The organism is Streptomyces sp. 2114.4 (assembly GCF_900187385.1).
Taxonomy (GTDB): Bacteria; Actinomycetota; Actinomycetes; order Streptomycetales; family Streptomycetaceae; genus Streptomyces; species Streptomyces mooreae.
The window spans coordinates 344,448-575,133 of the sequence record NZ_FYEY01000001.1 but is presented as its reverse complement, the minus strand read 5'-3'; the positions used below and the strand labels follow the sequence as shown (position 1 = coordinate 575,133).

Genomic DNA, 230,686 nt, shown 5'->3' with positions numbered 1-230,686 from the left:
CATCGGGGCGGGGCCAACTCGGCGGCGCCGCACCGCGGTCCCGCCGTATCGCGAGATGGACGGTGCCGCCTTCGACGACTTCGATGTAGTCCGGGCTGGTCCCGACCCGCACTTCTCCGCCGAGGAACTGTGCGTAGAAATCCGCCAGCGCCGCGTGCTCCGCGCAATCCAGTACCAGGACGCTGGTCTTGGCTATGGCCATCCGCCGCTTCCCTTCCTGCTCGACGGGCACCCCGCCCGCCCCGTTCGGACGGGTACCCCGTAAGGGCTCCGGCACTCCGGGGGAAGCGGCGCGGCTCTCGCGCGCATGTGCTGCCAAGGGCCGGTCACGGCAGTAGAGTCTGCTGCCATGTCGAAGCCCGACGAACTGCTCGTCGACATCGCCGCCATGGTGGAGTCGGAGCAGAGCAACCAGATGTCTCTCACCGTTGCGGTCCAAGGCGCCGTCCTCACCGGGCGGTTGGCACCCGAGACCGTGTGGCGGCAACGCGTGGCCGAGGTCCTTGCGGAATCGGAACGGCTGGGGCCGTTCTCCTCGCTCTTCTCCTCAGCCGGTACGCACTCCCGCGCGCCCCACCACAGCGGCCCGCCCACCCATCTGCACTTCCATGTGGCGAGGATTCTGCAGGGGAGCTTCGGCCTCCCCGAGACCGGCGGGATGTACCGCGTCGCGATCGAGGATGTGGGCGCCTGGACGGTGGGCGACTTCCGCTACTCCGACCGCTGAGCGCTGCCGGCTCGCCAGACGGCATAAAGGAACGGCATAGCGGCATAACGGCATGACGTCATGAGCTGTGACGGTGACGCCATGCCGCTGTGTTGCTGTGCCGCAGTGCTGCCGGGGTGTTGCCGGGGCGTCAGGCTTCCGGAATCCGGTCAGGGGACGCCGGCCCCTGGAGCAGGTCCGACGCCTCCTCGAGCGGGGTGCGGGCGGCCGGCGCCGCGGGGCGGCAGGTGAACCCGAGGCGGGTCATCGCCCGGGTCACCTCACCGGCCGTGAAGTCACGACGGTCCTGACCGGTGATGACCTCCCCGACCTGCTTGACGGGGTAGTGACGGCTGCCGATCTGCACGGACTCACCCGTGACGGGCTCGGGCTTGATGCCCTTCATCGCATCCTGCACCTCGGTCTTGATCAAGTCGAAGGGGAAACGGGCGATGACGACGCGCATAGTGCCTCTTCAGGGTCGAGGAGAAGCCGGAAACGGGCGGGCGGAGCGGGTGGTCATGACGTCTTGCCGCCGGACCGCTGCCGCGGGGACGCCCCGGTCGCGGTCCGGGGTGATCCTGTGGAGCGACGGGCCTGGGCGGAGCGGCTGCGGCGGCCGCGGGTGGAGGAGCCACTGCGTTTTGGACGCTCGACGACTGGTGCGGCGATGGTGACGGGAACCCCGGAAGGGGCCTGGGCGCCGGTGATGCGGCTCAGCTCGGCCTCCCCGGAGCGGACCTGGGTGGACTGCGGGGTGATACCCGCGTCCGCCATCAGGCGGTCCATTTCGCGGCGCTGGTTGGGCAGGACGAGGGTGACGACGCTGCCGGACTCGCCGGCCCGCGCGGTACGGCCGCCGCGGTGCAGGTAGTCCTTGTGGTCCGTGGGCGGGTCGACGTTGACGACGAGGTCGAGGTTGTCGACGTGGATGCCGCGGGCCGCGACGTTGGTGGCCACCAGGACCGTGACCTGGCCGGTCTTGAACTGGGCCAGGGTGCGGGTGCGCTGGGGCTGGGACTTGCCGCCGTGCAGGGCCGCGGCGCGGACACCGCTGTTCAGCAGGTGCTTGGTGAGCTTGTCCACGGCGCGCTTGGTGTCCAGGAACATGATCGACCGGCCCTCACGCGCGGCGATCTCCGTGGTGGTGGCGTGCTTGTCGGCGTCGCGGACATGCAGCAGGTGGTGCTCCATCGTGGTGACGGCGCCCGCCGAGGGGTCGACGGAGTGGACCACGGGGTCGGTCAGGTAGCGCCGGACCAGCAGGTCGACGTTGCGGTCCAGGGTGGCCGAGAAGAGCATCCGCTGCCCCTCGGGACGGACCTGGTCGAGCAGGGCCGTGACCTGGGGCATGAAGCCCATGTCGGCCATCTGGTCGGCCTCGTCCAGCACGGTGATGCCGACCTGGTTCAGCCGGCAGTCACCACGGCCGATGAGGTCCTTGAGCCGACCGGGCGTCGCGACGAGCACCTCGGCACCGGCGCGCAGCGCACTCGCCTGCCGGCCGATCGACATTCCGCCGACGACGGTGGCCAGCCGCAGCGACAGTGACCGGGCGTAGGGGGTGAGGGCGTCGGTGACCTGCTGGGCCAGCTCGCGGGTGGGGACCAGGACCAGTGCCAGCGGCTGGCGGGGCTCGGCGCGCTGCCCGGCGGTACGGGCCAGCAGCGCCAGACCGAAGGCGAGCGTCTTGCCCGAGCCGGTGCGCCCACGGCCCAGAACGTCGCGCCCGGCCAGCGAGTTCGGCAGCGTGGCGGCCTGGATCGGGAACGGGGACGCCACCCCTTCCGCGGTCAGCGCCGCCAGCAGCGCGGGCGGCATGTCCAGGGCGGCGAAGTTCTCGGCCGGGGGCAGTGCGGGGGTGTGCGTGACGGGCAGCGCGAACTCTTCCGGTCGTGCGGCGGGCCGGCGCCGCTTGGCACCGGACCGGTTCGACGCCTGCGAGCGGTAGCCGCCGCGGCCGGAGCCGGCGGAGCCGTTGGAACGGTTCCGGGCGGAGCGGTCGTTCGGGCGAGCTGTGCGGTTCATGAAGAACCTTCCTCGATGCGGTACGTCGAAGAATTCCCGGCAGCTGTCAGCCACACAGAAGAATCGCAGCACGGACCGTAGAAAACAGATGGAACGAGGCGGGGCGGAATCGACCGCCGACGCGTGAAAGAGTGCCGCCGCAAAGGGAGGCGGACACGGTGCCGGAGCACGGAACCGGACGGGCTGCCGTGCTGCCGCAGCGGGCTGCGGTTGCGGCGCCGAACAGGCTGCCCCTTGTCGCTCGTGCGGCCGCGGCGGCACGCACAGCGCATTCCGCAAAAGGGCAACGAGCTGGGGCCCGCACCCAAGGTGCGGGCCCCAGCTGCGGTGTGACGCGTCAGTGTCAGGCGGGGAGGATGTTCTCGGCCTGCGGGCCCTTCTGGCCCTGCGTGACGTCGAAGGTCACCTTCTGGCCCTCCTGCAGCTCACGGAAGCCCTGGGTGGCGATGTTCGAGTAGTGGGCGAAGACGTCGGCGCCGCCGCCGTCCTGCTCGATGAAGCCGAAACCCTTTTCCGAGTTGAACCACTTCACGGTGCCAGTAGCCATGTCATATCTCCTTCGGGGCAGTGCCCGGGGCCGCACTGTGCGGACCCCGCGTCGCCGCGATGATTGCCCCTCCGGAAAACCGGAAATACAAAAGCATTCCCCGCCGGCCTGGAAGGCCGACGAGGTAGCGTGAAGTCTTTGGGAACCACAACTGCAACTGAGATCGACAGTAGCACGGCACCAGCGGCCCCGCGCGGCTGTTGCTCCCGCCCAATCCGGCCGGAAATCCCCTGCCGGACCGGCAGGTGTCCGGCCTCCACGGCCCGCGGACCGTCCGCAGCGGCGGGTGGGACCCGGTGTCACCGCGCCGCGGCCGCGGGACCCGTACGGCATGGCAGGCCGCGGTGATCGGGGCCACGATGGGGAAGTGGGGCGGAGACGTCGTACCCGGTCGGAGGCGGCCATGGAGCCGGAAGTCATCACCGTGGGAGTCGACGGCTCGCCGGAGAGCCTGGCGGCCGCGCACTGGGCCGCTGACGAAGCGGACCGGCGGCAGTGGGCGCTGCGGCTTCTCCATGCGTGGATACTTCTGGCGCCCGAGGCGCCGCACGTGTCCGCGGACCGAGACCGGAACGCCGGCGCCCGGGAGGTCGTGCGCCGGGCCCGGGACGAGGTGCGCGAACGCCATCCGGGTCTGCGGATCATCGAGGACCTGGTGGGGGCGGAGGCCGAACCGGCGCTGCTGGGCGCGGCCGGCGACTCGCGGATGGTCGTGCTCGGATCGCGGGCGCTCGGGCCGTGGGAGAGCTACGTACTCGGCGATGTGAGTCTGAACGTGGTGGGCCGGGCCAAGGGGCCGGTCGTCCTCGTCCGGGAGGAGGGCGGGCGCACGAAACCACCGCGCCACGAACGGCCGGGCGGCCCGCCCGCCCCCGAAGCGCGGGTCGTCGCAGGCCTCAGCCTGAACGGCCCGTGCGAGCGGATGCTCGGCTTTGCCTTCGACGCCGCGGCGAGCCGGGGGCTTGCGCTGCAGGCCGTTCACGGGCGTCCGCTCCCCGTGCAGGCCTACACCCCGTGGGGCCTGGACCCCGATGCCGCGACGGAACTCACCAAAGAAGCGGATGCCGAGCTGCAGGACGCGTTGGGTCCGTGGTGTGAGCGATTCCCCGAGGTGCCGGTGCAGCGGACCGTTCTGCCGGAGAGCCCGACCCGGGCCCTGGTCCAGTCGGTCTTCGGGGCCGAACTGCTGGTGGTCGGCCGCAAACTGCACCGCCCCCCGCTCGCGCCACGCGTCGGCCCGGTGGCGCACGCCGCCATCCACCACGTGACCTGCCCGATCGCGGTGGTGCCGCACGAATGACCGGTCCCCGGCGATCGCGCGTGGCCGGGGACGCGCCGGACCCGTCGGGCCCCGCGCACACCGCACCGGTGCGAGGCAGGCTTGCCCGTACCGGATTCCCCGCCCGTCAGGCCGGTGAGATCCGGCCCGCGCACCACCCGGAGGGACTGGCCGAAAATGAGGCACCGCAACGTTGCCGACCTGATGACACCGCACGCCGTCGTCGTCCAGCGGGGCACTCCGTTCAAGGAGATCGCCCACCTGCTCGACGAGTACGACATCACCGCCGTCCCGGTCCTCGACGAGGACGAGCGGCCGGTGGGCGTGGTGTCCGAGGCCGATCTGCTGCGCCGGCAGCTCGCCAAGCTCGGGGCGACCACCGCCGAAGCGATCATGACGAGCCCCGCCGTGACGGCCCGACCCGAGTGGAGCGTCGTCGAAGCGGCCAGGACGATGGAGAGGAAGAAGGTCAAGCGGCTGCCCGTGGTCGATGACACCGGCCGTCTCATCGGGGTGATCAGCCGCAGTGACCTGGTGCGGCTGTTTCTGCGCCGGGACCGCGCCATCCAGGAGGAGGTGCTGGAGGAGGTGCTGACGCGCACGCTCGGGGTGGCCCCGTCGGCGGTCACGGTCGATGTCGCGGAGGGCACCGTGACGCTCACCGGCACGGTGGACCACAAGAGCCTGGTCCCGATCGCCGTGCGGCTGTGCGAAAGCGTCGACGGGGTCGTCGAGGTGGTCGACCGGCTCGCCTACCTGCGGGACGACACCTCCGGGCAGGAGCGGGGAGCTTCGGAGTAGAGCGCAACCGGCAAGCCATTCCTCGGCAGGCGGTGCCGCACGATCGGCGGAAAGTCCTGGTTCACGCGATATGTGCCTCTTGGTGCATATCTTGTCCCTGGGCGGTCGGCCGAGCCGGCCCGGAAACGGCGGAGGGATGCCATGGAGCCGCGCGACCACGACGACGAGCCGCACCACCCCGCCGCCGGCCCTCCTCGCCGGCCAGGCGGTCCGCCGCCCGGCCCCGCGCGCCCCGCGTTCTGGCGCAGCCCCCTGCGGGGACCGTGGCTGACCTCGGTGTTCGGGCTGGTGCTGCTCGTCGGCGTCCCCGTGCTCTTCGTCACCGGACTGCTGTCCTACGCCGCCTACAACCCCGATCTCGCTCCCGGTAACGACCAGACACCGGGCAAGGGCTGGCTGGGCTTCTACCTCTTCTCCTGGCCGACCAGCCCGTACTGGCTCTACCGCCTCACCCAGGGCATCCATGTCACGCTCGGTGTGGTGCTGATCCCCGTGCTGCTGGCGAAGCTGTGGTCGGTCATCCCGAAGCTGTTCTCCTGGCCGCCGCTGCGCTCACCGAGCCATGCGCTGGAACGGCTCTCGCTGCTGCTTCTCGTGGGCGGGGCGCTGTTCGAGTTCGTCACCGGGGTGCTGAACATCCAGTTGCACTACATCTTCCCGGGCTCCTTCTACACGCTGCATTTCTACGGCGCCTGGGTGTTCATCGGTGCCTTCCTCGTCCATATCGCCTTCCGTGTCCCCGTGATGGCGAAGGCCCTGCGCAGCCGCCGCCTGCGCACCGAGCTGAACACCCCCGCCGCCCGGACGACCGGCGAACCGCCCGACAGCACCGGGCTGGTGACCCCGCGCCCCGCGCCTGTCACCATGTCGCGGCGCGGCGCTCTCGGTCTGGTGGGTGCGGGATCGCTGGGCCTGCTCCTCGTCACGGCCGGGCAGAGCATCGGCGGCTCCCTCCGCCGCACCGCGCTGCTGGCTCCGCGCGGCCAGGAGCCGGGGCGGGGGCCCAACGGCTTCCAGATCAACAAGACCGCGGCGAGTGTCGGGATCCGGGCCCGCGACATCGGCCCCGAGTGGCGGCTGGTCGTACGGGGCAACGGCCGGGAGAAGACCTTCACCCGCGCACAGCTCCTCGCCCTCCCCCAGCACACGGCCGCCCTGCCCATCGCCTGCGTCGAGGGCTGGTCCACCGACGACCAGCACTGGAGCGGCGTCCGGCTGACGGAGCTCGCCGCCCTCGTCGGACTGCGTCACGGCCCACCGGGCGTCTTCGTCGAGTCCGTGCAGCGCGCCGGCGCCTTCCGCTCGACGCAGCTGCGCGACAACCAGGTACGCGATGCCGGATCGCTGCTGGCCCTGCGGGTCAACGGCGCCGACCTCTCCCCGGACCACGGATACCCGGCGCGCATCATCGTCCCCGCCAACCCCGGTGTGCACAACACCAAATGGGTCACCCGCCTCACCTTCGGGGCCTTCGGGGACACACCGTGAAGGGCTTCCGCGCCCGCTACGGGGCGTCCTCGCTCCACCTCCTGCTCGTCCTGTGCTCCTTCTTCCTGGCCGGGTACGCGGGCGTGCGACTGCTCACCGGAGACACCCTCGGTGTCCTCCTCTGGTTCGTCGGCGCGGCCCTCCTGCACGACCTGGTGTTCCTGCCCCTTTACACCGTCACCGACCGCATGGCACAACGCCTCGTCCGGCACCCGCGCCGTCAGCGGCGCGACGCGAAAGCCCCGGTGCCCGCGGACACTCCGCCGCCCGTGGTGGCAGGCGGGATCAACTACCTCCGGGTGCCCGCCTTCGTCGCCCTCCTGCTCCTGTTGGTGTGGTATCCGCTCATCCTGCGGAGGGTCCCGGGGTTCTCGCTGTACACCGCCCTGCCATCCGACGTGTTCTGGGGCCGTTGGCTGCTGATCTCGGCGGCGCTCTTCGCGGCCTCCGCGGTGTGTCTGCTGTTCGCCCTGTGGCGCGCGTATGCGGCCGGAGCACCCTCCGAGAGTCCGCTGCCTCCGGCACCACCGCCGGCGCCCCCCTCTTCGCCGCCACCGCCGCCCGCTCCTCCGGCTCCGCCTCCGCCGGCGCCCCCGGAGCGGAAGGGGTAGACGCGCGTGTGGTGCGCCGCCGGCCGTCAGCGGTGGCCGCCGGCCACGGTCACCAGCCGGTCAGCAACAGATGGTTGACCAGCAGGGCGAGGAGCCCCTGCGCGGCCAGCCACGAGGAGTGGAAACGGCGTGGCAGCAGCGCACACGCGGGGAGCGTCCACACCGCGAAGGGCAGCCAGATCCGCTCGGTCTCCGCCTTGCTCATCCCGGAGACATCAGCGAGCAGCAGCATGCACACCCCGGCCGCGACCAGAACGGCGAGGGCGCCCCGCCCGGTCGGCGCCTCGCGCCGGATGCCGCGTACGGCCGTCCACAGCGGACCGGCGGCGCGGCGCAGCCCGGCGACGGTGGCCAGGCCCACGCTCAGCACCTGGGCCGCCAGGTTCGCCCAGAGGAAGTAGCCGTACGGGCGTACCTTCGCGGCGCCTTGGTAGTAGCGCTCGACGAGGGTCGTATAGCCCTCCGGCCACCAGAAGCCGGCCGAGGTGAACGCCACCACCCACACCAGCGCGCCCAGAAGCACCCAGGGCAACGGGCGGGCCGAGCGCGCGATGAGCAGCACCGCTGCCCCGGGGAGGACGAGCAGGGTCAGGCCGTAGGACAGGTACCAGGCCCAGCCGAGCAGCAGCCCCGCGCCCAGCGCGGCAAGGCGCGGTACCCGTGTGCTCCGTGTGGCCGCCATGGCCAGCAGGGCGAGGGCCCAGGCGGCCACGCCCGCGAAGTAGCCGTCGGCGCTGACCCCGATCCATACCGCCGCGGGAGCCAGCACGAGGAACGGGGCGGCCTGCCGCGCCAGTTCCTCACCACCACACACACGGACGGTCACCAGGACGGCCGCGGTGAAGGAGGTCCCGACGGTGAGGCACCAGGCGGCGGCCCAGGTACCGCCGCCCAGCCCGATCCGGTCCAGGCCGACGAACGTCAGCAGCGCGCCGGGCGGATGACCGGCCACGTGCGCCGGCCAGAGGCCGGGCGATCCGACCAGGATGTGGTGGGTGAAGTCCCGCAGAAATGCGCCCACATCGTGCACGTCGTCGACGGACTGCAGGTACTCCAGGCTCGTGGTCAGCCGCCCCGCGACGCCACGGTCCCACCCGTCCACGAGCGCGAGCGACCACGTCCAGGCCATCGCCGCGGCCCATACGGCCGGCACCAGCCCCCGCCACGGCAGACGCCGTGCGGTCGACGGCCCGTATACCACCACCAGCGCGGCGACGGCCACCGCCGCCGGAGTGCCGGGGCCGACGTGCGGCAGCCACCATGCGTACAACGGGGGCCAGCCGAGCCGCAGAATGCCCTCGGAACCGTAAATGGTCCGGTTGATGACGCGTCCCACGACCGCCGCCAGCACACACAGCGCCACCGCACCGGCAACCGCCCACAGGTCACGGCGGCATGCGCGCTTGCCTGCACTTGCTGTCACCCGGCCACGGTAAGTCAGCCCGGGGCGCGTACCCAGGGCGACACCGGGCCTGAGGGAGCCGGTTCAAAGAGACATGCGGGGGGAGCGGGGAGGGTCGAGGTTCTGACAGCGGTGCGGGCCGGGGTCCCAGTACGGTCACTTGGGGTGGATGTCGGCGGCCACGATCACGCCGTCCACAACGGTGTAGGTGCCGGCGTAATGACGATGGGATTTATCGGTCTGCGTGGCGTCCAGCTTGACCGCAACCTTGGTGCCCTGCACCGATACGATCGTGACGTCGAACTTCGACACGGTGTTGAAGGACGCCACAAAGGCGTCGTACGACCGGCCCGCGATGTGCTGCCGCCCGCCGATCGCCCAAGCGGCCACGAAATCACGGTCGTTGATGACGTTGAAATACGTCTGGACCACATCCGGGGGCGCGGGCGCCGGCTGACTCGGGGCGACCGCACGATGAGTGGCCGGGGCCGCTGCCGCAGCCGTGGTCGTCCGGAAACGGGCGCTGTCCGCGCGGGCGGTCCCGGTGGACGCGCCGACGCCGGTAAGGACCACGACAAGGGCCAGAATCATGGTGGGGAGCAGGGCAGGGATCACGGCGGGGAAGGCCCGCGCGGTGGTCACCACGGACATGCTGCGGTGTGGGTGGCCGGGCGGGCCGGTTCCGGTAGGCGGCCGTGCCGGGCGGCCCTGCGGCGCACGACGGTGGTTCGCACGAGGAAGTCCTGGATGCTCTGTCATCGGTCATCCCGAGCGGTTCGAGGATCTGGATCTTCTTACGCCCATGGTGCGTGACGCATCCCGTAGCTGCATCCGCTGGTCGGGTTGCGGGGCGGGGAGAGCTGCCCATGTGTGCGGGGGAGTCGCCCGCCATGACGGCGCGTACACGTCGCGTGACTCCCGTCGCAGCCGTCGGGTCCGTCGCAGTCCGCCGGATCACTCCCGCTGAAGCTGAAGGCGACCGCCGAACCCGTGCGCGTCCTTCCCCCGGTCGTCCTCCCTCCGCCCGGCTACAGACGGACGATGACAAGGGCGATGTCGTCACGGGCGCCGGCGCTGACGCCGAGGCGTGCCAGCAGTGCGTCGGCGAGGCGTTCCGGACTGAACCGGCTGTAGCGGGAGAGGGCGTCGGTGAGGCGGGCGAGGCTGGTGTCGATGTCCTCGTCGCGGCGTTCGACGAGCCCGTCGGTGTAGAGGACGAGGGTGTCGCCGGGTGTGTACGGAAGGCGGACCTGTGGGCGGGGTTCGTCTTCGGAGTGGGCGCCCAGGGGCGGGTCGGTGGCCTGGTCCAGGAGCGCGTGGGTGCCGTCGGCGCGCAGCAGGACGGGTGGCGGGTGGCCGGCGCTGCTGTAGGTGACCTCGCGACGGCCGGTGTCGATCAGCACCTGCACGGCGGTGGTGGCCAGGGCCTTGTCGACGGAGCGGGCGTACAGGCCCAGCACCTTCAGCGCCTGGGCGGGCCCTTCGACGGAGCGGGCGGCGGCGCTGAGGGCGCTGCGGAGCATCCCCATCACGGCGGCGGCCTCCAGGCCGTGGCCGACGACATCGCCGACCGCGACGGCGAAGGCCTCCCCGGCGAGGTCGACGATGTCGTACCAGTCGCCGCAGATGTTCAGCGAGCCGATGGCGGGGAGGTAGCGCACCGCGATGTCGCGGTGCCGGGCGAGGTCGGGGGAGTGGAGCATGGCCTCCTGGAGGGTCAGCGCCACCTGGCGTTCGCGGGCGTGGGCCCGGCGCAGTTCCTCGTTCAGGTGCTGCAGCGCCCGCGCACGGACGTACAGCTCGGCCTCCATCGCCTCCTCGCGCTCGCTCAGCTGCCCGCCGGGCATCTGCCGGGAGCGGCGGGAGTGCACGAACGCCGTGACGTCCTCCACCCGGTGGATGATCCATGCCACCGTGCCGTCCGACCCGATGACGGGGGTGTTGATGGTGGACCACCAGCGCTCCTCGAACAGGCCGGGCCGGCCGGGCACGGGGATGTCGTAGCGCTGGACCGCCATGGTGTCCGGCTCCCCGGAAGCCAGTACCCGGCTCAGCGAGGGGTGCAGGTTCTGCACCCCTTCGGCGTCGGGGTCGGCGGGGTTGTCGGGGAAGGCGTCGAAGACGTACTGCCCGAGCAGATCCTCCCGGGTGCGTCCGGTCGCCTGGAGGTACGCCTGGTTGACGTCGACGATCACCAGGTCCGGGTCCAGGACCAGGCAAGCGCTCGGTGTCGCGGCGAACAGCGCCGCATGATCGAGCTCCGGTCTCCTCACGGGTTCCCTGCCCATCCTCCTGCCGTGCGCGGCCCCATGGGGTCAATCTAGGAGGGGCCCGGCGCCTGCGCCCACCGGGACACCGCCGGCCCGCGCCACGCCCCGGGGCGGCGCCCTCGCCCGGCCGGACCCCGGGGCGTACGCCGCACGGCAGCGGCCCGGGTGCTGCCCGTCCCCGCGGCTCACCCGAATGCGCCGGTCAGGCCCGTCAGGCCGGAGCAGGGATGCCGCGGATCAGGTCCGCCGCCTTCTCCGCGATCATGATCGTGGGGGCATTGGTGTTGCCCCGGACCACCGTGGGCATCACCGAGGCGTCCACCACCCGCAGGCCGCTCACCCCGTGCACCCTGAGCCGGGAGTCGACGACGGGGCCGATCGAGCAGCTGCCCGCCGGGTGGTACAGGGTGTGCAGCTCACGACGGGCGAAGTCCAGCAGCCCGGCGTCGTCCGTGGAGCGGGGAACGCGGAAATCGGCGCGGCGGTGCTTGCGCAGACTGGGGCGGTCGGCGATGTCCAGCAGCATCCTCAGCGCCCGCAGCATCGTGGCACGGTCGTCCTCGGTCGCCAGATAGTTGTGCAGGATGTGCGGGGCGGCGCTGGGGATCGCCGAGCGCAGCGAGACCTTGCCCCGGCTGGTGGGGTGGAGCAGGACCGCGCCGAACATGAAGGCGTGGTCGGTGACGGGGCTGATGCCCTCCTCGTGGAACATCACCGGAGTGGCGTGCACCTGGATGTCCGGGGCGTCCAGTTCCTCGCGGGTGCGGTGGAAACCGCCGGCCTCACCGACATTGGAGGTGAGCGGGCCCCGCCCCTCGGCCTCCAGCAGGCGCACGGCGTCCGGCGTCTCGGCGCTGAACAGGGTGGCGGTGTCGGTCAGGTAGGAGAGGCCGACATGGGGGTGGTCCTGCAGGTTTTCCCCCACCGGGAGGTCCACCCGGGGCGTGATGCCGAGGGCCGCGAGTTCACCGGCCACGCCGATGCCGGAAAGCATCAGCAGCTGCGGGGAGTTGTACGCCCCGGCCGACAGCACCACCTCCCGCTCGGCGTGCCATTGCTGCAGTTCGCCGCCCCGCTCCAGCTCGACGCCGCTCGCGCGCTCGCCGTCGAACAGGATGCGGGTGCACTGGGCGCCGGTGAGCACCTCCAGATTCGGCCGGGTCAGAGCCGGCCGCAGATACGCGACGGCCGTGCTGCAGCGCATGCCGTCGCGCTGGGTGAGGTGGTAGTAGCCGACGCCGTCCTGTTCCGGGCCGTTGAAGTCGGCGGTGAAGGGGTGGCCGGCCTCCTGGGCGGCCGCGACGTACGCAGCCATCAGCGGATGCCGGGACCGGCCTTCGCTGACCGTCAGCGGCCCGCCGGTGCCGTGCCACGGTGACTTCCTGCCCTGGAAGTCCTCGGCGCGCAGGAAGTAGGGGAGGACGTCGTCCCAGCTCCACTGCTCGGCGCCGGCGGCGGCCCAGGCGTCGTAGTCGCGCCGGTTGCCGCGGATGTAGATCATCGCGTTCATCGACGACGAACCACCGAGCATCCGGCCCCGGGGCAGGAACCGGCGGCGGCCGTCCAGGCCCGGTTCGCATGCGCTGAGGTAACTCCAGTCGTACTTGGTCTGGAACAACTTGCTGAAGGCGGCCGGGACATGGATCTCCTGGGCATCGTCCGCCGGCCCGGCCTCGACGAGCAGGACGCGGGTGTGCTCGTCCTCGCTGAGCCGGGCTGCCAGCACGCACCCCGCCGACCCGGCCCCCACGATGATGTAGTCGTACACGCGCACCTCTCAGCCCCTGCCTGTCCGGACCCTCCTCACCCAACCTGCCCCGGTGGGTCCGGCCACACCGGGAAACCAGCCATTGTCGACGGGGCCGAACGGCCGGCAGCGGCCCCGCCGCGGGGGCGCCTCATTTGGTCCCGCTGAAGATGCACAGGTCAGGGCGGCGATGAGACTTGATGTATGGCAGAACAATCCCGCACGCGGGTTCGGTCGTCGACGGCTGCCCGAAAGCACAAGAAAGCCACGGGAAACGACCCCGGGGCAGTGGCTCGCCGGGCCGCCGAATTGCTGCAGAGCCTGATCAGCCAGCGGGTGGAAGGTGTTTCCGCCGTACGCCGGACCGACGACGGCTGGTGTGTCGAGGTGGATGTGCTGGAGCTGGCACGGATTCCGGACACCACGAGCCTTCTTGCGACCTACGACGTGAAGCTCGACGACGAGGGCGAACTGCTCGAGTACTACCGGACCCACCGCTATCGACGAGGTGCGGCCGACCAGTGAACGCGGAGCGCTGACCAGCTGAAAGGGCACCTCTCATGGCCACGACGACGTATTCGGGATTCTCCGGCGAAGTCATTCCCTGCCCGCCCAGGGCAGGAACGCTGTACGACGTGATGGAACTCATCCTGGACCGGGGGATGGTCATCGATGTGTTCATACGGGTGTCCCTGGTCGGGATCGAGATCCTCAAGATTGACGCCCGCATCGTGGTGGCCAGCGTCGATACCTATCTGCGTTTCGCGGAGGCGTGCAACCGGCTGGATCTGGAGCACGATTCGGGCAGCGTGACCGTCCCGGAGCTCTTCGGCGGGCAGGCCGCCAAAAGCGTCGGAAAGCACAAGGCCAAAAAGGCCGTCTCCTCCATTGGTGACACCGTCCGCTCGGTGGTGGGCGGCGATGACGACTCGGATGACGAATCCGAGGAGGAAGCACAGCCGCAGCGGCGGCGACGCAGCAGTTCCGCCCGGTCCGGGGCCGCCTCGCGCCGACGGCGCTCAGAGGAGGAGTGAGCAGTGACGGACGACGGTATCTACGTCTACGGCATCGTCCGGGCCGGCCACCCGTTGCCCTCGCACCTGCGCGGCGTGGGAGATCCGCCGGGGGCGCTGGAGCGCATCGGCGAGGGGCGCGTTGCCGCGGTCGTGAGCCCGGCGCCGCCGAACCTGCGTGCCCGTCGCCGCGACCTCATGGCACACCAGGAGCTGTTGCTGGCTCTCGCCGAGAGCGGGCCCGTCCTTCCCATGCGGTTCGGCATGGTCGCACCGGACGAGGCCGTGGTCCGCCGGCAGCTCTCGGACGCCGAGGAGCAGCATCTGGCCGCCTTGGACGACCTCGCGGAAAGGGTCGAGATCAACGTCAAGGCCATGCCTGCCGACGACTCCCTCGCCGCGCTCGTCACGGGGGACGCCACCATCCGCGGCCTGCGCGAGGCGGTGCGCCGACGGCCCGGCTACGAGGCGAACATGCGCCTCGGTGAGGCGGTGGCCGCCGCGCTCTCGCGCCGGGCCGCCGAAGCGGGGCACGAGATCGTGCGGGCGCTGACGCCCCGGGCGCATGCGGTCGCCGCCGGGCCGGAGGTCTCCGGCTGCCAGGTCAATATGTCGTTCCTGGTGGACCGGAGGGACAGCGCCGGCTTCCTCGCGGAGGCGGAGCGTCTGGCCGGGCACCACCGCGAGCGCGTCGAACTCCGGGTGGCGGGCCCGCTGCCCTGCTACAGCTTCCTCGAACCGCGGCCGCTCGCGGCGCGGGCAAGGGCGAGGGCGGGAGGTTGAGGTGGGGCTGATCAGCGGTGTGCTCACCCTGCCGCTCGCGCCCGTGCGGGGTGTGGTCTGGGTGGCCGACCAACTCGCCCAGGCGGCCGACCGCGAGCTGCACGACCCCTCCGTGATCCGCGCCCGGCTCGTCGCGCTGAACCACGAATTCGAAGCCGGTCACCTCGGCAAAGAGGCATTCGAACGGGAAGAGGAGCAACTGCTCGACCTGCTGTACGCGAGCTGACGGGGCCGGCGAAGACACCGCGGCGAAAGTGGAGAAAGGAGCGACCACGTGACCGACATCGATGAGAGACGGGCCACTCCTCCTGCCGACGGCCCGACGACCTCGAACCTCGCCGACATCCTCGAACGCGTCCTGGACAAGGGGATCGTCATCGCCGGCGACATCAAGATCGACCTCCTCGACATCGAGCTCCTGACCATCAGGCTCCGGCTGTTCGTCGCGTCGGTGGAGACGGCGAGGAAGGCCGGTATCGACTGGTGGGAGACCGATCCCGCGCTCAGTTCCAAGGCGGCACAAAGCGAGTTGCGGCAGGAGAACCAACGGTTGCGTGAACGCGTGGAAGCACTGGAGTCCGGCGAGGACGGTGGCCCGCCCTCCGCCCGGCCACAGGACACCGCAGGGGCAGGGGCAGAGACATGACGGGCAGGGGTACGGCGGACGGAGACATGACGGGCAGGATCGCGGCGGACAGCGTCGCGACCGGCCGGGACGCGGCGGACAGCGATACGCCGGCGGAGCGGCCCGGCACCCCGGACGGAGCCACCGCGACCTACGTCTTCGCCGTATGCCGGCAGCTCGACCCGGCCGTCCTCAGCGGGCTCGCCGGCCTCGCCGAAGGCTTTCCCGTACGCGGTCTGCGGTTCGGCCCCCTCACGGCGGTCGTCCAGCACGTACCCGCCGCCGAGTTCAGTGAGGACGCATGGCAGCAGCGGCTGTCGGACCGTGCGGAGCTGGAACGCTGCGCACGAGCTCACCACGAAGTGGTGACCGCGGCCGCCGTCTGCGGCCCCACGGCACCGCTGGCGCTGGCCACGCTCTACCGGGGGGACGAGCGAGCGCGCCAGGCCCTGGAAGCGGACGCGGACCGCTTCACCGCGGTGTTGGCACGTATCGAAGACCACGCCGAATGGGGGGTGAAGGTCTACCTCCCCACGTCATCTCCCACGCCCGCCGCGACCGCACCTGCCCCGCCTCTCCGGCCCGGCGGCCGGGCGCCACGCGGAGCGGGCCGCGCCTACCTGGAGCGGAAACGGGGGCTGCACCAGGCGCGAGAACACCGGCATGACCGCGCGCTGCAGACCGCCGAAGACATCGATGCCGCGCTGAGCCGCCTGGCCACCGCGGCCCGCCGGCTGCGCCCGCACGGTCCGGAGATGACGGGGGAGAAGCACCGCCTGCAGATCCTGAACGCCACCTACCTGGTGACGTCGGTATGCGAGCAGCGACTGCGGGACGCGGTGGCGGGCCTGCGGCACCGCACGGGAGCAGAGGTCGAGCTGTCGGGTCCCTGGGTCCCGTACTCCTTCGTCGGGGAGGCGTGAGCCGTGTCCGACCGGCACCCCGTCCCCTGGGAAACACCGGGCCCGCTCACCGGCCCCATCGGCGTCCCGCTGGTCGACCTTCTGGACCGCGTCCTGGCCACCGGGGTCGTCATCAGCGGGGACCTGGTCATCGCCATCGCGGACGTGCCCCTGGTGCGGCTCTCCCTCCACGCGTTGCTGTCATCGGTCAGCGAACGGGTGCCCGCGCCCTGGTCGGACTCGGGGCCGCTATGAGCGAACCCACCGGCACGGGTGAGAGCAGATTCGACCTCGACCGAGACCAGATGGGCCGCGACCTCGTCTCGTTGGTACTCACGGTGGTGGAGCTGTTGCGGCAGTTGATGGAACGGCAGGCGATCCGCCGGGTGGAACAGGGAGACCTCAGCGACGCACAGGTGGACCAGATCGGGGAGACACTGATGCACCTCGAAGAGCGGATGACCGAACTGTGCGATCAGCACGGCCTGCGCCTCGAAGACCTCAATCTCGATCTCGGGCCTCTGGGGTCCCTCCTTCCGCGCCGGTAAGGGTCTCGGGGCTTGCCCTCCGTGCGGCAGGAGTGCGGAGACGTGGAGAACCGCCGGCCGGGCTCGTGCTCCTCGGTGTCCGCTTGCCCTTGGCCCAGGCGACCAGGACGAAGGTCACGCTGATCAGGAGTGCCCAGGCCCCGATCTTCTCCCCGGCGACGGGCTGCCAGCCGTGCAGCTGATCGGGGTAGCGCCAGGCGCCGAGGTAGGTGGCCAGGTTCTCCGCGAGCCACAGGAAGAAGCCGATCAGGGTGAAGCCGAGCGCCAGGGGCATGCGGTGGCGGGTGTGCCCGACGGTGAACCTCACCTGTGTCCCGGCGGTGACCGCGAGCAGAGCGGCGGCGAGGGGCCAGCGCAGATCCGGGAGCCAGTGGTGACTGAAGAAGTTCACATAGATCGCCACGGCCACCACCGAAGTCGCTCCGGCGCGGTAGCGGCTCAGCTCCAGATCCATCACATGCCAGGCGCGGCACACATAACTGCCCACCGCGGCGTAGAGGAAGCCGCCGTAGAGGGGCACCCCGGCGAACTTCAGTACAGCCGGTTCCGGATAGCTCCAGGATCCCAGGGCGACCTTCACCACTTCGAAGGCCAGACCGATCACATGACACACCGCGATGACCGCGGTGTCCCGCCCGCTCTCCCAGCGGCAGGCCAGGAACACCGCGGTCAGCAGCACCCCGTAGGCGACCAGCAGGTCATATCGGGCAATGGGCAGCTGCGGCAGCGCCTGGGACACGGCCACGCCCGACAGCAGGGCGATGGCGAAGGCACAGCAGCGCGTCTCCAGCCAGGCGAAGAGGAGAGCCTTCCGCAGAAGGGTGTTCACGGTCGACATATCTCTGTCGACGCACGGGGGCCGTGGACCGGTTGCCGGCACCCTGTGCAGGGGGCACCGTCGCCCCGTGGACGAGACCTCACCGCGTACGTCCTGGAATGGACGCTGCACCACCTCGATCTGATCGCGTACCTCCCGGACGCGACGGAACCGCCCGCGGAGGGCCTGGCCCGGTCCCGCGCGATGCTGGAACGGATCGCCGACGCCGCGTTCCCGCGTCGTTCACCGACAAGGACGCACTTCTGGTCGGTACCGGGCGCCGGGCACCGACCGAGGGGGAGCGGGCCGAACTCGGCGAGTCGGCCGCGAAACTGCCGCTCGTCCTGGGCTGATACGCCCACTGCGGACGGGCCGGGGCAGGCGTGCCGGGCGGCTTCGGCGCCCCCGCGCCGAGAGGCGGTATCCGGCCACTCGGCCGACCCCCAGGGATGCTCCCGGGCGTGCCCCGGAAGTGTCCCTGAGCGTCGTCAGGCTCCCCGGTCGGCGTCGGAGAGCGCTGCGATATGGGCGCGGTAGGCGGCGATCTCTTCGTCGGTGAGGGCCAGGCGGCCGGGGCCGGGCTGGTCGGCCGGGAGCCTGGTGGCCTGGACAGCCGCGTCATAGAGGGGGCCGGGCAGATTCAGCAGCAACTGGCCCTGCTCGGCTGTTTCGATCACTACCCAGGAGTCCGCGTTCTCGTCATGAACGTCGGCAGCCCCGATGGTACTGATGGCGGTAACGGTCAGAACCGGAGGAATTTCGCTCATGCCACCTCCCTATCAGCCATGGCCTGCCACGGCGAATCGCCGACGGCCCCGGCCATGGCGCCGTCTCCCTTCCGCACGTGGAATCCGTCCCGGCTCGCGAAGCCACGCATGCGGTGGGTGGGACCACGCATGCGGTGGGTGGGACCACGGACATACGTGGCCCACCCACTCATGACGGAATCCTGGCGTCAGTCCTTGAGCGCGTCCTTGCCGCTCTCCTTCGCGTCGCGCAGGTTTCCCTTGGATTCCCGCACCACGCCGTCCGCTTCGAGACGTTCGTTGCCGACCGTGCGGCCGACTTCCTTTTCCGCCTTCCCGGTCGTCTGCTCCGCCTTGGCCTTCGCCTTCTCCACGGCGCTCATGATGAGGTCCTTTCGTCGGCGTCATCATTCCGCTGCCCGCAGAACTCCGCGGGAAACAGGGGAGTTTCCCGCGGAGGGTCTGACCTGGCCCGGCGCATGGCCGGAGACGAGCCGCCGCGAAGGTGGCTCCCTTTGCCGAGGAGCCCCTCGATCAAGGTCAAGAGACGAGTGCACGGCATTTCCGTATCCGCACCGGTGGACGGTCGGCCGACGGGCCGGCCGCCCGTTTCCCAACGGTGCTTCTCTCAAAGGTTTCTGAGAGGTGATCACCGCTGTGTGCACCCCGTGCGAAAACCCGGCCCCTCAGGGACAGCCGTTAGCGGCCGACGTCCACCCGAGCGCCGCCGCGGGTGTGCGTACCGCCGACGGGCCGGTAGTGGTGCCTGTGGTGATGGTGCCTGCACATGTGGTGGTGGCGGCCGTACCAGTGGTGGCAGGACCGGCCGTGGTCGTCATGGTGTGCCGAGGTGGCGCTGACCGTGGTGACGACCTCGGCCGCGGGCGAGGCCATCGCGGTGGGCGCGCCCACCGCGAATACCGCGGTAATGGCGGCTGAGGCGAACAGGGTGCGGGCAGTGCGCATGGGCATGTTCCTTTCGGCCTACTGCGAAGGGCGACACCGCGTCGGCCTTCTCCTCGCAGTAGCGATATATGACCCGCTGTCAGCTGCCTTGTCACGGCGCACCACTTGAGAGCGTCCCAAGAATGCGCTTTATGGGTGGCTCGATCGCGGAAATGAAGCGTCAAGCCGGACCGGTCAGACCGAACGGCTCAGGCCGAACGGGTCACGTCGGACCTCGCTCACCGCCGCTACGCCCTCCACCTCTACAGCGAGGGGCCGGGGAGAGCGGCATGCGCCCGACAGTCGCGATATGTCGCGGGGTGATGTCCGGCGGATTCCTCGTCGACTCCGGCCGGCCCGTCGAAGGGCTTCCGAAGATCGCGAGAGGCCCTGCTGGGTGCCATTACCTGACCCGAAGCTCCCCTTACTGCTCCAAGCTTCAATTTTTCCCCAAATTTATGAGGGATTCGAAGAATCGGATGGGTAATTTCCTGGTCGCATTCTGTTACCGGCGCCGCCTCCGGGGCCGCCCATCAGGGAATCCCGCGAAATGTCCACAGTGGCGGGCTGTGAATTTGGTATGCATTCCTTCAAGGAATCTCCCTATTCAGGCAACGGCTCTTTGCAGGGCCGTGAATGCTCCCTACTCTGAGGCAAATTTTCAGCCACTGCTGTCTTGAAAGGCCTCCTATGGCAAGCGTTGACGAGATCGCTCCCGAGAGGGCACGGACCTCCGGCTCCCTCCGGAGGGACGTGGGACTGATCGGCCTGATGTGGGCGTCGGTCGGTTCCATCATCGGGTCGGGGTGGCTCTACGGGGCGCAGAAGGCCGTGGTGGTGGCGGGACCGGCCGCGCTGATCTCCTGGATCATCGGCGCGGTCGCGGTGGTGCTGCTGGCGCTGGTGCACGCCGAGCTCGGTGGCCTGTTCCCGGTGGCCGGTGGTACGGCGCGGTATCCGCACTACGCCTTCGGCGGCCTGGCCGGAATGTCCTTCGGCTGGTTCTCCTGGCTCCAGGCGGCGACGGTCGCCCCGATCGAGGTCGAGGCCATGATCGGTTACGCCGGTCACTGGTCGTGGGCCCAGGGGTTCCAGCACGCCAACGGGACCCTCACGACGAGCGGCTTCATCGTCGCGGTCGTCCTCATGGCGATCTTCGTCGCGGTGAACTTCCTCGGCGTGAAGGTGCTGGCGCACACGAACAGCGCGGCGACCTGGTGGAAGATCGCCGTACCCCTCGGGGCGATCTTCGTCATCGCGGCGACCAACTTCCACCCGCACAACTTCACCTCGCAGGGCTTCGCCCCATTCGGGGCCAAGGGTGTGCTCAGCGCCATCAGCACCAGCGGCATCATCTTCGCGCTGCTCGGCTTCGAGCAGGCCATCCAGCTCGCCGGGGAGAGCCGCAACCCCAAGCGCGACCTGCCGCGCGCCACGATCGGCTCGGTCGTGATCGGCGCGGTGATCTATGTCCTTCTCCAGGTGGTCTACATAGGCGCGCTGCCGCTGGCCTCCTTCGCGCACGGGTGGGCCAAGCTGGACTACGCGGGCATCAGCGGCCCGTGGGCCGGCCTGGCCACCGTGGTGGGCCTGGGCTGGCTGGGCTGGGTCCTCTACGCGGACGCGATCATCTCCCCCGGTGGCACCGGCCTGATCTACACCACCTCGACCTCGCGCATCTCCTACGGCCTCAGCAAGAACGGCTATGCGCCCCGGCTGTTCGAGAAGACCGACGGCCGCGGCGTGCCGTGGTTCGGCCTGATCATCTCGTTCGTGACCGGCGTGATCTGCTTCCTGCCCTTCCCGAGCTGGCAGGAACTGGTCTCCTTCATCACGTCGGCGAGCGTGCTGATGTATGCGGGCGCGCCGCTGGCGTTCGGTGTCTTCCGCAACCGGCTGCCGCACCACGAGCGCCCGTACCGCCTGCCCGGCGGCGGTGTGATCTCGCCGGTGTCCTTCGTCGTCGCGAGCCTGATCATTTACTGGGCCGGCTGGGACACTCTCCAGCGGCTCGGCTGGGCGATCATCATCGGGTATGTGCTGCTCGGCAGCTACGCCTGGTACGCGACGAAGAAGCGACTGCCGAACGCCCCGCGACTGGACTGGAAGGCCGCGCAGTGGCTTCCGGTGTACCTGATCGGCATGGGCCTCATCGCCTGGCAGGGCGGCTTCGGCGGCCAGGGGCACCTTCCGCTGTGGTGGGACATGGTGGTCATCACGGCGTTCTCGCTGGGCATCTACTACTGGGCCCGCGCCACCGCGGTCTCGTCCGAGGCGATCGAACAGAACATCGAGGAGGTCGCGGTCGTGGATGAGGGCGGTCACTGACCGCCCCATGACCACCGTGTGACCTGATGTCCCGCAAGCCGAGGGGACCGGACCGCCGACCGGCCGGACCCCTCGGCTTTTCGCTGCCGTAGGGCCCGTGCGGACGCGCGCGACCGCTCCGCCGGCACGCCCGCGACCGCCGCCCGCGACCGCCGTCCCTGTGCCCCGCGACGTCAGACCACGAAGGCAGGTTGCGGGGGAGACCTCTACAGCAGGTCGAGCGCCGCGCGTACCGCGGTGTTCAGGTCGGCGCCCCGGAGGTCGAGGTGCAGGGCCGAATCCAGGACGTATCGCGGTTGTGCCTGCCAGCCGCGGGTGTGCAGACGGGTGTCATGGCGGGCGGTCTGGCGGTGCAGGGCGCACAGGAAGTGCAGGCCCGTCACGTCCATGAACGGCACGTTCTGCATGTCCAGGACCACCCCGGCCAGCGTTGCGGGCAGTGAGGCGAGGACGCGGTCACACGCGGGCTCGCAGGCGCGGTCGATCTCACCGCAGACCATGAGCAGCACGGTGTCGTCCAGATACTGGGTGCTGATGGTGAAAGGAATCATGCCCTCAAAGAGTCGGGGTGGCAGTCTCCAGCAGCCGCAACGCTGCGGGCACACGGCAGGTGCCGCGTGCGGTCCGGCGGTTGCGGGCCGCCACGGCAGGAGCTGCCGGGGATCACATCCCGCTTCTCGGAGCACCGGGTGAGCAAGACTCACGAGCCGAACCAGGCTGTTCCGTCACCTCACTGTCCCACATCGCGCCGCTCGTTCGGAACCTGTGGCACCACGGCCGCGGGGCCGCACCGCCGCCCTGCCCGGAAGTATTTGGTGCAACTGGGTCCCTCCGAGGGCAAGTTGACCGTGCAGCGGCTATCCGGCGACAACGCGGCGGCGAAGTACGGCAATTCCCGGCGCGCCGGGGCATCACCGACGGGGTCGTCCGGCCGGCGTGCGGACCTTCGCGGCTTCAGGCGTGCGGGGTTGCCGCCTCCCGCGAGGGGGCCCGCGCCGCCCCGGACCGAGAGCGGCACGCCCTGCCGGGGCATATTCGACGCTGACTTCACCAACTGCTTGCCCATCGGCAACAAATACGTCATCTCTTTCCGGGTAAGCGGCTCCGAAGTGGTTACTGCCGCGTTCGCATCGGCCGCAAGGCATGGAATCCAGCCAATTAACCGGACGTCGAAAGCAAGCCACCGAGCGGGCGGCGGCGTTGGCCGGTCAACGACCCCGGAGGCCGGTCATCGTGGCCGATGAGCGCGGTGGATGCGGGGCCTGGCCTGCCCGGCTGTGCGGTGGGCGCGGCGCCGGCGAACGCCTTCCGGTACGCCGGTGGCGGCCTGGGCCCTGGCCCGGATCTGCTCTTGTGGCTTGCTCTGCCCGCAGTGGTTTGCCAAGGTCTGGCACTTGCCGCGGAGCAGTGGTGGCATCATCCTGCGGCGGGGAAGAGTGGCCCCCTTGGAGCGCCTTGCCGCTCTCCGGGAAGCGCTGAATACCCACTTCCCCGCAGTTGGTTCGAACGGGCGGTCGAAAATTGCTTGCCTCATGAGCAACAGGGGTCGCTCGCGGCCTACTGGCGAGCAGAGGTGAATGGGTATAGAAATCACGCTCAGTCAAACCGCAGGGGGTTGCTATTGTATGACTGGGAGTGAAGACTGTCGGTCAAGCTGGACTGGCGTGAAAGCGCCCGGGGGCGCGGAGCGTTGACAACATCAAACTGTACCCGCCGGTAGTGTTTTGCGTTTCTCTCGTGCCTTTCGGGTGCGCCGTTGACTCGTGCGCGGATCGCCCACCTTTACGTGCGTGGGGGCGCCTGGCACGTGTCCTGTGTGGGGGCTTTCAGTGGGGGATGTGTGGTAACGAGATGGTCAGCGGTGGCTTCGCTGCGTGTGAGTCGTCGGTCGGTGCGCGGGGGTGTACCGGGCGGCCGCCGAGGCTGCTTTTCTGCTGCTGTCGCCGTTGATTGCACCCGCAGTGGTATGCAGGCGCCGCAGGAACCGGCAGCCCGGCGAGTGAGGGCGGTGCTACCGCGCCACGCGCCGTACACGTAACGCGGAATCAGGGGTTTATCGGCCTGCGCAGGCAATGCGTCGCGGGAGCGGTACGGCGGCCTTATCGGCATGCCTTTCGGTGGTCATGTTCGCGTATCCCTATGGGTGTTCATGCCGTCGGGAGATCCTGATGCCCTTTTCGGGATGCCGCGACACCGTGCTGGAATCCGTGTGCCGAACCCGGCTTCGCCAATTCTTGCACAGGAAGTACAAAATTAATCCGAAGGCAATCAAGGTCATGAAAGGGCTGTGATAGTAAGCCTGTTGCGTCATGCGGCGCTCCGTCTTTTCGAGGGGTATGGCCGCCGATCAGTCCAGCGCATAACCGCCGGGGAGGAACGAACCCTCCCGGACCCGTACTTCAGGGAGAACCGGTGACCAGCAACGAACTGAAAGAGGCACCTTTCGTCTTCGACGATCTGGTCGGCCGGTGGAGTAGCTTGGGCGAGACCGATCCCGTGCGCCATGACGAGGGGCAGAACGTCTGGCAGGTGCTGGATCACCGGAGCGTGGCCGCGGTCCTCGCCGACCCGGCGACGTTCTCCTCGGACTTCTCCGGACTGACCCCCACCCAGCCGGACTTCGAGACCTTCCGCCAGGGCAACTTCGTCGGCATGGACCCGCCGGAGCACCGCAAGCTGCGCACCCTCGTCAGCCAGGCGTTCACCCCGCGGGTCGTTGCCGGACTCGAACCGAGGATCCACGCCATCACGGCGGAACTGCTCGATGCCGTCGGGGACCGCGACCGGTTCGACGTGGTGGACGCGCTGGCCTACCCGCTGCCCATCCTCGTGATAGCCGAGCTGCTCGGTGTGCCGGCCGCTGACCGCGGACTGTTCCAGGAGTGGGCGGGCACGCTCTTCGGCGGGGACGAGATCGGCGAATCGCTGGACATGAGCGATATCGAGCGCGCACTGGACTCCATCGCCCCCACCGTGCGCGAGATGAACGGCTACATCCTCGAGCACATCCGCCACCACCGGAAACATCCCGGCGAGGGACTGACCAGCAGGCTGCTGCAGGCCGAAGTGGACGGCGTACGCCTGGCGGACCAGGAGATCGTCGGCTTTGTGGCCCTGCTGCTGGTCGCCGGGCACATCACCACCACCGCCCTGCTGGGCAACGCCGTGCTCAGCTTCGACGAGCACCCCGAGGCCGCCGCGCAGGTGCGCGCCGAACCCGGCCGGCTGCCGGACGCCATCGAGGAGGTGCTGCGCTGGCTGCCGCCCTTCCCCGAACTGGGGCGCCGCACCACCCGTGAGGTCGAGCTCGGCGGCCGGACCCTCCCCGCCGACGCCATCCTGATGGCCCACCTGGCCACCGCCAACCGCGACCCGGCACGGTTCACCGACCCCGACACCTTTCACGTGATGCGCAGCCCCAACCCGCACCTGACCTTCGGCCACGGCATTCACTTCTGCTTCGGCGCACCCCTGGCCAGGCTGGAGGCACGCATCGCGCTCCGGCAACTGCTGGACCGTTTCTCCTGCCTCACCATCCCGAGCCGCCGTGAGGTCGAGTTCCAGAATCCGGCCGTCATCGTCAGTGCACGTCGTCTGCCGGTGGAGGTGCGGAGGGCATAGCGCCGTTCGCAGTGAAGAGCGTGCCCGGCACCAACCGCCGGGCGCACGCGAGGAGATCGGTTGCCGAGTTCCCTCGGCGATCAGGCCCAGGGGCTGGTCCGTCCGCGCCGTGCGCGGGTTTGCCGTCACGGCAGGCAGGCGCGCCAACCCCCGTGAGTTCGAGTTCCGGGAGTTCCTTTCTCATGCCGCATGCTTCGAGTGCTCAGGTCGCGAGCCGGCAGCCGACCCACATACGACGCCTCTTACAAGAGCGTCTGGACACGCTCGCGCGCACCCACCAGGTGCCAGGAGCCCAACTCGCCGTGCAGGTCGACTCGGTGACATACACCGTCCAGACGGGCGAGGCGGACGTCACCACCGGCGAGATGTTCACCGCGGACACGGCGGTGCCGCTGGGCTCCGTCACCAAGCCCTACACGGCCGCGGTGGTCCAGCTCCTGGCCGACGACGGTGACCTCGAGCTGACCGACCTCGTCGGCACACATGTGCCGGAGCTGCGGCGGGCGCCGCACCTCACCGTACGGCAGCTGCTCAGCCACACCGGCGGGCTCCCGACCGGGCCCGACTCGGACGACGCGGCGGCACTGACGCCCGCCCGTTACCTGTCCGCGCACTGTTCCGGCCGGGACACGGTGTGCGCGCCCGGCAGCGGCTTCTCCTACTCCAACGCCGGGTATGTCGCCGCCGGCCGGCTGATCGAAACGGTGACGGGCATGCCCTGGCAGGAAGCCGTGCGGGCGCTGCTCCTGGAGCCCCTGGGCACCGTGCCCGCCTTCCTCGGCGACCGCGCGCCGGCGCGTCCGGTGGCCCGCGGCCACTCCGTGAACCCGACCTCGGGCCGGGTGCTTGCGGTGCAGCAGAACCTGGCGCCGGTGGAGGCCCCGGCGGGCGCCCTGCTGGCCAGCGCGCTCGACCTGGTGGCTCTGGGCCGGGCCCTGATCGGGCACGGCCCCCGCACGGTGCTGACACCCGACGCCGCCGAGGAGATGCGCCGCCCCGTACCGGGCGCCGCCCCGGGCGTTCTGGCGGACGCATGGGGCCTGGGCCTCGCCCTCTTCCAGCAGGGCGCCCAGCAGTGGTGCGGACACGACGGCAACGCCCAGGGCACCTCCTGCCATCTGCGGGCCGAACCGGACAGCGGCACGGTGGTCGCCTTCACCAGCAACGCCAACAACGGCACCGCGCTGTGGCACGAACTGGCCGAAGACCTCGACCGGATCACCGGAGTGCAGGTTCCCTCGGCCACGCGCCCGCCCGAGCGCGGCCGCGCCGTCGCACTTCCCCAGTGCGCCGGGACCTACCACAACGGCACCGTCGAGTACCGGATCGCGGCAGACTCCGACGGCTCCCTGACGCTGACGGTGAACGGCGACACCCCCGCGCCTCTGGTCTGTTATCCGGATCTGACCTGTGACCTGGTGGATCCCGCGTCCGGCCGCCGCCATCCCGGCGGACGCTTCGTGCGAGACCCGGAGAGCGGCGCCATCGACCGCGTCCAGATCTCCGGCCGCACGGCCCGCCGTACCGTCACCGCCTGAATCGGGCCTGCCGCGGACCCACCGGGTGCGACTCCCCGCTCTCTCGCACCCGGCGCGTCCGAACGCTCCGGCGCCCCGCCCGGGACCGCTCTTCCGGGCCGCCCGATGTCCTGCCGCACTGCCCGTCCCCGCTGAGAAGGACCCATCTCCATGACGGACCAGCACGAAAGTTCAGCCCCGGAGCCCGCATCGCCGCAGGACCGGACCGTTCCCCCGGTCCCCGGCCCCGGCCCGGTCCGCCCGGGTCCCGGCACCGCGCTCGGGGACCTGTTCGCCGCCTGGGTGACCCGCACCCCGCACGCTCCCGCGGTGACGGACGGGCGGCGGACCTGGTCCTACCGCGAGCTCGACCGGCTGGCCAACCGCCTCGCCCACGACCTCATCGGACGCGGGGTGGGGCCGGAGCGGACGGTGGCGGTGGTACTGCCGCGCTCGGTCGAACTCGTCATCGCGGAACTCGCCGTGGCCAAGGCCGGCGGCGCCTTCCTGCCGGTCGACCCGGCCTACCCCGCCGAACGCCGCGCCCTGATGCTGTCCGACGCCCGGCCGGCCGCGGTCATCGACGACCTGGCGCAGACCCGGCCCCCCACGGGCCTCGACCGTGCGCCGCAGGACAGCGACCGGCTCGCGCCGCTGTGCGCCGAGCACCCCGCCTACGTCATCTACACCTCGGGATCCACCGGAACTCCCAAGGGGGTGACGGTGCCCCACGCGGGTCTGGGCCCCTTCGCCGCGGCGGCCGCCGCGCAGTACGACGTCGCGCCGGGCGCCCGCGTCCTGCAGTTCTCCTCCCCGAGCTTCGACGCCTCCGTCCTGGAGCTGTGCATTTCCCTGCTGGCGGGGGCGACCCTCGTCGTCCCGCCCGACGGGCCGTGGCTGGGCGAAGAACTCGCGGCCGTCCTGGCGGACCACCGCATCACCCACGCGCTCATCCCGCCCGCCGCGCTCGCGACCGTGCCCGCCCCGACGGACGACCACGGCCTGCCGGACCTGCGGACCCTGATCGTGGGAGCCGAGGCATGCCCGGCCGAGCTGGCCGACCGCTGGGCGGCCGGGCGCCGGCTGATCAATTCCTACGGTCCCACCGAGGCCACGGTGGTCGCGTCCTGGACCGGGCCGCTGGCCGTGGGCGGCGGCACCCCGTCCATCGGCAGACCGCTGCCGCACACCCGGCTCCACGTGCTGGACGCGGAGATGCGACCGGTGCCGGCGGGCGTGGGCGGCGAGCTGTACGTGGGCGGCGCCGGAGTGGCACGCGGCTACCTCGGCCGCCCGGGGCTGACCGCCACGCGCTTCGTCGCCGACCCGTACGGACCGCCCGGCACCAGGCTCTACCGCACCGGGGACCTGGTGCGCCGGCACGCCGACGGTGAACTGGAATTCCTCGGGCGGGCCGACCGGCAGGTCAAGGTGCGCGGCTTCCGCATCGAACCCGGGGAAATCGAGGCGGTGTTGGCCAAACACCCCCGCGTCGGCGAAGCGGTGGTCGTCGTCCGCGAGGACGAGCCGGGACGGCAGCGGCTCGTCGCCTACGTCACCCCGGCCGACCCCGTCCGGGCCCCGCAGCCCGCGGAGTTGCGCGCCGTGGTCTCCCGCAGCCTGCCGGCCCATATGGTGCCCTCCGCGGTCGTCGTCCTCGACGCCTTCCCGCTGACCGCACACCACAAGATCGACCGCCGGGCGCTCCCCGCACCCGAACCGTCCCGTGCCCCGGAACAGGGCCATATCGCCCCCCGGACACCCACCGAGCGGACCCTGGCCGGCATCTGGTCAAAGGTGCTGTCGGTGCACACCATCGGTACCGGGGACGACTTCTTCGAGCTCGGCGGCGACTCCGTCCTCGCCGTGCGGGTGCTGTCCCGGATCCGGGAAGAGCTCGGCGACCGGCTGTCCGTGCGTGACCTGTTCACCGCCCGGACGATCGCCGCACTGGCGCCGCTCCTCGGCGACCCGGACACCACGGGCCCGGCGGCACCGGTCACCCCGGTCCCGCGCGACCGTCCGCTGCCGCTGTCCGGCGCCCAGCAACGGCTGTGGTTCCTGGACGACCTGACGGCCGGCGACACCGAGTACAACACCGGCGTCGGGCTGCGCCTGGGCGGTTTGCTGGACGCCGCCGCGCTGCGCCGCGCCCTGGACCGGCTCGCCGCCCGCCACGACTCCCTGCGCACCACCTTCACCACCGTGGACGGACGCGGTGTGCAACGCGTCGACAGCACCGCCGCCCTGCCGTTGCGCACCGTCGACCTCGGCGCCCTCCCCGCCGAGAGCCGGGACGCGGCGGCCGAGCGGCTGCTCACCGAAGAGCTGGAGACCCCCTACGACCTGCGCGAGGGCCCCCTGACCCGGGCCCTGCTGGTCCGGCTCGCCGACGAGGAACATCTGCTGCTCCTGGCCCAGCACCACATCGTCACCGACGGCTGGTCGGTCGGCGTGCTGGTCCGTGAACTGGCCGCGCTGTACGCCGCCGAGGCGGACGGCAGCCCGGACGGCCTGGCGAAGCCGGTCCTCCAGTACCCCGACTTCGCCGTGTGGGAGCGCGCGCACCCCGCCCCGGACCGGCACGCCGCCGGCCTCGCGTACTGGCGGCGGCACCTCACCGGTCTGCCGCAGCTGGACCTGCCCACGGACCGGCCCCGGCCGCCGGTGCGCACCACGTCCGGCGCGGCACACCGCCACGACCTGCCGGCCGACCTGGCCGAACGCCTCGGCGCACTCGCCCGGTCCAAGGGCACGACGCTCTTCACCCTGTTCGCCGGGGCGGCCTCGGTGCTGTTCTCCCGCTACACCGGCCGGCGCGACATCGTGTTCGGCACCGTCACCAACGGGCGCACCCACCGCGAACTGGAGGAGGTCACCGGCTTCTTCGTCAACACCCTGGTGCTGCGCAGCGACGTCGACCCCGCCGCCACCGTCGACCACTTCCTGGACACCGTGCGGGCGACGCTGCTGGACGCCTTCAGCCACGACGGCGTCCCGTTCGACCGGGTCGTCGAGGAGCTGGCCCCGCCGCGCGACCCCAGCCGCACCCCGCTGGTGCAGGTCCTGGTCGTCCAGCAGACCGCCATGGTGCACCCGCAGGAAGCCGGCGGCGTACGGATCGAGGAGCATCCGCTGCCGCGCCCGTCCGCACGGTTCGACCTGGTGCTGGAGTTCCTGCCGCGCGGCGACGGGTCCTTCGGGCTGACCGTCGAGTACAACACCGACCTCTTCGACGCCCGCACCGTGGCCCGGATGAGCCGTCAGCTGCACCTCCTGCTGGAGGGGATGGCGGACGGCCCGCAGCGGACCGTCGCCGAACTGCCGCTGCTGACCGACGACGAGCGGCGCACCATGCTCGAAGCCTGGAACGCTCCGCAGCAGGAGGGCCCGGACACCACCCTGCCCGCGCTCCTGGAGGCGCAGACCCTGCGCACCCCCGGCCGGACCGCCGTGGTCTGCGGGGACACCCGGCTCACCTACGACGAGGTGAACCGGCGCGCCAACCGCCTGGCCCGGCTGCTGGCCCGCCGTGGGGCGGGACCCGAGACCCTGGTGGCGCTGGCCCTGCCGCGCTCGGCCGACCTGGTCCCCGTCCTGTGGGCGGTGCTCAAGGCGGGCGCCGGCTATCTGCCGGTGGACCCCGGCTATCCGGCCGAGCGCATCCGCTTCATGCTCACCGACGCCGCGCCGGCCCTCGTGCTGACCACCCGGGACACGGCAGGCGCGCTGCCCGGCGGCGTCGAGCGGCTGATCCTGGACGACCCGGAGACCGCGGCCGAGTGGGCCGGGCATACGGAGGACGACCTCACCGATGCCGAACGGGTCCGGCCGCTGGACCCCGGCCACCCCGCGTACGTCATCTACACGTCCGGCTCGACGGGCCGTCCCAAGGGTGTCGTGGTCACCCATCGCAGCGTGGCGGACCTGGCGGCCTGGGCGGGAGCGCAGTTCGGCGCGGAGCGGCTGACGCATGTGGTGGCCTCCACCTCGCTCAATTTCGACGTCTCCGTCTTCGAACTGCTCTGCCCCCTGCTGTCCGGCGGCAGCATCGAAGTGGTGGCCGACCTCCCGGCCCTCGCCGACCGGCCGGGCACCGCGCCGCGGCAGGCGGGTCTGCTCAGCGGGGTACCGTCGGTGATCTCCCGGCTGCTCACCCGGGACACCGGCACCGTCACCGCCGACACGGTGGTCCTGGCGGGCGAGGCGCTGCCCGCGCAGACCGTACGGGAGATCCTGGAGACGATGCCGTCCTCCCAGGTCGCCAACATCTACGGCCCGACCGAGGCCACGGTGTACGCCACGGCGTGGTTCGCCGACGGCGACACCCCCGAGCAGGCCCCGCCCATCGGCCGGCCCGTCGCCCGGACCCGCTGCTACGTCCTGGACAGCATGCTGCGCCCGCAACCCCCGGGCGTGACGGGTGAGTTGTACCTCGGGGGAAGGGGCCTGGCCCGGGGCTACCTCAGGCGTCCCGGCCTGACCGCCACCCGGTTCCTCGCCGACCCCTTCGCCGCCCCCGGCAGCCGGATGTACCGCACCGGCGACCTGGTGCGCTGGACCACCGACGGTGAACTGGAGTACCTGGGCCGGGCCGACCAGCAGGTCAAGGTGCGGGGCTTCCGTATCGAGCTGGGCGAGGTCGAGGAGGCGCTGCTGCGCTGCGCGGGGGTGGCCCAGGCGGCCGCCGCCACCCGGGAGAGCGGCGGCCACAAGCGGCTGATCGGCTATGTCGTCCCGGCGCCCGGGGCGGAGCTCGTCCCGAGCGCGATACGCCGGCTGCTCGGCCGCAGTGTGCCCGACTACATGGTGCCCGCCACGGTCGTCGTCCTGGACGCGATGCCGCTCAACCCCAACGGCAAGCTGGACCGCGGCCGGCTGCCCGACCCGGACTGGACCACTGCCGGAACGGCGGACTACGCCGCGCCGCGCACCGCCACCGAACGGGCGCTCGCCACCGTGTGGGCCGACGTGCTGCGCGTCGAGCGCGTCGGCGTCGACGACAACTTCTTCTCGCTGGGCGGCGATTCGATCCTCAGCATCCAGGTCGTCGCCCAGGCACGGCAGGCGGGCCTGGCCGTCACCTCCCGTGACGTGTACCGGCACCAGACCGTCGCCGCGCTCGCACAGTGCGTGGACGCCGCCGGGCAGCCGGCCCCGGGCCCGGACCCCGAGGCGGAGACCACAGGACCGGCGCCGCTGACGCCCATCCAGCACTGGCTGTTCGAGACCGACCCCGGACGGGCCGGCCACTTCGCCCAGACGATGTCCGTCGAGCTGGCCGACGGCCTCGACGCCACGGCGCTGGAAGCCGCCCTGCACGACGTGGTCGCCCACCACGACGCCCTGCGCTCGCGCTTCGTGCGGGACGGCGACGGCCGGTGGCACCAGCACATCGACCGCGACGCACCCGGGTTCGCGCTGCAGCGCCACACCGGCCCCGACGACGACGCCCCGCACCACGGGCCGTTCGACCTGAGCCGCGGCCCCCTGCTGCGCGCCGTGCTCCACGACCGGGGCACCACGCTGCCTCCCGTCCTGCACCTGGCCGTCCACCACCTGGTGGTCGACGGCGTCTCCTGGCGGCTGCTGCTGGAGGACCTGGACCGGGCCTACCGCGCACGGCGCGCGGGAGCGGACGCCGCACTGCCGCCGAAGTCCTCGCCGCTGCGCCACTGGGCGAAGCGGCTGACCGGGCACGCCGAAACCGGCGGCTTCCAGGACGAGACGGCCTACTGGACGGCGCTCGCCCGCACCTGTGACCCGGCGCTGCCGGCCGACCTCAACGGCGCCAACACCTATGCGTCGGCCCGCTCGGTGACCGTGCGCCTCACCCCGGCGGACACCTCCGCCGTGCTGCACACCCTGCCCGGGGCCTTCCGCACCCAGGTCAACGATGTGCTGCTGAGCGCGCTGGGCCGGGTCCTGCACGAGTGGACCGGACGAGACCGGGTCCCGGTCGACCTGGAGGGCCACGGCCGGGAGGAGCTGTTCTGCGATGTGGACCTGAGCCGCACCGTCGGCTGGTTCACCACCCGCTACCCGGTCGCCCTCACCGTGGCACCGGACGCCGACCCGTGCACCGTGCTGAAGTCGGTCAAGGAGCAGCTGCGCGCCGTGCCCGGCCGCGGCCTCGGCTACGGCGTCCAGCGGCATCTGATCCGGCCGGAGGGCCTGCCCGGCACCCCGACCGCGGACATCAGCTTCAACTACCTCGGCCAGTTCGGCACGCCGGGCGGTGACGGCAGTCTCTACCGCGGCCCGTACCGCGAACTGGCGCTGGACGCCGACCCCGCCGCGCCGCGCCCGCACGCCCTGGAGGTCGTCGGCCGGCTGGACGGCGACGCGCTGGAGTTCACCTGGTTCTACTCGGCGCACCTCCACCACGAGGAGACCGTCGCCCGCCTCGCCGGAGACTTCGTCCGGGCGCTGGGCGACATCGCCCGGGACGCCGCCCGGCCCGGAGCCGGCGGCCGCACCCCCTCCGACTTCCCGCTGGCCGCCCTCGACCAGCCCACCGTGGACCGGCTGGTGGGCGACGGCAGCACCGTCGAGGACATCCACCCGCTCACCCCCACCCAGGCCGGCATGCTCTTCCACCGGCTCTCCCAGGACGACCAGAGCGTCTACTTCCAGCAGCTCACCTTCGTCCTGGACGGCGTGCCCGACCCACAGGCCCTCGCCGCGGCCTGGCAGCAGGTCACGGACCGTACCCCGGTGCTGCGCGGACGCGTCGTCTGGCAGGACGTGCCCGAACCGCTGCTGGTGGTGGAGCGCGACGTCACCGTGCCGGTCACGCAGCTGGACTGGCGGGACCTGCCGGACGACGAGCGCCGGGCCGCACTGCGCGAACTCCTCGACCGCGACCGGCGGCGCGGCATCGACCTCGGCTCCGCCCCGCTGCTGCGCCTGGCCCTGGCCCGGCTCTCCGACACCGAGGTACAGGTGGTGTGGTCCTTCCACCACCTGGTGCTCGACGGCTGGAGCCTGTTCCAGGTGCTGTCCGACGTCTTCCGGTGCCACGCCGCCCTGCGCGGCACCGCGGCGGACGGCGCCGAGCCCGCGGAGGCGGGCCTGCCCAGCCGCCGCCCGTTCCGCGACTACGTGGCCTGGCTGCAGGAGCGTGACTGGGCGGAAGCCGAACGGCACTGGCAGACCCGGCTCGACGGCTGGAGCGAGCCCACCGCCCTGCCCTACGACCGCGAGCCCCGGGAGGCCCACCGCGCCGAGTCCACCGCGGCGGTACGGCTCTCCCTGCCCGCCGCCACCACCCGCCGCCTGGACCACCTGGCCAAGGACGCAGGCCTGACCATGAACACGCTGGTCCAGGGTGCCTGGGCGCTGCTGCTGGCCCGTCAGACGGGGCGCCGGGAGGTCGTCTTCGGTACCACCGTCTCCGGACGGCCGCCGGAGCTGCCCGGCGTCGAGGCGATGAATGGCCTGTTCATCGCGACCGTACCGACCCGGCTGACGGTCCCCGCCGACGGCACCCTGACGGCCTGGCTGCGCCGGGTGCAGGAGATCCAGACCGAGGACCGGCGCTTCGACTTCGTTCCGCTCGCCCGGCTGAAGGCGTTCTGCGACCTGCCCGAGCGGGCCCCGCTCTTCGACAGCATCGTGGTCTTCGAGAACTACCCGGTCGGCGGCGACCTCGCCGCCGCGCACGGACTGCGGCTGACCGGCCTCGACGGCATCGAGACCACCAACTACCCGCTGAGCCTGGTCGCCTACCCGGGCCAGGAGCTGGCCCTGCGGCTCGGCTACGACCCGGAGCTGTTCGACGCGGCCACCGTGGAGCGGATGGGGGAGTACCTCACCGTGCTGCTGGAAGGGCTGGCCACGGACGACCGGCGCCCGCCCGCGCGGCTGCCGGTGCTCGGCGCGGCACACCGCCGCCAGGTCGTCGAGGAGTGGAACGCCACCGCCGCCCCGCTGCCCGAGGGCACGGTCGCCGAACTGTTCGCCGCCCAGGCCCGGCGCACCCCCGACGCCATGGCGCTGGACGCCGGGGACACCCGGCTCACCTACCGCGAACTCGACGCCCGCACCGACGCGTTGGGCCGCAGGCTCGCCGGGCTCGGCGTGCGCCCGGAGTCCCCGGTCGGGGTCCTCATGGACCGGTCGGCCGCCCTGGTCATCGCCCAGCTGGCCCTCGTCAAGGCGGGCGGGGTGTACGTCCCGCTGGACGGCCGCGCGCCGCGGGAGCGGCTGCGGCAGGTGCTGGCGGAGACCACGGCGGAGCTGGTGCTCACCGACGCCGCCTGGGAGGAGGCCGCCCGCGAGGCGGCACCCGGCGGGCGCACCCTGCTGGTGACGGACGAGGCCGCACCGGCCGCCGCCCCCGCTCCGCAGGGCACGCCCCTGCCCGCCCTCCACCCCGACAACGCGCTCTACCTGATGTTCACCTCCGGCTCCACCGGCCGCCCCAAGGGGGTCGCGGTGCGGCACCGGGACGTCGTGGCGCTCGCCTTCGACCGCGCCTTCGACGGACACGACCGGGTCCTGGTGCACTCCCCGCAGGCCTTCGACGCGGCCACCTACGAACTGTGGGTGCCCCTGCTGCGCGGCGGCCGGGCCGTCCTCGCGCCGCCGGCCGACGTGGACGCCACCACGGTGTCCCGGGCGATCCGTGAACAGGGCGTCACCTGCCTGTGGCTGACCGCCGGACTGTTCCGCCTGCTGTCCCAGGAGGACCCCGGGTGCCTGCGGGGCGCCCGGGAGGTGTGGACCGGCGGCGAGGCCGTGCCGGGCGCCGCGGTACGCCGCGTCCTCGACGCCTGCCCAGACCTGACCGTGGTCGACGGCTACGGCCCCACCGAGACCACCACCTTTGCGACCCGCCGGGCCTTCCGCCCCGGCGACCCGCTGCCCGCCGCCCTGCCCATCGGACGCCCGCTGGACAACACCCGCGTCTACGTCCTGGACGACGCGCTGCAGCCCCAGCCGCCGGGCATCCCGGGAGAGCTGTACGTCGCCGGCGCCGGGCTCGCCCGCGGCTACGCCGGCCGCCCCGGTGCGACCGCCGAACGCTACCTGGCCGACCCGTTCGGCCCGGCCGGGACCCGGATGTACCGCACCGGCGACATCGTGCGCTGGAGCGCCGACGGCGAACTCCACTTCGTGGGGCGGGCCGACGACCAGATCAAGATCCGCGGATTCCGCGTCGAACCGGCCGAGATCGAGGCCGTTCTCACCCGCCATGCCGCCGTCGCCGAAGCGGTGGTGACCGTCCCCGAGGACGGCGGCCGCAAGCGGCTGGTCGCCTACCTCGTCCCGGCCCCGGAGACGACGGTGCCGCAGGCGCAGGAGCTGCGCGCCCACCTCGCCGCCGAGCTGCCCGACTACATGGTCCCCGCCGCGTTCGTGACCCTGGACGCGCTGCCCCTGACCGGCAACGGAAAGGTGGACCGGCGCCGGCTGCCCGCCCCCGACCGGTCAGCCGCCACCGCCGGCGAGCACCGCGCGCCGCGTACCGAGGCCGAGCGGATCCTCGCGGAGATCTGGTGCACCCTGCTGGGTCTCGACCGGGTGGGTGTCGAGGACAACTTCTTCATGCTGGGCGGCGATTCGATCCTCAGCATCCAGGTCGTCTCCCGCGCCCGCCGGGCGGGGCTGACCCTGACCCCGCGGGACCTGTTCCGCCACCCCACCGTCGCCGCGCTGGCCGCCGCCACCGGCGCCGCCGCACCCCTCAGCGGCACCGGACCGGTATCCGGGGACGTCGCCCTCACCCCGATCCAGCACTGGTTCCTCGACGCCCGGCCACAGCACCCCGGGTACTTCAACCAGTCCCTCGTCATCGAACTGGCCGAGGAGCCCGACCCGCGGGCGCTCCACGAGGCGCTGCACGCCCTGTGGGCCCACCACGACGCCCTGCGGTCCCGCTTCACGCAGCGGGCGGACGGCACCTGGCACCAGCACTGCCCCGCCCCGGGCGCCGGCGGACCGCAGTTGCTGCGCGTGCACGACCTGGCCGGAAAGGACGAGACGGAGTGCGCCGCCGCGGTCGAGGCCGCCATGGCCGAGGCGCACGCCGGCTTCCGGCTGGACACCGGCCCCCTGCTCGCCGCCCGCCTGTTCACCGGCGCCCGGGACCTGCCGCCGCGGCTGTTCCTGGCCGTTCACCACCTGGTGGTCGACGGCGTCTCCTGGCGGGTGCTGCTGGAGGACCTGGAGAGCACCTACCGCCAGGCCCGCAACGGCGACCCGGTGGCCCCGCCCGCCCGGACCACCTCCGTACAGGAATGGGCCCGCCGGCTGCACGAGCACACCGAGGCAGGCGGCTTCGACGGCGAGCGAGCGCACTGGAGCGCGGTGGCCCCGCACTGCGCGGCCCCCCTGCCCGTCGACGCCGACGGCACCAACACGATCGCCGACCTGCGCTCGGTCACCGTCCGGCTGGACCGGCAGCGCACCGGCGACCTGCTGCAGAAGGTGCCCGGCGTCTACCGCACCCAGATCAACGACGTGCTGCTCACCGCGCTCGGCCGGGTGCTGGCCGACTGGACCGGCGAGCGCACCGTCGCCGTCGGCCTGGAGGGACACGGCCGCGAGGACCACCTCTTCGAGGGCGTCGATCTGTCCCGTACGGTCGGCTGGTTCACTTCCCTGTTCCCCGTCGCCCTGGACGTCCCGGACGGCGACTGGGCCGCGGCGCTGAAGTCCGTCAAGGAGCAGTTGCGCGCGGTGCCCGGCCGGGGTCTCGGGCACGGAGCGCTGCGGCACCTCGCGGGCGCCGCCGAACTCACCGGCACGCCCCAGCCCCGCATCAGCTTCAACTACCTCGGCCGGTTCGACTGGTCCGGCGACGGCGGGCTGATCCGCGCCGTACACGGCGGACTGGACGGCGCCGCCGCGCCCGGGACCGTCCGGCCGCACCTGCTGGACGTGGTGGGCCGGGTCGAGGACCGGTGCCTCGAACTCACCTGGTACTACAGCGGCGAAGTGCACCGTGAGGAGACGGTGACGGCGCTGGCCGCGGGCATGCTCACGGCGCTGGAGGACATCGTCGCCCACTGCGCCGGCCCGGACGCCGGCGGCCGCACCCCCTCCGACTACCCGCTCGCCCGCCTCGACCAGGCGGCCGTGGACCGGGTCGCGGCGGACGGCCGCGCGGTGGAGGACATCTACCCGCTGACGCCCATGCAGGCGGGCATGCTCTTCCACAGCCTGATGGACCCCGACTCCCACACCTACTTCAACCAGGTCCAGCTGGTGCTCTCCGGCGTCACCGACCCGGCCGCGCTCGCCACGGCCTGGCAGCAGACGGCCGACGCCAACCCGATGCTGCGCACCCGCCTGGTATGGGCGGAGACCGCCGAACCGCTCCAGGTCGTCCAGACGCGGGCCACCGTGCCCGTCACCCACCACGACTGGTCCGGGTGGACCCCCGAGGCGAGCGAGCACGCGCTGACCACCCTGCTCGCCGAGGACCGGGCGGCCGGTCTCGACCTCGCCGCCGCCCCGCTGATGCGGCTGGCCCTGATCAAGCTGTCCGACGACCGGGTCCGGCTGGTGTGGACGTTCCACCACATCCTGCTCGACGGCTGGAGCGCGGCCCAGGTCTTCGACGAGATCTGCGAACGGTACGCGGCGCTCACCGCCGGCCGCCGCCCCGAGGTCCCCTCCCGCCCGCCGTTCGGCAGCTATCTGCGCTGGCTGGCGGAGCAGGACGGCACACAGGCCGAGCGGCACTGGCGCACCGCGCTGGCCGGCTTCACCTCGCCGACCGAACTCCCGCGGGACCGGCGGCCCCTGGAGGCCCACCGCGCCTCGTCCTCGGGCTCGGTCCACGTCACCCTGGACGAAGCCGACTCCGCCCGTCTGCGGGAGACCGCACAGCACGCCGGCCTCACCATGAACACCGTGCTGCAGGGCGCCTGGGGCCTGCTGCTGTCCCGCTACAGCAACAGCGACGACGTGGTCTTCGGCACCACTGTCTCCGGCCGGCCCGCCGCGCTGCCCGGGGTGGAGTCCATGGTCGGCCTGTTCATCAACACCCTCCCCACCCGGGTCCGGGTCGACGGACGCCGCGCGCTGCTGGACTGGCTGCGCGACGTGCAGACCGCCCAGTCGGAGGCGCGGCGCTACGACTTCGTCTCCCTGGCCGACCTCCAGACCTGGAGCGAAGTCCCGCGCGGAACCGGCCTGTTCGACAGCATTGTGGTCTTCGAGAACTACCCCTTCGACAGCGACGCCCTCGCCCGGCACGGCCTGGGCATCCAGCAGGAACGCGACCTGGAGCCGACCAACTACCCGCTCAGCGTGGTCGTCGCCCCGGGTGAACGCCTCACCGTGGCCCTGGACTACGACCCGGCCGCCTTCGACGTGGCGACCGTCGAGCGGCTGGGCACCTGCCTGCGGGTCCTGCTGACGGAGATGGCGGCCGACCCGGACCGCCGCCTGGGCGACCTGCCGCTGCTCACCGCGGACGAACGCGGGCGCATCCTGCGGGAGTTCGGCGGAACGGCCGTCGCGCAGCCGCGGCGCGTCCTGCCCCAGGTCTTCGAGGAGCAGGCGGACCGCACCCCGCACGCCACCGCCGTACTGTCCGGCCACGACCGGCTCACCTACCAGGAGCTGAACGCACGCGCCAACCGGCTGGCCCGGCTGCTGATCGCCTCGGGCGCGGGCCCTGAGCGGTTCGTCGCCCTCGCACTGCCGCGCACGGCCGACCTGATCGTGGCCCTGCTGGCCGTGCTCAAGAGCGGCGCCGGCTATCTCCCGGTCGACCCCAAGTACCCCTCCGAGCGCGTCTCCTTCCTGTTCGACGACATCGGACCGGACATCGTGCTCACCACCGCCGCCCTGGCCGGCCGGCTGCCCGAGGGGCCCGCCACCCGGATCGCGCTCGACGACCCCGCGACCGCGGACCGGCTCGCCGGGCTGTCCGCCGCCGACCTCGGCGACGACGAGCGGACCGGTGCGCTGCTGCCCGCCCACCCCGCCTACGTCATCCACACCTCGGGCTCCACCGGCCTGCCCAAGGGCGTGGTGGCCACCCACGGGTCGGTCGTCGCCCTGGCCGACTGGGCCGCCGGGGAGTTCGGCGGCCGGGGCCTGGCCCACGTCGTGGCGTCCACCTCGCTCAACTTCGATGTGTCGGTCTTCGAGATCTTCAGCCCGCTGCTGTCCGGCGGCTGCGTCGAGATCGTGAGCGACCTGCTGGCCCTCGCCGAACGCTCCGCGCCCTGGACCGCGAGCCTGCTCAGCGCCGTCCCCTCCGCCCTCGGCCAGCTGCTCGCCGAGGACACCGTGCACGTCACCGCGGACACCGTGGTGCTGGCCGGCGAGGGGCTGGCGGCCCGTACCGTACGGGAGGTCCGCGCCGCCGTCCCCGGCTGCCGCGTCGCGAACATCTACGGCCCCACCGAGGCCACCGTCTACGCCACCGCCTGGTACTGCGACCCGGCCGATCCCGACCGCACGCCGCCGATCGGCAGCCCGGTCGCCGGCGCCCGCGCCTATGTCCTCGATCCGCACCTGCGGCCGGTCCCCGTCGGCGTACCCGGCGAGCTCTACCTCGCCGGGACCGGCGTGGCCCGCGGCTACTTCGCGCGGCCCGGACTGACCGCCCGGCGCTTCCTGGCCGACCCGTACGGCCCCGCGGGCGAGCGGATGTACCGCACCGGCGACCTCGTGCGCTGGGACGCCGACGGGCAGTTGGAGTACCTGGGCCGCGGCGACGACCAGGTCAAGGTGCGCGGCTTCCGCATCGAACTCGGCGAGGTCGAGGCCGCGCTGGCCCGGCACCCCGAGGTGGCCGAGGCAGCCGCCCGGGTCGTCGAGACCGACGGCCACAAGCGCCTGGTGGGATACGTGGTCACCCGGGGCGCGGCGGACGCCGATCCCGCCGCGGTGCGTGCCTTCCTGGCCCGGAGCCTGCCCGACCATCTGGTCCCCGCGGTCGTCGTGCCCCTGGAACGGCTGCCGCTGGGCGCCACCGGCAAGCTCGACCGCCGTGCCCTGCCGGCGCCCGACTGGGCCGCCCCGGCCGCCGGTTACGTCCCGCCGCGCACGGACACCGAGCAGACGCTCGCCGGCATCTGGGCCGAGGTGCTGGGCGTGGACCGGGTGGGCGCCGAGGACAACTACTTCGCGCTCGGCGGGGACTCGATCCTCAGCATCCAGATCGTCTCCGCGGCCCGCCGTGCCGGTCTCGCACTGACCCCGCGCCATCTGTTCGTCCACCAGACCGTCGCCGCCCTGGCCGCTGCCGCGGCGCAGCTGCCGGCCACGGCGTCCACCGCCGAACAGGGCCCGGTGGTGGGCGAGGTGCCGCTCACCCCCGTCCAGCACTGGCTGTTCGACAGCGTCCCGGACAGCCCCGGGCACTTCACCCAGTCGCTCTCCTTTCAGCTGGCCGCCGAGGTCGACGAGGGCGCGCTGCGCGCCGCCCTGGCCGCGGTGCTGGAGCACCACGACGCCCTGCGGACGGTGTACGAGATCACCGGCGGCGGACACTGGCGCCAGTACACCGCGGCGCCCGGTGCGGCCCCCGCCCTGGAGGTCCACGACCTCGCCCACCTGGAGCCGCAGGACCGCGCCGCGGAACTGCGCAGGCTGACGGCGGACCTGTGCGCGGGCTTCGACCTCGCCACCGGGCCACTGCTGAAGACCGTGCTGTGCCACCTCGGCGACCAGGACCGCCCGGTCCTGCTGCTGGCGGCCCACCACCTGGTCGTCGACGCGGTGTCCTGGCGCATCATCCTGGAAGACCTCGACACCGCCTACGGCCGGGTGCGCGCCGGGGAACGGGCCGCGCTCGGCCCCAAGACCACCTCGTTCCGGGCCTGGGCGCAGCGGCTGCACGACCACACCGCGGCCGGCGGCTTCGACGGCGAACTCGCCCACTGGAGCGCCGCGGACGGCCTGACGGAGCTGCCCACCGACCACACGGGCCGCAACTGTGCGGACTCCGAGGACACCGTGACCGTCCGCCTGGAGGCCGAGGAGACCCGCCGGCTGCTCCAGGACGTCCCGGACGTCTACCGGACCCGGATCAACGACGTCCTGCTGTGCGCCCTGGGCCGGGTACTCGCCCGCTGGACCGGGCACGACCGGGTACGGATCGGGCTGGAGGGCCACGGCCGTGAGGAGATCTTCGACGACATCGACCTCTCCCGCACCGTCGGCTGGTTCACCACCATGTTCCCGGTCGCACTGGACCTCCCGCCGCACGCGGACCTCGCCACGGCGCTGAAGTCCGCCAAGGAGGGCCTGCGGGCGCTGCCCGGACACGGCCTGGGACACGGCGCGCTGCGCCGTCTGCGCACCCCCAAGGCCCCGGGGCTGCCGGCCGATCCGCAGATCGCCTTCAACTACCTCGGCCAGCAGGACTGGAGCGCGTCCGGCGGCGACGGCCTGCTGCACGCACCGTACGGCGCGCTGGAGGGCGACATGGACCGGGCGGCCGAGCGGCCGCATCTGATCGACATCGTCGGAATGGTGGCGGACAAGCGGCTGGAGTTCACCTGGTCGTACTCGAAGAACCTGCACCTGCGGTCCACCGTGGCCGGCTTGGCCGAGGAGATGGCCGCCGAGCTGCGGGAGATCGTGCGGCACTGCGCGGAGCCGGCCGCCGGCGGACGCACGCCCTCCGACTTCCCGCTGGTCCGCCTCGACCAGGAGACCGTCGACCGGCTCGTCGGCGACGGCCGGGACGTCACGGACGTCTACCCGCTGACCCCCACCCAGACCGGCATGGTCTTCCACGGGCTCGACCAACCCGACCACGGGCTCTACGTCGAACAGGCCACCTTCGTCCTGGACGGCGTCACCGACTCCCGGCTGCTGGCCGCCGCCTGGCAGCAGGTCGTCGACCGCACCCCCGTGCTGCGCAGCGCGGTGGTCCTGCACGAGGTGCCGGTGCCCCTGCAGACCGTCCACCGCTCCGTCACCCTGCCTGTCACACGGCTCGACTGGAGCGCGCTGACGCAGGAGCGGCGCGACGACGAACTGGCGCGGCTGCTCGCCGAGGACCAAGGCCGCGGGCTCGCCCTCGACCGGGCGCCGCTGCTGCGGCTGACCCTCATCCGGCTCTCCCCGGCCGAGGTACGGGTGGTGTGGACCTTCCACCATGTGCTGCTCGACGGCTGGAGTGTCTTCCAGGTCCTCTCGGACGTCTTCTCCTGCCATGCGGCGCTCGCCGGGGGCACCGCCCCGGACCTTCCCGAGCGCAGGCCGTTCGCCGACTACGCCGCCTGGCTCGCCGCCCACGACACCGCCCCCGCGGAACAGCACTGGCGCACGGCACTGGCCGGCCTGACCGCACCCACCCCGCTGCCCTACGACCGCCGCCCGGCACCCGGCGCCCCCACCCGCGCCGGCACCTGGCTCTCCGAGCGGCTGGGCGAGCGGGAGAGCGCCGCGCTCCAGGACTTCGCCCGGCGCCACCACCTCACCCTCAACACCGTCGTCCAGGGGGTCTGGGGGCTGTTGCTGGCGCGCTGGAGCGGAGAGCGCGAAGTGTGCTTCGGCACGACGGTCTCCGGCCGGCCCGCCGACCTGCCCGGCGCCGACGCCATCACCGGCCTGTTCATCAACACCCTGCCGGTGCGGTGTGACGTGGACGGCGGCGCGGCCCCGGCCGACTGGCTGGGCGCTCTGCAGTCCGCACAGGCCGATGCCCGCGGCTTCGATCACGTCCCGCTGTCCGACCTGCGGGGCTGGAGCGAACTGCCCGCCGGAACACCGCTCTTCGAGAGCCTGGTGGTCTTCGAGAACTACCCGATCAACGACACCGCGGCCACCGCACACGGCCTGAGCGTCCGCGATCTGCATGCCCTGGAGGCCACCAACTACCCGCTCACCGTGGTGATCTCGCCCGACACTCGCCTGAGCGTCGAACTCGGCTACGACCCGCGGTACTTCGAGGAGTCCACCGCCCGGTCCCTGGCCGCCCAGCTGGTGCACACCCTGGGCGCGCTGGCGGAAACCGGCGGCGCGACGACCGTGGACGGGATCGACATCCTGCCGCCGGACGAGCGCGAACGGCTGACCGGGCCGGCTGCGGGCCGGCCCGGTGCCGCGGCGGCCGGTGACCCGGTCCCGGCCGCTCCCCTCGCCGCGCTCGTCGAGGCGGCGGTCGACCGGTGGCCCGACGCCGCCGCGGTGAGTGCACCGGACCTCCGGCTCTCCTTCGCGCAGTTGGAGGCGCGGGCCAACCGTCTCGCGCACCACCTCCTCACCCGCGGCACCGGCCCCGGCGACCTCGTCGCCCTGGTCCTGCCGAGATCGGCCGACATGGTCGTCGCCCAGCTCGCCACCGCCAAGACGGGCGCCGCCTACCTGCCGGTGGATCCCGGGTACCCGGCCGAGCGGATCGCGCTGATGCTGCGTGACGCCGCACCGGCCGTCACCCTGGAGGCCCCCGAGGTCCACGACCTCCTGGCCGCCGGGGACGACGCCGCACCGGCCCCCCGGCCCACCGACCGGGACCGCGTCCGCCCGCTCGACCTCGACGACCCGGCCTACGTGATCTACACCTCCGGCTCCACCGGCACCCCCAAGGGCGTCGTCGTCACCCACCGCGGCCTGGCCGCCTTCGCCGCCGCCGAGGCCGACCACTACCGAGTACGGCCGGGTGACCGGGTGCTGGCCTTCGCCACCCCCAGCTTCGACGCCTCCGTGCTGGAGCTGTGCATGGCTCTGCCGGCCGGCGCCGCTCTCGTGGTGCCGCCGCCCGGACCGCTGCTCGGCGCGCAACTGGCCGAGGTGCTGCGCACGGAACGCATCACCCACACCCTGCTGCCGCCCGCCGCGCTCGCCACGGTGCCGCCCGCCACCGCGGGGACACTGCCGGACCTGCGCACCCTCATCGTCGGCGCGGACGCCTGCGGCGCCGACCTGGTCGCCCGCTGGGCCCCGCACCACCGGATGATCAACTCCTACGGGCCCACCGAGACCACGGTCGTCGCCACCTGGTCGGGACCGCTGGCACCCGACGGCGCCGCGCCCCCCATCGGGCGCCCCCGCGCGGGCAGCCGCGCCTATGTGCTCGACGGGCGCCTGCGGCCGGTCGCCGACGGCGTCCCCGGCGAACTGTGGATCAGCGGGCCCTCGCTGGCCCGCGGCTACCTCCACCGTCCCGGCCTGACCGCCACCCGGTTCCTCGCCGACCCGTACGGCGCACCGGGCGAGCGGATGTACCGCACCGGCGACCTGGTCCGCCGCGACGCCGGCGGCGAGCTGCACTACCTCGGCCGCACCGACCACCAGATGAAGCTGCGCGGGCACCGGATCGAGGCAGGAGAGGTCGAGGCCGCCCTGGCGGCCCATCCGGCCGTCCGGGACGCCGTGGTGGCCGTACGGGAGGACGAGCCCGGCACGCCGCGCCTGGTCGCATACCTGCTCGCCGCACCGGACGCCGAGATCCCGGCGGGCGCGGAGCTGCGCACGTTCGCCGCCCGGACGCTGCCCGGCCACATGGTCCCCTCGGCCTTCGTCGTCCTGGAGCGCTTCCCGCTCACCGAGAACGGCAAGACCGACCGTGCGGCCCTGCCCGCCCCCGGGCCCGACCCGCAGGAGCCCGCGGCGCAGGTCGCCCCGCGCACCCCCACCGAGCAGTTCCTCGCGGACGTCTGGTCCGAGGCCCTGGGGACGGCCGTGGGCGCCGAGGACGACTTCTTCGCCCTCGGCGGCGACTCGCTGCGCAGCCTGCGCATCACCTCCCGGGTCAACGAGACCTTCGGCGTGGAGCTCACCCCCCGGGACGTGCTGACCGCCCGCACGGTCGCCGCCCTGGCGGACCTGGTGGAGGAGCACGTCCTGCGCGAACTCGAAGACGCCGCACGCGGCACCAGCGACCACAACGAACGGTGAGGAACGACGACATGACGTCTTCGCATTCGAAGAAGGACCGTGCCGCGGCCCTGCCCCCGGAGTTGCAGGAGGCGCTGCGCCGCCGCCTGGCGGGAGCGGCCCCGCCGGCCGCCTCCAGGGCCCGGCAGCAGATCCCGCGCGCGGACCGGTCGCAGCCCCTGCCGCTCGCCTTCGCCCAGCAGCAATTGTGGTTCCTGGACCAGCTCCACCCCGGCGACTCCCGCTACAACAGCGCGGTCGCCCTGCGGCTGACCGGCCCGCTGGACCGTGCCGCGCTGTCCCGGGCGCTGGACGCCGTGGTGGAGCGCCACGAGGCCCTGCGGACCACGTTCGACGACATCGACGGCCGCCCCGTGCAGAAGGTGCACCCGGCCGCGCCCGTGCCGCTGCCGCTGCGCGACCTGGGGGAGGGGCCCGGCCCCGAAGCCGGCCCGGGGGACCGGACCGCACCGGGCCCCGGAGCGCTGGACGAGGTGCTGCTGGCGGAGTACTCCCGCCCGTTCGACCTGCGCACCGGTCCGCTGCTGCGGGCCCTGCTGATCCGCCTGGCCGACGACGCGCACGTGCTGCTGCTCACCGCGCACCACATCGTCACCGACGGCTGGTCCATGGGCGTGCTGCTGGACGAACTGTGCACGCTGTACGACGCGCCGGCCCACGGCGAGACGCCCGCGCTCGCCCCGGTGGCCACGCAGTACCCGGACTTCGCCGTATGGCAGCGCGAACGGCTGTCCGGCGCACTGCTGGAGGAACAGCTCTCCTACTGGACCAAACAGCTCGACCAGGCCGTGCCGCCGGCGCTGCCGCTCGACCGTCCCCGCAGCGGCGAGGAGGCGGGCGACGGCGCGGTCCACGCGTTCCACGTCCCGGCGGCCACGGCGGCCCGGCTGCGGGAGGTGGCGGCGCAGCAGCACACCACCCTGTTCGCGGCCCTGATCGCCGCCTGCCAGGCGCTGTTCGCCCGCTGGTCGGGCCAGGACGACATCGCCGTCGGCTCGCTGACCCCCGGCCGCGGACGCACCGAACTGGAGCGCGCCGTCGGCTTCTTCGTCAACACGGTCGTGCTGCGCGCCACCGTCGACACCGCGCGCTCCTACCGCGAGCTGCTGGACGCCTCCGCCACCGCCGTCCTCGACGCCTTCGCCCACGGCGACGCCCCCTTCGAACGGGTGGTGGAGGCCGCCGGAGCGGTACGGGAGGCGGGCCGCAACCCGCTCTTCGACGTCATGGTCCTGCTCCACCCCGCCCCGCCCGCGGCCCCCGGCCTGCGGGACCTCACGGCCGAGGCCGTCACCGTGCCCCGCCACGCGGCCACCTTCGACCTGAGCGTCGAGTTCGTCCCCGACGGGGACGAGCTGACCGGCCTGCTGGAGTACCGCACCGACCTCTTCGACGCCGCCACCGCAGAGCGGATGGCCGAACAACTGGTCCTGCTGCTCGACGGAATCGCGGCCGAACCGGACCGCCCGCTGGGCGAACTGTCCCTGCTGTCGGACCGGGAACGGCACCGGCTGACCACCGAATGGAACGACACCGCCCTGCCGGTCGCCCCGACCACCTACCCTGCCGCCTTCGAGGCGCAGACGGCCCGCACGCCGCACTCGACGGCACTGGTGGCCGGGGACACCACGCTGGACTACGCCACCCTCAACGCCCGCGCCAACCGGCTCGCCCACCACCTCATCGACCGGGGCGCCGGCCCCGAACAGCTCGTCGCGCTGCGGCTGCCGCGCACCGCCGACATGATCGTGGCGATCCTCGCCGTCCTCAAGACCGGTGCCGGATACCTGCCGCTCGACCCCGAACTGCCCGAGGAGCGGCTGCGGTTCCTGGTGGCGGACGCCCGGCCGATGCTGGTGCTCGACGAGGCGGCGCTGGCCGACGTACCGGCACCGGCCCGTACGGGCGACCCGGCCGGCGCCGACCCCACGGACGCCAACCCCACCGACGCCGACCGCCGCGCGCCCCTGCACCCCGGCCACACCGCCTACGTCATCTACACCTCCGGGTCCACCGGCCGCCCCAAGGGCGTGTCCGTGGAACACCGTGCGCTGATGAACCTGCTGGCCGGCCACCGCAACGGCTTCGTCGCCGGGGCGGGCGGCGGCCCCCTGCGGGTGGCCCTGACCGCCTCGTTCTCCTTCGACACCTCCCTGGAGGGCGTGCTGCTGATGGCCGACGGCCACCGGCTGCACCTGGTCGACGAGACGACCCGGCTCGATCCGGCCGCCCTGGTCGAGTACGTCGTCGAGCACCGCATCGACTTCCTCGACCTGACGCCCTCCTACCTGCGTCAGCTCCTGCCCGCCGGGCTGCTCACCGACCCGCGCCACCACCCCCGGCTGCTGATGCTGGGCGGCGAGGCCGTCGGCCCCGCGTTGTGGCGGGAGCTCGCCGGGCTGGACGATGTCGCGGCCTACAACTTCTACGGTCCCACCGAGTGCACGGTCGACGCCCTGGCCTGCCGGATCGACGGCACCGCCCGGCCGGTGGTGGGCCGTCCGCTGGCCAATGTGCGCGCCCATGTGCTCGACGACCGCCTCCAGCCGGTGCCGCCCGGCGTCGGCGGCGAGCTGTACCTGGCGGGCGACCAGCTCGCCCGCGGCTATCTGCACCGCCCCGGCCTGACCGCCGCGCGGTTCGTGGCGGACCCGTTCGGGCCGCCCGGCAGCCGCCTGTACCGCACCGGCGACCTGGCCCGCTGGACCGCCGACGGGCGGCTCGACTACCTCGGCCGCGCCGACGACCAGGTCAAGATCCGCGGCCACCGCATCGAGCCCGGCGAGATCGAGGCGGCGCTGCTGGACCTGCCCGCCGTCGCCGAGGCGGCCGTCGTCGCCGTCGCCGACGCGCGCGGCCACGCCCGGCTCGCCGCCTACCTGGTGTCCGCCGCGGGGAGCGGTTCGCCGGCCGCCTCCGAGCTGCGGACGGCCCTGGGGCGCACCCTGCCGGCCTCTATGATGCCCGCCGCCTTCGTCGTCCTGGACGCCCTGCCGCTCACCACCAGCGGCAAGCTGGACCGCCGCGCGCTGCCCGCCCCCGACCTCGACGCGGCCCCGCGCGAGCGGGAGTTCGTGGCCCCGCGCACCCCGGCCGAGCGGGAGCTCGCCGGAATCTGGTCCGCCGTACTCGGCCTCGCCCACGTGGGGGTCACCGACAACTTCTTCGAACTCGGCGGCGACTCGATCCTCAGCATCCAGGCCGTCTCCCGGGCCCGCGCCGCCGGACTGCGCCTGACCTCCCGGGACGTCTTCCTGCACCAGACCGTCGCCGAGCTGGCCGCCGCCGTCGACCTGCGCACCGCCCCGGAACCCGCACCGAAGCAGCCGCACCACGAGGGACCGGCCCCGCTCACCCCCATCCAGGAGTGGTTCTTCGCCACCCACGGACCGCTGGGGCACTTCTGCATGTCGATGCTGCTGGACCTGCCGCACGACCTCGACCCGGACGCCCTGGAGCGGGCCCTGTACCTCGTGGCCGCCCACCACCCGGCGCTGCGCACCCGGTTCGTCCGCACCGGCGACACATGGCGCCAGCACCCCGTCGACGCCGTGGCGCCGGGCCTTCTGACCAGCCACGACCTCTCCGGGACCAGCGGCGCCGCCCGCGCCGCCGCGCGCACCGCCGCGGCCGACGCCGCCCGCGCGGACCTCGACCCCACCACCGGCACCCTGCTGCGCGCCGTCCTGCTCCACGCGGAGCAGGGCAGCCGGCCGCAACTGTTCCTGACGGCCCACCACCTGGCCGTCGACAGCGTCTCCTGGCGCATCCTGCTCGCCGACCTGGAGAGCGCCTACCGCCGGACCGCCGCCGGCGAGACCGTTCAACTGGAGCCCGCCACCACGCCGTTCACCACCTGGGCGGCGCAGCTGTCCCGGCATGTGCGGGACGGCGGATTCGACGGCGACCTGGCGTACTGGACGGCCGAGGCCGCGGTGGCGCGTACCCCGCTGCCGGTGGACCGCCCCGGCACCGCACTCGCCGGCTCGGTCCGCACCGTCCGCGCCCGCCTCGACCGCGACACCACCGATGCCCTGCTGCGCCGGGTGCCCGGGGTCTACCGCACCCAGGTGGGCGACGTCCTGCTGAGCGCGCTCGGCCGGGTGCTCGCCGACTGGGCGGCCACGGACCGGGTGACGGTGGCCCTGGAAGGGCACGGCAGGGAGGACATCGACGCGCACGAGGATCACGACGACGGCGCGGCAGCCGGCTCCGCGGACACCGCCGACCTGTCCCGGACCGTCGGCTGGTTCACCACCCAGTACCCGGTCACCCTCACCCTGGACGGCCCGTCGCGGGAGCCGGACTGGGGCGCGACCCTCAAGGCGGTGAAGGAACAGCTGCGGGCCGTCCCCCGCCGCGGTCTCGGCTATGAGGCATCGGCCCGTCTGGGCTCCCCGGACCCGGCCGCCCGCGCGCTGCGCGAACTGCCCCTGCCGCAGGTCTGCTTCAACTACCACGGCCAGTGGGAGAGCGCGCCCGGCCAGGACTTCGCGCCCGCCGGAGAGGTCCCCGGCCGTGACCTGGCCGCCGATGAACCACTCGACCACCTGCTGGACGTCTCGGCCGTCGTGGCCGACGGCGTGCTGGAGCTGACCTGGCACTACAGCGACCAGGTGCACGACGAGAGCACGGTCCAGGAGTTGGCGGACGGCACGAACCGGGCGCTGGCCGCGATCGCCGCCCACTGCGCACGGCCGGAAGCGGGCGGCCGCACCCCCTCCGACTTCCCCCTCGCCCGGCTGGACCAGGCCGGCGTGGACCGCCTGGCCGGGGACGGGCGCGCCGTCGAGGACATCCTCCCGCTCACCCCGCTCCAGGAAGGCATGCTCTTCCACCGCCTGATGGGCGGGGCCGACGACGTCTACCTCGACCAGGCAAGCCTGCTGCTGGACGGCGTCGCGGACCCGCGCGCCTTCGCCCGTGCCTGGCAGCGGGTCGTCGACCGGACACCGGTGCTGCGCACCTCGGTCGTCTGGGAGGGCGTGCCCGTCCCGCTCCAGATCGTGCACCGGCGGGTGACCGTGCCCACCGTCCACGTCGACCTGCGCGAGCTGGACGACGCACGACAGGCCGCCGAACTCGCCCGGATCCAGGCCGAGGACCTGGCCCTGGGCCTGGACCTCGGCACCCCGCCCCTGATGCGGCTCACCCTGATCCAGCTGCCCGGCGGCAGGCTGCGGCTGCTGTGGACCTCGCACCACCTGATCCTGGACGGCTGGAGCCTGGCGCAGGTCCTGACCGAGGTGTGCGAGGAGTACGCCGCCCTCGTCGCGGACCACGCGCCGACGCCACCCGTGCGCCGCCCGTTCGGCGACTATGTGCGCTGGCTGTCCGGCCGGGACGGCCGCGAGGCCGAGGAGCACTGGCGCACCGTCCTCGCGGGCTTCGCCACCCCGACACCGCTGCCCTGCGACCGCCCGGCCCGCGAGGCGCACGGGGCCCGCTCCGCCGCGGTGCACACGGCGAGCCTGCCCGTCGAGCTCTCCCGCGAGCTGCTGCTCACCGCCCGGCGCAGCGGACTCACCCTCAACACGGTCGTCCAGGGCGCCTGGGCGCTGCTGCTGGCGCGCTACAGCGGAGAGCAGGACGTGGTGTTCGGCACCACCGTCTCCGGCCGACCGGACGCCCTCCACGGCGCCGAGACCATGGTGGGGATGTTCATCAACACCCTGCCCACCCGGGTACGGATCGACGAATCCCGCACCACTGCCGACTGGCTGCGCGGCCTCCAGGACGCCCAGTCCGAATCCCGGCGCTTCGAGGCCGTCTCGCTGGCCCAGCTGACCTCGCTCAGCGACGTCCCGGCGGGCACCGCGCTGTTCGACAGCATGGTCGCCTTCGAGAACTACCCGTTCGACGACGCCCGGACGTCCGGCGCCGGCGTCCGCATCCTCGACGTCGCCTCGCGGGACGCGACCAACTTCCCGCTGGTCCTGCGCGCCCACCACAGCGACCGCCTCGGCTTCGACCTCGCCCACGACCCGGACCTCTTCGACCCCGCCACCGCCCGCGCGCTCGCCGACCGGCTGTGCCTGCTGCTCGCCGAGATCGCCGCGGGAGTGGACCGGCCGCTGCGCGAGCTGGCGTGGACCACCGCCGGGGAGCGCCGACGGATGCTGGTGGACTGGAACGGCACGGAACACGGGCGGCCCGGTCAGACCCTGATCGACCTGTTCGAGGACCGGGCAGCCCGCACCCCCAACGCCACCGCCGTCACCTGCGCGGGCACCACCCTGTCCTACGCCGAACTCGACGCGCGGGCAGGCCGGCTGGCCCACCGGCTGGCCGGGACGGGAGCGGGCCCCGAGCGCTTCGTGGCGCTCGCCCTGCCCCGCTCCCCGGAGATGATCGTGGCGATCGTCGCGGTGCTCAAGACCGGCGCCGCCTACCTGCCCGTCGACCCGGAGCTGCCCGAGGGCCGCATCGCCCACCTGCTCACCGACGCCGCCCCGGCCCTGCTGGTGACCACCACTGCCGTCGCCGGACGGCTCGGCGACGCCGCCTGCCCCCGGCTGCTCCTGGACGGCCCCGGGGTCCGCGCTGACCTCGAACACCGCCCCGCCACCGGCCCGGTACCCGCCCGCCGCCCGCTGCCCGAGCACCCCGCCTACGTCATCTACACCTCGGGCTCCACCGGCCTGCCCAAGGGCGTGGTCGTGCCGCACGCCAACGTGGTGCGGCTGTTCTCCCGCACCCAGGACCGGTTCGCCTTCGACGAGCACGACGTATGGACGCTGTTCCACTCCTACGCCTTCGACTTCTCCGTCTGGGAGATCTGGGGCGCGCTGCTGCACGGCGGCCGGCTCGTCGTCGTCCCGCACGAGGTGACCCGGTCCCCCGAGGAGTTCCTGCGCCTGCTGGCCGACGAGCGGGTCACGGTGCTCAACCAGACGCCCTCGGCGTTCTACCCCCTGATGCGCGCCGACGCCGAACACCCGGAGACCGGGGCGCGGCTGGCCCTGCGGTGGGTGATCTTCGGCGGTGAGGCGCTGGACCCGGGACGGCTCACCGACTGGTACGAACGGCACCCGGACACCGCGCCCGTCCTGGTCAACATGTACGGCATCACCGAAACCACCGTGCACGTCTCGTACGCGCCCCTCGACCGCGTCACGGTCACCGCGGCCACCGGCAGCACCATCGGCCGCGGCATACCCGACCTGCGCGTCCGGGTGCTCGACGGCCGCCTCGCGCCGGTGCCGCCCGGCGCCGTCGGCGAGCTGTACGTGGCGGGAGAGGGCCTGGCCCGCGGCTATCTGAACCGGCCCGGCCTGACCGCGGCGCGCTTCGTGGCGGACCCGTTCGGCCCGCCCGGCACCCGGATGTACCGCACCGGCGACCGGGCCCGCTGGCGCCCCGACGGCACCCTGGAATACCTCGGCCGGGCCGACCAGCAGGTCAAGATCCGCGGATTCCGGATCGAACCCGGCGAGATCGAGGCCGCCCTGACCGCCCACCCGGACGTCGCCGAGGCCGTGGTCGGGGTCCGGGAGGACACCCCCGGGGTGCGGCGGCTGGTGGCCCATGTCGTGGGCACCGGCCAGGACGCCTCGCCGTCCGCCGCCGCACTGCGCGGCCACCTGGCCAAGACCCTGCCCGCGCACATGGTCCCCGCCGCCTATGTCCCCCTGGACGCGCTGCCGCTGACCGTCAACGGCAAGCTCGACCACCGGGCCCTGCCCGCCCCCGGCCCGGACGGCTTCGCCGCCGGCGAGGACCGCACCGCACCGCGCACCGAGGCGGAGCGCCTGGTCGCCCGGGTGTGGGCCGAGGTCCTGGACGCCGGAGAGGTGGGCGCGCAGGACAGCTTCTTCGCCCTGGGCGGCGACTCGATCCTCGCCATCCGCGTCACCTCCCGCCTGCGCGCCGCCCTCGGTGCCGAGGTCTCGCCCCGACTGCTGTTCACCCACCCCACCGTCGCCGCCCTGGCCGCCGCCCTGCCCGGTCCGGCCGCGGCCGACCGGGCACCGGACGACCCGATACCCGCGGCCGACCGCACCGCCGAACTGCCCTTGTCGTTCCCCCAGCAGCGCCTGTGGTTCCTGGACACCTTCGAGCCGGACAGCACCGCCTACGTCACCTTCTTCGTGCTGCGCCTGCGCGGCCCCCTCGACGAAGCGGCCCTGCGCACCGCCCTGGACGCCCTGGTGGCCCGGCACGAACCGCTGCGCACCACCTTCGCCGAACAGGACGGCCACGCCCGCCAGCACGTCCACGCCCCCCGCCCGGTCGGCCTGCCGCTGGACGACCTGTCGGCCGTCCCGGCCCACGCCCGCGATGGCGCACTCGACGCGCTGCTGGCCCGCGAGGGCGCCCTCCCGTTCGACCTGGCCAACGGGCCGCTGCTGCGGACCCGGCTGGTCCGGCTCACCGACGGCGAGCACGTCCTGACCCTGGCCATGCACCACATCGTCACCGACGGCTGGTCCACCGCCGTCCTCGGCCGGGACCTGGGCGAGCTGTACGCGGCCGCCCGCCAGGGCCGCCGCCCCGACCTGCCCGAACTGCCGCTCCAGTACGCCGACTACGCGGCCTGGCAGCGGACCCGTGCCGCCGGTGCCGGTGGCGCACAACTCGCCTACTGGCAGCGGAAGTTGTCCGGGGTGGCGCCGCTGGAGCTGCCCACCGACCGGCCGCGCCCCGCCGTCCGCACCGAGAACGGCGCCCTGCTGGAGTTCTCCCTGCCCGCCGCGCTGACCGACCGGCTGCGGGAGACCGGCCGCCGCGCCGACGCCACGCTCTACATGACCCTGCTCGCGGCCTGCAAGGTGCTGCTCGCCCGCTGGGCCGGCCAGGAGGACATCGCGGTCGGCACCGTGGCCTCCGGACGCGAACGCCCCGAACTGGAGCACCTGGTCGGGATGTTCGTGAACACCCTGGTGCTGCGCAGCCGGGTGCCCGGCGACCTGCCGTTCACCGCGCTGCTGTCCGAGGTGCGTGCCACCGTCCTGGACGCCTTCGCCCACCAGGACGTGCCCTTCGAGCAGCTTGTCGATGTGCTCCAGCCCGAACGCGACACCAGCCGCAACCCCCTCTTCCAGGTGATGGTGGCCCTGCACAACCTGGGCGGTGAGGCGCCGCGCCTGCCGGGCCTCGACGTCGAGACCGTCCAGCCACCCGGCCGGCACGCCGCCTTCGACCTCGGCTTCGACTTCGTGGAGCGCAACGGCGGCCTCACCGGCTACGTCGAGTACAACACCGACCTGTTCGACGCGGACACCGTCGAGCGGGTGACCGCCCGGCTGAGCCTGCTGCTGGAAGCGGTCGCGGACGACCCCGCCCGCCCGGTCGGCGACCTGCCGCTGCTGTCCGGCGCCGAGCGGCGCCAGGTGCAGGAGGAGTGGCAGGGCGAGAACCTGCCCGTCCCTGACCGGACGTTCGTGGACCTCTTCGAGGCGCAGGCGGCCCGCACCCCGCACGCCACGGCCCTGGTGGCCCGCGACGCCACCCTGGACTTCGCGGCTCTCAACGACCGCGCCAACCGGCTGGCCCACCACCTCATCGCGCTCGGCGTCGGCCCGGAGCGGGTGGTCGCCGTGCAGCTGCCGCGCACCTCGGACATGCTGGTGGCGCTCCTCGCCGTCCTCAAGGCGGGCGGCACCCAGCTGTCCCTGGACCCCGAACTCCCCGCCGAGCGCCGCGCGTTCCTGCTCTCCGACGCCGCACCGCAGACCGTCCTGACGGCCGACGCGCTGCGCGACATCCCCCTCGAGCGGCAGCCCGGCCACAACCCGACCGACGCCGACCGGACGTCACCCCTGTGCAGCGCCCACACCGCCTACCTCAACTACACCTCCGGCTCCACCGGCCGGCCCAAGGGCGTCGCCGTCGAACACCGCCAGCTGGTCAACCTCTGCCACGACCACCTGGCCGGACTCGTCACCCCGCACACCACCGACGGCCGGCCGCTGCGCTTCGCGCTGAGCGCCGCCTTCTCCTTCGACACCTCATGGGAAGGCCCGCTGCTGTTGGCGCTGGGCCAGGAAGTCCACCTCGTCGACGAGGACGTGCGCCTGGACCCGGCCGCCTTCGTGCGCCAGGTCGCCACAAGCCGCCTGGACTGCGTCAATGTGACACCGTCCTTCCTGCACGAGCTGCTGGCCGCCGGGCTGCTCACCGGCGATCACCACCGCCCCCGGATCGTCATGGTCGGCGGCGAGGCCATCGGCACCCCGCTGTGGCGGGAGCTGCGGGAGACCGAGGGCGTCACCGCGTACAACGTCTACGGCCCCACCGAGTGCACCGTCGACGCCGTGTACGGCGCCTTCGACGGCGACGCCGAGCGTCCCGTGATCGGCCGTCCGGGCCGTAACCTGCGCGCCTATGTGCTCGACGGCGCCCTGCGGCCGGTCCCGGTCGGGGTGCCGGGGGAGCTGTACCTCGCCGGCGCCCAGGTCACCCGCGGCTACCTGGGCCGCCCCGGGCTCACCGCCGGCCGCTTCCTCGCCGACCCGTTCGGCCCGCCCGGCACCCGCATGTACCGCACCGGCGACCGGGCCCGCTGGGACCGGCGGGGGCTGCTGGAGTTTCTGGGGCGTACCGACGACCAGGTCAAGGTCCGGGGCTTCCGCATCGAACCCGGCGAGATCGAGGCCGCCCTGCTCGACGCCCCCGCGGTGGCCGACGCCGTGGTGGTTGCCGCCGAACACGCGGGCCGGGCGCGGCTGGTGGCCTATGTGGTGCCCGCCGGGGCGCAGCCGCCCGCGGCCGAGGAGCTGCGGGTCCGACTGCGAAGCACCCTGCCCGACTACATGGTCCCCGCGGTGTTCGTCCCCCTGGACCGGATCCCCAGGACCAGCAGCGGCAAAACCGACCGGCGCGCCCTGCCCGCGCCCCCTGCCCAGCCCGACACCGCGACTTCGTACACGGCACCGCGCACCGACACCGAGACCTGCCTCGCCGGCATCTGGGCGGAGGTGCTGGGCGTCCCCCGGGTCGGTGTCGAGGACAACTTCTTCGCCCTGGGCGGCGACTCGATCCTCAGCATCCAGATCGTCTCCCGGGCCCGCCGGGCCAGGCTCAAACTCACCTCCAAGGACGTCTTCCGCCACCAGACGATCGCCGAACTCGCCCTGCGCACCGCCGCCGTGAGCCCGCCGCCCGCCGACGCCACCGGAGCGCCGGCCGGGCCCGCCCCGCTCACCCCCATCCAGCACTGGTACCTCGACGACCGACGGCCCGGGGACGCACTGCGTTTCACCATGACCAACCGGCTGGAGCTGGCCCCCCGCAGCGACGAGGCGGCGCTGCGGCACGCGGCCGCCGCCCTGGTGGCCCACCATGAGGCGCTGCGCACCCGCTTCCGCCACACCGACGGCACCTGGCACCAGGAGGTGCTCCCGGACGCCCCCGGGGACGTCTTCGCGCGCCACGACCTCACCGGTCTCGACGCTGCCGGACGGGAGGAGGCCGTCCAGCGCGCGACCGCCGTCGCCCAGTCGTCCCTCGACGTCACCGAGGGCCGGGTCGTACAGGTCCTGTACTTCGACTGCGGACCCGACCACCCCGCCCAACTCGTCCTCACCGTCCACCACTTGGTGGTCGACGGGGTCTCCTGGCGCATCCTGCTCGGCGACCTGGAAGCCGCCTACCGTGACGCCGCCGCCGGACGGCCGCCCGCCCTCGCCCCGGCGAGCAGCGGCTACGGACACTGGGCGGCCCGCCTGGAGCGGCACACCCGCTCCGGCGCCCTCGACGGCGACCTCGCGTACTGGACCCGGACCTGCCGGGCCCCGGCCGGCCTCCCCGCCGACCGCCCGGGACCCCACACCCACGGCACCGCCACCACCCTCACCGTCAGCCTGGGCCGCGCCGAGACCGACGCCCTGCTGCGCCAGGTCCCCGACACCTACCGCACCCAGGTCAACGACGTCCTGCTCAGCGCCCTCGGCCGCACCCTGACCCGCTGGAGCGGCCAGGACACCGTCCTGATCGGCGTCGAGGGCCACGGCCGCGAGGACCTTTTCGACGAACTGGACCTCTCCCGCACCGTCGGCTGGTTCACCGCCGAGTTCCCGCTCGCGCTGTCCGTCGCCCCGGACGCGGACTGGCGCGACACCGTCCGCTCCGTCAAGGAGCAGTTGCGTGCCGTACCGCTGCGCGGCCTGAGCTACGGCGCGCTACGCCACCTCCTGCCGCAGAGCCCGCTGCCCGACGCACCGCGGCCGCTCATCGGCTTCAACTACCACGGCCAGTGGGACATCGCCGCCGCCGGCCGCCCCGACGACGGGCTGTACCGCGCCGCCCTGCCGCCGGCCGGCCAGGACACCGACCCCGACGAGCCCCGCAGCTACCTGCTCGACGTGACCGGCGTGGTCCAGGACGGCCGGCTCGAACTCGGCTGGACCTACCCGCCCGCGGTGTACGACGAGGCCACCGTGCGCCGACTCGCCGAGGACACCGTCGCGGCCCTGGCCGAGATCGTCGCGCACTGCGCCCGGCCGGACACCGGCGGCCGCACCCCGTCCGACTTCCCGCTCGCCCGGCTCGACCAGCACCAGGTGGACCTGGTCGCGGGCGACGGACGGGACGTGGCGGACATCCATCCGCTCACCCCGCTGCAGGCCGGCATGCTCTTCCACGGGCTGGTCGACTCGGCGGGCGCCTACTTCGACCAGATGGCCGTCCGGATCGCCGGGGTCGCCGACCCGCAGGCGTTCGCCGCGGCCTGGCAGCGGGTCGCCGACCACACCCCGGCGCTGCGCAGCAGCGTCCGCTGGCAGGGCCTGCCCGAGCCGGTGCAGGTCGTGCACCACCGCGTCGTCCTGCCCGTCACCCACCACGACTGGCGGACCCTGACCCCCGCCGAGCGCGACCGTGCCCTCGACCGGCTGCTCGCCGAGGACCGCGCGGCCGGTATGGACGTGACCACCGCACCGCTGAGCCGCCTCGCGGTGGCCGCACTGCCCGGCGACGAGATCCTGCTGGTGTGGTCCTCGCACCACCTGATGCTCGACGGCTGGAGCACCGGAGCGCTCTTCGCCGACGTGTGTGCGCAGTACGCGGCGACGGTCGAGCAACGCACCGTCCGCCCGCCGGCCCGCCGCCCGTTCCGCGACTTCCTGCACTGGCTGGCACAGCAGGACGAGGAGGAGGCCGAGCGGCACTGGACCGGCACCCTCGGCGGATTCACCGCCCGCACCCCGCTGCCCTACGACCGGCCGCCCGTCGAGGCGCACCGCGCCCGGTCGAACGCGCTGGTGCACATGGAGCTCACCCCCGAGGTCTCCGACCGGCTGCGCGAGACGGCCGGGCACAACGGCCTGACCGTCAACACGGTGGTACAGGGCGCCTGGGCGCTGCTGCTGGCGCGCTACAGCGGCCGCCAGGACGTGGTGTTCGGCACCACGGTCTCGGGCCGCCCGGCCGAACTGCCGGGCGTGGAGTCCATGGTCGGCATGTTCATCAACACCGTGCCGACCCGCGTTTGGACCGACGGCGACCAGGGCGTCCTGCCCTGGCTGCGCGACCTCCAGGAGCGGCAGAGCGAATCGCGGCGCTTCGACTTCGTCTCCCTCGCCCGCATCCAGGCCCTCAGCGAACTCCCGCCGGGCGAGGCGCTGTTCGACAGCATGGCGGTCTTCGAGAACTACCCCTTCGACGAGGAGGCCGCCGCCGGCGCGGGAATCCGCATCCGGGACGTACGCGCCGAGGACGCCACCAACTTCCCGCTGTGCCTGCGCGCCTACCTCGCCGACCGCCTCGGCTTCGACCTCGCCTATGACGGGGCGCTGTTCGACCGTACGACGGTGGAGCGGGCCGCGGCCCACCTGGAGACCCTGCTGACCGCGCTCGCCGACGGCACCGCCCGCCGCCTGGACGACCTCGGCCTGCTCACCGCCGCCGACCGCACGCTGCTGCACCGGTGGAACACCCCCGCACGCCCCGCCGCCGCGGGCGATTCGCCGGTGGACCTGTTCGCCGAGCAGGTGCGCCGCACCCCGGACGAGGTCGCACTCGCGGAAGTGGACGGCGCACAGGTGACCTACCGTCAACTCGGTGACTGGACGGACCGGGTGGCCGCCCGGCTCCTGGCGGACGGCCTGGCTCCCGAGGGCCGGGTGGCGCTGCTGATGGACCGCTCGGCCGCCCTCGTGGTGGCCCAGCTGGCGGTGCTCAAGGCGGGCGGGGCCTATGTGCCCGTGGACGGCCGCGCCCCCGAGGAGCGCCGGCGGATGCTGCTCGACCAGGCGGGCGCGACGGCACGTCTGACCGCCGAGGACGTGGCCGCCGCCCGCACCGCCGAACCGGCCGCCGTGCCCGCTGTGCCGCCCGCCGACACGGACCGGCTGGCGTACGTCATGTTCACCTCCGGGTCGACCGGCAACCCCAAGCCCGTGGGGGTGCGCCACCGCGACGTGGCGGCACTCGCCACCGACAGCCGCTTCACCGGCCCCGGCTGCGCACGGGTCCTGCTGCACTCACCGGTGGCCTTCGACGCCGCCACCTTCGAGGTCTGGGCGCCGCTGCTGAACGGCGGACGCGTCGTGGTGGCCCCGCCGGGCGCCGTGGACGCGGACCTGTTGCGGCGGCTGGCCGCCGGGGGAGAGGTGACGGCCCTGTGGCTGACAGCCGGGCTCTTCCGGCTGCTGGCCCAGGACGCGCCCGACTGCTTCGGCGGGCTGCGCCAGGTGTGGACCGGCGGCGACGTGGTCCCGGCCGCCGCCGTGCGCCGGGTACTGGCCGCCTGCCCCGGCCTGACCGTGGTCGACGGCTACGGACCGACCGAGACCACCACCTTCGCGACCTCCTTCGCCATGACCGACGCCGCCGCGGTCCCCGGTACCGTACCCATCGGCCACCCGCTGGACGACATGCGCGTCCATGTCCTCGACGCCCGGATGCGGCCCGTACCACCGGGCACCGCGGGCGAACTCTTCCTGGCGGGCGAGGGAGTGGCCCGCGGCTACCTCGGCCGCCCCGGCGCGACCGCGGCCCGGTTCGTCGCGGACCCCTCCGGCCCGCCCGGCGGCCGGATGTACCGCACCGGGGACCTGGCCCGCCGACGGCTCGACGGCACGGTGGAATTCCTCGGCCGCGCCGACGACCAGGTCAAGATCCGGGGCTTCCGCGTCGAACCCGGCGAGGTCGAAGGCGTGCTGGCCGCCCACCCCGGCGTCGCCGACGTGGCGGTGGTGGCCCGCGAGGACCGGCCCGGAACCAAACGGCTGGTCGCTTACGTGGTCGGCCACAACGGCGACAACGGGCACAACGGCGACAACGGGCACAACGGCAACAACGGCCACGACTGCCTCGATGTCGAGGCGCTGCGCGCCCACGCCCGCCAGACGCTCCCCGACTACCTGGTTCCCACCGCCTTCGTACCGCTGGCGGCGCTGCCGCTCAGCGCCAACGGCAAGGTGGACCGCGCGGCCCTGCCCGCACCCGCCGCCGGCACCGACCGTCCGGAGCCGGTCGCCCCGCGCACCGAGGCCGAACGCCGCACGGCCGAGGTCTGGACCGAAGTGCTCGGTGTGCCGGACGTCGGTGTCGAGGACGACTTCTTCGCGCTCGGCGGCGACTCGATCCTGAGCATCCGGCTGGCCTCCCGGCTGGCGGAGGCGTTCCGGGCCGAAGTGACCCCGCGCATGGTGTTCACCCACCCGACGCCGGCCGCGCTCGCCGCGCTGCTGGAGCAGGAGGAGAGCGCCCCCGCGGGCCACGGCGCCATCCTCCCGGCCCCCCGGGACACCGCGCCGCCGCTGTCCTTCGCCCAGCAACGCCTGTGGTTCCTCGACGCGTTCGCGCCCGGCAGCACGGAGTACATCACCCCGCTGGCGCTGCGCCTGCGCGGCCGGCTCGACACCGCAGCGCTCGGCGCCGCCCTGACCGCGCTGGCAGCCCGGCACGAATCGCTGCGCACCACCTTCGACTCCGAGGACGGCCAGGGCATCCAGGTCATCCACCCGCACCAGGACGTGCCACTCCCGCTGCACGACCTGTCGGCGCTGCCCGCGGGCGACCGCACCGCGCAGTTGGAGAGGCTGCTGGCCGAGGACCGCACCCGCCCCTTCGACCTGCGTCAGGGCCCCCTGCTGCGGGCCCAACTGGTCCGGCTGGCGGACGACGACCACGTCCTGACGCTGACCCTGCACCACATCATCACCGACGGCTGGTCCACCGCGGTCCTCACGGGCGACCTGGCCCACCTCTACCGGGCCGCCCTCGGCGCCACCACTGCCGAACTGCCGCCACTGCCCGTCCAGTACGCCGACGTCGCCCACTGGCAGCGCACCGCACACGGCGCGGTCGCCGAGGAGCAACTGCGCTACTGGCGCGAACGCCTCGCCGGCGCCGAACCCCTGAACCTGCCCACCGACCGGCCCCGCCCGGCCGTACAGACCAGGAACGGCGCGACGGCCCCGCTCGTCCTCGCACCCGAAACGGCCCGCAGGCTGGCGGAGTTCGGCCGGGCTCGGCAGACCACCCTGTTCACCACGCTGATCGCCGCCGCGCAGACCCTCTTCGCGCGGCTGTCCGGACAGCACGACATCGCCGTCGGAACCGTCACCTCGGGCCGCGACCGCGCCGAGACCCAGCGCCTGATCGGCTTCTTCGTCAACACGCTGGTGCTGCGCTCGACCGTGGACCCCGACGAGCCCTTCCCCGCGTTCCTGGCGCAGGTGCGGGACACGGTACTGGACGCCTTCGCGCACCAGGACGTGCCGTTCGAGCAGGTGGTGGACGAGGTCCAGCCCGTCCGCGACACCAGCCGCACCCCGCTCTTCCAGGCCATGGTCGTGCTCCAGAACGCGCCCGGCGCGGCACTGGACCTGCCCGGCCTCGAGGTGAGCGACATCGAGCCGGACACCCACCACGCCGGCTTCGACATCACCCTGGAGTTCGCCGAGACCGACTCCGGCGCCCTGCACGGGCTGCTCACCTACAACACCGACCTGTTCGACGCCGCCACCGCCGAGCGGATGGCCGACCAGCTCACCACACTGCTGACCGGCATCGCCGAGAACCCGCACCGCCCCCTCGGCGCCCTGCCCCTGGCCCCGGACGACGCCCTGCGCCGCCTGCTGGCCCACGGACGCGGCACCGCCCGCCCCGTGCCCCCGGCCACCCTGCCCGAGCTGTTCCAGCGGCAGGCGGCCCGGACGCCCGACGCGGTGGCGCTGGCCGACGGCGCGCGCGAGCTGACGTACGCGGAGCTGGAGCGCGCGGCGAACCGGCTGGCACACCAGCTGATCGCCCGCGGGGTCGGTCCCGAGGACGTGGTGGCGCTGGCGCTGCCCCGCTCGGCGGAGACCGTGGTGGCCCAACTGGCCGTGGCCAAGGCCGGCGGCGCCTTCCTGCCCGTGGACCCGGCGTACCCGGCCGAGCGGCGCGCGTTCATGGTGCGCGACGCGGCGGCCGCCGTGGTCCTCGACGACCCGGCCGCCATCTGGCGAAGCGACGGCCCCGACTCCGCGCCCACCGACGCCGACCGGCGCGCGCCGCTGACGGAGGCGCACCCCGCCTACGTCATCTATACCTCCGGCTCGACCGGCACCCCCAAGGCCGTGGTGGTCACGCACACCGGACTCGCCGGCTTCGCGTCGGCCGCCGCCGAGCGGTACGAAGTGCGCCAGGGCGACCGGGTCCTCCAGTTCGCCTCACCCAGCTTCGACGCCTCCGTTCTGGAGCTGTGCCTCTCCCTGCTCGCCGGCGCCATGCTGGTCGCGGGGGAGGAGGGGCCGCTGCTCGGCGACCGGCTGGCCCAGGTGCTCGCCGAGCGGCGGATCACCCACGTCCTGATCCCGCCCGCCGCTCTGGTCACCGTGCCGCCCGAGACCGCCGACGCGCTGTCCGGCCTGCGCACCCTGATCGTCGGCGCCGAGGCCTGCCCCGCCGACCTGGTGGCGCGCTGGGCGCCAGGCCGCCGCATGATCAACTCCTATGGCCCGACCGAGGCGACGGTGGTGTCCACCTGGAGCGGCCCGCTGACCCCGGAAACGGGCACCCCGCCCATCGGCCGCCCCCTCGGCACCAGCCGGGCGTACGTCCTGGACGCCGCCCTGCGCCCGGTACCGGTCGGGGTGACCGGTGAGCTGTACGTCGCCGGGCCCGGACTCGCCCGCGGATACCTGGCACGCCCGGGCCTGACCGCGGCCCGGTTCGTCGCCGACCCGTTCGGCGCCCCGGGGGACCGGATGTACCGCACCGGCGACCTGGCGCGCTGGGGAGCCGACGGCGACCTGCGCTACGCCGGACGCGCCGACGACCAGGTCAAGGTGCGCGGCATCCGCATCGAGCCCGGCGAGATCGAGAGCGCACTGCGCCGCAGCCCCCGGGTACGGGACGCGGTGGTCGCCGTACGTGCGGCCGCGGGGCAACACCCCACCGGCCCGGCACGGTTGGTCGCCTACGTGGTCCCGTCCGACGTCCGGTCCGATGGCGGGTCCGACGTCTCGCCTGGCTCCTCGTCCGACGTCGCGTCCGCCCGCACCCCGGAGCCGCCGCTCGTCCCGGAGCCGCTGCCCGTCCCGGAGCTGCGCGAGCACCTGGCCCGCCTCCTGCCCCCGCACATGGTCCCGTCGGTGTTCGTCGCCCTGGCCCGGCTGCCGCTCACCCCGAACGGCAAGACCGACCGGCGCGCCCTGCCCGATCCTGACCCGGCCTCCGTCACCACCGGCCCGCACATCGCGCCGCGCACCGACACCGAAAGCCGGATCGCACAGATCTGGGCCGATGTGCTCGGCCTCGACACCGTCGGCGCCGAGGACAACTTCTTCGACCTCGGCGGCGACTCGATCCTGAGCATGCAGGTGGTGTCGCGGCTGCGCCGGGCCGGCCTGCACCTGGCCACCAAGGACCTGTTCACCCACCAGACGGTCGCCGCCCTGGCCACCGTCGTCACCACCGGCCCGGACCGGACCGACAGTGGTCCGGTGACCGGCGACCTGCCCCTCACCCCCATCCAGCAGTGGTTCCTCGCCACCCCCCGCGCCAACCACCACCACTTCAACCAGTCCGCGCTGCTCGAACTCGACGGCACACCCGACCCGGCCGCCCTCCACACAGCGCTGACCGCCCTGCTGGAGCACCACGACGCGCTGCGTATGCGGTTCACCGAGGACGGCGGCCGGTGGCACCAGCACAACCCGCCGCCCTCCGAGCCGCACGGCCTCCTCACCCGGCACGACCTGACCGGTCTGCCGCCCGAAGAGGCCGACACCGCCATGGAGAAGGCGGCCGACGACCTGCACACCGGCTTCGACATCGGCCGGGGCCCCCTGCTCCGGGCGGCGCTGTTCACCGGTGACCCGGACCGCCCCGCCTTCCTGCTCCTGGTGGCCCACCATCTGGTCGTCGACGCGGTGTCCTGGCGCATCCTGCTGGACGACCTGGAGACCGCCTACCACCAGGCCAAGGCGGGGCAGCCCATCACGCTCGACGAGCGCACCACCGCGTTCCGGGACTGGGCCACGGGCCTGGCCGCCCATGTTGCCGAAGGCGGACTGGACCACGAACTCCCGTACTGGGAAGAGGCGGTGACCTCCGCCCCGCTCCCCGTCGACCACGACGCCGGCGCCCCGTCGGGCGCGTCCGGCACGGTCTCCGTGACCCTCGACGAGGCGGACACCACGGCGCTGCTGCGCGCCGCCCCCACCGCCTACCGCACCCGCATCAACGACGTCCTGCTGGCCGCCCTGGCCCTGGCCCTGGCCCGCTGGACCGGCCAGGAGCGGGTCTGCATCGACCTCGAAGGGCACGGCCGTGAGGACGTCCTCGACGGAGTCGACCTCTCCCGCACGGTCGGCTGGTTCACCACGGTCTACCCGGTCGGCCTCCAGGTGTCCGATCCCACCGACCTCGGCTCCTCCCGGGACTGGCGGGCCCTGGTCAAATCGGTCCGACGCCAACTGCGAGCCGTCCCCGGCAACGGTCTCGGCTTCGGCGCCCTGCGCACCCACGGCCCCGCCGAGGTGCGCGAACGGCTGGACCGCACCGGCCGCGGGCAGATCGTGTTCAACTACCTGGGCCAGTGGGACGCGCGGCCCGGCGGCTCCTCCGGGGCACTCGTCCGCACCGAACACGGTTCCTTCGGCCAGGACCACGACCCCCGCGACGGCGGCTCCCACCTGCTGGAAGCCGTGGGCGCGGTGCAGGACGGCCGGCTCGCCTTCACCTGGCACTACCGCCCCGACGTGCACGAGGAGACCACCGTACGGGCGGTGGCCGAGGACTTCGCCGAAGCCCTCCGCCGGATCGCCCAGCACGCCCGGGACAGCGCATGAGGGGCCGACAGACCGGGCTGTCCATGCCCCCACCGCGCCGTGCACGGCGGATTGCCGAAAGTCCCCCTGTACACCGGCCGTTGACGGCACCCTGAACGAGATCAACTGCCGGATCAACTGCCGAGGGACCCGCCCGACACGACGACGGCCCGACGAGACCAGCCGATCAACAAGCCCCACCCGACCCCGCCCGATCCAACCCGCCCAACCCAACTCAACTCAACTCAACTCAACTCAACCCAACCGATGATGGGAGAGCGTGACATGGACGAGAACGCCCGCTACCAGGTGCTGCGCAACGACGAGGACCAGTACTCGCTGTGGCTGGCCGACCTGGAGGTCCCCGACGGCTGGCACGCCGTGGGCAAGGAGGGCACCCAGGACGAGTGCTCCGCCTACGTCGACGAGGTCTGGACCGACATGCGCCCCCGCAGCCTGCGCGAGCGCATGGACCGCGCCGCCTCCTGACCGATCCGTCCCGCAGGGCCACGGCTGACCGCCGCGCGCCCTGCCCCTTCCCGCATCACCCTCCGTGCGGGCCGCGAACACGAGTCACCGGCCGACGCGGCCCGCACGGCCCGTTCACCGCCTTCCCCTTGCGGCCGCACCTTTCGCGGGCGTTGAGCCGCCGCGCCTGCCGCGCGCCGCGCCGCGAACTGCGCCGCCGCCCGCCGCGCCGTCTTCCGAGTCGCCGGGCCGCCCCGCGGCCTTCCACACCGCCCGGCCGTCGAAAAACCCTCGCTGCTCACCGCCGGCGAAAACGATTTCCCGGCGGCTGCTTCCCATTTCCCCTGGTAGCAGCCCTGCGGCAGGCATCCCGTTGTCTACGGTAAATGGCAGGGTACGCCTTAATTACCTGTCATATCGGATTTGGCGCCAGGTAGTGACGATAGGGCGTTATTACGCTATACCAGTGACATGCGCCGCACAGGCCGGATGCCTGAGAGCGGAGTTCAAGACTTTTTTCGGGGTGAGGGAACTGCGGATCGCGGGGGACTTTCTCAGTGGCCGGTCCGTGACATGGACCGGTTTTGCCTGGCCGGAGCGTCGGGCACCGCTCCGTTCCGCCATCGGGCCACGGCGGACGACGGCATGACGGGGTAACTTCCGCCGCACGGCGCGGAGTTCGCACGAGATCACGCACTTTCACACATGCCCGGACATGGCATGCGCCGCGCCCGCCTCACGACCGGCGCATTCCCGGAAGTCGGCCCCTCCGTTCCGCGCCGACATTGCCTTTCACCTCACCTCACTCACCCGGATCACTTGTGCATTCCCATGAGAAGGGACCCTGAAATGACCCCGATCCTGCGCACCGACCGACTGATTCTTGCGCCCTACCGGCCCGAGGACGAGGAGGTCTTCGTGGCGCTGCTCGGTGACGAAGAGGTCTGCCGCTGGATGGGCCAAGACCGCGTACCCGAAGAACAGATCCGGGTCATATTCCAAGCGATTCTCAACGAGATCTATGCCAAGAACCTGTTCGATGTATGGGCTGTGTGGTCCCAGGGCGTCTACGTGGGCCACGCGGAGATCAAGAAAACCGGCAACGTCGACGGCTACGAGATGATCGCCGCACTGGTCAAGGAGAGCCGGGGCAGGGGGGTGGGCAATGAGTTGGTACGCGGTCTGCTGCGCTACGCCGCCGACACCCTGCAGCTCAACGAGGTCTACGGAATGGTGGGCGCCGAAAATGCCGCCAGTCTGGCGCTGGGCAAAAAGCTGGGGTTCACCCACGTCCGCGATGTCGTCGCGGAAGACGGCACGGTGACGAAGATGCTGGTCCTGCCCACCGGAAACAACCGGCACCCCGACCCCGGCGCAAGTCCGGCCGCAGTCCCGGTGGCCTGACCGGGGCCCTCCCGAGCGAAGGTTCCGCACACGGACCGGACCACAAGCCAGAGGCCGCCAGACCGCCAGACCGCCAGACCGGCAGACCGGCAGGCCGGTAAACGGGCAGGCCGGTGGCTGTCCGGCCGCCGGCCCGCCCGTGGTGTCAGAGACAGCGCCCGAAGAGCTCCAGCATGCTGCGCCAGTGACGTGCGTCCGCCTCGGCGTTGTACGCGGCGGTGTCGGCCTGCGTATAGCCGTGGTCGGCACCTTCGTACAGCTCGCTGCGGTAGCGCACACCCGCGGTGTCCAGAGTCTGCTCCAGGGCCTTGATCTGGTCGGTCGGCATCGAATGATCGTGGTCGGCGTGGCCGAAGTACAGCTCAGCCGTGATGCGGTCGGCGAGCCGGTGCGGACTGTCCTCGGCGTCGGTGACCAGGCGGCCGGCGTGGAAGGCGGCCGCGGCGCCGATGCGGTCGGGATGGGCCGCGGCGGTGCGGACGGCGAGGACCCCGCCCATGCAGTAACCGGTGGTGCCCATCGGGCCGTCAGTGACCTGCGGGGAGGCGGTCAGCCAGTCGAGGTAGGCTCCGGCGTCCCGCATCGCCAGGTCCGGAGTGAGGGTCTGCATCACCGGGAAAAGCTGCGCGAAGATCTCCGGCCGCTGGGAGGGATCGATGAAGTCCGGCAGCTCCACCACCGGGGCGCGTCCGGCGCGGTAGAAGACATTGGGCACCAGCACCGTGTAGCCGTGTCCGGCCAGGCGCCTGGCCATCTCCTCCAGCGACGGCCGCAGTCCGAAGGCGTCCATGTACAGCAGGACACCGGGGTGGGGCTCGCCGTCGTCGGGACGGGCGAGATAGGCATCGGCGATGCCGTCCGGAGTGGGGAGGTCCAGGGCGCCACCGTGCACGCTCGTCATGTCCGCACCTTTCATCGGGTTCCGGGCGACCCGCAAGGCGCCGCCTGCCCGCCGGCCGACACGCCGGCAGACTCCCCACAGTAGCCAACCGCGCGAAAAGGAGTCCTTCGACGAGACCGCAGGTCACGCTTGAGGAGACCAAAGGGCACTCCCGACGAGACAGCAGGTCAATCCTGAGGAGACCGTATGCCACGCTCCCGGCGGGACGCTCCTTCGCCGAAGGCAACAACAGACCCGCTTCCACACTGTCCCGCACCACCGCACCACCGCACCACCGCACCGTCGGCCCCCTGCCACTGTCGATCTGTCAGGAGCTCACCACGGAAGCCCCTCAAGTCTGTGCACGCCCGTACAAGTCCCTTACGTTTCCCCCGTGTTGGAATCCAAGCATGGCCACTACCGCCCCTGATCCCGTGCCGTCGTCCCGGAACGAGCCCCTGAGCCGGCCGCGAGCCGAGGTCGAACGGCTGTGTGGCGAAGCGACGCGGCAGAAGGACCTGGCGCACCGCAGGGCCGAGTTCTGGGTCAAGACCGATATCGCGCTGGGCTTTCCCGCGGCTCTCCTCGCCGGCGTCTCCGGCGCCGCCGGCCTGGCGTCGGCGGACGCCCGCGTGCCCGCGGCGTTGGTGGCTCTGGCCGCGGCGGGTTGCGCGGCGGGCGCCGGCTTCCTCCGGAGCGACAGCAGACGTCTGGCCAACAAACGCGCCCGGCAGGCATGGGCTTTCGTCGAGGCCAGGGCCCGCATGAAACTGGCGCAGGACCGCGTACTCCCCGAAGACCTCGCCGAGGTCCTGGACAGCCGCCAAGCAGCGCTGGCGGCCTACGAAGGAGAAGATCCCCCACCCGGCCCGACACCGACGGCCACCCCGGGCTGACGTAGGAAGCCGCCGGCCCCGCAGCCGACGCAGCACGCCTCGCCGGCTGCGGGAGGCCCACAGAACGCTCTACGGAACGCGCTGCCGATCGAAGCGGCACCACCTGGCGGCACCACCTGGCCTTCAGGCACCGGCATCCCGTTCGGCCAGTTTCTTGAGGGTCAGTAGCTGCTTGCGCATCATGATGAGATCGCCCCAGGCCAGGAGCCTGCGGCGCAGTCTGCGGGGGAGTGGCCCCTCGGCCTCCGCAGCGACTTTCACCACCAGGCGGCAGCCCTCTCCGAGCGGGGTCAGGGTGTAGCTCACCGCCATCTGGCCGTGCCGTTCGGCGAGTTGGCCCGGCAGCACACCGGTGATGTGCGTCCCGGTCTCGAAGCCCGCGATCTCGAACACGAGGAACGGCTGCCCCAGGGCCAGTTCCGGCAGTCCCTGGACGAGCGTGCGCGGACTCTTCCGTCCGCGGAAATCGATCCAGTCGTAGCTGTACGGCGCGAGGGTCAACTGCCGCAGCCAACGGAAGACGAGACCGGGCGGCGCCGCCACGTCCACGGCCCGGACCCACCCCTCGGCAGGCCCCGCCACCAGAGGATCACAGGGATACCGCGCTCCCTGCTCCGTAGCCGTGGCGCCCCAGACCTTCCCGGTCAAGTCCATGCCATGACTCTACTGAGTGCTCCCTCTCCACGTAGCGCGGAGTGCGGCCTTGCGTTCCTGGCGGCTGTTCCGGCAGGGGGAGACGGGGCCGTGCGCTGTCTGTCTCTGATGAACTACGTTGATCATGCACGGACCGGCACCGGGGCGTCGCGTGCGGGATAAGGCTGCCTGTCGGCAAGGGCGGTTCAGCGACGTCCGCCCGGCCGGCGCGCCCCAGGCGGCGCCGGTGGGGGAAGACGGCCGGCGATGACGTCACCAGAATCGGAGCACAGCAATGCGGTACGAGTCGTCCGCGCAGCCTGACACGCGCGGTACGCCGTCCCTCGCGAGGCCGACCTCGCGTCGTTGGCTGCTGGGAGTGTCCGGCGCGGCCCTCCTCACAGCGGCTTGCAATCCCAAGGAGAGTAAGCAGGCGAGTGGCGAGGGGAGTGCGCAGACGAATGCGCAGACGAATGCGCAGAGCGGCAGCGCACCCATCGGCGAGGCGCCGAACGGCGCACTCGGGGTGAACTTCAACGAGGATCCCTCCGACATGGATTTCGCCCAGGTGAGGGCCCTTTCGGCGAAGTGGGTGCGCGGCTTCGTCCCGATGACGGACGACCTCGACACGCACCCCCCGGCCCACCAGCAATCCATCGCCAGGCTGCTTGACGCGAGCGGGAAAGGCTTCCGGACGATCCTCTCCCTGAAGTTCCCCTTCCTGACCCTCGGGCAGTCGCTTCCCAAGGCGGGCAGCAAGGAGATGGCAACGCAGCTGAAGCGCGTGGACCGGGTGCTGGACGCTGTCATGGGGAAGATGGACATCCTCACCATCGGCAACGAGCCCTTCCTCGAGACCAGGAAAGACGAGCGCGACGCGCGCCTCAATGTGTTCTACGAGCACGTCGCCGAGCACGTCATCGACTACCGCAGGAAGAAGTTCCCGCACGGCTGCAGGACCCGCCTGTACATGGGGGCTCTCAATCGCCTCGACACGAAGGAGGGGCGTACGCCGGCCACCGAGCGGTGGGTCACCTTCGTCAACAGGAAGCCGGAGCTGGAAGGCCTCGACATCCATCCGCACGTCGACTCCCTGGAGGCGGCCGGCAAGTACGTCCAGTACGTCGTGTCCCGCCTGGACAAGAACAAGAAGTTTCTCGCCACGGAGTTCTCCCTGGTACAGCTCTGGGAACAGCACATGGGCGACAAGATCCCGGCGGCCTACGCAGAGAAGTACAAGGTGCCCCCGAACACCCGCGTGTGGCAGGTGATCGGCAACGCCATCGAGAAGCCCTTCCCCCAGAAGAGGTGGGACGACTTCCTCGCGATGAGTCCGTGGTTCGCGCCCCACAAGGACTATCTGACGCAGCAGCTGCAGATGTTCCGGGAGACCGGGAAGCTCGCGGTGGCGACCTACGGGGTGACGCAGATCGAATCCATGCAGACGGGCTGGGGCGCTCACAAGAAGCCGTGGATTCTCAACCCCCTGTACGCGAACCGCACCGTCCGGAAGGAAAACGGAAGGGTCGGGCGGACCACCGTCTGGTTCGACTCGTTCCGCGCCCTGCAGGATTCCCACTGAAACGACGTTGCGGCGGACGACCTGATCCGCATGACGCACCAGGCCCACAGCAACACATCGAGACAGGGCATGCCGCGCCCGGAAGTACTCGGGCGCGGCGCTCGGCCGTGACGGCCGGTGGTGGCGCTCAGCGTTGGTGGCGCTGGGCCTGGGCGATCTGCTGAACGAGGGAAGCGGGCGAAGCCCTGCGCTGGGCGGCAGCGGCCAGGGTGGGGAAGAGTCCGCCGATGGCGCTGCCCAGGCGTAGTTCGAGGGGTGCCACATTGACCTCGGCTCGGTTGCGTTCGATCGCCTTGAGGGCGCCGGCCGCGACCTGTTCGGGGCTGACGGTACGTATGCCGGCGGGCGGTGTGGCGCCGGTGTCGGCGAACATTCCCGCATCACGGACGAAGCCGGGTTGTACGAGCGACACGCCCACCCCCGTGCCGTGCAGATCCTGGCGCAAGGCGTGGGCGAAGCCGCGCAGACCGAACTTCGCGGCGCTGTAGAGCGAGGTGGAAGGGGAGGAGGTCCGGCCCGAGATCGAGCCGATCATGACCAGGTGGCCGCGGCCGGCGGCCACCATGTGCGGTGCCAGGAGCCGGGCCAGCAGGAGAGGTGCGCGCAGGTTCACCTCCAGCGACCGGTCGATCTGCCGTGGTGTGTAGTCGAGCAGGGGGCCGCTGGCGGGCAGGGCGGCGTTGGCGATCAAGATGTCGACGGGCCCGGCCCGTTCGGCGAGATCTTCGACCGCCTCGCGGTCGCTCAGATCCGCGACCAGCGGCCGGGCACCCAAGGACGTTTCGAGTTGCTGGAGCGCATCGGCGCGCCGGCCGGTGACCACCAGGTGGGCACCTCTGGCCGCGAGGGCCCGGGCCAGCGCATTGCCGATGCCTCCGCTGGCGCCGGTCAGCAGAACGGTCGAGCCATTGATGTTCCGCACGTTGCCCTCCGATACTGTTCGTTCGAACGGACAGTAGTGGAGGGTGGGTTGATCCGCGAGACCAAGCAGCAGGTGGCAGGTCACCGGCGTACCCCTTCGCGGTGGCGGAAGAGCCTCACCCGAGCCGGTCGCCAACTGCTCCACACGCGACGGCCATTGCTGTCAAAACGGGGCCTCAAGGCTGGCCGAGTGAGTGGGCAGCGTTCGAAGGACGATAGAAAGGGGGGATGGCCGAGCGTGAAGCCCCTGCGCGGGACGTGAATGATGTGGACGCGGTGACCCGTGCGGTGCTCACGGCGTCGAGACTGCTGGTCGCGGTGTCCGCCCGTTCGCTTGCGGCGGTCGAGGAGCGCGTGACGCTGCCGCAGTTCCGGATGCTGATGGTTCTCTCCACGCGTGGAGCCACCAAATTGGTCGTCCTCGCGGAACTGCTCCAGGTTGCCCCTTCGACCGCGATGCGCATGGTGGACCGGCTCATCACGGCCGGCCTGGCAGACCGGCAGATCACCCCCGGCAATCGTCGCGAGACCTTGCTGACGCTCACGGAGGAGGGGCGTCGCACCGTTGAGGATGTCACTCGCCGACGCCGCGCCGAGATCAGTGAGATCGTCGAACGGCTGGCCCCCGGTGAGCGGGCCGCTCTCATCAAGGCGTTGACCGCTCTTAACGAGGCGGGTGGTGAGCCGCCCGCGCATGATCTGGAGCTGCATCCGCTGGGGTGGACCGACGCCTCGACGCAGCGCGCTGACTGAGGCCGGTGGAACCGGAACGGCGACCTACCGATTGCCGACTGCCGACTACCGGCTCCGACGCAGCCGGGCATGCCCTTTGCTCCTCTGGGACTTTCCGGGCTTTGCCGGTACGCACCGCCACGCGAGGCCTGCGGCGGCCAGGTAGGCGAGCGCGCCAATGGCCATGCTCAGGCGTGTTCCCGCGTTGTAGTCGGCGGCGGTGGCGAGCAAGGTGCCGCCGAGTGCAACCCCGGTGGCGCTGCCGATCTGGCGGGTGGTGTTGAACAGCGCGGAGGCGGTTCCCGTGTACGCCTCAGGCGCGGCGCCCATCACGGTGGAGGTCGAGCCGGTGAGGGCGAAGGAGGTGCCGAAGCCCGCGGCCATCATCGGGAGCACCAGCAGCGGGTAGGCCGGGGCGGCTCCCGCCGCGGCCCAGCCCGCCAGCCCCAGGGCCGCCAGAAGCATGCCGCAGACCACCAGCGGACGATCGCCCGTGGTGCGGGTCAGCCGCCCGGACAGGACGGAGGCGAACATGGTCATCGCCACGGCCGGGAAGAGGGCAGCGCCGGTGCCGAGGGCGCTGTAGCCGCGCTGGTGCTGGAAATCCAGGCTGGCGGTGAACACCATGCCGTAGAAACCGAAGTTGAACAGCAGGCCGATCAGGGCTCCGCCGCTCATCGCACGAGACCGCAGCAGGCGCGGCGGCAGGGCGGGAGACCGGGCCAGCCGCTCGCGCGCCACCAGTGCCGCGACCGCCGTGGCGGACAGGCCCAGCCCCGCGAGAACGGCCGGGTCGGACCAGCCACGACGTCCGGCCTCGTTGAGGGCGGCCGTCAGCAGTGCCACCGCCGCCACGACGAGGCCTTGCGCCGGCCAGTCCAGGACCCGGCCGGCGCGGCGGGGCGAGGGTGCCACCTGCCGCAGCGTCAGTACCAGACAGGCCAGGCCAACGGGCAGATTGATCAGGAATACCCATCGCCAGCCCGCGGTGGAGACCAGCAGTCCACCCAGCAACGGCCCGGCGGACGCCGCGATACCCGCCATCGACCCCCATAGCCCGAAGGCCCGTGAGCGTGCGGCGGCTGCCGGGTAGGCCTGCTGGAGCAGTGCCAGGGAACCGGGCACGATCAGCGCCGCGCCGAGCCCTTCCACCAGCCGGGCGACAATCAGGAACGGGGCACTCGGCGCGAGCGCGCACGCGGCCGAGGACCCGGTGAACACGGCCACGCCCGTGCAGAAGACGCGACGGTTCCCCAGCCGGTCGCCCAGCGCCCCGCCGGTCAGCAGAAACCCGGCGAAAACCAGGGTGTACCCGTCGGTGATCCACTGAATGCCGGTGAGCGAGGCCGACAGCTCCCGGCCTACCACCGGCACGGCGACGTTGATGATCGTCACGTCCAGGATCACCATGAAATACCCGGCGCACACCGCCAGCAGGGGCGCCAAGGGCTGCCGCCCGGACTCCGGGGCCCGCTCCGGAGCAGGCACGGCCCCGCCGCCCTCGGCTGCCGCCGCGCACATCATGTCGACCACCCCATCCATCCCATCTGCGGGGAATTGCCCGAGGTGAACCGTAAGGTGCACAGGGCGCATCGTGCGGGATCCAGGCGGACGCGGACGGCTTACGGCCGGGAACACGGGTGGGCGAGCGGGCCCGGCCGCCGGCCCGAATCTCGCGAGGCCGGGCTGGTGCCGGAGTCGGACACCGTGCTCGTCCATGACCGGGCCGGGTGTCTGGCTGCCCGCGCCCGGGTGGACCGGCGCTCCGCGGTCGACGTGCACCCGGAGCACCGGGGCCGGGGCCTGGGCGCGGGGCTTCTCGACTGGGCGCAGGCGCGGGCGCGGCAGGCCGGTGTGGACGGCATCGTGCAGACCGTGCCGGACGCGGATTCCGGAGCCGTCGCGCTGTTGCGCTCGCGCGGGTACGAGCCGCTGGTGACGGCCTGGCTGCTGGAGTTCGCCATGCCGGTCGAGCCCTCGGTGCCCCAGCCGCCGACGGGCGTGGTGGTACGGCCCTTCCGCGTCGGCGACGGGCCCGCCACGCACGTCCTCGTCCAGGACGCGTTCGACGAGTGGACACACTCGGACACCGGCGCGCTCGACCTGTATCTACGGGTGGGCATGACGGTCCGGCACAGCTCCACGGTCTTCCGCAAAGACCTGCGTGCCTGGCTAGGCTGCCCCCGGAACCAGCCTCGACAGCCTCGGCCCAGGAGCACCCCACATGTTCGACCACGCACAGAAGCCCCCGTACCCCGACGCCCTTCGACCGGACGAAGCACCGGCGCCGCACGCCCTGCTCGCTCCGGTGGTCGGGCTCCTGGGCACCTGGGCCGGACAGGGACGCGGCGAGTACCCGACGCTCGACGAGCAGTTCACCTACGCGCAGGAAGTCACCTTCAGCCATGACGGGCGTCCCTTCCTCCACTACGAGGCACGTGCCTGGCTGCTCGACCCGGACGGCACCCCGCTGCGCCCGTCGGCCAGGGAGAGCGGCTGGTGGCGGCTGCAGCCTGAAGGGCGGGTGGAAGCACTGATCACCCAGCCCACCGGCATCGCGGAGATCTCGGTCGGCCGCGCCGACGGCAGTACGGTCGACCTCTCCACCCACGAGGTGGCTCTCACCCCCACCGCCAAGGAGGTCACCGCCACCCGCCGCCGCTACACACTCACCGACAAGGACACCCTCACCTTCGTCCACGACCTCGCAGCGGTCGGCCGGCCGCTGCAACACCACCTGTCCGCGCAGCTTCGACGGCGGGGCTGACACACGCCGGCCGACCACCAGGCTCGCTTCGGCTCATCGGTCCGGCTCTCTGCCGTCCACCGATCTGCTCGAAGCCCGCTGATTCGAGGGGGCGAGTCGCCCGCGTACTGGTGACGTCCAGGGGCGGCAAGCTGTGGCCCCGGCGTTCCCTTTCAGCGTTCCAGGCGACGCGTATATCCGCTGGTCATGGCTGGTTCGGATGTTCCCGTATCCCGAACTTCCCGTCGCTGGTGGCAGCTGGGACGGATCACACCGCAGGCTCAGAGCCGCCTCGGCAACGAGCAGCCGGACCACCGAGGCACATAACGGCGCAGCACGGCCGATGCGGCCGAAGGCTGCTGTCCCACCCGGGCGTTGACCCGATGAAAAGAGCTGGGAGTGTCCTGGTGGCTTTACGGATAGCGATCACCGCTGAACCGATACCTTCGCACGTGTCCGCGCTGGACTACGTCACCTGCCCGGCCCGGGAGCAGGGCCACCAGGTCACGCTCCATGCTCCCCTCATGTTCCGCCGCGAAGCCCGGCGGCGCGGGGTGGAGTTCCGTGTCGCCGGTACGAACTGGACGTGCGATCCCGGCGTCCAACAGGCGGCGAGCGAGGTCTGGCAGAGGTACGGAAACGCCTCCTTCAACCGGTACGTCTTCGGCCACCTCTGGCCCGAGCAGGCCGAGGCGAAGGTCCATGACCTGCTCACCTCGTGGACACAGGAGCCGCCCGATCTGGTGATCGCCGAGTGCAGCGACCTCGGTGCGCACCTCGCGGCCAGGGCCTTGCAACTGCCCCTGCTCGCAGCGGACAACGGCCTCGGGCCGGTGCTCCTGAATCTCTGGGACACCCGGATCGCGCCCGTGCTGCTTCCCCTCTACAAGCAGCACGAGCAGGACACCCCCACGCTCCCCCCGATGCTCACCCCCGCACCGGTCCACTGGTTCTACGAGACGCCCCCGCCCTCGGCGCGCGCGGTCCGACGCACCGTCGCGGACTTCCGCACCGTCCTCCCTGAGTGTCGGGCCTCCTCCTTCCGACCGTCGCGCCCGCTCGTCTACGTGAGCCTCGGCACCCTGACCACCGCGATGCCCGGCCTGCGCGTCACCGTCGAGAACGTATACAAGGAGATCATGGCCGCACTCCGTGCAATCGACTGCGACGCCATCGTGTCCGCGGGAGCTCTCGCGCAGCACCTGGCGAGCGCGAACCCTCACATCAAGGTCGTCGAACACGTCCCACAGCCCGCCCTGCTGCACCGGGCCGACCTGTTCGTGACGCACGGAGGCAGAGCGTCCCTGCTCGACGCGGTGCAGGGGGCAACGCCCGTCCTGGGGCTGGGTGTTCTCGCCGATCAGCCCGACAACGCCGCCGCGTTCTCCCGCCGTGGCCTGGGTCGGGCGCTGGACATCACGGCGAGCCGCGGCGAGATCGCCGACGCCCTGACGGAGCTCCTGGGCACCTCGCGCTACGGCGCCGCCATGAGCGCGGCCGGGTCCGAGCTGCGTCAGCTGCCGCCCCTGGACCTCACGGAAATACGGGACAGTCTCTAGGTGAGGCGCCGACGCCCCCTTGGCGCCGGCCTGCCACTGACCCGCACCGGACCCAAGGCCGGAACCGGACCCAGGGCCGGAACCGGAACCAGGGCCGGAACCGGACCCAGGGCCGGAACCGGCCCCCGGAACTGAACCCGGTGCCGGCCCGAAGCAAGCCGACCATCCGCACGCCCGGGAGCCCGCGCCCGGGAGTCCGCACCAGGGAGTCCGCGCACAGGATCCCGCACCCGGAATCCGCGCCCGAAGGCCGCCCGCAGTCCCACGGAGACCGCGCAAGGGCCCCTCGTCAACCGCACTGCTCACCCGGCCGGCCTCCCCGGTCTCACCGGCCTCCCTCGGACCGTGCACCGATGTCGGAACGGAAACCTCCGAATCGGGTCGCGCGCCGGTGCGGTACCCCTCCCTGCCGGACTGTACGGTCTGCGTGCCGTCGCTGCACCGGCCTGTCGCGTGGCCACGGTTGGCACCTGACCTGGGGCGGTGGCCGTCGGGCGGCTCCTTCTCCGTTTCCTCTCTCCCCGCGCGTGTGCTCGCTGATGGCAGGGGAGCCGACAAACAGCGGGCCCCTCGCCTCCCCGACCTGACACCTGTGCGGCGTCCTACACGGAATTTGAGTCGGACTCGCCGTTTCGAGTGATCCGGTGCTCCGTTTGACGCCTGTGCTTCTGCGAGGTGGTTCATTCGGTGCTGGGCTGGCGCCAGAAGCCGCCGCCAGCCGTGCGCCGGCTGCCTTCGGCGTGCCCTTGTTCCTTTCCCGCATCCCACTCCAGGTCCCTTTCCACGTCCTGCGTGTCAGGAGCCGGATTCGCCCTCGTGTGAAGCCCGTTGATGCTCCGAAGCACCGAAGCACCGAAGCACCGAAGCACCGAAGCACCGAAGCACCGAAACACCGAAGCACCGAAGCACCGAAGCGCCAAAGCACCGAAGCACTGAAGTCCCAGTGAAGGAGAAAAGTGACCACCATCGAGGAACGGTCATGAACGACATCCGCCCTGGTCGCCGCCGTGAGCACACCGGGGCCGAGCGGGCCACAGAGAAGACCTATCAGCAGCTCGCTCGTGAACTTCTGCTGGTCGGTCCCGAGCCGGCCAATGAAGACCTCAAGCTGCGCTACCTTGACGTACTGATCGACAACGGGCTGGAACCGGCCGTCGACCCCAAGCGCATCCTGATCGTCGGAGCGGGCATCGCCGGCCTGGTCGCCGGTGACCTGCTGACCCGCGCCGGGCACGAGGTGACGATCCTGGAGGCCAACGCCAACCGGGTCGGCGGCCGGATCAAGACCTTCCACGCGAAGAAGGGTGAGCCGCCGCCCTTCACCGACCCCGCGCAGTACGCGGAGGCCGGGGCGATGCGCCTGCCCAGCTTCCATCCGCTGACCCTGGCGCTGATCGACAAACTCGGCCTGAAGCGGCGGCTGTTCTTCAACGTCGACATCGATCCGGCGACCGGCAACCAGAGCGCCCCGCTACCCCCGGTGATCTACAAGTCGTTCAAGGACGGCAAGGTCTGGACGAACGGCGCCCCCAGCCCCGAGTTCCGGGCCCCGGACAAGCGCAACAACACCTGGATCCGCACCAACCGCACGCAGGTACGGCGCGCCCAGTACGCCAAGGACCCGTCCGCGATCAACGAGGGTTTCCACCTCACCGGCTGCGAAGCGCGGCTGCCCGTCGCCGAGATGGTCCACCAGGCACTGGAGCCGGTGCGCGACTACTACTCCGTGCTGCAGAGCGACGGGACCCGGGTCAACAAGCCCTTCCAGGAGTGGCTGGACGGCTGGGCCGAGGTGATCCGGGACTTCGACGGCTATTCGATGGGCCGTTTCCTGCGCGAGTACGCCGGGTTCAGCGATGAGGCCATCGAGGCGATCGGCACGATCGAGAACATGACCTCGCGGCTGCACCTCGCGTTCTTCCACAGCTTCCTGGGCCGCAGCGACATCGACCCCGCCGCCACGTACTGGGAGATCGAGGGCGGCAGCCGGCAGCTTCCGGAAGCACTCGCCAAGGATCTGCGGGACCAGATCGTGATGGGCCAGCGGATGGTCCGACTGGAGTACTACGATCCGGGCCGCGACGGCCATCAGGGCGGGCTCGCCGGGCCGGGCGGCCCCGCTGTCGCCATCCAGACCGTGCCCGAGAGCGATCCGTACGGCGAGCCGCAGACCTGGACCGGTGACCTGGCGATCGTCACCATCCCCTTCTCCAGCCTGCGCTTCACCACCGTGACCCCGCCGTTCTCCTACAAGAAGCGCCGCGCCGTCATCGAGACGCACTACGACCAGGCCACCAAGGTGCTGCTGGAATTCTCCCGCCGCTGGTGGGAGTTCACCGAGACGGACTGGAAGCGGGAGCTGGACGCCATCGCACCCGGTCTGTACGAGTACTACCAGCAGTGGGGCGAGGACGACGCCGAGGCCGCGGTGTCCGTGCCGCAGCACGTGCGGAATCTGCCCACCGGCCTGCTCGGCGCCCATCCGAGCGTGGACGAGAAGCGCATCAGCCAGGAACAGGTGGAGTACTACCGCAACTCCACACTGCGCGGCGGCGTACGGCCGGCCACCCACGCGATCGGCGGCGGTTCCACCACCGACAACCCCAACCGCTTCATGTACTACCCCTCACACCCCGTCCCCGGCAGCAGCGGAGGCGTGGTACTGGCCGGCTACTCCTGGTCGGACGACGCGGCCCGCTGGGACTCCTTCGACGACGCCGAGCGTTACAGCTACGCCCTGCTCAACCTCCAGTCGGTGCACGGCCGCCGGATCGAGGTCTTCTACACCGGCGCCGGCCAGACCCAGAGCTGGCTGCGCGACCCGTACGCCTGTGGTGAGGCGGCCGTCTACACCCCGCATCAGATGACCAGCTTCCACCTCGACGCGGTCCGGGCCGAGGGACCGGTGCACTTCGCCGGTGAGCATGTCTCGCTCAAACACGCCTGGATCGAAGGCGCGGTGGAGACGGCCGTCCGTGCCGCCCTCGCCGTTCACGAGTCTCCCACGGCGTACGAGAGCGCCGCCGCCACCGCGCGGACCGCGGAACCCCGAGAGAGCCGGGCAGGCGCCACACCGCCGGCCCCGTCACGAGAGGACGTGGTGACCTCATGACCACCTCACACACCTGCACCGTCGCCGAGTACCTGGCCCTCAGGCTGGAACAGCTCGGCATCACCCATCTGTTCGGCGTTCCGGGCGACCATCTGGGCCCGTTCCTGTCGACCCTGCACGAGAAGACCACGGTGCGCTGGGTGGGCACCCCGACCGAGGGGGGCGCGGGCCAGGCCGCCGATGGTTATGCGCGGGTGAAGTCCGCCGACGCGCAGATCGCACTCGGCGAGCAGGGCATCGGTGCGGTCGCGGTCACCTACAGCGTGGGCGCGTTCAACCTGCTCAACGCGATCGGCGGCGGCTTCGCCGAGTACGTGCCGCTGATCGCGATCAACGCCGCGCCGTCCTACGAGCAGTGGCTCAACCAGAAGGCGATCGGCCTGCTCACTTCGCACATGTCCCAGCGCCCTGAGAGCAACCTGGAGGTCTACCGCCAGGTGACGGTGGACGCCCAGGCGATCTCGAACCCCGGTCTGGCTCCCACCCAGATCGACAGCGCGATCATCGCGTGCCTCTCCCACCGCCGGCCGGTCTATCTGGAGGTCATGGATGACGTCTGGGGGGCGCGGTGTCCCGCACCCCAGGGCCGGCTGACGCGGCGGGAGCGGCCCGTCACCGCCAAGAACGAGCGGATGCTCGACCAGGCGGTCACGGCGTGCATGGAACTGGTGCGGCACCACCGCAACCCGATCCTGTGGGCCGGGGAGGAGATCGACCGCTTCCGGCTGTCCGACGAGTTCGAGAAGTTGGTGCGCGAGACCCGCATCCCGTTCTGCACCACCATCGGCGCCAAGTCCGTCGTCTCCGAGTACACCCCGGGCTTCTCCGGCGTCTACAACGGCAAGGCCAGCAGTCCGGAGGTGGCCGAGGTCTTCAACAATGCGGGCTGCCGCATCGGACTGGGCACGTGGGCGACCTCGAAGAACCTCGGCGGCGCGCGGTCGATCGGCGACGACTGGGCGGTCGCCGCCCACGAAGGTGTGCACGTCGGCGCTTCGTACTTCCCCGATGTGCAGCTCGCCCGGTTCATTCCGGCGCTACGGGAACGCCTGGTCGCCGAGTTCGGAAGCGGTGCCTTCGAGGCGGACTACTTCACCCGCGCACATGACGAGGGTCTGGACGTCCCCGGCAGCACCGCCGCCTACCTGGACTCCCAGACCGGCGGCCCGTACCCGCAGAACGTGACGTACGACAGCCTCTTCCGGCACCTCAACGCCTTCCTCGAAGCGCAGACCAGCGAGTCCCGGGGCGAGCGCACCAACCCGTTCACGGTGGTGTGCGACGCCGCGTTCGCGCTGATCGGCTCGATGAACCTGCGGATGGCGGAGCGCGCCTCGTACGTGGCGCAGAACAGCTGGCTGTCCATCGGCTATTCGGTCGGCGCGGCCACCGGTGTCGCGCTCGGCCGGCGCCAGGCCGACAAGCGCCCGCTGGTCTTCGTCGGCGACGGCTCCTTCCAGGAGACCTGCCAGGAGATGTCCACCCATGTGCGGCACGGTCTGCGCCCGGTGGTCTTCGTCCTGGACAACGAAGGCTTCTACGGCATCGAGCAGATGCTCGTCCAGCCCTGCTACTACCAGGAGGGCACACCGGCCTCCGACGGCGCCGAGTTCTACAACGAACTGCACCCCTGGCGGTACGAGAAGCTTGCGGAGGTCTTCGGTTCCGCCAAGCACCCGATGAACGGCGTCAGCGTCCGCACGCACGACGAACTCGCCACCCTGCTCCAGCGGATCGCCGAGCCCACCGACACGATCAACCAGGGCCCGATCGTCGTACGGGTGCGGCTCGGGCGGCACGACTACCCCCAGGCGCTCAAGTACAAGATCGCCGAGAACTGTCCGCCGCCCGGCGGCGCACCGGGGGAGGGGGCCGCACGATGACCGGACCCGCCGGACGGCGGACCGGGGCGGCGGACTGGAGTCGGCGGCGCCACCGCCGATTCCGCGAAGGCCGTCCGGCACGCCTTGAGAGGTCCGTCCGGGCCGCCTGACTGAGCGGTTCCGGGGGCCGGCCCGCCGACACCTTCGGCGAGCCGGCCCCTTGCATTCGGCTCCTTGGGCTGCCACTGGTCGCTCGCTCCTGGCCACGGGACAGCGTCCTCGGCAACCCTGCGTGCCTCAGGCCGGGCGCGGGATGTAGGCCAGGCCGTGGGCACCGGGCTCGCCGAGCTTGGCGATGTCCAGCCGGGCCAGGCTCTGCAGCGTGTCCAGGTCGACGAGATGGACGGTGGAGGAGCCGACACAAGCCACATAGGCGATCCGGCCGTCGGGCGACGAGGTGATGGTCAGCGGCAAGAACCCCACCTCGGCCTCGCCCAGCCGCTCGCGGGTGCCGGCGGAGAACACCGTGAGCCGGCCCGGCGCAGGGCGTCCGAGCCGGGAGGCCGGGTCGGGTTCCATGGGCGATTCGCCCACGAGCAGCTTCCCCGTCGACGTCAGGTGCACCGGCAGGACGATGTGCTCCGTGGGCAGCATGTCGACGACGGACGCCGTCCGGGCATCGATGACCCGGATGCCGGCGGGCTTGTGCTCCTCGGCGGCGGAGAAGGAACCAGCGTAGGGCGAGGCGACGAAGACGTGCGTGCCGTCGGCGGAGACGGCAAGTCCCTCACTGCCCGGCACCTCGACCTTCGCGGTGAGGGCTCCCCGTTCGAGGTCGACGACCGATACGAACGGCGCCTCCTTGTTGGTGGCGTAACCCGTCTTTCCCGCCGGATCGATGGCGAACCAGTGCGGCCCGGGGGCGTCCGTGTCGATCCTGCCCAGGGGCCGCCGGGTCTCCGTGTCGATTACCACGACACCGCCGGGCCGGTCCTGCGATCCCTCCACGCTGACGTACAGGCGTCGACGGGCCGGGTCCAACGCCAGCCCGTGCGGGCCGTGTTCCGGCGCCAGGTCGACGACCTCGACGATGCGGCGGGTGTCGGGGTCGATGACGGTCACCTCGGTGCGACGGCCGCTGTTCGCGTGGTAGTAGCCCGAGTGATACGCCGTGGTGCACCACAGCAGCCGCTGCGCCGGGTCGAAGCACAACTCGTGTGGCTGGGCGGGGACTTCGACCGCACCGAGGTGCCGGTCGGAGGCGGCGTCGAAGAATGAGACCGTCGGCCCGCTCTGACTGACCACGGCCAGGACATCGCCTTCCCGGCCGGCACGGGGGGAGTACTGCACAAAGAGCTCCTTGAACGGGGCGGACAGGACGTCACGCGTCTTCGCGGACTCCTCCACTCTCGGCGCGAGAGAATTCCGGAGCAATGCAAAGATAGGCACCCAATAGTTGCCCCATCCGTAAAAGTGCAGCTCAGGAGCGTCAATGGATCTCAACCTGCTGCGAGTCCTGGACGCCCTGCTCCAGGAGAACAGCGTGACCCGCGCCGCGGAGCGACTCGGTACCTCACCCGCAGCGGTCAGCCGCACGCTGGCCCGGCTCCGCCGTGCCGTCGGCGACCCCCTGCTGGTCCGCGCGGGCCAGGGGATGGTCCCGACCCCGCGCGCCCTGGAACTGCGGGATGAGGTGGGCGTGTTACTGAGCCACTGCGACAACGTCCTGCGGCCCGGCGCCGGTTTCGATGCCGTTCATCTCCAGCGCACCTTCACCGTGCAGGCCGCCGATCTGCTCCTGGCGGGGCTGGCCGGGGCCCTGACCGACCAGGTCCACGCGGAGGCTCCGCAGGTGGACGTGGTCTTCCTGCCGGAGGCGCTGGAGGGCGGCCCCGCATTGCGGCAGGGCTGGGTGGACGTCGAACTGGGCGTCCTCGGCCGCCTGGACCCGGAGATCCGGACCCAACAGCTCACCCGGACGACGCTGGTCGGCATCGCCCGCAGCGGTCATCCCCTCTTTGACGGGCGGATCGACGCCCGCCGTTTCGCCGCGGCCGACCACATCGGCATCTCCCGGCTCGGCAAGCGCCTCGGGCCCATCGACAGCGCACTCGCGGAACTCGGCCTGCGCCGCCGGACCGCGGTCGTGGTACCCAGCCATACGAGCGCGATGATGCTCGCCCGGGACACCGACCTCGTCGCCCTCACCCTGGCCGACTGGCTCCCCGACACCACCTCCGCACTGGGAATGCGCACCTTCCCCATCCCCCTCGACCTGGCGCCTCTCGACCTCGGGATGGCCTGGCACCCCCGCAACTCGAGCGACCCCGGACACCGCTGGTTCCGTGACCGCTTGGCGGCCGCTGTCCTGACGGCGGCAGGGACGGGGGCGCCGCCGGTGACGTGAGGGCGAGGGTGGCGTGAGCGGGAGTGGGCCTCGCCGCAGCGGATTCCCCCGGCTATCGGAGCAAGGACCGGCCACCGCCCGGCGTCACCGGGGGCAGTGGCCACCAGGGCCCCGAGGAGCAGGCGGGTGTACTGAGGGAGTGAGCGTGATGAGGGAGCGGGCGTGATGAGGGAGCGAGCGTGACCGTGACCGCGGGGAGTCGGTGACTACGAGGTGTACGTGCAGCCGTGCTCTCCGTAATACCACTCGTACTGACCCATCACCCAGGAGTCCGCCGTGATCCTGAAGGTGCCGTGTGGGCCGGGACAGTGGAACGTCGTGGTGACGAGGTCACGGCCTGGTGGGGGAGGTCCCGGCGCCGCGGTGGCCGCGGAGGCGGCGCCGGCGCTTCCGGCGCCGAGCAGAGCAGTGATGAACGCTATGGCGATGATCTTCTTCATGGTGTCTCCCAGTTCCCTCGCGTGCCGGAACTGACTCTGAGGACGATACACGCAATCACCCAATTCGGGACAAGAGTAAAAATCTCCCGATATGTAGAGGGAGTCGGTTGCAGGGTCTTGCCGCGGCCTCACTCCAGCTCGTCGATGCGCAGATAGTCGAGCGCCCGACGCGTCAGCTCGGCGATGCCCTCCGGTTCGTCCTGCTGGGCCCAGTACTCCAGGGCGATGTGGATCGCGTCGAGCAGAGTGGTGGTCAGGAGTCGCACTTCCAGGCTGTCCGGTGGCGCTCCCGTGCGGGCTGCGAGGAGCGGCAGCAACCGGTCCTGCAGGTCCCGCCCGGCGGCCAGCCACCGCATCCGAATCGCAGGCACGCCGCCCATGACGCGCACCAGCCGACGGGCGCGCTCCGTGTCCGCGAGGTGCGGGGGTGAGGCCGGTGCGTCGAACGCCGCCTGCACCGCGCCGGTCAGCGGTTCATCGGCCGGCCATGTGGCCAGCGTGTCGACGAGCCGGCCGAGGCCGGCGGTCAGCAGGGGGGTGAGTGCGTCCTCCTTCGCCGCGCAGTAGCGGTAGAAGGTGCGTAGGGAGATGCCGGCGGCCGAGGCGATGTCCTCGACCGTGGTCGCGTCGTACCCCTGCTCGGAGAACAGGGTGGCCGCGGTCTCCGCGATCTCCAGCCGGGTCTCCTGTCGCCGCCGTTCGGTCAGCGACGGCCTCCCGCGCGGCGCTGTCATCCGTCGCTCCTCGCCGTGCGGTCCTGTTCCTGTCTCTGCCCCTGTGCCTGTTGCTCCATGTCGCGATTCTGTCACGGACCAGCTACTTGGCACGGCGTGTCAAAAAAGAGGTATGTTGGCTCCGCTGGATCGGTCGGATCGGACGGATCGGTCGGATCCCTGAACGCCCGTACGGGCCCGACAACTTGGGGTCAGACGGGGGCAGGCCGGCGTGCGTTATGTCATCCCAACGGGCCACCCGGGCACATCAGCGAGGAGTCGACCATGTCCGCCACCTCCCCCACCTCCCGTACCTCCCCCACCTCCCGTACTTCCGGCGCCTCGGGGCGTACTTACCTCATCACCGGAGCCGCCTCCGGCATAGGCAAGGCCACCGCATCCCACCTCCGCCAATGCGGCCACACCGTGATCGGCGCCGACCTCAAGGGCGCCGACATCTCCGCGGACCTCGCTACCCCCGAAGGCCGTACGGAACTGGTCGATCGCGCCCATGAGTTGACCGCCGGCCGGCTCGATGCCGTCATCGCCTGCGCCGGCCTCGCGCACTTCGCTCCGGCCACCGTCCAGGTCAACTACTTCGGTGTGGTCGCCACTCTCGAAGGGCTGCGCCCGCTGCTCGCCGCCGGAACCGAGCCGCGCGCCGTCCTGATCTCCTCCGTCACTTCCGTCCACCCGCACGACACAGCCATCGTCGACGCCGCGCTCTCCGGGGACGAGGAGGCGACCGTTGCCGCGGCCCAGGCCGCCATCGACCGGGGCGAGGGCTATGCGATCTACCCCTCGTCCAAGGCTGCCCTCGCGCGCTGGCTCCGTCGCACGGCGGTCACCGGTGACTGGGCGGCCGCCGGCATCCCGCTCAATGGCGTCGCCCCCGGCACGGTCGTCACGCCGATGACGGAGGGCATGCTCGCCGATGCCGGTATACGCAAGGTCGTCGACACGAGCGTCCCGATGCGCCTGCACGGCCACGCGCGCCCCGAACAGATTGCCCCGCTGCTGGCCTGGCTGGCCTCCCCGGAGAACTCACACGTCACCGGCCAGGTCGTCTTCATCGACGGCGGTGCCGAGGCCGTCCTGCGAGGCGACAGCACCTGGTAGTCGTCGGGCGGCGGCAATGGTGAACGACAGCCCGTAGGGCCTGTCGCCTGCCCGATGTGCCGTCGTCGAGCTGGTGGCCTCACGGGCCATTACCGAGCCAGTGGTCCGCATCACCGCGAACGCCGCAATGGGATGGCGGCTGCACAAGAACTACATGATTGGCTGGATCAAGGAACGGAAGCCGTACGAGAGGCTCATCGGACTCGCGGAGAGCGTGACCGGCGTCCTGGCCGAGTTTCCCCCTGTGTACGGCCATGGACAGTCCACGACGGTCAACGCGTATGAGTCTCCGCATCCCAGGGTGGGGGTGATCAGGGAAGGGGCGCGGGGGCACGGCTCGTTCATGCGTGGCGCCGCCCGCGTCGCCCCAGGCGTGGCTGCCCTATGAGAGGTAGCGGCGGAAGCCCTGCGCTTGGGCCTTGAAGCCGCACGCTTCGTAGAAGGTGTGGACGTAGGCATCGTCCGCTGCCAGCAGCTGCACCTTGTAGCAGCCGGCCGACTCTGCCAGTTGCACGGCCGCCGTCATCAGTTGGCGCCCGATGCCACGCCGCTGGAAGGAATTGGCCACTACGACGTTCTCCACGAACAGGATGGCCCGGCCACCGCGTGTGAGGTTCGGCATGAGGAGGCAATCCGCTGTTCCGGCCAGGGTGCCGTCAGCGTCGGCCACCAGGATGGTTCGTCCCTGCTGCCCCGATATGGCTGACCAGATGCTCTCCGCAGTGGCGCCGGGCATGGGCACATCGTCCACGTTCAGCTCGCTGTACAGGGTCAGCAGCGCTGCCAGGTCCGCTTCGGCCGCTGATCGCACGGTGATCTTCATGTGCCGAGCCTAGAACGACCGCTATGTCCCGTGCGCGAAGCTGAACTGGACCGCACCCCAAGTCGGCGGCGATCGTCGTCCTGCTGCCCGTATGGGAGCCGCGTCGCCGGGGGCGCCCCAGCTCCTGGGGCGCCCCCAGGAGGTGCACACGCTGAGTGGAACGCTGCATCCCCGGGGTGATCAGGAGTGGCCGGCGTCACTCGGACTGATGGCGATGTGTGATCCCCTCGTCGACGCTGCGTATGCCCTGTGTGCGATTGTGACGGGGCCGATAGCGCGGCCGTGACGCCTGTGCGCATCCTTCCCGGGACCAGCGAGAGAGCGAGAACGGCGATGCCCATCCCCCGCATGTCCATGGCCCTGACGGCAGGTGTGCTGACCGGCACCACCCTGGTGGCGACGGTCTGCGCCGTCGGTGGCGCCGCGGCGTCCCAGCCCGACAACGCCAGGGGCGGGAACACGTCCGCCCCGGTGCTGCCCGCGCGCTTCACGCAGCAGAAGATTCAGTGGACGGCCTGCGGTGCGGACGTCACCGCCAAGGCCGTACCGGGCGCCGAATGCGGCTGGGTGAAGGTGCCGGTGGACTACGCCGTCCCGGACGGGAAGACCGTCGAACTCCGGGTGTCGCGGGTGCGGGCAAAGGACCCCAGCCGTCGTCTGGGATCACTGCTCTACAACCCCGGTGGGCCCGGCGCGGGCGGTGCGGCCGACGTGGCCGACGGAAACTGGCAAGCCGGCCCCCAGGCCCGGTCGCGCTACGACCTGGTCGGCTTCGACCCCCGGGGCACAGCCGGTTCCGGGCAGATCAAGTGCCCCGACGGCGTGGCGCAGCAGCCCGAGAACCCGCCGCGTACCGAGGCGCAGGCCGAGAAGGCGTTCGCCGAGGCGACCAAGCGCGGTCAGGCCTGCCAGAAGGCGAGTGGCGCTGTTTTCGCGCACATGGACAGTGTGAGCGTCGCGCGTGACCTGGATGTGCTCCGCACGGTCCTGGGCGATGCCAAGTTGAATTACACCGGCTTCTCCTACGGCACCTTCCTCGGCCAGCAGTACATGAAGCTGTTCCCCGACAAGGTGGGCCGGATGGTGCTCGACAGCGTCGTCAACCCCGCGGCCGACATGCAGCAGGTCGCCCGCCGTGACGCCAAGACGTCCGATGACGCGATGCGTCGCTACGCCCAGAATCTCGTCGCGCGCGGGGACGACCGTCTGGGAACCACGGCCGGGGAGATTCTGCGGAGGGTCACCGGGTTCGCCAAGAGGCTGGAGCGGAAGCCACTGCGAGGGTCGGACGGCGAGACGTTCACCGACGCCACCCTGTCCATGTATCTGGACACCGCGGTGACGGACAAAGCGACCTGGAAGCCGCTGACCAAGGCGCTGGTCGCCGCCCTGCACGGGGACGGGGCCGCCTTCGAGCGCTTCGACAAGGAGACGGCCGGCGACGGCGGTGGCGAGAAGCCGACGCCGCAGGAGCAGAAGGCCGAGGAAGACGAGTCCGCGAGCATGCCGGCGGTGCTGTGCCTGGACTCGCCGTCCGCGCCGAAGTCCCCCAAGGAGATGCTTGACACCGCCGACGCGTTCGCCAAGCAGTCGCCGCTGTTCGGGCGTTCCTTGGCCTGGCAGATGATCGACTGCGCGACCTGGCCGATCGCCCCCACCGGCGCGGCCGAACCGATCAAGGCATCCGGGGCGGCACCGGTGCTGCTGGTGTCGTACACCAACGATACGCAGACTCCGCTGGCCAACGCGCAGGAGGTGCTCCGGCAGTTGGGCCACAGTTCGCTGCTGGTACGCAAGGGCCACGGGCACGCGGCGTACGCCTCAAAGAATCCGTCCACGTGCACCGACCGAGCCGTCGACAGGTATCTGGTCGGTGGAAAGCTGCCGGACAAGGTCGCCAACTGCCCGCGCTGACACGTTCGTGTGGTCCACCGGGGCGGGGCGGGGGGCGCCACCTCACCGCGGGTGGGCGTAGGCGGGTGGGCGTGCGCTGATGCGGGGGCGTCCGGGTCCGGACTACTGCGATCAGCGCCCTCCACCCTTGGCCGCCGAGGGCACCCGCTCTCCCGGCCGCCGAGCGCGCGGGCCGCGTCGCCCGACCCACCCCCACAGAGCCAGCAGGAGGCAGGCCGTCAGGCAGCCGGTTCCTGCCACGGCCAGCGGCCCGTTGTCGCCGGTCGCCGCGGCGCCGCCGGGATCGGCCGTGGAGCCCGCCGCGACCACGCCCAGCCCGGCCGCGACGGTGATGACGGTTTTGGTCAACCCGGAGGCCTCACCGGCGCGTTCGGGCCGGATGACGCCCTGGGTGGCGGTCAGCGTCAGGGCGTTGCCGACGCCCAGCGCCGCCCCGCTGCCGGTGACCGCCGTGAGATACGGCGGCAGTCCGGAGACGAACGCCGCGCCCAGCAGCATCACCGCACCCGCCCCCAGGCCCGTCGCCATGACCGGTACGGCGCGGGCGCCGGTCACCCGCCCCGCGAACGGCCCCGCGGCCGCCATGGCCAGCGCGGGGCCGAGGAAAGCCACCCCGGCCGCCAACGGCGTGAGCTGCCGGCCCTCCTGGAGCGAGAGCGGTACGACGAACAGGAACACCACGGTTGCGGCGTTGGCCACCGCGCCCGCCGCGGTCAACGCCACGAAGGAGCCGTTACGGAAGAGCGCGGGCCTGATCAGCGGCTCGGCAGTGCGGAGTTCGATCCGTACGAAGGCGGCCGAAGCCAGCGCCACGAGGCACAGCGTGCCGACGCCGGCGGGGGACACCCAGCCCCACACCGGGCCGCGGTCGATGAAGAGCGCCAGGGCCGCGATGGCGCAGGTCCCGGTGGCCAGCCCCGGCCAGTCGACGTGCCCGGACGCCGTGGTGTCCCGCGATTCCCGGGCCCGGCGAGCACAGAGCGCGGCCACCACAACCAGCGGCACGTTGAGCCAGAACACCGCCCGCCACGACACCATCTCGGTCAGCACACCGCCGACGAACGGGCCGCAGGCGGTGGCCAGTCCGCCGATGCCCAGCGCCCACCCCGTGGCCCGGCCGCGCAGGGCGGGCGGGAACACGTTCGTCAGCAGCGCCAGCCCGGCCGGCATGATCAACGCGCCACCCGCGCCCTGCACCACACGGGCCGCCACCAGCACCGGCAGCGAGGGCGCCAGTGCACAACCCAGCGACGCCATTCCGAACAGCGCCAGCCCCGCGGTCAGCAGACGGCGTCGGCCGAACAGGTCACTCATCCGGCCCGCACCCAACATGAGCGTGCCGCACGACAACAGGTAGGCGCTGACCGCCCATTGCAACTGCCCGGTGGAAACGCCGAGTTCCGCCTTGATGTGCGACAGGGCCAGGTTCAGGGCGAAGGAGTCGAGCTGGATGCAGAAGACACCCAACGCGACCGCGACCAACGCCCACCGGGCTCCTCTCCGCCCCTCGACTTCCCACACCGCCCCAGCAATTTCCGGCACCGTCACAGCACTCTCCTCAGCATTTCCCTCGCCGCTGCCTGGCCGGGCAGCGGCGTCATCGCGCGCCTGAACGTCTCTGGTGGGAGGGTGTGGGGGATGGGTGCGCCGGAAGGCATCGGTGCGCAGGAGGATCGGCCCAAGTGCTGATCAGGTGAATGAGCGCGTCCCGTGGTCCGGTGGGACGCTGCTGAGATTGTCAGCTCGACCTGGCGTCGCGAGTCATACGCGCGTTCGGCAGCTTCCCTCGCCAGAGCTCTCGCTCGCCGGTGGTCTTGAAGCCGTGGCGCTCGTAGAAGCGGACCGCTCGCTCATTGTATTCGGTGCCCCATAGACGCATGGAGACACCCCCTAACACTCCAGCAGCCGGCGGACCTCGCCCGTGCCCAGCGTGATCACGGCCCGGGGTCGCATGGGTCCCTCGCCGCGCCGGGAGAGCAGGACCACCTCCTCGACCACAGCCGACATCGTGCCGAGCCGGCCGGCGCACTCGATGGCCAGAGAGCGCGGATCCTGAGTGCGGCCCAGGGACAGATGCGGCGTGAAGCGATCGCCACGCCCGCGGCAGAGCGGGAACCGCAAGCACAGCTCCCGGTGCAGACGTGCCCACGGTGCCAGGCCCGCCGCGGCCGGGTCGAGCCACACCGTCGCGTAATGCCGGTGCCGGAAGTACCGGACGCCGGCCAGACGCGACGTGAACGCCGCGCTCTCCGCCGCGCCGGCGGAGAGCAGCGGCACAGCCCGGGCGAACTCCTCCTCCGGCGCGAAGCCGAACAGCAGATTCACATGCGGCGGCCACCGCCGCACCTGCGGATCATGCGCCCAGCGGATTTCCTGGATTGCCGGCCAGAGCTCCTGCGGCGGCAGCCACGCCACCGCCGTCCGGGCCGTCGGTGCCACCTCGAGCACATCCAGCGGCGTGGTCCCGCCGAAGACCGGATTCCATCCCACGCTCCCATGGTCCGGGCCGCGCCCGCATCGCACGAGCCGAGGGGGGCCGCGGGGGCGATTCCCACGGTCCCGAAGCTCGGTGGTCAGTCGAAGGGCCGCCCTCTAGACGGAACCCAGGTCGGCCGACACCCAGTGTTCCGGCTGCATGTAGAGGACGACGTGCGCACCGAGCTGGGCGTGGTCGTACTCCACGAAGCCGGCGACCTTGTCCTGTGGGAGGTACCGCGCGGCCATCTCCCAGGACCGCTCGCGGCTGTCTGATTCCGTCCTGGTGACCGGGCCCTCCACCGACACGTAGCGCACGGTCGGCTCCGCCCGCTGCACCATCAGACTGAAGCGCCCGGCGGACCGGATTGCTCGCGCTTTCCGGGAATCGGGCCCGGTACGCACCCACAGTTCGCCACCCGGCGTGTAGTGGTACCAGATGGGTACCGTCAGCGGTGCGCGGTCCGGCCGCTCGACCACCGACAGCGCACCGATGTGAGGTTCCGCCAGAAACTGCTCTCGTTCCCGTATCGACAGTGCCATGTGCCCGATCATAGTCCGGCTCACGGCTCATCGACGTGACATGACCCGATCCGGCGCCTGCTGGCACCGAGGGCACCACACGGTGTGCCGGCCGGCCCAGCGCCCGCCGCAGAGCCGTTCGCGGCAGCGGGGGCAGACGGGAGCGGCGTCGTCCCGGTGGCCGGTGAGCCATGACCTGCGGGGCGGCACCCGGCCGGCCGCCACCGCCGAGCGCAGTGTCCGTCGCAAGGCCGCGTACATCCGGTCCAGCTCCTGGGTGGTGAGCGTGCCGACGGGCCGGGCGGGGTGCAGCTTCGCGCGCCACAGGATCTCGTCCGCCAGCAGATTGCCGAGGCCGGCCAGGACCGACTGGTTGAGGAGTGCCGACTTGATGCCGCCGCGCCGGCCGGCCAGAGCCTCGTCGAATCCGGGGCGGTCGACAGACAGCGCATCGGGGCCCTGATCCTTCATCATGCGCGCCACGGTGGGTTCGTCCGCCAGCCAGAGACCCTTGAGTTTGCGCTGATCGCGGTAGCGCAACTGCCGGTCGTCGGCGAGGGTGAAAGTGACACGGTCGTGCGGGTGCAAAGGCTCGGCCGACGGACAGCAGACGAGCTGCCCGGTCATGCCGAAATGCAGCATCAGGGTCGGGCCTCCCTCGGTGGGCGCCAAAAGCCATTTCCCCTGCCGCTCGGGCCCGGCGAGGCGCCGCCCCTCCAATGAGCGCCGCAGCCGGCGGGCGCTCACACCGTTCAGTACACCCGCGTCGTGCACATCGATCCGCAGCAGGCAGGCGCCCCGCGCGCAGGAGTCGAGAATCTTGCGGAAGGCCTCCACATCGGGCAGCTCAGGCATCCAGCCCTCCGTCGGTCGTACGCGGGCAGCCTTCGGACGGCGCCTCGGGCCCCAGGTGGTGCGTCACGCGTCCGCCCTGCTGTGGCCCTTCACGTCGGTGCTCCGGTGAGGGGCCTGATCGCCGTCGTCTTCATAGAGGCCACCGGCGGGCACGATCTCACCCGGGTGGAAGGTCTGGTTGTCGTTCATGCCTCTTCATGCCTCCTGTCCACTGCATGCCTCCTGTCTACGACGCGGCCCCCCTCCGCGCGACCCGAGGCATGCCCCGGTAGCTGCCGGCGGTGGCGTCGGTCCTCGGCCGGCCGCATGGACGCCTGGCCGGGGCTGCCGTCCTGCGCTCTTCGGCACCTGAGCTCCGTGCCGGCAGGAATGGCGCCACCGGAGGCATGACCGCCGCCTTCGCGGAAACACCCTGAGGAGACTCGACCAAGGAGCCTGGATCATGCTGATGCCCGACCCCAAGGACGTGCGGACCCTGCTGAGCCGGTATGCCGATGCACGTTTGGCGCACGCGGAGAGGTCGACTTGCGAGTCCGCCACCCAGCTGGACGATGTGTCGTACACCCTGTGCGTGGCCACCGCGACCACAGAGATCAACGACGCCCTGGCCGTCGCCGACCGCATCCTGGCGCAGTCCGCTTCTCCTGCCCTCAGCCGCCCGTGAGGGCGTGAGGCATGGCGGTGCCGGCCGGCGCCGCCCGGGTGGCGGTGCGTGCTCACTGGACGTGGACTGGTAGGGCCCACGGCAGAGCCGCCGGGAAGGCTGACCGAAGAAGGGATGAGCAGCCGTGCCTGCAGGATCGAACAAGAAGCGTGAACGGCAGTACGAACACATCAAGGAACAGGCCGAGGAGCGTGGCACCTCGCAGAAGCGGGCCAAGGAGATCGCCGCCCGCACGGTGAACAAGGAGCGTGCCCGCTCCGGCGAAGCCAAGACCGCCGCCAAGGCCTCCCTCCGCGACCCGAAATCCGCTCCGCAACGCGGCGGGGAACGGTCCCACCGCGGACCCGGCGGCCCGACCAGGGACCAGCTCTACGAAGAGGCCAAGAAGAAGAACATCGAAGGCCGCTCCACCATGAACAAGGACCAGCTCCGCCGGGCCGTCGGCCGCTGACGCCCGACGGCAGCCCGGCCTGCGGAAACAGCTGCCCGGCGCAGCCCAGGTGCTCCGGAAGGGAGCGGCGGGCTGCGCCGGGCAGCGAGTTTATGCCTTGGAACGGTATGTGCCGGGCATACGGGTGCAATGGACCAACACAGCGCAAGCAGGACACCGCCGACGGGCCCCGCCTGGGCAGGGTGGCTCTACCTGGGGCTGGCGGTGCTGGCGGGAACCCAGCTCTTGGCGACCCTGCTGCAGTCGGGGGCCGGCGATCCGAGTTTCGTTCCCAGCCTGGTCGGTGTGATCGCGTTTCCAGCCCTGGCCGGCGTCTCGCAAGCCGGCCGCGGACTCAGGAACCGGCCGGGAGGAAGCCGTCCCTGACCTTGTCGCGGCCTGAGGCGTGCAGCGCTGCCGGCATCACGGCGTTCACGTGTACCAGGCCGAGGTGGGCCAGGTGCCGCGCGGGACGTGCCGGGCCTGGCCGTCGGCGGAAATACCGCAGCCCCCGTGGGAACTCGGCGCACCACCGGCCCGACTAGTGGGCTGTGGAACGGAGCGAGGAGCGGACAGGGTCCCCAGTGGAGCGGCAGCCGGGCGGTGCGGGCGGCCTTGAGGTGCGGCTTCGGGGGGTGGTGTGTCGCCATGGCCGTCTGGAAGCGGTGACCGGGGTCGATCTGGAGGTGCGGGCCGGTGAGCGGATTGCTCTGACCGGTACGAACGGGTCTGGAAAGACGACGCTGTTGCGGGCGGTGCTCGGTCTGCACCGGCAGGTCGACGGGGAGATCGTGGTCGGTGGCCGGGGCTGCCGTAGCGCTGCCGAGTGGGCGTGGCGGAGAAGAGCGTGCGGGTGGATTCCGCAGCGGCCGGCACCCGGGCGCTTTCCCTTGCTGGCACGGGAGTTGCTGGCGAGCAGCGGCGACCTGGCGGAGGCGGAGCGGGCGGCCGAACGGCTGGGCATGGGCGGTCTGGCGGACCGGCCGGTGGGCAGCCTCTCGGGTGGTCAGTTGCAGCGGATGCACCTGGCGCGGGCGGTGGGCTGTGTGGCGGCCGGAGCGGGTGTGCTGCTCGCGGACGAGCCGACCGCGGCACTGGACTTCGCGGGCCAGGAGGAGGCCGCCGAGGTGCTGACCACGCTGCCGGTGACGCTGCTCGTGGTGACCCACGACCGGGCCATGGCCGCGCGCTGCGACCGGACGCTGGAGATGGCCGCCGGGCAGCTGCGGGAGGTGTCGTGAGCGCGTGGGGGCAGGTTGGTGACCTGTGGCAACTGGTCCCGGTGCAGCGGGCCGGGGCGGGGCTGCTGCTGGCCGCCTTCGGGCTGCCGGTCGTCGGTGTGGTGATCGTCGGGCTGGACATCATGCCGGTGCGTTTCGCGATGATGCATGTGGCGCTGCTGGGCATCGCCGTGGGCCAACTGGTGGGCCTGGACCCGGTGTTGTGCGCGCTGGTGGCGTGTGCACTGGCCGGCGCGGGGGTGGCGCCGCTGGCCCGCACCGCCGAGGGCCTGTCCGGGGCGATGGGCCTGCTGATGAGCTTGGCCATCGCTGCCGCCTTGTTGCTGCTGGCGCTCTCCGGGGTGAATGCCAATGGAGCATTCGCGCTGTTGTGGGGGTCGATCCTGGCAGTGAGGCCGGCCGATCTCGTCGTGCTGGGGGTGCTGGCCGTGGCCGTACCGGGGCTGTTCCTCTGGCGCCGCCGCGATCTGGCGCTGCTGCTGCACGACCGTGAGCTGGCGCTGTCCTCCGGCGTGGCGGTGCAGCGGCTGACCGTGGTGCTGCTGGTCCTGGTGGCGGTCGCGGTGGCCGGTGCCATCCGTCTGACGGGCGCGCTGCTGGTGGACGCGCTGACCTTGCTGCCCGCCCTCGCCGCCCGCCGCCTCGGCCGTTCGCTGGTGTCGATCACGCTCTGGGCGATCGGCATCGGCGTCGTCGTGAACGTCGTCGGCTTCCTGATCTCGCTGGCCTGGGACCTGCCGCCCGGTCCGGTCCTCGTCCTCGCCGCGGGGGTGGTCGCCCTTGCCGCTCATCTCATACCCGAACGGAGAACCTCATCATGGCGCACGTCCGCGTCCTCTTCCGCCCCCTCGCCGCAGTCACCGCACTGAGCGCGGGGCTGCTCCTGCTGACCGGCTGCGGCGACGGCTCCGGTAAGGCCGGTACCGACAAGGCGGGCGAGTCGGGGTCGGCGTCGTCCGGTCCCGTGGTGGTCGCCACCTCCAGCTGGGAGGCTGCGCTGGCCAAGGCGGCCGGGGCCAAGAACGTCAAGTCCCTTGTTCCCGCCTCGGTCCGGCATGCGCCCGACTACGACCTGAAGCCGTCCGACCTGGCAGCGGTTGCGGGGGCCGATTACGTCCTCTACGCCTCGTTCGAGCCGTTCGCGGGCCGTATCAAGGAGGCCGCGGGCTCCAAGGCGAAGCTGGTCGAGGTCAATCTGGACAACGCGCCCGCGACCACCAAGGCCGAGGTGACGAAGCTGGGCGAGAAGTTCGGGACGGAGCGGACCGCGGCCAAGTGGAACACCAAGTTCACGGCGGAGTGGGCCTCCCTTGCCAAGCAGGTGAAGGGCGCTTGGCCCGGTGGCAAGGCTCCGACGGTGGCGGCGCAGAAGTTCACGACGTGGGCGGCCGCGCTGGCCGGGGCGAAGGTGGTCGGCACCTACGGCCCGGAGGCGGTCACCCCGGCCCAGCTGTCCGCACTGTCGGCGAAGAAGCCCGCCTTCGTGCTGGACAACGAGAACATGTCGACCGGGACCGTCCTGCCCGGCTCGGGCGCCAAGCAGCTGAACGTCGTGAACTATCCGGGCGCGGACCTCGATCTGCTCGGGGTCTACCGCAAGGCGGCCGGTCAGCTGGAGAAGGCGTTCTCCGGTTCCTGACCCGGCCTGTCGTACGAGAGCGTGCGCGGGATCTCGCACGAGAGCTCGCGTGCGAGGGGGAGGGGCCGCTGGGTGCGGTCCCTCTCTCGTGCTTTCCCCGGTGGCGTCCCTCTGTTGCCTCAGCCGGCCTGTGCGTGGTCGGCGGGGAACTCGGCGGCCGCCCTCTCCCGCAGTGCGGCGCGATCGGGCTTACCCGCCGGGGTGAGGGGCAGTTCGCCGGTCACCAGCAGCAGCCGCTCCGGGTGTTTGCGGCGCTCCAGACCACGCGCGTCCAGGTGGTCGCACAGCGTCTCAAGTCCGGGCTTCCGTCCGGCCCTTGGCACCACACACGCCGCGAGCCGTTCGCCCATCAGGGGATCGGGGACGCCGACGCACATCACCTCACGGATGTCCGGGTGGGCGGAGAGCTCGCCTTCGACCTCGGCGGGGCTGATGTTCGCACCGCCGCGGATCACGATGTCCTTCAGGCGGCCGACGACCCGCAGCGTGCCGTCGGCGTCCAGCATGCCCAGGTCCCCGGTACGGACCCAGCCGCCGGCGGTGCGGTACCGCATGTTCAGCTCGGGTGCCCCGACGTAGCAGAGCGGCGTCATCGGGCCGCGCGCCACGATCTCCCCCGGTTCACCGGCGGCGCCTCCGGGCAGCGGGGCGATACGGATCTCACACACGCCGGGGACGGGCCGGCCCACCTTGATCCCCGGGCCGCTGTCCGGGTGGTGGTCGGGGGCGTTCTGCCCGGTCAGGCCGCCGTGGCAGTTGACGCCGTCGGCGGAACCGTAGAGATTGACCACCGTGCAGCCGAAGGCCCGGCTCGCTTCGTCGCGGGTGGCCGCGTCGAGCGCGGAGCCGCCGAGTATCAGGGCGGTCAGCCCGGCGGGTGTCTCGCGGGTGTCCGCCAGCCGGTCGAGCATCATGCGCACCATGGTGGGCACGCCCAGCACGTGGGTGGGCCGGTGGGCGAGGATCGCCTCCAGGGCCGCGTCGGGCGTGAAGCGGTCGAGCAGGACAAGGGATCCGCCGTGCCGGGCGAGGGTGACGGCGGTTCCGCTGCTGCCGAAGGCCGACGCGAGCGGCACCAGGAAGAGGCAGCGCGGCCGCATGCCGTCGCGGAGCAGCGGCGCGAGCGTGTTGCCACGGCCGCCCGCGAGTGCATTGTGCGAGTACGCCACCATCTTGGGCTCGGCCTCGGACCCGGAGGAGACCAGGATCCGGGCCGCGGTGTCGGGGTCGGGGCGCGCGGGAGTGAACGCGGTCGCGTCAGCGCGCAGCAGACCGGCCAGCGGCAGGCAGCCGTCGGGGGCCGGGCCGGGGCCGGCGGCGATCACGGCGCGCAGGGCGGGCAGTTCGCCGGACAGTCCGGCCAGCTCTCGTGCGTGTTCGACGCCACGGTGTGCGGAGGCGGCGATCACCGCGCGGGCCCCGGAGCGGCCGAGCAGCGACACGGCCTCCCGCCCGCCGCGTCCGACCGGGAAGGGCAGGACGACAGCGCCCAGCGCGGCCACGGCGAGGTCGGCCGCGACCGCCTCTCCGGTGTTGGGGAGCTGGACGCCCACCACGTCTCCGGGACAGACGCCTGCTTCGGCGAGCCCGGTGGCCAGACATCGTGCCTGGTGGTCCAGTTCCGCGTAACTGACCTCGCCGCCGGCGTCGATCACGGCTGTGGCGTGCGGGTCGGCGATCCGGCGGGCCCGGAACAGCGCGTACAGGTCCAGGTCGGGGCAGTGGCCCTCGGTGGCCCAGGCGCGCCGCAGCGTTGCGGGGACCAGATCGTGGAACCGGGAGGGGAGCGGGGCTGTCATGCGAACCTCCAGGGCGAGGGGACGACGAGGGAACCATGGGAATCGCGGGTCAAGGCCCCGCGCAGGCGTGGGTCTTCAGGAAGCGCGCCGAGATCGGTGGTGACGGCGGTGGCAGAGCCGCCTTGCGCGCGCAGGGCTGCGACGGCCTGGTCGGACGGCAACTCCCGCAGGCGCGCCGACTCGGCATGTGCCGTACGGGAGGAGTCGTCGGCCGGCGCCAGCCAGCCGTCGGCGGTCGCCAGCGGACGGCGGAATCCGGCCGGGCGGCGCGGGCCTTGGCCCGCCGCGGCCCGTCGCACCGCGGGTGCGGTGAGCGTTTCCGCGGCACCGAGCAGTGAGGACTCCACCCGGACGCCGCGCCCGCTGCGCTCGCGGAGCAGCAGACCGGCGAGCACGGCCTCGGCGCCGACGAGTCCGCCGAGCACATCGATCAAGGTCATGAGGGAAGGGGCGGGCGGCTCGTCGGCCGGCCGGGCCGCTTCGCCGACGGCGGTACGGGCCTGCACCATGAAGTCGGTGCCCATGGGGGCATCGGGCAGGCGGCCCGCCCAGCCGCTGGTATAGGCGTACACCAGGCGCGGGTTGACGGGTGCCAGATGGCCGGCGCCCAGCCCGAACCGTTCCGCCTTGCCCGGCGCCCAGTTGTGCAGGAAAACGTCCGCGCCCGCGGCCAGCTCCCGCAACTCGGCTTGCCCGACGGGCGACTTGATGTCGACCTCCACGGCGCGCTTGCCGCGGTTGAGGGCGAGCCAGCGTGCGGAGACCCCCGCGGCGCAGGGCGGCATGCCGCGTAGCGGGTCCCCGCCGGGCGGCTCGATCCGTACGACGTCCGCGCCGAGCAGGCCGAGCAGATGGGCGGCGAGCGGGGCCTGGATACGGCGGCCCGCTTCCAGCACGGTCAGGCCGGAGAGCGGGAGGGCGCCGGCGGACAGGGGGCTGAAGGACAGGGGACCGGTGGACAGGGCGCCGGCGGTGAGGGGCGGTGTCCCTGCCTCGGGAAAGGTCGCCAGGGTCCATGGTGCGGCGTCGGGCGCCGCCTCCGCCGCCCGCCCGGCCAGCGTATGCAGGGCGCACACCTCGGCCCCCGATGAAGCGGCTGCCTCCCGTATGAGCCTCCAGGGCACAGCGCGCGCTGTCCGGTGCAGCTCCTCGGGCAGGGGAGCGCAGGCGGTGGCGTAACGGAACTGAAAGGGGGGCCAGCCGGCGCGTATCGCTTCCTCGGGTGCGCCGAGTGCGCGCCAGAACCGGGCCCAGGGGGCGGGCTCCAGCGCCTCCAGCTCGAAACGGGTGCCACAGGCGGCGGTGAACGGCGGGCCGCCGGGAGCCGGGGTGACGGCCTCCGCCTCGGGTGCGTTCGCCGCCGCGGCGTACTGGGAGACCGTCAGCAGTGCTGCCCGGTCGGCCCCGGTGGCGAAGTCCGTGGCTCCGCCCCCGCCTCGCGCCCGGCCGAGGAGCGCGGCGAGCAGGCCCTGCACGGTGAGGACGGATGCGCAGGTGGCTGCGTAATCGACGGCCAGGCCCCGGGGCGCGCCGTCGCGTCTGCCGTGCACATGCATCATCCCGGTGGCCGCCTGGACGGTTGCCTCGTCGTTGGCGTCCGCTTCCGGCAGGACATCCGCCCAGGCGGTGTACGCCGTCACCTCGCCCAGTCCACCGCCGGTTGCGGTGAAACGCGCGGGCCCGGTCCGCGCGGCCGGTGTCTCTGGCGCGCCGGCGCCCAGCGACCGCAGGTGGGCGAGTGCCGGCGCGGTGAGTGCGGCAGGCCCCGAGACCTGTACGTCCACCGCCTCCAGCGGCCGGTGCGCACCGATGACAGTGGGGCTTCCCACGGCATGCACGGTATTCACGGCATTCACGGCGTTCCTCTCCGTCGACGGCGGTGTGCGCCGCGTGTTTCGTACGGGCGTGGACGTACGGGCGTGGATGTACGGGTGTGGACGTACGGGAACCAGACGACGACCGGGGCCGACCATCTCCACGGCCAGTAAGTCGGACTGCCGGTTCACCGAGTTCCCGGTGGATACGGAGGAAAGCGGTGAACTCAATGGATCGTGTGCAAGGCGCCTTGAGGCTTCCGAACACGAACCCGGACGCGGACGCGGCCCTCGGCCCTGGCCCCTTCGGGCTGCCGGACTGTCCGCCCGGGGCCGCCGGGCTGCGGGGACGCGTAGCGGCGTTCGTACGGGAGCGGGTGATGCCCGCCGAACCGGTGCTCGACGCGGGCGGACCGGCCGCGCACGCCGCGTCGCGCAGGCTCCGGGCGGAGGCGAAGGACGCCGGGTTGTGGGCGCTGCCATTGCCCGTGGAGTGGGGCGGACAAGGGGTGCCGCTGTCCCGCTACGCGCACCTTGCCGAGGCCGAGGGGGCGAGCGACCACGGTCCTGCCGCCCTCGGTTCGGGGTCCCTGCTGGACGTGCTGATGCTCAGCCGCCACGCCGCCGAGCCCGTTCGTGAGCGCTATCTGCACGGCATCGCGGCGGGTGAGCTGCGCACCTGCTACGCGATGACCGAGCCCGACACGCCCGGTACCGACCCCGCGCTGACCGCGACCCGAGCCGAAGCCGGCCCCGACGGGACGTGGACCCTGCACGGCCGCAAGTGGTTCATCACGGGAGCGGGCGACGCCGACCTGGTGACCGTGATGGCCCGGACCGGCGACGACCTGACGCTGTTCCTGGTGCCCACGTCGGCGCCCGGATTCCGGGTGGTGCGCGAACTGCCGGTGCTCGGCGTGGGCGGCCAGTGGGAGATCGAACTCGACGGGGTCACCGTGCCCTCGGACCATGTGGTCGGCGAGCCTGGCAAGGCCCTGCGGATCGCCGGGGAGCGGCTGGGACTCGGCCGCGTCCTGCGGTGTCTGCGCTGGCTCGGACAGGCCGAACGGGCCTTTGACCTGATGTGTGTCCGCGCCCGGTCGCGGAGCCAGTCATCCGGCCCGCTGGCCGACCGCCAGCTCGTCCAGCAGCTTGTCTTCGACGCACTGCTGGCGATCCGCACGACCAGGCCGCTGGTGTACGAGGCGGCGGCCCGTCTGGAGGCGGGCGACGACGCCCGGGTGGAGACCGGGCTCGCCAAGGTCGCGGCCGCCCGGATGCTGCAACAGGTCGCCGACGCCGCGATCCAGGTGCACGGCGCGGCCGGCCTGGGGCCGGACACCGCGCTGCCGGGGCTGTTCCGTATGGGCCGCGCGGCCCGGCTGCTGGACGGCCCGGACGAGCTGCATATCGCTGCGGTGGCCCGCCGTGTGCTGCGCGATCACGGCGGCGCCACGTGAACTCTGGCGGCCACGCCGTGAACTCTGACGGTCCCTCCGCGAATGACCTCGGCCACGCCGCGAAGCCTGGCGGCCACGCCTGAATTACGCGGGTCGCGTGGGGCGTTCCGTTCTGGTCACATCGTGAACGGCTCCGCCAGCCCGGTGAGTATCGCCAGTCCCCAGGCGAGGAAGAAGTCTCCCCAGATCAGCTCATGGTGCGTGGCGAGGCCCCGCCCGGCGTCGTAACAACCGTCCAGCAACGCGCCCGAGTCCGACTGGTGGGCCTCGGTCAACTGGCGCAGGATCAGCCGTCCCCGGGTCGTCAGGCGATCGCCTTCCTCTCCGTCGCCCGCTGCCCGTGCGAGCGTGGCCAGCTTCAGCGCGGCCACCGCCTCGATCGCCGCGGCGGACGTGTCCAGGGGGCCGGGCAACATCCCGTCCTGAGCCGGAGGGATGAGCCGTGTCCCCGGGGCGAGGCGCAGTGCGGCAAGCCGCCTTGCCGCCTCCCGCAGGCGGGCGTCGTCCCCGAGCAAGTGGAGCCCGTCGGCGGCCCCCAGCAGCAGCCAAGCCGCCGTACGGCTCCAGCCGGGCGCCGGCTCGGCGCGGGCCGTCCAGGTGCCGGGCGGCCGGGCCCGCCAGGCGGGGCGCGGCGGGTCCTCGGAGAGGCACAGGTCAAGATGCCGGGTGAGATGGCCGTAGGCGGCAGCCTGACCACTGCCCCTGCCGCTTCCACTGCCCCTGCCGCCTCCATCGCCCCTGCCGTCTCCACTGCTCCCACCGCCCTCGCTGCTCCCGCCGCTCCCACCGCCCGGCGTGCGGGCCAGCAGCGGCACGAGCCCCGGTACCCCGTCCGCGCGCGCCAGCAGCCGTGGCCCGCCGAAGGCATCTCCCCACGGCACCAGCCCCCACTCGCCGTCGTACGCGGCCAGGCAGGCCCGCGCCGCCTCTTCCCTCAACCGGACCGCCGCCTCGTCGCCTCCGGGGCCGGCGGCCAGAGCGGTGCCGTACCAGAGCACCAGCCCGCGGGTGGCGGTGTCCTGCCGGACCCAGTACCGCAACCGCTGGGTGCAGTCGGATGCCGCCGCACGGTGCGCCGGGTCGCCCGAGGACAGGGCACGCCACCACAACAGGCCCGCCCAGAACCCCCCGGTCCACGAACCCCGGGAGGTGGACTTCCACGAGCCGCTGTCCGCGTCCGCGTACAGCGGAAAGCGGGGACCGACCTCGTCCGCCGTCACCGAGACCCGCTCCAGCAGGGAGGCGAGCGCCTGGCCGGCCCAGACCGCCGATTCCGAGTCGGCCCGACCCACCGCTTCCGAGGCAGTCCGACCCACCGTTTTTGAGGACGTATGCATTCCGCCTCCCTCCTTCTCCTTCATCCGTCCTCCTCTTGGCGACGCGACCGCAGTGGCACGGCCACCACGGCCGCCCCTGCGAACTCGGCTGCCACCAGCAGCCATCCCGGCCCGTAGCCGGTGGCCGAGACCAGCGCGCCGAACAACGGCGGGCCCACCGCGAATCCGGCGAAGAAGCCCGCCGACACCAGCGCCGAATCCTGTCCGGCACGCCCCGGCGCCGCTCGTTGCAGCACCAGGACCATGGACACCGCGTTCGCCGACACCGCGAACGATCCGACGGCGATCGCGGCCACCCACACCAGCGGGGGCGCCAGGACCGCGACGGCGAGAAGCAGCGCCGCGCCCACCGCCCCGGCCGCCAGCAAGGCGGGCAGCGCCTCGGCTCGCCCCGGCCGCCCTGCCACCCGCGACCACCCCATGCGCCCGCCTATGCCGGCCACGCCCAGGACGGCCACCAAGGCGGCGGCCGTGGTCGGGGAGAGGCCCAGTCGCTGCGAACCGAACAACGCCAGGTAGGTGTTGACCGAGGCGATCCCGCAGCCGAGCAGCAGGGAGAAGACCGCCAACTGCCGTGTCAGGCCGCGCACGGGCCGGGGAGGGCGGCTGCACGGAGCCGCCGCGATCGCGTCGGGCGGCAGCACGAGGGCTGCCCACACCGCGGCCAGCGCGGCCGTGCCCGCCGCCGTCCACACCGCACCACGCCAGCCCACCCCCGCGGCCAGCAGCGACAGCGGAAGTCCCGCTACGAAGGCACCGAACTGGACCCCGGACTGCTTCAGCCCGGTGACCCCACCCCGCTGCTCGGCCGGGACGGCGGCCAGGATCAGCTTGTTGGTCGCCGGGTTGGCCAGGGCCTGCGGCAGACCGCCGAGCGCCACCGCCAGCAGCAGCACCGCTGTCCCCGGAGCGGCGCCGATCAGCGCCAGCGAGACGGCGGCGAGCAGCAGCAGGGCCACCAGACAGCGCCGTGGCCCCACCCGGTCCACCAGGCGCCCCGCCGCCGGCGACAGCAAGGCCGCCGCGCCAAACCCCGCCGTCGTGGTCAGACCCAGCACCGTACGGGAAATCCCCAGCTCGCCGACGAGCCGCGGCCCGAGCGCGCCGATCAGGAAGAGCTGCATCATCGAGAAGGCCATCGCGGACGTCAGCAGCAGCGTCACCGCCGGGCCCGCATGCCGCGGCCGCGCCGTATCGCCGTCGGGCCCGGCGGATCCCGATTCCGTCGCACGCTTCACCCGCACCGCAGCCCTCCTGGAACACCGGCCCCGCCTTTCGTGAGGCCGGGCCCAGTCAGTCGTACGGACCGGGCCCCCAGTTCCCGGTGAGACCCGCCGGGTGGGGAAACCCGGGAGGAGGAGACCCGGCGGAGGCATGACGCCCACCCCCATCCCGCCTGCTCTGCCACCCAGTTGACCACCCACGAGCGGGTTTAGCGGATCCGGACAACAACTGGGCCCGCGGCGCCGTGCACCCTCCCCTACGGATGAACCGGCTGGCACGATGACCAACATGACTGCCGGGTCGGTTTCACGAGCTGCGCGCGCCGCGATCTTCGCGGTGGTGTGCGTGACGACCGCAGCCCTGGGACATGCGTTGATGTCCGCGCAGCCGGTGCCCGCAGGGGCGCTCGCAGCCGCGCTGGGGGCAACGGGCGCGGCGGCTTGGTGGTCGGCGGGGCGGGAACGCGGCGGGTTCGCCGTGACCGGTTCCGCCGTCGTGGCCCAACTGGTTCTGCACTCCCTGTTCGGCCTGGCGCAGTCCTGCCGGTCCGTCCTCGGCCAGGAGACCGCGTACTCCGCGTCAATGGCGCCAAGAGGCGAGATCGCGGGGATGAGTCAGCTGGCGGGCATGGCCGGCCGGCTCGCCGCCTCCACCGCGCACCTGGGCAATATCAGTGCCGTGCGCGGCGAGATGAGCGAGTTGCAGAGGGTGCACTCCGGCCACGGCACCTTCGGTATGTTCCTCGCCCATGTGCTGGCCGCGCTGGTGTGCGGGCTGTGGCTGTGGCGCGGCGAGGCCGCCGCGTTCCGGCTCGCCCGCAGTGTGGCCGCGGTGTGGTTCGCGCCCCTGATGCTGGTCCTGGCGACGCTGGACCCGCCTGCCCTGAAGCCGACCGCGCGTCCGGTGGCCGGTGGCGGTCATGTCCTGCGCCTGCGCGGGGTGTTCCTGCACCACGTCCTGTCCCGCAGAGGCCCGCCGAAGCCGTCCTTCTGCTGCTGACCGCCCGCCTGGCCCGGGACCCTCCCGGCAAGCGCCCGGAACTCCGCAATGCGGTCGTGGACGCCACTCCCGTCCATGACGTGCTGTTGCCGCCGGAGACCGGGATCCCCACTCCACTTTCTGCAAGGTCCCTTTTCCGCAAGGTCCATTGCCTCTTCCGGCAAGGTCCCTCGCATCGGTGGCGGGCGGAGTACCGGCGTGTCCACGCGGCTGCCGCCCTCGTACCTCCGTGTACCTCCGTGCGCGCCGCCCGGCCACACGCCGGCCCCTTGCCCCGCGGCTCTCCGGCCTGCCCGTAACGCCCGTCGACCGTCGCCTCCGGACGGTGTCACCGGCCTTCGCACGGGTTCCCGGAATGCCGCTCACCGACGAGGCCGTGCCATGCCTTGGTACGCCCCGCACCCTCCGAAGGACGTGTGGCGATGATTCCTGCCCTTTTCGATCCGGCCGGCGGCAAGCGGACCACCGCGGACGACGAGCAGTTGACCGCCCTGGCGCTGGCCGCCCGGAACGGCGACCCCGAGGCCGCCGAGCGTTTCATACGCGCCTCCCACCGCCACGTATGGCGCTTCGTGGCCCACCTGAGCGGCGAGACGAACAGCGCCGACGACCTCGCACAGGAGACGTTTCTCCGCGCCCTCACGGGTCTGCCGGGATTCGCCGGCCGCTCCTGCGCCCGTACCTGGCTGCTGTCGATCGCTCGCCGGGTGGTGATCGACCGCTACCGGTCTGCCGCCGCCCGTCCGCGCATCGCCGATGTCGACGACTGGCAGGCCGTCGCGGAACACCGTCAGCCCAGCGGACTGCCGGGCTTCGACGACGGTCTGGCGCTGAGCGAGCTGCTGGAAGCGCTGGACCGCGAACGGCGCGAGGCGTTCGTGCTCACCCAGTTGGTCGGGATGCCGTACGCGGACGCGGCGGCGATCGTGGGCTGTCCCATCGGCACGGTCCGCTCCCGGGTGGCCCGTGCCCGCGCCGACCTCACGGGCTGGCTGAGGTCCGCCGAGAGGTGCGCACGACGCCCTCAGGCGGTCGCGGCGTGAGACACCCCGGTTCCGGGTGATCACCGCGTTGCCGGTGCGCCGCCTTGTACGTGGGTGGCACCCCTGCGGGGGGGGGGCGTACCGGCAACTGCCAAGGATTCATGGACCGCAGCCGATCGCTAGTCCCCGGCCGCCGAGGACGGGCGCCATAGTTTCCCTACGGAAATAGTTGCCGCATGGCAGTTTTATGTGTGCTCATCGGGTAGGTGAGGGCGTGACGGCATGACGGGGAGATCAGGGAGGAGTAGCCATGGCAATGGCAGCGGCGCAGGCCCACATCTCGGTGAATCGCTCGGACAGGGGCGCCGCATGTGAGGCTGCTCGGTCGGCTGTGCCGCAGGTGGAGGAGGCTCAGCGCGTTGCCCCGCAGGACGCGCGTCGCCTGTCGAAGCTGTTCTTCGAGCAGCTGTCGGACCTGGAGGAAGGCACCCCGGAGTACCAGTACGCGCGCAACACGCTCATCGAAATGAACCTCTCGCTGGTGCGCTACGTAGCGCGCCGGTTCCGCAGCCGCGGACAGGAGATGGAAGACATCACGCAGGTCGGGACGATCGGTCTGATCAAGGCCATCGACCGCTTCGACGTGTCGCGGGAGAACGAGTTCACCACCTTCGCCATCCCCTACATCACCGGCGAGATCAAGCGGTTCTTCCGTGACACGACCTGGTCCGTGCACGTCCCGCGCCGTCTGCAGGAGTTGCGCGTGGACCTTGCCCGCGCTCGTGAAGAGCTCGAAGGGCGCGGCAACCCCGAGCCGTCCGTCGCCGACTTCGCGGCCCACCTGGGGCTGGAAGAGGAGGAGGTCATCGAGGGGCTGGTCGCCTGCAACGGTTACGACGCCGGCTCCCTCGACCGGCCCATCGAAGCGGGTGGCAGCAAGCAGCAGACCGGGCTCGTTGCCGACCTGATAGGCAACGAAGACCCCGCTCTCGCACTGGCCGAGGACCTTCAGGCCCTCAAGCCGCACCTGGCCCAGCTGGACGAGCGTGCGCGCACTCTCCTCGAACTCCGCTTCGGCTCGGAGATGACACAGACCGAGATCGGCGAGGAAATGGGCCTGTCCCAGATGCATGTCTCCCGCCTCCTCACCCGCACCTACGCCACCCTGCGGGAAAGTCTCCTCGCCGAGGCATAGCCGAGGCGCCTTACCCAGCCGACTCGGTTCGCAGACGACAGGCCGTCTGCGAACCGAGTCGGTGGCGTACGGGCAAGTGGCTCTCACGTGACTGTGGGGGCGGGGCGGGGGCCCGGGGGCCGGGGGCCGGCCTGAGCCTCTCGCGCCGAAGGCCCTGCCCCGGGTACAGCAGCGAGCCGTCTCGATCAACTGCCGGTCTGCCATGGGGCGGGGCCGGTGCCCGCTTCCCAGGCGAAAAGCTGGTCGTGGTCGAGGCACCGGATGCCGCTCTGCTCCGCGTAGGCAACCGCGGGACCGGTGAAGGTGCTGGTGGTGACGACTGCGGCGATGTCGGCCTCATGGACGGTGAAGCAGGTTCCGCCGAAGCGCTGGAGGTCCTGGGACCCCACTCGGTTGTCTTCACCGTATTGCTTGCACTGGAGGACGAGGCGGAGCCCATCGGGCGTCACGGCGAGCACATCGGCACCCAGGTCATGGGCGCCGCCGACGACGCGGACCTCTCGGCACCCGTCACGTTCACACAGCAGCGCCACCATGCGCTCGAATTCCTCCGGGTCCACGTCGGCATCGTCGGCCAGATAGACGTCCTCGTCGGCCGGCTCTTCCCCGCTCCGGAAGCGGAGGTCGGGTGCGGCGGCCGGGGGCGCTTGGGCAGATGAGGTAGCGGCCCTTGGCGGCAGGGCACGGCCGTGATGTCCGCGCCGGATGATGCCCAGGGCCGTTGCGGCGAGCACCAGGCCGAGAAGTGCGACTGCCCCAGGGCGGATTGGCGAGTCCTGCAAGAGCGCCTTGAGGACCAGGCCGATGCCGAGGACACCGCTGACGAGGAGACCGAACGCCACGGTCAACTGCCGCATCCGGAAGCGAGGGCGGCGAGTCGTGGTATGCCCCCGGCGTATCGGTGTCACCATGAACGCTTGTCTCCCAGCCGTGAGTCGAAGGTCGTTTGAGATCTCCTGCCCCATGGCTTCCGGTTCAACTGCCTGAAGATCACTCCCGCGAGCAACCCCCTTCTCCGGCGCGGGACCGCGGTACCCGGATCACAGGCCCGCAGCCTCCTGTCCGGTACGGCTTTCATCGACGGATGCCTCGCCGAAACCGGACTCACCTTGACGACATCACGCCGACAACGTCAGTAACACTTTGGCAAGATTTCCTCTATACGCGGGTCCACGCTGCGTACAGCGCCAGGACCGCTTGCGATTCTCTGGATGCCGGACCTGTATCAGGCGGCCGAGTCGCGGTGGCGGGCCACGGCCATGCGCGACAGAGCCAGCGTGGCGGCGGTGATCCCGGGCCACAGCGCTCCCATGACGACGTGGAGGACACCGAGCGAGGTGATCTCCGCACGGCTGTAGAGGGCGGCCTGCGCAGCCAGACTCGCCAGGCACACCAGGCCGATGCACACCGTCATCCAACGATAGAAACGGTGCAGGGGCCGGTGCGACCGCCAGCGCGGTGGGCCGCCCACGACCCGGTTCGCCACCAGGCCGGCCAGGGGACGGCCTGCCAGCACCGACAGCAGGCAGGCCGCCGAGGATGCCGCGGGCAGCAGCATGGGCAGCAGGAAGAAGCCCCGTGCTTGCCCGGTACCGACCGCCACGGCCGCGCAGGTCACCGCCAGCAGCGCGCCCACCGCCGCATGCTGGAGGTACCGGCGGGTCCCCAGACCACAGGCGAGGACCAGTACACCGGTCACTGTGGCCGCCACGAGGGCGGTCCGCAGCCCGTCGGCACCGTAGGCGGCCACGAACGCCAGGGTCGGCGCCGCCGTGGCCGCGAGCCCGGGAAGGTGGGCTCTCATCGTGCCCCCGATCCGGTGTCCAAAGCGGCCTGCGCGTCGGCACGCTCCAGGGCACGGAGCGCGAGCAGGCCCCCGATGCCAGGGATGACGGCGCGCAGCGTGGCGCCGGTGCTGCGCCGCGGATCGCGCCGGGTGGCCAGGACGCCGAAAAGCCAGGCGACCCCGTGCACGGGCCCGAACAGCGCGGCGATCTCCCGGGCGTCCCCGGTGGCGATGTTGACCAACAACACGGCGAGGCTGACCAGTTCGATGGTTGCCGAGGCGCGCAGCGGCCTGTGTGCGAGCCGTGGCGCGGGTACGGAGTTGGCGGTCATGGGTCACACTCCCGTGGTGGAGCCGGGGCGGAGAATCATCAGGACGGTGACCGTCGCCCAGAGCAGGTTGAAGGCGCCGGTCAGCATGGCCAGGCGCGCGGTCTGCGCGCGCTCGACGGCCGCCGTCCCGGCCGCGGACTCGGCCAGCTGGGCGAGGAGGCGTTCCTGGGCCGGCAGAACCAGCAGCGCCAGCACCAATGCAGCTGCACCCGTCAGCGCGATCGACATGATCAGCCAGGGGCTGCCCAGGACGTGCAGCTCGCTCGCGGTGGCGAAGCCGAGGACGGGAACGGCCAGGCCGAGGGCGGCGTAGACCCGGCAGACGCGGTGCAGCACCCGTACCGTGGCGAGTGTCTCGTGCTGGTCGGGCGTGCCGGCGGCACGGCGGGCCGCGGCGGGAAACATGCTGCCCGCCACGGTCACCGGGCCGACGGCGACGATCGCCGCGAGTACGTGCAGGATGAGCAGGAGCTTGGTCACCGCGGCTGCTCCGCGCCGGCGGGGGACATCGGCACAAACCCCTGGTCGCGCCAGACGACGCCGCGGCGCTCGTGGGCGAACAGCTGCTCCACCGCGAGCGCGACTTTCGGCCCGACCTCCCGTTCCAGCAGATACAGGCCCAGATCGAGGCCAGAGGTGACGCCGCCGGCGGTGACCAGGTCGCCGTCGTCGACGACCCGGCCCGGGGCGACGTGCACACCGCCCGCGCCCAGCAGGTCCAGACCCTGGTGATGGGTGGTGGCGTGGCGGCCGTGCACAAGCCCGGCCATCGACAGCACCAGCGACCCGCCGCAGACCGTGGCCACCGTGGTGCCCTCTGCGGCCAGCGCGCCGGCCAGCGATTTCGGGAGCTCCGTGGTCAGCGCGCGGCCGAGGATCACGGGAATCTGTTCCTCGGCAGAGTCGTCCGCGCCCGGCCCGGGGAGCCTGCCGGCCGCGCCCGGCACAACGACCAGGTCCGCGCGGTCCGGGGCCAGAAGAGCGGCGGCCGTCAGCGCGACGCCGGGTATTCCGCTCGGCACCTGCCTGGCTCCTTCCGCACAGGCCAGTTCGACGGTCACCCGATCGGTGAAGGCCCGGGCGGCGCTGAAGACCTCGAACGGAGCGATGACATCCAACGGGTCGAACCCATCGAAGAGGACGAACTGTGCCAGCATCGGCGACTCTCATTTCCCTCGGTTCGTGACTGCCGCGCTCACGCTAGGCGGCACGACAGACCCCGACCATGGGCTGGAATGACACAACCCAACGAGTTCTCGCCACTTCGCCGACCAGTGCTTTCGTGACTCTCAACTTCTGTACCTGCGGCGTGTGTTACGGCGGGAAGTGGGCGTAGCCTGCGTGGATGCACACCGTGGCGATTCTTGCGCTGGAGGAGACGGTGGCCTTCGACATGGCCATCCCGGTCGAGGTGTTCGGACGCGTGCGCCTGCCGGACGGGCGTCGCCCCTACCGGGTGCGCGTCTGTGGAACCCGACCGGAGGTGCCGACCGAGACGTTCACCATCCGTGTGCCCTGGGGGCTGGACGGCCTCGCCGGTGCTGACACGATCATCGTGCCCGGCCGGGAGGAGCACGCGGGGCCGCCCCCGGCCGAGGCTCTCCAGGCACTGTGTGACGCCGCCGCCGACGGCGCGCGCATCGCCTCGATCTGCGGCGGCGCGTTCACCCTGGCCGCCACCGGCCTGCTGGACGGCCTGGCCGCGACCACCCACTGGATCGCCGCCGACCAACTCTCCCGGCAGTACCCGAAAATCGAAGTGCGCCCGGACGTGCTCTACGTGGACAACGGCCAACTGCTCACCTCCGCCGGGGCCTCCGCCGGCATGGACCTGTGCTTGCACCTGGTCCGCCGCGACCTGGGATCGGCCGTCGCGGCGGACGCGGCCCGACTGGCTGTCACCCCCCTGGAACGGGAGGGCGGCCAGGCCCAGTACATCGTCCACGAACCCCCGCCGCTGCCTCGCGGCTCACTTCTGGAACCGACACTGGCCTGGATCCAGGACCACCTCGGCGAGGATCTCACTCTGGAGGCCATGGCTGCCCGCTGCGCCATGAGCACCCGCACCTTCAGCCGCCGCTTCCGCGAACAGACCGGCACGACCCCACTGCAGTGGCTGCTCCGCGCACGCGTCCGACACGCCCAGTACCTACTTGAGCACAGCGACCATCCCGTCGAACGTATCGCCGTGCAGGCCGGTTTTGGATCCGCGACCGCCTTCCGCGAACGGTTCAAGCGCGTCACCGGCACGACACCGCAGACCTACCGGGCCACCTTCCGCCGTCCTTGCTGAAACCCGGGGCGATCGGCCGATCGCAGCCGCATGTTGGTACTCATGCTGAACTCGTCGAGTCCGGTGGTCTGCCCGCGTCGCCGCCCGAAGAGATCGCCGAGGTCCTGTGCTTTCTCGCCTCACCACGCTCCAGCTTCATCACGGGAGCAGTGGTCGCCGCTGACGGTGGCTTTACCGCGGTCTGGTTGTTGTGTCCCGGGAGGTTGCGGACGGTGCGGCAGGTCTCGGCTGAGAAATCTTGAAATCCATCATGGGCTCAGCCCCACCTGGTTCAGGCGGAACGACCGCGCGGATCTGCTCGATCGCGGCCTTCCGCAAGACACTTGCAGTTCATCTTCCTTGGTTTGGTTCCCCGAAAAGCGAAAGTGTGGTGATGGACACGCCTTCGGCGCACGGGTCAGGGCGTGTTCATGGCTGGATGTGCACTCTCTGCGGCAGTGCATCCGACGTGGCGAGCTCGTGGTCACACCCCGGGGTGACCGAAATTGATTCCTACTGGCTCGTAACTTTCCCTCCTGTCCGGGAACTTGTTTTCCCAGATTGTTGCCTGGGGTCATCCCAGCCGATAGCGTTCCAATGGTGGTGATCAAGATCCGGGACTTTCGGACCTTGGAGGGGGGTCGATTCGATTGGATGCACAAGCGTTGACTGCGCCCTCCGGTCGAATGGCGATGGACATTGCGGCAGCCTCATGGTGACGTGGGTCTTCATCGCGACGGTTTTCGCGATGGTGGCCGCGCCGGGGCCGTCATTCATGGTGTTGGTGAATGAGACGCTGCGGTTTGGACGTGGGGCCGGGTTGGTGACCATTCTTGGGAGCAGCACCGGGCTGCTCATGTGGGCGGCGGCCTCCGCCCTCGGACTGGCCGCACTGACACAGAGCTCTCCGCTGGTGTTCACCGCATTCAAGCTGGCGGGCGCCGCTTACCTCTGCTATCTCGCGGTGGTGACGGTGCGCAACAGGCGGAAGTTCGGCCACCAGCCGGAGCCGGCGCCCGAGGAGCACGCCGGCACCGACCTGTGGCGCTCCTACCGGTCAGGGCTGGTCACCAGTGCCGCCAACCCCAAAATGGCCACCGTTTACCTGGCGTTGATCCCGCAGTTCCTGCCGGCCGGCGGCGGTTCGCCCGCCGACGTGGTCACCCTGACCGCCGTGCAGATCATGATCAGCGCCGGCTGGTACGCGGTGGTGGTCACCCTCGTCGGCCTGGCGCGGCGGCTGCTGGCCATGCCGGCGATGCGGGTGGGGCTGGCCTGGGTGAGTGGGGCGGTTCTGCTGCTGCTCGGGCTGCGCACCGCGGTGATGACGGGGCCCATGGCCTAAGGGGAGACACCCCTAGCGGAACAGCCGGAAAAGCGAACAACTCCAGGGAAGAGGAATCGTTTTGACGTCTCCTGTGAAGGTTGACACCCGGGTATGCGAGGTCATCGCAGCCGTACTCGGATCGTCCGCGCCGGCCGAAATCAAGAATGACGACGAGTTGCGCGGGATCGGCATCGACTCGTTGAGCATTCTTGAAATTGTCGTCCGAGTCGAGAAGGAATGCGGCATCACGATCGGCGACAGCGAGATATTTGAGGCCGCGCTGTGCCGGGTCGACGATCTCGTGAAGCTGGTCCAGTCGCACGTGGAAAATTCCTAGAATCGAGGATCGGAAACGCATGGTGAATTCGGCAGAAGCCTCGCTGACGGCTGAAGAAATCGTTCCCACTCACTGGTACAACGTGCTGTCCGACCTCACCGGCGTCGAGGAGGCGGCAAAACTGCGCCAGGCAAGGCCGGAGACCCGCGAGAGCGGCGGCGCGGTCACCCCGCAGATCCCGCTGTCGATGTACCGGCAGAGCATGGGCCGGGAACGTTTCGTCGAGATCCCGCAGCCGGTGCGCGAGGAGTACCTGCGCTGGCGGCCGACCCCGCTCCACCGGGCACGCCGGCTGGAGCAGCTGCTCGATACCCCGGCCCGGATCTACTACAAGTACGAGGGCACCAACACCACCGGCAGCCACAAGCTGAACACCGCCCTCGCCCAGGCCTACTACTACAAGCAGGCCGGCATCACCAGCCTGACCACCGGCACCGGTGCCGGCCAGTGGGGCTCGGCCCTCGCCGTCGCCTGCCGCATCTTCGGCCTCGAGTGCACCGTCTACATGGTCCGGGTCAGCTACGAGCAGAAGCCCTACCGCCGGATCATGATGGAGATGAACGGGGCCAAGGTCATCTCCAGCCCCAACGAGAACTCCGAGGCCGGCCGGGCCGCGCTGGCCCGCGACCCGAACACCGACGGCAGCCTGTCCATCGCCAACGCGGAGGCCTTCGAGCACGCGCGCCAAGTGGAGCGCTGCAACCTCTCGGTGGGCAGCGGGGAGAATCACGTCCTGCTGCACCAGACCGTGATCGGACAGGAGGCGGTCCGGCAGTTCCGTGCGATCGGCGACTTCCCGGACGTGGTGATCGGCTCGGTCGGCGCGGGCAGCAACTTCTCCGGCATCTGCCTGCCGTTCTTCCACGAGAAGGTGCGCGAGGGCCTGCAGACCCGGTTCGTCGCGGTGGAACCTGAGGCGTGCCCCAAGCTCACCAAGGGTCGTTACGCATGGGACTACAACGACTACACCGGCATCACGCCGATGACCAAGATGTACACCCTGGGACACACCTTCGTCTCCCCGGGCATCCACGCCGGCGGCCTGCGCTACCACGGCGCCGCCCCCTTGGTCAGCGCGATGTACCACCAGAAGCTGATCGAGGCGGTGGCCTACGCACAGCGCCCGGTGTTCGAGGCCGGCCTCACCTTCGCCAATGAGGAGGGCATCATCCCGGCCCCCGAGTCGGCGCACGCCATCCGCGGCGCGATCGAAGAGGCGCTGCTGGCCAAGAAGGAACGCAAGGAGAGGGTCATCCTGTTCAACCTCAGCGGCCACGGGCTGCTCGACCTCTCGGCCTACCAGCAGTTCCTCAGCGGGAACATGACCGACATGGCGGCGTCGGACGAGTTGATCTCCGCCTCACTCGGACGCTTGCCGGACATGGACGACCTGGGCGCGGCTGCGCGCTGAAGGCGAGCCTTACAGATGGGGAGACAGGCCGTGCAACACCTGACTGACAGGGTGCTGGACGTCGCAATCGTAGGAACCGGTCCGCGCGGGATCTCGGTCTTCGAACGGCTCGCGGCCAATCTGATGGCCGAGACGGAGCCGCCGCGCGTCAGGATCTGGCTGATCGACGCGGTGGAACTGGGTGCGGGCCGGATCTGGCGGACCGACCAGGAGACCAGCTTCCTGATGAACACCGTCGTCGGTGAGATCAGCATGTTCTCCGGGGTCTTCGACGGTGAGCCATGCCGGCCGGGCGCCGGCCTGTCCTTCCAGCAGTGGTTACCCACACAGCCGGAACCGGAACTGTCCGGACTGGACCATGACGACTACGCACCCAGGTACGCCTACGGCCGGTACCTGCGGTACGTGTACGACTCGGTGGTGCGTGCCATGTCCGGACTCGGCGAGGTCGTCGAAGTGGTCGGCAAGGTGACCTCGTTGCGGGAGATGGGCAACAGCTACGAACTCCACGTGTCCACCTCGGACGACGAGCGCACCGTGACCGCCGACGCCGTGGTGATCACCACCGGGCACGCCCAGGCGGAGCTGTCCGAGCACCAGTCGGAGCTGGCACGGTTCGCACAGGACCGGCCCGGACTCCGTTACCTCAGCGGGGATTCGGCCGCCGATCTGGATCTGCAGTCGATCCCGCCCGGCGCCGCGGTCGGCGTCGTGGGGCTCGGCCTGTCCTTCTACGACATCCTGATGTCCTTCACCGTGGGCCGGGGCGGGAAGTTCAAGGTGAACGGCGACGGAGCCATGTGCTACGTGCCCAGCGGCAATGAGCCCTCGGTGGTCGCGGGCTCGCGCAGCGGACTGCCGATCCGCTCGCGCGGACGCAACCAGAAGGGGGTGACCGGCCGCGCGGCGCCGAAGTTCCTCACCTCGGCCGCCATCGGCCAACTGCGCGAGCGCAACGCGGTGCACCGTGGGAACCCCGCCCTGGACTTCGACCGCGACGTGCTGTCCTTGCTCGAGGCCGAAATCAACTATGTCTACTACACCACCCAGGCAAGGACCCAGCACGGGCCTGAGCGTGCCGAGGCGGTCGGTGCCGAGCTGTACGCACTCGGCCCGGAACTGTCGCGCTGGCGCGAAGTGGTGGTGCGCCACGGACTCGAGGACGTGGAACCCGTCGACCTGGACCAGCTGTCCAGACCGTTGCACACCAAGCGGTTCGCCTCCGGTGCCGACGTGGTCGCCGAGGTTCGGCGCATCCTGCTCGCGGACATCACGGAGGCCGATCAGGGCAACGTGGACAGCCCGCTCAAGGCCGCGCTGGACGCCATCCGCGACTCCCGCGAAGTGCTGCGGCACGCCGTGGACTTCGGTGGCCTGACCCCGCGATCCCATCGCGCCGACTTCCTCGGCCGGTTCGTCTCGCGCACCTCGGCACTCTTCACCGGCCCACCGCTGAAACGCACCGCGCAGTTCCTGGCTTTGGTCGATGCCAGGGTGCTGGACGTGGCCGGGCCGGATGTGGTGCACGGATGCGACGCCGAGCAGGGCCGGTTCTTCCTGGAATCCCCGGCCGTCGAGGGCTCGCGCAGGCACTGCGACGTGCTCATCGACTCCCGGATCCCGACCGCGGGACTGATCCGCAACACCGATCCGCTGATGCGGCAGCTGGTCGAGGACCGGATGGCCGTCGACTTCGTGCACGGCGACACCGAAGAGATGTTCGCCACCGGGGCACTGCACATCACCCCCGCCGAGCGTCGGGTGATCGCCGCCGACGGCCGGCCGCACCGGGCCCTCTACGCGCTGGGCATTCCGACCGAGCGGGTGTGCTGGTTCACCCAGATCGGCAACGGCCGGCCGGGCGTGCACACCTCCTTCTCCAGGGACGCCGACGTGATAGCACTCAGCGTGCTGCGCCGGGCCGCGTCCAACACCTTCCAGTGATCGGGGACAAGTTGTCCGGGCAAGACGATGCCTACCAGGAGTTCCGCGCCGCGCGGGACCTCCTTTTGCACCACGCCAACGACCAGGACGCCGCGCGCAAGGCGTTCCGGTGGCCGCGGCCACGGCAGTTCAACTGGGCAACCGACTGGTTCGACCGGATCGCCGAGGGCAACGACCGGGTGGCGCTGCGCATCGTCGGACAGGGGGAGCTGACCTTCCAGGAGCTCTCCCGGCGTTCCGACCGGGTGGCCGGCTGGCTGCTGTCCCAGGGCATCCGCCGGGGCGACGTGGTGATGCTGCTGATGGACAACCGGACCGAGCTGTGGGAGCTGATGCTCGCCCTGATCAAGGTCCGGGCCGTGATCGCCCCCGCTTTCATCACCATCTCGCCCGAGGAACTGCGCACCAGGATCGGCAGGGCCGGAGCCACGCATGTGATCGCCGACCACCGGATCGTGCCGGGGCTCGCCGTGGACGGGCTCCGGACCAGGATCATCGTGGGCGGGGAGCACGAGGGCTGGGTCGACTTCGCCACCTCGGCCGAGCACGAGGGCGGCTTCGTGCCGGAGGGCCCCACCGAGGCCGACGAGCCGCTGTTCTACTACTTCACCTCCGGCTCCACCTCGCGGCCGAAGCTGGTGGTGCACACGCACGTCAGTTACGCGATCGGGCATCTGGCGAGCATGTACTGGAACGGGCTGAAGCCGGGGGATGTCCACCTCAACGTCTCCGCCCCGGCCTGGGCGAAGTACCCCTGGAGCTCACTGTTCGGGCCCTGGAACGCCGAGGCCACCGTGGTGTCCATGGACAACGCCGACGCGACCCCGCAGCGACTGCTGGAAGTACTGAGGACCGGGACGGTCACCAGCTTCTGCGCGCCGCCCAGCATCTGGCGGGCACTGATCCGGACCGGGCTGCCCGACGGCCTGCCCGGGTTGCGGCACGCGGTCAGCGTCGGTGAACCGCTCATGGGTGACGTGGTCGAACAGGTCCGCAGGCTGGCCGGGGTGACCGTCCGCAACGGGTTCGGGCAGTCCGAGGTCACCGCCATGGCCGGGGTCACCGCCTCCTCCCCGGCGGACCCGGTCTCCATGGGCTACCCGCTACCGGGCTACGAGCTGGTGGTGGTCAGGCCCGGCACCGACGAGCCGGCCCAGGAGGGCGAACTGTGCCTGGACCTGGCCAACAAGCCCGTCGGCATGATGCGCGGCTACCTCGACCCGGAGGACAACGCCACCAGCCATACCCCGGGCGGCCTCTACCGGACCGGTGACCTGGCCCGATGGGACAGCGACGGCTCCCTGGTCTACCTCGGGCGCGGCAAGGACGTGTTCGAGGGGCCGGACGGGGCGCTGATCGCTCCCCTCGAACTGGAACACGTACTGGTGCTGCACCCCGCCGTCGCCGAACTGTCCGTGGTACCGGTGTCCGAGGACACGGCACAGGTACCCAAGGCGTACGTCGTACTCAGCGCCGGCTGGAACGCCAGCCGCGCCACCGCCGAAGTACTCTTCGCGCACCTGCAGAAACATCTGCCCGCGCCCCGGCACGTGCGGTTCCTGGAGTTCGTGGACGACCTGCCCCGCACCGAGTCAGGCAAGGTCCAGCGCGAGGCCGTCCGACGCCTGCGCAGGTCCCGCAACGTCGAGTTCGCCGTCGGCCCACCGGCCGCCCTGGCGTAGCCTCGGTCCGCCCCGGCCGCGCTCAGCAACTGGTGTGCAGGGGGTCGCGTTTGTCGCAGGAGATGCGTCGGTGCCGGACGGGAACCGTTCGACCGGCGCGGCAGACTTCTGGGGTAGCCAACACCCGGCCCCGACTGCCGGTCGTGGTCCGGTCGCGACCCTCGCAGCGTCCGCGGCATCCGCTGACGCTGCACCAGCCAAGGAGACAGAGCCGATGCCGCTACGCGTTCAGATCCTCGTGTACGACGGGGTGGAGGAGCAGGACTTCATCGGGCCGCGTGACGTTCTCGGCCACGCCGAGCGGGCGGGCGGCCGGGTACGGACGACACTGGTGCGGCCCTCGGCTCCTGGCACGGTGACATGCTTCTTCGGCACCGAAGTCACGGTGCCGGCCGCATGGGAGCCCACCGATACCGACGTTCTGATCGTGCCGGGCGGCGGCGACCAGCTGATCCACGATCCAGAGGTCTTACGGAACCTCGTGCGGGCACAGCAGGCCGAAGTCACCGTCGCCGGTGTCTGCACAGGAGTCATGGTGCTGTCCGCGGCAGGCTTGACCAAGGGCCGTCCGTGCACGACACACCACCTCGCCAAGGCCGAGCTGGCCGCCCAGGGAGGCACGGTGATCGACGCACGAGTCGTTGACGACGGGAACCTGGTGACCGCGGGCGGTGTCACCAGCGGAATCGATCTGGCGCTCTGGTTGATCACCCGCGAGTGTGGACCATCCATCGCCGCCGGCGTCGAGTCCATCATGGAGTACGAGCGGCGCGGCGTCGTCTGGCGAAGCTCATCGGACTGACGTCCGTGAGCAACTGCGCCTGGCTGCCGCCCCCTCCGCCGGAGGCGCTGAGTGGTGGCGACTCAAGAAGCACGGATCGCGGACGTCACCTGTGCCGACGACATGGCCTGACTTTTCCTCAACACCGCGCTCGGAATTCGGTGTTGGGCTCTTCAGTCGTGCCACGGATGCGGAATTCTGGAGCGTAGGTGGTGAGATGAGAGCGCGACGCCGGAATTCGACCGAACGGGCGGAGAACTTGGAATTCAGAGAGCGACCGGAGGCCACGTTGCGTACATGCAAAAACGGCAAATTTCCCTTTACCTTCAGACTTTTCCCGTTTGATTTCGACTCGTGTCGCGGCGTAGCGTGGGGAGTGGTCCAGCTGGATGGCTGGATGACCGATCAGAGAGTCAAGGAGGCACGATGAGCTTCCGAAGTGTGTTCCCCCGTAGGCATGGCGACGACTGGGACGATTACGGCTATGGCCGTGGATACGGTCGTGGACGTGGAGGCCGCTTTGGCCGGGGTCGTGGACGCGGCTTTGGCCGTGGACGCGGCTTTGACCGAGGCCGCGGTTTCGGTTTCGGAGGCCGTTACTAGCGACCCCACGGGTCAACTTTGAGGCTGGTCCCCACTATGAGGGCCGGCCTCGAAGGTGCTGTGATACGGGGGGGGCAATTCCCTTTCGCGCCCTCCGCATCGGCTCGGACATCATCTGATGCGGTCTCTTGACCTGCTGATCTCGATGAGGAAGGCGAAGGCGGCTCTTCGCCTAGCCAGGCTCGCGCACCCTGAACGCCTGGTCCTCAACAGCTCATTGCGCCGACGGAGCACCCCGACGCACCGACCGGAATTCCAGCTGTCGTTCCGAGTGTCCGGGCAAGGGAAACGCTGCGTGCGGCACATAGGGTCACACGCAGCGCGCTTCCGGGCCTTCCCTGCCCGTACTATTCAGTATTCCCGCCGACGGCTTGCCTCGCAATCGCAGATGTGCAACGCGCCCTTTGCGCAATCCGCACGGCTTCTTCAGGCTGTCCGGGGCAGCGGAGCGAGGCGGCAACGCGGACGCCCCTGCACTCACCACGGTGACGATGGTGTCACGTGCGGTGAGTGCAGGGGCGGGACGCGGAAGCGGCATTCTCGCCGCTCAGGCGTGCGGTGCCGGGGCGTCGGCTAGCGGACCACGTGGATGGTCAGCGGCGCGGATACCCGGTCCGTCTTCGCGTGCTGGTGGTTCTCGTCGGTCGCGTACAGCACCGAACGGAACTGCAGCTCGCCCGCCTGGCCGGCCTTGACGTCCGCGCGCACCTCGAAGCCGAAGTCCTGCTTCACGTTCTTCCACTCGCTCCAGTGGCCGGGTGTGCCGGATCGCTGCTGTATGACGAGCGTGGTGTACCGCTCGGCGTCGTCCCCACCCTGGCCGTGCACCTTCACGATGCTGCCGACATGCGCCGTGTGGGGGGTGGCCTCGATCGAGATGTCGCTCTTCGCGAACGCCGGGGAGGTTGCCAGTGCCGCCGAGGCCACACCCAGCGAGCCGATCACGGCTAACCGCTTCAGGCCAAACTTCATGCTCGTATCTCCTTGGATACCTGCGATTCCCATGCGTCAACCAGGACTAAGAATCCCTAATTGACGTGCTTTCGACGAGAGAGAGCTGTTTGCGGACCGCGAGGTTGACTCCCGATGGTCACTACTTCGTAACTGCCCCTCGGATACCGGGGGAGGGGAGAGGCCGGGGCAGGGTCAGCCGGGAACGATCAGGTCGATCCCGTAGGCCGCGACCGCGAGGCAGGCGGCGAAGCACAGCACGGCCGTGGCGGTCGCCACCTTCCGGTGCCGGCCCCTGGGCATGCCGGGGGCGGGCTCTCCGTGTCCGGTGCGGGCCCATGCGGCCAGTCCGAGTGAGAACATCACGACCACCACCACGGTGATCCCGAGGCTGACACCGAAGACCCCGCCGAGAACGCCCCAGTCGATGTTCATCCTCCTTCTCCTTCCTCCGCCCCGCTGCCTGCGGACCTCCCCCGAAGACGGCCGGCCCGGCGGGCCCGGCTCAGGAGGCCGACTTGACGGTGGGCTTCGCAGCGGGTGCCGGCACCTCGTTGACGTTCTCCGGGCTCACCGGACGCCGGCGCGAGAGCACGTAGAAGCCCGCCGCGGCCGCCAGCGCGACGCCCGCGACCAGGGCCACCCCCATGGTGCCCTGGTCGGCTATCCACGCCGCCAGGCCTCCCACGGCGGCCGCGGCCGGCAGCGTCAGCAGCCAGGACACCGCGATCCGCCCGGCGACGCCCCAGCGCACATGTGCCAGCTTGCGGCCCAGCCCCGCGCCGAGGATGCTGCCCGTGCACACCTGGGTGGTCGACAGCGCGAAGCCCATGTGCGAGGAGGCCAGGATCACCGCGGTCGCGCTGGTCTCGGCGGCGAAGCCCTGCGGAGGCTGGATGTCGGTGAGTCCCTTGCCCATGGTCCGGATGATCCGCCAGCCGCCCACGTAAGTGCCCAGGGCGATCGCCAGGCCCGCGCTCAGCACCACCCACCAGGGCGGCCCCGCACCATGGGCGAGCACCCCGCTCGAAATGAGTGCGAGAGTGATGACCCCCATCGTCTTCTGGGCGTCGTTGGTGCCGTGCGCCAGCGCCACCAAAGACGCCGACCCGACCTGCCCCGCGCGAAAGCCCTTCCCGGCGGCGCGTGCCGAAGTGCGCCGGGTGATCACATAGGCGAGGTAGGTGGCCAGCAGCGCCACCACGCAGGCCACCACCGGTGAGGCCACCGCAGGAATCACGATCTTCTCGATGATCGTGCCGAAGCGCACCGCGGAACCTCCGGCCCCCACCCACACCGCGCCGATCAGCCCGCCGAACAGGGCGTGGGAGGAGCTGGAGGGCAGCCCGAGGAGCCAGGTGACCAGATTCCACAGGATCGCCCCGATCAGCCCGGCGAAGATCATCACCAGGGACACTTCGCTGTCCTGGACGATGCCGCCCGAGATCGTCTTGGCTACCTCGGTGGAGAGGAAGGCTCCGCCCAGATTGAGCAGACCCGCGACCGCGACGGCGACCCGGGGGCTCAGCGCCCCGGTGGCGATGGAGGTGGCCATCGAGTTGGCGGTGTCGTGGAACCCGTTGGTGAAGTCGAAGGCCAGGGCGGTGAGGATCACGGCCACCAGCAGGAAGGAGACAGATGCCATCCCGGTCCTCCACATCGCGGGCGGCCCGGCCGCGCGGTCCCACCGGAATCAGCCATGCGAACCGCCGTCCCCTCCCACGCTAAGCGCCGCTCCGAAGCGTCGCCAATGGGGCGGCGTGCGCCGGTCGGTGGCGGTCCGCCGCGGCAGTGCCGTGCAGGAGAGATCGGGGCGCGACGTGCCGGTCGAGTGCTCGGTGCCCTTGCCGCGGTATCCCGGGAACGAGGGGAGCGTTCTTGGCCGGGTCACCGCCTACAGGTGTGAGCGCGCGGCGCTACCGGGAGGCGGCTCCTCCTCACACCGACGTCCCGGGCCGACGACGTCGCACACCTCTCCCGGGAAGCCCCGGGTGTGCCAGCTGCCGCCGTTCCGTGTCACTGCGAAACCCTCGTGACCGTCGAGCCCCTCCAGCCAGTCGCGGGCGCCCGCACCCATGGCGAAGGCCGCCGTGGCAAAGGCGTCGGTCGTGGTGAGACTGCGGCCGACGACGGTGACGGAAGCAGGTCCCGTCGCGGGAGTGCCGGTGTGGGGGTCGAGAATGTGGGCCCCCCGTTCGGCGGTGCCCGAGGTGGCGACGGCCAGATCGTGTCCGGTGACGACGGTGCACAGTTCGCCCGGACGCAGCGGGTGAGCGATCCCGATGCGCCAGGGGTTGCCGGGTGATGCTCCCCCGCTGAGCTGGAGGTCGCCGCCGCCGTTCACGCAGAGGTGACGGGCCCCGGCGGCCTTCAGGATCTGCACAGCACGTTCGACCGCCCACCCCTTGACCAGTCCGGTGGGGTCGAGTTCGCCGTTCGCGGTGACACTGAACCAGCCCTCAGTGGCATGTCCCACCTGCTCACAGAGGTCCAGCACCTCACGTACCTCCGCGGGGCAGTCGTCGATTCCCAGCTCTCCACGGGCCAGTCGGCTGACGGCGCTGTCGGGACGGTACGTCGAGAAGACTTCGTCGACCCGGTACAGCCAGGAGACGGCCTCGGCCAGGGCGGACTCGACGGCGGGTGTGCGGGCGTCGCGGACGTCGAAGGAGAACACCGTGCCCATCGTCCGCTCGACGTGGCGCAGTCCGCGACGGGGCTCAGACACCGGCCCGGTCCAGGGCGCTCTGCAACGACCGGATGTAACCGGCGCTGGTATAGCTGGCGCCGGACACCGCGTCGATGCGGGCGCTGTGCGTGGACAGCGCTTCCTGTGTCAGGCGGGGAAGGGCGTAGGTGGCGATCTCGCGGTCATGGCCGTTCCCGGACGGCGCATGCAGCACCTTGACGGCGGTCAGCCGGCCGGCCTTGACGGTGGCCGCGACCTGTACGGTGCCGTAACGGGTGCTGATCGGGGCGCCGCTGTAGGTGCCGTCGGCCGGGTGGCCGCCGTGCCGCGGACGCCCCGTGGGCGACGGGGCAGGTGCGGCGCCCGCCCGGTCCGGGGCACCGGTCGAGCCGGCCGGCTGGTGCGGCTTGAGGGTGAGCAGGAGGACGATCAGCGCGCTGGTCGATGCTGCGGTCAGCACGGCTCGGTGCACGGGGGCTCCTCAGAACTCGAACGACTCGTGGTGGATGCGGTGGCGGGGTACACCGGCACCGCGCAGTGCGCGCCGCGCGGCGCTGGTCATACCGGGCGGACCGCACAGGTACACGTCGTGGGCGGCCAGGTCCGGTATCAGGCTCTTGAGCGCGCGGGCGGTCAGCGGGGTGGCGTGCCCGTCCGGTTCGTCGACGGAGTAGTGGACGGCCGCGCCGCGAGCGGCCGCGATCGCATCGAGCTCGGTGCGCAGGGCGAGGTCGTCCGGACGCCGGGCCCGGTAGAGGAGCGTGACCTCCCCCGGGAGGGTTTCGAAAAGCACCCGCAGCGGGGTGATGCCCACGCCACCCGCGAGCAGCAGCACCTTCTGCGACCGGCGGCGTGCCGCGGTGAAACCGCCGTAGGGGCCTTCGGCCCACACCCAGGTGCCGGGTCGCAGCCGTGCCAGGGCAGCGCTGTGCCCGCCGGCTTCCTTCACCGTGATGCGCAGGTGGTGGGGGAGCGGCGGGGCGGAGAGCGAGTAGGGGTTCGCGGTCCACCACAGGCCCGGCGCAAGAAAACGCCAGCGGAAGAACTGGCCCGGCCGGGCGCCGAGTTCGGTCAGGCGCTCCCCGGTGAGGTGCACCGACACCACGCCCGGGGCCTCGGGGCGGACGTCGGCGACGCGGAGCCGGTGGCGCAGGGCCCGTTGCAGCGGAACCATGAAGCGGTACCGGACGATCAGCGCAGCCACCGCCCCGTACAGGGCGTACCAGCCGAGTTGGGCCGGCCTGCGGCCCACGAAGTCGGCACCGTTGGCGAGCTGATGGCCGAAGGCGAGGAAGACGGCCAGGTAGGTGGCGAAATGGAGGTAGTGCCAGGTCTCGTAGCTCATGCGGCGACGGGCGGCACGCGCCGAGACGAAGCCGGTGCCGACCAGCAGCACGAAGCCCGCGGTCGCCTTGAGCATGTCCGGGTAGTCGAGGACGAGTGTGGTCGCCTGGTGCAGGACACCGGTCGTCGAGGTGAGGGCGTATCCCCAGATGATCAGCAGAGTGTGGGCGAGCACCAGCGAGAGGGTGTAGCGCCCGCCCATGGCGTGCCAGCGGGCAAGTCGATCGGTGCCCAAGCTGTGGTCGAGCAGCGGAACGCGGGCCATCAGCACGACCAGTACCGCGCAGGCGTAGCCGGCCAGCAGTCCGGTGATCCGGCCGGCGCCGGTGAGCCAGCCCGCCGGGCCCACCACGGACGCCGTGCCGGTCCACCACAGGGCCAGGACGCCGGCGGCTCCCGCCCAGATGAGGCCCTGGACGAGCAGCAAAGGCGCGGGCGGTAGCCACCGCGGCGGGGTGCTGCCGAGGGCACCGCGGCGGATCTGCGAGATGGTGCTCATGGGGGCTTCCCTTCCGTGGTCGGCGTCAGCGTCGCAGCACAACCTCTGAAGAACCTCTGAGTGGTGGACCGGCCGGGAGATTCACAGGAAACTCAGAGCTGACTCATAACCGCGTACACCTCCGCTGGAGGGATGCTGGAGTCACCATGCACGCTCACCGCATCCCCGCCCTGCTGCACAGCGCTGATGGCTCGCCGGTGCGGGTCCTCGTGATCGACGACGAGCCGGACCTCACCGAGGTGCTCTCCGGCGCCCTGGCCGCTGAGGGCTGGGAGGTCCGCAGTGCGGCCGACGGCGTCTCCGCGCTCGACGTGGCACGGACCTTCCGCCCGCACGCCGTCGTCCTGGACTGGATGCTGCCCGACATCGACGGCCTGCGGGTCCTGCACCTGCTGCGGCAGGAACTGACGACGGTATGTGTCCTTTTCCTCACCGCACGTGATGCGGTCGAGGACCGGATCGCCGGGATCACCGCGGGGGGTGACGACTACGTGACCAAACCGTTCAGCCTGGAAGAGGTCCTGGCACGGCTGCGCGGTCTGCTGCGCCGGGCCGGTATGGCATACGAGCCGGACGGCGAACGGCTGGTCGTCGGGGACCTCGTCATGGACGAGGAGGCACGGGAGGTCGTTCGCGGCGGTGAACTGGTCGAGCTGTCCCGTACCGAGTTCGAGCTGCTGCGTTTCCTGATGCGCAACCCGCGGCGGGTGCTGTCCAAGGCGCAGATCCTCGACCGGGTCTGGTCCTACGACTTCGGCGGCCGGTCGCACATCGTCGAGCTCTACATCAGCTATCTGCGGAAGAAAATCGACGTGGGCCGGACCCCGATGATCCACACGGTCCGCGGTGTCGGATACGTCCTCAGGCCGGAGTCCTCGTGAACCGGATCGTTCCACGCACCCTGCGCGGCCAGCTCACGGCCGGCCTGGTCGTGCTCCTGGCACTGGCCTGTCTGGCGGTCGGCGTCAGCACGGCGGTCGCGCTCGAAGGGTTCCTGGTAGGCCGCCTGGACCAGCAGCTTTCCGCTTCCGCCGGCCGTTTCGCGGTGAGTCTGGAACACGAGTCCAAGCCGGATGCCGACAACCGGCCGGATACCCGCGGTCAGTCCGAGGGCACCTTGGGGGCCCGGCTCCAGCGCGGCACGCCGACCCAAGCGGCTGTCGTACGGGACCGGACGGACGCCGCCGTGCCGCTGTCCGCCGACGACCGACGGCAGCTGGCCGCCCTCCCGACCGACGGCTCCGGACACGGCATACGGCTTTCCGCCCTGGGGCGGTACCGCGTCAACGCGGTGGTGGGAGACGATCGCGATGTGCTGATCACGGGTCTCCCGCTCCGTCCGGTCGAGGAGACGGTGCACCGGTTGGTGGCGGTCGAGGCGGCGGTGTTCGGCGGAGCCCTCCTGGTCACCGGTGTGCTGGGAGCGCTGTGGGTACGCCTGTCGCTGCGTCCGCTGCGCCGCGTCACGATCACGGCCGCGAGCGTGGCCGAACTGCCGTTGGCCAGTGGCGAGGTGGCGATGCCGGCGCCGGTGCCGGTGGCCGACGCACGCACCGAGGTCGGACAGGTCGGCACGGCCCTCAACCGGATGCTCGGCCATGTCGGCGACGCCCTCGAGCGTCGTCATGCCGGCGAAGAGCGGCTGCGGCACTTCGCCGCGGACGCCAGTCACGAGCTGCGGACACCGGTGGCCAACGTCCGTGGCCACGCGGAGCTCGCCCTCCGGCACAAGGGGCCGGTGACCGGTCAGGTCCGGCGCTCCCTGGAACGGATTCAGGCGGAGTCCGAGCGGATGAGCCGCCTGGTGGACGACCTGTTGCTGCTCGCACGCCTCGACGCCGGCCGCGCCCTGGAGAGCAGGCCGGTGGATCTGACGCGACTCGTGCTCGACGCGGTCGACGACGCGCGGGCGGCCGGACCGGGCCACCGGTGGCTGCTCGACCTTCCTGAGACGGCGGTGACCATGACGGGGGACGACCACCGCCTGCAGCAGGTCGTCGGCAACCTGCTCGCCAACGCCCGGACGCACACCCCGCCGGGGACCGCCGTGACGGTGCGGCTGGCGGCCGACGACCGGGGAACCCGGCTGACCGTCGCCGACGACGGCCCCGGCGTACCCGAGCAGGTGCGGCGGGAAGTCTTCGGCCGCTTCGTGCGGGGCGACCACAGTCGCTCGCGAGCGGCAGGCGGTACCGGCCTGGGACTGGCCATCGTGGAAGCCGTGGTCTCAGCGCACGACGGACGCGTCATGATGAACAGCCGCCCCGGACACACCGAATTCACCGTGACCTTCCCTCCGGCCCCGGCTGATTACGGGGGCCGGTGAACCGTTCGCGCGACTAACCGGATGGACGACGGCCGGGAAGCCGAACAGCGCCGCTGGACCCACGACACCGCTGCCGAACCAGCCGTCGCCGACGGCATCCCCCGCTACGCCTTCGGACCCCGCAAGCGCGCCGGCTCGGGCCCCCTCAGGGACTTCGCCGGCCAGGCGTTGGAACGCATCCTGCTCCTGGCCACCCTCCAGGGGATCGCCGCCTCGTTCGCTGCGCAGCCCGTCGAATGGCCGGACCTGCGCTGGATCCTGCGCGAGCCGGTGCGCGTGTCCTCGTCAGACCGTTGCGGAGGGGTGGGCGGAGCCCCACAGGGAGCTCACGGTCGTCAGCTGCTCCGCTCCGACCAGCCGTGCGGCCAGCGCGAGCCCCGCCTCATGGGCCGCGGCGCCCGCGTACGTCTGACTCGCGTCGGTGACGATCTGCGGCCGGAAACCCCGTTCGAAGGCATCGACGGCCGTCTTCAGCACGCACATCTCCGTCGCTATCCCGCAGATCACGAACTCCGTCCACCCGCGGAGCCGGACCAGCTCGTCCATCTCCTCGGTGAACGCGGAGTACTGGACCTTGTCCACCACAGCGGCGGAGCGGGCCGCGTGGTCCGTGAGTTCGGCGATCAGCTCGTTCTCCGGAGGCGACCGAAATCCGCTCCAGTGCATGAGCCGCTCGTAGGGTGAACCCGGCGGGTTGAGGAACCGGGTGAAGACGATATCCCGCCCGGTGCGCTCCCAGCGCTCGACCAAGTCGACCACGGTGGGCACGAGGGAGGCCGTCTCCGCGGTGATGAATCCGTTCTGCATGTCGACGACCACCAGGACTTCGGTCACGCCCGCACCTCGGTACTCTCGCCGGCCAGCCATTTCTGCCATGTGGGGGCGTGGAGGGCAGGCCCCGGCCGCATCGACGTCCCCACCCAGGACCGCACCGGCCTGATGCCGTGCAGTGCGTTCACCAGCCACACCTCTTTTCCTTCCAGCTCTGCCACCGGTAGGTGTCGCTGCCCGACCGGAACACCGAGCTGCGCGGCCCGTTCCTGGATCACCGCCGTGGTGACCCCACCCAGCACGGGCAGCTCCGGGGACGGCACGCACAGCAGGTCCCCGTCCCACCACAGCACGCTCGCAAATCCGGCCTCCAGGACCACGCCCGACTCCGTGGTGAGCAGTGCTTCCTGCGCGCCCCTTTCCACCGCCCGCCCGCGCAGCGCACCGAGTGCGTCGAGGTCGGGTCCCTTCAGATGCGCAGCCGTCCTGGGATCGGTGGTGTCCGACACCCACACCGTCACCTGCCCGCTCCGGGCCGGTGACGGCCGGATCCGCACACGCAGCTCGGCCGGCTCCCCAGCGGACAACTCCACGCGGGGGAACCAGTCGCCGGCCAGGGGGAGCTTGCCGAGGGCAGCCTGCCAGAACGCCGCTGCGGTCTCCCGGGACACGCTCCCCACTTCGGCACAGCCCCGCAGGAATCGTTGCCGGTGCAGGTCGATGCGCCGCACCCGGCCGTCGCTGAGCAGCCAGGAATCGGCCAGGGACAACGGTGTCCGTGTCGTGGGGTCCGTCGGGTCTGCCGGCAGCAAGGAACCCTCCCGCCACAGGAACACCTGGTCTCCTCCCGGGGGCGGGCCCACTGCGCTCACCACTTCCCGCTTCTGAGGATGTGCCTGCGCAGCTTCCCGTTGGGCGTGCGGGGGAGCGTGTCCACCAGGTGCACGACGCGCGGGACCTTGTGGGGCGCGAGCCTGCTGCGCGCCAGGGCGACGAGCTCGGCCGGCAGGGAATCAGGACGGCCGGCCGGGTCACCGGGCACGACGAAGGCGTGCAACTGGGTGATGCCCTGGGCATCCGCGAGCACGGTCACGCCGACTTCCTTCACCGCGGAATGATCGCCCAGCACGGCCTCCACCTCCAGCGGGGAGACGGTCACGCCACCGACCATTTCCATGTCATCGGCGCGACCGGTGTGCCGGTAGGACCCGTCCTTGCCCCGCACCACGCGGTCGTGGGTGGCGAGCCAGCCGTCCACCAGCGTCCGCGCCGTGTCCTGGGGCCGGTTGAGGTATGCGGCCATCACCGTGGGTCCGCTGACCCACAGGTCACCCTCGACCTCGTCGGCAACCGGATTGCCTGCCTTGTCACGCACCTCGAGCCGGTAGCCGGGGACGGCGCGGCCGATCGTGCCGGGCAGGCAGAAGTCCACTCCGTTGGAACAGAAGGCGTGGCCGACCTCGGTCGAGCCCAGTTGGTCCAGCACCGGCGCGGACAGGATCTCGGAGATCCGGCGGCCCAGGCCCGGACGCAGGTTCTCGCCTGCCGACACAGCGGCACGAACGGTGGCGAACACCGAGGGGTCACCGCTGCTGATCAGGTGGGCGTAGGCGGACGGCACGGCGTAGAGCAGGGTGACGCCATGGCGTGCGATCGCTTCACGCACCGCCCCGGGCGTCTGCCGGTCGCCGAGCAGTACGACGGAGGAACCGGTGTACAGCGGGAAGGCGAAGGCGTTCCCGAACCCGTAGGCGTAGAACAGCTTCGACAAGGACAGACCGACGTCGTCCGGACCGATGTGGAAGACCTCTTCGCCCACCGCACTCGCATAGACAGCCACGTCCTGATGGCGGTGCGGCACCCCCTTGGGGACGCCGGTCGTCCCTGAGGTGTACTGCATGTAGAGACGCGCGTCGGGGGCGAGCGGCCGGGGCTCGGTGGCCGGTGCGTGTTCGGCTGCCGTCATCAGCGACTCGATGTCCAGCACAGCGGTGCCGTCGAAGCCGCCCGCCCGTTCCGCCGTGGTCACCACCAGCGCTGCCTTGCAGTCGTCGACGATGAACCGGTGGCCGTCGGCGGTCAGGTCGGGGTTGACGAGGACCGCGGTCGCGCCGAGGACGGCGGTGCCGAGGAACGCGGTGATCCACCCGATCCCGTCGGGCAGCGCAACCACCACGTGTGCGCCCGGCCGGACCCCGTGATCGGCCAGAACCGTCGAGGCCCTGGCCGCCAACTCGTGCACCTGCCCATGAGTCCAGGTGCGTTCGGCGGTGTGTACTGCGGGGCGGTCGAGCCAGCCCGATCGCGCGGCCCGCTCGGCCAGGTCAGCAGCTATGTTCACCATTGTGCAGTCCTTGTCGGTCCGGCGTCCGGCAGCTCCACCGGCTGCTCGGCCGCAGAGAACAGCGCACGGAGCGGCGCCGCGGCCTTGAGCAGCACCTCCGCGTACTCCTCCTCCGGGTCGGAATCCAGCACGATCGCTCCGCCGGCGCCGAGGTGCATCATTCCGTCGGCGAAGACCACCGTGCGGATGACGATGTTCAGATCTGCCGTGCCGTTGCAGGACAGGTAGCCCAGCGTCCCGGAGTAGACACCGCGGGCCTGTGTCTCCAGCCCGTCGATGATCTCCATGGTCCGCAGCTTCGGAGCCCCGGTCATGGAACCGCCGGGGAAGCAGGCGCGTACACAGTCCACCGCGTCAGCTCCCGGCCGGAGCTTGCCCCGGACCGTCGAGACGAGCTGGTGGACCGTCGGATAGCTCTCGACCGCCATGAGCTTGGGCACGTGGACACTGCCCACCTCGCAGACCTGCCCGATGTCATTGCGCAGCAGGTCGACGATCATGAGGTTCTCGGCTCGTGTCTTGGCACTGCTGGCCAGTTCGCGTTTGAGTTCGGCGTCCTTCGCGGGCACGGCATGGCGCGGGGCCGTCCCCTTGATCGGCTTGGACTCGAGGATGCGCTGCCGGTCCAGCTTCAGGAACCGCTCGGGTGACGAACTCGCGATCTCCACGTCGTCCAGCCGCAGGAAGGAGGCATACGGCGCCGGGTTGTACCTGCGCAGCCGCCGGTAGAAGTCGAAGGCGTCATCGACGGCAGGGAGCTCGGCGGCGGTGGTCAGGCAGATTTCGTAGCTCTCTCCCGCCACGAGTGCGTCCTTGCACCGTGCGATGTCGTCCAGGTACTGCTGCCGGTCCCGCATCAGCCACGGCTCGACCAGCGCCTCGTCCGTGATCTCCGTGGTCACCAACCGCACCGGTTCGGCGGGCGGAAGTTCGCGCAGGGAGGTGAGGGTGTCGTCGAGCCAGTGGTTGGCGGACAACTCGCCCTCCACGCTGTTCTCGGCGAGGCACAGCAGGTAGGTCAGACAGTCGTGGTGGTCCACGACAACGAGCCGGTCGGCGAACAGCCAGCCGGCGTCCGGTGTCCGGGCCCGGTGACGGTTGGGCGAACCAAGGCCGCCCTTGAGTTCGTAACCGAAGTAGCCCACGTAGCCGCAGGCGAAGTCGAACGGCAGCCCGGCCCGGTCGGTCCGGCGTTGTCGGAGCTGGTCCTGAAGGTAGTCGAACACGTCGCCGGGTACGCGGCGGGGGAGTTGGCCCTGCCGTTCGACGTGCACCACGTCCTCGCCGCTGTCATAACGCACGAACTCGGCCAGCGGGCCGCTGCCGTCGCCGAGAAAGGAGAAACGGCCCCGCCCGGGGTCGGTTTGGGCACTGTCCAGCCAGAAGGCCCGCGAGGAGTCGGCGAACAGATGGGAGAAGGCCGACTCGGTGTCCACGGTGGACTCGAAGAGGCTGACGTGCAGTCGGTACTCCGTGTTGTGCGGCACCTCGACGTCCGCCGGGGCCGGGCGTGGCCGGCTGGTGACCGGCACCGGACGCGGCCGGTGTTCGAGCGTGAGGTCCCGGAAGTTGGCGATGAGTTCCGGTCCGAATTCGCTGGCTATCGACTCGGGGTGGAACTGGACCCCCCACAGCGGCCGGTGCCGGTGGCGGAGCGCCATCAGTACGCCGTCCTCGGACCAGCCCATGCCTTCGAGTTCGTCAGGCAGCGGTTCCTGCACGCACAGTGAGTGGTACCGCACCGCGGTGAAAAGCTGCGGCAGCCCACGGAAGAGATCCCGCCCGTCATGACGGACGGTGGTCAGATGACCGTGCTTGGGGGCCGGCGCGGGTACCACCTCGGCCCGCGAGCCGAGTGCGATCCCCTGGTGTCCGAGGCACACGCCCAGCACCGGCACGGTCGCCTCGGCCAGCACGCGCGCGGCGATGCCGAAATCCCGTTCCCTGCCGGGGTGTCCGGGCCCCGGGGAGATGACCACGTTGTCGAACGTGTCCCAGGCCGGTGTGCCGCTTCGGGGGGCGTCGTTGCGCACCACCGTCGGCTCCTCGCCGTTGACGACGGCAAGCAGCTGGAACAGGTTGTACGTATAGGAGTCGTAATTGTCGATCAGCAGAGTCCTCATTGAGGCCGCTCCTCCGTAGCCGTGTGCGTGCCCGCCGTTTCGGATCAGTGACGGGCGGCCAGATCCGCCACCGCTTCGGTCACCTGCATCGCCTGTGTGTCGTTGAGACGGGGATCGCACAGCGACCGGTAGCCGAGTGCCACATCAGCTTCGTCGTCCGGGCCGCCAGGACCGACACACTCCGTCACCCGGTCGCCGGTGACCTCGAGGTGCACTCCACCGGGCCACTGACCCGCGCGTCCCAGCACCTCGAAGAACCCGGTGAGTTCGTCGAGTATGTCCTTGGTGTGCCGGGTCTTGATCCCGTGGGAGGTGACGACCGTGTTGGCGTGCATGGGATCGCAGACCCAGGTCACCGGATGGCCTGAACGACGTGTCACATGGATCAGTTCCGGGAGCCGTTCGCGGACCTGCCGCGCGCCGAGCCGGACGACCAACGTCAGCCGTCCGGGCCGCCGGTGCGGATCGAGGCGTTCGCACAGCTCCAGCAATTCCTCGTTGCGGATGCCGGCGCCGACCTTGCACGCGACAGGATTGATCACGGCCGACAGCAGGGACACATGAGCCCCGTCGGGCTGCCTGGTCCGCTCGCCGATCCACGGCAGGTGCGTCGAACCGGCGAACCACTCGCCCGTGACCGGGTCGAACCGGGTGAGGGGCTCCTCGTAGTCGAGCACCAGGGCCTCGTGGCTCGCCCACAAGCGGTCCCGCCCCGTCGTGGCGTCGAGCCGGTGCAACCGGTCCAGCACCATGCGAGCGGTCTGGTACGCGGCGAGCATACGGAAGGGATCGGAGCGCCTGCTCCGGCCGTCGGGCTCAGGGCCGTTGACCAGCAGACCACGGAAGATCGGCAGCGCCGTCCCGTCCACCGTCTCCACGGGCCGCGACCGGGGTTTGGCGAACTGGCCGGCCACCCGCCCGATGGTCAGCGCGGGGAGCTTCAGCCGGGCGGCGACGGTGTCGGCCATCCTGCCGATCAGCTGGTGATCGCTCTCGGCGCCGCGCACCGCTTGCCTGCCGAAGGGCTCTGCGCAGGCACCCGCCTGCAGCAGGAATGCCTCGCCGCGCTGCACCTGGGCCATGCGGACGAGCAAGTCCCTGGCCTCGTCGGCGCTGACCAGGGCCGGCAGCGCCGACAACCGCCGGCGGACGGCTAGAGCGGTGGCCGGGTCCGGCCAGTCGGGCTGCTGAGCGGCGGGCAGGGAGCCGGCGATGGGCGACGTCTTTAACGTGGTCCTTTCCCGTGCAAGGGACCGTTGTTCTCCGATGCGGGTCGAGATCGGCATAAGGCGTGCCACTATTCCCCTCTTCCTGCGTATGAGCCTTGTGACGCAGGCCAAGATTATTGGAACACCCCGTTCAATCCGGATTCAAGTAGGTACCTTGAGGTACGCGAAAGGTGCAAGAGGCTTCACGCGCGGGCACTCAATTATGGCCGCGAGGGCACTCGTTAAGTGCGCGGGGCACTCGTTAAAGTCCGCATGACCTCCCAACCTGGCACCGGCGCCGCCCCGTTCGCCCATGGCCACGCACCTTGAGGTACGTAGTTGTGCGGCTTCGCTCACGCAAGGTACTTTTCTCACGTATAGCGTCCGCAATTGCGGAATTCCCCGTCGCACGCAGGCCACCGCTTGCATGGCGTTCCCAGGCCAGCGACCAGCGAACTTTCCAGGAGGACGGCTGATGTGCGGTGTCGCCGGATGGGTCAGTTTTCGTCAGGACCTCTCGCATGAGGAGAATATTCTCGCGGGAATGACCAACTCCATGACCTGCCGCGGCCCCGACGCTTCCGGGCAGTGGCTGTCGAGGCATGCGGCCCTCGGGCACCGCCGGTTGTCGATCATCGATCTGCCCGGTGGGACACAGCCCATGACGGTGGATACGCCCGGAGGGCCCGTCACCCTGAGCTACAGCGGCGAGACGTACAATTTCGTCGAGCTGCGTGATGAACTGTGCAAACGAGGTCACACATTCCGGACCAGGAGTGACACCGAGGTCGTGCTGCGCGGATACCTCGAATGGGGTGCGGCAATCGCGGAACGCATGGTGGGAATGTGCGCCATCGCGGTGTGGGATTCCCGGTACGAGCGGCTCACTCTGATCAGGGACCGCATGGGAACGAAGCCCATGCACTACTACCGGACCGAGGACGGTCTGCTCTTCGGATCCGAGCCCAAGGCGATTCTCGCGCACCCTGACGTCAAGCCTGTCGTGGACATGGAGGGAATGCGTCAGCTCTTCAGCTTCTTCACGTCGTCCGAGAACGCCGTATGGGCCGGCATGAAGGTGATGACGCCCGGGACGGTCATCGAGTTCGACCGCAACGGGCTGCGCGAGCACACCTACTGGCAGCTGTCCGCCGAGGAGCACACCGACGACCTGGACACGACGGTGGCCCGGGTACGGCAGATGGTGGAAGACAACGTGCGGCACGAGCTGGTCGCCGATGTGCCGCTGGGCCTCCTGCTCTCCGGCGGCCTCGACTCCAGCGCGCTGGCGGGGCTGGCGAGTGGGCACCTGGCCGCCAAGGGGGAGCGGGCCCGCACCTTCTCGGTGGACTTCCCCGGCCAGAGCGAGAACTTCCAGCCTCATGAGATGGCCGACTCCGCCGACGCGCCGTACGCCAAGGAAATGGCCGCGCACATCGGTTCCGAGCACCACGACATCGTGCTCGACCACCGCAGGCTGTCCGACCCCGACCTCCGGCGCTCCGTTGTGGCGGCGTGGGACCTTCCCTGGGGCATGGGCGACATCAACGGCTCGATGTATCTGCTGTTCAAGGCAGTACGTGAGCACGTGACCGTGGCGCTCAGCGGCGAGGCCGCCGACGAGATCTTCGCCGGCCACGTCTGGCACCAGTCGAAAGCCGCGAGGTACGGCAGCACCTTCCCGTGGCACACCACCTGGCTCAAGCGGGTCGACTGCTCCGCCTACCTGACAGGCGATTTCCGGGCCGCTCTGGACTCCGAGGCCTACACGGCCGACCGCTTCCAGGAGGCAACCGCGCGCGTACCGTACCTGGACGGCGAGGACGAGGAACAGCGGATGTACCGGCGGTCGCTGCATCTGGGGCTCAACCACTTCATGCGGGTGCTGGAGGACCGCGTCGACCGGATGGCGATGGCGGTGGGCCTGGAGACCCGCGTGCCGTTCTGCGACTACCGCCTGGCGCAGTACCTGTACAACGTGCCGTGGACGATGCAGACCTTCGACGGCAGGGAGAAGAGCCTGCTGCGCGCCTCGGTCAAGGACGTGGTGACCCGGTCCGTGGTGGAGCGCCGCAAGAGCCCCTACCCGTCCACCCAGGACACGCTGTACTGCGGCGCCCTGCAGGAGCAGGTCAAGATCCTGCTCAAGGAGCCGAACAGCCCGGTATTCGACCTGTTCGACCGGGCCAAGCTCGCCGAGGCGGCCGAGCTGTCGCCGCAGCAGATCGCCGGCGCCCCGCGAGCGGCTTTCGAGAAGGTCTTGGACCTGGCGGTGTGGTTCGAGATCCGCAACCCGGAACTGCGGTACTGACCGTACGGAGGAGCAGTGAGCGACGAGCTCAGTCTGACCCGGGGCTACAACCTGCTCCGGATGAACGCAGACACCGAGAAGCGTGATTCCGTCTTCACCCTGAGCGGCCGCGCATACGATCTCCTGGAGGGGGTCTTCTCGCCGACCCTTTGCCCGTCCACGGAGATCTACGCACAGTGGCTTCCCTACCCCGCGGGCGGCAGTCTCCTGGAGATCGGAGCAGGCGCCGGCGTGATCTCCGTGACCGCGGCCCTCAGCGGCTGTGCTCGGGTGACCGCGCTGGACATCAACGAGACAGCCGTGGAGAACACCCGACGGAACGTGGCGCGGCACGGTGTCGCCGACCGGGTGCAGGTACTGCACAGCGACATGTATTCCGCACTGGACCGCCAGTCGCGCTTCGACGTGGTGTTCTGGAGTTCCAGCTTTATTGAACCGCCGACGGACTTTGCGCACGAGACTCCTCTGCACCACGCGATATTCGACCCCGGATACGTCATGCACCAGGAGTTCTTGCGGTCGGCGGCCGACCATCTCGAACCCGGCGGCCGGCTCCTGCTCGGCTACAGCAACATGGGAAATCGCGCACTCCTCACCGAGGTTGCCGGCACCGCGGGACTGCGGTTCGAGCAGTTGCACGCGGCACCGCACCCTCAGCTCGCCGATGTCGAATACCAGTTGCTGGAGTTTCATGCGGCAGATCGGCCTGCGAGCTGAAGGAAGAATGGAGACGGGGCGCATCCAGTGAACCGAACAGAAGAATCCGGCTACCGTTCACTTTTCGAACAGTGGGATAACCGGTCCTGGGTGCGCTCGAAACCGCGCAGGAACGGAGCGTTCGCCGACGGCCTGCACTACTTTTCCCCCGACCTGTGCCCGCTGCTCGCTCACCCGGAGGTCCGGGCATCCCCGGAACAGGTCCGGGAGGAGATTCTGGTGCACTCCCTCTACGTGTACCTGGAGTTCACGGTTCAGCTGGAACTGGGGCCGGTGAACGAGACGTGCCTGCTGTTGCACTCACCGGATTTCTGCCCGTGGCTGCCCGCACAGATGAAGGAAGACCTCCTCCGTATCTACACCGACGAGGCCGCGCACGCGGAGATGTCGCACACCCTGCTGGCGACGGTCCGGGATCACACCGGAGTGGCACCGATTCCCCACCGGCCGTACTTCCTGCAGGAGCTCTCCCGCCTGTATGCGGCGGAACTTCCGGTGTACCGGCCCCTGGTGAAGCTGTTCTTCTCCATCGTCTCCGAGACGTTGATCACCGGGAGTCTCACCAAGCTGCCGAAGGATCCCTCGGTGCAGCAGGCGGTACGGGACCTGGCCGCCGACCACGCGACGGACGAGGGCCTGCACCATGCCTACTTCCGACGTCTTTTCAAGTCGCTCTGGCCGAAGATGCCGGCTCCGCTCCAGACCAAGATCGGGGGCATTCTGCCCGAGATCATTCTGGCGTTTCTGCGACCGGACGAAACCGCGATGACGCAGATTCTCGCCGGCTACCCCGACGTCTTCGGAGATCCCGCGCGCGTGGTGGCCGAGACCGTGGAATTGCCACGGGTCCGCAAAAGCCTCGTCGACAACGCGACCCCCACACTGAGAATGCTGGCCCAGGAAGGCGCGTTCTCCGACCCGGCGATCGCCGCAGCGTTCGACAAGCACGGTCTGCGTCAGAGCGCATGACCCATCGGCTGTGGGCGTGCGGAGGGGCATGTGGCCCCTTGTGCCGGCAGGCGCGTCGCCGTCCCGACCGCAGAGGCAGGAGACCGTGGTGATCAATGACTACATACTCGCCCTACTGTCCGCACCGCCGGCGAACGCCACGGAGTTCGCGGGCGGGCAGCCGGCGCGGTGGATGGACAACTTGCGGAGGTGGCTTGACCGCGCGGCCGAACTGGACCACGGCTTCCGCTTCGACGAACCCGTACAGGACGAGGACAACCGACGGCTCCGCCTGAGGACCCGTCTGCCCATAGCATCCACCGTGGACTTCGTGCTCCACACTTCGGCCGACTTCGACGGGTACACGCCCTCTTGCGCCGGTCCGGCGGATGGTGACCTTGTGGTCCATTTCCTGTGCGTGGCGAATCGGCCGGCTGCACCACCGTCACAGCCGCGAGGACAAGCCTGCACACCATGGGCCGGTCACCAGGGCCTCCTCATCGTGGAGCCCGGCTGGGCGGCCGCCGTGCTCGTGGCGCACTCGGCCCCGTTGTTCTGGGGCGCCTCAGCCCGCGAGGAGAACAAATCGCTACTGGACAGTACGCGTCCCGGCGCCCGCGGCGCAGGAGACCCGTGAATCGCGTCCACTCCATTCGTTAAAAGAATCTGAACTCTTGTGAGGGCGTGCGCAGTCGGCCCTGGATCGTGGACGACGCCTTGTGGGCGCTGATCGCGCCGTTACTGCCGCCCTGGCCCGAGCGGCCGCCAGGCCCATGGACGGTGGCGGACCGGCTCTGTCTGCGTCCGTCGCCGGCCGGCCGGCGCGCGAGGGGCGGCAAACACCACCTGATGGTGAGTCATCACGCTGGTGAAGCCTGAAGCACCACCGGGTCCGGGGCCCTTTGGCCGGACGGATTCACCGGAGTGGTGTGGTGGTGCGGAGCCCTTTCTGCCATCTCCCGCAAGGACGCCCCGGACAGCAAAGGCACCGGGCAAACCCCACTTCGTCGTCGAGTAGGCCTTCGCTCTGCCCCACCACTTCAAGTGTCTCGCTGTCCGCCGGGAACCCCGCCGAACTCCACGGCGTCTTAGTCTCTTTGGCCTGTAACGTCATCTGTCGGCGACACGCCAAGAAAGCCCACTCATGATCGTGTGACAAACTCTTCGGAAGTGATAACGTTCCGAACTGTCGGGGGATTCGTCACACTTGGAGCAGGGTCATGCAAGTTTACCCTCATCGTATCCTTCGCGAGACGCATCACATTCCGCCTGCGGATTGTCCCACCTGGCTGTGCATGCAGTCCTCGATGGAGAAATGGGTTAACGGCCAGCCGAAACACGCTTTAAATTTGGCCCGGGAAGCCGCACGCCGTGGAATTCACTGTACATCCGAATGGGATGTCCCGCTGCAGGCCGAGATATGGCTCGCCACACTGACCATCACCTTGCGTCAACACGGCGAAGCCGAACGCAGTATTGCCACTGCTGAGCATTCCGCTGTGGTGACCGGAAATCACCGGCACCAAGCTGTTCTCACACTTCTCCGCGCCGCATTGAACTGGAATCTGGGCAGGGTTTCCACAGCGCTCGAGCAGGCGAGATCCGTTTTGGGGGCACCTGAGGAGACGGCGAAAAGCTGGAAGCCCTACGCCCGTGTTCTCCTGGCCCTGGGCGCGCTGAGACGGGCAGACCTGCGCACTGCCGGCGCGTATGCGCGGCAGGCCGCGATGGACTGGGCGCTCGGGAACACCCACGGTCCGGCCTGTGCGTGGATGGTGGTGCAGACAACCGAGGCGGAGCACGGTGCGGAGGCGGCCGCCCCCCTGGTGGACCAGCTCATCTCGCCGGGTCAGGCCCGCGAGAGGCTTCTGCTGACGGACCCGGCGGCGGCAGCGTGGCTGGCACGCTTCATGGTGCTCCGCAACAGGAGAAACGCCGAAGCGATCGCGGTCACCGCCCGGACGCTCTCCACCCGGAGCGGGGGGCTGCCGGCGCTGGAGGCGGCCGCCCGCCATGCCGAAGGGCTGGTGCACCGCAGCGCCGCGGATCTGCTCTTCGCCGCCGACCATCACCCCGATCCATGGGCCGCTGCCTCCGCACGGGAAGACCTCGGAGTGATGCTCGCCGCACAGGGGTCCTCGGGCCGGGCCGGCACGGTGCTGGAACACGCCGCGGCCGGGTATCTCACCGCGCAGTCCCCCAGGGACGTGGCCCGGGTCCAGCGCAGGCTCCACCGGCTCGGCCGCAGCTGCGACCACGCGGACCGGCCCCAGGAGCCCGGCACGGGAATCCTGGGCCTGACGAAAACCGAGACCGCCGTGGCCGAGCTGGTCGCCCTGGGACTTTCCAACGCACAGGCCGCCCAGAAGTTATTCATTTCCCGGCACACCGTTGCCCACCACTTGCGCAGCATCTTCAAGAAGCTCCACATATCGTCTCGTGTGGAGCTTGCCCGAACCTGGATGGAAAGCTGCAGATAGCACGTCGGGACCGGCACTCCGCCGCGCGCACCCTACTCTCTCATGAATTCCATCTCCCGCTTCGTCCAGTCGAAGTCGGTCCGCGCGTCGACTATTTTCTGCTCATGCTCATCGAGCCATTCCCGGACACCGTTGACGAGTTGGAGCAGGGTCATCCCCAGCTCGGTCAGCTCGTATCCGACCAATCTGCCGGTGGAGTTCTTCAGCGAATTGAGAGGGCCCCTGACGTACCCGTCACGCTGAAGCTTGTGAAGTGTTTCGATGAGCACCTTGTGATTGATTCCTTCGAGCCGCCGGGTGAGCTCGTTGAACCGGCGTTTACCTCCGTCTAATTCGGCCATAACCTCAAGTGACCACCTCGCGGAAAGAGTGCACAGAACTTCCTTGATGGGAATTTCTGTGCCTTTCTGTATCGGCGCTGATTCATGGATTGACTGTGTCACTGGGATCACCGCTTATTGCTGTGTCGATCGCTGTTGATCACTTGGGAAGAACATTTTCGGAGCCAGTCCCCCACGAGACCGGCGGCGATGTCACTGTGCTGCTCCAGCATGGTGAAGTGGTTGCCGGGAACATCCAGCGCGACATGGTCCAGGGGCCAGGAGGTCCGCCACTGATCTCCGTCCGCCTCCGCCCCCTGGGCCATCGATTCCGATGCCCGCAGGAACAAGGTGGGAGCGTCGACGACGGCGGGCTTCCACCCCTGGAACAACCTCAGATACGCGCCCATCGCGGTCAGGCGGGTGTCGTCGACCGGAACATGTACGTTGTTGCGCTCCAGGATCGCCGACATCAATGCGGGGGCGATGGCGTCTTGGTCGTCACCTTCGGACAGATCGAGCACGTCGGCCAGCACCACCCCGGCCGGCCCCGTCCCCTGCGCCTCCAGGTGTGCGGCCAGCGCATGGGCCAGAATGCCGCCGGTGGAATGGCCCAACAGCACGAATGGCTCCGTGAGGCGGGCCTCTGCGAGCCCTGAGGCCAATGCTTCCAGCACAGCCTGCTGAGTTGCCGGCACCTGCTCATCACGGCTGAAGCCCGGCAGGGGCAGCGCCCACACCTCGCGTTCCCCCCGGAACGGAGCGGCCAGACGGGCGTACTGGTGCGGCCCGGATACCGCCAGCATCGAGGGCACACAGATCAGGGCAGGTCCACGGCCCCCCTCGCTGAGCCGCACGGGATTGCTCGCCACACCGGTGTGGAAGGCGGGCCTGAACCGCGACATCTCGGTGAGCAGTGCCAGGAACGCTCCTGCCTGGTGGGTATCGGCGGCCTGTCGAAGCAGCGTGCCCATCACGAAGGCCGGCGCGTCGGGGGCGGGCGCCCGCTCGGTGAGTTCGTTCCGCAGGTGTCGGGCGAGCGCCAACGGTGTGGAGTGGTCGAACAGTGCCGCCGGCGCAAGCCGCAGCCCTGTTGCCGCAGTGAGTCCGTTCCGTAGTTCGACGGTGGTCAGCGAATCGAAGCCCAGCTCAAGGAACTCCCGGTCCGCCGGGACGTCGTGCGTGGGGCCATGTCCCAGAACCGCGCGGATGTGGCTGCGCAGCAGGTCCAGCAGAACCAGGTCCTGCTGGTCAGCAGGCTGTCCGGCCAGCTGGTCGGACAGGGACGGCCCCGGCTCGGCCGCCACGGTCCGGCGTCCACGGGAGACGAGCCCCTTCAGCAGGGCGGGTGCCAGGACGTCGCTGTCGTCGGCACGTCGCACGGTGGCCAGGTCCAGCCGGATGGGCACCACTACCGGTCTGCCCGCCGCCCGAGCCGCGTCGAACAGCGCAAGGCCCTCCTCGTCGGACAGGGGCCGCACACCGGAACGCTTCATCCTGCGCAGGTCGACCTCCGCGAGGTCCCGGGTCATCGCACCGCTCTTTTCCCATGGCCCCCAGGCGAGCGAGAGCGCCGGAAGACCGGATGCGTGGCGCTGCTCCGCCAGCGCGTCCAGCATCGCGTTGGCAGCTGCGTAGCTGCCCTGGCCCGGCCCGCCGAAGATGCCCGCCGCGGAGGAGAACATCACGAAAGCGGACAGGCCCAGGTCCCGGGTCAGTTCGTGCAGGTGGAGCGCGCCGTCCACCTTGGGACGCAGGACCTGGCTGATCTGCTCTTCGGTCAGTGCCGGGATGACGGCGTCGGCCAGCACACCCGCGGTGTGCACGACGGCGGTGAGCGGCTGGTGCGCGGGCACCGCCCCGAGCACTGCCGACAGCGCCGCCGCATCGGCCACGTCACAGCGCGCCTGGACGATGTTGCCGCCGAGCGCGGTCAATTGCTCAGCGAGCTCCCGGTCCGGGTCGCTTCTGCTGACGAGCAGAAGGTTACGCACACCGTGCTCGACGATGAGGTGCCTGGACAGCAGCCTGGCCAGCGCCCCGTTGCCTCCGGTGATCAGAGTGGTGCCGTCGCGGTCCCAGGCAGCGGCCTGCCCGAGGTCCCGCCCTGCCCTGGCCAGCCGGCGCGCGTGCACCACACCGGCCCGGATCACCAACTGCGGCTCGGCCGAGGCCAGCGCCGCCGCAACCGCGGTGGCGGAGGCATCGTGCTCGTCCACGTCGACCAGGGCGAACCTGCCGGGGTTCTCCGACTGGGCCGAACGCACCAGGCCCGCGGCCGCGGCCGCGGCGAGGCCGGACCCGTCGTCCGTGCTCCGCGTAAGGAACACCAGGCGGGCAGCGGCGAGTCGTTCGTCGGCCAGCCATGCCTGGAGCAGAGCCAGCGTCCTGGCCAGAGCGGTCCGAGCGGTGTCCGCCCGCGGTACCTCGACGACGACCGTCTCCGGCACCGTGCCCCCGGACTCGATCTCCGCGACCAGCGCGGCCAGGTCGGGCAGCGAGCGCGTTCCGGTGGGCAGTGTGCCGGTGCCGAGCTGCACGCAGGAAACCGGAGCCGCCGTGACCTGCTCCGGCACCAGGTCCACCTGGAACAGCGCGTTCGAGTGCCCGCTGGACAGCGCCGGGACAGGCCGCGCCGTCAGGGACTCCGCTGCCGCCACCGCCCGTCCGGAGGCGTCGGTCACCAGCACCGACACCGATGCCGGCCCCGTGCGGCGCAACCGTACGCGCAACTCCCGGGCGCCCGTGGCAAACAGCGACACTCCCGTCCAGGCGAACGGAAGCGCCCCGTCCCCGCTCGCGATGTGCAGCGCCGCGTCGAACAGAGCCGGGTGCAGCCCGAAGGAGCCGGCCTCGTCGTGGCGCTCCTCGGGCAGACCGACCTCGGCGAACAGGTCGTCTCCTTGCCGCCAGGCCGCGCGCAGCCCGCGGAACGCGGGACCGTAGTCGACCCCGTCGTCGGCGAGCCGGTCGTAGAAGCCGCTCAGGTCAACCGCGGTCGCCGACGCCGGCGGCCACTGCACGAGCTCTTCGCTCCCGGCCTCGACGGCGTGCGTCAGGACACCACTGGCGTGGCGTGTCCAGACCCCGTGCTCGGTACTGGCGTACACCCGCACTTCCCGCCGGCCGGCCTCTTCGGGACCGACGGACACCTGGAGTTCGACCTGGTCCTGTTCGCCCAGGGTCAGCGGTGTTTCGAGGGTCAGCTCCTCTACCGTGGGATTCCCGACCTGGTCGCCCACGTGCAGCAGGAGATCGACGAAGGCCGTTCCGGGCAGCAGGGCTGTGCCGTGGACGAGGTGATCGGCCGCCCAGGTGTGCGTCCGCAGTGACAAGCTGCCGCTGAACACCAGCGTGTCGGGGTCATTGGCGAGGTGTGCCGCGTGGGTGAGCAGGGCGTGGCCGAGCGCGTCGGCACCCCGTGGCGCGCCAGGCGTGTCGGCCAGCCAGTAGCGCCGGTGTTGGAAGGCGTAGGTCGGCAGGGCCTGCCTGCGGGTGTCCGTGTCCTCCCAGAAGGCGGGCCAGTCGACGTGCACACCATGGGTGTGCAGCTGGGAAACGGCGGTGACGATGCTCCGGGGTTCCGGCCGGTCCGCACGCAGCGCGGTGGCGAACACCGTCTCCTCGACGTCGTACAGGCAGTCCTGTCCCATTCCGGAAAGCGCCCCGCTCGCGCCCAGCTCCAGGAAGGCGCGCACGCCTTGGGAGGCAAGCCGGCGCATGCCGTCGTGGAAACGCACGGCTTCCCGCACATGCCGGGCCCAGTAATCCGGAGAGGACAACTGATCGGCAGTGGCAAGACGCCCCGTCACATCCGAGACCACCGGGATCCTGGGTGGGTGGAACGTCACGCCGGCGGCCACGCGTCGGAACGCGTCGACCATGTCATCCATATGAGCCGAGTGGAAAGCGTGGGAGACACGCAACCGCTTGGTCTTGCAGCTGCGGCGCTCGAACTCCTCCTTGATGCCGAGCACCGACTGCTCGTCACCGGAGATCACCACGGCCGAGGGTCCGTTGATCGCGGCGATGGACACCCGGCCGCCCGCCGCGGCCACGAGCGGAGCGACCTGGTCCTCGGACGCTTGGAGGGCAACCATCACCCCGCCCCGGGGGAGCACTTGCATAAGCCGCCCGCGAGCCGCCACCAGTGCGCACGCGTCCGACAGCGAAAGGCAGCCGGCGACATGGACCGCAGCCAGTTCACCTATCGAGTGGCCCAGAAGGAAGTCAGGCTTGAGGCCCCATGAATCGACCAGCCGGAAAAGGGCCACGGACATCGCGAACAGCGCCGGCTGGGTGTAGCCGGTCTCGTCGAGAAGCCGTGCCGACTCCGAGTCGGGTGCCGCGAACATCACCTGACGCAGCGGGACGTCCAGATGAGGGTCGAATGCGGTGAGGACCGCGTCCAAGGCCTCGGCGAACGCGGGGAATTCCTCCGCGAGCTGCCTTCCTGCCCCCAGCCGCTGGCTTCCCTGCCCGGGAAACAGGAACGCCGTCCGCCCGGCACGCACACTCGTGCTCTTGGCGGTCCTGAGCGCGGCCAGCAAGTCATCCCGGCTCTCACCCACCACCATGGCGCGGTGCTCGAAGTGGGCGCGCCCGACGGCGAGGGTGTATCCGATGTCGACGGGGTCGAGTTCGGGATGGGCGTCCAGGTGGGCGCGCAGGCGGTCGGTCTGATCGCGCAGTGCGTCCGCCGTGCGGCCGGACAGCAGCCACGGCACCACACCACCGCCGCTCTTGCGGGTGGGCGGCGTTACGGGCGGGGCTTGTTCGAGGATGACGTGTGCGTTGGTCCCGGAGACGCCGAAGGACGAGACTCCCGCACGGCGTGGTCGGTCGGATTCGGGCCATGCCTGTGCGGCCGTGACGAGTTCGACGCCTTCGCCCCACTGCGCATGCGGGGAAGGCGTGTCCACGTGCAGGGAAGCGGGCACTACACCGTGCTGCATCGCCTGCACCATTTTGATCACGCCGGCGACGCCCGCGGCGGCCTGGGTGTGGCCGAGGTTCGATTTCACCGACCCGAGCAGCAACGGGGCACCGGACCGCTCCCGGCCATACGTCTCCGCCAGCGCGCCGACCTCGATCGGATCGCCCAGCTTCGTCCCCGTGCCATGCCCTTCCACCACGTCCACGTCACCGGGCTTTAGGCCGGCACTCGACAGCGCCTGGCGTACCACTCGTTCCTGGGCGCGTCCGCTGGGCGCGGTCAGTCCGTTGGATGCGCCGTCCTGGTTCACCGCGGAGCCCCGTACCACCGCGAGCACCCGATGCCCATGCCGCACCGCATCGGACAACCGCTCCACCACCAGCACACCCACGCCCTCGCTCCAGCCGGTGCCGTCGGCCGCCGCGGCGAAGGACTTGCACCTGCCGTCCCGGGCGAGGCCGCGCTGCCGGCTGAACTCCACGAAGATGCGGGGGTGGGACATGACGGTGACTCCGCCGGCCAAGGCCAGGGAGGTCTCACCGGAGCGCAACGACTGCACCGCCCAGTGCAGCGCCACCAAGGACGACGAACACGCCGTGTCCACCGTCACCGCGGGCCCCTCGAGCCCCAGCACATACGACACCCGGCCGGAGGCCACGCTGCCCGCCGTGCCGATGCCGAGGTACCCCTCGATCTCCTCGGGCAGCGTGGCCACCCCGGAGCCGTAGTCGTGGTACATCACTCCGGCGTACACGCCGGTGCTGCTTCCGCGCAGTGCGAGGGGATCGATCCCTGCGTCTTCGATGGCTTCCCAGGACGCCTCCAGCAGCAACCGCTGCTGCGGGTCCATCGCCAGTGCCTCCCGCGGTGAAATGCCGAACATCTCCGCGTCGAAGTCACCCGCACCGGCCAGGAATCCGCCCTCGGCGGTATACGAGGTGCCTGCCACGTCCTCAGAACTGAACAACTGGTCCAGGTCCCACCCACGGTCGTCGGGGAACGCGGACACGGCGTCCCCGCCCGACATGAGCAGCTTCCAGAGGTCCTGGGGGCTTTGCACACCACCGGGGTAGCGGCACGCCATCCCCACGATGGCCACCGGCTCGTGCTGGGCGTCCTCGACCTCCTTGAGACGGCGACGGGTCTGCCGGAGGTCGGTGGTCAGCCGCTTGAGCGTGTCGAGGATCTTCTTGTCATCAGCCATCGGCTACTTCGCGTCCTCTCCTGCTGAGAGGCCTTCAAGCGCGTCCTCGGCGAGATCGAGCATCTCGTCGATGGTCGACACGTCCAGGTCGGCGTCGGCGTCGTCGGATTGTTCGGGCAGCCAGGCCGCGGCCAGCTCTCTCAGCCGGCGGACCAAGGCTTCGTGCCGGGCGTCACCGGGCGGCGTGCGCCGCAGTTCGGCCTCGACCTCGTCCAGCCCGTCCCTGGTGGGGCTGTTCTGGCTCTCCAGTATCCCGGCGAGCAGGTGCTCGGCGAGCGCCGACGTCGTCGCGTAGGTGAAGACCACAGTGGTCGGCAATCGCAGACCGGTCGCAGTGACCAGACGATTGCGCAGCTCCACGGCGGTCAGCGAATCGAATCCCAGGTCCATGAAGGCCCGTTCCGGATCGATCGCCGCCGCGTCGTCATGGCCCAGGACGGCAGCCACCTCCGCCTGGACGAGTTCGTTCAGCGCCGGCCCCCGCTCGGATTCGGGAAGCGCCGCCAGCCGTGCTGCCGACCAGCGCTGGTCGGGCTCGGCCGCGGTGCGACGCGTGGGCACCCGTATCAAGCCCTGGAGTACGGAAGGAACACCGAGGTGTCCCGCCTGGGCACGTAGCGACGAGAGGTTCAGCTTGATCGGCAGAACCGCGGGGGCGTCCAACGCCCGCGCGAGATCGAACAGGGCCAGACCCTCCGCGGTGGACAGCTCCGTGACGCCGGCACGTTCCAACCGCCGCACGTCCGTGTCACCGAGGTGTGCGGTCATGCCGGTGCGCTGGGCCCAGAACCCCCAGGCCAGGGCCATTCCGGGCAGCCCCTCCTCGCGTCGGCGCAGTACCAGGGCATCCAGCACCGCGTTGGCGGCGGCGTAGTTGCCCTGGCCCGGTCCGCCGAACACGGCTGAGGCGGAGGAGAAAAGGATGAAGTCCGCCAGGTCGAGCCCCTGGGTGAGCGTGTGCAGGTTGAGCGCCCCGTCCACCTTGGGTGCCAGCACCGCCGACACCTGTGCGGGAGTCATGTCCGTGATCAGGGCATCATCAAGGACACCAGCGGCGTGTACGACAGCGGTCAGCGGATGCGCTCCGGGCACTGCCGCCAGCACCTCGGCCAACGCCTCCTTGTCCGCCGCGTCGCAGGCCACGATGGACGCCTCGGCACCCAACTCCCGCAACTCCGCCGTCAGCTCTTCGGCGCCTTCCGCGCGCGGGCCGCCGCGGCTCAGGAGAAGCAGGTGCCGGACGCCGGACCCGGTCACCAAGTGGCGTGCGAGCTCAGCGCCCAGCACACCGGTACCACCGGTGATCAGCACGGTTCCCTCCGGGTTCCATGCCCTGCCGGTCCGACCGCTCGCGCCCGTCCTGACCAGCCTGGGTACGAACAGCTCTCCCTCGCGCACTGCCACCTGCGGCTCGCCGGATTTCACCGCGGCGGGCAACTGCTGGTAGTCCTCGTAGGTGTTGTTGGCCTCGACCACGACAATCCGGTCACCGTGCTCGGACTGGGCGGAGCGCACCAGCCCCCACACACCGGCGGCCGGGAGCGCCGACGTCCGGCCGGTGAGGAGCACCAGCCGGGCATCGGCGAACCGCTCGTCGGACAGCCAGGTCTGCAGGAGGTCCAGCGTGTGCAGTACGGCGGCTCGCACGGCCACCGCGTCGTCGGATTCCCGCAGAGGGACGGGGACGACCACGACGCCAGGTGCGGCATGGCCGGCGCCGATGTGCTCGGCCAACTCCTCGAACGTCTCATAGGAGCCGTCGGCCACCCCGGTGTCCACCAGCGCGCCGGACTGCGGTTCCACGCTGCCGACGACGGCCCATGGTCCGGTGTCCTGCATCAGCTCGCGGACGCCGAGCTTCGCCCACTCCACCTGGAACAGCGAGTGCTCCCCGGCGGACCGCAGGAGGTCGAGTTGCTTGGCGGGTGCCTTCCGTACCAGCAGGGAATCCACCGACAGTACGGGCCGCCCGGCCGCGTCCCTCGCCACCAGCGCCACGGCGTCGGCGCCCTGCGCGGTCAGCTGGACGCGCAGCGAGGTGGCACCGGTCGCGTAGAGCGAGACGCCGTTCCATGAGAAGGGAAGCATGATCTGGCCCGAATCCGAGCCCGTATTCAGCAGCCCGCCTGCCACCGCCGCCTGAACCGCCGCGTCGAGCAGGGCCGGGTGCGACTGGTACGCGTCCGTCTCCGGCAGGCACTGCTCGGGGAGCTCCACCTCGGCCAGGACGGTTTCGCCGTTTCGCCACACCGACCGAAGCCCCTGGAACGCGGGACCGTAGTGGAAGTCGTCGGCTGCCAGCCGTTCGTACAGGCCCGCAATGTCGACCGCCTCCGAGCCGGAGGGCGGCCACGCGGCGTTGTCGACGGCGACGTTCTCCGTACCGGCCGACAACGTTCCGACCGCGTGCCGTGTCCATCCTTGCTCGGTGTCGGCGCGACGGGAATGGAAGCTGACCGAGCGGCGCCCGTCGTCGCCGGACGCGCCGATCACGAACTGGATGTGCACCTCCTTGTCCTCGGGCAGCACGAGCGGCGTCTCGAACGCCAACTCTTCGATCCGGTCACAGCCTGCTTCCTCGGCCGCGTAGAGCGCCATCTCGACGAACGCGGTTCCCGGCAGCAGCACGGTTCCCAGCACGGCATGGTCGTTCAGCCAGGAATGCTCACTTCCGGACAGGGTTCCGGAAAACACCAGCCCGCCTTCGGGCTGCGCCAGTGTGACGACATCGGTCAGCAGCGGATGGCCTGTCGAAGCGTCCTTCGGCGACACGTTTTCGAGCCAGTAGTGGTCGTGTTGGAAGGGGTAGGTGGGGAGTTGGATGCGTTGGGCGGCGTGGTCGGTGAAGGCGGTGTGCCAGTCGATGTCGACTCCGTGGACGTGGGCTTCGCTCAGTGAGGTGAGGAAGCGGTCGATGTCTCCGTCGTCGCGTCGTAGGGAGCTCAGTGTGATGGCGGGGGAGTGGGAGTGGTCTTCGAAGGTGTCCTGCAGGCCGATGCCGAGGACGGGGTGTGCGCTGATTTCGATGAAGGTGTCGCGTCCGTCGTCGATGAGGCGTCGGGTGACGTCTTCGAAGCGGACGGTCTGGCGCAGGTTTTGGACCCAGTAGCGGGCGTTGAGCTCAGTGGTGTCGATGGGTGTGCCGGTCACTGTGGAGTAGAAGGGGACGGGGGCGGAGGTGGGGTGCAGGTCGGTGAGTGCGGTGGTCAGGTCCTGTTCGATGGCGTCGACGTGGGCGGAGTGGGAGGCGTAGTCGACGGCGACGATGCGGGCGTGTGTGCCTTCGTCGGTGCGTGCGGCGACGAAGTTTTCGACGGCGTTGACGTCGCCGGAGATGACTACTGATCGTGGGCCGTTGACGGCGGCGACCGACAGTCCTTCCAGGCCGGTGAGGTGTTCGCGGACCTCGTCGAGCGGCAGGGATATGGAGGCCATGGCGCCGGAGCCGGCCAGTTTGTCGCGGATGAGCTGGCTGCGCAGTGCGACCACGCGGGCGCCGTCGTCGAGGGAGAGTGCGCCTGCGACACAGGCTGCTGCGATTTCGCCTTGGGAGTGTCCGGCCACCGCGGAGGGGGTGACGCCCATGGACTGCCACAGTCCTGCGAGGGAGACCATCACGGCCCATGACGCGGGCTGGACCACATCGACCCGTTCCAGCATTGAGGCGTCGCCGAGGACTTCGGACAGGGACCAGTCCACGAATGGGGCGAGTGCCTGCTCGCACTGTGCCATCGATGCCGCGAAGACCGGGGAGGACTTGATCAGGTCTTGTCCCATGCCCACCCATTGCGCGCCCTGTCCCGGGAAGACGAAGACGACCTCACGGTGTGCGACGGCTGTCCCTTCGGCTACCCATGTGGTGAGGTCGCCGTCCATGGCCATGGCGCGGTGCTCGAAGTGGGCGCGCCCGACGGCGAGGGTGTATCCGATGTCGGCGGGGTCGAGTTCGGGATGGGCGTCCAGGTGGGCGCGCAGGCGGCTGGTTTGGTCGCGCAGTGCGTCCGCCGTGCGGCCGGACAGCAGCCATGGCACCACACCACCGCCGCTCTTGCGGGTGGGCGGCGTTACGGGCGGGGCTTGTTCGAGGATGACGTGTGCGTTGGTCCCGGAGACGCCGAAGGACGAGACTCCCGCACGGCGTAGGCGGCCGGATTCGGGCCATGCCCGTGCGGCCGTGACGAGTTCGACGCCTTCGCCCCACTGCGCATGCGGGGAAGGCGTGTCCACGTGCAGGGATGCCGGGACCACGCCGTGCTGCATCGCCTGCACCATTTTGATCACGCCGGCGACGCCCGCGGCGGCCTGGGTGTGGCCGAGGTTCGATTTCACCGACCCGAGCAGCAACGGGGCACCGGACCGCTGTCGGCCGTAGGTTTCTGCCAGGGCGCCGACCTCGATCGGATCGCCCAGCTTCGTCCCCGTGCCGTGTCCTTCCACCACGTCCACGTCACCGGGCGTCAGGCCGGCGCTCGACAGTGCCTGGCGTACCACTCGCTCCTGGGCGCGTCCGCTGGGCGCGGTCAGTCCGTTGGATGCGCCGTCCTGGTTCACCGCGGAGCCCCGAACCACCGCGAGCACCCGATGCCCATGCCGCACCGCATCGGACAACCGCTCCACCACCAGCACACCGACACCCTCAGCAAACCCGGTCCCGTCGGCAGCCGCGGCGTAGGACTTGCATCTGCCGTCCGGGGCGAGGCCGCGCTGTCGGCTGAACTCCACGAACCGTGAGGGCGAGGACATGACGGTGACTCCGCCGACCAAGGCCAGGGAGGTCTCACCGGAGCGCAACGACTGCACCGCCCAGTGCAGCGCCACCAAGGACGACGAACACGCCGTGTCCACCGTCACCGCGGGCCCCTCGAAGCCCAGTGCATACGACACCCGACCGGACAGGACACTGGCGGCGCTTCCGGTTCCCAACTGCGCCTCCAGCGCGGCGGGGTAGCGGTTCAGCCTGGAGGCGTAGTCCTGCCCGTTGGACCCGATGAACAGGCTGGTGTCGCTTTCCCGCAGTGTGAAGGGGTCGATCCCTGCGTCTTCGATGGCTTCCCAGGACGTTTCCAGCAGCAGCCGCTGCTGCGGGTCCATCGCCAACGCCTCCCGCGGAGAGATGCCGAAGAACTCCGGATCAAAGTTCTTGGAATCCGCCAAGAACCCTCCGTGCCGGGTATAGCTCGACCCCGCTTTTTCGCTATCGGGGTTGAACAGTGTGTCGATGTCCCAGCATCGGTCCTCCGGAAACCCGGATACTGCGTCCCGTTCGGAGATCACCAGGTTCCACAAGTCAGCAGGGCCGGCCACCCCACCGGGGTAATGGCAAGCCATTCCCACGACCGCCACCGGCTCACGAATGTTCTCGGCAAGCTCGCGATTTCGTTGTCGTAGACGTTCGCTTTCCTTCACAGAGGCGCGTAGTGCGTTGATGAGCTGCTGTTCAGACATCATTACCCCAGGCTCGTGACTCAGATATCGCCGACTTGGTGTGCCATCTCGATGAGTGCGGCGAGATCAGCTGAATCAGCATCAGCGCCGGCTGCCGCAGGTTCATCCGGCGCGTGTTCAGGTTCGCTGGACGGGGAGGAAACCGGGAACAGCTCGTCACACAGTTTCCGCGCCATCGCCTCAGCGGTGGAGTACTCGAAGGCGAAGGTGGTCGGTAGCCGCAGGCCCGTAGCGGCATTCAGTTTGTTGCGGAGCTGTACGGCCTCCATGGAGCCGAGGCCGAGTTCGGTGAATGCCGTCCTGGCGCCGATCTCTTCCGAGCTCTCCTTGTATCCCAGGACAGCAGCGGCGTGTGTGCGGACAAGGTCCACAAGGGCGCGGATTTTTGCGTTCGCGGAGAGATTGGCCAGCCGGTGTCGGAGAGATGTGTCATCCGGCCTGGTCACCTGCCGAGCGCGCACTTTCCGGACCGATTCGGCATGTTCGGCAGTTCCCAATTTCTCAGCGGATATCGGCCGCAGTACCAAGGACTCCACCGACGCCACGGGACGGCCTGTGGTCTGCGTAATGCTCAAGGACAGAGTGTCCGGCTGCCGCCTTGAGATCCTGCACCGCAATACGGAGGCTCCCGGCTCGTACAACGACACCCCCGTCCAGGCGAAAGGCATCCGAATCTGTTGCGCTTCCTGGTTCAGTTCAGCGACCAACAGGGACTGGAGGAGCGCGTCCAGTAGCGCCGGGTGCAGGAGAAAAGCGCCAGACCCACCGACATCTGGTCCGGGCAGCGCGACTTCGGCGAACACGTCCTCATCGCTGCGCCACGCTGCGCGAAGACACTGGAATGCCGGACCGTAGTCGTAACCGCGTCCGACCAGGCCTTCATAGGCGCCACTCAGGTCGAGAGCGGTGGCATCCGTCGGCGGCCACTCCTCCACTGCGGTGGTGGACTTGCCGGCGTCCTGCGTGGATGCCTTCACCATGCTGCCGACCGCATGCCGCACCCAGCCCGTCCCGCTTTGGGAATGCACGCTCACCGCTCGCCTGCCGTCCGCGTCCGGTGCGGACAGGGCGACCTGGAATTTGACCCTGGCGCCCTTGCGGAACACCAGCGGCGCCTCCAGGGTCAGTTCCTCGATATGGTCCGCCCCGACTTCCGCACCCGCCCGAAACGCCAGCTCCAGCCATGCCGATGCGGGCAAGATCATGACGCCACCGACTATGTGGTCGGCAATCCAGGGATGAGTGCTTTCGGAGAGGCAGCCCGTGAGGAGAAGACCATCCGTCTGCGCCAGTTCTACCAGCGCGTTTGCCAGGATGTGGTGGAGCGCTTCCTGTCCCGCAGCATCGACATCCGGCCTGCGACTCATGTTTTCGAGCCAGTAGTGGTCGTGTTGGAAGGGGTAGGTGGGGAGTTGGATGCGTTGGGCGGCGTGGTCGGTGAAGGCGGTGTGCCAGTCGATGTCGACTCCGTGGACGTGGGCTTCGCTCAGTGAGGTGAGGAAGCGGTCGATGTCTCCGTCGTCGCGTCGTAGGGAGCTCAGTGTGATGGCGGGGGAGTGGGAGTGGTCTTCGAAGGTGTCCTGCAGGCCGATGCCGAGGACGGGGTGTGCGCTGATTTCGATGAAGGTGTCGCGTCCGTCGTCGATGAGGCGTCGGGTGACGTCTTCGAAGCGGACGGTCTGGCGCAGGTTTTGGACCCAGTAGCGGGCGTTGAGCTCAGTGGTGTCGATGGGTGTGCCGGTCACTGTGGAGTAGAAGGGGACGGGGGCGGAGGTGGGGTGCAGGTCGGTGAGTGCGGTGGTCAGGTCCTGTTCGATGGTGTCGACGTGGGCGGAGTGGGAGGCGTAGTCGACGGCGACGATGCGGGCGTGTGTGCCTTCGTCGGTGCGTGCGGCGACGAAGTTTTCGACGGCGTTGACGTCGCCGGAGATGACTACTGATCGTGGGCCGTTGACGGCGGCGACCGACAGTCCTTCCAGGCCGGTGAGGTGTTCGCGGACCTCGTCGAGCGGCAGGGATATGGAGGCCATGGCGCCGGAGCCGGCCAGTTTGTCGCGGATGAGCTGGCTGCGCAGTGCGACCACGCGGGCGCCGTCTTCCAAGGAGAGTGCGCCTGCGACACAGGCTGCTGCGATTTCGCCTTGGGAATGGCCGGCCACCGCGGAGGGGGTGACGCCCATGGACTGCCACAGTCCTGCGAGGGAGACCATCACGGCCCATGACGCGGGCTGGACCACATCGACCCGTTCCAGCATTGAGGCGTCGCCGAGGACTTCGGACAGGGACCAGTCCACGAATGGGGCGAGTGCCTGCTCGCACTGTGCCATCGATGCCGCGAAGACCGGGGAGGACTTGATCAGGTCTTGTCCCATGCCCACCCATTGCGCGCCCTGTCCCGGGAAGACGAAGACGACCTCACGGTGTGCGACGGCTGTCCCTTCGGCTACCCATGTGGTGAGGTCGCCGTCCATGGCCATGGCGCGGTGCTCGAAGTGGGCGCGCCCGACGGCGAGGGTGTATCCGATGTCGGCGGGGTCGAGCTCGGGATGGGCGTCCAGGTGGGCGCGCAGGCGGTCGGTCTGGTCGCGCAGTGCGTCCGCCGTGCGGCCGGACAGCAGCCATGGCACCACACCACCGCCGCTCTTGCGGGTGGGCGGCGTTACGGGCGGGGCTTGTTCGAGGATGACGTGTGCGTTGGTCCCTGAGACGCCGAAGGACGAGACTCCCGCACGGCGTAGGCGGTCGGATGCGGGCCATGCCCGTGCGGCCGTGACGAGTTCGACGCCTTCGCCCCACTGCGCATGCGGGGAAGGCGTGTCCACGTGCAGGGAAGCGGGCACTACACCGTGCTGCATCGCCTGCACCATCTTGATCACGCCCGCCACGCCCGCGGCGGCCTGGGTGTGGCCGAGGTTCGATTTCACCGACCCGAGCAGCAACGGCGCACCGGACCGCTGTCGGCCATACGTCTCCGCCAGGGCGCCGACCTCGATCGGATCGCCCAACCGCGTCCCCGTGCCGTGTCCTTCCACCACGTCCACGTCACCGGGCGTCAGGCCGGCACTCGACAGCGCCTGGCGTACCACTCGCTCCTGGGCGCGTCCGCTGGGCGCGGTCAGTCCGTTGGATGCGCCGTCCTGGTTCACCGCGGAGCCCCGAACCACCGCGAGCACCCGATGCCCATGCCGCACCGCATCGGACAACCGCTCCACCACCAGCACACCGACACCCTCAGCAAACCCAGTGCCATCAGCGCTACCGGCATACGAACGGCACCGGCCGTCCGCAGACAGCCCCCGCTGCCTGCTGAATTCCACGAAGGTTGCCGGATGGGACATGACGGTGACACCGCCGGCCAAGGCCAGGGAGGTCTCACCGGAGCGCAACGACTGCACCGCCCAGTGCAGCGCCACCAAGGACGACGAACACGCCGTGTCCACCGTCACCGCGGGCCCCTCGAGCCCCAGCACATACGACACCCGACCGGACAGGACTCCGCCGGATTTTCCCGTGGTCAAGTGCCCTTCGAGCTCTCCGGGGGCCTGGTCGACCTTCGACGCATAATCGTGGTACATCAATCCGGCGAACACGGCGGAATTGGTACCGCGGAGTGCACGTGGATTTATCCCGGCAGATTCGATGGCTTCCCAGGACGTTTCCAGCAGCAACCGTTGCTGCGGGTCCATCGCCAACGCCTCATGCGGTGAGATGCCGAAAAAGCGCGGATCGAATTCCGCTGCCCCCTCCAGGAAACCTCCCCGCTTGGTGTAGCTGGTACCTGCGTGATCGGGGTCCTCGTTGTAGAGCGCGGCTACGTCCCATCCGCGATCGGTGGGAAATTCCGTGGTGGCGTCCTTGCCGGCAGATATCAGATCCCATAGACCCTCGGCCGACCGCACGCCCCCGGGGTAGCGGCATGCCATCCCCACGATGGCGATGGGATCGTTGACGGATACCTCGCCCTCTTGCGCGGGACTTTCCTGCAACGAGTGTGATGCGGCCGGAGTTTCCGTGGTAGCTTCACCGCCGGTCAGCGTGAAGAGATACTCAGCCAAAGCCAGTGGGGTGGGGTAGTCGAAGGCCACGGTGTCAGGCAACGAAAGGTTGGTGACATCATTCAGCCGGTTGCACAACTGGACGGCAGCGATGGAGTCGAAGCCGGCGTCCTTGAACGACTGATCCACCTTGACCATGTTCGGCTGCACATAAACGAGCACCTGAGCCACCTGGTCGCGAACCAGGTCGACCACAGAGTTGAGATCCGGGAAGCGTCGTATGGCGGAGGAGTCCTCGGCCGGGCTGGGAAAATAATCCTGATTCACCTGAGCACCTCATCGAAAACATTGATGTCACCCCGGCATTGCGGGGCGAGGGAATCCGTGGTGATGACACCTTCAACATGACCCGGATGACAACAAGTTGTCCGTTGCCGAGTCATGGACTTGTCTGCGAGGACGGTGCCTTCGGTATGGTGTTCGCGGATACATGCGGTCAAGGTGTGACGGGAGCAGCGCGACTGCGGTAGGCGCCGAATTCACTGAAAGGCCCCCGTCCCCCTCCGGCAACTACTTCAAGCCCCCATCGTCACCAACAGCTGAGTCCGACGACCCTGGCCCTGCGGGTCAGGGCTGGTCAGGTCGGTTTTCGCGTGGCGCCCAGGCTTCCGGTAACTAACTCCAGCGTCAGATTCATCTCGATTGATCGACGATATTGGGTTCGATTGCTCCCGCGGTTCACAGTTATTTGCAGGCGCCTGAATACGTTTTCTCAAATTATCAATATCTGTCGCGGCTTGCCATCATCAACATTGACGGTTTCTGTCCCGGGCGTGGCCGCCGCAGGGCTGCCGAGACGCTGCGGTGCCCGGCCCCCCGGGGCCCCGGCCCGGACGGTGGCGGGGCGAGCACACGCTCGCTGCCGTGGCGGTCTGCTCGTCGTCTTCGCGCAGGTGGAGGGCCACGGACAGCGCGGACTCGTCGGTGACGCCCGGGCCGGCGCTGGCCTTGCCTTCGAGTGAGTCAGTCTCGTCCGGGCTCGGGGCCGCTCATGGGTGGTTCAGGCAGCCAGTCGCGGGTGGGTGCGTACTCCAGCCATCGGCTTCGTCCTGCTTCCTCCGTGCAGGCGGCGGCGAGGCCGTTCAGTCCCGGGTGTCCGTTTCCGGAGCGCCACAGCAGCGACCAGGCGTACAGCGGCGTGGGCTCGACCAGCGGGACGGCGCGCAATCCGGGGACGTCCGGCAGCGGCACATCGGCAGGCACCAGCGAGAAGCGTCGCGGCTCTTCCGTCACTTCGGCGAGGAAGCGGTCGAGCCCGAGGTTGACGCTCGTGGCCGTATTCCGGATGCCGAACCGGTCGGCGAACCGGTGGAGGAAGTCGAGCCGGTCCAGCGCGCCGGGTGCCCACAGCAGGCTGTCGCGCAATTGGTCCGGCCGGAGAGACGGTTCGGCCGCGAGCGGATGCTCATCGCTCAGTACGGCGTCCACCGGTTCGAGGCGGACAACGCGGTGTGCCAGGACCGCGGGCAGCGGGGGGTGGACCCGGCCGAAAGCCGCATCGATGTCGCCGTGCAGCAGGGCCGTCGTCACCGACGGCAGGTCGCGCCCGTGCCCCAGTGCCAGTTCCCCGGCCCGTCCGGCAACCTGGGCCAGCGTCCGCATCGGCGCGTAGAGGTGCCCCCAGACGTCTACACGCAGCGGACGTTCCTTCCCGCGCACCGCCGAGACCGCGGCGTCGGCGGCGGCCACGGTCTGCCGGGCCAGCGGGAGAAAACGCTGTCCGGCCTCGGTGAGGCGGACCCCGTTGCCGCCGCGCTGGAACAGCGCGGTGCCGAGCAGGGATTCCAGCCGCGCGATCCTCTTGGACAGCGCCTGCTGGGAGATGGCGAGCGTCCCGGCCGCCCGGCCGAAGTGCAGTTCCTCGGCGGTGCGCACAAAGGCACGTACCTGCGCCACGTCGAGATCCATGGCCCCACCATAGGTGACAACCAAAAGTTGTCGGCCTTGCTCGTGCGTTGTTGGATCGCGGGGCGGCCATGGGGGTTGCATCCTCTCCATGCAAAGACCGACTCCCACTCCCGGACCGGCACAGACCGCCGGCACCTTGGCCGCCCCTCGAGAGCGCCGGATACGTGGCAAGGCCGTGCCGCTGACCGGGGGAGCGCGATGAGCGCCACCGAGTTCGTCGCCGCCCAGTGGACACGCGCCACCGGTGCAGGCGTGGATCCTCACGAGTACCGCCGTGTCACCGAGGGCTTCACCTCCGTCGCCGACTGGGGGCCGTCCTTCCATCGCACGGGGCACGGCTACCTTCAGCGCGCGGCGGACGCGGGATCATCCCGCTCGGCGGGGGAGTACCTGCTGGTGGCGGCCCGGTGGTTCCACCTGGCCACGCTGGCGCCGTACGCGGAAGCGCACCGTGCCGCCGTCGAGGCGGACCACGCCCTGAGCAGAGCTCTCACCGTGCTGGAGCCCGGCGCGCGACGGGTGAGCGGCGAGGGGTTCACCGGCTGGCTGCGTGGCCCCGCCGACGCGCCGGGGATCGTGATCGTCGTCCCCGGCCTGGACTCGGCCAAGGAGGAGTTCCTTGATCTGGTGTCCGCGCTGCTGGCCAGGGGGCTGGCGGTGTTCGCGATGGACGGTCCCGGACAGGGCGTGCTCGCGGCCACCACCACCTTTGTGCCGGACTACGAACGGGTCGTGGGCCGGGCCATCGATGCCCTCGGCGCCGCCCGCATCGGGCTCGTCGGCCTGAGTCTGGGCGGCTATTTCGCGGCCCGGACCGCGGCGCTTGAACCCCGCGTGGCGGCTGCCGCCACCGTCAGTGGCCCCTTCCGCCTCGAATGGGAGGAACTGCCCGCGCAGGTAAGGGAGATCATGGCCCGGCGCGCCGGAGGCGCCGACGCCGCCCACGCGTTCGCACGCCAGGTGGACCTCGCCGCCCTGGCACCCCGTATCGCGGCCCCGCTGCTGGTCGTGGACGGTGACCAGGACGTCATCCCCGGCGTGACGAACGGCAAGCCCCTGGCCCGGCTGGCACCGCACGGCACCTACCTGTCCGTCCCGCACGGCGACCACCTCCTCGGTAACGCGCGCCCCGACTGGCTGCCCCACCTCAGCGACCACATCGCGCACACCCTGACGGGAACGCCGGTATGAACTGCTGTGCGCAACCGTGCCCGAGATCGTCGGCGAGACCGGCGAGGTGCCGGCCGGGGTGCCCAGTCGTGAGAGCGCCGACGAGATCATCGTCAAGAGCAGCATCGACATGGCGGTTTGCGACATCGCGGTGGGCAACGCGATCATGCACCGCGCACTGGAGCGCGGAGTCGGGGTGCGGCTTCCGCTCTGACCTCCGGGCGGTGGCGGCGGGCGCGGAGCAGGACGGCGCCTCTGCCGCAACCGCTGCCACCCCCATCGAACCCACCCTCACCATGACCGGAATCAATCAAGGAGAGGCGCATGCCCTTCACACTCAGCCATGCCGCCGCCGTGCTCCCTGTGCTCCGGCGGACCGGCACGGCACGTGGTCCGCTGGTCGCCTCGGCGCTCGTGGCAGGGTCGTTCGCCCCGGACATGACGTACTACGCCGACAGTCTGATCCCGGGTGCCATGGCCTTCGGTGAGGTCACCCACGCGCCGTCGGGGGCGCTGACCGTGGATGTGCTGGTCACCGTGGCCCTGGTCGGCGGCTGGCTGCTGGTGCGCGAGCCGCTGATCGCTTTGCTGCCCCGGGCGTGGCAGAGCCCGGTCCACACCCTCGTCCGCGGCCGGCTCCGGCGGCCCCGGGGCCTTCGCCAACTCCTCACCGCGGCGGCGTGGTTCGTGGTCTCCGCGGTGCTCGGGGCGACGACGCATGTCGTCTGGGACGCCTTCACCCACCCGGGCCGCTGGGGCACCCGGCTGGTGCCCGGCCTGGACCAGGTGGTGGGCGGCCTGCCCGTTTACACCTTCGTGCAGTACGGCACTTCGGCGCTCGCGGCGGCGGCGCTCGGGTGGTTCGGGTGGTCGGCCCTGCGGGGGCGGGGCGGTGGCGCCCGCGGCGGCGTGGCGTCCGGGGACGCTGCGTCCGGGACGGCCGCGATACCGGTGCTGACCGTACGGCTGCGGCTGCTGCTGACGGCCCCGGTCGTGCTGTGCGTACTGGCCGGCGCCGTGCACCGGGTGGTGCGGGCGTACGCCGTTCTGGGGCCCACGGTGCACTGGCTCGGCTACCTCCCGACCGTGCTCTTCGGCGCGGGGGCGGGCCTCATTCTGGGGCTGGTGCTCTACGGGGCGGCCGCGCGGCTGGTACACCGCCGTACCTGCCGCACCGGGACAGCCCGCGACGGCGCCACGGGGCACGGATGACCAGACATGGTGTCGGTCGTGCCGGCAGTTCGCACCGCGCCGGCCGAACGCCGAACGAGGAGGACGACGACTTCTCCCCGGACTGATCGCGCGGCGGGAACTCTGCAGGAGATCGGCCCGACTACTGAAGCAGGTAACGGAGGTTCGTCCGCTTACCGAGTGGATCTGGGAGGGTATGGATGCGTTCTCGTGTGTGGGGCGGTACGGCGGCCGTTGTACTGGGCGGTCTGCTGGTCGCCGGCTGCGGCGGCTGGGAGAAGGACGCTGCGGACGGGAGCACCGGGGACGCCGGGAAGTCCGCAGGCGGGTCCTACCCGGTCTCCGTCACCGACTGCAAGGGCGCCAAGACCACCTTCTCCGGCGCCCCGAAGAGGATTGTCACGAGCAATGCCTCCAGCCTGGAACTGCTGCTCCGCCTCGGCGCCGGTGACAAGGTGATCGGCACCGGCTTCCCGCCGGGCAAGGGCACGCTGCCCGGCGCGCTGGATGCGCAGGGGCAGCAGGTGAAGGTGCTCAGCCGGAACGTGATCCCGAAGGAGAAGCTCCTCGGCTCCGGCGCCGACCTGTACATCGACACGTTCGCGTCCATGGGGGGCATGGGCGGAGGAGGGATGGGGGACGCGCCGACCGCGGAGGAGTTCGAAGCGGCCGGAATCAAGCACCTCTACCTGAAGTCCACCGCCTGCGCCGCGCAGGGCAAGGAGCCCGTGAGGGATCTGTCGGCGGTGGAGGCCGACATCACCTCACTCGGCGCGGTCACCGGTACGAGTGCCAAGGCGAAGGAGATCGTCGCCGGGATGAAGGAGAAGGTCGACGCGGTCCAGAAGGCGGTCGGCGGCACGGCGGCGGCCAAGCGGCCGGCGTACTTCTTCTTCGACTACGACGCCGGCACCAAGCAGCCCACCGTGGTCTGCAACCGCCAGGTCGCCAACGCGGTGATCACCCTGGCCGGCGCCCGCAACGCCTTCGCCGACTGCGAGGGCGACAACAAGCAGGTCGGCTGGGAGGACGTGATCGCCAAGAACCCGGACTGGATCCAGCTCGGCGTGCGCAACCGGGGCAGCGAGGCGGCGAACGAGAAGGCGTTCGACGAGGCCCAGAAGTGGCTGGAGACCAACCCGGCGACCAAGGGCCTGAAGGCGGTCAAGGAGGGCCACTTCCTGCGCATCGGTTCCGAGCCGACCACCATCGCCGGCGTCGAGAACGCCGAGACGGTCGAGAAGATCGCCAAGACCCTCTACCCGGGCAAGGTCGGCTAGCCGTGCTGTCCACGATGTCCGCGTCCCGCCGCAAGACCACCGACGGGAGGGCGGAGGCACGCAGTCTGCCCGCCGGGCCGCTGGCGTGCGTGCTCGGTGTCGCCCTCCTCGTCGCGCTGACCGCCGCCGTGGCCTGGGGCTCGACGTCCATCGCGCCCGGCGAGGTCTGGGGCGTGGTGTGGCGGCGACTGTCCGGTGAGGCCCCGCGGCCGGGCACGAACGACCTGATCGTGTGGCAACTGCGTGTTCCCCGCGCCGTGCTGGCTGCGCTCGTGGGCGCCGGACTCGGTGTCGTCGGTACGGCGGTGCAGGCGCTGGTGCGTAACCCGCTGGCCGACCCGTACCTGCTGGGCATCTCCAACGGAGCGTCCCTCGGAGCGGTGGCTTCCCTCGTCCTCGGCCTCGGCACGGGCGGGGTGCTCGGCTGGGGGCTGTCGGGTGCGGCCTTTGCCGGAGCCCTGGCCACCTTCGCTCTCGTCTGGGCCATCGCCCGGAGGGGCGGGGGGTTCGCGCCGCTGCGACTGGTGCTGGCCGGGGTGGCGATCGGCCAGTTCCTCTCCGGTTTCACGAGTTTTCTGGTGTTGCAGGCCGGAGATGAGCAGCAGACGCACAGTGTGCTGTTCTGGCTCATGGGCAGTCTGAGCGGCGCGAGCTGGCCGGTCCTGGCCATGCCCGCGATCGTGGTGCCGCTCGCCCTGCTGTGGCTCCAGGCGCGGGCCCGGGGGCTCAACGCCCTGATGATGGGCGACGAGACCGCGGCAGGGCTCGGCGTCCACGTCAGCCGGCTGCGCCGGGAACTGTTCACGGTGACCAGTGTGCTGACCGGCGTCCTGGTGGCGGTGTCCGGCGCGATCGCCTTCGTCGCACTGATGGTGCCGCACGTCTGCCGCCTGGTCGTCGGCGGCGACCACCGCCGCCTGTTGCCGGTCTCGGCGCTGTTCGGGGCGCTGCTCCTGGTGGTGGTCGACATCGTCTGCCGTACGGCGATGGACTCGCAGGAACTGCCGGTCGGCGTGGTCACCTCACTCCTCGGGGCTCCGGCCCTGCTGTACCTGCTGGACCGGCGCCTTGGGAGCGGCAGTTGAGAATCGACATCGAAGACCTGAGCGTCGCCTACGCCGGTCGTACGGTCGTGGCGGGGGCCCATCTGGTGGCGGCCGAGGGCGAGATCACCGGCCTGGTCGGACCGAACGGCAGTGGTAAGTCCACGCTGCTGCGTACTGTCTACCGGCACCTGAAGCCCACCGCCGGACGGGTTCTGCTGGCCGGTACCGACCTCCGCGAGCTGTCCGCGGTCCAGTCGGCCAGGCACGTCGCGGCGCTGCCGCAGGAGAGGCAGAGCGACTTCGAACTCACCGTCCACGAGGTCGTCGCGATGGGCCGCACACCGTACAAGCGGGCCTTCGCGGGGGATGACGCCACCGACCGGGACAGCGTCGCCCGAGCGCTCGCGGACGTGGGCCTGGCAGCGGCGGCCGGGCGCCGGTTCACGGCCCTGTCCGGCGGCGAACGCCAACGCGTCCTGCTGGCCCGTGCGTTCTGCCAGGACCCCGACGTGCTGGTGCTGGACGAGCCGACCAACCACCTTGACATCCGCCACCAGGTCGAACTCCTCGCCCTGCTGCGTGCCCAGCGCCGTACGACGCTGGTGTCACTGCACGACCTCAACGCTGCCGCCTCGGTGTGCGACCGACTGCACGTCCTGCACGCCGGAGCGGTGCTGGCCTCCGGACCACCGCGCGAAGTCCTCACTCCCGCCCTGCTGACCGAGGTGTTCGGCGTGCGGGCGGCTGTGGTCGACCACCCGCTCACCGGTGATCTGCTGATCGCCTTCGACCACCAGGCGCCGGCCGGCACGAAGACGCCTGCGTCGGCGGAGGTACCCACCGGCCGATGAACACGGCCACGGCCGGGCAGGAGGCGGCAACGTCCCGCCCGGCCCGTGGTGGGGTGCGGAATCAGGCGGCGACCGAGTCCGCGACGACGTAACCGGCCTCGACGATGGCGGCGCGCAGCCGCTCGTCATCGAGGTCCGTGCCGTGCACCGTGACGGTGTTCGCGGCGAGATCGACCACGACCTCGCTCACGCCCGGCACCTCGGAGACTTCTTCCGTCACGCTCGCCACGCAGTGCTCGCAGCTCATGCCGGTGACGTGGTACTGCTTCTGGGCCATGGGGGACTCCTGGGGGGCAGGGGCTTTCGCCGGTGTACGGATCCGCGGAGGGCGCGTGTTCAGGCCGACGCCCTCACCTCAGGAGTCGGCTGAGTGCAGTACGGAGTTCCACCGCCCTTACGGACAAGCCCGCCGACAGCCTCTGGGACCACCACGACGCGGACGGTGACTGGAGGCAGGACGGCCGGGTCCGTCAGCCGGCCTGGCTGCAGTCGTCGCTTCCGCGGCAGATGAACCCTCCGGGCAAGAACCAGCGCGCCCGCCGCCTCCCGATCCTGCCCGTCAGCGCTGACTCCGTCTTCGGAGGTCTGACCCTCCCTGTGGCGATGTTCTTGGACATCACCGGGAACTCACCGCATTTCCTCCCCGACCTATGGAGCGAGGCTGCTGCCCGGCAGCCCACCCGTGGCGGTGAGGGGGAGAAGGGTGACCAACGACGGTCCCGGTGCGGAACGGACCGGTCACATACCCAGGGGCGCGGACCGCTGGCCGCTGGTCGCCGTGGCGGGCGTGCTGGCGTTCGTGGCGATGCTCGACATGAACATCGTCAATGTGGCCCTGGCCGACATCGCCGAGGGTCTGCAGGTGTCCACGGCAACGGCTCAGTGGGCGGTGCTGAGCTATCAACTGGCCGTAGTGGCCCTGCTGTTGCCCGTCGGCAGCTGGCTCGACGGGGTGGCACTGCGCTCCGCCGTGCTGGCGGCGACCTGCGGCTTCGGCCTGTGCAGCGCCCTGGCCGCCGCGGCCCCCTGGATGACCTGGTTGATCGCCGCCCGTCTGCTGCAGGGCGCGTTCGGCGCGGCGCTGTTCGTGCTGATGCCGGTCCTCGCGCTCCGCTCCGTGCGACCGGAGCTGCGCGGACGGGCGATGAGTGTGCCCGCCACCCTGGGGCCGCTGGGCGCGGTGATCGGGCCCGCCGTGGGCGGAATACTGCTGGACCACCTGGGCTGGCGCTCCGTCTTCCTGGTGAAGATCCCCTTCTGTCTGCTCGCCCTGGCCGTGGTCTGGAGGGCGATGCCCCGGGACGGACTGCTGCGGGCTCCTGACCGCCGGTCGGTGGCCGACGCGCTGCTGGTGGCCGCGGGTGCCGCGATCGTGCTGCTGGCGTTGACGCTGGCGCCGGACGGCCCGGCCTGGCTGCTCCTCGCCCTCGCCGCCGTACCGCCGCTGTGGTGGTGGCTGCGCGGGCCGGGCGGGCGACCGGCGGCCGGCGCGCTCCGGACGCCGGGGCTGTTCCGGGCGCACGGGGCTGTGCTGACCCTCGCCGCCGGATTCGCCGCCATGTACTACGTCGTCGCCCTGCACCTCCAGCGCGATAACGGTCTCAGCGCCACCACGGCCGGGCTGACCGTGCTCGCCTTCCCCCTCGGGATGGCGGTGGCCGGGCCACTCGGCGGACGCCTCGCCGACCTCCCCCGAGCTCTCGGCTCCGCTCAAGCAGAGGGGACCCCCATCGGCGCCCGGCCGGTCGCGGTCACCGGCGCCGCCCTCACCGCCGTCGGCCTGCTCCTGCTGCTCCCGCTGGGCGACGGCTGGGCACCGCTGGACGTGGCCTGGCGGCTGGCGCTGGCGGGCGTCGGGCTGGGACTGAACGGCGGCCCGACCCAGGCGCTCGTCATGGGCGCGGCCCCACCGGACCGGATCGCGACCGTGGGGGCCACGGTGCAGCTCGCCCGCAGCCTCGGCTTCACCCTCGGCCCCGCGCTGGCCACCGCCGCCTGGGGGCTGACCGGACCTCATGAGGGCGTACGGGCCGCGCTCGCACTGGCCGCCATCGCCGCATGCCTGTCCGTACCCCTGCTCGCTCCGCCGCGCAGCAGGCCTGCATCCCTCCCCGAGAAGACGACCGACGCGGCGTCTTCCGCTCACGACTGACCCAGGAGGCACTTCTATGTGCGGCATCACCGGATGGGTGTCCTTCCACCACGACGCCCGCACCAGGGGCCCGGTGCTCGAAGCCATGACGGCCACCCTCACACCACGAGGCCCGGACGCGCACGGCGTCTGGCTCGGCGAGCACGCCGCGATCGGTCATCGCCGCCTGGCCGTCATCGACCCGGCCGGGGGCCTGCAGCCGATGACCGACCGGCCCGACCGCCCGACCACCGTGCTCAGCTACAGCGGCGAGGTGTACAACCACCACCAGCTGCGCGCTGAACTGCGCGGCCGGGGGCACCGCTTCCACACCCGCAGCGACACCGAGGTGGTGCTGCGCGCGTACGCCGAATGGGGTGCGGACCTGGCCGACCACCTGGAGGGCATGTTCGCCTTCGCCGTCTGGGACGACCGCGCGCAGCGGCTGCTGCTGGTACGCGACCGCCTCGGCGTCAAACCGCTGTTCTGGGCAGCCGTCGACGGCGGCCTGGCCTTCGCGTCCGAGCCCAAGGCCCTGTTCGCCCATCCGGAGATCCGGCCACGGGTGGACGCCGACGGGCTCCGGGAGGCGTACAGCCTGCTGTTCAACACCGGGCCGACGGTGTGGTCCGGGGTGCGCGAGGTGGAACCCGGCGGCCTGCTCGTGCTGGACCGCGACGGCATCCGCGAATCCCGCTACTGGCAGCTGGCGGCCGACGCTCACGACGACGACCGGGACACGGCCGTCGACCGGATCCGTGAGCTGGTCGGCACGGCCGCCCGCAGCCAGCTGGCGGCCGATGTCCCGCTGTGCAGCCTGTTGTCCGGCGGCCTCGACTCCACGGTCCTGACCGCGCTGCTCGCCGACGAACTCCGGCTGCGCGAGGGACCGGACGCCCGCATCCGCTCCTACGCCGTCGACTACAGCGACCAGGCCGAACAGTTCACCGGCGACGTCCTGCGCACCGGTCACGACACCCCGTACGCCGCCGAGGCCGGCACCTACATCGGCACCGAACACAGCACGGTCGTCCTCGACCCGCTCGCGCTGCTCGACCCCGAGCACCGCAGGGCGGTCGTGGTGGCAAGGGACTCACCGATCGGGGTCGGCGACATGGACACCTCCCTGTATCTGCTCTTCGGAGACATCCGCAAGCACTCCACCGTGGCCCTCTCCGGCGAGGCGGCGGACGAGGTGTTCGGCGGCTACCCCTGGTTCCACACCGCGAAGGCACTGAACGCGGCCACCTTCCCCTGGCTCCTCGTCACCGGCGACGAGGCCGCCATGCCGCTCAACCCGGCGCTCGACCTGCGCATCGGGGAGTTCCGCGAGGACACCTACCGCAGCGCGCTGGCCGCCGTACCGCACCGCGACGGCGAAAGCCCCGCCGAGCACCGGCAACGCGAGATGCAGCACCTGTCCCTGACCCGCTGGCTGCGTCAACTCCTGCACCGGAAGGACCGGTTGAGCATGGCGCAGGGGCTGGAGGTCCGCGTGCCCTACTGCGACCACCGCCTCGTCGAGTACGCCTTCGCCACGCCCTGGAAGCTGAAGAGCTTCGACGGCCGGGAGAAGAGCCTGCTGCGCGCCGCCGGGGCCGGGCTCGCGCCCGGCTCCGTGCTGCACCGGCCCAAGAACCACTACCCGGCCACCCACCACCCCGAGTACAACCGCGGCCTCCAGGACCTGGCCCGCGACGCCCTGGCCGCCGACCAGGTCCGCGCCCTGGCCGACGAGACCCACCTCAAACCCTGCCTGGACACCCCGCCCGACCGGCTGGAATGGGGCCACCGCCTCCGCCTCGAACGCGTCGTCGACCTGGCCCTGTGGCTGGACCACTACCGGCCCGAACTCGCCCTCTGAGGAGCCTGGGCCGGCGTCCACGGCCCTGCTGTCATGGCGCAGGCCAGACAGCAGAACGTGGAACACCTGCACCTGCACCAACGCGGAGAACCACACCTTCCCTCCCTCGCGGGAAGGCTGCTCCGGCTCGCACGTCCGGGGGTATCCGGATGGCGGCCTGATGGCTCGCCACGGAGGATGGTGGTCGAACCTTCGGCGCGGCGGCAGATCTGCCTGAGTCCGCGCTGTGCACGTGCAGCGCACGACCGGCGGCCTCAGGAGGTGATCGCGTGCGGACTTCCCCAGGGCTCACTCCCGTGCGCACCCGAAAATGAGACAGCCCTCGTTGAGAACCTGGCAGTCGCGGGTGACCGTGGCAGTGATCCTGCTGGTCCTCCTCATGACCACGCTGCTGCTGGCCCAGATCGGCCTTCAGGACTTCGTACATGATCTGACCTTCGTCGGTCGCCTCACCGGTGCCGTCCTTCTCGCGGTTTCCTTCACCACGCTCGTGGGCATCGCCGCGGTCCTGGACCACTGGATGCGGCGGAGCTTCACCTATTCCGGCCTGGTCGCGCTGATCGCCACGTTCGCGGCCTTTCTGACCAACGCCATGCTCCTGGCGCAGACGCTCAAAGACGGCGACTCCGTGGCCTACCCGGTGCTGTTCGCCCTGCTCACGGCGGGTGCGGCATACGCCGTCTTCGCGGTGTGGCGGACATCGGTCATGATCCCTGCTCCGAAACGGGTGGCCGCCGCGGTGATCGTCTCCTCTGTCATCGCGATCGCCAATTTCGGCTACCAGAACCTCTTTGAGCCGTACCAGCGACAAACCACGCCTCTCATCACGGTCTCCATGGGAAAGCCGGTACTGAGCAAAGACCGCACGGCATTCGCCGTACCGGTCGACATCACTATCCGGAACCACAGTGACGTGGGTTTCTACGTGCTCGGCGCCGAGTTCCACGCCATGGGAAAACAGGTGCCGCTGAGCCCGAAGGACCGGCTCCGCCGACAGTGGCGAAGCGATGCCGAGCAGTGGCCCAACTCCCCGGATGTGAGCCCGCTCTCCCGTCGGGAGATTCACCAGCCCGGCGAGTTGATCGAGGCAAAACCGTGGATGCAGCAGGGAAGTTGGGTGGAGTCGAACGACACCTACTCCACGCGAATGGTGGTGCAACTTCCCATCAACACGCCGTACGACCAGGTGGCTTTCTATGCCACCGCGAGCCTCGCGCGCAAGGACCGACTCGTGCTGGAGCCGCCGCTCAACTTCGTGGCGTACTCCTGGCGCAAGGCAAATGTCCCCGGATGGGTGAAGGAGCAACTGGAGAAGCAACAGAGTAGTGGCCTTGACTCTCTCATCTACCGTGCCAGGGTGCACGAGAACAATGCGCTCGACGAACACACAAGGGATCCACGTTTCATCACCGTCTACTGGCAGTTCGGTACGCACGGCGCGAACGTGTACTCATCCATTACGCGAAGAGGCGAGGAAAACCGCACCCTCACCCCGGCGGAACAGGGCGAGGTGTCGAGCCGGTACGGCCTCACCTCCCTGGTCACCGGGCCGGTGGAGCGAACCCTCTGGGACATCAAGAGCCAGCGCTGACGGGCACCGCCGCGCCGAGCGCGCCGGAACGCCGGTCCAGTCGCTCCAGCCAGGCCACCAGGGCGAGCGAGCTGTTCACACGGTCCCAGGAGTATGAGTCCCCCAGGCCCAGCTGGGCCTCCCGTACGGCCCGGCACAGCGTCTCGACGTCGAACATCTCCGCGATCAGCGGATGCCGGGCTGAGCGGCACAGGGCGATGAGTTCATCGCCGTGTCTCCGCAGGCCCCGGGCATAGAGGTCGTTGAAGGGCACCTTGACCACCCTGCCGTGGATCGGGGCGGGCAGGAGATCCGCCATGGCCGCACGGAGAACGGCCTTCGGACGGCCCGGCCGGAACGTGGCTGCGGCGGGCAGGCGGCTCATCGTGGCGACGACCTCCGCGTCGAGGAACGGGTGCGAGAGGAAGAACCCGTCCCGTCGTGCGCGCTGCCAGGACAGCAGGTCGGGAGCGGCGACGTAGTTGGCTGCGTCGTAGAGCGACCGTTCCGGCTTGCGCCCGAACATGAACCGGCTCTCCGCGATGCCCGCATCCCGGTAGCCGTGAGCGCGCGCGAATCCGGATCGCAGCCATCGGGGGCGGTTGAAGGTGCCGAGGCCGCCGAGCACCGTTCCGCCGCCGCGGAGCGCGGTGAGCCGTTCGGCTGCCAGCGGGAAGGCCGGCTGCACCACGTAGGCGCGGACGATGTCCCGCAAGCCCTGCTCGCTCTCCGCGGCCCAGGCACGTGCCTGCTCGGTCATCTGCCGGAGCGCTCCCGTGCGGGCCAGCCTGTGCAGGTGGAACGGGTTGGCGTCCGCGATCGGATCGGCCCCGCAACCGGTCAGGAGCGTGTCACAGCCCAGTTCCGCGGCCGCGGCGTGAAGCCTGGCCCAGAACGGGGCGCGGAAGGCGTGCGCATGAGGCTCGTCGGAGTCCCCCGCATGGTGCTGGAAGTCGTCGAAGTCGGCCACGTCGTCGGCATCGATGATCATCGGGCGGACCGCGGGTGTGTGACGGCGGATCTCCTCCATCGCGACGTCGAGGTACGGCTGCTCCGCGGCCAGCTCCCCTCGGGAGAAACGCCCGGCGAGCAGGACCAGGTCCCCGGCGCCGCCCCGTTCCGCGGCCAGCAGGCGTGCGGCGAGCAGCGCGACGCTGGTGGAGTCGGTGCCGCCCGAGACATGGCATGCCGTCGTCGTGCCCATGCGGCGTCCGACAGCATTCTCCAGCGCGCGACGCAACTCCTGCGCGGCACCATCGAGGCAGGAGCCGTCTGTGGTCCGCTCGGGCGGGTCGGTGGCCCGACGGGGGCGTCGCAACGTACGGCTGCGCAGCTGACCGGTGGGGGAGAGCTCGACCACCTCACCGCCGAGGACACGGTGCACCCCGGCGAAAGGGGTGAGGTCCGAGTGCGGTTGCGCCAGGTTCCCGGTGAGGTATCGACAGAAGTAGCGGGGTGCCAGCTCCGTGACGCTCCCCAGGCAGCGGACCGAGGTGCTGACGGCGCTCACACGGCCACCGCACTCCCTGAAGAACAGCGGGACGCGTGCCTGCTCGTCGCGCATCAGAAGGATGCGGTCGCGGTACACCAGAACAGCCGCGTAGTCGCCGGCCGGCACGGGCGGGGCGGCGCCCTGTCTGCCGGAGTCGTCGAGGAGGCCGCGCGCGCCCGCCGCCCGGTCACGGGCCGAGCCGACCCAGCCCACAACGGCAGCGGTGCCGGCCCGCGAGAAGACCGTCGTCACGAGTCCCTGACGTGTCATGGCCTCGCTCGTCCGGAGCCTCGGTGCCGGTGCGCCCCCGGCCCACTCGAGGCGGAGCGCTTCCACGTCACTGTCCTCCGCCGTCGATCAAGAGCACCGGTGTGAAGGTGTGCCCTCGCGGAACGGCATCGGGGACGCACAGGCCGCCCGAGGCCGTCCACGCGTGCAGAGCGAAGGGGTGTTCATGCACGCCGACGTGGAGTACCGCTTTCAGGCCACACCGCCGTAGCAGGACGAAGGCCGTCACTGCCTCGGACTTGCAGTCGCCGTTGACGAGCCAGCTTCTGCTGCTGTGTGACTGCACCGCTCGTTTCAGCCGTCCTACCTCCTCCGTGGAGGGGAGGTCCGCGCGGGCATAACCCGGGGCGGCCAAGGAGAGCAGCCGCAGGACGCGCCCGAATCCAAGGGTCCGGATCAGCAGGTGCACTCCACCCAGCCAGAGCCCGACGCGGACGTCCGGGGATTTCTTCCGGCGGCGCGTCGCGCACCCGGCACGCAGGAGACCGGTGACGAGTTCGGCGCGTTCCTCAGGGCTTCCGGAGGAGAATTTCTGGACTTCCGCCGTTGCCAATCCGAGAAAGCGCGTCCGTTTCCAGTCCGCGATCAGCGCTCCGTCGGAAAGCCGGGTGACACGGCAATGCGGTGACAGGATCCTCGCCATGGCTGCCAGGGCATCGGTTTCTTCTGCCACCGCATATCCTCCAGGGTCCACCGTGCGTGCGTGCGTGCACCATGCACGGTGTCAGTGCTGGTATCCGTGACCGTCGTAGAATCCACCGCTGAAGCCGTGGATCAGACTTCCGTTACCGAGAAGGACGAGCCGATGCGGCTTGCGACGCCGCAGCAATCGGGAGAACATCGCCTACCTCCAAAACCGTCAGCACATCAACTCCAGGCTACTCTCCGCCCGAAACATCAACTCCAGGCTACTCTCCCCCGAATGCCCCGCAACCGCGCTGCCGGACGCCAACCAGCCCATATCCAGCCCCCTTTCGGAGACCTCCAGCACCTTTCCGGACCGGTGACGAGACCCAGACCGCTGACGAGGCTTGTTGAAGACATCTCCGGTCATCGATCTCCGGTCGCGTCCGTAGTCATCGTTCTCCGGTCGCGTCCGTCCGGATGGCGGAGCACGATGGAAACAGGGGGAGTTTCGCCCCGCGAGCCGGTGGCTGGCCCGCCCGCGAGCCGGTGGCCGGCCCGTGAGGCCGAGCCAAGGAGAGTCAGCCATGGGCCGCCATCCTCAGCCCCGGCCGGGCGGCATCGAATCGGAAAACCATCCGTGGAAGATTCGTCTGGTCGAGCACCCGAAACGCTTTGAGTCGTCGCATTTCCGGGCCGCCAAAACGACAGCCCGGAAAATTCTTCACGCCATGGACGACGCCGACCTGCCCTACGGGCCCAGGCCGGTGGATCCGGACCAGGAGTCGAGTAATTCCGAGCGCTGGGAGATGCACCACGGCGGCAGCCTGTGGGTCAAGGGCTCCCGCGGCTGGCGCATGTACCGCGCCCGGGTCGGCATCGAATGGAGTATGCAGTTCTGCGCCGACCCCGGGAAAGTGGACCGGCTCCGGCAGGATGCCGCCGAATTGGTCGATGCCTTCCCGCTCACGCTGCCCGCCCTGGCGGAACTGGGCTACCAGCGCGCCGAGGAACTGCTGCGCACGCCGATCAGGGATGCTGACGGCGTCGAGGCGTGGACCGACTCCCTGTTCAACGCCTGCGTGCCCCTGAGTCACGGGAACCACCAGGGCATCCTTCCCAGCGTGCCCGGAGAACACCACTACCCCTGGCCGGTGAAGGGCGCGGACTTCGTCCGGTACGAGGACTTCCAGCTGTGGGTGACCCTGCCGGACGGCACTCACGGTGCCGTCGCGCCGGTGGACCGCCGCGGCTCCGGTGACGGGCACGTCCGCCTGGCCTTCGTCCCCGAAGGAAGCGCCGCCGCCCCCGCGGTCGCCGAGGCGCAGGACCGCGGGTTGATGGCCGTCGTGCCTCCGGACAGCGAGGTGGCCCTGCAAGCCTTCGCTCAGCAGGTCCCGCCGGACCGGCACACCGCCTCCGGTCCGCTGTCGTCCGACGCGACACGGCGCGGCAGCGACACCGTCGGCTAGAGAGACAGGGGTCGGCCAGAGACAGGGGTCGGCCAGAGACAGGGCAAGGCTTACTGGATGGGGGAGTCGGGCGGGGGAAGGTGGATGGTGCGCTCCCGGTCGACGGATTCGACGCCGTCGACCGCCTCCAGGGCCGGTATCCGGTTTTCCGCGACGGTGCCGGAGAGCGTGCCGAGGGCCGCCTGTTTGCCCGTGACCGTCAGCCCGGCCCGCCGCAAGGCCTGCACCACTTCCGCGAACCGGCCGGGGTCGACCGCGAGGATGACCCCGACCGGCGCGGACCGGGAGGACTCGATCACGGCGCCTGCAGCAGACCCGAGCCGACGTCCCTGACGGGTTGCGTCAGCGGGAAGGCACCGGACATCAGACTGACTTTGAGTTCGGCCGCAGAAGCGTTGGGGCTTGCCTGGGCGAGCAATGCCAGGACGCCCGCGACGTGCGGTGTGGCCATGCTGGTGCCGCTCATGACCTGGTACCCGCCGCCAGGGGCAGCCGAGTGCACGTCCCTGCCCGGCGCGGCGATGTTGACCTCGCCACCCTGCCCGTTGATGCCGCCGTTGGAGAAGAACGATGGCGTGAGTGCCTTGTCGAGCGCGCTCACCGCGAGGATGGAGGGGCAGTTGGCGGGCCGGCTGACGGGCCGGATCTCCGGGGGCCGATGGCTGTCGTTGCCCGCGGCAGCGACGATCACCGTCCCGCGTTCGAGCGCGCGCTGGGCCAGCTTCTCGTATGTCTGCGGGAAGAGCTCGCCGGGCCGGACCTGAGCGCCGAGCGACATGGAGATCACCCGCGCACCGTGGGCGACGGCCCAGGCCATGCCCGCCAGGATCTGGCCGTCGGTGCCGCTGCCCGTCGAGTTGCTGAGGACCTTCGCCGCGAGGATCTTGGCGTCACAGGCCACACCGTAGCGGGGCCCCTGCCGGGGGTTGGCCGCACCGGCAGCGGTGCCGATGCAGTGCGTGCCGTGGCCGTGGCCGTCCTCGACGGTCTCGCCCGGTACGAAGGAGACCGTTGCCTCGATGCGCCCGGCCAGGTCCGGGTGGTGGGTGTCCACGCCGCTGTCGAGGACGGCGATCTTCACATCGCGTCCGGTCAGGCTGGACAGATTGGCCCGGATCGCCTGCAGGCCCCAGGTCCATTTCTGCTCGTCCACGGCCGGGCCCTGGGCGGCGGCGATTTCGGCCCTGGTGTGATGGGCGACCACTTCCTCGTCGCTGCGGTAGGCCGGGAAGAACTCGGTCGGCGCCTGCTGCGGAGCGGTGATCGGCGAGGCGTAGACCATGCGCTCCGGCTCTGCCGCGATGATCGAGGATTCCGCCTCGGCCGTGGTCACCAGCGCGTGGCGCTGTTCGGGCCGTACCTCGACGACGGCGGCGCCGAGTTCCTCGAAGAGCACCGAGACGTCGGGGCGCTCAAGGAGTTCGGCGACGTGCGCGGCATCGGTTCCCCGGACACGTTCGACGGACGCGATGTCGGCGGAGGAACGCAGTGCGTTGAGCCCGCTCTCCTGGTCGCTCGGGTCGAGCAGGACCACGTATCGACCTGTGTACTCCGTGCCCTGCCCCGTGACGGGGCCATTGGGGTGACCGGGACGCTCGCCGAAGGCGCGCCTCCCCATGGGTCCGTTCGCCATTGATTTTCCCGCTCTCTGTGCGCTTCCGGTTCGTGGACGCGCGTCGATTCACGGAGTATCAGGCGCCAGGGATGGTGGGCGCGGATCAGTCGCGTATCGACGCGTAACGCCGTCGCCTGCAAGGCTGTCCCATGCCAGGCCGTCGGCATGCTCCCCCCGTAAGACCGTCTCACCGGGCGCGACGGCCCGCAACACAGCGCCACCACCCATGGCAGGAGAGCGCCCGCCCTTCACTGACCGGTGATGGCGACGGCGCGTTCGTCTGCATCTGCGATCGGGGGCCGACACCTGGCTCGGGCGCCCCGTCTGGCTCGGACGGGTTGGTGCTCCGCACGCTCCTGCCGCAACCTGGCCTCGTCACCGACAGACCGCGCACCGGCCTCAGCAGCCGCACGTGCCTCGGGAGGGCGTCGCAACATGGCGGAGCGATCGCCCATCGTCTACCTGCGGGGATATGCCGGTCCGCCGAGCGGTGTGGACAAGCAGGTCGACGACCCGTTCCACGGGCTCAACAGTGGCGAAGTTCATGCGATGTCCCGCATCCCGGACCGCAGCGCTATCCGCTTCGTCCATGCCACCGACATCGAGGATGGGTTCGCCGGTTCGCCGCCGGCACCCAGAACCCGGGCAACCACATCCACCACCAGGCATACCGGGCCGCGTGGGCCGGTGAGCGACAGCATCACGGGCTGCACCGTACCTTCGGGCCCCTCGGCACGCCTCCCCCGAAATAGCCAGTACCGGCTCCCCCTACGGGGGCTCCGAATTCCCCCCTCGTAGCGATGCGCAGGAGCACCGTCGTCTGAAAAAGTTCACAACAGAAACGTAAATGATTCGGCGCTTGAAAGGCCATGATGAAAACAAGATCCGCGTCGCACTCTGCATACCGTACCTCCGTGACAACAAGGATCGGTGCGGCCGCATGGATCGTTGCCGTCGTGCAGTTCCTCGTCGTTCAACTGGTCGTGGAGGCCGGCTGGCGGACTCCCTACAGCTGGGCGGAGAACAACATCAGCGATCTCGGCAATATCAGCTGCCGAATCTGGGACGACTCCCGCCCTCGGTATGTGTGTTCGCCGCTGCACGACGTCATGAACGCCGGGTTCGCCGTGCACGGAGTACTGCTGTTCGTCGGCATACTGCTGGCCGGATCCTGCTGGGGTCGTGGTGGGATATCGGTAAGTTCCCGAATTCTGCTCGTGATCAGTGCCGGTGGGTGGGTTCTGGTCGGCGTTGTTCCTGCAGACGTCGACGAGAATCTTCATGTAGTCGGTGCACTCCTCATCATGGGACTGGGGAATCTTGGGCTCCTCCTCACCGGATTTTCCCCCCGCGGCTCTCTCTTCGGCGAACTGCGGAGCGTAACCCTCTCCATAGCTGTCGTCGCGGTGTTCGCGGCATGGATGTTCTTCGGTCAGCACGACCCCGGAATCGGGATGGGCAGCCTGGAACGGATCGCCGCCTGCGCGCTGGACGCGTGGACCCTCGTCATGGCCCTCGCCATACTTCGTGCCCGCCGCCCGGACACCGCGGGCAAGATGACGACTCTTCGAAGCGATCGCGCGGGCGCGAGAAGTGACGACGCGTTGTTGGGGCCGTCCACGCAGAGGTAAGGGGACGGCCGGCCCCTGTTCGAGAAGCGGGTCAGTGGGACCCCATCGCGAGCGCGCTGGGCATCGCGTGCTGATTCCTCCAGCGCGGCATCAAGTCCAGCGGCGGCTGCGGCTCAAAGGGTGGTGCTGCCGTGCGTCAGGTGAAGTCGGCGGCGGGCGTGGTCGCGTAGCGGCTCATCGCGTCGATGCCGGCCTTTGGCGTCAGCGATCGGTCGGTGGCGAGCACATCCTGGAGGTCTCGGAAGTACTGCACGTACAGATCGGGGGTGAATGTGCTGAGCATGACGGCGGGTTGGTCGGTCGGGTTGGCGAAGGTGTGCGGGGTGCCGGGCGGAACCAACACGAACGTGCCCACGGAAGCGTCATGGTCCTCGTCCCCGACGGTGAACCGCACGGTGCCGGACAGGATGTAGAAGCCCTCGTCGTGTTCGGCATGGCGGTGCTGCGGTGGCCCCTGGGTGTGCGGGGCGAGGACGGACTCGGCTATCGCGAGGCGGTGTCCGGTGCCGCTGCCGTCCTCAAGGATGCGCATGCGTGTGGGACCCAGGACGATGGTCTCGCCGTCGCCGGGACCGACCACCGATACGGCGGGTCCGGCCTGCGGCTCACTGGTCTTTGCTTCTTCGGTCATGCCCACAAGTGCACGGCCAAGGCCCCGCGATTGTCCAAGACCCATTCCGCGGCGCCGATACCTCGTGGGTATCGTTGCAGCGTGGAGCTACGTACCTTGCGCTACTTCGTGGCCGTCGCCGAGGAACTCCACTTCGGCCGCGCCGCAACCCGACTGCACATGAGTCAGCCGCCATTGAGTCGGGCGATCAAGCAGTTGGAGGCCGACGTCGGGGCCCTGCTGTTCGTCCGCTCGGCCGCCGGCGTCACGCTCACCCCCGTCGGTGCGGTGTTGCTCGACGAGGCGCGGGCGCTGCTCGACCACGCCGACCGCGTCCGCGTACGCGTGAGCGCGGCGGCCGGCGCCTCAACCATCACCGTGGGCATCCTGGGCGACGGCACCGACCCGGCAGCGGCCAGGCTGGCGGCCGCATACCGCCGACGCCACCCCGGCATCGACATCCGCATCCGCGACACCGACCTGACCGACCCGACCTGCGGACTGCGCACCGGGCTGGTCGATGTCGCCCTGACCCGGGCGCCGTTCGACGAGACTGCCCTGACCGTGCGTGAGCTGCGGGCGGATCCGGTCGGCGTGGTCCTGCGCGCCGACGATCCGCTGGCTCATCACGACCGACTACAGCTGGCGGACCTGAAGGACCGGCGCTGGTTCCAGTTCCCACAGGGGACCGACCCCGTCTGGCAGTCGTACTGGAACGGCGGCAGCTCGCGCGAGGGCCCGGTGGTGCGCGCCGTCCAGGAATGCCTGCAGGCCGTGCTGTGGAACGGCACGGTCGGCCTGGCCCCGCTCGGACACGACCTGCACGCGGAGCTGGTCGCGGTGCCGCTGACCGACATGGCGCCGAGCCGAGTGGTGGCGGTGTGGAACAAAGGCGACACCAACCCGTTGATCCGGTCCTTCATCGAGGCCGCGACAGTCGCGTACCGAGACTGAGCGCCGGCAATCAGCGCGCAAACGCCCCACCCGAGGCATTCGCGTGGGTACCTGGCGTGCTGGACGGGTGCCGCGGCGAGTTCCGCACGCCTCTCGTCGGCGAGCTCGTCGCCGACGTGGGCGGGCTCCGGCGCGGAGCAGGGGCAACGAGACGGGGCGCGGTCACGGTGCGGAGTCCGCACGGCGCAAGCCCGTACGGCGCGTCGCGGCCTGCTCATCGAGCCGCGAGCCGGTCATGCAGCGCACTGCCGCACTTGCCGCGGCCACGAAGGCGGCGATCGCCGGGTGCGTACCGCCGCCGGCGCGGAAGGCGACCTTCGACCGGCGGAACAACGGCAACTTGGTCAACACCACGCCTTCGGGGCTTTGCGCAGTGGCCATCTCCGGTACAAAACCGGCTCCTTGTCCGGTGGCGGCCAGGGCCAGCACGGTGCGGAAATCGTTGACCTGGTGGCGGATCCTCGGCTGGAACCCGGCTGCCTGGCAGGCCCGTACGGCCATCGCGTGACCGGTCGTGCCGTCCCGTGCGGTGATCCACGGGGCCTCGGCGTAGGGTCCGAGCAACGTGGCCAGGGTGTCGCTGCGGCTGGATTTCTCGGGCGCGGTGTTGGTGACGAGGTACATCGGCTCTTCCAGCAGGGGCACCTCGTCCACGGTGGTGTCCGGTGAGGCGGGTACGAAGTCGTAGTCGTGGACGAGGGCGACGTCGAGTTCGCCGGCTCGCAGGCCGTCGGACACACGGGCGGAGTCGATTTCTTGCACCATCGGTTCCAGTGCGGGATGCCGCTGAGCCAGCTCGGCCAGCGTGGCGGGCACGATGGTGTGGCCGCCGGAGGGGAAGGTTCCGATACGTAGCGGCCCGCCGATGCCGTCCCGGGCGCCGGCCAGCTCGGCGACGGCCAGCTCAAGGCGTTGCAGCACGGCGTCGGCGTGTGCGACGAGAGACCGGCCGGCGGGCGTGAGGACCACACGCCTGCCGCTGCGTTCCAGCAAAGGCACGCCTGCCTCGCGCTCCAGCACACCCAGCTGCTGGGAGACGGCGGATGCGGTGAAAGTCAGCGCCTCGGCCACGGCGGCGATCGTGCCCCGGCGGTCCAGTTCGCGAAGCAGGTGGAGACGACGAACATCGAGCATAAGCTCAGCTTAGGCATAGAGGTAGAAATCAGAAATGGATCTACCGGGTCGGTGTGAGCCAGGCTTGGACCATGAACCCCGAGCCGGCCTTCAACGGCCTCTACGTCCCCTTGGTGACCCCGTTCACCACCGACCTGCGCCTGGCCCCCGATACGCTGGCCCGACTCGCCGACGAGGCGCTGTCGGCCGGCGCCTCCGGGCTCGTCGCCCTCGGCACCACCGCGGAATCGGCCACATTGACCGCGGAGGAGAAGCAGACCGTGGTGCGCATCTGCTCGGCCGCCTGCCGAGCACACGGCGCCCCGCTGATCGTCGGAGTCGGCACCAATGACACCGCCGCCGCCATTACGTCGCTGCGCGAGCTGGCGGCCACCGGCGACGTAGCTGCGGCGCTGGTTCCCGCCCCGCCGTACATCCGGCCCGGCGAAGCCGCGACACTGGCGCATTTCACCGCGCTGGCCGAACACGGCGGCATGCCGCTGATCGTGTACGACATCCCCTACCGCACGGGACAGACTCTCAGCGCCGGCACGATCGCGGCGCTCAGCCGACTGCCGGGGATCGTCGGGATCAAGCACGCGACCGGCGTGATCGACGCGACCACGGTGCAGGTGCTCGGCGCCCCTCAGCCCGGCTTCGCCGTGCTCGGCGGCGACGACGTCGTCCTCTCACCGCTCGTCGCTGCGGGCGCCCACGGCGGAATCGTCGCATCGGCCAACCTGCGCACCGCCGACTACGCCGAACTGATCTCGTTGTGGCATCGCGGCTCCGCCGCACCCGCCCGCAGACTCGGCGCCGAGCTGGCCCGGCTGTCCGCTGCCCTCTTCGCCGAACCGAACCCCACAGTGATCAAGGGAGTACTGCACGCCCAGGAACGCATTCCCAGCCCGGCCGTCCGGATGCCGCTGCTGGCCGCCTCAGCCGGTACGGTCCACCGAGCGGCACTCCTGGCCGGCAGTCGTGCCCGCCAGGTGGCCCCAGCCTGACCTGAGGTCTGCGAGCGCGTGCGGAGCGTGTGGACGGGGACTGCCGGCACGCCCCCGCCGCCGCTCCGCGAACCGTCCCCTCGGGCATGCGCCGCGCCGGACGGACCTGCTGACGCGGCGACGCGTCACCACCGGGCCGGCCCCCTGCCCTGCCGGGGGGAACAGGCCGGAGGAACAGTTCCTCACGCCCGTTCAGAAGGGCCGGTGGCCTGCCACGCCGCCTCGATCATCTGGAAGATCTCGTCCACCGCGGCCTCCGGGTCAGCCGCCTCACGGGCCAGCGAATAGGCGTCGATCACGAACCTCGCGATCGTCCGGCAGGCCGTTGTGGTCCGTGACAGGCCGGGATCGGCGGCGAGGGCCGTCGCCAGCGACTCCGCATGACGCAGCCTCATCGACTCCTCGTACTCCCGCAGGGCAGGTGAGGCGTCGATCATGCGCCAGATCGGGGCGGCGCTGTCCGCCGTGCAATGGAGCACCAGGGCATGGATCTCATGGCGCAGCGCAGGGATGAGCGGTTCGTGCGGCGCCCGGCCGGTGACCGCCTGTGCGAGGCGCTGCGCGAAGTCTGCGTCCTGCTCGAAGACCAGGGCCTCTTTCGAGGCGAAGTGGGAGAAGACGGTGGTGACGGCCACGTCGGCCTCGGCGGCCACGTCACGGATGCCCACCGCGTCGTAGCCGCGTTCCAGGAACAGCCGCAAAGCGGTGTCGGCGATCTTCTGGCGGGTCGCGGTCTTCTTGCGCTCGCGGCGTCCGGGCTGCACGGTCATGCCCTGACGCTATCAGGAACAAATACGGAACTGTTTCAAAACACTAACCGTTAGTGCTACGTTCGAGGCATGAAGAGAGTGAGCTTCGCCGAGTTCGGCGGTCCGGACGTTCTGCAACTGGAAGATGCCGAGGAGCCCCACGCGGGCCCCGGTCGGATACGTATCGCCGTGCGGGCGGCGGGCGTGAACCCCGTCGACTGGAGGGTCCGCGAAGGCCAGATCCTTGCGGCCCATCCGGTCGAGTTGCCCGCCGGGGTCGGGCAGGACGCCGCCGGGGTGGTGGATGAGGTAGGCGAGGGCGTCGAAGGGGTCAAGGTCGGCGACCACGTCTTCGGCGAAGGGGCGAGTACCTATGCCGAGTTCGCTGTGCTGTCGGCCTGGGCCCGTATGCCCGAGGGGCTGACGTTCGAAGAGGCGGCCGGGTACCCCTCCGTGGTGGAGACCGCGCTGCGCATCATCCGTGAGGTCGGTGTGCGGCCCGGGCAGACGCTGCTGGCCAGCGGTGCGTCCGGGGGAGTCGGATCGGCGGTGCTGCAGATCGCCCGCGAGCGCGGTATCACGGTGATCGGCACGGCCGGAGCCGCGAACCAGGACTATCTGCGCAGCCTGGGTGCCCTCGCCACGACATACGGCGAGGGCTGGGTCGAGCGGGTGCGGCAGCTCGGCCCTGTCGACGCGGCGCTCGATCTGGCCGGCTCGGGCGTGATCCGCGAACTCATCGAGCTGACCGGGGATCCGCAGAAGGTGATCTCCATCGCCGATCTCGCCGCGCCGGACCTCGGTGTCCGGTTCTCTGGCGTGGCGGGGAGCATGCCGGAAGCACTCACCGAGGCCGTCGGCCTCATCTCACGGCGGAAGCTCCACATCCCGGTCGAGAAGGCCTACCCGCTCGCCGAGGCCGCGGCGGCGCACACCGACAGCCAGGCCGGTCACACGCGCGGGCGCCGGGTCATGGTCGTCTGAGTCGTTTCCTGTGAGACGTTTCGGGTTCCTGTGAGCCGTTTCCTGCACCGTTGCGCGGACCGGCATGCCGGGCCTCGTCGCGCACTTCATTCAGCCGCCCAGTAAGCCGGTTGTAGCGCCCGCAGCGAGCCGGCGCAGAGTGAGGGCCGCACCGAAGAGCTGTACGCCGTGTGTGGTGTGCGGGTCCAGGCCGGTGAGTTGGGCGGCTCGGGCGAGGCGGTTGTCGACGGTGTTGGGGTGGACCCTGAGCGCCCGGGCCGTGCGGCGTCGGTCGAGGTCGCAGTCGAGGAAGGCGGCGACGGCCTCGACCAGACCGGCATGGCCGTCCAACGGGTCGAGAAGCGCGGCCAGTTCGGCGGCGCTGTCCTCGGACCCGGCCAGATGGTAATCGAGCAGTACGTCCTGGAGCCGGTGCACGCCGGGGGAGCGGGCGATGGCGGCGATCCGGTGCGCCTGCTCCGCGGCTGCGGGGACGTCCCCCGGCGTGGCCGCGAGGGCGGCCCCCGCGATCACCGGGCGGGACAGGCCGGTGGACAGGTGCCGGACGAGGTCGGCGTGGGGTGTGCCGAGGGGCAGCAGGATATGGCCGCCCTGTTCGTTCGGCAGGCTGAGCGCTCGGCCGTCCGCGGCGGGCGCGAGCCGGACCAGGACCTGGTGGAGGAGTCGTCGCGCGGCCACCGGCTCCTGGGGCTCCGGGGCGCGGACGCTGAGGACGAGGTAGCCGGGTTCGAGTGGGAGTCCGCACCGGGCGGCCATCTCCTGCGGCGCGTCACCGCGGAGCAGTGCCGCGGCCAGTTCCCGTCCCGCCGCCTGCTGGTCGGCCAGTCCCAGCAGGTATGCCTCGGCGGCCTGCTCGGCAAGGGAATTGACCATGGTGAACAGCCGGCGGGTGAGCCACAGCAGGGCGGCCTCTTCCCCGGGGCGGGCGGCGGCGCAGAGCGCGTCCGCCACCACCTCGGCGCCGACGTGATACGCCCGGAGCAGCCCGGTCAGATGGACGCCTTCCGCGGCGCGCTGGGTGGCGCGTTCCCGGAGCACCTCGGCGTCGGTGTCCGCGAGGCCCTGCACGCTGCGGAGGAAACCGCGGAACGTGTGGCGGGCGGCCGAGGCGATCTCCAGATCCTGCATGTCGTCCGGGAGACGGTCGAAGCCGGGTACCTCGGCCCGCTGGCGCTCGACGACCAGTCTGGCCAGTTGGTTGATTCGGGGTTCGAGACGGGTGACCATCCGGACCACCTGCTCGCGGATGTCCTCGCCCGGTTCCGGGGCCTCGGCCGGCGACGCGCTGCATTGTGACACGTCACAACGATAGGCCGTCTGACGTGTCCTCCGGACCGATTGTCGCGGCCCGTCGGCGGGACGACAGTGAGGCGATGACGACCTGACCTTCGTGCCGCACGGTGCCGGCCGCCCGGCCCACCGCATCCGGCCGTCAACCCCGACAACAGCCCTGTGAGGAACAACCCTTCATGAACGCAACGCGACGACTTTGCCGCTGGGGCGCCGCCGCCGGTGCGGGGGCGGCCCTGCTCGCCCTGTCCGCCCCGCCGGTGACAGCGGCCCAGGCGGGCACGGCACACCCCGCGCCCGCTGCCGCCACCACCGCCGACGCGGTCAAGGCCTACGTCTACGGCTACCCATTGGTCCTGGCGCGGGCCACCGAGCAGGCGTCCACCAACGTCCGCAAGCCCGACCCGGCGACCCTGCGGGCACCGGTGAACCAGTTCGCCAAGGCGGACAGAGCTCCCGGCCCGGAGTTCCACACCGTGGTGGCCCCCAACGTCGACACCCTGTACACCTCGGCGTGGCTGGACCTGAAGAAGGGGCCGATCGTGCTCCATGTGCCCAACACCAAGGGCCGGTACTTCATGATGCCCATGCTCAACGCCTGGACCGACGTCTTCGCCTCCCCGGGAACCCGCACCACCGGCAGCTCGGCGGGCGACTTCGCCATCACCGGCCCGGGCTGGCACGGCCGGCTGCCCGCCGGAGTCAAGCAGATCAAGTCGCCCACCCAGACCGCGTGGATCATCGGCCGGACCCAGTTCAACGGCCCCTCCGACCTGCCCGCGGCCAAGGCCCTGGTCCGCCACTACACCCTCGAACCACTCCGCGACCACGGCCACCACCACACACCGCCGCCGGGCCATGTCGACCCGAAGGTCCCCGCCACCTCGCCGGCCGCCCGCGTCGCCGGCATGGACGCGCAGACCTTCTTCTCCCAGCTCGCTTCGTCCATGGCCACCAACCCGCCCGCGAAGAAGGACGCGCGCATGGTGGCCACCCTGGCCCGCCTGGGCATCGTCCCCGGTCGGCCGTTCGACATCAACGCCAAGGGCCCTGCCACGGCACAAGCCCTGCGCCAGGCCGTACCCGCCGCCCAGAAGCGGATCCGCGCCGCGCTCGCCACGTCCGGAAACGATGTGAACGGCTGGCGCGTCTCGCTCCACCTGGGCGACTACGGCACCCATTACCTGCTGCGCGCGACCACCGCCTGGCAAGGGCTGGGCGCCAACCGCCCTCAGGACGCCGTCTACCCGATCGTCCGCACCGACAGTCGGGGCAAGCCGCTGACCGGAACCAAGCGGTACGTCCTCCACTTCGCACCGGGGCAAACCCCGCCGGTGAAGGCCTTCTGGTCCCTCACCATGTACGACCCGGACGGCTTCCTGGTCCGCAACCCGATCCACCGCTACGAGGTCGGCCACGCCGTCAAGCCGACCCGCAACCCCGACGGTTCCACGGACATCTACATCCAGCACGACGCACCGGCAGGCAAACAGTCCAACTGGCTGCCCGCACCGAGCGGCCGGTTCTCCATGATCCTGCGCATGTACCGGCCCAAGGCCGGTGTCCTCGACGGCACCTGGTCCCCGCCCGCGGTCACCAGGGCCCACTGACGCAAGCCTCCCGGCGGCACAAAGGAGCTCCGCCCCTTCATGATCACGGGGCGGGGCTTTCTCCCTGTCAGCCGGATTCAGCTGCTGGCCGGTCGCCGATGACGATGCGGGTGATGTCGGGTCGTGCAGTGCGGTCGGCAGCGCTCGGGCACGGCACCGACCCTGCCGCTTCGGAGGCGTCTCGGATGTCCCGGAGACTGCGCACGACTTGGTTCGAGCGCCCGGACTGTGGTCGCATGGTGGCGATGCTCTCCAACGAACCTTCCGCAGACTCCACGGCGCGGGTACCGGCGAGCCGTGCCCCACAGGACGGCCCGGCCTCGAACGACCAGGGCCCGGACGAGCCGTTGGCCCGGGGCGGCGAAGGGCCTGACGCCTCGTCGACCCAGGACAAGGCCGCCGGCCCCGACTCCGGTACAGACACCGGGGCCGGCCCCGACAACGAGAAGGAGCACCCGCGGGTGCCCGGGCGCAAGCCGCGTCGGATCGTGCGGAGGACCGCGAAGGTGGTCGTCGCGCTGGCCGTCGTTCTTGCGTTTCTTGCGCTCGGTGACCGGTGGGCCGTGCTCTACGCGGAGAACCTGGCGGCGCAGCAGGTGCAGAAGGCGCTGAAGCTGCGCGCCGAGCCCGAGGTGCACATCGACAGCGTCCCGTTCATCGGGCAGGTCCTCGCGGGCGACATCGACCACGTCGAGGTCGACGTCCCCGATGTCGACGCCGGGCCGGTCTCCGTCGCGCAGGTGAAGGGGACGGTGGACGACATCCGGATCGTCGGCAGCCTGCCGTCCTCGGTCAAGGGCGCGGTGCTGAGCCGGGTGCACGGTGACGTCCTGCTGGACTTCAAGGACCTGAACCGCGAAGTCGGCGCGTCGCAGATCCACTTGAGGCCCGGCCCCGGGAAGAACACGGTGCTGGCCGGCGGCGACCTGCCGGTGGGCGACAAGCAGGCTCAGGTCCGGGGGCGTGCGCAGTTGCAGCGCACCGGGGACCGCGGTCTGCGCATGACCGTGCGGGACACGCGCGTGGTGGTGCCCGGCCTGCTCACGTACGTACCGGGCAAGGGCGGGGGCTTGCAGCTGACCGCACCCGTCGCCGACAAGCTGGACGAGGGTGAGCTGCAACAGGCGACCGGGCAGCACGTCAGTCCGCAGCGGATGATGAAGGGCCGCGTGCTGGACACACTCGTGGACCATCCCTCGCTGCTCCAGCCCACCGGCATCGATCCCTCGCTCATCCAGCGCCTGCAGAAGCTCCGGGAGCCGAAGGTCGCGCAGCAGATGGAGTTCTCCGCTCAGCTGCCGGACAACCTGCCGGGCGACATCCGGCTGCGCGACATCTCCGTGACGAAGACCGGCATTCGGGCGGAGCTGACCGGCACGGATGTACGGGTGGGCTGAGACCACTGCACTGACACCGGCGACGTCATGTGTGCGCGACGGGCAGAGCGGCGGATGACGCGCCTGCCCTGCTCGTGGTGGCCGGCGTGGTCGCCGCTGTCGATGGCTTCGAGCGCGGTGACGCATCGTGCTACGGCCGTTGTCGGAGGCGGCCGGGCGCGCCGCCCAAGGCTCCCTGTCTGCCGGGACGGTGGTGTGCCGGCCGGGCGTCCCGGCGGTCACAGATCTGGATGCTTCGTCGCCACGTGGTAGTACCCCGAGTGGAACACCAGAGGAGTGCCGCCGTCGGCCTCGTACTGTTCGACCTCGCCGAGGAAGATGATGTGGTCGCCGGCGTCGAGGCGTTGGACGGTGCGGCATTGGAAGCGGGCGACCGCACCGTCCAGAAGGGGGGTGCCGGCGATGCCGGGGGTGGTGGGGATGCCGCGGAATTTGTCGTCGGCGGGGGTGGCGAACTGGCGGGACAGGTGGTGTTGGTCGGCGGCCAGTATGTGGACGGCGAAGTGCGAGGCGTCGGTGAAGTCCGGGAGGCTCGGGCTGTTTTTGCCGGGGCACCACAGGACGAGGGGCGGGTTCAGCGAGACGGAGGTGAAGGAGTTCGCGGTCATGCCGACGTTGCGGCCGTCGGGGGCGCGGGCCGTCACCACGGTCACGCCCGTCGCGTACTGGCCCAGCGCGCGGCGCATTTCGCGGCCGTCGAAGCGTGCGGCGTGCTGGGCGCGCTTCTCGGCGAGGAAGCGGTGGGCCTCGGCCTCCTCGAACCACCAGCGGTAGAGGGTGCGCGGGTCGTCGAAGCCGGCGGCGAGCGCGCCGGCGACCGAGGGGATCTCGGCCGCCGCGGTCAGGAGGTCATGGTGGTGGGGACTCAGGTCGTCCAGGAGGGAGTTGGTCCAGCCGACGGCCCATTGACCCCAGCCGCGCCAGAAGTTGTCGAAGGTGCGCTGCATCCACTGCGGAGTGAATTCGGCGCTGCCGTGGCGGAGGATGCTGTCGAGGTAGTGGGTCGCGGCCTGGGCAGCGTTGTTCGAACCCTGGCCGGTGATCGGGTCGTTGAGGACGACGGCGTCGGCCATGCCGAGGACATGCCGGCCGGAGGCCAGGCGGGCGACGGGGTGCCGGACGGTCGGAGTGAGCCTGCCGCGCAACACGCCACCGCTGTCGGTGAGCCGGGCGTGCCGGTAGCGCTCGTATTCGTCGGGGAAGAACCGGTGGAGGATTTCCAGTGAGCGGGTGAGGTGGCCTTCAGGCGTGCGGATGTCGTCCCAGCAGTCCATCGGGCCGCCGGGGACGCCTTCGAAGACCATGATGTCGCAGGGCCCTGTGGTGGTGAGGGCGGGGAAGGAGATGTATTCGCCGACGCCGGGGACCAGGCGGTAGTGGACGGTGTCCTCCCCCTCCCGCGGTGCCGTCCCCGTGACGTACGTCAGGGCCAGCGCACGGCGCGGCCGGTCGTACGGGGAGAGTTCGGAGTTGCGCGGGAAGAGTTGACTCAGCTCGCCCTTGCCTGTGGAGACCACGACGAGATCGTGCGTACGGGCGTACCATTCGAGGTCGTTGACGCCCGCCTCGTGCAGCACGATCTCGCCGCGGCCGCCGTCCGCGAACTGCTCGATCCAGGCGGCACACTTGACCCGCTGGTCGACGGAGTGGGCAGGCCCCTCCAGCGGGGCACGCCAGGAGACGTCCGGAGTGCCGTGCGGACCGATGAGAGAGAGCGCGATGCCGGAGATGTCCGGGGCCTGGTCCTCCCAGTGGTGCAGGCCGAGTTCGCGCTCGCTCTGCAGCGCGGTGTCGAACATGCACTGGCTGGACATGACCGGGCCGCGACGTATCTCGTCGGGTTCGCGGTCGGTGACCAAGGTGACGTCATAGCCGTGTGCCTGGAGTCCCAAGGCGAGTTGGGCACCCGCCTGCCCGGCCCCGACCACCGCGATCCTTCTCATGTCCTGCTGTCCTGTCTCGTTACGCTTGCAGTCGACGCTGACGTAGCGTCAGTTTTCTATTAACTTCTGATGTCCTATCAGGCGCCCTGCTCCGCCAGATAGTTCTTCGCGGCGGCCGGGTCCATGAACCACTGGAACAGGTCGCGGGGGTCGTCGAAGCCGTTGACGAAGCGGGCGGCGATACGGGGGTTGGCGCTCGCCGCGCCGAAGATCTCCAGGACGTGCTGCGGCGGGGCGCCGAGCATTGCGTTGGTCCACACGGTGGCAGACTGCGCGTTGTCCCAGAAGCGGCCGAAGGCGAGCTGCATGAACGCGGCGTCATACGGGTGCTGGCCGTGGTCCAGGAGGGCGGCGAGGTAGGAGGCCGCGCACTTCGAGGCGTTGTTGGACCCCTGGCCGGTGATCGGGTCGTTGAGGACGACGACGTCGGCGAGGCCGAGCACCTGCGCGCCGGAGGGCAGCGTGGCGACGGGCTTGCGGACGGTCGGCGCGAAGCGGCCCGCGAGGGTGCCGTTCCCGTCGGTGAGCGTGACCTCGGTGCAGCGCTCGGCCTCCCACGGAACGTACGTCCGCAGCAGCTCCTGGAATTTCGCCAGCTGCTGGTCGGGGGCGAGCCCGTCGAAGCAGTCGAGCGGGCCACCCGGGATGCCCTCGAAGAACATGATGTCGCAGGGGCCGCTGGTGGTGAGGCTGGGCATGGTGAAGTACTCACCAACACCGGGGATGACGTTGAAGCTGACGCCGGGGCGGTCGGGCAGCGGTGCCATGCCGTTGACGTACGCCAGGGCCAGCGCGCGCTGGGGAGCGTCGTACGGGGAACGCATGGGGTCCCGCTCGAACAGCCCGGCGATCTCGCCCTTGCCGGCCGCGACGATTACCAGGTCGGACTCGGCGGCATAGCGCTCCAGGTCCTCGATGCCGGCCTCGCAGAGCTCCAGACGGCCGCCGCGGCGCGCGAACTCGCCCATCCAGAGTGGCATTTTGACGCGCTGGTCGATGGAGCGCGCGGTGGCATCGAGGCGGGCGTCGAAGGAGAGCGCCCGGCCGCCCTGGCCGTCGGCGATGCTCACGCCGAGACCGTCGATCGACGGGCAGGCGTCGCCCCAGAAGTCGAGGCCGAGATTGCGCTCGTGGGCCAGCGCGGTGCCGAACATGGCCTGGCTGGACATGACCCGGCCCTCGCGGATCTGGTCTCCGGTGCGGTTGGACACGAGGGTGACGTCGAAACCGTGGTCGACCAGGCCGATGCCGAGCTGAAGACCGGCCTGGCCGGCTCCGACGATGGTGATCTTGCGCATGAGGGGGATCTCCGGGGTTGGGGTGTGCGGTTTTCTGAGCGGTGCCGTGCAGTGCCGTGCGCTGTGCGGCGTTCAGCACGTGGCGGCGTCACCGAGTGGGGGCAGGTGGGGAATGCGGCTGCCCGCCGGAGGGGGGCCGGCGGGCAGCCGCGGGAGACCAGGTCACCCGTAGGGCGGGGGATGGCCCCGGGTAACCCGGCCGGCTAGAGGGACCCGGCCGAATCGGCGAACCGGGACAGCAGGGACAACAGGGGCAAGGGTGCCGCGACGTGCGGGGGTACGGCTCTGGCAGCCCTCGCCGCGCCGGTCGCGCGTAATACGCGCAGCGGGCATGCGACGGGCTGTCCGCTGGGCGTGACTTCGCCTCTGACGAGCGCAGTCCGGCCCGGCACTCCCTGCATTGTTGATTCCCAGGATTCTCTCGGGTCCGCGGTGGCCAGGGGGCAATCTTGGTATGGCAAGATCACCTCCGCTATCCGGATCACGCGGGTTGCTGTCCCGATCGCGCATCTCGGCGGTGGAGGTTTACATGCCCGCTGAAAAGTCCCCCCTCGCAAATCACCAGCGTTTCCATACAGCGGACATTTGGGAGGCGCGGGCCGAGGTCGGCCGCGCCTTCTGTCCGCATGAGCTGCGCATCATGCGGCGCTCGGCGACGCTCGACGCCCGGCTGCACGGCGCACCATTCGACCGGACAGGTCTCTATTACCTCGATTACGGAACGGAAGTCCGGATCACGCCCGGCGATCTGGAGAGCTTTTTCCTTGTCCAGATACCGCTCGCCGGTTACGCCGAGATCACCTGCGGCCGCGAGGAGATCATTTCTTCCCCGGAACTCGCTTCTGTCCCCTCTCCGACCGGAAAGTTGGATATGCGCTGGGGTGACGGCAATCCGCAGCTGATCGTGTGGTTCGACCGATCGTCGCTGGAATCACACCTGGGCAGTTTGCTCGGCCGCGCCGTGCGCCGCCCGATCTCCTTCTCGCTCGGTATGAACCTCACCACACCGGGCTCCCGGTCCTGGCTCAACATCGTCGACCTCATGCGCCGGGAGGCGGAGGGACCTGGTGGCATGACAAGCCAGCCCGTCGTGACGAAACAGCTGGAATCACTCCTTATGACCCAGCTGTTGATGGCCCAGCCCAGCAACTACACGTCGGCGCTGCTCGGCGAGCAGCCGCGCGTCGCACCGCCCGCGGTCCGCCGCGCGATGGAGGTCATCGAGGGACACGCCGCCGAGCCGCTCACGGTCGCGGAGATCGCGGAATGCGTCGGCGTCGGCGTACGGGCCCTTCAGGAAGGATTCCGCCGGCACCTCGACACGACACCGGTCGCGTACCTGCGCGAGGTCCGCCTGGACCGCGTACGCAAGGAACTCCTGGCCTCCGACCCGGGCGCCACGACCGTCACCGCCGTCGCCTCCCGCTGGGGCTTCCTGCACCCGGGTCGTTTCTCGCTCGCGTACCGCCGGCAGTTCGGGGAGCCGCCTTCGGAGACGTTGCGGTCATAGGCGACATGCGGCCTGTCGACCGCCCTGTCGATCAGAGGCGGGCGAACGCCGGCGCCCCTTTCGTGCCGGTTGCGCACTCGCCGGCCTGGCGGTTACGGCGTCAAGCGGTTACGGCGTCAAGTCGAGAAAGTCCCAGTGCGCTTGGGGAGACGCGCCGCTGAGCCATTTCCCGCAGTTCTGCAGGATCGTGGGGCTCGAGGTGATGTGCTGGGTACCTGTGCCGAGATCACGCAGAAACCGGTCGATCGGCCCACGCCGGATCGCTGCCGTCCCTGCCCATCGGTGCACTGTCCGACCCACGTCGTGCACGGTCCACGTCGCGTGGTTGAGCGCCAGCCTGAGGAGAGTGTCCTGCTCGGTACTCGGCAACTCACCGGCATCCAGGGTGTCTTCGATACCTCGCCATACCTCCATCGTCCATGCCCGTGCCGAACGAAGCCCGGCCTCGGCGGTCGCGTACTCCGCATGGAACTGCGCGGTGTCGACGGCGGCGTTACGTGTGCCGGTTTTCGCCGCGGCGACCAGCTTCAGTTCATCGAGCAGGCGCCGCCCGACACCGAGCGCCCAACCGGTGTGTCCGATTGCGGACATGTTGACCAATCCGAGGCGATAGATCGCGCCGCCGTTGGCCGGGTCCGTCGTCGTGGCGAGATACGTGTGCGTCGCCGGGACGAGCACATCGGCGCAGTGGTAATCAATACTGTGCGTCGCACGCAGCCCGAGCACATCCCAGTTGTCGACAAGTTCCACCTGCGACTTCGGCATCGCCAGTACTCGCAGCTCCCCGGTGCCCTCTACCTGGATCGCACTGTGGATATGGGTGGCGTGGGCCATGCCGGAGGCGAACTGCCAACTGCCGCTCACCAGATAGCCACCCTCCACCGGGACGGCCCGGCCGGGCCGGGTGCCGTGACCGGCCAACAATGCGTGATCCCCGCCCGCGACATCCGGGAACAATTCGGCCGCCGCAACGGCATCGAGATAGGCCGCCGTCGTGCCGGTCATCAACTGCAGCGCCATCATCGTCCAACCGGCCGCGGAATCGTGGTAACTGACCCGCTCGACTGTCTCTATCAATTGGCGTGGCGAGAACTCGTGGCCGCCGAGGCTCTGCGGCAGTGCAGCCCTTACGACGCCGGCACCCAGCAACGCCCGCCCGACGCCCTCGGTGAGTCTGCCGAGTTCCTCGGCCGCGGCCGCATCCGCCTCAAGCGCCCCGCCGAGTGCGTCAATCCGCTCGAGCATCGCGGGAAATTCCGGGCTGACATGCAATCCGGTCGAGACCGCCATGGATGGTTGCTCCTCGCTATCAGTATTGAGTCAGCGTCACCATAAGGGAGGGAGCGTGTCTGTTACTCGACATGCGTAAGCAATTCACATGCTGAAGAAGGGTGTTGCACGCCGCTACGCCATGCCGAGGGTGCGTTCCCTGCTCTGCGTGATCTTTATGTGACCAACTCTCCGTAATCTCCCGTGCGTAGGGATTGAGGGGATAGACAACCAAGGCGGGGGAAAGTCATGACATACCGGCGCGCAGCGTTACTGTCGTACCAGCCGGTCGCCGCCGCACTTCAGCAGGTCTCCCCGAACATCGGTCTGGTCGCCGAACCGGGCGACCTCCTACGAGGAGGGGCGTGGACGGGGGAGCTCGGACCTGAGCCGGGACCTGCAACGCCTGTCCGCTGACATCGGTAACGGCGTCCCGTCCGCCTGACCTGGGGCCTGGTGCCCTCGCGAGCAGTCTCCTTGCCGTTGTCGTCCGGCGTGGGCTCACCGCTCTCGGGGCCACCGGCGCCCCGCGGCGGGTGGTCGTGACCGGTCGCGCCGGGGCATGCGGCGACGGTGGGGTGCGTGCATCCCGTCGTATGTCTGTTCCGCGTCTTCGAGGTAGGCGGTGACCATCCCGGGGGTCTGCTCGGCCAGGGCCCGCAGGATGGTGAGGGCTTCGGTGATGTGCTCCTGGGCTCGTGTCTCGGCAGTCCCGGCCTGCCAGTCGGCCCGGGCCTGTGCGTACAGGGAGACGGCGAGAAGCAGTCGGTGCGAGGCAGGGGCCGAGGTCCCAAGCCGACGGCTCAGGGCGACCGCCCGGTCAGTGGCCTGCGCGGCGTCTTCGTAGCGCCCGCTTTCTGTCAGACGCAGGCCGAGGTGGGCCAGTGCCCAGGCCACCTCGCGCTCGTGGACCGCCGAATTGTGCGCGGCGAGTTCTTCATAGAGGCGCACGGCGTCGAGAGTCAGCGCGAGGGCCGTTTCGTGGTCGGCAGCGTCGGTGGCGAGGTGGTGGCCGTAGACGATCAGCAGGCCCGCCCGAGCGGACTGTGCGTCCTCGTCCGTTCCCGGGGGCAGGTCGGCGGCCTGTGCGAGGAGGGGCAGCCCCAGCTCCGGCCGGGCAGTCTGTGCCAGATGTGTGCCGAGGGCGGCCAGAGCCGCGCTCTGCAGTCGTTGGCGCGGTGGGCCCGGGATGTCGTCGGGCAGGTCTGCTGCCATGTCGGTGGCTCGGCGCAATATGGCCTCGGCCTCGGGCCGCCCGTGGAGGTGCTGCTGGGTGCCGAGGGCGCAAAGGGCCCAAACGAGCAGGGACCGGTGGGTCGCATCTGCCGGAGGGGAGTCGCCCCAGATCATGACTGCTTCTTCTGCGACCGGCAATGACTCACCGTGGCGGCCCGCTTCGTTCAGCGCGTATGCCAGGGCCAACAGGCCCTGGGCCAGCACCGGCCGGTGCCGCGTGTCCTCGGCAGTAAGCTCCCGGTGGACGGCCACCGCCCTGTCCAGCGGGCCCGCCGCTTCGCCGTACCGCCCCCGGAGGGCGAGCGTGACACCGAGCAGGGTCAGTTCGTCGCCGTAGTGCGTCAGATGGGCTGCGCGATCCTGTCGCACCAGGGTGGCGCGGACCCGCAGCGTCTTCTCCACTGCGTCCGGTACCTCGTCGGTACGTCCCAGGACGACGAGGAGCAGGTGCCGGATGGACAGGGCAGTGACGAGCTGCGGCTGACAGGCTTCGGGTTCCTTGCGCATCAGCTCCTGGTAGACGTGCACCGATTCCTCAACGGTGTGCAGTGCGTCCTGCGGCCGGTGCAGGTCGGACAGGCACACGGCCTTGTTCGCCAGCGCTGTGGCAAGCGTGGTGAGAGCGGCGTCGGCCGGGGGAGTGGCCGTGATGCGGCGGCTGATCCCGATGGCTTCGTCGAACGCATCCAGGGCATCGGCAAGATGGCCGAGGGCCTTCAGATGCAGGCCGAACGTGTTCAATGCCGTGCTCAGTGCGTCGAGATGGGGCCGTGGCTGCTGGTCGGCCAGGGTTCGGTAGAGGCTCACGGCTTCCCGGGCGGCCTCGAGTGCCTCGTCCCCGTGGCCCGTCTGGGCCAACTCGTCGGCGAGTGTGTTCAGCGCCATGGCGAGGTCGGCCCGGTGCGCACTCGGGTTCCTCGCTGCGATGGATCGGTACAGCTCCACGGCTTCCTGAGCGGCCGTCAGGGCCTGAGGTGCCTGGCCCGCCTTCTCCAGCTGGCAGGCCAAGGTGTTCAGACTCATGGCCAACGGCTCGGCGTAGGCCGTCCGGTCGCGTTGGGCGAGCGCCCGGTAGAGGTCGACGGCCTCCTTGGCCTTCGCCACGGCCCGGTCCTGGTGCCCCATCCTTCCCAGGTCGATCGCGAGGGCGTTCAGGCTGCGGGCCAGGGCGGGCTGGAAAGCGGCGGGGCGCTCGCGGGCCAGCTCGCGCCGGATGTCCGCGGACTCCTCGGCGCAGCGCAGTGCCGCGGTGTGCCGGCCGGCGTCGCGCAGACACGAGGACAGGGTGCCCAGGCTCATGCCAAGACCGGCGCGATGGGCGTCCGGACGGTCCTGCGCCAGGGCCCGGTAGTGGTCGGTGGCCTCGCGTGCCGTGCCGAGCGCTTCGTGTCCACGGCCGGCCTGCTGCAGGCGGACAGCGTGATTGTTCAGCGCGGCGGCCAGGTCGGGCCGGGAGGCATCGCCGTGCTGGTCGACGAGTTGCCGGCGGACCGCGATGGCCTCTCGGCTCGCGGTCAGGGCCGTCGGCAGCCGTCCGAGTTCCCCTTCGGCTTGGGAGACGGCGTTCAGGGCGTGTGCCAGTTCGGGCAGCGATGCTCCCCCGTCCCACCGGCCGATCCGCCGGTAGAGCCGGACGGCCTGGTGAGCGGGGAACACCGATGCCTCGCGCCGCCCCGAGGCGCCCAGCGCCACGGAGATGTTCAGCAGGCATGCGGCGAGCTGGACCTCATAGGTGCGCGGATCCTGGCGGGCGAGAGGCGTGAGCAACCGCAGCGACTCAAGGGCCGTTTGATACGCCTCCGCCCAGAGCCCCGCGTCACCGAGTCGGCAGCACAGCAGGCGCAGCTGCCCGGCGAGGTCGGGCAGAAGCGCCGGGTCCTGGGCCGCCCGGTCCCGGTGCAGCTGCACCAGCCGACGCGCGAGGTGCAGTGCGAAGTCCGCCAGCCGGTGGGTGGGGCGCGGAAGGTGTCCGGCGAGCCGGAGTAGTGGTGCGGGATCCGGGTCAGAGGCGTCGGCCAGCTGCTCCAGCGCTGCCAGCAGTGGGTCCGGCCGTTCCACATGGACGGCCACGTCGATGACGGCTGTGGCCAGTGTGTCCGCGTGCCGGACACACAGCTGCGTGAGGTCTGCGTCCAGGCTGTCGCGGTGAGCGGGGTGACCGGCGGCGCGTGTGGAGACCGTCAGCAGGCGAGTTGCCTGGGCCACGCCGGCGCCGTCCAGCAGCCGTTCGGACAGCTCGGGACCGCTGCCCAGACATCCCCCGACGAAGAACTCGGCGAGCCGGTCCGGGTGGAGGCTCCCCCAGACCTGCGTCCCGTCGGGCGGCGGATACAACTGGGCGATCCATTTGCTGAGGTCACCGAGGGTGTCCGGGCTGTGCTGCTCCAGGCCCGGCACCCGGGCGAGTAGAGCTTGGGCCTCCTGCTGGTCGTGCGCGCCGCAGAGGAAGGCAGCGGCCAGGGCGGCCTCGACCTTCTTTGTCTGGCGCACGCCCGACGCCTCACCAACAGCCCGCCAGTAGACCCGTTCGTGGCTCAGCAGCCGCTCCTCAGCCGACCCGGTCGGAGCGGGGGACGGCGGCGGGCGGCCATCGCCTTCTTCGACGTCTTCCCCGGCTGCATCCAGCAGGTCGGCAAGGGCGGTCATGTGCAAGGTGAGCGCGCACTCCAAACCGGGGCGTTGTAACCGGTGCGCGGGCAGGGCCAGCACACGTGCCGCACGAGCGGGCCAGCCGGATCCCTCTTGCCCCGGAACCCGGGGCAGGGCATCGGCCAGTGCCTCGACGGCCTGGCGATAAGCATCCACGCGATCGGCGGCGTGCGGCTCCAGCGGCGGCAAGAGGGTGCCTTCCACCGCGTACAGGTCCTCGATGCGGGCGCGGTCCTGGAACTCCGGCCACCAGTCGTGCGCGGTGCGGGCCAGCAACAACACCTTGAACGGTGTCGCGTCCGGGCTGCGCAGGGCCGCGCGCAGCAGGGCGAGCAGCTGGTCCGCACGCGCTTCGGCGTAGTCGACGACCACAACGACCGGGCCGGGCGGGCTGCTGAGCGCCGACAGGTCGGCGACCGAAGCATGAGGGGCGAGCCAGAGGACGTTCCAGCCCTCCTGCAGCTCGTCGGTGAAACGGCGGGCGAGCCGGGTCTTGCCCTGCCCACCTGGCCCGTACACCAGGTGCACGCCGAAGCCTGGTTCGGCGCACCAGGCCGCCAGCTTTTCCAGCACGTCCGCGCGGCCGCGGAAGGGGACCACCGCACGGTGTGCCTCCAGCAGGGACGACGGGGACCGGGGCGTTCGGACCCTGCCGACCAGGTCGTCCCACTCCAGCCACCGCTGCTCCAGATCCGGACCCGGGGGGTGGAAGGTCAGCGTGACGTTATCGCCCGTGACGACCGGGGAGTGGGAGTCACCGTAGATGGCCACGGATCTCTCTCCGACGGCTTGCACGGCGGCGGGCCGCAGCAGCTTCTTCCACCAAGCGGTCATGCCACGCCCCCCGCGACCGTCCCGATGACGCTTGCGGCCCGGTCGGCGGAGTCCGGATTCACCGTCAGCGCCGCGACCGTCAGCCCCACCGCCGTCAGGCCGCACAGCACCGCCACCGCTGTCACAACGACTTTCGCTCTCCCCGTCATGTCATCATCTTTCCGGCTTCTCACCCGGCAGGGAAGCAAAACGGCGAAGTGCCCCTCGCAAAAGCTTCGCCAGCTGTTGCTCAGTCACAGCTCGGTACCGTGCCCTGGTTGCCGAACTCCGGGCCGGCGGGCTGCCGCGATGACACGGCACCGCTGGGACGACCGCGCCACCCGACGGCCCTGCCCCACGCCTATCCGAGCGAGCTCTCCACCACCTGAGAGGTGTCTCCGGCGGGCCGCGGTCCGTGGATGTACTGATCGGCCCAGGCGCTGATGATGTGGGCGGCTCGCTGTGCTTGTCCTCGGGCGGTCAGCAGATGGTCTGCTCCTTCGAGTGAGACGAAGCTTCGCGGGTGTCGTGCCTCGCGGAAGATCTCTCCGGCGTTGTCGATGTCGACGGTGTTGTCGGTCGGCGAATGCAGGACGAGTAGCGGCAGGTCCAACTCGCCGATCCGGTCCCGCAGGTGAGCACGGCGGACGTCTTCGACGAAGGCGCGCTTGAGGACCAGGGTCCTCCCGCCGACGAACCACTCGTGCGACCCTTCACTGAGCACGCGATCCACGACCGCGTCGTACTGTCGCTCGACGTGGCTGGGATCGACAGGCGCCCCGATCGTGGCGACCGCGCGGACACCGGTTGCCTCGGCCGCCGCGGCGAGGACGGCGGCGCCTCCCCATGAGTGCCCCACCAGCAGGTCTGCCGGAGTTCCGCGCTCCGCCATCATGGCCGCGGCACGGATCGTGTCCTGGACCTTGACGGTGAAGGAACCGTCGCCCCAGTCGCCGTCGGAGTCCCCGATCCCGAGGTTGTCGAAGCGCAGCATGCCGATCCCTTCGCGTGCCAGCTGCTTGCTGACACGCGACGCGGCCGGCGAGCCCTTGCCGAGCGTGAATCCGTGCACGAAGATCCCCCAGCCGCGGATCTCGCCGTCCGGCAGGTCGATCGCTCCGGCCAGTTCGGGGCCGACGACGCTCGGGAATCTCACTTTTTCGCTCATGTTCTGTTCACCTAGGCAGGGGCTGTTCGTGGAGCAGGAAAGACAAGGGTGCCACTGGAGGGCACCACGCGCGCCCCGGGCAGGGGGGCGGCGAGCGTGGTGCCTGCCGTGAGCGGCGCGTCAGGCGGTCGGTTTCTGGCCGGAGGGCTGCCCGGTGGTGAGCAGCGCGGTGATCTCCTCGGCGAGGTGCGGGCCCAGCTCGCCCCAGCCGTCCTTGTAGCCGTAGACGCCGGCCAGGGTACGGGCCTCGTAGTCGCCGTTCATGATCTCGATGTCCGTGGCCGTGATGAGCGCCGGGTGGGCGACACCGACGGCCGCCGAGACCTTCATCAGCTCCTTGCGGAGGGTGCGCAGGTAGACGGCGGCCCGGGTGGCCTTGGAGGCCGGGTCGAGGCCGCGGGCCAGCCACGGGCTCTGGGTGGCGATTCCGGTGGGGCACTTGTCGGTGTGGCACTTCTGCGCTTGGATGCAGCCGATCGACAGCATCGCCTCACGGGCCACGTTGATCATGTCGGCACCCAGGGCGAAGGCGACCGCGGCGTTCTCCGGCAGGCCGAGTTTGCCGGAGGCGATGAAAGTCAGGTCGTCGGTCAGTCCCCGCTCGGCGAACGCGCCGTACACCCGGGAGAAGCCCATCCGGAAGGGCAGCGACACCGAGTCGGAGAAGGTGAGCGGCGCCGCCCCGGTGCCGCCCTCGCCGCCGTCGATGGTCACGAAGTCGACACCGCGGTCACCACGCGCCATCAGCGTGGCCAGCTCCTGCCAGAACTCCATCTCTCCCACCGCGCTCTTGATCCCGACCGGCAGGCCGGTCTCGGTGGCGAGCAGTTCGACGAAGTCGAGCATCGAGTCGACGTCGCCGAACGCGGTGTGTCGCGACGGGGAAGCGCAGTCCTCGCCGAGCGGGATGCCGCGGATCTCGGAGATTTCCGGCGTCACCTTCGCGCCCGGCAGCATTCCGCCCAGCCCGGGCTTGGCGCCCTGGGAGAGTTTGATCTCTATCGCCTTGACCGGGGCGCCGGCCACCACATCCTTGAGCTTGTCGATGTTGAAGCTGCCGTCCTCGTTGCGGCAGCCGAAGTAGGACGTACCGATCTGCAGGACGAGGTCGCCGCCGTTGCGGTGGTACGGCGAGAGACCGCCCTCGCCGGTGTTGTGCAGGGTGCCCGCCAGCGCCGCCCCCTTGTTGAGCGCCGTGATCGCCGCGCCGGAGAGCGAACCGAAGCTCATCGCCGAGATGTTCACCACACTCGCCGGCCGGAACGCCTTGGCACGCCCGCGCGGCCCGCCCAGCACCTTGGCCGACGGCAGCGGGGCCTGCGGGTCGTGCGTGTCGGGCAGCGTGCCGGCGAACGTGCGCTGCTTCAGGTAGGCGTGCCCCTGCGTGTGCTCGACGTCGTTGTCGGTGCCGAACCCGAAGTAGTTGTTCTCTCCCTTCGCCGACGCGTAGATCCAGGTGCGCTGGTCGCGGCTGAACGGGCGCTCTTCGTCGTTGGAGGTCACTATGTACTGCCGCAGCTCAGGCCCGATCGTCTCCAACAGGTACCGGGCGTGCCCGAGCACGGGGAAGTTCCGGAGCAAAGCGTGCTTCTTCTGGACAAGGTCACGAGCGGCCACCAGTGCCAGTGCTGTTGCGGTGGCCGTGGCGATGCTCCGGGCGCGCATGAACGTTCCTCTCCATCGATACTCGACTCCATTGCCAAGCCATGGAGCCGTCGTGCCGGGCGTGGGGCGGCGGGCACGACCCAGCAGGCGTCAGCGTCCGTCGGAGGACGCCAGATGATATTAGGGGCTCGCCCGGATGGCGGGTCGCGGGTGGGGTGGTCTTCCCGGTGGTGGGTGGTCCAGGCGCGTCGGAACAGGCTATGCACGGTGACGCTTGCGTAACACGTCGTAATGACTGAGCGCCGGCCGGGGGGCGAGGCAAGCCTGCCGGACGGTCCGGTCGCCGAGACCGCGACCCAAGGAGCTGCGACCCGGCACATGCCTAGGTCGTTGGCGCCTCCTCACGTGTCGCCGTCGGCAACCTCGACCGACTCATGGACGACGAGCTCCTGGTGCTCGTCACGGCCGGTGTGACTCGCGCTTTCCGGACCAGGGCGCTTCTGATGGCTCTTGCTGGGGTGGTGGATCAGTGCTCCGGCTGGGCAGGGGCGTCGTATGGCGCGACGACACACCGTCACACGTGCCGTCCGCGGAGGCGGTGATGAGGGGCTGGGGACCGGTGGGCAGCAGTTCAAGCGTGAGGGCCACGGCCTCTTCGGCGGTCTCGACGTCGCCGATCACGGCGAGGGGACTGCGTCGGCGAACCTTGAACCGTCCGTTGTGCAGGGGCTCGATCGATCCGGCCTGCACAGTCCAGGGGTAGCTGGTGGAGCTGCTGAAGAACAGGGCGAAGTGGCTGGTGAACGGATACAGCCGCCGGAGTCGTGGTTGAGCGGCGGCGGCCTCCAGCAGCGGAACGATTCCCGGATATGGGCGCCCGGGCGAGCGGATCTGATGTACTGCAAGGCACCACTGCCAGCTGAGTCGTAGGGACTGCCAATGGGCCTCGACAACGTCAGCCGGCCCGCGACTGCGTGCTGCAGCCATGTCTGGCAGAACCGGTCTTGGAGGCAGGGGTAACTGTTGATCGCAGGTCTCGTCATTCGCGTCCACTGTCCTAGTGTCGCGGCCGTTGCCTGAAACCGGTGCTCTGACAACGAGCGCGGTGACCGCCGTTGTGCTTGGCGTCGCCGTCATCACCCCCGTAGCCGACGGCACAGGCACGGCTCAGGCCGCCCCAGTCCGCTGCGCCCACCACACCACTGGCACTTGCGGCACCCACATCAAGCACGGGGCAACCGGCAGCGGTAAGCCGGTTGCCCTGGCCGGCTCAGACCTACGCAGGGGGCCGGCCACCTACGCCACACGGCGAGAGCGCCGGTGATCAGCGGCCAGAGCGCGTAGACGATCCCGGAGCCGGCTTCGCGCACGGGGACAGCCTGATCGTCAACGGAGCAATCGCCGAGACCCAGCCGGCACAGGTGCGTGAGGCACTGCGCGCCATCGACGCCACCAGCAGAGAAACCCTGTCGGGCCCTCGGCGCACGCTGGTGTCGCTCCGCCAGACCGACCGGGGTACGACCGCCTCGGAGTGGTCGCCGCTCGCACCCTCGCCGGGGCTGGCGGACGCTCGGCGATCACGGCCCATATTTCGCGCGCCCTGCGCGATCCCCACACCTTACGATCACTCGGTATGGCTACAGGAGGGGGTGGCAATGCTTGAGGGCACCGAAGGCGGGACCGCGGCAGCGATGCGACTCGTGGGAGGCGCGCCGCTTCGGGGAACGCTTGATGTCGCCGACCCCAGTGACTGGCTCGCGCTGGATGCAGGAGTGCGTGAGGTGGCCTGGTACCGCCTGCAGTCCCTGCCGGAGTGGGAGCACTTTGGCTCCCTGCCCGCCGATCTGACTCAGCTCGGCGAGTCCTGGCTCGCACTCGCTCTCTGCCACCGCGACGGGCGGATCCGTCAGGAGGCGGTCGGCCGGTCGGCCCGGTACCCCGGTCTGCTGCCGCTGGTCGTGATCCGCTGCGCCGACTGGGTCGGCCAAGTACGCGAACGCGCCCGGCAATTGCTGCGCGAAGCCCTCGACGTGGACTCTGCCCGCGACCTCGCGCCGCTCATCCTCCGCGTCGGCCGCCGCGACAGAGGTGCCTTCGGTGTCGATGTGCTCGGGCAGGTCCTGCGCCAGGCATCCCACGAGCAGCTCGTTGCTCTCTTCGCTGACCCCGACCGCATCGTGCGGCGGTTCGCGTACCGGCTGGCCGTCGAGGGCCGGCTGCTCCGTCCCGCTGAGCTTTCCCGCGCGGCCGCCCGGGACGAGGACACCGTGGTGCAGGACCTGTGTGCCACAGGGGCGCTCACGGCTCTGGGGGAGGGCGACGCGTACGAGGATGTGCTGCCTCCGCTGCTGTCGGCGCGCCACCCGCGTACGCGTGCGGCCGGCGTCACCGCGCTGCGACGGGCCGGATGGTCGGAACAGGCAAAGTTGTTTCTCAGCGACCGGTCCGCGCTCGTACGTGCTTGCGCCCGGTATGTCGTGCGACAGCAGGGAGGTGATCCGGTGGCCTGGTACCGGGAGCGGTGCACGGCACTGGACGACCTCGAGTTGCCGCCCGGTGCGGTCATCGGACTGGCCGAGTGCGGGAACCGCGCGGACGCCGGGCTGCTGTGGCCGCTGCTCGCGCACCCGACGGTCGGGGTGCGGGCGCGGGCGGTGGCCGGACTGCGGGCACTGGACTGCGTGGATGCGAAGCAGTTGCAGGCGCTCCTCGACGACCCTGGCGCCAGCGTTGTCCGCGAGACAGCCGTCGCCTTGCTGCCCTCGGCGAAGGAACTGCCCGCCGACTGGCTCCTGGAACGCACCGGCTCCGAGCGGCCGCGGCACGTCCGCGTCGGCGCATTCCGGCTGCTCGACGCGCGTGGTGGCATCGTGGCGCTACGGGCGGCGGTCGGTCTGCTGGAGGACCCTGATGCGAAGCTGCGCGCCTGGGCCGGAGAGTCCGTGCAGCGCTGGCATCCGTCGGCGGACGTGCGATGCCGCGCCGCGGAGGTGGGGGAACTGCTCGACCGAAGCCGACACCTCTTCAGCGACCACGTACTGCGTCGGCGGAAGTGGGAGGCCGGGGTGGACAGCTGAGTACGCGTGGAAACGGAGCAGCAGACCCCGGCGGGCAGCGACGTCGGCTACCGGCAGGACCACGTCCATCCGGACGCTTGAGCACGGAGGACAACCCGATCAGCTTCGACATCGAAGCCGAGCACCGGATGGCCACAGGCACCCTCCGGATCCCTCAGCACCGGCTTGCCCAACCGTTGCCTAGATCAGCGGGTGCCAGAGCCAGTGCTGGAAGCGGGCGAAGGCCAGGTCGATGATGCCGCTGCCCGCGGCGTACAGGGCCCGCAGAGGGGTTGCTGCTACAGGGGCCGACGGGACGGGCCGGGGGGCGTGGAACGCCGTGGGTGCGCGCTGCTGACTCACGCGTCGGCGCCAGAGGTCCCGGCGCCGCTGGTGGCGGCCTCGACGCATGCCGTGGACGCCCTCGTCGCCGGTGCAGGCGGCTTCAACTCGCGTGTCAGGCACGAGGTGCTGCGATGTGCCGGGACTAGGGGGTGTCTCCCCGATCTCCGTGGGCCTGCGACGTCTGGCACCGCACCTCGCCGCGTTGTCGGACCATCCCCGTACACCCAGTACGGGGACGATCCTCCGCCTTGCGATGCACGGCACCAGACGCCGCAGGCTGATCCACGCAGATCGGGGAGACACCCCCTAGCTCAGCCCCTCGCCCGCCTCTTTTTCCCGCGACTGTCAGAGGCGCCGTTTTGGAGGTGGGGACAGCCCAGGTCGGCACGGTTGTTGGGCAGGCGCATGCGATGGGCCAGGTCACGCGTCATGCGCTGGGGGAGGCAGCAGCGCCAGGCGATATCGGGGTAGCAGGCTCGCAGGTGAGAAACCGCACGTGTGCCCAGGCCGCTGTCCTGCAATGGTGTGGTGACGTGAACCTGGGTGATCACCCCGCTCGCGCAGTGTTCACACACCTCGTAGGTGACTTCCCCGACGACGCGGCGGATGTACACCAGCAGCAGACTTTGCGCCCGCTCACTCGCCGGTGCCGGAGAGTGGAAGATCACCACGTCCCGGTAGGCGAGCACTCTCCGGTGGAGCTTGCCACGTCGGCGGCCCAGGCGGGTGTGTCGCGGTCGCCGACGACGATGCGCGCCCTGCAGCAGAGCTCTTGGCCCGAAGTTAGATGTAGCAGCCATGCACGGCGCATACCCGGGCCGAAAGCGGACAATCCCCCGGACTCGACCACTTCGCTCGTCGGCCATACCCTCCTTCGGTCCGCCTGCCCGTTGGCGTGGGACGTCCTCACGTGATCGTCGGCGCCCGTCGGCTCCGCATCCGTTCGCGCGTGCTACCCCCGCCACCCTCGACCCAAAGGCGGGACGGTCATAGCGGGGGAGGGGGTATGGGTGGGGGCGGCGCAGTCGGCTGCAGGCAACGCGGAGCCGGCGGTGCCATTCGCTCGCATCCCGGTCAGAACCTCGCAGGAGATGCGGAGGGTGGTTGAGGGATCACCATCCGTATTCCTTGCTGCGCATCCCCGGGGGCGGTCGCATGGTGGTAGCGAGGACCGTTTTGCAGGGGGACTGGTGAGGAGTAGCGATGAGAGCTCTGACCTGGCACGGAAAGCGTGATGTGCGTGTGGAGACCGTTCCCGACCCGAAAATCCAGGAACCGACCGACATCATCGTGCGCGTCACTTCCACCGGCATCTGCGGGTCGGATCTGCACCTCTACGAGATCTTCGGCCCGTACCTCGAGCCCGGCGACATCCTCGGGCACGAGCCCATGGGCATCGTCGAGGAGACCGGCCCCGAGGTCACCGAGGTCTCGGTCGGCGACCGGGTGGTTGTTCCCTTCAACGTCTCCTGCGGCACGTGCTGGATGTGCGAGCGCGGCCTTCAATCGCAGTGTGAGACGACCCAGGTCACCGACCGGGGCATGGGCGCCTCCCTCTTCGGGTTCACCAAGCTCTACGGCCAGGTCCCCGGCGGTCAGGCAGAGCTCCTGCGTGTGCCGTTCGGGAACACGCTCCCCATCAAGGTCCCGAAAGGGCCGCCGGACCAGCGGTTCGTCTATCTCTCCGACGTTCTGCCCACTGCCTGGCAGGCCGTCCACTACTCGGCCATTCCGCCGGGCGGAAGTGTCACCGTGCTGGGGCTCGGACCCATTGGCGACATGGCCGCCCGCATCGCTCTCCACCAGGGTGCGAGCAAGGTAATCGGCGTCGACCTGGTCCCCGAACGGCTCGCGCGGGCCCGCGAACGAGGGGTCCACACCCTCGACCTGAACGAGCACGGCAAGGGCCTTGCGGAGGAGATCCGTCGGCTCACCGACGGCCGCGGCACGGACTCCGTCATCGAGGCGGTCGGCATGGAGGCGCACGGCGCCCCGCTCACCCGAGCCGCCCAGAACATGGCCGCAGTACTGCCCGATGCTCTCGGCGAACGACTCATGGCCAGGGCGGGCGTGGACAGCATGACGGCCTTCAACACGGCGGTGGACGCCGTGCGTCGAGGGGGCACCATCTCCCTGATCGGCGTCTACGGAGGCGCCGTCGATCCCGTCCCCATGCTCACCCTGTTCGACAAGCAGATCCAGCTCAGGATGGGCCAGGCCAACGTCAAGCACTGGGTCGACGACATCCTGCCTCTCCTGAACGACGAGGACGTCCTGGGAGTCGACCACTTCGCCACCCATACCCTCCCCCTGGAAGACGGCCCCCAGGCGTACAAGACCTTCCAGGCCAAGGAAGACGGCATGGTCAAGACGGTCCTCACCCCGTGAAGCCGCACCTACAACCCGGCCGAGACATGACGGGCAGGGCGCCACGGATCGCCAGCCGCTCTACGGTGAGCTGCGAACGGCTGCCCGCAGCTCACCGTGTACACGGCGCCCCTTCTCGCCCTCCTCAGAGGACTACGAGCGGTTAGCGGCTCGGTCCCGCTGCGCCGCCGTTTCATGGTCAAGCGCTGTCGGCGAGCGCAGTATTGCCCTTTGCCCGGGCGCAGTGGGCGCAGCAGAAGAACTTTCCGTCGGCTTGGTGGCCGTGACCCAGGATGCGGCAGCCGCAGTTTTCGCAGATGGGTGCGATTTTGTGCGCCGCGCATTCGAGGCTGTCGAAGGTGTGGACAGCGCCGGCCACGTGGACCTCAAAGGCCATGGTGTAGTCGTTGCCGCAGACGTCGCAGACTGCCATGTGATCTCCTCACGGGCGAGCGATCAGGTGTGAGCTGGAGCGGTATACCCATGACCTCATGGGTTCCGGGAACCTGCGCGACGCAGAAGGCAGATGGCGCAGTCCTGTGCTGCGAGTGCGGTGCGAGGCGGGTCGGCGCGGCGCGTTTCTGCCGGTGCGGTGCGAGGCCGGTCGGCGCGGCGCGTGTTCTGCCGGTGCGTGGGAACCGTTCGCCCGGGTCCTGCCGGTCACGCAAGCGGCTTGACTTCGTCATCGAGGCTTCTTGGCTGCAACGGAGAAGCTGAGCCGCGGGCGGCTCAGGCACGGCCGACTCTTGATTGAGTCCAAGGGCTCGTAGCCGTAGACCGCCGGTGAGCGGTGACGCAGGAAGTCCCGGTCGGAGCCCAGGCGGAAAATAGCCTTGAGTCTCCAGTGACTGGAGACATCAGAGTGGGGGCATGGACGTGACGACCCTCTACTCGATCGGGGAGCTTTCCCGGCGGACCGGCCTGTCCGTGAGGACCATCCGGTTCTACTCCGATTCGGGGGTGGTTGCGCCGACCACCCGAAGTCCCGCCGGCTATCGGCTCTACGACCTCGACGCACTGCTGCGCCTGGAACTCCTCTGCACCCTGCGCGAGCTGGGCATGAACCTGGCCACGATTCAACGGGTACTGGATCGCGAGCTCTCGGTGGCGGAAGTCGCCGCGGCGCACGCCGACGCCATGGACGTCCAGATCCGGGTGCTGCGACTGCGTCAGAGCGTTCTGCGAGCCGTGGCCAGACGCGGGTCCGATCCCGAGGAGATCAAGCTCATGCACAGGCTCACGCGGTTGTCCGGCGAGGAACGCCGACGACTGATCGACGATTTCGTGGACGGCACGTTCGGCACCACGGATGCCGACGCGGCGGCAGTGGCCATGGTGCGCGCTGCCACTCCAGATCTTCCCGATGATCCGTCCAGTGAGCAGGTCGCCGCGTGGGCGGAACTCGCTGAGCTGGTCGGCGACGAGGACTTCCGGGCCCGGATGCGCCGGACGGCCGGGAGGCAGGCCGCCGGGCGCGGGCTCGGCATCGAGAGCGATGCCGGAGAGAAACTGATGGATTTCACCCGCCGCAAGGTGGCCGCGGCCATGGAGTCGGGCATCGATCCGCTCAGCGACAGGGCCACACCCGTCATCGACGCCCTCATACATCGCTTCGCCGAGGTATTCGCGCGCACCCCCGACACGGAATTCCGGAACTGGATGGCGCGACAGTTCGAAGAAGCACACGACCCCCAGGTGGACCGGTACTGGCGGCTGGTGTGGCTGGTCAACGGCTGGCAGGTCGTACCGAACCTGCTTCCGGTGTACCCCTGGCTCATCCAGGCTCTGCGAAAAGTCCGTGACGCGTAGTCACTGCACCTGGTCTCCGCCCTGGATCCCTTGAATGAGTCCAAGGGATCTTCTGCGGACAGACATGTGACGAGGCCGTCCGACGTCGATGTGTCTACCGACCCGGAGGGGCAGCTCAACCTGGAACCACACGCCGGCAAGAGCCCGGCAGGGTTGCTACGGGGGCGGGTCTGCCGGGGCCGGGCCACAAACGGGGCGGGAGACTTGGCGCCTGGGTGGGCGCAGCGGAAAAACTACCCGGCAGCGGGCTGCAAGCCACGCAGCCGCTGGTCCAGTTCGCTTCGGTAGAAGTCCATGAACCCGTCCGGGTCCGGCCCGGCGTTCTGTGCCACGAGCCGGTCGAAGCCCGCGTCCACGAAGGGCTGTGCCACCTGCAGGAACCTCGCGGGGTCGGTTCCGCAGGCGAACGTGGACAGGATGTCCTCTTCGCGCACGGTGGCAGTGGCGGCCTCGAAGTTCGTCGGGTTGGGCAACTCGCTCATCACCTTCCACCCGGTCACCGCCCACCGTGAGGTCTCCAGGGCGGCCTGTGCCCCGGTGCGCGCGTGGGGAGCCCAGGCCATGGGCACCTCGGCGTACCGCGGACCGTCGCCGCCCGCGCGACGGTATGCCTCCACGGTCTCGCCCGCGGGCTCAGTGGCGAAGAGCCCGTCTCCGGCCTCGGCGGCGAGACGGGCCGCGGTGGGGCCGCCGGCGGCCACCACGATTTGCGGGAGTTTTTGGGGGAGGTCGAAGACGCGGGCGTCGTCCAGCTTCAGATACCGACCGTCGTAGGACTGGTAGCCACCGCTCCACAGCAGCCTGATGATCTCCAGTGCCTCCCGCAGCCGTGCGTGCCGCTCAGGTACGGAGTGGGGGAAGCCTTCTCCGGTCACGTGCTCGTTGAGCCGTTCCCCCGAGCCCACGCCGAGCGTGAAGCGGCCGTCGGAGAGCAGGGCGAGGGTTGCGGCCGCCTGCGCGATGATCGCGGGGTGATAGCGGACCGAGGGGCACGTCACTCCGGTTGCCAGGCCGATGCGTTCGGTCTTGGCGGCGATGGTCCCGAGCACCGTCCAGGCGAAGGGGGAGTGGCCCTGGACGTCCAGCCAGGGGTGGTAGTGGTCGCTCATCTCGACGAAGTCAAAACCCGCCTGCTCCGCGAGCACCGCCTGGCGTACCAGTTCTTCGGGCCCGAAGGACTCGGCAGCGAGTTTGTAGCCGATCTGCACTGTTCACTCCTTGTCCGGGTCGTACGCTCCGCCGTTTTCCTGTGCGGCACGCTCCCGTTCGAGTCGTTCGCGTTGCGGTACGACGGTGTGCCGGGGGTCCTCGGCCGAGGCGACCCCCGCCGCGAAGACCCCGAAGCGGGTGCACGCAGAGCCGGCGAGCAGGGCCAGCCCGGCGACGGATGCGGCCGGGCGTGCGGCGCGTCCCAGGAACGGAGCCGCGATTCCCGCCGCCGCGCCGCCCACGATGAGCGTGCGGGCGCAGCGAAGCAGCGTGCCCGCCCGCCCTTCCCGCCAGGTCTCGGCGACGCTGCCCAGGCGACGCTCGGCGGCTGTGCTCGCGGCGAGGTCTCCGGCGGCTGCGAGCACAGCGGCGCAGCGGGCAGGGCCCGTCTCGCGGATCGGTCCGGCGACGAGGGCCATCCCCGAGGCCGCGGCGGTCGCGGAGGCCGCGAAGAGATAGGGGAGTTCGCGGTGCGCGCCGTGCCAGGCGGGAACGGCGGTGTCGGCCGCGAGGACGGCGGTGTACGTGGCGACCGCGGGACCGGTGAGCGCCGCGCCGAGGGTCGCGGCGGCACCCACACGTCGGAAGGTGCCGCTGACGGCGGTGGCGGCGGCGAGTCCGGCGGCCGGCCCGTAGACGCCCAGCAGCCAGGAGCCGACGCTCATCGGCGAGGTCGGCTTGAACACCCGCAGCATGTGGGTGAACCGCGACGGGCGCCCGAGATCGTGGATCAGCGCGGCCACGGACAGGCCGGCGGCCCCGACGGAGGACACCTTGAGCGCGGTCGCGGTCACGGGACGCCCCGTGAAGTGGGCGCCTGCTGCGAGGACCGATCCGGCTCCCGCGAGACCGCCGAGGAAGAAGTAGCCGGCGATGTCACGGGGCGACCAGGACGGCGCCTTGATGACGGGCCTGCCGTAATAGGACTGGAACTCGGCGCGTGGGACCATGAGTTCCTCGCCCCGTCGCTTGCGGCCGGGGCCTTGTCGGCGCGCTGCGCGCGGCCCGTCGGGAGGCGAGGTCATCGGCGTCCTTTCCGCAGGCCCGCGGCCCGGCCGAGGGCGGGCAGAACGTGGGAGAGGGCCCCTGCGGCGAGGAGGGACAGCGCGGCGGCGCCCGCGTGTCTCCACATCGCGGGCAGGTCCCTGGTGGTCACGACGGGCGCCGGCGGCAGACCGTAGACCTCGGGTTCGTCCAAAAGCAGGAAGAAGGCACCGTCACCGCCCACTCCGTCATCCGGTTCGTGTCCGTACAGACGCGCCTCGGGTACGCCGGACGCCTGGAGTTGTTCCACGCGAAGGGCGGCACGTTCCCGCAGTTCGTCGAGGGGGCCGAACTGGATGGAATCCGTGGGGCACGCCTTGGCGCAGGCCGGCTCCTGCCCGGCCCCGAGCCGGTCGTAACACATCGTGCATTTGAACGCCCGGCCGTCTTCCGCGCGTTGCTCGATCACACCGTACGGGCAGGCCGGGACGCAGTAGCCGCAGCCGTTGCAGATGTCCTCCTGGACCACGACCGTCCCGAACTCGGTGCGGAAGAGTGAGCCGGTGGGGCAGACGTCGAGGCAGGCGGCATGGGTGCAGTGCTTGCACACATCGGAGGACATGAGCCACCGCATTCCGCCGGGCTCCTGGGACGGCTCGGTCTGCGCCGGGCCGTCGGCGAGTGGCAGCAGGGTGCGGCCTTCCGGCTCGGGCGGGCCGGTGTGCACGGGCTTGTTCTGTTCGATGAAGGCGACGTGCCGCCAGGTGGACGCTCCGAGCCCCTGGGTGTTGTCGTAGGACATGCCGGTGAGGGAGAACCCGTCCTCGGGGAGGGCGTTCCACTCCTTGCAGGCCACCTCGCAGGCCTTGCAGCCGATGCACACGGAGGTGTCGGTGAAGAACCCGACGCGGGGCGGGGTGTCCTCGTATCCGGCGTCGCCGGCCGGGTCGGGCTCGGGGCCGGACAGGAGCCGGTCGACGAGTGACCGGGCCGGTGGCTCGGCCCCGGCGTCCGGTACGGGATCGGCCGTCATGTGCTCTCCTCCACTCCGGTGTGCTCGGTGATGCCCGCGCGGCCTCGGTACTCGGCCACGAGCGCGGGCAGGGCGGCGCCGCGTGGCCGGCGTCCGGGCCTGATGTCGGCGGTGAGCGCCTTGTCCTCCTGGATGTGCGCGTTGGGGTCCAGGGAGATGGCCATGAGCTCGTTGGCCGCGTCACCGGTCACGACACCATTGGGCCCCCAGTGGAAGGGCATCCCGATCTGGTGCACGGGGCGGCCGTGCACGATCAGCGGGCGGAGCCGTTCGGTGACCAGGACGCGGGCCTCGATGGCGTTGCGGGCGGTGATGACGGTGGCCCAGCCGCCGTGTTCCAGACCGCGCTCGGCCGCCAGCTCCGGGGAAAGTTCGCAGAAGAACTCCGGTTGCAGTGCGCTCAGATAGGGCGACCAGCGACTCATGCCTCCTGCGGTGAAGTGCTCCGTCAGGCGGTGCGTGGTGACGATGTAGGGGTAGACCTCGGCGCCCGGCTCGTTGCCGCTCGGATGGTAGCGGTTGCCCTCGCGGGGCAGGGTCTTGCGGGCCGGCGACCGGTCGACGCCCGGGTACAGCAGGTTGGGGAAGGGTGAATCCTGCGGCTCGTAGTGCGTGGGCAGCGGCCCGTCCTCCAGCCCCGCGGGCACGTAGAGCCAGCCTTTGCCGTCGGCCTGCATGATGAACGGGTCGTCGCCGCGCAGCGCCTCGGGCCCGACCGCGTCCTCGGGCGGGACGTGTGCCGGATCGAGGTCGGGGATGAAGTCGGGCACATCGTGCCCCGTCCAGCGGCCGGCGTCGCTGTCCCACCACACATAGGCCTTACGTGTGCTCCAGGGCCGGCCCTCAGGATCGGCGGAGGCCCGGTTGTAGAGGATGCGGCGGTTGGCGGGCCAGGCCCAGGCCCACTCCAGTGCGGTCCAGCTCTGCTCGGTGTGCGGCTTGCGGCGGTCGGCCTGGTTGACGCCGTCGGCGTAGATCCCGCAGTAGATCCAGCAGCCGCAGTTCGTGGAGCCGTCGTCCTTCAGCTGGGTGTAGGCCGACAGCGGGGCACCGTCCGGACCATGGCCGTTGATCTCGGCGAGAACGGCCGCGGCGACGGGCTCGCGCAGCGGGCCGTCCACGGGGTAGTCCCACGTGAGGTCCTGGACGGGCCGGTCCCGGGGGTCGGTGGAGTCCTTGAGGAGCTCCTTGACGCGGCGTCCGAGGTGGTACATGAACCACAGGTCGCTGCGCGCCTCGCCCTCGGGTTCGACAGCGGCCTGGTGCCACTGGACCCAGCGGTTGGTGTTGGTGAAGGAGCCGGACTTCTCGGTGTGTGCGGCGGCGGGGAAGAAGAAGACCTCGGTGCCGATGTCCTCGGTGCGCATCTCACCCGTGGCGATCTCGGGTCCGTCCTTCCACCACGTCGCCGATTCGATGAGCGAGAAGTCGCGCACCACGAGCCAGTCGAGCTGCGCCATCCCCAGGCGCTGCAGGCGGGTGTTGGCGGAGCCGACCGCCGGATTCTCCCCCATGAGGAAGTACCCCTTGCACTCGCCGTCGAGCTGCGCCATGACGGTCTCGTATGTGCTGTGCGAGCCGGTCAGACGGGGCAGGTGGTCGAAGCAGAAGTCGTTGTCGGCGGTGGCGGCGTCGCCGTAGTACGCCTTGAGGAGGCTCACGAAGTAGGCGCGCATGTTGCCCCAGAAGCCCTTGTCGGTGCGGCTGGCGGCGATGAAGGCGTCGAGGTCCTCGTGGGCGTGGGCGTGCGGCATGGGCAGGTAGCCGGGCAGCAGGTTGAAGAGGGTGGGGATGTCGCTGGAGCCCTGGATGGAGGCGTGGCCGCGCAGCGCCTGAATGCCTCCGCCGGGCCGCCCGATGTTGCCGAGCAGCAGCTGGAGCACGCAGGCGGCACGGATGTACTGGGAGCCGACGGTGTGCTGCGTCCAGCCGACGGCGTAGCAGAAGGCGCTGGTCCGGTCGCGTCCGGAGTTGGCGGTGAGCGCGTCGCACACCTCCAGGAAGGTCGCCCGGGGGATGCCGCAGGTCTCCTCGACCAGCTCGGGTGTGTAGCGCGCGTAGTGGCGTTTGAGGATCTGGTAGACGCAGCGCTCGTGCTGGAGGGTGTCATCGCGCCGCGGCCGGCCGGGGGCCTGGGGGCCGCCGGACCCGTGCGCCTCCGAGCCACCGGCCTGGCGTACGCGTTCCTCGTAGCGCTGGTCGGGATCGCCCGCGGGGGCCTGCACATCGGCGCCGTCGTACTGCCAGCTCTCGGGATCGTAGGTGCCGGTCTCGGGGTCGAAACCGGAGAACACGCCTCCCAGGTCTTCGGTGTCGCGGAAGTCCTCGCCCACGAGCGAAGCCGCGTTGGTGTAGCGCAGGACGTACTCGCGGAAGTCCTTGCCCTCGGTCAGGACGTGATTGATCAGCGCCCCGAGGAACACGATGTCGCTGCCGGCGCGGATCGGGACGTGGAGGTCGGCAAGGGCGCTCGTCCGGGTGTAACGGGGGTCGACGTGAATGATCTTGGCTCCGCGCGCCTTGGCTTCCATGACCCACTGGAAGCCGACCGGGTGAGCCTCCGCGTAGTTGGAGCCCTGGATCACGATGCAGTCGGAGTGCTGGAGATCCTGCATGAAGGTCGTGGCGCCGCCACGTCCGAAGGAGGTACCGAGGCCGGCGACCGTCGAGCTGTGGCACACGCGAGCCTGGTTCTCGACCTGCACGACCCCCAGGCCGGTCAGCAGCTTCTTGATCAGGTAGTTCTCCTCGTTGTCGAGGGTCGCTCCGCCCAGGCTCGCGAGGCCCATGGTGCGCGCAGTGCGCACGCCGTCGCGCTCCCACTCCCAGGTCTCGGCACGGGTCCGGACCACTCGCTCGGCCACCATGTCCATGGCGGTCTCCAAGTCGAGCGGCTCCCAGTCCCTGCCGTGCGGCCGACGGTAGAGAACGTGGTGCAGACGTGCGGCGCCGGTGGTGAGCTGGAGGGAGGCGGAGCCCTTGGGGCACAGCCGACCCCGGCTGACCGGGGAGTCCGGGTCGCCCTCGATCTGCACGACGCGGTCGTCCTTGACGTAGACCTGCTGACCGCAGCCGACGGCGCAGTACGGGCACACCGACTGCACGACCCTGTCGGCCCGGTCGGTGCGCGGTCGCAGAGCCTCGGTGCGGGCGGAACGGGCGGCGCTCCCACGTCCGAGCGGGTCGTTGCCGGTGAGCTGCCGGTACACGGGCCACTCGGTGACCCAGGTGCGCAGGCCCATCTCGTACACCTCCGGACGAGTGCTCTCTTCGCTGGGAGCGACCCCATGGCAGGACAACCCGGCCCGCCTGGGGCTCCCCTCCCAGGGTCGCCCCGGGGTGCCAGTACAGCGACCCGAGTACCAATTGACGCCCGAGTACCCGGGCTCGCCCGATGTACGCGGAGTGGTGGCTGCCGCTCTTCCCCCTGTACGCCGAAGCCTCCACGTGGAGAGAACGGCCACCCGCGGGGCGCGCTCGATGGCGTCCAGCCGCTCAACGGCGTCCCTGCCGTGGGTCGTCGTTCCGGCTTCGGGGGGTCAGTGCACGTTGAGCCAGCGAGAGGACCACACTCGGGGACAGCTTGCGCAGTGCCGCCCGCGCGGCGTTCGCGCCGGGTGCCCCGTGAACGCCTCCTCCAGGGTGGGCGCCGGCGGAAGCCAGGAACAGGCCCTTGACGGGTGTCTCCGGTCGCCCCGTGCCAGGAAGAGGCCGGAACACCAACTGTTGGTGCAGGGATGCGGTTCCTCCGTTGATGGCCCCGCCCTGCAGGTTGGAGTCGAGCGCCTGCAACGTCGGCGGCGCAAGGATCCGGCGCGCTTGGATACGCGAGCGAAAGCCCGGCGCGAACCGTTCCACTTGGCTTTCCATGCGGTCCGCCATGGCTTCCTGCTCCCGCAGGTTCCACACTCCGGTGATGCCGTCCGCCCCGGCATCACCGCGAACCCGCTGCGGCACATGGGTATAGGCCCACGCCGACTCGGTGCCGGCGGGGGAGCGGCAGGGATCCGCTGTGGTCATCTGGCCGAAGAGCGCGAAGGGCCGGTCGGGCACCTGCCCCATGGCGATCTGCGCCGCGAAGCGGGTGAGCGCATCGACGCTGTCGGCCACGTGCACGGTGCCCGCGGACGATGCCTCCCCGGCTGCCCAGGGCACGGGCTTGTCGAGGGCCCAATCGACCTTGAAGGTGGCGAAGTCCCACTGGAAGCGGCGCAGGTCCTGCACGAGACGGCCCGGCAGATGGCGGTGGTCCACGAGATCTCCGTACAGGGAGGTAACCGAGACGTCCGCGAGCACGGCGCGGCCCGCCGGGACGCACTCGCCGTTCGCCGTGCGCACCGCCACGGCCCGGCCCGCGCGTACGACGACCTCGACGACGCGCTCACCGCAGCGCAATGCGCCGCCGCGGCGCCGGAGCCGTCTCACCAGCGCCGCGGTAAGAGCTCCGGCTCCGCCCACCGGCACGGGAAAGCCATGAGTCTGCCCGAGCATGGTCATCAGCCAGCCGAAGCCCCCACTGCCGGCGGCCTCCGGAGCGAGGTCGGCATGGAGGGCGTTGCCGGCGAGGAGCAGCCGTCCCGCGTCCCCGCTGAACTCCTCTTCACCCAGTTGCCGCACGGGCAGCAGCATCGTCCGGGCAAGGCGGAGGCCGCCGGCGCCGCGCAGTCGGGCGGCGAGTCGGGCTGCGGATCGCACCGGCGGGAACGGCGTGAAAAGGGCGCCCAGGAGGTCGGGCCCGATGCTGTCCCAGATCCGGCAGAGGTGGTGCCAGGCCGCTCCGTCGCCGGAGGCGAAGGCGTCCATGGCCGCCGCGGTCCGGCCCCGGTCCCGGTCCAGCACGGCGCACCGGCCATCGGGCAGCGGGTGGGCCAGCACCCGCGGGGCGTGACTCCAACGCAGCCCCTCGACGTGCAGATCGAGGGTGGCCAGGACGGGCGAGGCGGCGGCCAGCGGATAGAAGGAGCTACCGAGATCATTGACGTAGTCGGGGTGGACTTCGCGGTCACTGCGGACTGCTCCGCCCGGTTCGCTCTGGGCTTCCAGCACCTCCACCGACCAGCCGGCATCGGCGAGAAGGTTTGCCGCGACGAGCCCGTTGGGCCCAGCGCCGATCACCACTGCGTCCGGCATCATCCCTCCACTTCGCCCCTGCTCGTCAGCTGGGCTGATCCGGTTCGCCGGCCTCAGCCAGGTCTCCCGGCGACTTCCTCCGGGGCCGCGGCGGTCTTGGCGAGGCGATCGAGCATGCTGCGGTTGCGCAGCTGCAGCACGGCGTCGACCGCGCTGTTGTGCAGCAGCCCGCCGGGACCGCGCAGCGGGTGTTCGTCGAAGATCACCAGAGTGTTCTCTCCCCAGGGACGGACCTCGATGGCGATCCTTGCCGTGCCCAGCCACCCGCTGTCGACCTCTAGCTCGAGGAGCCGCGGTGCTTCGTGGCGACGCACGATGGTCTCGCCGGACAGCGACCACGGTCCCACACGCAGGGTGTATTCCAGCGTGGAGCCGCACTGCGGCCAGTTGCCGCTCTTCTCGGCCGTAGCCGAAGGGCCCACCACCCAGTCGCTGAAACGCGACGCGTCGGACAGGACAGCCCACACGTCCTCGGGGGGTTTCCTGATCAGCCGATGCCGCACGGCCATACGAGCCTCCTGCGTGCCGACGAGACGTAGCCGCTGAGTGAAGCCTAGGGCGGTCCAGGTCTGCGGGCCTCTCGACGGGCATCGCGAACGTGCGCCGAAGAGGAGTACAGGCGGCCGAGGGGGAGTGCGGTCAGGGACCCGGCCGAGAGCAGTCACCTGCCGCCTCCCGGGGCCAGTCCACCCGCGACCCGAGGGACGCGGCAGACCGCGCGCCGCATGCGCGTGTCGTGGCTCGTGCTTCCTGCTCAGAAGATTTCCTCGGCGGTGGAGCTGACGATACGGGCCTGCATATTGCGTTCCATCATGCGCAGGGCCGCTTCCGCGAGATCCCGGTGGATATGGGCACAGGCATCCTCGACGACGGTGACGCCGATGTGCCGGATATGTGCGTCGAGCGCCGAGTAGAGCACGCACTGTTCGGTGACCTGACCGCAGAGCACGATCGTGTCGATGCCATGTTGGCGCAGGAGATACTCCAGGGGTGTCTCGTAGAAGATCGAGTGCCGCGCCTTGACCACGAACAAGGAGTTCTCATCCGGCCGCAGCGGCTCCACCAGGTCCGTGTGCGGGCCGCTGAGCACGGTGTCCAGCAGCTCGTCGTGGTGCGAGCGCCACAGCCCGAAATTGTCGTTGACGTAAATGACCTCGGTGTCGCTGCGCCGGGCCCGTTCGATCAGTGCAGTCAGGCGCGGCAGCACCGTACGTACCGAGGGCAGGAGCAGTTCGGCGTCCTCGTGGTCGTAGGAGTTGAGCATGTCGATCACGATGAGTGCGGTGTCCGACATGGCGCGGCCCCCGGTCAACCCCGGGCCGGACGTTCGCGGGCCACGTCCTCGGGCCGCTTGTCGTCGCGCAGGCCGAGGAACCGCGCAGGGCGCAGCAGGTCGGCGTCCGCGGGGTAGCCGAGGAGCAGGGCTCCGAATCCGGTTCTGCTGCCGGCCGGTTCGGTGAAGCCGCCGCCGACCAGCTCCTGGCCCTGCGCGCACTTGAGTCCGATCCAGTCCGAGGAGCGCCGGGGCAGCGAGCGGCCGGTGGCCCGCTTGGCCGCGGGCAGGGCGTCCAGCAGGTCGTGGGCGCTGCTCATCACGGGCTCCCCTGCTCCCCGGTCTCCTCCTGGGTGACGCGACCGAGGGTCCGGCCGCTGCGGACGGACCGGGCCCGGCGGGCATCGGGGGTGCCGCGGCGTCCGGCCCGCTCGTCGCTCTCCTTGACCAGCAGCCAGGCCTCCCGCTCCCCGGGGCCGCCGCCGCGGAAGCGGGTGAGCGCATAGCCGCCGTGCAGCTTGCTGCCGTCGAGCCAGAACGACGCATGGCCCCGCTCCAACGCCTCGCTGAAGGTACGGCTGCGGCCCTTCTTCCCCGGCAGAGGCCGGTAGCTGCCCTCGTCCCAGACGATCACGGTGCCTGCGCCGTACTCCCCCTCCGCGATGACCCCCTCGAAATCCCGGTACTCCAGCGGGTGGTCCTCGGTGGGCATCGCCAGCCGCTTGTCCTGCGGGTCGGCAGACGGCCCCTTCGGTACGGACCACGACTTCAGTACGCCGTCGACCTCCAGCCGGAAGTCGAAGTGCAGCGTACTGGCGTCATGGATCTGCACCACGAAGCACGGCGCGTCCCCGGACAGGGCCCGCCCGCCCCGCGGCTCCCCGGTCCGGTCGAAGTGCCGCTTGCCACGGTACGTAGACAGCTTGTTCTGGTTGGTCACGGGGCCGCCCACCTTTCCACGGAGGCCGCATCTCTCACTGTGGCGCGCGGCGGACAGCGGCGCATGTGCACCCACGGGCCCGCGCCGCAAGCCTCCGCCGGCCGCGAGGTTCCCCGTCCGCCCCGCACCACCGGGCTACCGCGAGCGTGGTGGGGAACAGCGCCGCGGGTTCCCGCTGACCGTGGCCGCCAGGAAGTCGTTCCCGTGGCCGGCGGCTTTGTTCCGGATCAGCGCGGACACCCGGCGGGACACCGCGGAGCTGTGGATCAGGATCCCCGGCGTGGCATCCGGCGAGGTCAGCACGCCGTCGGGACCCGTGGTGACCGCCTCCAGGGCGGCCGAGGCGGCGACCATGGTGAAGACGACGTCCCGGTCGGCCAGGTCAACCGGCCGCTCGGCGATCGTCGCTCCCCGCTCAGCCGGCGGTTCGGCCTTGGCGCGCGTCCTGTTGCGGACGGCTACGTCGTACCCCGCGTTCAGCAGCCGCGCAGCCAGCTGGAATCCCATGCGGCCAACGCCGATCCAGCCGCTACGCGGGCGGTCCTGGGCGGCAATCGTCGTGGACGTTAGCGCAGGTCAGAGCGTTCCGGCAACGAACTGGCAGGGAGCCGCGCTCCTCCGTGCACCACCCACAGGAGGTTCTTGGGCTGCTGTGGTGCAGCCGCCCGGCAGCAGTTAGCGATCGGGCCCTCCCGTAACCGCTCGTACTCCCAATCAGACAGTGACGCCGGACTCTCTACGCCGACCGCGGCTACGAGTTCGACGTCTGTCGACGGCGCCTGCGGGAGGGGAGCATCGCGGCAAGTGCACGACGGCATGGGCGGCGCTGACTACTCGTCGACGGGGGGCCAGGGCTTCGCCCGGAGTTCGTCGAGCCGCAGGAACGCCAGCGCGCGGCGCAGCAGATCGATGAGTTCCTCGGGCTCGTCCTGCCAGGCCCAGTGCTCCATGGTGACGGTGAAGGCATCCAGCACCGCGGTGGTCAGCAGACGCACTTCGAATCGAGACTGTCGAGAGGGGCGTCCACACGGGATGCCAACGCGGGAGCGAGCCGTTCCTGCATCTCCCGCCCCGCGGCGAGCCAGCGCATCTTCAGGACGGGGACGGTCCCCAGGACCCGGACCAGCCGACGGGCCCGGGCGGTGTCCAAGCGCCGCCCGGCCGTCTCCGTCCCGAAGGATGCTTCGACGGCGGCACTGAGCGGTTCTTCGGCCGGATGTTCCGCGAGGACGTCCACGAGTTGGCCGACGCTGGAGGCGAAGAGGGGGGTGAGGGCGTCCTCCTTCGCCGGGCAGTAGCGGTAGAAGGTGCGCAGGGAGATGCCCGCGGCCGAGGCGATGTCCTCGACCGTCGTCGTGTCATAACCGCGGTCGGCGAACAGGGTCGCCGCGGCCTCCGCGATCTCCAGCCGAGTCTGAAGGCGCCGCTGTTCCGTCAGGGACGGGCGGCCCCGCGCTGCCGTCATTGTGTGCTCCTTGCCGTGCTTCACCTCGGCCCTTATTGTCACAGACGGAATTTGTGGCATGTCGTGCCATAAAAGCGTAGGTTGATCAGAGACTGATCGGGAGCGGGCCGACCAGTGGTCGATCCATCCGCTGTCCCGTGCTGTCGCGCTGCCCCTGCCTGCCTGTGCGCCGGTGGTGCCGCGCGGTGGTCGGCGGTCGGCGGCGTACCGCCAACGGCCGACGCGCGGTGACCAGTGACCGGTGAACGTACAGCGTCAGCGAAGGAGCCGGCCATGTCCCGCACTTACCTCATCACCGGAGCCGCCTCCGGCATCGGCAAGGCCACGGCCACCCGGCTCAAGGAGCAGGGGAACACGGTCATCGACGCCGACCTCAAGGACACCGATATCGTCGCGGACCTCGCTACCCCCGATGGCCGGGCGCAACTGGTCCGGCGCGCAGGCGAGTTGAGCGTTGGACGGCTCGACCAGCCGTCGATCGGGGCGAGGGCTATGCGATCTACGGCTCGACCAAGGCCGCCATCGCCCGATGGATACGCCGCACCGCCGTGACCGCAGACTGGGCGGGCGCCGGCATCCCTCTCAACGCGATCGCCCCCGGAACGGTCATCACCCCCATGACTGAACCCATGCTGGCCAGCCCCGACGTACGCAAGATCGTCGACGAGACCGTCCCCATGCCGCTCCATGGCCACGCCCAGCCGGCACAGATCGCACCCCTCCTGAACTGGCTCACCTCTCCCGAGAACGAACTGGTCACCGGCCAGGTCGTCTTCATCGACGGCGGCGCCGACGCCGTACTGCGCGGCGACGGCACGTGGTGGTCAACGGCCAAGTGGTCATCAGGGAGCGGCTCCTGGAGAAGGACGACTCGCGCCGGATGCTCCGTTACACCATCCATGAATCCGCCGTCCCCGTCTCTGACTACGTCTCCACGCTGTCCGTGCACCCGCACGACGCAGGCGCCGAGATCCGCTGGGCCGCGACATACGAGGCCGCCGACGAACTGGTCTCCGAGATCGAGAAGCACTTCGGCGACAACATCTGCGCCGCCGGCCTGGACATCCTCAAAGAACGCTTCGCCCTGCCCGGCTAGGCATTGCGTCGCAACTGGATCTTGAGCGTTGCATGATCGTGGTTCGTGGTTCCCCCGAGGGCGAGCAGATGCTCGCCGTTCTCGCCGCAGACGGTCGCGCCAACCTTGTCGATCTCGGCGCGGCAGCGGACCTCACACCCGGGCGCGCTTCCCGCCGCCTTCACGTCTTGCTCCGGTGCAGGGTCGTCCACCTAGATGTCGAGACAATCGCAGCAGCACTGGGCTATCACGCTCGGGCGAACCTTTGGCTCCGCGTGCACCCGTCGGCCGTCAAGAGCGTCGGACACACACTCGCGCAGGAACCCGAAATAGCCTTCGCCGCGGCCGTCTCCGGCTCCTACAACATTCATGCCGTCGCGCACTGCCGTGATCTCGACGAACTGTTCGAATTCGCTTCGGAACGCATCGGGCCTTTGTCCGGAGTCCAGAGCATGGCGGTCTCTCCGCTGCTTCAGCAGATCAAGCCGGCCGGCACGCTCGTGTCCGGCGACCGTCTCGTCGAGCCGCGAAGCGTCCGGGCGCGCCGCTGAAGTCCGCGACGCGATCGCCCAGCGCGCGCCGGGCGGGGCATCGCCGCCGAACGCGGCCCACGAACCCCTGCCGGTATACGTTGCCGGTTCTGTACCGCACCCGGTCAGATGCCGGACCGGCACACCCTCTTGCGGCCAGCTGAGCTTCCAGAGGGCCAAGTGGTAGTTCAGGCCCGTGCCGCCCCGCCCCAGCTCGGCCACCAGCCGGTACGGCCCGACCACCGGTCGGTCCGACTCCCCCCTGTTAGCAAGGGTGCTCGGTACGGCGGAACGTCGGTGGGCCTCAGTGGCGTTTGCGGGACAGGTAGGAGTTCCAGACGGCGAGACCGCCGGCGCCCAGGACGCTGACGTCGGCTGCCAGCTCGGTGCGGGAACGGGTCCGCAGTTCACGCCGGGTGATCCGGGCGACGAGTGCGGGGAAGAGCGGCCGCAGAGGCTGGCACCAGCGCAGCCACGGCGGTGCGTAGATGTGGTGGGCGCGGTGGGCGATGCCGGTGGCGAGCCAGTCGGCTACCTGGGCGGGGGAGTGGACCCGGCGCGCGAAGCGGGGCTGGTTCCGCCGCAGGGCCTGCAGGACGGGATGGTCGTCGATGCCGGCGACCATGGCAGTGCCGGTCCAGTGGAGATAGGCGATGCCGACGGTGATCCCGTCGGGCTCGACCTCGCCGCGTAGTGCCTGGGCGAAGGATTCCGCGCCGGCTTTGGAAGCGCAGTAGGCGCTCATCATGGGTGCGGAGCCGAAGGCGGCCGTGGAGGCGATCTGGAGGAAGTAGCCGCGGGTGTCGTTGAGCTGCGGGAGGAAGGCTCGGGCGGTGTTGGCGGATCCGACGAGGTTGACCTCGACGACCCGCTGCCACAGGTCGGCCGCGGTGCGGATGAACGGGCCGCCGACGGCGATGCCGGCGTTGGCCACGACCACGCTGGCCGGACCCAGTTCGCTGCCCACCTGTCGGGCAGCGTCCTCGAGTGCGGTGCGGTCGGTGACATCGGCCTCGACACAGGCGCTTCGGTTCGGCAAGGAGGCGGCGACCCGGGACAGGGTCTCCTCCTCGCGCCCGAGCAGCGCGACGAGCATTCCCGCGTCGGACAGGCGCCGCGTCAGGGCTTCACCGACGCCGCGGGCGGCGCCGGTCACGACCGCGACCCGCCCCCGCAGGGGTGTACCGGGAGAGGAGCCGGGCCCGCTGGCAGTGCCGATGTCACGCATGTCCGTCCTCGTTCCTCGTCGGCCACCGACGGCGGCACCCCTGTCGACATACCCGGAAAAGCCCTTCTGTTCGCCCTGCTGGAGAGTGATGGCGAGGCCATACCGCCTGATTTCGAGGGGTCGACGGCACAGCGCTCAGGGGGTGACGGAAGGCCAGGAACGGGCCACCGGGCTGGGCGGCCGCCGTCTCTGCACAGCAGCGCTGCAGAGCGGGACGGTCATCCGCGAACTCGCGCGGCCCGGAAGCAGTGCGAGACGCAAGCCGGTGGGGCTGCGCCGGGCTCACCGCGCGGGGGCCGAGATACGCAAGGGGCGGGCAGCGAGTGAAGGGCGCCGTGAGCCGGACGTGGCGGACCGGTTCGATGAGCTGGCCAACCCGAACAAACGGGAGGTCACCTCCCTACCCGGCAGCAGGGGCGGGCCCGGTCACCGATGGGCGGGCTGTCCGGAAAGGCCGGGGGACGCGCATGACCGGCGGCTATCCCGTCATCGCGTGGGTGCACGAGGCCGACCTCGACCAGGCCGCCCAACTCCGCCCCGGCCAGACCGTAAGCTTCCGGACTTCGCCGAGCCGCCGCGCCACGGGAACCGGCGGGCGCGCCCGTCCGCGACGTCCTGGCCCCGGCCGCGCGCCATCGGTGTGGGGCGCGCGAAGCCGCACCCCCATGCCGTCACCGCGGGCCGGGCGGGGCGGGGGGGACGGCCACGGCGGGCGGCGTCGCGCCGGTCGCGCGCAGCATCTGGCCGGCGGCCAGGCGGCGGTAGACAGGGCTGGTGGTGAGCAGCTCCTCGTGGCACCCGGCGGCAGCGGTACGGCCGTCTTCGAGCACCACGATCCGGTCGGCGTGCTGCACCGTGGAGAGCCGGTGCGCGATCACCAGCACCGCGCACTCCTGGGCGACGTCCTTCATCACCCGGGTCAGCGCGGCCTCGTTGAGGGCGTCCAGGTGCGCGGTCGGCTCGTCGAGCAGGAGCAGTGACGGCCGTGCGAGCAGGGCACGGGCCAGGGCGACCCGTTGCCGTTCACCGCCCGACAGGGTGTTGCCGCGTTCACCGAGTACGCCGGACAGCCCTCCGGGCAGCCGTGCCACCACTTCCTCCAACTGGGTGAGTTCGACGACCCGCCGCACCTCGTCGTCGTCGGCACCGGGGACGGCGTAGGTGAGGTTGTCCCGCAGGGTCCCGTGCACGACGTGGGTGTTCTGGTCGACGACGGCGATACGGGCCCGGCACTCGGCGCGGCCGAGGCCCGGGGCGGGCCGGCCGTCGAACAGCAGGGTCCCGGCGTCCGGTTCGTAGAACCTGGCCACCAGCGCGAAGAGCGTGCTCTTGCCCGCCCCCGACCGGCCGACCAGGGCGACCTGCCGGCGGTGCGGGACGTCGAAGGAGACCCCGCGCAGCACCGGGCGGTGCGGGTCGTAGCCGAAGTGGACGTCACGCAGGACGAGCGCGGGCGCCGCGTCGCTCCCGGATCGCTCCGACCTCCGGGAGGCACGCGCATCCACGGCCGTCTCCTCCCGCTCAACGGGTTCCACGGGCAGGGCCAGCACTTGCTCGATCCGCTGGTAGGCCCCCATGCCACGTTGGATCTGGCCGACCGCCCGGAACGCCGAGGACAGCGGCAGGACCAGATAGGACGCGTACAGGAGAAAGGCGACCAGGTCGCCGAGCGAGTTGGCCCGGTCGTTCACCCGCAGACCGCCGATGACCAGGACGAGCAGGAACGAACCCTGGACGGCGAGTTCGACCGCCGGGCTCATCATCGACGCCAGTTTCGCGGTCCGCACGCCCGCGCGGTACGCCGATTCGACCCGCTCCCCGATGCGCCGCGCCTCGCGGTCCTCGGCCCGGTGCACCCGCACCATCGGCAGGGCGCCGAGTGCCCGTTCCAGGTCGGCGCAGATCGCGCCGACGGAGTCCTGCATGCGCTCCGAGGCCGCCCGGATGCCCCTCAACAGCGAGGCCACCACGCCCGACGCGGCGGCGATGGTCACGGCGACCAGGAGCAGCAACAACGGGTCGAGCCACCCCATGAGCACGAGTGCGCCCGTCCCGACGAGGGCACCGGACACCAGGTCCGACAGAGCCTGGGCCACCACCTCCCGCAGCAGGGTGGTGTCGGCGGTGACCCGGGAGATCAGATCACCGCTGCGGTGCCGGTCGTACTCCCTCATCTCCAGCCGCAGCAGCCGTGCCACCAGGCCGTGGCGCAGTCCGCGCACCACGCCCTCCCCGGTGCGTTCCAGCAGGAAGCGTCCCACCGCGCCGGTCGCGGCTTCGGTCCCGAAGAGCGCGGTGAGCAGCAGCAACAGCGGCCAGGGGACGGCCCCTTGGCCGCTGCCGTCCACGATGTGCTTCGCGACGAGCGGCTGGGCCAGCCCGATTCCGGAGCCGACCATGGTGAGTGCGGTCGCGACGGCGATCGAGGACCGGTGGCCCGCGGTGAGCCGGAACAGGATGACCACCGCGGCCCGCGTGGACCGGCCGCTGCCGGGCGGGGGCGGGGCCGGTACCTCTCCGCTGGTGACCGCCCCGCTGGTTCCGGTCATGCGTCCGTCCGGCTCACCGGCGGGACGGCCATGAGGCGGGTGAAGTAGCCGTCCGGTACCCCTTCGGCCACCGGGCGGCCCTCCGCCTCGATCCAGGCGTGCGCGGTGAACGGGGGCACCACCCGCACTCCGGTGCACCACGTGGGCCAGGTTCCGCGCAGTCGGCAGAGCAGGGCGGCACCCAGCGAGCGCGGCAGACAGCCGCGGGGGCCGGCGCACCGCAGGCTCGCCGCACACATCGCGTCCCGCGCCGCCGCGGCCTGGGCGGTGGAGGCCGGAGCTGCGCCGCGGCGGACGAGGGCGAGGACCGCCCGGAGCCGGCGCGGCGGCAGGAGGGCCAGGGCCAGGGCAGGCAGCAGGACGGTGCGGGCGGCCAGCCGTCGGGTGAAGGGGACGCCGACCGGCCGGTCCAGTGCGCTCGGGGTCGTCACGCGGCCAGCCCGGACGCCCGCAGTTCCTGCACCAGGGTCGCGACGTCCTGAGCCGCCTGTGCCCGGTCGATGTCGAACCGCGCGACCAGGGCGTCGACGGCGTCCCCTTCATTGCCGCCGTCCAGCAGGGTCTTGATCACCAGCGTGCCGGTGGGGTTGAGCTCCCAGTAGTCCCCGCTGCGCTCGTCGAGAAGTACTGTGCCGTAGTCGGTCTCCGCCGTGGAGACATCGGCGCCGAACCGCAGTGCCATGGTGAGATCCTTTCCGTCGTGGCGCGGTGAGAAGGTGTCCTAAGAGGCGGGCGAGACCGCGTCGTTGAGGGCGCGTGGTCCGGTGGTACGGGCGAGACCGCGCAGCCAGACTTCGCAGGCGATGGTCGAGTACAGGATCGCGTCACGCAGTCCGGGCGCGGAGGGGCGCCGGGCCAACTGCCGCAGCGCGTCGCCGTCCACCAGACCGAGCTGTTCCAGTCGGGAGTCCTCCCAGAGCGCCATCAGGTCGCCACGGTGTTCCCGCAGCCCGTTCGAGGCGTCCATCGACGCCTCGGCCTTGTTGCCGCGGCGCAGGCACACCTTGGGCACGACGCCCTGCATGGCGGCGGCCAGCAGGGGTTTGTAGCGCCAGGGCGTCACGCGCTCGTCGGGGCGGACGGCGAGGCATGCCTCGATCACCCGGTCGTCGAAGAAGGGCGACGCCATGGGAACCCCGGACCGTGCGGCCATCCGGTCCCATTGCCGGATGATGCGGGTGCAGGAACGGATCTGTTCCAGGTCGGTGTGCAGCCCACGGTCCCGGTGCAGGGGCGTGGCCTGCCCGGCCGCCGCGCGCAACGCCTCCCCGGCCATCCGTTCCGCGTCCGGACTCACCCAGTCGAACAGCCGGGGTGCCATGCCCCACCCCAGACTGCTGGCCACGGACGGCGGTTGGGGGGCACGCAGCCGGCTGCCGGCGTCGGCCAGCCACCTGCCGTACGGCCGGGAATCGGCCAGTGCCCGTACCGTGCCGCCGAGCGGCCACTCCCACAGGGCCCGGAACCCGCGCAGCTGGCGCAGGGCGAAGAGCGGACGTGTCCGCAGCAACCGGTGGTAGTAAGCCTCGGAGCACCACGCCACGTGGTCGCCGCCGATACCGGTCAGATGCAGCCGGCTGCCCCGTTCGGCCAGCCCCGGCAGGTGGTGCAGTACCCGGGACCGGTCCATCACGCCGATGGTCGGTTCGTCCAGCAGATCGTCGATGTCGAGCAGGTCGGTGTAGACCAGCGGTGAGTCGTCGGCGTCCCAGACGACGTGTTCGAGGTCGGGGAGGAAGCCGGCGGCCCGTTCCGCCCAGTGCAGGTCGGTGTCTGCGGGGTCGCGTCCGGGCCAGGTACTGGCCACCACCCGGGCCGACGACCGTGCGGCCAGGAAGCAGATGGAGGTGGAGTCCAGCCCGCCGGAAAGGTCGCAACTGACCACGCCACCCTGCTGGGTGCGGGCGTCCACGGCCGCGGCCAGCGCTTCCCGCACGACGGGTGCGCCGTCGGCGAGCGAGCGCGTGGGCTCGGGCGGCGTCCACCAGCGGGACCGCCGCACGGTCCGCCCGTCCGCCGCGACGATCAACGCGTCCTGTGGCGATACGGCCGTGACCCCCGGAAACATCGGCGCCTCGAACAACGGATGGGGAACCGGCCACAACAGCCGAACGGCCAGCTGTGCCGCGTCCGGACCGGCGCCGAGCGCGTCCGCGAGGACGTCCGCGCTGGTAGCGGTGACCTGGACGCCGTCGACGGCGGCGTGGAACACCAGCCGGAGACCCGACGCCGTGCCCTGCACCCTGAGCTGCCCGTCGAGCGCGCCGACGAGATGGAAGCTCCCGGGCAGTGTGCGAGCCAGTTGGTCCAGCTGGACAAGGTCCGTCAACTTGCTTGCGTGCCTTCGGAGTTCGGTGGAATCGATCGGACAGCATCCGACGACGGTGAGTGCCGCCCGGCCGGCTCGTGCGGTGACGATCTCGTCGTCATTCCAGTGACCGACCAGCCAGGGCCGGCCCGAGTCATGCGTCAGGATGCGCGTTCCCGGACGGGAGAAGGAGCAGGAGCGGGCCACGGCGGCCGCATCCGCGCGGTCGGGAAAGACCGCGAAATGCGCGTCGCCGGGGCCCGGTCCCTTGCTCTGGTGCGAATCAGCCATGGATTCGATGCAACGATCCGTCAGCCGACCGCGGTCAGTTCTTGCTCAGGATCAGACGGTCGTTTCCGGAGCTGTTGAGGAGTCCGGTCTTCTTCCGGAACGTCCCCAGTCGGACGAGGGTAGGTGCTTCGTAAGCCTTCTTCATGACATCTCCTCCGCCGTTGGTTGCGACCGCCTCCCTGATACGACGGTGAACCGGGCACGCCGGCCCACGGCCGTCCCGGTGTCCGGACCCGTCGGGAGCCCGGAACGAGGAGGCGGGGCGTTCGCAGATGAAGCTAGTTGCAGGCCCTTGGCCCTCTGCAACCCCCGAAAGAAAAGTGCGATTTTCGGCTTAACTGCAAGATGGTCGATGCATCGAACCGCCCTGTCCATCGCTTCGTAGAAAGTGAATCAAAGTCGGCGAGTAAATTCCGCGGCAACGAAACGTTTTGAACTGTGCTTCCGGAACCCGACCCTCGATCCGGTCGGAGGGAGGGCGCGCGGTAGCCCAAAGTGCGCCGCCGACCGCGCCCTGCCTCGATCGGCACCGCGAAACAGTGGCCGACAGGCACAGGTGCCGTTCTCTCTGGGCCAAGGCGACTCGAGGGCCCAGACGGGCCTCCAACGAGTCGTTCGGCAATGCGCACACGCTCCGGCGAACCTGTGCCAAGCGGCACCGAAAGTCAACGGGTTCGGCCTTGCCGGGCCCGGCAGTCAGTCGTCGGAGAAGGAAAGGCAGACCGCAGACGGATCCAAGGTCACCTGGTTCTGGGTGTAACAGTCCGCTTGCCGGGTGGCGACCTCGGCTCCGCAGTCCCTGCAGACCAGATTCAGGCCATCGCCGCCTGCGGGGCCCTGGCAGCAGCCGATTGAACGCATGACCTCGGGATGCTGTTCCGTACCGGTCACGTCGTCGGGGTGCACGATGAAGCCGAGGACGTCGTTGCTGAACTCGCACAGTCGAAGGTTCAGGGCATAGGTGCCGCGGGGCATACGGGCCGGACGTGTCCGGACACTCGGGATCTCTGACATCGGGACGGGTAGCGGCACTTTTACCTTGGCGACCGGTCCGGTCAGGGGGGATCGACAGTGGTCACACAAGAAACGCGACATTCTGCTGATTCTGCATATCGAATACCGTTGTGAACACCGATTTTTTTCGCGCTGGCTACGTATCGGGCAGGCATCCGGGGGCGACCTGGTCAGCAAGGCAGATGAGAGTGGCCTGCGGGTCCATGTCGAAGGCGGCGGCGACGAGCTTGGGGTCCGTGGTGTTCACCAGGTCGACGAGGCGGGTGCTGCGGATCATCCGGGGCGGGTATCCGCAGTCGTCAAGGACGTGGGAAAGATAGGCAGTTGAGGCCGGGTTTCGCCCGGCCTTGGTTCCTTTGGTGACCATCACATGCGGGTTGGTCGTCGGCCACTCCGCGCGGTGGTTCAGCAGCGTTCCAGCACGGTCCAGGAGGCGGGATCCAGCGGGACGGCTTTTTCAACGGGACGCCGCGAAAGGGGAGATGGCCCAACGATCCCTTTCTGTCAGCCCCTCTTACTGATCTTTTCGTAAGTTCGGTGGGTGTGGTGGGTGGATGGTCAGGCCGGTGTGGGCGAGGTAGGACCATGGCAGGTGCTGGTTGTGGTTGATCCGGTGGACGCCTTGTTCGGTGGCATCGGCAACGTCGGCGAGGTGGTCGCCGGCAAGGTTGGCGAGTTCGCGCTTCTTGAGCGACGACCAGAGCAGTTCCACCGGGTTCAGCTCGGGTGCGTATGCGGGTAATCGCTCGAGGGTGAGCCAGTCCTGCTCGGTGACCCAGGCTCGCATCGCCCGGCTCCAGTGGGCGGACAGGCCGTCCCGGACCAGGATCACTGGCTCGCCACGGTAGAACGCTTTGACCTGTTCAAGGACCTCGATGAGAGCGGTGGTGTCGTAGCTGCTGGGCTTGAGGTGGAAACACAGGCGAGGACCGCGGTCGAAGTCGGTGGAGTGGTAGCCCAGAGCCGCGGCCATCGACGCACGCTTCCAGTTCAGCCGGTGCCGCAGAAGCGGCGTGCGGCCGCGAGGTGCGTAA

168 protein-coding genes and 5 pseudogenes (2 of these 173 only partly in view) are annotated in these 230,686 nt (G+C 70.6%); 80 read left to right on the top strand and 93 right to left on the bottom strand.

The annotated features are described in order from the left end of the window. Positions 1–202, bottom strand: partial view of a VOC family protein gene (locus CFW40_RS02385; RefSeq protein WP_088796157.1) — the 5' portion only. The gene continues 203 nt to the left of window position 1, outside the view; 202 of the gene's 405 nt are visible here — the first part of the coding sequence; the start codon lies at positions 200–202; its stop codon lies off the left edge, out of view. 147 nt (positions 203–349) lie between these two features. Between CFW40_RS02385 and CFW40_RS02380 the strand changes: the two genes are divergently transcribed. After that, positions 350–727 (top strand): hypothetical protein, encoded by a 378-nt coding sequence (locus tag CFW40_RS02380; protein WP_088796156.1) that lies wholly within the window; start codon positions 350–352, stop codon positions 725–727. A 130-nt stretch (positions 728–857) separates the two neighbouring features. Here CFW40_RS02380 and CFW40_RS02375 read toward each other — a convergent pair whose 3' ends face one another. The 3 genes from CFW40_RS02375 to CFW40_RS02365 form a co-directional block, all read right to left on the bottom strand. Next, positions 858–1,172 (bottom strand): SCO5918 family protein, encoded by a 315-nt coding sequence (locus tag CFW40_RS02375; protein ID WP_088796155.1) that lies wholly within the window; start codon positions 1,170–1,172, stop codon positions 858–860. Positions 1,173–1,225: 53 nt separating this feature from the next. After that, positions 1,226–2,734, bottom strand: a complete 1,509-nt coding sequence (locus CFW40_RS02370) for a DEAD/DEAH box helicase (RefSeq protein WP_088796154.1) — start codon at positions 2,732–2,734, stop codon at positions 1,226–1,228. 343 nt (positions 2,735–3,077) lie between these two features. Next, positions 3,078–3,281 (bottom strand): cold-shock protein, encoded by a 204-nt coding sequence (locus CFW40_RS02365; RefSeq protein ID WP_042152846.1) that lies wholly within the window; start codon positions 3,279–3,281, stop codon positions 3,078–3,080. A gap of 403 nt (positions 3,282–3,684) precedes the next feature. Between CFW40_RS02365 and CFW40_RS02360 the strand changes: the two genes are divergently transcribed. The 4 genes from CFW40_RS02360 to CFW40_RS02345 all read left to right on the top strand — a co-directional run bounded on the left by CFW40_RS02360 (position 3,685) and on the right by CFW40_RS02345 (position 7,460). Beyond that, entirely contained in the window at positions 3,685–4,581 is an 897-nt protein-coding gene (locus CFW40_RS02360) for a universal stress protein (RefSeq protein ID WP_088796153.1), read from the top strand. 156 nt (positions 4,582–4,737) lie between these two features. Further along, the gene (locus tag CFW40_RS02355) at positions 4,738–5,361 is read left to right on the top strand and encodes a CBS domain-containing protein (protein WP_088796152.1); all 624 of its coding nucleotides are present in this window, start codon (positions 4,738–4,740) and stop codon (positions 5,359–5,361) included. A gap of 141 nt (positions 5,362–5,502) precedes the next feature. After that, the gene (locus tag CFW40_RS02350; RefSeq protein ID WP_088796151.1) at positions 5,503–6,849 is read left to right on the top strand and encodes a molybdopterin-dependent oxidoreductase; all 1,347 of its coding nucleotides are present in this window, start codon (positions 5,503–5,505) and stop codon (positions 6,847–6,849) included. Beyond that, the gene (locus CFW40_RS02345) at positions 6,846–7,460 is read left to right on the top strand and encodes a hypothetical protein (RefSeq protein WP_256331629.1); all 615 of its coding nucleotides are present in this window, start codon (positions 6,846–6,848) and stop codon (positions 7,458–7,460) included. The genes CFW40_RS02350 and CFW40_RS02345 overlap by 4 nt, the downstream gene beginning before the upstream one ends. 49 nt (positions 7,461–7,509) lie before the next feature. Here CFW40_RS02345 and CFW40_RS02340 read toward each other — a convergent pair whose 3' ends face one another. The 4 genes from CFW40_RS02340 to CFW40_RS02325 all read right to left on the bottom strand — a co-directional run bounded on the left by CFW40_RS02340 (position 7,510) and on the right by CFW40_RS02325 (position 12,900). After that, positions 7,510–8,883 carry a hypothetical protein gene (locus CFW40_RS02340; protein WP_256331630.1) on the bottom strand — a complete coding sequence of 458 codons (1,374 nt, stop codon included), beginning with the start codon at positions 8,881–8,883 and terminating at the stop codon, positions 7,510–7,512. A gap of 135 nt (positions 8,884–9,018) precedes the next feature. Further along, positions 9,019–9,504, bottom strand: coding sequence for a hypothetical protein (locus CFW40_RS02335; RefSeq protein WP_143034594.1), 486 nt, complete (start codon positions 9,502–9,504; stop codon positions 9,019–9,021). Positions 9,505–9,890: 386 nt separating this feature from the next. Beyond that, positions 9,891–11,150, bottom strand: a complete 1,260-nt coding sequence (locus tag CFW40_RS02330; protein ID WP_088796149.1) for a PP2C family protein-serine/threonine phosphatase — start codon at positions 11,148–11,150, stop codon at positions 9,891–9,893. A 193-nt stretch (positions 11,151–11,343) separates the two neighbouring features. Then, the gene (locus tag CFW40_RS02325; protein WP_088796148.1) at positions 11,344–12,900 is read right to left on the bottom strand and encodes a GMC family oxidoreductase; all 1,557 of its coding nucleotides are present in this window, start codon (positions 12,898–12,900) and stop codon (positions 11,344–11,346) included. 183 nt (positions 12,901–13,083) lie between these two features. On the opposite strand from CFW40_RS02325, the gene CFW40_RS02320 reads away from it, so the two are divergent. The 8 genes from CFW40_RS02320 to CFW40_RS02285 are packed head-to-tail and all read left to right on the top strand — an operon-like array spanning position 13,084 to position 16,750. Continuing rightward, a complete protein-coding gene (locus tag CFW40_RS02320; RefSeq protein ID WP_088796147.1) occupies positions 13,084–13,404 on the top strand; it encodes a gas vesicle protein in 321 nt (106 codons plus the stop codon). A 35-nt stretch (positions 13,405–13,439) separates the two neighbouring features. Then, positions 13,440–13,913, top strand: a complete 474-nt coding sequence (locus tag CFW40_RS02315) for a gas vesicle structural protein GvpA (protein WP_088796146.1) — start codon at positions 13,440–13,442, stop codon at positions 13,911–13,913. 3 nt (positions 13,914–13,916) lie between these two features. Continuing rightward, positions 13,917–14,675 (top strand): GvpL/GvpF family gas vesicle protein, encoded by a 759-nt coding sequence (locus tag CFW40_RS02310; protein ID WP_088796145.1) that lies wholly within the window; start codon positions 13,917–13,919, stop codon positions 14,673–14,675. A gap of 1 nt (position 14,676) precedes the next feature. Continuing rightward, on the top strand, positions 14,677–14,901 hold the full coding sequence (locus tag CFW40_RS02305) for a gas vesicle protein GvpG (RefSeq protein WP_088796144.1): 225 nt from the start codon (positions 14,677–14,679) through the stop codon (positions 14,899–14,901). Between the two features lie 48 nt (positions 14,902–14,949). After that, positions 14,950–15,321, top strand: a complete 372-nt coding sequence (locus CFW40_RS02300; RefSeq protein ID WP_088796143.1) for a gas vesicle protein — start codon at positions 14,950–14,952, stop codon at positions 15,319–15,321. 26 nt (positions 15,322–15,347) lie between these two features. Continuing rightward, positions 15,348–16,223 (top strand): GvpL/GvpF family gas vesicle protein, encoded by an 876-nt coding sequence (locus CFW40_RS02295; protein WP_088796142.1) that lies wholly within the window; start codon positions 15,348–15,350, stop codon positions 16,221–16,223. A gap of 3 nt (positions 16,224–16,226) precedes the next feature. Then, on the top strand, positions 16,227–16,457 hold the full coding sequence (locus tag CFW40_RS02290; RefSeq protein ID WP_088796141.1) for a gas vesicle protein: 231 nt from the start codon (positions 16,227–16,229) through the stop codon (positions 16,455–16,457). After that, on the top strand, positions 16,454–16,750 hold the full coding sequence (locus CFW40_RS02285; protein WP_088796140.1) for a gas vesicle protein K: 297 nt from the start codon (positions 16,454–16,456) through the stop codon (positions 16,748–16,750). The genes CFW40_RS02290 and CFW40_RS02285 overlap by 4 nt, the downstream gene beginning before the upstream one ends. On the opposite strand, the gene CFW40_RS02280 is transcribed toward CFW40_RS02285, so the two are convergent. After that, positions 16,704–17,588 carry a DUF817 domain-containing protein gene (locus CFW40_RS02280; RefSeq protein WP_088796139.1) on the bottom strand — a complete coding sequence of 295 codons (885 nt, stop codon included), beginning with the start codon at positions 17,586–17,588 and terminating at the stop codon, positions 16,704–16,706. The two genes, CFW40_RS02285 and CFW40_RS02280, sit on opposite strands and share 47 nt — an antisense overlap. 75 nt (positions 17,589–17,663) lie before the next feature. Here CFW40_RS02280 and CFW40_RS37780 point away from each other — a divergent pair. Then, positions 17,664–17,920: pseudogene (locus CFW40_RS37780) on the top strand (maleylpyruvate isomerase); the annotation flags it as partial. A gap of 135 nt (positions 17,921–18,055) precedes the next feature. On the opposite strand, the gene CFW40_RS02270 reads toward CFW40_RS37780, so the two are convergent. The 3 genes from CFW40_RS02270 to CFW40_RS02260 form a co-directional block, all read right to left on the bottom strand. After that, on the bottom strand, positions 18,056–18,334 hold the full coding sequence (locus tag CFW40_RS02270; RefSeq protein ID WP_088796138.1) for a hypothetical protein: 279 nt from the start codon (positions 18,332–18,334) through the stop codon (positions 18,056–18,058). A gap of 188 nt (positions 18,335–18,522) precedes the next feature. Then, a complete protein-coding gene (locus tag CFW40_RS02265) occupies positions 18,523–18,696 on the bottom strand; it encodes a CsbD family protein (protein ID WP_088796137.1) in 174 nt (57 codons plus the stop codon). A gap of 316 nt (positions 18,697–19,012) precedes the next feature. After that, the gene (locus tag CFW40_RS02260) at positions 19,013–19,279 is read right to left on the bottom strand and encodes a hypothetical protein (RefSeq protein ID WP_088796136.1); all 267 of its coding nucleotides are present in this window, start codon (positions 19,277–19,279) and stop codon (positions 19,013–19,015) included. A gap of 669 nt (positions 19,280–19,948) precedes the next feature. Here CFW40_RS02260 and CFW40_RS02255 point away from each other — a divergent pair. Continuing rightward, positions 19,949–21,586 (top strand): APC family permease, encoded by a 1,638-nt coding sequence (locus CFW40_RS02255; RefSeq protein WP_176956597.1) that lies wholly within the window; start codon positions 19,949–19,951, stop codon positions 21,584–21,586. A 206-nt stretch (positions 21,587–21,792) separates the two neighbouring features. Here the strand turns inward: CFW40_RS02255 and CFW40_RS02250 are convergent, their stop codons facing one another. After that, positions 21,793–22,137, bottom strand: coding sequence for an STAS domain-containing protein (locus CFW40_RS02250; protein ID WP_088796135.1), 345 nt, complete (start codon positions 22,135–22,137; stop codon positions 21,793–21,795). A gap of 1,861 nt (positions 22,138–23,998) precedes the next feature. Between CFW40_RS02250 and CFW40_RS02245 the strand changes: the two genes are divergently transcribed. From CFW40_RS02245 to CFW40_RS02220, 6 genes are all read left to right on the top strand, one after another. Further along, entirely contained in the window at positions 23,999–25,207 is a 1,209-nt protein-coding gene (locus tag CFW40_RS02245) for a cytochrome P450 (RefSeq protein WP_088796134.1), read from the top strand. Between the two features lie 182 nt (positions 25,208–25,389). Then, positions 25,390–26,745, top strand: a complete 1,356-nt coding sequence (locus CFW40_RS02240; RefSeq protein WP_088796133.1) for a serine hydrolase — start codon at positions 25,390–25,392, stop codon at positions 26,743–26,745. 150 nt (positions 26,746–26,895) lie between these two features. After that, positions 26,896–45,546, top strand: a complete 18,651-nt coding sequence (locus CFW40_RS02235; RefSeq protein WP_088796132.1) for a non-ribosomal peptide synthetase — start codon at positions 26,896–26,898, stop codon at positions 45,544–45,546. 11 nt (positions 45,547–45,557) lie between these two features. After that, a complete protein-coding gene (locus CFW40_RS02230) occupies positions 45,558–65,774 on the top strand; it encodes a non-ribosomal peptide synthetase (RefSeq protein ID WP_088796131.1) in 20,217 nt (6,738 codons plus the stop codon). A gap of 264 nt (positions 65,775–66,038) precedes the next feature. Next, positions 66,039–66,242 (top strand): MbtH family NRPS accessory protein, encoded by a 204-nt coding sequence (locus CFW40_RS02225; RefSeq protein WP_088796130.1) that lies wholly within the window; start codon positions 66,039–66,041, stop codon positions 66,240–66,242. A gap of 828 nt (positions 66,243–67,070) precedes the next feature. Continuing rightward, positions 67,071–67,625 carry a GNAT family N-acetyltransferase gene (locus CFW40_RS02220; RefSeq protein ID WP_088796129.1) on the top strand — a complete coding sequence of 185 codons (555 nt, stop codon included), beginning with the start codon at positions 67,071–67,073 and terminating at the stop codon, positions 67,623–67,625. Between the two features lie 145 nt (positions 67,626–67,770). Here CFW40_RS02220 and CFW40_RS02215 read toward each other — a convergent pair whose 3' ends face one another. Continuing rightward, positions 67,771–68,526 carry a dienelactone hydrolase family protein gene (locus CFW40_RS02215; protein WP_088796128.1) on the bottom strand — a complete coding sequence of 252 codons (756 nt, stop codon included), beginning with the start codon at positions 68,524–68,526 and terminating at the stop codon, positions 67,771–67,773. 389 nt (positions 68,527–68,915) lie between these two features. Between CFW40_RS02215 and CFW40_RS02210 the strand changes: the two genes are divergently transcribed. Beyond that, positions 68,916–69,401, top strand: coding sequence for a hypothetical protein (locus tag CFW40_RS02210; RefSeq protein WP_176956598.1), 486 nt, complete (start codon positions 68,916–68,918; stop codon positions 69,399–69,401). A 123-nt stretch (positions 69,402–69,524) separates the two neighbouring features. Here the strand turns inward: CFW40_RS02210 and CFW40_RS02205 are convergent, their stop codons facing one another. Continuing rightward, positions 69,525–70,055: a hypothetical protein gene (locus CFW40_RS02205; protein WP_088796127.1), complete on the bottom strand. Its 531-nt coding sequence runs from the start codon at positions 70,053–70,055 to the stop codon at positions 69,525–69,527. A gap of 358 nt (positions 70,056–70,413) precedes the next feature. Between CFW40_RS02205 and CFW40_RS02200 the strand changes: the two genes are divergently transcribed. Then, positions 70,414–71,616 (top strand): hypothetical protein, encoded by a 1,203-nt coding sequence (locus CFW40_RS02200; protein WP_256331632.1) that lies wholly within the window; start codon positions 70,414–70,416, stop codon positions 71,614–71,616. Between the two features lie 127 nt (positions 71,617–71,743). Here the strand turns inward: CFW40_RS02200 and CFW40_RS02195 are convergent, their stop codons facing one another. Beyond that, complete coding sequence (locus CFW40_RS02195; RefSeq protein WP_176956600.1) at positions 71,744–72,538, bottom strand: SDR family oxidoreductase; 795 nt, start codon at positions 72,536–72,538, stop codon at positions 71,744–71,746. A 227-nt stretch (positions 72,539–72,765) separates the two neighbouring features. Here CFW40_RS02195 and CFW40_RS02190 point away from each other — a divergent pair, with 227 nt between their 5' ends. Continuing rightward, entirely contained in the window at positions 72,766–73,290 is a 525-nt protein-coding gene (locus CFW40_RS02190; protein WP_088796126.1) for a MarR family winged helix-turn-helix transcriptional regulator, read from the top strand. Between the two features lie 45 nt (positions 73,291–73,335). Here CFW40_RS02190 and CFW40_RS02185 read toward each other — a convergent pair whose 3' ends face one another. Beyond that, positions 73,336–74,793 (bottom strand): MFS transporter, encoded by a 1,458-nt coding sequence (locus CFW40_RS02185; protein ID WP_371127210.1) that lies wholly within the window; start codon positions 74,791–74,793, stop codon positions 73,336–73,338. 42 nt (positions 74,794–74,835) lie between these two features. Between CFW40_RS02185 and CFW40_RS37775 the strand changes: the two genes are divergently transcribed. From CFW40_RS37775 to CFW40_RS02155, 5 genes are all read left to right on the top strand, one after another. Further along, positions 74,836–75,678 carry a GNAT family N-acetyltransferase gene (locus CFW40_RS37775; protein ID WP_306427419.1) on the top strand — a complete coding sequence of 281 codons (843 nt, stop codon included), beginning with the start codon at positions 74,836–74,838 and terminating at the stop codon, positions 75,676–75,678. Then, positions 75,566–76,036, top strand: a complete 471-nt coding sequence (locus CFW40_RS02175) for an FABP family protein (protein WP_256332135.1) — start codon at positions 75,566–75,568, stop codon at positions 76,034–76,036. Before CFW40_RS37775 ends, CFW40_RS02175 begins: the two co-directional genes overlap by 113 nt. 431 nt (positions 76,037–76,467) lie before the next feature. After that, positions 76,468–77,574 (top strand): glycosyltransferase, encoded by a 1,107-nt coding sequence (locus tag CFW40_RS02170; protein ID WP_256331633.1) that lies wholly within the window; start codon positions 76,468–76,470, stop codon positions 77,572–77,574. Positions 77,575–78,553: 979 nt separating this feature from the next. Continuing rightward, the gene (locus CFW40_RS02160) at positions 78,554–80,686 is read left to right on the top strand and encodes an FAD-dependent oxidoreductase (RefSeq protein WP_256331634.1); all 2,133 of its coding nucleotides are present in this window, start codon (positions 78,554–78,556) and stop codon (positions 80,684–80,686) included. Next, entirely contained in the window at positions 80,683–82,569 is a 1,887-nt protein-coding gene (locus tag CFW40_RS02155; protein WP_088796123.1) for an alpha-keto acid decarboxylase family protein, read from the top strand. Before CFW40_RS02160 ends, CFW40_RS02155 begins: the two co-directional genes overlap by 4 nt. Before the next feature lie 237 nt (positions 82,570–82,806). Here the strand turns inward: CFW40_RS02155 and CFW40_RS02150 are convergent, their stop codons facing one another. Next, positions 82,807–83,859, bottom strand: a complete 1,053-nt coding sequence (locus CFW40_RS02150) for a YncE family protein (RefSeq protein ID WP_088801853.1) — start codon at positions 83,857–83,859, stop codon at positions 82,807–82,809. 142 nt (positions 83,860–84,001) lie between these two features. Here CFW40_RS02150 and CFW40_RS02145 point away from each other — a divergent pair, with 142 nt between their 5' ends. After that, positions 84,002–84,916, top strand: a complete 915-nt coding sequence (locus tag CFW40_RS02145) for a LysR family transcriptional regulator (RefSeq protein ID WP_088796122.1) — start codon at positions 84,002–84,004, stop codon at positions 84,914–84,916. Between the two features lie 206 nt (positions 84,917–85,122). Here CFW40_RS02145 and CFW40_RS02140 read toward each other — a convergent pair whose 3' ends face one another. Both CFW40_RS02140 and CFW40_RS02135 read right to left on the bottom strand, forming a co-directional pair. Further along, positions 85,123–85,356, bottom strand: a complete 234-nt coding sequence (locus tag CFW40_RS02140; RefSeq protein WP_088796121.1) for a hypothetical protein — start codon at positions 85,354–85,356, stop codon at positions 85,123–85,125. A 128-nt stretch (positions 85,357–85,484) separates the two neighbouring features. After that, the gene (locus CFW40_RS02135) at positions 85,485–86,090 is read right to left on the bottom strand and encodes a TetR/AcrR family transcriptional regulator (protein WP_088796120.1); all 606 of its coding nucleotides are present in this window, start codon (positions 86,088–86,090) and stop codon (positions 85,485–85,487) included. A 264-nt stretch (positions 86,091–86,354) separates the two neighbouring features. On the opposite strand from CFW40_RS02135, the gene CFW40_RS02130 reads away from it, so the two are divergent. After that, entirely contained in the window at positions 86,355–87,188 is an 834-nt protein-coding gene (locus CFW40_RS02130; protein WP_088796119.1) for an SDR family oxidoreductase, read from the top strand. Between the two features lie 382 nt (positions 87,189–87,570). Here CFW40_RS02130 and CFW40_RS02120 read toward each other — a convergent pair whose 3' ends face one another. Then, a complete protein-coding gene (locus CFW40_RS02120) occupies positions 87,571–88,011 on the bottom strand; it encodes a GNAT family N-acetyltransferase (RefSeq protein ID WP_088796117.1) in 441 nt (146 codons plus the stop codon). Between the two features lie 333 nt (positions 88,012–88,344). On the opposite strand from CFW40_RS02120, the gene CFW40_RS02115 reads away from it, so the two are divergent. Next, on the top strand, positions 88,345–89,925 hold the full coding sequence (locus CFW40_RS02115) for an alpha/beta hydrolase (RefSeq protein WP_088796116.1): 1,581 nt from the start codon (positions 88,345–88,347) through the stop codon (positions 89,923–89,925). A gap of 111 nt (positions 89,926–90,036) precedes the next feature. On the opposite strand, the gene CFW40_RS02110 is transcribed toward CFW40_RS02115, so the two are convergent. From CFW40_RS02110 to CFW40_RS37770, 5 genes are all read right to left on the bottom strand, one after another. Further along, positions 90,037–91,473, bottom strand: coding sequence for an MFS transporter (locus CFW40_RS02110; RefSeq protein ID WP_256331635.1), 1,437 nt, complete (start codon positions 91,471–91,473; stop codon positions 90,037–90,039). Positions 91,474–91,815: 342 nt separating this feature from the next. Further along, positions 91,816–92,415 (bottom strand): 2'-5' RNA ligase family protein, encoded by a 600-nt coding sequence (locus tag CFW40_RS02105; protein WP_088796114.1) that lies wholly within the window; start codon positions 92,413–92,415, stop codon positions 91,816–91,818. Between the two features lie 102 nt (positions 92,416–92,517). Continuing rightward, positions 92,518–92,943, bottom strand: coding sequence for a pyridoxamine 5'-phosphate oxidase family protein (locus CFW40_RS02100; RefSeq protein ID WP_088801852.1), 426 nt, complete (start codon positions 92,941–92,943; stop codon positions 92,518–92,520). Between the two features lie 27 nt (positions 92,944–92,970). Continuing rightward, complete coding sequence (locus tag CFW40_RS02095) at positions 92,971–93,777, bottom strand: Fpg/Nei family DNA glycosylase (protein ID WP_088796113.1); 807 nt, start codon at positions 93,775–93,777, stop codon at positions 92,971–92,973. Between the two features lie 63 nt (positions 93,778–93,840). Further along, positions 93,841–93,966 carry a hypothetical protein gene (locus CFW40_RS37770; protein WP_256331636.1) on the bottom strand — a complete coding sequence of 42 codons (126 nt, stop codon included), beginning with the start codon at positions 93,964–93,966 and terminating at the stop codon, positions 93,841–93,843. A 253-nt stretch (positions 93,967–94,219) separates the two neighbouring features. Here CFW40_RS37770 and CFW40_RS02090 point away from each other — a divergent pair, with 253 nt between their 5' ends. The 5 genes from CFW40_RS02090 to CFW40_RS02070 all read left to right on the top strand — a co-directional run bounded on the left by CFW40_RS02090 (position 94,220) and on the right by CFW40_RS02070 (position 97,751). After that, positions 94,220–94,441 carry a DUF5133 domain-containing protein gene (locus CFW40_RS02090; protein WP_088796112.1) on the top strand — a complete coding sequence of 74 codons (222 nt, stop codon included), beginning with the start codon at positions 94,220–94,222 and terminating at the stop codon, positions 94,439–94,441. A 124-nt stretch (positions 94,442–94,565) separates the two neighbouring features. Continuing rightward, complete coding sequence (locus tag CFW40_RS02085) at positions 94,566–94,892, top strand: plasmid stabilization protein (protein WP_088796111.1); 327 nt, start codon at positions 94,566–94,568, stop codon at positions 94,890–94,892. Positions 94,893–95,527: 635 nt separating this feature from the next. After that, positions 95,528–96,112: a metal ABC transporter ATP-binding protein gene (locus CFW40_RS02080; protein ID WP_176956716.1), complete on the top strand. Its 585-nt coding sequence runs from the start codon at positions 95,528–95,530 to the stop codon at positions 96,110–96,112. Next, positions 96,109–96,981: a metal ABC transporter permease gene (locus CFW40_RS02075; protein ID WP_088796110.1), complete on the top strand. Its 873-nt coding sequence runs from the start codon at positions 96,109–96,111 to the stop codon at positions 96,979–96,981. The genes CFW40_RS02080 and CFW40_RS02075 overlap by 4 nt, the downstream gene beginning before the upstream one ends. Next, the gene (locus tag CFW40_RS02070) at positions 96,930–97,751 is read left to right on the top strand and encodes a metal ABC transporter solute-binding protein, Zn/Mn family (protein WP_088796109.1); all 822 of its coding nucleotides are present in this window, start codon (positions 96,930–96,932) and stop codon (positions 97,749–97,751) included. Before CFW40_RS02075 ends, CFW40_RS02070 begins: the two co-directional genes overlap by 52 nt. Positions 97,752–97,870: 119 nt before the next feature. On the opposite strand, the gene CFW40_RS02065 is transcribed toward CFW40_RS02070, so the two are convergent. Together CFW40_RS02065 and CFW40_RS02060 are read right to left on the bottom strand one after the other, a co-directional pair. Continuing rightward, the gene (locus tag CFW40_RS02065; RefSeq protein ID WP_088796108.1) at positions 97,871–99,550 is read right to left on the bottom strand and encodes a class I adenylate-forming enzyme family protein; all 1,680 of its coding nucleotides are present in this window, start codon (positions 99,548–99,550) and stop codon (positions 97,871–97,873) included. Continuing rightward, positions 99,547–101,379, bottom strand: a complete 1,833-nt coding sequence (locus CFW40_RS02060; protein ID WP_256331637.1) for a CoA transferase — start codon at positions 101,377–101,379, stop codon at positions 99,547–99,549. The genes CFW40_RS02065 and CFW40_RS02060 overlap by 4 nt, the downstream gene beginning before the upstream one ends. A 236-nt stretch (positions 101,380–101,615) precedes the next feature. Here CFW40_RS02060 and CFW40_RS02055 point away from each other — a divergent pair, with 236 nt between their 5' ends. Beyond that, positions 101,616–102,824, top strand: a complete 1,209-nt coding sequence (locus CFW40_RS02055; protein WP_371127162.1) for an acyl-CoA dehydrogenase family protein — start codon at positions 101,616–101,618, stop codon at positions 102,822–102,824. Positions 102,825–102,940: 116 nt separating this feature from the next. On the opposite strand, the gene CFW40_RS02050 is transcribed toward CFW40_RS02055, so the two are convergent. Then, positions 102,941–104,116: a sugar ABC transporter permease gene (locus CFW40_RS02050; protein ID WP_176956601.1), complete on the bottom strand. Its 1,176-nt coding sequence runs from the start codon at positions 104,114–104,116 to the stop codon at positions 102,941–102,943. Between the two features lie 65 nt (positions 104,117–104,181). Beyond that, entirely contained in the window at positions 104,182–105,300 is a 1,119-nt protein-coding gene (locus tag CFW40_RS02045) for an MFS transporter (protein WP_088801848.1), read from the bottom strand. Positions 105,301–105,673: 373 nt separating this feature from the next. Between CFW40_RS02045 and CFW40_RS02040 the strand changes: the two genes are divergently transcribed. The 3 genes from CFW40_RS02040 (at position 105,674) to CFW40_RS02030 (ending at position 108,562) form a co-directional block, all read left to right on the top strand. Continuing rightward, complete coding sequence (locus CFW40_RS02040) at positions 105,674–106,384, top strand: hypothetical protein (RefSeq protein WP_143034595.1); 711 nt, start codon at positions 105,674–105,676, stop codon at positions 106,382–106,384. Positions 106,385–106,806: 422 nt separating this feature from the next. Continuing rightward, positions 106,807–107,427 carry a sigma-70 family RNA polymerase sigma factor gene (locus CFW40_RS02035; protein WP_088796105.1) on the top strand — a complete coding sequence of 207 codons (621 nt, stop codon included), beginning with the start codon at positions 106,807–106,809 and terminating at the stop codon, positions 107,425–107,427. A gap of 256 nt (positions 107,428–107,683) precedes the next feature. Beyond that, positions 107,684–108,562 (top strand): SigB/SigF/SigG family RNA polymerase sigma factor, encoded by an 879-nt coding sequence (locus CFW40_RS02030; protein ID WP_256331833.1) that lies wholly within the window; start codon positions 107,684–107,686, stop codon positions 108,560–108,562. Between the two features lie 185 nt (positions 108,563–108,747). Here the strand turns inward: CFW40_RS02030 and CFW40_RS02025 are convergent, their stop codons facing one another. From CFW40_RS02025 to CFW40_RS02005, 5 genes are all read right to left on the bottom strand, one after another. Then, positions 108,748–109,419, bottom strand: coding sequence for a restriction endonuclease (locus CFW40_RS02025; RefSeq protein WP_256331639.1), 672 nt, complete (start codon positions 109,417–109,419; stop codon positions 108,748–108,750). Positions 109,420–109,787: 368 nt separating this feature from the next. Then, positions 109,788–110,366, bottom strand: coding sequence for a DUF3159 domain-containing protein (locus CFW40_RS02020; protein WP_088796103.1), 579 nt, complete (start codon positions 110,364–110,366; stop codon positions 109,788–109,790). Beyond that, the gene (locus tag CFW40_RS02015) at positions 110,363–110,680 is read right to left on the bottom strand and encodes a hypothetical protein (protein ID WP_088796102.1); all 318 of its coding nucleotides are present in this window, start codon (positions 110,678–110,680) and stop codon (positions 110,363–110,365) included. Before CFW40_RS02015 ends, CFW40_RS02020 begins: the two co-directional genes overlap by 4 nt. 3 nt (positions 110,681–110,683) lie before the next feature. After that, complete coding sequence (locus CFW40_RS02010; protein WP_088796101.1) at positions 110,684–111,160, bottom strand: DUF2269 family protein; 477 nt, start codon at positions 111,158–111,160, stop codon at positions 110,684–110,686. Continuing rightward, positions 111,157–111,837, bottom strand: coding sequence for a DJ-1/PfpI family protein (locus CFW40_RS02005; RefSeq protein ID WP_088796100.1), 681 nt, complete (start codon positions 111,835–111,837; stop codon positions 111,157–111,159). The genes CFW40_RS02010 and CFW40_RS02005 overlap by 4 nt, the downstream gene beginning before the upstream one ends. A 188-nt stretch (positions 111,838–112,025) precedes the next feature. On the opposite strand from CFW40_RS02005, the gene CFW40_RS02000 reads away from it, so the two are divergent. The 8 genes and pseudogenes from CFW40_RS02000 to CFW40_RS01965 all read left to right on the top strand — a co-directional run bounded on the left by CFW40_RS02000 (position 112,026) and on the right by CFW40_RS01965 (position 120,455). Then, a complete protein-coding gene (locus tag CFW40_RS02000; RefSeq protein ID WP_088796099.1) occupies positions 112,026–112,973 on the top strand; it encodes a GlxA family transcriptional regulator in 948 nt (315 codons plus the stop codon). 83 nt (positions 112,974–113,056) lie between these two features. Continuing rightward, positions 113,057–113,152 (top strand): annotated as a pseudogene (locus tag CFW40_RS37765) (SDR family oxidoreductase); the annotation flags it as partial. A 512-nt stretch (positions 113,153–113,664) separates the two neighbouring features. Continuing rightward, positions 113,665–114,297: a LysE family translocator gene (locus tag CFW40_RS01990; protein ID WP_088796098.1), complete on the top strand. Its 633-nt coding sequence runs from the start codon at positions 113,665–113,667 to the stop codon at positions 114,295–114,297. A gap of 73 nt (positions 114,298–114,370) precedes the next feature. Further along, the gene (locus tag CFW40_RS01985) at positions 114,371–114,616 is read left to right on the top strand and encodes an acyl carrier protein (RefSeq protein WP_176956602.1); all 246 of its coding nucleotides are present in this window, start codon (positions 114,371–114,373) and stop codon (positions 114,614–114,616) included. A gap of 19 nt (positions 114,617–114,635) precedes the next feature. Beyond that, positions 114,636–116,027 carry a TrpB-like pyridoxal phosphate-dependent enzyme gene (locus CFW40_RS01980; RefSeq protein WP_088796096.1) on the top strand — a complete coding sequence of 464 codons (1,392 nt, stop codon included), beginning with the start codon at positions 114,636–114,638 and terminating at the stop codon, positions 116,025–116,027. A 51-nt stretch (positions 116,028–116,078) separates the two neighbouring features. Further along, complete coding sequence (locus CFW40_RS37760) at positions 116,079–117,971, top strand: FAD/NAD(P)-binding protein (RefSeq protein ID WP_256331640.1); 1,893 nt, start codon at positions 116,079–116,081, stop codon at positions 117,969–117,971. 11 nt (positions 117,972–117,982) lie between these two features. Then, a complete protein-coding gene (locus CFW40_RS01970) occupies positions 117,983–119,653 on the top strand; it encodes an AMP-binding protein (protein WP_256331641.1) in 1,671 nt (556 codons plus the stop codon). Between the two features lie 214 nt (positions 119,654–119,867). Continuing rightward, positions 119,868–120,455 carry a DJ-1/PfpI family protein gene (locus CFW40_RS01965; protein WP_088796093.1) on the top strand — a complete coding sequence of 196 codons (588 nt, stop codon included), beginning with the start codon at positions 119,868–119,870 and terminating at the stop codon, positions 120,453–120,455. 1,155 nt (positions 120,456–121,610) lie between these two features. Here the strand turns inward: CFW40_RS01965 and CFW40_RS01960 are convergent. The 6 genes from CFW40_RS01960 to CFW40_RS01935 all read right to left on the bottom strand — a co-directional run bounded on the left by CFW40_RS01960 (position 121,611) and on the right by CFW40_RS01935 (position 126,520). Continuing rightward, entirely contained in the window at positions 121,611–122,009 is a 399-nt protein-coding gene (locus CFW40_RS01960) for a hypothetical protein (RefSeq protein WP_088796092.1), read from the bottom strand. A gap of 174 nt (positions 122,010–122,183) precedes the next feature. Then, on the bottom strand, positions 122,184–122,423 hold the full coding sequence (locus tag CFW40_RS01955; RefSeq protein WP_088796091.1) for a hypothetical protein: 240 nt from the start codon (positions 122,421–122,423) through the stop codon (positions 122,184–122,186). A gap of 70 nt (positions 122,424–122,493) precedes the next feature. Then, positions 122,494–123,633 carry an inorganic phosphate transporter gene (locus CFW40_RS01950; protein WP_088796090.1) on the bottom strand — a complete coding sequence of 380 codons (1,140 nt, stop codon included), beginning with the start codon at positions 123,631–123,633 and terminating at the stop codon, positions 122,494–122,496. 249 nt (positions 123,634–123,882) lie between these two features. Further along, the gene (locus CFW40_RS01945; RefSeq protein WP_176956718.1) at positions 123,883–124,674 is read right to left on the bottom strand and encodes an FAD:protein FMN transferase; all 792 of its coding nucleotides are present in this window, start codon (positions 124,672–124,674) and stop codon (positions 123,883–123,885) included. A 34-nt stretch (positions 124,675–124,708) separates the two neighbouring features. Beyond that, complete coding sequence (locus CFW40_RS01940) at positions 124,709–125,149, bottom strand: FMN-binding protein (RefSeq protein ID WP_088796088.1); 441 nt, start codon at positions 125,147–125,149, stop codon at positions 124,709–124,711. Positions 125,150–125,158: 9 nt separating this feature from the next. Further along, on the bottom strand, positions 125,159–126,520 hold the full coding sequence (locus tag CFW40_RS01935; RefSeq protein WP_088796087.1) for a ferric reductase-like transmembrane domain-containing protein: 1,362 nt from the start codon (positions 126,518–126,520) through the stop codon (positions 125,159–125,161). A 146-nt stretch (positions 126,521–126,666) separates the two neighbouring features. Here CFW40_RS01935 and CFW40_RS01930 point away from each other — a divergent pair, with 146 nt between their 5' ends. Beyond that, complete coding sequence (locus tag CFW40_RS01930; protein ID WP_088796086.1) at positions 126,667–127,401, top strand: response regulator transcription factor; 735 nt, start codon at positions 126,667–126,669, stop codon at positions 127,399–127,401. Beyond that, positions 127,398–128,846, top strand: a complete 1,449-nt coding sequence (locus CFW40_RS01925) for a cell wall metabolism sensor histidine kinase WalK (protein WP_088796085.1) — start codon at positions 127,398–127,400, stop codon at positions 128,844–128,846. The genes CFW40_RS01930 and CFW40_RS01925 overlap by 4 nt, the downstream gene beginning before the upstream one ends. Positions 128,847–129,131: 285 nt before the next feature. Here the strand turns inward: CFW40_RS01925 and CFW40_RS01915 are convergent, their stop codons facing one another. Genes CFW40_RS01915 through CFW40_RS01895 form a run of 5 tightly spaced genes read right to left on the bottom strand, consistent with a single transcriptional unit; the run spans position 129,132 to position 135,370 of the window. Beyond that, positions 129,132–129,680, bottom strand: a complete 549-nt coding sequence (locus CFW40_RS01915) for a cysteine hydrolase family protein (protein ID WP_256331642.1) — start codon at positions 129,678–129,680, stop codon at positions 129,132–129,134. Beyond that, positions 129,677–130,453 (bottom strand): aminotransferase class IV, encoded by a 777-nt coding sequence (locus tag CFW40_RS01910; protein WP_256331643.1) that lies wholly within the window; start codon positions 130,451–130,453, stop codon positions 129,677–129,679. Before CFW40_RS01910 ends, CFW40_RS01915 begins: the two co-directional genes overlap by 4 nt. Before the next feature lie 32 nt (positions 130,454–130,485). Further along, positions 130,486–131,961 (bottom strand): AMP-binding protein, encoded by a 1,476-nt coding sequence (locus CFW40_RS01905; protein ID WP_176956603.1) that lies wholly within the window; start codon positions 131,959–131,961, stop codon positions 130,486–130,488. After that, the gene (gene pabB, locus CFW40_RS01900) at positions 131,955–134,084 is read right to left on the bottom strand and encodes an aminodeoxychorismate synthase component I (RefSeq protein WP_088796082.1); all 2,130 of its coding nucleotides are present in this window, start codon (positions 134,082–134,084) and stop codon (positions 131,955–131,957) included. The genes CFW40_RS01905 and pabB overlap by 7 nt, the downstream gene beginning before the upstream one ends. Positions 134,085–134,128: 44 nt before the next feature. Then, the gene (locus tag CFW40_RS01895) at positions 134,129–135,370 is read right to left on the bottom strand and encodes a 3-deoxy-7-phosphoheptulonate synthase (RefSeq protein WP_088796081.1); all 1,242 of its coding nucleotides are present in this window, start codon (positions 135,368–135,370) and stop codon (positions 134,129–134,131) included. Positions 135,371–135,719: 349 nt separating this feature from the next. Between CFW40_RS01895 and asnB (CFW40_RS01890) the strand changes: the two genes are divergently transcribed. From asnB (CFW40_RS01890) to CFW40_RS01870, 4 genes are all read left to right on the top strand, one after another. After that, entirely contained in the window at positions 135,720–137,603 is a 1,884-nt protein-coding gene (gene asnB / locus CFW40_RS01890) for an asparagine synthase (glutamine-hydrolyzing) (RefSeq protein ID WP_306427417.1), read from the top strand. 15 nt (positions 137,604–137,618) lie between these two features. After that, positions 137,619–138,320 (top strand): methyltransferase, encoded by a 702-nt coding sequence (locus CFW40_RS01885; RefSeq protein WP_256331644.1) that lies wholly within the window; start codon positions 137,619–137,621, stop codon positions 138,318–138,320. Positions 138,321–138,347: 27 nt separating this feature from the next. Next, positions 138,348–139,289 (top strand): diiron oxygenase, encoded by a 942-nt coding sequence (locus CFW40_RS01880; RefSeq protein WP_088796079.1) that lies wholly within the window; start codon positions 138,348–138,350, stop codon positions 139,287–139,289. A 1,286-nt stretch (positions 139,290–140,575) separates the two neighbouring features. Continuing rightward, on the top strand, positions 140,576–141,748 hold the full coding sequence (locus CFW40_RS01870; protein ID WP_176956604.1) for a LuxR C-terminal-related transcriptional regulator: 1,173 nt from the start codon (positions 140,576–140,578) through the stop codon (positions 141,746–141,748). A gap of 32 nt (positions 141,749–141,780) precedes the next feature. Here the strand turns inward: CFW40_RS01870 and CFW40_RS01865 are convergent, their stop codons facing one another. The 5 genes from CFW40_RS01865 to CFW40_RS01845 all read right to left on the bottom strand — a co-directional run bounded on the left by CFW40_RS01865 (position 141,781) and on the right by CFW40_RS01845 (position 159,616). Further along, positions 141,781–142,191 carry a helix-turn-helix domain-containing protein gene (locus tag CFW40_RS01865; protein ID WP_143684951.1) on the bottom strand — a complete coding sequence of 137 codons (411 nt, stop codon included), beginning with the start codon at positions 142,189–142,191 and terminating at the stop codon, positions 141,781–141,783. Between the two features lie 5 nt (positions 142,192–142,196). Continuing rightward, a complete protein-coding gene (locus CFW40_RS01860; protein WP_088796075.1) occupies positions 142,197–148,208 on the bottom strand; it encodes a type I polyketide synthase in 6,012 nt (2,003 codons plus the stop codon). A 3-nt stretch (positions 148,209–148,211) separates the two neighbouring features. Further along, entirely contained in the window at positions 148,212–153,656 is a 5,445-nt protein-coding gene (locus CFW40_RS01855; RefSeq protein ID WP_088796074.1) for a type I polyketide synthase, read from the bottom strand. Positions 153,657–153,673: 17 nt separating this feature from the next. Continuing rightward, positions 153,674–157,975: a type I polyketide synthase gene (locus CFW40_RS01850; protein WP_088796073.1), complete on the bottom strand. Its 4,302-nt coding sequence runs from the start codon at positions 157,973–157,975 to the stop codon at positions 153,674–153,676. A gap of 696 nt (positions 157,976–158,671) precedes the next feature. Beyond that, positions 158,672–159,616, bottom strand: coding sequence for a LysR family transcriptional regulator (locus tag CFW40_RS01845; protein WP_088796072.1), 945 nt, complete (start codon positions 159,614–159,616; stop codon positions 158,672–158,674). A 198-nt stretch (positions 159,617–159,814) separates the two neighbouring features. On the opposite strand from CFW40_RS01845, the gene CFW40_RS01840 reads away from it, so the two are divergent. The 6 genes from CFW40_RS01840 (at position 159,815) to CFW40_RS01820 (ending at position 165,154) form a co-directional block, all read left to right on the top strand. Beyond that, complete coding sequence (locus CFW40_RS01840) at positions 159,815–160,807, top strand: S9 family peptidase (protein WP_088796071.1); 993 nt, start codon at positions 159,815–159,817, stop codon at positions 160,805–160,807. Positions 160,808–160,823: 16 nt separating this feature from the next. Then, entirely contained in the window at positions 160,824–161,000 is a 177-nt protein-coding gene (locus CFW40_RS35975; RefSeq protein ID WP_176956605.1) for a hypothetical protein, read from the top strand. A gap of 110 nt (positions 161,001–161,110) precedes the next feature. After that, positions 161,111–161,998 carry a DUF4184 family protein gene (locus CFW40_RS01835; RefSeq protein WP_088796070.1) on the top strand — a complete coding sequence of 296 codons (888 nt, stop codon included), beginning with the start codon at positions 161,111–161,113 and terminating at the stop codon, positions 161,996–161,998. 179 nt (positions 161,999–162,177) lie between these two features. Next, entirely contained in the window at positions 162,178–163,257 is a 1,080-nt protein-coding gene (locus CFW40_RS01830) for an ABC transporter substrate-binding protein (RefSeq protein ID WP_176956606.1), read from the top strand. 14 nt (positions 163,258–163,271) lie between these two features. After that, positions 163,272–164,342, top strand: coding sequence for an iron ABC transporter permease (locus CFW40_RS01825; RefSeq protein WP_176956720.1), 1,071 nt, complete (start codon positions 163,272–163,274; stop codon positions 164,340–164,342). Further along, positions 164,339–165,154 carry an ABC transporter ATP-binding protein gene (locus CFW40_RS01820; RefSeq protein WP_088796068.1) on the top strand — a complete coding sequence of 272 codons (816 nt, stop codon included), beginning with the start codon at positions 164,339–164,341 and terminating at the stop codon, positions 165,152–165,154. Before CFW40_RS01825 ends, CFW40_RS01820 begins: the two co-directional genes overlap by 4 nt. 61 nt (positions 165,155–165,215) lie before the next feature. On the opposite strand, the gene CFW40_RS01815 is transcribed toward CFW40_RS01820, so the two are convergent. Beyond that, complete coding sequence (locus tag CFW40_RS01815; protein WP_088796067.1) at positions 165,216–165,431, bottom strand: heavy-metal-associated domain-containing protein; 216 nt, start codon at positions 165,429–165,431, stop codon at positions 165,216–165,218. Between the two features lie 426 nt (positions 165,432–165,857). Between CFW40_RS01815 and CFW40_RS01810 the strand changes: the two genes are divergently transcribed. The 3 genes from CFW40_RS01810 (at position 165,858) to CFW40_RS01800 (ending at position 170,740) form a co-directional block, all read left to right on the top strand. Beyond that, on the top strand, positions 165,858–167,306 hold the full coding sequence (locus CFW40_RS01810; protein WP_218136810.1) for an MFS transporter: 1,449 nt from the start codon (positions 165,858–165,860) through the stop codon (positions 167,304–167,306). Between the two features lie 16 nt (positions 167,307–167,322). After that, the gene (asnB, locus tag CFW40_RS01805) at positions 167,323–169,149 is read left to right on the top strand and encodes an asparagine synthase (glutamine-hydrolyzing) (protein WP_088796066.1); all 1,827 of its coding nucleotides are present in this window, start codon (positions 167,323–167,325) and stop codon (positions 169,147–169,149) included. A 352-nt stretch (positions 169,150–169,501) separates the two neighbouring features. Continuing rightward, complete coding sequence (locus CFW40_RS01800) at positions 169,502–170,740, top strand: hypothetical protein (RefSeq protein ID WP_256992057.1); 1,239 nt, start codon at positions 169,502–169,504, stop codon at positions 170,738–170,740. Here CFW40_RS01800 and CFW40_RS01795 read toward each other — a convergent pair. Continuing rightward, positions 170,724–172,481 (bottom strand): asparagine synthase-related protein, encoded by a 1,758-nt coding sequence (locus CFW40_RS01795; protein WP_256331646.1) that lies wholly within the window; start codon positions 172,479–172,481, stop codon positions 170,724–170,726. The genes CFW40_RS01800 and CFW40_RS01795 overlap by 17 nt on opposite strands. A 67-nt stretch (positions 172,482–172,548) precedes the next feature. Then, positions 172,549–173,172 (bottom strand): lasso peptide biosynthesis B2 protein, encoded by a 624-nt coding sequence (locus CFW40_RS35970; protein WP_256331647.1) that lies wholly within the window; start codon positions 173,170–173,172, stop codon positions 172,549–172,551. A gap of 538 nt (positions 173,173–173,710) precedes the next feature. Between CFW40_RS35970 and CFW40_RS01785 the strand changes: the two genes are divergently transcribed. After that, on the top strand, positions 173,711–174,595 hold the full coding sequence (locus CFW40_RS01785) for a DUF6424 family protein (protein ID WP_088796064.1): 885 nt from the start codon (positions 173,711–173,713) through the stop codon (positions 174,593–174,595). A gap of 50 nt (positions 174,596–174,645) precedes the next feature. On the opposite strand, the gene CFW40_RS01780 is transcribed toward CFW40_RS01785, so the two are convergent. The 3 genes from CFW40_RS01780 to CFW40_RS36930 all read right to left on the bottom strand — a co-directional run bounded on the left by CFW40_RS01780 (position 174,646) and on the right by CFW40_RS36930 (position 176,914). Beyond that, positions 174,646–174,894: a hypothetical protein gene (locus CFW40_RS01780; RefSeq protein WP_088796063.1), complete on the bottom strand. Its 249-nt coding sequence runs from the start codon at positions 174,892–174,894 to the stop codon at positions 174,646–174,648. Then, the gene (locus tag CFW40_RS01775) at positions 174,891–176,228 is read right to left on the bottom strand and encodes a S8 family serine peptidase (RefSeq protein WP_088796062.1); all 1,338 of its coding nucleotides are present in this window, start codon (positions 176,226–176,228) and stop codon (positions 174,891–174,893) included. The genes CFW40_RS01780 and CFW40_RS01775 overlap by 4 nt, the downstream gene beginning before the upstream one ends. 524 nt (positions 176,229–176,752) lie before the next feature. Further along, complete coding sequence (locus CFW40_RS36930; RefSeq protein ID WP_176956607.1) at positions 176,753–176,914, bottom strand: hypothetical protein; 162 nt, start codon at positions 176,912–176,914, stop codon at positions 176,753–176,755. Between the two features lie 210 nt (positions 176,915–177,124). Here CFW40_RS36930 and CFW40_RS01770 point away from each other — a divergent pair, with 210 nt between their 5' ends. After that, complete coding sequence (locus tag CFW40_RS01770; protein WP_176956608.1) at positions 177,125–177,841, top strand: DUF998 domain-containing protein; 717 nt, start codon at positions 177,125–177,127, stop codon at positions 177,839–177,841. Between the two features lie 136 nt (positions 177,842–177,977). Here the strand turns inward: CFW40_RS01770 and CFW40_RS01765 are convergent, their stop codons facing one another. Next, positions 177,978–178,472, bottom strand: a complete 495-nt coding sequence (locus CFW40_RS01765; RefSeq protein WP_176956609.1) for a cupin domain-containing protein — start codon at positions 178,470–178,472, stop codon at positions 177,978–177,980. 81 nt (positions 178,473–178,553) lie between these two features. On the opposite strand from CFW40_RS01765, the gene CFW40_RS01760 reads away from it, so the two are divergent. Beyond that, a complete protein-coding gene (locus tag CFW40_RS01760) occupies positions 178,554–179,405 on the top strand; it encodes a LysR family transcriptional regulator (protein WP_256331648.1) in 852 nt (283 codons plus the stop codon). A gap of 162 nt (positions 179,406–179,567) precedes the next feature. Here CFW40_RS01760 and CFW40_RS01755 read toward each other — a convergent pair whose 3' ends face one another. Further along, entirely contained in the window at positions 179,568–180,539 is a 972-nt protein-coding gene (locus CFW40_RS01755; protein ID WP_088796058.1) for a LysR family transcriptional regulator, read from the bottom strand. Between the two features lie 71 nt (positions 180,540–180,610). Between CFW40_RS01755 and CFW40_RS01750 the strand changes: the two genes are divergently transcribed. Beyond that, entirely contained in the window at positions 180,611–181,525 is a 915-nt protein-coding gene (locus CFW40_RS01750; RefSeq protein WP_088796057.1) for a 4-hydroxy-tetrahydrodipicolinate synthase, read from the top strand. A gap of 182 nt (positions 181,526–181,707) precedes the next feature. Here the strand turns inward: CFW40_RS01750 and CFW40_RS01745 are convergent, their stop codons facing one another. Next, positions 181,708–182,295, bottom strand: coding sequence for a TetR/AcrR family transcriptional regulator (locus tag CFW40_RS01745; protein WP_088796056.1), 588 nt, complete (start codon positions 182,293–182,295; stop codon positions 181,708–181,710). 69 nt (positions 182,296–182,364) lie between these two features. On the opposite strand from CFW40_RS01745, the gene CFW40_RS01740 reads away from it, so the two are divergent. Beyond that, the gene (locus CFW40_RS01740) at positions 182,365–183,258 is read left to right on the top strand and encodes an NADP-dependent oxidoreductase (RefSeq protein ID WP_088796055.1); all 894 of its coding nucleotides are present in this window, start codon (positions 182,365–182,367) and stop codon (positions 183,256–183,258) included. Positions 183,259–183,348: 90 nt separating this feature from the next. Here the strand turns inward: CFW40_RS01740 and CFW40_RS01735 are convergent, their stop codons facing one another. After that, complete coding sequence (locus CFW40_RS01735; RefSeq protein WP_093649416.1) at positions 183,349–184,557, bottom strand: CdaR family transcriptional regulator; 1,209 nt, start codon at positions 184,555–184,557, stop codon at positions 183,349–183,351. Positions 184,558–184,727: 170 nt separating this feature from the next. Between CFW40_RS01735 and CFW40_RS01730 the strand changes: the two genes are divergently transcribed. Then, the gene (locus tag CFW40_RS01730; protein WP_088796053.1) at positions 184,728–186,158 is read left to right on the top strand and encodes a DUF1254 domain-containing protein; all 1,431 of its coding nucleotides are present in this window, start codon (positions 184,728–184,730) and stop codon (positions 186,156–186,158) included. Between the two features lie 236 nt (positions 186,159–186,394). Then, positions 186,395–187,555, top strand: a complete 1,161-nt coding sequence (locus CFW40_RS01725) for a DUF2993 domain-containing protein (RefSeq protein ID WP_256331649.1) — start codon at positions 186,395–186,397, stop codon at positions 187,553–187,555. A 218-nt stretch (positions 187,556–187,773) separates the two neighbouring features. Here the strand turns inward: CFW40_RS01725 and CFW40_RS01720 are convergent, their stop codons facing one another. Continuing rightward, a complete protein-coding gene (locus CFW40_RS01720) occupies positions 187,774–189,498 on the bottom strand; it encodes a styrene monooxygenase/indole monooxygenase family protein (RefSeq protein ID WP_088796052.1) in 1,725 nt (574 codons plus the stop codon). Positions 189,499–189,575: 77 nt separating this feature from the next. Further along, positions 189,576–190,796 (bottom strand): styrene monooxygenase/indole monooxygenase family protein, encoded by a 1,221-nt coding sequence (locus CFW40_RS01715; protein ID WP_088796051.1) that lies wholly within the window; start codon positions 190,794–190,796, stop codon positions 189,576–189,578. A 490-nt stretch (positions 190,797–191,286) separates the two neighbouring features. Between CFW40_RS01715 and CFW40_RS01710 the strand changes: the two genes are divergently transcribed. Next, complete coding sequence (locus CFW40_RS01710) at positions 191,287–192,306, top strand: AraC family transcriptional regulator (RefSeq protein ID WP_256331650.1); 1,020 nt, start codon at positions 191,287–191,289, stop codon at positions 192,304–192,306. Positions 192,307–192,414: 108 nt separating this feature from the next. Here CFW40_RS01710 and CFW40_RS01705 read toward each other — a convergent pair whose 3' ends face one another. The 6 genes from CFW40_RS01705 to CFW40_RS36530 form a co-directional block, all read right to left on the bottom strand. Next, positions 192,415–193,596 carry an acyl-CoA dehydrogenase gene (locus CFW40_RS01705; protein WP_088796049.1) on the bottom strand — a complete coding sequence of 394 codons (1,182 nt, stop codon included), beginning with the start codon at positions 193,594–193,596 and terminating at the stop codon, positions 192,415–192,417. Between the two features lie 480 nt (positions 193,597–194,076). Next, the gene (locus tag CFW40_RS01700) at positions 194,077–198,294 is read right to left on the bottom strand and encodes a tetratricopeptide repeat protein (protein ID WP_088796048.1); all 4,218 of its coding nucleotides are present in this window, start codon (positions 198,292–198,294) and stop codon (positions 194,077–194,079) included. Next, positions 198,291–198,443 carry a hypothetical protein gene (locus CFW40_RS36925; protein ID WP_176956610.1) on the bottom strand — a complete coding sequence of 51 codons (153 nt, stop codon included), beginning with the start codon at positions 198,441–198,443 and terminating at the stop codon, positions 198,291–198,293. The genes CFW40_RS01700 and CFW40_RS36925 overlap by 4 nt, the downstream gene beginning before the upstream one ends. A gap of 191 nt (positions 198,444–198,634) precedes the next feature. Continuing rightward, positions 198,635–199,441, bottom strand: a complete 807-nt coding sequence (locus tag CFW40_RS01695; RefSeq protein WP_088796047.1) for a S9 family peptidase — start codon at positions 199,439–199,441, stop codon at positions 198,635–198,637. A 120-nt stretch (positions 199,442–199,561) separates the two neighbouring features. Next, entirely contained in the window at positions 199,562–201,106 is a 1,545-nt protein-coding gene (locus CFW40_RS01690) for an FMN-binding glutamate synthase family protein (protein ID WP_088796046.1), read from the bottom strand. Between the two features lie 399 nt (positions 201,107–201,505). Further along, the gene (locus CFW40_RS36530) at positions 201,506–202,033 is read right to left on the bottom strand and encodes a DUF6193 family natural product biosynthesis protein (RefSeq protein ID WP_143034596.1); all 528 of its coding nucleotides are present in this window, start codon (positions 202,031–202,033) and stop codon (positions 201,506–201,508) included. A gap of 794 nt (positions 202,034–202,827) precedes the next feature. Between CFW40_RS36530 and CFW40_RS01680 the strand changes: the two genes are divergently transcribed. Continuing rightward, positions 202,828–204,123 carry a hypothetical protein gene (locus CFW40_RS01680; RefSeq protein ID WP_088796044.1) on the top strand — a complete coding sequence of 432 codons (1,296 nt, stop codon included), beginning with the start codon at positions 202,828–202,830 and terminating at the stop codon, positions 204,121–204,123. A gap of 180 nt (positions 204,124–204,303) precedes the next feature. On the opposite strand, the gene CFW40_RS36920 is transcribed toward CFW40_RS01680, so the two are convergent. Both CFW40_RS36920 and CFW40_RS01675 read right to left on the bottom strand, forming a co-directional pair. After that, positions 204,304–204,465, bottom strand: coding sequence for a hypothetical protein (locus CFW40_RS36920; RefSeq protein ID WP_176956611.1), 162 nt, complete (start codon positions 204,463–204,465; stop codon positions 204,304–204,306). A gap of 293 nt (positions 204,466–204,758) precedes the next feature. After that, entirely contained in the window at positions 204,759–205,118 is a 360-nt protein-coding gene (locus CFW40_RS01675) for an N-acetyltransferase (protein ID WP_143034597.1), read from the bottom strand. Between the two features lie 532 nt (positions 205,119–205,650). Between CFW40_RS01675 and CFW40_RS01670 the strand changes: the two genes are divergently transcribed. Beyond that, positions 205,651–206,835, top strand: a complete 1,185-nt coding sequence (locus CFW40_RS01670) for a zinc-dependent alcohol dehydrogenase (protein ID WP_088796042.1) — start codon at positions 205,651–205,653, stop codon at positions 206,833–206,835. 178 nt (positions 206,836–207,013) lie between these two features. On the opposite strand, the gene CFW40_RS01665 is transcribed toward CFW40_RS01670, so the two are convergent. Further along, positions 207,014–207,247: a hypothetical protein gene (locus CFW40_RS01665; RefSeq protein ID WP_088796041.1), complete on the bottom strand. Its 234-nt coding sequence runs from the start codon at positions 207,245–207,247 to the stop codon at positions 207,014–207,016. 437 nt (positions 207,248–207,684) lie between these two features. Here CFW40_RS01665 and CFW40_RS01660 point away from each other — a divergent pair, with 437 nt between their 5' ends. Beyond that, a complete protein-coding gene (locus tag CFW40_RS01660) occupies positions 207,685–208,623 on the top strand; it encodes a MerR family transcriptional regulator (protein ID WP_088796040.1) in 939 nt (312 codons plus the stop codon). Between the two features lie 233 nt (positions 208,624–208,856). Here the strand turns inward: CFW40_RS01660 and CFW40_RS01655 are convergent, their stop codons facing one another. The 12 genes and pseudogenes from CFW40_RS01655 to CFW40_RS01605 all read right to left on the bottom strand — a co-directional run bounded on the left by CFW40_RS01655 (position 208,857) and on the right by CFW40_RS01605 (position 220,657). Further along, complete coding sequence (locus CFW40_RS01655; protein WP_088796039.1) at positions 208,857–209,831, bottom strand: TIGR03557 family F420-dependent LLM class oxidoreductase; 975 nt, start codon at positions 209,829–209,831, stop codon at positions 208,857–208,859. 3 nt (positions 209,832–209,834) lie between these two features. Further along, positions 209,835–210,782: an NrfD/PsrC family molybdoenzyme membrane anchor subunit gene (gene nrfD / locus CFW40_RS01650; protein ID WP_088796038.1), complete on the bottom strand. Its 948-nt coding sequence runs from the start codon at positions 210,780–210,782 to the stop codon at positions 209,835–209,837. A gap of 71 nt (positions 210,783–210,853) precedes the next feature. Further along, positions 210,854–211,849, bottom strand: a complete 996-nt coding sequence (locus CFW40_RS01645; RefSeq protein ID WP_088796037.1) for a 4Fe-4S dicluster domain-containing protein — start codon at positions 211,847–211,849, stop codon at positions 210,854–210,856. After that, positions 211,846–215,091 carry a formate dehydrogenase gene (gene fdh / locus CFW40_RS01640; RefSeq protein ID WP_088796036.1) on the bottom strand — a complete coding sequence of 1,082 codons (3,246 nt, stop codon included), beginning with the start codon at positions 215,089–215,091 and terminating at the stop codon, positions 211,846–211,848. The genes CFW40_RS01645 and fdh overlap by 4 nt, the downstream gene beginning before the upstream one ends. A 253-nt stretch (positions 215,092–215,344) precedes the next feature. Then, a complete protein-coding gene (locus CFW40_RS01635) occupies positions 215,345–216,979 on the bottom strand; it encodes an NAD(P)/FAD-dependent oxidoreductase (RefSeq protein ID WP_088801840.1) in 1,635 nt (544 codons plus the stop codon). Between the two features lie 53 nt (positions 216,980–217,032). Beyond that, a complete protein-coding gene (locus tag CFW40_RS01630; RefSeq protein ID WP_088796035.1) occupies positions 217,033–217,488 on the bottom strand; it encodes an SRPBCC family protein in 456 nt (151 codons plus the stop codon). 245 nt (positions 217,489–217,733) lie between these two features. Beyond that, positions 217,734–218,273 carry an isochorismatase family cysteine hydrolase gene (locus CFW40_RS01625; RefSeq protein ID WP_088796034.1) on the bottom strand — a complete coding sequence of 180 codons (540 nt, stop codon included), beginning with the start codon at positions 218,271–218,273 and terminating at the stop codon, positions 217,734–217,736. Positions 218,274–218,287: 14 nt separating this feature from the next. After that, positions 218,288–218,533, bottom strand: a pseudogene (locus CFW40_RS01620) (ATP-dependent DNA ligase); the annotation flags it as partial. 38 nt (positions 218,534–218,571) lie between these two features. Further along, a complete protein-coding gene (locus tag CFW40_RS01615; RefSeq protein ID WP_088796033.1) occupies positions 218,572–219,192 on the bottom strand; it encodes a DNA polymerase ligase N-terminal domain-containing protein in 621 nt (206 codons plus the stop codon). 135 nt (positions 219,193–219,327) lie between these two features. Then, a complete protein-coding gene (locus CFW40_RS01610; protein ID WP_256331835.1) occupies positions 219,328–219,714 on the bottom strand; it encodes an NAD(P)-binding domain-containing protein in 387 nt (128 codons plus the stop codon). Between the two features lie 308 nt (positions 219,715–220,022). Then, on the bottom strand, positions 220,023–220,187 hold the full coding sequence (locus CFW40_RS36915) for a hypothetical protein (protein ID WP_176956612.1): 165 nt from the start codon (positions 220,185–220,187) through the stop codon (positions 220,023–220,025). Then, positions 220,175–220,657 carry a TetR/AcrR family transcriptional regulator gene (locus tag CFW40_RS01605; RefSeq protein WP_176956613.1) on the bottom strand — a complete coding sequence of 161 codons (483 nt, stop codon included), beginning with the start codon at positions 220,655–220,657 and terminating at the stop codon, positions 220,175–220,177. The genes CFW40_RS36915 and CFW40_RS01605 overlap by 13 nt, the downstream gene beginning before the upstream one ends. A 273-nt stretch (positions 220,658–220,930) precedes the next feature. On the opposite strand from CFW40_RS01605, the gene CFW40_RS37750 reads away from it, so the two are divergent. From CFW40_RS37750 to CFW40_RS01595, 4 genes and pseudogenes are all read left to right on the top strand, one after another. After that, entirely contained in the window at positions 220,931–221,209 is a 279-nt protein-coding gene (locus CFW40_RS37750; RefSeq protein ID WP_256332102.1) for a hypothetical protein, read from the top strand. Next, positions 221,155–221,388: pseudogene (locus CFW40_RS37745) on the top strand (SDR family oxidoreductase); the annotation flags it as partial. The gene CFW40_RS37750 and the pseudogene CFW40_RS37745, both read left to right, overlap by 55 nt. 86 nt (positions 221,389–221,474) lie before the next feature. Next, positions 221,475–221,753 (top strand): SRPBCC family protein, encoded by a 279-nt coding sequence (locus CFW40_RS37740; protein ID WP_256331652.1) that lies wholly within the window; start codon positions 221,475–221,477, stop codon positions 221,751–221,753. 32 nt (positions 221,754–221,785) lie between these two features. Beyond that, positions 221,786–222,283, top strand: a complete 498-nt coding sequence (locus tag CFW40_RS01595; RefSeq protein ID WP_088796030.1) for an Lrp/AsnC family transcriptional regulator — start codon at positions 221,786–221,788, stop codon at positions 222,281–222,283. 283 nt (positions 222,284–222,566) lie between these two features. Here the strand turns inward: CFW40_RS01595 and CFW40_RS01590 are convergent, their stop codons facing one another. Next, positions 222,567–223,490, bottom strand: a complete 924-nt coding sequence (locus CFW40_RS01590) for an SDR family oxidoreductase (protein ID WP_088796029.1) — start codon at positions 223,488–223,490, stop codon at positions 222,567–222,569. A gap of 362 nt (positions 223,491–223,852) precedes the next feature. Between CFW40_RS01590 and CFW40_RS37520 the strand changes: the two are divergent. After that, a pseudogene (locus tag CFW40_RS37520) lies at positions 223,853–224,038 on the top strand (allophanate hydrolase subunit 2 family protein); the annotation flags it as partial. A 123-nt stretch (positions 224,039–224,161) separates the two neighbouring features. On the opposite strand, the gene CFW40_RS01580 reads toward CFW40_RS37520, so the two are convergent. The 8 genes from CFW40_RS01580 to CFW40_RS01550 form a co-directional block, all read right to left on the bottom strand. After that, positions 224,162–226,039, bottom strand: a complete 1,878-nt coding sequence (locus CFW40_RS01580; protein ID WP_088796028.1) for an ABC transporter ATP-binding protein — start codon at positions 226,037–226,039, stop codon at positions 224,162–224,164. Next, a complete protein-coding gene (locus tag CFW40_RS01575; RefSeq protein WP_033270912.1) occupies positions 226,036–226,470 on the bottom strand; it encodes a lasso peptide biosynthesis B2 protein in 435 nt (144 codons plus the stop codon). The genes CFW40_RS01580 and CFW40_RS01575 overlap by 4 nt, the downstream gene beginning before the upstream one ends. Beyond that, the gene (locus tag CFW40_RS01570; RefSeq protein ID WP_088796027.1) at positions 226,467–226,721 is read right to left on the bottom strand and encodes a lasso peptide biosynthesis PqqD family chaperone; all 255 of its coding nucleotides are present in this window, start codon (positions 226,719–226,721) and stop codon (positions 226,467–226,469) included. The genes CFW40_RS01575 and CFW40_RS01570 overlap by 4 nt, the downstream gene beginning before the upstream one ends. A gap of 39 nt (positions 226,722–226,760) precedes the next feature. Continuing rightward, positions 226,761–228,638 carry a lasso peptide isopeptide bond-forming cyclase gene (locus CFW40_RS01565; RefSeq protein ID WP_088796026.1) on the bottom strand — a complete coding sequence of 626 codons (1,878 nt, stop codon included), beginning with the start codon at positions 228,636–228,638 and terminating at the stop codon, positions 226,761–226,763. Between the two features lie 34 nt (positions 228,639–228,672). Next, complete coding sequence (locus tag CFW40_RS35965) at positions 228,673–228,783, bottom strand: keywimysin-related RiPP (protein WP_106974916.1); 111 nt, start codon at positions 228,781–228,783, stop codon at positions 228,673–228,675. A 551-nt stretch (positions 228,784–229,334) separates the two neighbouring features. Continuing rightward, the gene (locus CFW40_RS01560; RefSeq protein ID WP_088796025.1) at positions 229,335–229,613 is read right to left on the bottom strand and encodes a hypothetical protein; all 279 of its coding nucleotides are present in this window, start codon (positions 229,611–229,613) and stop codon (positions 229,335–229,337) included. Between the two features lie 175 nt (positions 229,614–229,788). After that, positions 229,789–229,929, bottom strand: coding sequence for a hypothetical protein (locus CFW40_RS37735; protein WP_256331653.1), 141 nt, complete (start codon positions 229,927–229,929; stop codon positions 229,789–229,791). A gap of 237 nt (positions 229,930–230,166) precedes the next feature. Continuing rightward, on the bottom strand, positions 230,167–230,686 hold the 3' portion of the coding sequence (locus tag CFW40_RS01550; protein ID WP_088801839.1) for a transposase. Its footprint extends 71 nt past the window's final position; the window shows 520 of its 591 coding nt (coding positions 72–591); its start codon lies beyond the right edge, outside the window; the stop codon is at positions 230,167–230,169.

Bases quoted from the DNA above. Each gene is read 5' to 3' on its own strand.
- CFW40_RS01935 (WP_088796087.1), bottom strand. From the start codon at position 126,520: ATGAGCACCATCTCGCAGATCCGCCGCGGTGCCCTCGGCAGCACCCCG.
- CFW40_RS01785 (WP_088796064.1), top strand. From the start codon at position 173,711: ATGGGCCGCCATCCTCAGCCCCGGCCGGGCGGCATCGAATCGGAAAAC.
- CFW40_RS01745 (WP_088796056.1), bottom strand. From the start codon at position 182,295: ATGACCGTGCAGCCCGGACGCCGCGAGCGCAAGAAGACCGCGACCCGC.
- CFW40_RS01700 (WP_088796048.1), bottom strand. From the start codon at position 198,294: ATGACCGCTTGGTGGAAGAAGCTGCTGCGGCCCGCCGCCGTGCAAGCC.
- CFW40_RS01825 (WP_176956720.1), top strand. From the start codon at position 163,272: ATGTCCGCGTCCCGCCGCAAGACCACCGACGGGAGGGCGGAGGCACGC.
- CFW40_RS02030 (WP_256331833.1), top strand. From the start codon at position 107,684: ATGGCAGCGGCGCAGGCCCACATCTCGGTGAATCGCTCGGACAGGGGC.
- CFW40_RS01965 (WP_088796093.1), top strand. From the start codon at position 119,868: ATGCCGCTACGCGTTCAGATCCTCGTGTACGACGGGGTGGAGGAGCAG.
- CFW40_RS02280 (WP_088796139.1), bottom strand. From the start codon at position 17,588: ATGTCGACCGTGAACACCCTTCTGCGGAAGGCTCTCCTCTTCGCCTGG.
- CFW40_RS01870 (WP_176956604.1), top strand. From the start codon at position 140,576: ATGGAGAAATGGGTTAACGGCCAGCCGAAACACGCTTTAAATTTGGCC.
- CFW40_RS02370 (WP_088796154.1), bottom strand. From the start codon at position 2,734: ATGAACCGCACAGCTCGCCCGAACGACCGCTCCGCCCGGAACCGTTCC.
- CFW40_RS02070 (WP_088796109.1), top strand. From the start codon at position 96,930: ATGGCGCACGTCCGCGTCCTCTTCCGCCCCCTCGCCGCAGTCACCGCA.
- CFW40_RS02350 (WP_088796151.1), top strand. From the start codon at position 5,503: ATGGAGCCGCGCGACCACGACGACGAGCCGCACCACCCCGCCGCCGGC.
- CFW40_RS02025 (WP_256331639.1), bottom strand. From the start codon at position 109,419: ATGCGGCAGTTGACCGTGGCGTTCGGTCTCCTCGTCAGCGGTGTCCTC.
- CFW40_RS01950 (WP_088796090.1), bottom strand. From the start codon at position 123,633: ATGGCATCTGTCTCCTTCCTGCTGGTGGCCGTGATCCTCACCGCCCTG.
- CFW40_RS01955 (WP_088796091.1), bottom strand. From the start codon at position 122,423: ATGAACATCGACTGGGGCGTTCTCGGCGGGGTCTTCGGTGTCAGCCTC.
- CFW40_RS02130 (WP_088796119.1), top strand. From the start codon at position 86,355: ATGTCCGCCACCTCCCCCACCTCCCGTACCTCCCCCACCTCCCGTACT.
- CFW40_RS01670 (WP_088796042.1), top strand. From the start codon at position 205,651: ATGAGAGCTCTGACCTGGCACGGAAAGCGTGATGTGCGTGTGGAGACC.
- CFW40_RS01690 (WP_088796046.1), bottom strand. From the start codon at position 201,106: ATGCGCGCCCGGAGCATCGCCACGGCCACCGCAACAGCACTGGCACTG.
- CFW40_RS01630 (WP_088796035.1), bottom strand. From the start codon at position 217,488: ATGGCCGTGCGGCATCGGCTGATCAGGAAACCCCCCGAGGACGTGTGG.
- CFW40_RS02365 (WP_042152846.1), bottom strand. From the start codon at position 3,281: ATGGCTACTGGCACCGTGAAGTGGTTCAACTCGGAAAAGGGTTTCGGC.
- CFW40_RS02255 (WP_176956597.1), top strand. From the start codon at position 19,949: ATGGCAAGCGTTGACGAGATCGCTCCCGAGAGGGCACGGACCTCCGGC.
- CFW40_RS02330 (WP_088796149.1), bottom strand. From the start codon at position 11,150: ATGGGCAGGGAACCCGTGAGGAGACCGGAGCTCGATCATGCGGCGCTG.
- CFW40_RS02380 (WP_088796156.1), top strand. From the start codon at position 350: ATGTCGAAGCCCGACGAACTGCTCGTCGACATCGCCGCCATGGTGGAG.
- CFW40_RS02000 (WP_088796099.1), top strand. From the start codon at position 112,026: ATGCACACCGTGGCGATTCTTGCGCTGGAGGAGACGGTGGCCTTCGAC.
- CFW40_RS01730 (WP_088796053.1), top strand. From the start codon at position 184,728: ATGAACGCAACGCGACGACTTTGCCGCTGGGGCGCCGCCGCCGGTGCG.
- CFW40_RS01570 (WP_088796027.1), bottom strand. From the start codon at position 226,721: ATGGCACTGCGGTTCGGCGCCGATGTCTCCACGGCGGAGACCGACTAC.
- CFW40_RS02210 (WP_176956598.1), top strand. From the start codon at position 68,916: ATGGCCACTACCGCCCCTGATCCCGTGCCGTCGTCCCGGAACGAGCCC.
- CFW40_RS01635 (WP_088801840.1), bottom strand. From the start codon at position 216,979: ATGCCGGACGCAGTGGTGATCGGCGCTGGGCCCAACGGGCTCGTCGCG.
- CFW40_RS36530 (WP_143034596.1), bottom strand. From the start codon at position 202,033: ATGGCTGCAGCACGCAGTCGCGGGCCGGCTGACGTTGTCGAGGCCCAT.
- CFW40_RS02225 (WP_088796130.1), top strand. From the start codon at position 66,039: ATGGACGAGAACGCCCGCTACCAGGTGCTGCGCAACGACGAGGACCAG.
- CFW40_RS02240 (WP_088796133.1), top strand. From the start codon at position 25,390: ATGCCGCATGCTTCGAGTGCTCAGGTCGCGAGCCGGCAGCCGACCCAC.
- CFW40_RS02140 (WP_088796121.1), bottom strand. From the start codon at position 85,356: ATGAAGAAGATCATCGCCATAGCGTTCATCACTGCTCTGCTCGGCGCC.
- CFW40_RS01945 (WP_176956718.1), bottom strand. From the start codon at position 124,674: ATGGGCACGGTGTTCTCCTTCGACGTCCGCGACGCCCGCACACCCGCC.
- CFW40_RS02190 (WP_088796126.1), top strand. From the start codon at position 72,766: ATGGCCGAGCGTGAAGCCCCTGCGCGGGACGTGAATGATGTGGACGCG.
- CFW40_RS01595 (WP_088796030.1), top strand. From the start codon at position 221,786: ATGATCGTGGTTCGTGGTTCCCCCGAGGGCGAGCAGATGCTCGCCGTT.
- CFW40_RS01740 (WP_088796055.1), top strand. From the start codon at position 182,365: ATGAAGAGAGTGAGCTTCGCCGAGTTCGGCGGTCCGGACGTTCTGCAA.
- CFW40_RS01590 (WP_088796029.1), bottom strand. From the start codon at position 223,490: ATGCGTGACATCGGCACTGCCAGCGGGCCCGGCTCCTCTCCCGGTACA.
- CFW40_RS35965 (WP_106974916.1), bottom strand. From the start codon at position 228,783: ATGAAGAAGGCTTACGAAGCACCTACCCTCGTCCGACTGGGGACGTTC.
- CFW40_RS01860 (WP_088796075.1), bottom strand. From the start codon at position 148,208: ATGGCTGATGACAAGAAGATCCTCGACACGCTCAAGCGGCTGACCACC.
- CFW40_RS02295 (WP_088796142.1), top strand. From the start codon at position 15,348: ATGACGGGCAGGATCGCGGCGGACAGCGTCGCGACCGGCCGGGACGCG.
- CFW40_RS02100 (WP_088801852.1), bottom strand. From the start codon at position 92,943: ATGGCACTGTCGATACGGGAACGAGAGCAGTTTCTGGCGGAACCTCAC.
- CFW40_RS01990 (WP_088796098.1), top strand. From the start codon at position 113,665: ATGGTGACGTGGGTCTTCATCGCGACGGTTTTCGCGATGGTGGCCGCG.
- CFW40_RS02320 (WP_088796147.1), top strand. From the start codon at position 13,084: ATGGCAGAACAATCCCGCACGCGGGTTCGGTCGTCGACGGCTGCCCGA.
- CFW40_RS01715 (WP_088796051.1), bottom strand. From the start codon at position 190,796: ATGCGCAAGATCACCATCGTCGGAGCCGGCCAGGCCGGTCTTCAGCTC.
- CFW40_RS01795 (WP_256331646.1), bottom strand. From the start codon at position 172,481: ATGACACGTCAGGGACTCGTGACGACGGTCTTCTCGCGGGCCGGCACC.
- CFW40_RS02265 (WP_088796137.1), bottom strand. From the start codon at position 18,696: ATGAGCGCCGTGGAGAAGGCGAAGGCCAAGGCGGAGCAGACGACCGGG.
- CFW40_RS02250 (WP_088796135.1), bottom strand. From the start codon at position 22,137: ATGATTCCTTTCACCATCAGCACCCAGTATCTGGACGACACCGTGCTG.
- CFW40_RS02360 (WP_088796153.1), top strand. From the start codon at position 3,685: ATGGAGCCGGAAGTCATCACCGTGGGAGTCGACGGCTCGCCGGAGAGC.
- CFW40_RS01660 (WP_088796040.1), top strand. From the start codon at position 207,685: ATGGACGTGACGACCCTCTACTCGATCGGGGAGCTTTCCCGGCGGACC.
- CFW40_RS37735 (WP_256331653.1), bottom strand. From the start codon at position 229,929: ATGATCCGCAGCACCCGCCTCGTCGACCTGGTGAACACCACGGACCCC.
- CFW40_RS01695 (WP_088796047.1), bottom strand. From the start codon at position 199,441: ATGAGCGAAAAAGTGAGATTCCCGAGCGTCGTCGGCCCCGAACTGGCC.
- CFW40_RS02205 (WP_088796127.1), bottom strand. From the start codon at position 70,055: ATGGACTTGACCGGGAAGGTCTGGGGCGCCACGGCTACGGAGCAGGGA.
- CFW40_RS01765 (WP_176956609.1), bottom strand. From the start codon at position 178,472: ATGACCGAAGAAGCAAAGACCAGTGAGCCGCAGGCCGGACCCGCCGTA.
- CFW40_RS01835 (WP_088796070.1), top strand. From the start codon at position 161,111: ATGCCCTTCACACTCAGCCATGCCGCCGCCGTGCTCCCTGTGCTCCGG.
- CFW40_RS02315 (WP_088796146.1), top strand. From the start codon at position 13,440: ATGGCCACGACGACGTATTCGGGATTCTCCGGCGAAGTCATTCCCTGC.
- CFW40_RS01720 (WP_088796052.1), bottom strand. From the start codon at position 189,498: ATGAGAAGGATCGCGGTGGTCGGGGCCGGGCAGGCGGGTGCCCAACTC.
- CFW40_RS01830 (WP_176956606.1), top strand. From the start codon at position 162,178: ATGCGTTCTCGTGTGTGGGGCGGTACGGCGGCCGTTGTACTGGGCGGT.
- CFW40_RS02270 (WP_088796138.1), bottom strand. From the start codon at position 18,334: ATGAGCGAAATTCCTCCGGTTCTGACCGTTACCGCCATCAGTACCATC.
- CFW40_RS01605 (WP_176956613.1), bottom strand. From the start codon at position 220,657: ATGACGGCAGCGCGGGGCCGCCCGTCCCTGACGGAACAGCGGCGCCTT.
- CFW40_RS02375 (WP_088796155.1), bottom strand. From the start codon at position 1,172: ATGCGCGTCGTCATCGCCCGTTTCCCCTTCGACTTGATCAAGACCGAG.
- CFW40_RS36925 (WP_176956610.1), bottom strand. From the start codon at position 198,443: ATGACGGGGAGAGCGAAAGTCGTTGTGACAGCGGTGGCGGTGCTGTGC.
- CFW40_RS01815 (WP_088796067.1), bottom strand. From the start codon at position 165,431: ATGGCCCAGAAGCAGTACCACGTCACCGGCATGAGCTGCGAGCACTGC.
- CFW40_RS01845 (WP_088796072.1), bottom strand. From the start codon at position 159,616: ATGGATCTCGACGTGGCGCAGGTACGTGCCTTTGTGCGCACCGCCGAG.
- asnB (WP_088796066.1), top strand. From the start codon at position 167,323: ATGTGCGGCATCACCGGATGGGTGTCCTTCCACCACGACGCCCGCACC.
- CFW40_RS02135 (WP_088796120.1), bottom strand. From the start codon at position 86,090: ATGACAGCGCCGCGCGGGAGGCCGTCGCTGACCGAACGGCGGCGACAG.
- CFW40_RS02230 (WP_088796131.1), top strand. From the start codon at position 45,558: ATGACGTCTTCGCATTCGAAGAAGGACCGTGCCGCGGCCCTGCCCCCG.
- CFW40_RS02115 (WP_088796116.1), top strand. From the start codon at position 88,345: ATGCCCATCCCCCGCATGTCCATGGCCCTGACGGCAGGTGTGCTGACC.
- CFW40_RS02260 (WP_088796136.1), bottom strand. From the start codon at position 19,279: ATGCGCACTGCCCGCACCCTGTTCGCCTCAGCCGCCATTACCGCGGTA.
- CFW40_RS02220 (WP_088796129.1), top strand. From the start codon at position 67,071: ATGACCCCGATCCTGCGCACCGACCGACTGATTCTTGCGCCCTACCGG.
- asnB (WP_306427417.1), top strand. From the start codon at position 135,720: ATGGCGTTCCCAGGCCAGCGACCAGCGAACTTTCCAGGAGGACGGCTG.
- CFW40_RS02035 (WP_088796105.1), top strand. From the start codon at position 106,807: ATGATTCCTGCCCTTTTCGATCCGGCCGGCGGCAAGCGGACCACCGCG.
- nrfD (WP_088796038.1), bottom strand. From the start codon at position 210,782: ATGGTCCCACGCGCCGAGTTCCAGTCCTATTACGGCAGGCCCGTCATC.
- CFW40_RS02160 (WP_256331634.1), top strand. From the start codon at position 78,554: ATGAACGACATCCGCCCTGGTCGCCGCCGTGAGCACACCGGGGCCGAG.
- CFW40_RS01775 (WP_088796062.1), bottom strand. From the start codon at position 176,228: ATGGCGAACGGACCCATGGGGAGGCGCGCCTTCGGCGAGCGTCCCGGT.
- CFW40_RS02355 (WP_088796152.1), top strand. From the start codon at position 4,738: ATGAGGCACCGCAACGTTGCCGACCTGATGACACCGCACGCCGTCGTC.
- CFW40_RS01565 (WP_088796026.1), bottom strand. From the start codon at position 228,638: ATGGCTGATTCGCACCAGAGCAAGGGACCGGGCCCCGGCGACGCGCAT.
- CFW40_RS01580 (WP_088796028.1), bottom strand. From the start codon at position 226,039: ATGACCGGAACCAGCGGGGCGGTCACCAGCGGAGAGGTACCGGCCCCG.
- CFW40_RS02045 (WP_088801848.1), bottom strand. From the start codon at position 105,300: ATGGCCTTCTCGATGATGCAGCTCTTCCTGATCGGCGCGCTCGGGCCG.
- CFW40_RS02155 (WP_088796123.1), top strand. From the start codon at position 80,683: ATGACCACCTCACACACCTGCACCGTCGCCGAGTACCTGGCCCTCAGG.
- CFW40_RS01705 (WP_088796049.1), bottom strand. From the start codon at position 193,596: ATGGCGGTCTCGACCGGATTGCATGTCAGCCCGGAATTTCCCGCGATG.
- CFW40_RS01560 (WP_088796025.1), bottom strand. From the start codon at position 229,613: ATGCCCCGCGGCACCTATGCCCTGAACCTTCGACTGTGCGAGTTCAGC.
- CFW40_RS01645 (WP_088796037.1), bottom strand. From the start codon at position 211,849: ATGACGGCCGATCCCGTACCGGACGCCGGGGCCGAGCCACCGGCCCGG.
- CFW40_RS01895 (WP_088796081.1), bottom strand. From the start codon at position 135,370: ATGCCGATCTCGACCCGCATCGGAGAACAACGGTCCCTTGCACGGGAA.
- CFW40_RS01960 (WP_088796092.1), bottom strand. From the start codon at position 122,009: ATGAAGTTTGGCCTGAAGCGGTTAGCCGTGATCGGCTCGCTGGGTGTG.
- CFW40_RS01980 (WP_088796096.1), top strand. From the start codon at position 114,636: ATGGTGAATTCGGCAGAAGCCTCGCTGACGGCTGAAGAAATCGTTCCC.
- CFW40_RS01625 (WP_088796034.1), bottom strand. From the start codon at position 218,273: ATGTCGGACACCGCACTCATCGTGATCGACATGCTCAACTCCTACGAC.
- CFW40_RS02120 (WP_088796117.1), bottom strand. From the start codon at position 88,011: ATGAAGATCACCGTGCGATCAGCGGCCGAAGCGGACCTGGCAGCGCTG.
- CFW40_RS02040 (WP_143034595.1), top strand. From the start codon at position 105,674: ATGACTGCCGGGTCGGTTTCACGAGCTGCGCGCGCCGCGATCTTCGCG.
- CFW40_RS01930 (WP_088796086.1), top strand. From the start codon at position 126,667: ATGCACGCTCACCGCATCCCCGCCCTGCTGCACAGCGCTGATGGCTCG.
- CFW40_RS01665 (WP_088796041.1), bottom strand. From the start codon at position 207,247: ATGGCAGTCTGCGACGTCTGCGGCAACGACTACACCATGGCCTTTGAG.
- CFW40_RS02065 (WP_088796108.1), bottom strand. From the start codon at position 99,550: ATGACAGCCCCGCTCCCCTCCCGGTTCCACGATCTGGTCCCCGCAACG.
- CFW40_RS01905 (WP_176956603.1), bottom strand. From the start codon at position 131,961: ATGGTGAACATAGCTGCTGACCTGGCCGAGCGGGCCGCGCGATCGGGC.
- CFW40_RS02005 (WP_088796100.1), bottom strand. From the start codon at position 111,837: ATGCTGGCACAGTTCGTCCTCTTCGATGGGTTCGACCCGTTGGATGTC.
- CFW40_RS01855 (WP_088796074.1), bottom strand. From the start codon at position 153,656: ATGATGTCTGAACAGCAGCTCATCAACGCACTACGCGCCTCTGTGAAG.
- CFW40_RS01840 (WP_088796071.1), top strand. From the start codon at position 159,815: ATGAGCGCCACCGAGTTCGTCGCCGCCCAGTGGACACGCGCCACCGGT.
- CFW40_RS02090 (WP_088796112.1), top strand. From the start codon at position 94,220: ATGCTGATGCCCGACCCCAAGGACGTGCGGACCCTGCTGAGCCGGTAT.
- fdh (WP_088796036.1), bottom strand. From the start codon at position 215,091: ATGGGCCTGCGCACCTGGGTCACCGAGTGGCCCGTGTACCGGCAGCTC.
- CFW40_RS01750 (WP_088796057.1), top strand. From the start codon at position 180,611: ATGAACCCCGAGCCGGCCTTCAACGGCCTCTACGTCCCCTTGGTGACC.
- pabB (WP_088796082.1), bottom strand. From the start codon at position 134,084: ATGAGGACTCTGCTGATCGACAATTACGACTCCTATACGTACAACCTG.
- CFW40_RS02215 (WP_088796128.1), bottom strand. From the start codon at position 68,526: ATGACGAGCGTGCACGGTGGCGCCCTGGACCTCCCCACTCCGGACGGC.
- CFW40_RS02095 (WP_088796113.1), bottom strand. From the start codon at position 93,777: ATGCCTGAGCTGCCCGATGTGGAGGCCTTCCGCAAGATTCTCGACTCC.
- CFW40_RS01725 (WP_256331649.1), top strand. From the start codon at position 186,395: ATGGTGGCGATGCTCTCCAACGAACCTTCCGCAGACTCCACGGCGCGG.
- CFW40_RS02145 (WP_088796122.1), top strand. From the start codon at position 84,002: ATGGATCTCAACCTGCTGCGAGTCCTGGACGCCCTGCTCCAGGAGAAC.
- CFW40_RS37770 (WP_256331636.1), bottom strand. From the start codon at position 93,966: ATGAACGACAACCAGACCTTCCACCCGGGTGAGATCGTGCCCGCCGGT.
- CFW40_RS02015 (WP_088796102.1), bottom strand. From the start codon at position 110,680: ATGACCGCCAACTCCGTACCCGCGCCACGGCTCGCACACAGGCCGCTG.
- CFW40_RS02285 (WP_088796140.1), top strand. From the start codon at position 16,454: ATGAGCGAACCCACCGGCACGGGTGAGAGCAGATTCGACCTCGACCGA.
- CFW40_RS37750 (WP_256332102.1), top strand. From the start codon at position 220,931: ATGTCCCGCACTTACCTCATCACCGGAGCCGCCTCCGGCATCGGCAAG.
- CFW40_RS02020 (WP_088796103.1), bottom strand. From the start codon at position 110,366: ATGAGAGCCCACCTTCCCGGGCTCGCGGCCACGGCGGCGCCGACCCTG.
- CFW40_RS02235 (WP_088796132.1), top strand. From the start codon at position 26,896: ATGACGGACCAGCACGAAAGTTCAGCCCCGGAGCCCGCATCGCCGCAG.
- CFW40_RS01755 (WP_088796058.1), bottom strand. From the start codon at position 180,539: ATGCTCGATGTTCGTCGTCTCCACCTGCTTCGCGAACTGGACCGCCGG.
- CFW40_RS02185 (WP_371127210.1), bottom strand. From the start codon at position 74,793: ATGATGTGCGCGGCGGCAGCCGAGGGCGGCGGGGCCGTGCCTGCTCCG.